At 50.9% G+C, this 224379-nt stretch carries 232 protein-coding genes, 2 tRNA genes, 12 pseudogenes and 1 other annotated feature (2 of these 247 running past the window's edge); of the genes and pseudogenes, 83 read left to right on the top strand and 163 right to left on the bottom strand.

The features are described 5' to 3' along the window. The 7 genes from pheT to thrS all read right to left on the bottom strand — a co-directional run. On the bottom strand, positions 1-1899 hold the 5' portion of the coding sequence (gene pheT / locus ACLJPE_RS04675) for a phenylalanine--tRNA ligase subunit beta (RefSeq protein ID WP_039513237.1). It extends 489 nt beyond the left edge of the window; 1899 of the gene's 2388 nt are visible here — the first part of the coding sequence; its start codon is at positions 1897-1899; its stop codon lies off the left edge, out of view. Positions 1900-1914: 15 nt separating this feature from the next. Further along, entirely contained in the window at positions 1915-2898 is a 984-nt protein-coding gene (gene pheS, locus ACLJPE_RS04680) for a phenylalanine--tRNA ligase subunit alpha (RefSeq protein ID WP_000018570.1), read from the bottom strand. A 62-nt stretch (positions 2899-2960) separates the two neighbouring features. Next, positions 2961-3084, bottom strand: a sequence feature (Phe leader region). Further along, positions 3035-3079: a pheST operon leader peptide PheM gene (pheM, locus tag ACLJPE_RS04685; RefSeq protein WP_001386830.1), complete on the bottom strand. Its 45-nt coding sequence runs from the start codon at positions 3077-3079 to the stop codon at positions 3035-3037. Its footprint overlaps the feature before it by 45 nt. Positions 3085-3199: 115 nt before the next feature. Continuing rightward, positions 3200-3556 carry a 50S ribosomal protein L20 gene (gene rplT, locus ACLJPE_RS04690; RefSeq protein WP_000124850.1) on the bottom strand — a complete coding sequence of 119 codons (357 nt, stop codon included), beginning with the start codon at positions 3554-3556 and terminating at the stop codon, positions 3200-3202. A gap of 50 nt (positions 3557-3606) precedes the next feature. After that, a complete protein-coding gene (gene rpmI, locus ACLJPE_RS04695; RefSeq protein WP_001124225.1) occupies positions 3607-3804 on the bottom strand; it encodes a 50S ribosomal protein L35 in 198 nt (65 codons plus the stop codon). Positions 3805-3899: 95 nt separating this feature from the next. After that, positions 3900-4442, bottom strand: coding sequence for a translation initiation factor IF-3 (gene infC / locus ACLJPE_RS04700; protein WP_001574431.1), 543 nt, complete (start codon positions 4440-4442; stop codon positions 3900-3902). A gap of 3 nt (positions 4443-4445) precedes the next feature. Continuing rightward, positions 4446-6374 carry a threonine--tRNA ligase gene (thrS, locus tag ACLJPE_RS04705; protein WP_023232950.1) on the bottom strand — a complete coding sequence of 643 codons (1929 nt, stop codon included), beginning with the start codon at positions 6372-6374 and terminating at the stop codon, positions 4446-4448. A gap of 901 nt (positions 6375-7275) precedes the next feature. On the opposite strand from thrS, the gene rfc reads away from it, so the two are divergent. After that, positions 7276-8499: an O-antigen polymerase Rfc gene (rfc, locus tag ACLJPE_RS04710; protein WP_052893972.1), complete on the top strand. Its 1224-nt coding sequence runs from the start codon at positions 7276-7278 to the stop codon at positions 8497-8499. A 306-nt stretch (positions 8500-8805) separates the two neighbouring features. On the opposite strand, the pseudogene ACLJPE_RS04715 reads toward rfc, so the two are convergent. The 3 genes and pseudogenes from ACLJPE_RS04715 to ACLJPE_RS04725 form a co-directional block, all read right to left on the bottom strand. Beyond that, positions 8806-9011, bottom strand: a pseudogene (locus ACLJPE_RS04715) (hypothetical protein). Between the two features lie 172 nt (positions 9012-9183). Continuing rightward, positions 9184-10038 carry a DNA/RNA non-specific endonuclease gene (locus tag ACLJPE_RS04720; protein ID WP_001044092.1) on the bottom strand — a complete coding sequence of 285 codons (855 nt, stop codon included), beginning with the start codon at positions 10036-10038 and terminating at the stop codon, positions 9184-9186. A 32-nt stretch (positions 10039-10070) separates the two neighbouring features. Continuing rightward, positions 10071-10349 (bottom strand): annotated as a pseudogene (locus ACLJPE_RS04725) (hypothetical protein). Positions 10350-10491: 142 nt separating this feature from the next. Here ACLJPE_RS04725 and ACLJPE_RS04730 point away from each other — a divergent pair. Continuing rightward, complete coding sequence (locus tag ACLJPE_RS04730; protein WP_001046433.1) at positions 10492-11451, top strand: lipid A deacylase LpxR family protein; 960 nt, start codon at positions 10492-10494, stop codon at positions 11449-11451. Positions 11452-11499: 48 nt separating this feature from the next. Here the strand turns inward: ACLJPE_RS04730 and ACLJPE_RS04735 are convergent, their stop codons facing one another. Continuing rightward, positions 11500-12258, bottom strand: a complete 759-nt coding sequence (locus tag ACLJPE_RS04735) for a YdiY family protein (protein WP_000770981.1) — start codon at positions 12256-12258, stop codon at positions 11500-11502. A gap of 288 nt (positions 12259-12546) precedes the next feature. Between ACLJPE_RS04735 and pfkB the strand changes: the two genes are divergently transcribed. From pfkB to ACLJPE_RS04750, 3 genes are all read left to right on the top strand, one after another. Continuing rightward, on the top strand, positions 12547-13479 hold the full coding sequence (gene pfkB / locus ACLJPE_RS04740; RefSeq protein ID WP_000251707.1) for a 6-phosphofructokinase II: 933 nt from the start codon (positions 12547-12549) through the stop codon (positions 13477-13479). 96 nt (positions 13480-13575) lie between these two features. Beyond that, a complete protein-coding gene (gene ghoS / locus ACLJPE_RS04745; protein ID WP_000146133.1) occupies positions 13576-13866 on the top strand; it encodes a type V toxin-antitoxin system endoribonuclease antitoxin GhoS in 291 nt (96 codons plus the stop codon). A gap of 106 nt (positions 13867-13972) precedes the next feature. Continuing rightward, on the top strand, positions 13973-14833 hold the full coding sequence (locus tag ACLJPE_RS04750) for a fructosamine kinase family protein (protein ID WP_000267686.1): 861 nt from the start codon (positions 13973-13975) through the stop codon (positions 14831-14833). A gap of 42 nt (positions 14834-14875) precedes the next feature. Here ACLJPE_RS04750 and ACLJPE_RS04755 read toward each other — a convergent pair whose 3' ends face one another. After that, positions 14876-15412: a YniB family protein gene (locus ACLJPE_RS04755; RefSeq protein ID WP_000222158.1), complete on the bottom strand. Its 537-nt coding sequence runs from the start codon at positions 15410-15412 to the stop codon at positions 14876-14878. A gap of 148 nt (positions 15413-15560) precedes the next feature. Between ACLJPE_RS04755 and hxpB the strand changes: the two genes are divergently transcribed. From hxpB to tcyP, 3 genes are all read left to right on the top strand, one after another. Then, positions 15561-16229 (top strand): hexitol phosphatase HxpB, encoded by a 669-nt coding sequence (gene hxpB, locus ACLJPE_RS04760; protein ID WP_000106847.1) that lies wholly within the window; start codon positions 15561-15563, stop codon positions 16227-16229. Positions 16230-16366: 137 nt separating this feature from the next. Then, positions 16367-16966 (top strand): metal-dependent hydrolase, encoded by a 600-nt coding sequence (locus ACLJPE_RS04765; protein WP_000505804.1) that lies wholly within the window; start codon positions 16367-16369, stop codon positions 16964-16966. Positions 16967-17102: 136 nt separating this feature from the next. Next, on the top strand, positions 17103-18494 hold the full coding sequence (tcyP, locus tag ACLJPE_RS04770; RefSeq protein ID WP_001010662.1) for a cystine/sulfocysteine:cation symporter: 1392 nt from the start codon (positions 17103-17105) through the stop codon (positions 18492-18494). A gap of 102 nt (positions 18495-18596) precedes the next feature. On the opposite strand, the gene cedA is transcribed toward tcyP, so the two are convergent. After that, on the bottom strand, positions 18597-18839 hold the full coding sequence (cedA, locus tag ACLJPE_RS04775) for a cell division activator CedA (protein ID WP_000977510.1): 243 nt from the start codon (positions 18837-18839) through the stop codon (positions 18597-18599). 364 nt (positions 18840-19203) lie between these two features. On the opposite strand from cedA, the gene katE reads away from it, so the two are divergent. Next, entirely contained in the window at positions 19204-21456 is a 2253-nt protein-coding gene (gene katE / locus ACLJPE_RS04780; RefSeq protein ID WP_023201471.1) for a catalase HPII, read from the top strand. Positions 21457-21499: 43 nt separating this feature from the next. Here the strand turns inward: katE and chbG are convergent, their stop codons facing one another. The 7 genes from chbG to osmE all read right to left on the bottom strand — a co-directional run bounded on the left by chbG (position 21500) and on the right by osmE (position 27405). Continuing rightward, a complete protein-coding gene (gene chbG, locus ACLJPE_RS04785; protein ID WP_000442730.1) occupies positions 21500-22258 on the bottom strand; it encodes a chitin disaccharide deacetylase in 759 nt (252 codons plus the stop codon). A 12-nt stretch (positions 22259-22270) separates the two neighbouring features. Next, positions 22271-23626 carry a 6-phospho-beta-glucosidase gene (locus ACLJPE_RS04790; protein WP_000078780.1) on the bottom strand — a complete coding sequence of 452 codons (1356 nt, stop codon included), beginning with the start codon at positions 23624-23626 and terminating at the stop codon, positions 22271-22273. Positions 23627-23750: 124 nt separating this feature from the next. Beyond that, entirely contained in the window at positions 23751-24593 is an 843-nt protein-coding gene (gene chbR / locus ACLJPE_RS04795) for a transcriptional regulator ChbR (protein WP_000983393.1), read from the bottom strand. Positions 24594-24603: 10 nt separating this feature from the next. Beyond that, positions 24604-24951 (bottom strand): PTS N,N'-diacetylchitobiose transporter subunit IIA, encoded by a 348-nt coding sequence (gene chbA, locus ACLJPE_RS04800; RefSeq protein WP_000459883.1) that lies wholly within the window; start codon positions 24949-24951, stop codon positions 24604-24606. A gap of 50 nt (positions 24952-25001) precedes the next feature. Next, positions 25002-26360, bottom strand: a complete 1359-nt coding sequence (gene chbC / locus ACLJPE_RS04805; RefSeq protein ID WP_000073063.1) for a PTS N,N'-diacetylchitobiose transporter subunit IIC — start codon at positions 26358-26360, stop codon at positions 25002-25004. Between the two features lie 82 nt (positions 26361-26442). Further along, positions 26443-26763: a PTS N,N'-diacetylchitobiose transporter subunit IIB gene (gene chbB, locus ACLJPE_RS04810; protein ID WP_000412161.1), complete on the bottom strand. Its 321-nt coding sequence runs from the start codon at positions 26761-26763 to the stop codon at positions 26443-26445. A 300-nt stretch (positions 26764-27063) separates the two neighbouring features. Next, positions 27064-27405 carry an osmotically-inducible lipoprotein OsmE gene (gene osmE, locus ACLJPE_RS04815; protein WP_001039301.1) on the bottom strand — a complete coding sequence of 114 codons (342 nt, stop codon included), beginning with the start codon at positions 27403-27405 and terminating at the stop codon, positions 27064-27066. Positions 27406-27623: 218 nt separating this feature from the next. Between osmE and nadE the strand changes: the two genes are divergently transcribed. Both nadE and cho read left to right on the top strand, forming a co-directional pair. Continuing rightward, on the top strand, positions 27624-28451 hold the full coding sequence (gene nadE / locus ACLJPE_RS04820) for an ammonia-dependent NAD(+) synthetase (RefSeq protein ID WP_000174980.1): 828 nt from the start codon (positions 27624-27626) through the stop codon (positions 28449-28451). Between the two features lie 120 nt (positions 28452-28571). Beyond that, a complete protein-coding gene (cho, locus tag ACLJPE_RS04825; protein WP_039513232.1) occupies positions 28572-29453 on the top strand; it encodes an excinuclease Cho in 882 nt (293 codons plus the stop codon). Positions 29454-29527: 74 nt separating this feature from the next. On the opposite strand, the gene spy is transcribed toward cho, so the two are convergent. From spy to ACLJPE_RS04855, 6 genes are all read right to left on the bottom strand, one after another. After that, positions 29528-30013 carry an ATP-independent periplasmic protein-refolding chaperone Spy gene (spy, locus tag ACLJPE_RS04830; protein WP_001229001.1) on the bottom strand — a complete coding sequence of 162 codons (486 nt, stop codon included), beginning with the start codon at positions 30011-30013 and terminating at the stop codon, positions 29528-29530. Positions 30014-30348: 335 nt separating this feature from the next. Then, the gene (gene astE / locus ACLJPE_RS04835) at positions 30349-31317 is read right to left on the bottom strand and encodes a succinylglutamate desuccinylase (protein WP_039513229.1); all 969 of its coding nucleotides are present in this window, start codon (positions 31315-31317) and stop codon (positions 30349-30351) included. Next, the gene (gene astB, locus ACLJPE_RS04840) at positions 31310-32653 is read right to left on the bottom strand and encodes an N-succinylarginine dihydrolase (protein ID WP_000123943.1); all 1344 of its coding nucleotides are present in this window, start codon (positions 32651-32653) and stop codon (positions 31310-31312) included. The genes astE and astB overlap by 8 nt, the downstream gene beginning before the upstream one ends. After that, complete coding sequence (gene astD, locus ACLJPE_RS04845; protein WP_023208116.1) at positions 32650-34128, bottom strand: succinylglutamate-semialdehyde dehydrogenase; 1479 nt, start codon at positions 34126-34128, stop codon at positions 32650-32652. Before astD ends, astB begins: the two co-directional genes overlap by 4 nt. Next, the gene (gene astA, locus ACLJPE_RS04850) at positions 34125-35159 is read right to left on the bottom strand and encodes an arginine N-succinyltransferase (protein WP_001263885.1); all 1035 of its coding nucleotides are present in this window, start codon (positions 35157-35159) and stop codon (positions 34125-34127) included. The genes astD and astA overlap by 4 nt, the downstream gene beginning before the upstream one ends. Further along, positions 35150-36376: an aspartate aminotransferase family protein gene (locus ACLJPE_RS04855; protein WP_031565788.1), complete on the bottom strand. Its 1227-nt coding sequence runs from the start codon at positions 36374-36376 to the stop codon at positions 35150-35152. Before ACLJPE_RS04855 ends, astA begins: the two co-directional genes overlap by 10 nt. Before the next feature lie 445 nt (positions 36377-36821). On the opposite strand from ACLJPE_RS04855, the gene xthA reads away from it, so the two are divergent. Both xthA and ACLJPE_RS04865 read left to right on the top strand, forming a co-directional pair. Beyond that, positions 36822-37628: an exodeoxyribonuclease III gene (gene xthA, locus ACLJPE_RS04860; RefSeq protein WP_000673954.1), complete on the top strand. Its 807-nt coding sequence runs from the start codon at positions 36822-36824 to the stop codon at positions 37626-37628. 72 nt (positions 37629-37700) lie between these two features. Further along, a complete protein-coding gene (locus ACLJPE_RS04865) occupies positions 37701-38117 on the top strand; it encodes a pyrimidine (deoxy)nucleoside triphosphate diphosphatase (protein ID WP_000592141.1) in 417 nt (138 codons plus the stop codon). Here ACLJPE_RS04865 and ACLJPE_RS04870 read toward each other — a convergent pair. Then, positions 38077-38352: a YnjH family protein gene (locus ACLJPE_RS04870; RefSeq protein WP_000336847.1), complete on the bottom strand. Its 276-nt coding sequence runs from the start codon at positions 38350-38352 to the stop codon at positions 38077-38079. The two genes, ACLJPE_RS04865 and ACLJPE_RS04870, sit on opposite strands and share 41 nt — an antisense overlap. Before the next feature lie 238 nt (positions 38353-38590). Between ACLJPE_RS04870 and gdhA the strand changes: the two genes are divergently transcribed. Beyond that, positions 38591-39934, top strand: a complete 1344-nt coding sequence (gene gdhA / locus ACLJPE_RS04875) for an NADP-specific glutamate dehydrogenase (RefSeq protein ID WP_000372865.1) — start codon at positions 38591-38593, stop codon at positions 39932-39934. 29 nt (positions 39935-39963) lie between these two features. Here the strand turns inward: gdhA and topB are convergent, their stop codons facing one another. The 3 genes from topB to ACLJPE_RS04890 all read right to left on the bottom strand — a co-directional run bounded on the left by topB (position 39964) and on the right by ACLJPE_RS04890 (position 43630). Next, the gene (gene topB / locus ACLJPE_RS04880) at positions 39964-41913 is read right to left on the bottom strand and encodes a DNA topoisomerase III (RefSeq protein WP_001235863.1); all 1950 of its coding nucleotides are present in this window, start codon (positions 41911-41913) and stop codon (positions 39964-39966) included. 4 nt (positions 41914-41917) lie between these two features. Next, positions 41918-42961: a selenide, water dikinase SelD gene (selD, locus tag ACLJPE_RS04885; RefSeq protein ID WP_001294900.1), complete on the bottom strand. Its 1044-nt coding sequence runs from the start codon at positions 42959-42961 to the stop codon at positions 41918-41920. Between the two features lie 117 nt (positions 42962-43078). Further along, positions 43079-43630, bottom strand: a complete 552-nt coding sequence (locus ACLJPE_RS04890) for an NAD(P)H nitroreductase (RefSeq protein ID WP_000339313.1) — start codon at positions 43628-43630, stop codon at positions 43079-43081. A 173-nt stretch (positions 43631-43803) separates the two neighbouring features. Between ACLJPE_RS04890 and sppA the strand changes: the two genes are divergently transcribed. From sppA to pncA, 3 genes are all read left to right on the top strand, one after another. Beyond that, a complete protein-coding gene (sppA, locus tag ACLJPE_RS04895; RefSeq protein ID WP_031601898.1) occupies positions 43804-45660 on the top strand; it encodes a signal peptide peptidase SppA in 1857 nt (618 codons plus the stop codon). Positions 45661-45755: 95 nt separating this feature from the next. Further along, a complete protein-coding gene (gene ansA, locus ACLJPE_RS04900) occupies positions 45756-46772 on the top strand; it encodes an asparaginase (protein WP_001170136.1) in 1017 nt (338 codons plus the stop codon). A 26-nt stretch (positions 46773-46798) separates the two neighbouring features. After that, a complete protein-coding gene (gene pncA, locus ACLJPE_RS04905) occupies positions 46799-47455 on the top strand; it encodes a bifunctional nicotinamidase/pyrazinamidase (RefSeq protein WP_000184705.1) in 657 nt (218 codons plus the stop codon). A gap of 102 nt (positions 47456-47557) precedes the next feature. Here pncA and ACLJPE_RS04910 read toward each other — a convergent pair whose 3' ends face one another. The 8 genes from ACLJPE_RS04910 to ACLJPE_RS04945 all read right to left on the bottom strand — a co-directional run bounded on the left by ACLJPE_RS04910 (position 47558) and on the right by ACLJPE_RS04945 (position 56280). After that, positions 47558-48916: an MFS transporter gene (locus ACLJPE_RS04910; protein WP_000389925.1), complete on the bottom strand. Its 1359-nt coding sequence runs from the start codon at positions 48914-48916 to the stop codon at positions 47558-47560. A 136-nt stretch (positions 48917-49052) separates the two neighbouring features. After that, positions 49053-49811, bottom strand: a complete 759-nt coding sequence (locus ACLJPE_RS04915; RefSeq protein WP_000719104.1) for a DeoR/GlpR family DNA-binding transcription regulator — start codon at positions 49809-49811, stop codon at positions 49053-49055. Positions 49812-49940: 129 nt separating this feature from the next. Then, a complete protein-coding gene (locus tag ACLJPE_RS04920) occupies positions 49941-50924 on the bottom strand; it encodes an aldo/keto reductase (RefSeq protein WP_023213981.1) in 984 nt (327 codons plus the stop codon). Between the two features lie 9 nt (positions 50925-50933). Next, positions 50934-51881, bottom strand: coding sequence for a sugar kinase (locus ACLJPE_RS04925; RefSeq protein WP_000343331.1), 948 nt, complete (start codon positions 51879-51881; stop codon positions 50934-50936). A 4-nt stretch (positions 51882-51885) separates the two neighbouring features. Next, positions 51886-52722 (bottom strand): ketose-bisphosphate aldolase, encoded by an 837-nt coding sequence (locus ACLJPE_RS04930; RefSeq protein ID WP_000878870.1) that lies wholly within the window; start codon positions 52720-52722, stop codon positions 51886-51888. Positions 52723-52743: 21 nt separating this feature from the next. Further along, the gene (locus tag ACLJPE_RS04935) at positions 52744-53787 is read right to left on the bottom strand and encodes an NAD(P)-dependent alcohol dehydrogenase (RefSeq protein ID WP_031601899.1); all 1044 of its coding nucleotides are present in this window, start codon (positions 53785-53787) and stop codon (positions 52744-52746) included. A 10-nt stretch (positions 53788-53797) separates the two neighbouring features. Beyond that, the gene (locus ACLJPE_RS04940; RefSeq protein WP_023214494.1) at positions 53798-55177 is read right to left on the bottom strand and encodes an MFS transporter; all 1380 of its coding nucleotides are present in this window, start codon (positions 55175-55177) and stop codon (positions 53798-53800) included. A 26-nt stretch (positions 55178-55203) separates the two neighbouring features. Then, the gene (locus tag ACLJPE_RS04945) at positions 55204-56280 is read right to left on the bottom strand and encodes a zinc-binding dehydrogenase (RefSeq protein ID WP_000645184.1); all 1077 of its coding nucleotides are present in this window, start codon (positions 56278-56280) and stop codon (positions 55204-55206) included. 295 nt (positions 56281-56575) lie between these two features. Here ACLJPE_RS04945 and ACLJPE_RS04950 point away from each other — a divergent pair. Next, positions 56576-57070: pseudogene (locus tag ACLJPE_RS04950) on the top strand (glycosyl hydrolase family 18 protein); the annotation flags it as partial. Positions 57071-57172: 102 nt separating this feature from the next. Here ACLJPE_RS04950 and ACLJPE_RS04955 read toward each other — a convergent pair. Both ACLJPE_RS04955 and msrB read right to left on the bottom strand, forming a co-directional pair. Further along, positions 57173-57451, bottom strand: a complete 279-nt coding sequence (locus tag ACLJPE_RS04955; protein ID WP_001046864.1) for a YeaC family protein — start codon at positions 57449-57451, stop codon at positions 57173-57175. 41 nt (positions 57452-57492) lie between these two features. Beyond that, positions 57493-57906 carry a peptide-methionine (R)-S-oxide reductase MsrB gene (gene msrB / locus ACLJPE_RS04960; RefSeq protein WP_001519539.1) on the bottom strand — a complete coding sequence of 138 codons (414 nt, stop codon included), beginning with the start codon at positions 57904-57906 and terminating at the stop codon, positions 57493-57495. 341 nt (positions 57907-58247) lie between these two features. Here msrB and gapA point away from each other — a divergent pair, with 341 nt between their 5' ends. Both gapA and ACLJPE_RS04970 read left to right on the top strand, forming a co-directional pair. Then, the gene (gene gapA / locus ACLJPE_RS04965; RefSeq protein WP_000153505.1) at positions 58248-59243 is read left to right on the top strand and encodes a glyceraldehyde-3-phosphate dehydrogenase; all 996 of its coding nucleotides are present in this window, start codon (positions 58248-58250) and stop codon (positions 59241-59243) included. A gap of 328 nt (positions 59244-59571) precedes the next feature. After that, positions 59572-60456 (top strand): D-hexose-6-phosphate mutarotase, encoded by an 885-nt coding sequence (locus ACLJPE_RS04970; RefSeq protein WP_039513218.1) that lies wholly within the window; start codon positions 59572-59574, stop codon positions 60454-60456. Between the two features lie 98 nt (positions 60457-60554). Here ACLJPE_RS04970 and ACLJPE_RS04975 read toward each other — a convergent pair whose 3' ends face one another. The 3 genes from ACLJPE_RS04975 to ACLJPE_RS04985 form a co-directional block, all read right to left on the bottom strand. Further along, a complete protein-coding gene (locus tag ACLJPE_RS04975) occupies positions 60555-61412 on the bottom strand; it encodes an aldo/keto reductase (RefSeq protein ID WP_000843746.1) in 858 nt (285 codons plus the stop codon). Positions 61413-61508: 96 nt separating this feature from the next. Further along, the gene (locus ACLJPE_RS04980; protein WP_000029250.1) at positions 61509-62705 is read right to left on the bottom strand and encodes an anaerobic sulfatase maturase; all 1197 of its coding nucleotides are present in this window, start codon (positions 62703-62705) and stop codon (positions 61509-61511) included. Between the two features lie 289 nt (positions 62706-62994). Next, positions 62995-63741 carry a MipA/OmpV family protein gene (locus ACLJPE_RS04985; RefSeq protein ID WP_000163762.1) on the bottom strand — a complete coding sequence of 249 codons (747 nt, stop codon included), beginning with the start codon at positions 63739-63741 and terminating at the stop codon, positions 62995-62997. 427 nt (positions 63742-64168) lie between these two features. On the opposite strand from ACLJPE_RS04985, the gene yeaG reads away from it, so the two are divergent. After that, a complete protein-coding gene (yeaG, locus tag ACLJPE_RS04990) occupies positions 64169-66103 on the top strand; it encodes a protein kinase YeaG (RefSeq protein WP_001518010.1) in 1935 nt (644 codons plus the stop codon). 122 nt (positions 66104-66225) lie between these two features. Beyond that, entirely contained in the window at positions 66226-67512 is a 1287-nt protein-coding gene (locus ACLJPE_RS04995; protein WP_031601901.1) for a YeaH/YhbH family protein, read from the top strand. A gap of 149 nt (positions 67513-67661) precedes the next feature. Here ACLJPE_RS04995 and ACLJPE_RS05000 read toward each other — a convergent pair whose 3' ends face one another. Then, positions 67662-67868 (bottom strand): hypothetical protein, encoded by a 207-nt coding sequence (locus ACLJPE_RS05000; RefSeq protein WP_024132288.1) that lies wholly within the window; start codon positions 67866-67868, stop codon positions 67662-67664. Between the two features lie 293 nt (positions 67869-68161). On the opposite strand from ACLJPE_RS05000, the gene dgcJ reads away from it, so the two are divergent. Beyond that, positions 68162-69655 carry a diguanylate cyclase DgcJ gene (gene dgcJ / locus ACLJPE_RS05005; RefSeq protein ID WP_001048658.1) on the top strand — a complete coding sequence of 498 codons (1494 nt, stop codon included), beginning with the start codon at positions 68162-68164 and terminating at the stop codon, positions 69653-69655. 49 nt (positions 69656-69704) lie between these two features. Then, positions 69705-70223 carry a YbaK/prolyl-tRNA synthetase associated domain-containing protein gene (locus ACLJPE_RS05010; protein ID WP_161970696.1) on the top strand — a complete coding sequence of 173 codons (519 nt, stop codon included), beginning with the start codon at positions 69705-69707 and terminating at the stop codon, positions 70221-70223. Here ACLJPE_RS05010 and yoaI read toward each other — a convergent pair. Further along, positions 70220-70327 (bottom strand): small membrane protein YoaI, encoded by a 108-nt coding sequence (gene yoaI, locus ACLJPE_RS05015; protein WP_000272242.1) that lies wholly within the window; start codon positions 70325-70327, stop codon positions 70220-70222. The genes ACLJPE_RS05010 and yoaI overlap by 4 nt on opposite strands. A gap of 205 nt (positions 70328-70532) precedes the next feature. Here yoaI and ACLJPE_RS05020 point away from each other — a divergent pair, with 205 nt between their 5' ends. Next, the gene (locus ACLJPE_RS05020; RefSeq protein ID WP_000460698.1) at positions 70533-70979 is read left to right on the top strand and encodes a DUF441 domain-containing protein; all 447 of its coding nucleotides are present in this window, start codon (positions 70533-70535) and stop codon (positions 70977-70979) included. On the opposite strand, the gene ACLJPE_RS05025 is transcribed toward ACLJPE_RS05020, so the two are convergent. Beyond that, positions 70959-71753: an AraC family transcriptional regulator gene (locus ACLJPE_RS05025; RefSeq protein WP_000579793.1), complete on the bottom strand. Its 795-nt coding sequence runs from the start codon at positions 71751-71753 to the stop codon at positions 70959-70961. The two genes, ACLJPE_RS05020 and ACLJPE_RS05025, sit on opposite strands and share 21 nt — an antisense overlap. A gap of 100 nt (positions 71754-71853) precedes the next feature. On the opposite strand from ACLJPE_RS05025, the gene ACLJPE_RS05030 reads away from it, so the two are divergent. Together ACLJPE_RS05030 and ACLJPE_RS05035 are read left to right on the top strand one after the other, a co-directional pair. Then, on the top strand, positions 71854-73041 hold the full coding sequence (locus ACLJPE_RS05030; RefSeq protein WP_000205355.1) for a CynX/NimT family MFS transporter: 1188 nt from the start codon (positions 71854-71856) through the stop codon (positions 73039-73041). Between the two features lie 114 nt (positions 73042-73155). Further along, complete coding sequence (locus tag ACLJPE_RS05035) at positions 73156-73503, top strand: DUF488 domain-containing protein (protein ID WP_001222532.1); 348 nt, start codon at positions 73156-73158, stop codon at positions 73501-73503. Here ACLJPE_RS05035 and ACLJPE_RS05040 read toward each other — a convergent pair. Next, positions 73489-73800: a hypothetical protein gene (locus ACLJPE_RS05040; protein WP_000487129.1), complete on the bottom strand. Its 312-nt coding sequence runs from the start codon at positions 73798-73800 to the stop codon at positions 73489-73491. The two genes, ACLJPE_RS05035 and ACLJPE_RS05040, sit on opposite strands and share 15 nt — an antisense overlap. 68 nt (positions 73801-73868) lie before the next feature. Continuing rightward, positions 73869-74120: a DUF333 domain-containing protein gene (locus ACLJPE_RS05045; RefSeq protein ID WP_000673492.1), complete on the bottom strand. Its 252-nt coding sequence runs from the start codon at positions 74118-74120 to the stop codon at positions 73869-73871. Positions 74121-74315: 195 nt separating this feature from the next. On the opposite strand from ACLJPE_RS05045, the gene ACLJPE_RS05050 reads away from it, so the two are divergent. Continuing rightward, positions 74316-74414, top strand: coding sequence for a YoaK family small membrane protein (locus tag ACLJPE_RS05050; RefSeq protein ID WP_001589065.1), 99 nt, complete (start codon positions 74316-74318; stop codon positions 74412-74414). 138 nt (positions 74415-74552) lie between these two features. On the opposite strand, the gene ACLJPE_RS05055 is transcribed toward ACLJPE_RS05050, so the two are convergent. The 6 genes from ACLJPE_RS05055 to ACLJPE_RS05080 all read right to left on the bottom strand — a co-directional run bounded on the left by ACLJPE_RS05055 (position 74553) and on the right by ACLJPE_RS05080 (position 78086). Then, on the bottom strand, positions 74553-74801 hold the full coding sequence (locus tag ACLJPE_RS05055) for a GlsB/YeaQ/YmgE family stress response membrane protein (protein WP_000512149.1): 249 nt from the start codon (positions 74799-74801) through the stop codon (positions 74553-74555). Positions 74802-75114: 313 nt separating this feature from the next. After that, positions 75115-75756: a hypothetical protein gene (locus tag ACLJPE_RS05060; protein ID WP_024134481.1), complete on the bottom strand. Its 642-nt coding sequence runs from the start codon at positions 75754-75756 to the stop codon at positions 75115-75117. 229 nt (positions 75757-75985) lie between these two features. Further along, a complete protein-coding gene (locus ACLJPE_RS05065) occupies positions 75986-76168 on the bottom strand; it encodes a DUF1869 domain-containing protein (protein WP_000513733.1) in 183 nt (60 codons plus the stop codon). Between the two features lie 2 nt (positions 76169-76170). Beyond that, positions 76171-76533 (bottom strand): DUF1971 domain-containing protein YeaR, encoded by a 363-nt coding sequence (gene yeaR, locus ACLJPE_RS05070; protein WP_001248986.1) that lies wholly within the window; start codon positions 76531-76533, stop codon positions 76171-76173. Between the two features lie 172 nt (positions 76534-76705). After that, on the bottom strand, positions 76706-77344 hold the full coding sequence (leuE, locus tag ACLJPE_RS05075) for a leucine efflux protein LeuE (protein ID WP_000457190.1): 639 nt from the start codon (positions 77342-77344) through the stop codon (positions 76706-76708). Between the two features lie 196 nt (positions 77345-77540). Next, complete coding sequence (locus tag ACLJPE_RS05080; RefSeq protein WP_000617984.1) at positions 77541-78086, bottom strand: chorismate mutase; 546 nt, start codon at positions 78084-78086, stop codon at positions 77541-77543. A gap of 82 nt (positions 78087-78168) precedes the next feature. Here ACLJPE_RS05080 and ACLJPE_RS05085 point away from each other — a divergent pair. Then, a pseudogene (locus ACLJPE_RS05085) lies at positions 78169-78323 on the top strand (hypothetical protein). A gap of 78 nt (positions 78324-78401) precedes the next feature. Then, positions 78402-78650 carry a biofilm/acid-resistance regulator YmgB/AriR gene (locus ACLJPE_RS05090; protein WP_000208086.1) on the top strand — a complete coding sequence of 83 codons (249 nt, stop codon included), beginning with the start codon at positions 78402-78404 and terminating at the stop codon, positions 78648-78650. A gap of 254 nt (positions 78651-78904) precedes the next feature. Here the strand turns inward: ACLJPE_RS05090 and ACLJPE_RS05095 are convergent, their stop codons facing one another. The 6 genes from ACLJPE_RS05095 to ACLJPE_RS05120 all read right to left on the bottom strand — a co-directional run bounded on the left by ACLJPE_RS05095 (position 78905) and on the right by ACLJPE_RS05120 (position 82628). Then, a complete protein-coding gene (locus tag ACLJPE_RS05095) occupies positions 78905-79753 on the bottom strand; it encodes a MerR family transcriptional regulator (protein ID WP_000190269.1) in 849 nt (282 codons plus the stop codon). Positions 79754-79821: 68 nt separating this feature from the next. Next, entirely contained in the window at positions 79822-80415 is a 594-nt protein-coding gene (locus ACLJPE_RS05100; RefSeq protein ID WP_001562706.1) for a helix-turn-helix domain-containing protein, read from the bottom strand. Positions 80416-80559: 144 nt separating this feature from the next. After that, complete coding sequence (gene aadA / locus ACLJPE_RS05105) at positions 80560-81348, bottom strand: cryptic aminoglycoside nucleotidyltransferase ANT(3'')/ANT(9) (protein WP_039513213.1); 789 nt, start codon at positions 81346-81348, stop codon at positions 80560-80562. A gap of 108 nt (positions 81349-81456) precedes the next feature. After that, positions 81457-82104 carry a metal-binding protein ZinT gene (zinT, locus tag ACLJPE_RS05110; RefSeq protein WP_001537483.1) on the bottom strand — a complete coding sequence of 216 codons (648 nt, stop codon included), beginning with the start codon at positions 82102-82104 and terminating at the stop codon, positions 81457-81459. A gap of 112 nt (positions 82105-82216) precedes the next feature. Then, a tRNA-Arg gene (locus ACLJPE_RS05115) sits at positions 82217-82293 on the bottom strand. An 8-nt stretch (positions 82294-82301) separates the two neighbouring features. Then, positions 82302-82628, bottom strand: a complete 327-nt coding sequence (locus ACLJPE_RS05120; protein WP_001183699.1) for a four-helix bundle copper-binding protein — start codon at positions 82626-82628, stop codon at positions 82302-82304. 193 nt (positions 82629-82821) lie between these two features. Between ACLJPE_RS05120 and ACLJPE_RS05125 the strand changes: the two genes are divergently transcribed. Then, positions 82822-83955: a mechanosensitive ion channel family protein gene (locus ACLJPE_RS05125; RefSeq protein WP_024797568.1), complete on the top strand. Its 1134-nt coding sequence runs from the start codon at positions 82822-82824 to the stop codon at positions 83953-83955. An 81-nt stretch (positions 83956-84036) separates the two neighbouring features. Here ACLJPE_RS05125 and ACLJPE_RS05130 read toward each other — a convergent pair whose 3' ends face one another. From ACLJPE_RS05130 to ACLJPE_RS05150, 5 genes are read right to left on the bottom strand one after another with little or no spacing between them, the layout of a single operon-like run. Then, positions 84037-84627: an ATP-binding cassette domain-containing protein gene (locus ACLJPE_RS05130; protein WP_000947460.1), complete on the bottom strand. Its 591-nt coding sequence runs from the start codon at positions 84625-84627 to the stop codon at positions 84037-84039. Next, positions 84621-85418: an ATP-binding cassette domain-containing protein gene (locus tag ACLJPE_RS05135; RefSeq protein ID WP_023212259.1), complete on the bottom strand. Its 798-nt coding sequence runs from the start codon at positions 85416-85418 to the stop codon at positions 84621-84623. Before ACLJPE_RS05135 ends, ACLJPE_RS05130 begins: the two co-directional genes overlap by 7 nt. Next, positions 85412-86224, bottom strand: a complete 813-nt coding sequence (locus tag ACLJPE_RS05140; RefSeq protein ID WP_023232964.1) for an ABC transporter permease — start codon at positions 86222-86224, stop codon at positions 85412-85414. The genes ACLJPE_RS05135 and ACLJPE_RS05140 overlap by 7 nt, the downstream gene beginning before the upstream one ends. Beyond that, on the bottom strand, positions 86214-87188 hold the full coding sequence (locus ACLJPE_RS05145) for an ABC transporter permease (RefSeq protein WP_001633201.1): 975 nt from the start codon (positions 87186-87188) through the stop codon (positions 86214-86216). The genes ACLJPE_RS05140 and ACLJPE_RS05145 overlap by 11 nt, the downstream gene beginning before the upstream one ends. Next, complete coding sequence (locus ACLJPE_RS05150) at positions 87188-88822, bottom strand: ABC transporter substrate-binding protein (protein ID WP_072102656.1); 1635 nt, start codon at positions 88820-88822, stop codon at positions 87188-87190. The genes ACLJPE_RS05145 and ACLJPE_RS05150 overlap by 1 nt, the downstream gene beginning before the upstream one ends. A 681-nt stretch (positions 88823-89503) precedes the next feature. On the opposite strand from ACLJPE_RS05150, the gene ACLJPE_RS05155 reads away from it, so the two are divergent. Both ACLJPE_RS05155 and ACLJPE_RS05160 read left to right on the top strand, forming a co-directional pair. Beyond that, complete coding sequence (locus ACLJPE_RS05155; RefSeq protein WP_000182479.1) at positions 89504-89818, top strand: TRL-like family protein; 315 nt, start codon at positions 89504-89506, stop codon at positions 89816-89818. A gap of 148 nt (positions 89819-89966) precedes the next feature. Continuing rightward, positions 89967-90497, top strand: a complete 531-nt coding sequence (locus tag ACLJPE_RS05160; protein ID WP_000929974.1) for a cytochrome b — start codon at positions 89967-89969, stop codon at positions 90495-90497. An 82-nt stretch (positions 90498-90579) separates the two neighbouring features. On the opposite strand, the gene ACLJPE_RS05165 is transcribed toward ACLJPE_RS05160, so the two are convergent. The 4 genes and pseudogenes from ACLJPE_RS05165 to ACLJPE_RS05180 all read right to left on the bottom strand — a co-directional run bounded on the left by ACLJPE_RS05165 (position 90580) and on the right by ACLJPE_RS05180 (position 93191). After that, a complete protein-coding gene (locus ACLJPE_RS05165) occupies positions 90580-91623 on the bottom strand; it encodes a sialidase family protein (protein ID WP_001529161.1) in 1044 nt (347 codons plus the stop codon). Between the two features lie 338 nt (positions 91624-91961). After that, a complete protein-coding gene (locus ACLJPE_RS05170) occupies positions 91962-92429 on the bottom strand; it encodes an Hsp20 family protein (RefSeq protein ID WP_001218118.1) in 468 nt (155 codons plus the stop codon). Positions 92430-92581: 152 nt separating this feature from the next. Beyond that, positions 92582-92854, bottom strand: a pseudogene (locus tag ACLJPE_RS05175) (hypothetical protein). A 211-nt stretch (positions 92855-93065) separates the two neighbouring features. Next, positions 93066-93191: a hypothetical protein gene (locus tag ACLJPE_RS05180; RefSeq protein ID WP_000758944.1), complete on the bottom strand. Its 126-nt coding sequence runs from the start codon at positions 93189-93191 to the stop codon at positions 93066-93068. Between the two features lie 377 nt (positions 93192-93568). Between ACLJPE_RS05180 and ACLJPE_RS05185 the strand changes: the two genes are divergently transcribed. Continuing rightward, positions 93569-93913 carry a c-type lysozyme inhibitor gene (locus tag ACLJPE_RS05185; RefSeq protein ID WP_000977720.1) on the top strand — a complete coding sequence of 115 codons (345 nt, stop codon included), beginning with the start codon at positions 93569-93571 and terminating at the stop codon, positions 93911-93913. Between the two features lie 754 nt (positions 93914-94667). On the opposite strand, the gene ACLJPE_RS05190 is transcribed toward ACLJPE_RS05185, so the two are convergent. Both ACLJPE_RS05190 and pagC read right to left on the bottom strand, forming a co-directional pair. After that, positions 94668-94744 (bottom strand) — tRNA-Arg (locus ACLJPE_RS05190). A 405-nt stretch (positions 94745-95149) separates the two neighbouring features. After that, complete coding sequence (gene pagC / locus ACLJPE_RS05195) at positions 95150-95707, bottom strand: virulence membrane protein PagC (RefSeq protein WP_001529121.1); 558 nt, start codon at positions 95705-95707, stop codon at positions 95150-95152. An 806-nt stretch (positions 95708-96513) separates the two neighbouring features. On the opposite strand from pagC, the gene pagD reads away from it, so the two are divergent. From pagD to msgA, 4 genes are all read left to right on the top strand, one after another. Next, entirely contained in the window at positions 96514-96777 is a 264-nt protein-coding gene (gene pagD / locus ACLJPE_RS05200; protein WP_039513205.1) for a virulence protein PagD, read from the top strand. Positions 96778-96917: 140 nt separating this feature from the next. Then, positions 96918-97130, top strand: coding sequence for a cold shock-like protein CspH (gene cspH / locus ACLJPE_RS05205; RefSeq protein WP_039513203.1), 213 nt, complete (start codon positions 96918-96920; stop codon positions 97128-97130). A gap of 416 nt (positions 97131-97546) precedes the next feature. Next, the gene (locus ACLJPE_RS05210) at positions 97547-98068 is read left to right on the top strand and encodes an RICIN domain-containing protein (RefSeq protein WP_001529093.1); all 522 of its coding nucleotides are present in this window, start codon (positions 97547-97549) and stop codon (positions 98066-98068) included. 190 nt (positions 98069-98258) lie between these two features. Then, on the top strand, positions 98259-98498 hold the full coding sequence (gene msgA, locus ACLJPE_RS05215) for a virulence protein MsgA (protein WP_000497451.1): 240 nt from the start codon (positions 98259-98261) through the stop codon (positions 98496-98498). Positions 98499-98642: 144 nt separating this feature from the next. On the opposite strand, the pseudogene ACLJPE_RS05220 reads toward msgA, so the two are convergent. Next, positions 98643-98741: pseudogene (locus tag ACLJPE_RS05220) on the bottom strand (hypothetical protein); the annotation flags it as partial. Continuing rightward, positions 98716-98880: a hypothetical protein gene (locus tag ACLJPE_RS05225; protein WP_039513200.1), complete on the bottom strand. Its 165-nt coding sequence runs from the start codon at positions 98878-98880 to the stop codon at positions 98716-98718. The gene ACLJPE_RS05225 and the pseudogene ACLJPE_RS05220, both read right to left, overlap by 26 nt. A gap of 497 nt (positions 98881-99377) precedes the next feature. Here ACLJPE_RS05225 and cdtB point away from each other — a divergent pair, with 497 nt between their 5' ends. Together cdtB and ACLJPE_RS05235 are read left to right on the top strand one after the other, a co-directional pair. Then, on the top strand, positions 99378-100187 hold the full coding sequence (gene cdtB, locus ACLJPE_RS05230) for a cytolethal distending toxin S-CDT (protein ID WP_001529135.1): 810 nt from the start codon (positions 99378-99380) through the stop codon (positions 100185-100187). Positions 100188-100259: 72 nt separating this feature from the next. Further along, positions 100260-100637 carry a DUF1353 domain-containing protein gene (locus ACLJPE_RS05235; RefSeq protein WP_001277616.1) on the top strand — a complete coding sequence of 126 codons (378 nt, stop codon included), beginning with the start codon at positions 100260-100262 and terminating at the stop codon, positions 100635-100637. Between the two features lie 147 nt (positions 100638-100784). Here ACLJPE_RS05235 and ACLJPE_RS05240 read toward each other — a convergent pair whose 3' ends face one another. The 6 genes and pseudogenes from ACLJPE_RS05240 to ACLJPE_RS05265 all read right to left on the bottom strand — a co-directional run. Next, on the bottom strand, positions 100785-101327 hold the full coding sequence (locus ACLJPE_RS05240) for a glycoside hydrolase family 108 protein (RefSeq protein WP_000158843.1): 543 nt from the start codon (positions 101325-101327) through the stop codon (positions 100785-100787). A 183-nt stretch (positions 101328-101510) separates the two neighbouring features. Then, entirely contained in the window at positions 101511-102239 is a 729-nt protein-coding gene (gene pltA, locus ACLJPE_RS05245) for a typhoid-like toxin S-CDT ADP-ribosylating subunit PltA (RefSeq protein WP_000733298.1), read from the bottom strand. A gap of 16 nt (positions 102240-102255) precedes the next feature. After that, positions 102256-102669 carry a typhoid-like toxin S-CDT binding subunit PltB gene (gene pltB, locus ACLJPE_RS05250; protein WP_000275698.1) on the bottom strand — a complete coding sequence of 138 codons (414 nt, stop codon included), beginning with the start codon at positions 102667-102669 and terminating at the stop codon, positions 102256-102258. Between the two features lie 774 nt (positions 102670-103443). Next, positions 103444-103524 (bottom strand): annotated as a pseudogene (locus ACLJPE_RS05255) (tail fiber assembly protein); the annotation flags it as partial. Positions 103525-103713: 189 nt separating this feature from the next. After that, positions 103714-104838: a type III secretion system effector SopF gene (gene sopF, locus ACLJPE_RS05260; protein WP_024155303.1), complete on the bottom strand. Its 1125-nt coding sequence runs from the start codon at positions 104836-104838 to the stop codon at positions 103714-103716. A gap of 445 nt (positions 104839-105283) precedes the next feature. Continuing rightward, positions 105284-105451: pseudogene (locus ACLJPE_RS05265) on the bottom strand (isocitrate/isopropylmalate family dehydrogenase); the annotation flags it as partial. Positions 105452-105749: 298 nt separating this feature from the next. On the opposite strand from ACLJPE_RS05265, the gene ACLJPE_RS05270 reads away from it, so the two are divergent. Next, positions 105750-106421: an SOS response-associated peptidase gene (locus ACLJPE_RS05270; RefSeq protein WP_000334551.1), complete on the top strand. Its 672-nt coding sequence runs from the start codon at positions 105750-105752 to the stop codon at positions 106419-106421. Here the strand turns inward: ACLJPE_RS05270 and ACLJPE_RS05275 are convergent. The 4 genes and pseudogenes from ACLJPE_RS05275 to ACLJPE_RS05290 form a co-directional block, all read right to left on the bottom strand. After that, positions 106414-106641 (bottom strand): annotated as a pseudogene (locus tag ACLJPE_RS05275) (DUF4113 domain-containing protein); the annotation flags it as partial. The gene ACLJPE_RS05270 and the pseudogene ACLJPE_RS05275 sit on opposite strands and share 8 nt — an antisense overlap. A gap of 99 nt (positions 106642-106740) precedes the next feature. Beyond that, the gene (gene sspH1 / locus ACLJPE_RS05280; RefSeq protein WP_001520226.1) at positions 106741-108852 is read right to left on the bottom strand and encodes a type III secretion system effector E3 ubiquitin transferase SspH1; all 2112 of its coding nucleotides are present in this window, start codon (positions 108850-108852) and stop codon (positions 106741-106743) included. Positions 108853-109023: 171 nt separating this feature from the next. Continuing rightward, positions 109024-110053: pseudogene (locus ACLJPE_RS05285) on the bottom strand (IS481 family transposase). 332 nt (positions 110054-110385) lie between these two features. Beyond that, positions 110386-110511 carry a hypothetical protein gene (locus tag ACLJPE_RS05290; RefSeq protein WP_000457876.1) on the bottom strand — a complete coding sequence of 42 codons (126 nt, stop codon included), beginning with the start codon at positions 110509-110511 and terminating at the stop codon, positions 110386-110388. On the opposite strand from ACLJPE_RS05290, the pseudogene ACLJPE_RS05295 reads away from it, so the two are divergent. Next, positions 110502-110704: pseudogene (locus ACLJPE_RS05295) on the top strand (IS3 family transposase); the annotation flags it as partial. The gene ACLJPE_RS05290 and the pseudogene ACLJPE_RS05295 sit on opposite strands and share 10 nt — an antisense overlap. A gap of 377 nt (positions 110705-111081) precedes the next feature. After that, a complete protein-coding gene (locus ACLJPE_RS05300; protein WP_014344029.1) occupies positions 111082-111282 on the top strand; it encodes a PagK family vesicle-borne virulence factor in 201 nt (66 codons plus the stop codon). Positions 111283-111379: 97 nt separating this feature from the next. On the opposite strand, the gene ACLJPE_RS05305 is transcribed toward ACLJPE_RS05300, so the two are convergent. The 13 genes from ACLJPE_RS05305 to ACLJPE_RS05365 form a co-directional block, all read right to left on the bottom strand. Then, positions 111380-111964: a tail fiber assembly protein gene (locus tag ACLJPE_RS05305; protein WP_000143179.1), complete on the bottom strand. Its 585-nt coding sequence runs from the start codon at positions 111962-111964 to the stop codon at positions 111380-111382. Further along, a complete protein-coding gene (locus tag ACLJPE_RS05310; protein WP_039513193.1) occupies positions 111964-114405 on the bottom strand; it encodes a phage tail protein in 2442 nt (813 codons plus the stop codon). The genes ACLJPE_RS05305 and ACLJPE_RS05310 overlap by 1 nt, the downstream gene beginning before the upstream one ends. A 53-nt stretch (positions 114406-114458) precedes the next feature. After that, positions 114459-114701, bottom strand: a complete 243-nt coding sequence (locus ACLJPE_RS05315; RefSeq protein WP_000178853.1) for a hypothetical protein — start codon at positions 114699-114701, stop codon at positions 114459-114461. Between the two features lie 38 nt (positions 114702-114739). Beyond that, positions 114740-118102, bottom strand: a complete 3363-nt coding sequence (locus tag ACLJPE_RS05320; RefSeq protein ID WP_039513188.1) for a host specificity protein J — start codon at positions 118100-118102, stop codon at positions 114740-114742. A gap of 61 nt (positions 118103-118163) precedes the next feature. Further along, positions 118164-118811: a tail assembly protein gene (locus ACLJPE_RS05325; RefSeq protein ID WP_000246124.1), complete on the bottom strand. Its 648-nt coding sequence runs from the start codon at positions 118809-118811 to the stop codon at positions 118164-118166. Next, a complete protein-coding gene (locus tag ACLJPE_RS05330; RefSeq protein WP_000662740.1) occupies positions 118709-119446 on the bottom strand; it encodes a C40 family peptidase in 738 nt (245 codons plus the stop codon). The genes ACLJPE_RS05325 and ACLJPE_RS05330 overlap by 103 nt, the downstream gene beginning before the upstream one ends. Positions 119447-119452: 6 nt before the next feature. Then, positions 119453-120151, bottom strand: coding sequence for a phage minor tail protein L (locus ACLJPE_RS05335; RefSeq protein ID WP_001152687.1), 699 nt, complete (start codon positions 120149-120151; stop codon positions 119453-119455). A gap of 9 nt (positions 120152-120160) precedes the next feature. Then, a complete protein-coding gene (locus ACLJPE_RS05340; protein ID WP_000447370.1) occupies positions 120161-120490 on the bottom strand; it encodes a phage tail protein in 330 nt (109 codons plus the stop codon). 2 nt (positions 120491-120492) lie between these two features. Then, positions 120493-123588 carry a phage tail tape measure protein gene (locus tag ACLJPE_RS05345; RefSeq protein ID WP_039513185.1) on the bottom strand — a complete coding sequence of 1032 codons (3096 nt, stop codon included), beginning with the start codon at positions 123586-123588 and terminating at the stop codon, positions 120493-120495. Further along, on the bottom strand, positions 123560-123898 hold the full coding sequence (locus ACLJPE_RS05350; RefSeq protein ID WP_010989052.1) for a phage tail assembly protein T: 339 nt from the start codon (positions 123896-123898) through the stop codon (positions 123560-123562). The genes ACLJPE_RS05345 and ACLJPE_RS05350 overlap by 29 nt, the downstream gene beginning before the upstream one ends. Further along, positions 123895-124290, bottom strand: a complete 396-nt coding sequence (gpG, locus tag ACLJPE_RS05355) for a phage tail assembly chaperone G (RefSeq protein WP_052893974.1) — start codon at positions 124288-124290, stop codon at positions 123895-123897. The genes ACLJPE_RS05350 and gpG overlap by 4 nt, the downstream gene beginning before the upstream one ends. Before the next feature lie 50 nt (positions 124291-124340). Further along, complete coding sequence (locus tag ACLJPE_RS05360; RefSeq protein ID WP_000971954.1) at positions 124341-125087, bottom strand: phage tail tube protein; 747 nt, start codon at positions 125085-125087, stop codon at positions 124341-124343. A gap of 7 nt (positions 125088-125094) precedes the next feature. Continuing rightward, positions 125095-125496: a phage minor tail U family protein gene (locus ACLJPE_RS05365; protein ID WP_000033885.1), complete on the bottom strand. Its 402-nt coding sequence runs from the start codon at positions 125494-125496 to the stop codon at positions 125095-125097. 108 nt (positions 125497-125604) lie between these two features. Here ACLJPE_RS05365 and ACLJPE_RS05370 point away from each other — a divergent pair, with 108 nt between their 5' ends. After that, positions 125605-126735, top strand: coding sequence for an RNA-guided endonuclease InsQ/TnpB family protein (locus ACLJPE_RS05370; RefSeq protein WP_038407360.1), 1131 nt, complete (start codon positions 125605-125607; stop codon positions 126733-126735). A 48-nt stretch (positions 126736-126783) separates the two neighbouring features. Here ACLJPE_RS05370 and ACLJPE_RS05375 read toward each other — a convergent pair whose 3' ends face one another. Genes ACLJPE_RS05375 through ACLJPE_RS05420 form a run of 10 tightly spaced genes read right to left on the bottom strand, consistent with a single transcriptional unit; the run spans position 126784 to position 135348 of the window. Continuing rightward, positions 126784-127362: a phage tail protein gene (locus tag ACLJPE_RS05375; RefSeq protein ID WP_001534814.1), complete on the bottom strand. Its 579-nt coding sequence runs from the start codon at positions 127360-127362 to the stop codon at positions 126784-126786. Positions 127363-127389: 27 nt separating this feature from the next. Beyond that, complete coding sequence (locus ACLJPE_RS05380) at positions 127390-127773, bottom strand: head-tail joining protein (RefSeq protein WP_000083294.1); 384 nt, start codon at positions 127771-127773, stop codon at positions 127390-127392. A 10-nt stretch (positions 127774-127783) separates the two neighbouring features. Then, a complete protein-coding gene (locus ACLJPE_RS05385; RefSeq protein WP_038407362.1) occupies positions 127784-128149 on the bottom strand; it encodes a DNA-packaging protein FI in 366 nt (121 codons plus the stop codon). A gap of 57 nt (positions 128150-128206) precedes the next feature. Continuing rightward, on the bottom strand, positions 128207-129235 hold the full coding sequence (locus tag ACLJPE_RS05390) for a major capsid protein (RefSeq protein ID WP_000522566.1): 1029 nt from the start codon (positions 129233-129235) through the stop codon (positions 128207-128209). A gap of 54 nt (positions 129236-129289) precedes the next feature. Then, entirely contained in the window at positions 129290-129637 is a 348-nt protein-coding gene (locus ACLJPE_RS05395) for a head decoration protein (RefSeq protein ID WP_000011260.1), read from the bottom strand. Between the two features lie 12 nt (positions 129638-129649). Next, positions 129650-131146, bottom strand: coding sequence for a S49 family peptidase (locus tag ACLJPE_RS05400; RefSeq protein ID WP_001189493.1), 1497 nt, complete (start codon positions 131144-131146; stop codon positions 129650-129652). Then, positions 131136-132716 carry a phage portal protein gene (locus ACLJPE_RS05405; protein WP_000831821.1) on the bottom strand — a complete coding sequence of 527 codons (1581 nt, stop codon included), beginning with the start codon at positions 132714-132716 and terminating at the stop codon, positions 131136-131138. The genes ACLJPE_RS05400 and ACLJPE_RS05405 overlap by 11 nt, the downstream gene beginning before the upstream one ends. Continuing rightward, a complete protein-coding gene (locus ACLJPE_RS05410; protein ID WP_039513171.1) occupies positions 132713-132916 on the bottom strand; it encodes a phage head-tail joining protein in 204 nt (67 codons plus the stop codon). The genes ACLJPE_RS05405 and ACLJPE_RS05410 overlap by 4 nt, the downstream gene beginning before the upstream one ends. Continuing rightward, entirely contained in the window at positions 132900-134831 is a 1932-nt protein-coding gene (locus tag ACLJPE_RS05415) for a phage terminase large subunit family protein (RefSeq protein WP_039513168.1), read from the bottom strand. The genes ACLJPE_RS05410 and ACLJPE_RS05415 overlap by 17 nt, the downstream gene beginning before the upstream one ends. Continuing rightward, complete coding sequence (locus ACLJPE_RS05420) at positions 134803-135348, bottom strand: terminase small subunit (RefSeq protein WP_001102153.1); 546 nt, start codon at positions 135346-135348, stop codon at positions 134803-134805. The genes ACLJPE_RS05415 and ACLJPE_RS05420 overlap by 29 nt, the downstream gene beginning before the upstream one ends. A gap of 285 nt (positions 135349-135633) precedes the next feature. Between ACLJPE_RS05420 and pliG the strand changes: the two genes are divergently transcribed. Continuing rightward, positions 135634-136035, top strand: a complete 402-nt coding sequence (gene pliG / locus ACLJPE_RS05425) for a g-type lysoyme inhibitor PliG (protein ID WP_039513162.1) — start codon at positions 135634-135636, stop codon at positions 136033-136035. A 226-nt stretch (positions 136036-136261) separates the two neighbouring features. Here the strand turns inward: pliG and ACLJPE_RS05430 are convergent, their stop codons facing one another. From ACLJPE_RS05430 to ACLJPE_RS05440, 3 genes are all read right to left on the bottom strand, one after another. After that, positions 136262-136726, bottom strand: coding sequence for a lysis protein (locus ACLJPE_RS05430; RefSeq protein WP_039513160.1), 465 nt, complete (start codon positions 136724-136726; stop codon positions 136262-136264). 100 nt (positions 136727-136826) lie between these two features. Continuing rightward, complete coding sequence (locus ACLJPE_RS05435; protein WP_039513157.1) at positions 136827-137366, bottom strand: lysozyme; 540 nt, start codon at positions 137364-137366, stop codon at positions 136827-136829. Continuing rightward, positions 137344-137646 carry an HP1 family phage holin gene (locus ACLJPE_RS05440; RefSeq protein ID WP_001533331.1) on the bottom strand — a complete coding sequence of 101 codons (303 nt, stop codon included), beginning with the start codon at positions 137644-137646 and terminating at the stop codon, positions 137344-137346. Before ACLJPE_RS05440 ends, ACLJPE_RS05435 begins: the two co-directional genes overlap by 23 nt. 177 nt (positions 137647-137823) lie before the next feature. On the opposite strand from ACLJPE_RS05440, the gene ACLJPE_RS05445 reads away from it, so the two are divergent. Then, positions 137824-138351, top strand: a complete 528-nt coding sequence (locus ACLJPE_RS05445) for a DUF2441 domain-containing protein (RefSeq protein ID WP_223152484.1) — start codon at positions 137824-137826, stop codon at positions 138349-138351. 11 nt (positions 138352-138362) lie between these two features. On the opposite strand, the gene ACLJPE_RS05450 is transcribed toward ACLJPE_RS05445, so the two are convergent. The 14 genes from ACLJPE_RS05450 to ACLJPE_RS05515 all read right to left on the bottom strand — a co-directional run bounded on the left by ACLJPE_RS05450 (position 138363) and on the right by ACLJPE_RS05515 (position 146071). Next, complete coding sequence (locus ACLJPE_RS05450; RefSeq protein ID WP_000690097.1) at positions 138363-138581, bottom strand: hypothetical protein; 219 nt, start codon at positions 138579-138581, stop codon at positions 138363-138365. A gap of 153 nt (positions 138582-138734) precedes the next feature. Continuing rightward, positions 138735-138923 carry a hypothetical protein gene (locus ACLJPE_RS05455; RefSeq protein ID WP_000658040.1) on the bottom strand — a complete coding sequence of 63 codons (189 nt, stop codon included), beginning with the start codon at positions 138921-138923 and terminating at the stop codon, positions 138735-138737. A gap of 242 nt (positions 138924-139165) precedes the next feature. Then, a complete protein-coding gene (locus ACLJPE_RS05460; protein ID WP_039513154.1) occupies positions 139166-139723 on the bottom strand; it encodes an ORF6N domain-containing protein in 558 nt (185 codons plus the stop codon). Between the two features lie 270 nt (positions 139724-139993). Then, positions 139994-140548 (bottom strand): DUF1133 family protein, encoded by a 555-nt coding sequence (locus ACLJPE_RS05465; RefSeq protein WP_000639984.1) that lies wholly within the window; start codon positions 140546-140548, stop codon positions 139994-139996. Then, positions 140545-140841 carry a DUF1364 family protein gene (locus ACLJPE_RS05470; RefSeq protein ID WP_000926953.1) on the bottom strand — a complete coding sequence of 99 codons (297 nt, stop codon included), beginning with the start codon at positions 140839-140841 and terminating at the stop codon, positions 140545-140547. Before ACLJPE_RS05470 ends, ACLJPE_RS05465 begins: the two co-directional genes overlap by 4 nt. Continuing rightward, positions 140823-141017: a hypothetical protein gene (locus tag ACLJPE_RS05475; RefSeq protein WP_000784702.1), complete on the bottom strand. Its 195-nt coding sequence runs from the start codon at positions 141015-141017 to the stop codon at positions 140823-140825. The genes ACLJPE_RS05470 and ACLJPE_RS05475 overlap by 19 nt, the downstream gene beginning before the upstream one ends. Next, entirely contained in the window at positions 141014-141613 is a 600-nt protein-coding gene (locus ACLJPE_RS05480; protein ID WP_000940750.1) for a DUF1367 family protein, read from the bottom strand. Before ACLJPE_RS05480 ends, ACLJPE_RS05475 begins: the two co-directional genes overlap by 4 nt. A gap of 63 nt (positions 141614-141676) precedes the next feature. After that, entirely contained in the window at positions 141677-141925 is a 249-nt protein-coding gene (locus tag ACLJPE_RS05485) for a hypothetical protein (protein ID WP_000911593.1), read from the bottom strand. A 533-nt stretch (positions 141926-142458) separates the two neighbouring features. Further along, on the bottom strand, positions 142459-142965 hold the full coding sequence (locus tag ACLJPE_RS05490; protein WP_039513149.1) for a hypothetical protein: 507 nt from the start codon (positions 142963-142965) through the stop codon (positions 142459-142461). Between the two features lie 302 nt (positions 142966-143267). Further along, on the bottom strand, positions 143268-143645 hold the full coding sequence (locus ACLJPE_RS05495; RefSeq protein ID WP_039513147.1) for a DUF977 family protein: 378 nt from the start codon (positions 143643-143645) through the stop codon (positions 143268-143270). A gap of 17 nt (positions 143646-143662) precedes the next feature. Then, positions 143663-144415, bottom strand: coding sequence for an ATP-binding protein (locus ACLJPE_RS05500; protein ID WP_039513145.1), 753 nt, complete (start codon positions 144413-144415; stop codon positions 143663-143665). Between the two features lie 6 nt (positions 144416-144421). Next, the gene (locus ACLJPE_RS05505) at positions 144422-145291 is read right to left on the bottom strand and encodes a hypothetical protein (protein ID WP_052322952.1); all 870 of its coding nucleotides are present in this window, start codon (positions 145289-145291) and stop codon (positions 144422-144424) included. A 44-nt stretch (positions 145292-145335) separates the two neighbouring features. Further along, complete coding sequence (locus tag ACLJPE_RS05510; protein ID WP_039513142.1) at positions 145336-145830, bottom strand: hypothetical protein; 495 nt, start codon at positions 145828-145830, stop codon at positions 145336-145338. Next, positions 145817-146071: a helix-turn-helix domain-containing protein gene (locus tag ACLJPE_RS05515; protein WP_031615791.1), complete on the bottom strand. Its 255-nt coding sequence runs from the start codon at positions 146069-146071 to the stop codon at positions 145817-145819. The genes ACLJPE_RS05510 and ACLJPE_RS05515 overlap by 14 nt, the downstream gene beginning before the upstream one ends. Before the next feature lie 96 nt (positions 146072-146167). On the opposite strand from ACLJPE_RS05515, the gene ACLJPE_RS05520 reads away from it, so the two are divergent. The 11 genes and pseudogenes from ACLJPE_RS05520 (at position 146168) to ACLJPE_RS05570 (ending at position 154432) form a co-directional block, all read left to right on the top strand. Then, positions 146168-146593: a helix-turn-helix domain-containing protein gene (locus ACLJPE_RS05520; protein ID WP_023165607.1), complete on the top strand. Its 426-nt coding sequence runs from the start codon at positions 146168-146170 to the stop codon at positions 146591-146593. 310 nt (positions 146594-146903) lie between these two features. After that, positions 146904-147059: a DUF1391 family protein gene (locus ACLJPE_RS05525; RefSeq protein ID WP_071606037.1), complete on the top strand. Its 156-nt coding sequence runs from the start codon at positions 146904-146906 to the stop codon at positions 147057-147059. Between the two features lie 378 nt (positions 147060-147437). Beyond that, positions 147438-147722 carry a YdaE family protein gene (locus ACLJPE_RS05530; RefSeq protein WP_000613374.1) on the top strand — a complete coding sequence of 95 codons (285 nt, stop codon included), beginning with the start codon at positions 147438-147440 and terminating at the stop codon, positions 147720-147722. Between the two features lie 74 nt (positions 147723-147796). After that, entirely contained in the window at positions 147797-148132 is a 336-nt protein-coding gene (locus ACLJPE_RS05535) for a hypothetical protein (RefSeq protein ID WP_000799629.1), read from the top strand. 140 nt (positions 148133-148272) lie between these two features. Next, positions 148273-150963, top strand: a complete 2691-nt coding sequence (gene recE, locus ACLJPE_RS05540; RefSeq protein WP_039513139.1) for an exodeoxyribonuclease VIII — start codon at positions 148273-148275, stop codon at positions 150961-150963. Next, positions 150956-151785 (top strand): annotated as a pseudogene (gene recT, locus ACLJPE_RS05545) (recombination protein RecT). The gene recE and the pseudogene recT overlap by 8 nt, the downstream one beginning before the upstream one ends. 35 nt (positions 151786-151820) lie before the next feature. After that, complete coding sequence (locus ACLJPE_RS05550) at positions 151821-152141, top strand: hypothetical protein (RefSeq protein ID WP_001033922.1); 321 nt, start codon at positions 151821-151823, stop codon at positions 152139-152141. Further along, positions 152134-152466, top strand: a complete 333-nt coding sequence (locus ACLJPE_RS05555; protein WP_000066251.1) for a hypothetical protein — start codon at positions 152134-152136, stop codon at positions 152464-152466. The genes ACLJPE_RS05550 and ACLJPE_RS05555 overlap by 8 nt, the downstream gene beginning before the upstream one ends. Beyond that, positions 152463-153014, top strand: a complete 552-nt coding sequence (locus ACLJPE_RS05560; RefSeq protein ID WP_000069465.1) for a hypothetical protein — start codon at positions 152463-152465, stop codon at positions 153012-153014. The genes ACLJPE_RS05555 and ACLJPE_RS05560 overlap by 4 nt, the downstream gene beginning before the upstream one ends. A gap of 49 nt (positions 153015-153063) precedes the next feature. Further along, complete coding sequence (locus tag ACLJPE_RS05565) at positions 153064-153300, top strand: excisionase (protein WP_000089141.1); 237 nt, start codon at positions 153064-153066, stop codon at positions 153298-153300. Next, a complete protein-coding gene (locus tag ACLJPE_RS05570) occupies positions 153290-154432 on the top strand; it encodes a site-specific integrase (protein WP_023139988.1) in 1143 nt (380 codons plus the stop codon). Before ACLJPE_RS05565 ends, ACLJPE_RS05570 begins: the two co-directional genes overlap by 11 nt. Positions 154433-154545: 113 nt before the next feature. Here ACLJPE_RS05570 and icd read toward each other — a convergent pair whose 3' ends face one another. Next, complete coding sequence (gene icd / locus ACLJPE_RS05575; protein WP_000444507.1) at positions 154546-155796, bottom strand: NADP-dependent isocitrate dehydrogenase; 1251 nt, start codon at positions 155794-155796, stop codon at positions 154546-154548. A 171-nt stretch (positions 155797-155967) separates the two neighbouring features. On the opposite strand from icd, the gene rluE reads away from it, so the two are divergent. The 9 genes from rluE (at position 155968) to ACLJPE_RS05620 (ending at position 164157) form a co-directional block, all read left to right on the top strand. Then, a complete protein-coding gene (gene rluE / locus ACLJPE_RS05580; RefSeq protein ID WP_001249415.1) occupies positions 155968-156633 on the top strand; it encodes a 23S rRNA pseudouridine(2457) synthase RluE in 666 nt (221 codons plus the stop codon). Beyond that, on the top strand, positions 156630-156959 hold the full coding sequence (locus ACLJPE_RS05585) for a lysozyme inhibitor LprI family protein (protein ID WP_000825956.1): 330 nt from the start codon (positions 156630-156632) through the stop codon (positions 156957-156959). Before rluE ends, ACLJPE_RS05585 begins: the two co-directional genes overlap by 4 nt. An 11-nt stretch (positions 156960-156970) precedes the next feature. After that, positions 156971-157432: an NUDIX hydrolase gene (locus ACLJPE_RS05590; RefSeq protein ID WP_000476064.1), complete on the top strand. Its 462-nt coding sequence runs from the start codon at positions 156971-156973 to the stop codon at positions 157430-157432. 53 nt (positions 157433-157485) lie between these two features. Next, positions 157486-158592 carry a tRNA 2-thiouridine(34) synthase MnmA gene (gene mnmA / locus ACLJPE_RS05595; RefSeq protein WP_001293799.1) on the top strand — a complete coding sequence of 369 codons (1107 nt, stop codon included), beginning with the start codon at positions 157486-157488 and terminating at the stop codon, positions 158590-158592. Positions 158593-158678: 86 nt separating this feature from the next. Continuing rightward, positions 158679-159320: a high frequency lysogenization protein HflD gene (gene hflD, locus ACLJPE_RS05600; RefSeq protein ID WP_001519653.1), complete on the top strand. Its 642-nt coding sequence runs from the start codon at positions 158679-158681 to the stop codon at positions 159318-159320. A 3-nt stretch (positions 159321-159323) separates the two neighbouring features. Then, entirely contained in the window at positions 159324-160694 is a 1371-nt protein-coding gene (gene purB / locus ACLJPE_RS05605) for an adenylosuccinate lyase (protein WP_000423763.1), read from the top strand. Between the two features lie 126 nt (positions 160695-160820). Continuing rightward, positions 160821-161492, top strand: coding sequence for a two-component system response regulator PhoP (phoP, locus tag ACLJPE_RS05610; protein WP_001537766.1), 672 nt, complete (start codon positions 160821-160823; stop codon positions 161490-161492). Further along, positions 161492-162955 (top strand): two-component system sensor histidine kinase PhoQ, encoded by a 1464-nt coding sequence (gene phoQ / locus ACLJPE_RS05615; protein ID WP_001031687.1) that lies wholly within the window; start codon positions 161492-161494, stop codon positions 162953-162955. Before phoP ends, phoQ begins: the two co-directional genes overlap by 1 nt. Before the next feature lie 80 nt (positions 162956-163035). After that, positions 163036-164157, top strand: a complete 1122-nt coding sequence (locus tag ACLJPE_RS05620; RefSeq protein ID WP_023232971.1) for a cupin domain-containing protein — start codon at positions 163036-163038, stop codon at positions 164155-164157. Between the two features lie 39 nt (positions 164158-164196). Here ACLJPE_RS05620 and ACLJPE_RS05625 read toward each other — a convergent pair whose 3' ends face one another. Both ACLJPE_RS05625 and pepT read right to left on the bottom strand, forming a co-directional pair. Further along, positions 164197-165531, bottom strand: coding sequence for a hypothetical protein (locus ACLJPE_RS05625; RefSeq protein WP_023232972.1), 1335 nt, complete (start codon positions 165529-165531; stop codon positions 164197-164199). A 3-nt stretch (positions 165532-165534) separates the two neighbouring features. Then, entirely contained in the window at positions 165535-166764 is a 1230-nt protein-coding gene (gene pepT, locus ACLJPE_RS05630) for a peptidase T (RefSeq protein ID WP_000359412.1), read from the bottom strand. Positions 166765-167014: 250 nt separating this feature from the next. Here pepT and potA point away from each other — a divergent pair, with 250 nt between their 5' ends. From potA to potD, 5 genes are all read left to right on the top strand, one after another. Continuing rightward, a complete protein-coding gene (gene potA / locus ACLJPE_RS05635) occupies positions 167015-168151 on the top strand; it encodes a spermidine/putrescine ABC transporter ATP-binding protein PotA (RefSeq protein WP_000531582.1) in 1137 nt (378 codons plus the stop codon). Beyond that, entirely contained in the window at positions 168135-168998 is an 864-nt protein-coding gene (potB, locus tag ACLJPE_RS05640; RefSeq protein ID WP_000799391.1) for a spermidine/putrescine ABC transporter permease PotB, read from the top strand. Before potA ends, potB begins: the two co-directional genes overlap by 17 nt. A 328-nt stretch (positions 168999-169326) precedes the next feature. After that, complete coding sequence (sifA, locus tag ACLJPE_RS05645) at positions 169327-170337, top strand: SPI-2 type III secretion system effector SifA (RefSeq protein ID WP_001633152.1); 1011 nt, start codon at positions 169327-169329, stop codon at positions 170335-170337. A 315-nt stretch (positions 170338-170652) separates the two neighbouring features. Continuing rightward, positions 170653-171432: a spermidine/putrescine ABC transporter permease PotC gene (gene potC, locus ACLJPE_RS05650; RefSeq protein ID WP_000580299.1), complete on the top strand. Its 780-nt coding sequence runs from the start codon at positions 170653-170655 to the stop codon at positions 171430-171432. A gap of 24 nt (positions 171433-171456) precedes the next feature. Further along, positions 171457-172503, top strand: a complete 1047-nt coding sequence (potD, locus tag ACLJPE_RS05655; protein ID WP_000759329.1) for a spermidine/putrescine ABC transporter substrate-binding protein PotD — start codon at positions 171457-171459, stop codon at positions 172501-172503. Positions 172504-172584: 81 nt separating this feature from the next. Here potD and cobB read toward each other — a convergent pair whose 3' ends face one another. Genes cobB through lolC form a run of 5 tightly spaced genes read right to left on the bottom strand, consistent with a single transcriptional unit; the run spans position 172585 to position 177502 of the window. Next, positions 172585-173406, bottom strand: a complete 822-nt coding sequence (gene cobB / locus ACLJPE_RS05660; protein WP_001191856.1) for a Sir2 family NAD+-dependent deacetylase — start codon at positions 173404-173406, stop codon at positions 172585-172587. 18 nt (positions 173407-173424) lie between these two features. Continuing rightward, positions 173425-174336, bottom strand: a complete 912-nt coding sequence (nagK, locus tag ACLJPE_RS05665) for an N-acetylglucosamine kinase (protein ID WP_000291330.1) — start codon at positions 174334-174336, stop codon at positions 173425-173427. Positions 174337-174364: 28 nt separating this feature from the next. Continuing rightward, positions 174365-175609 carry a lipoprotein-releasing ABC transporter permease subunit LolE gene (gene lolE, locus ACLJPE_RS05670; protein WP_000168091.1) on the bottom strand — a complete coding sequence of 415 codons (1245 nt, stop codon included), beginning with the start codon at positions 175607-175609 and terminating at the stop codon, positions 174365-174367. Continuing rightward, entirely contained in the window at positions 175609-176310 is a 702-nt protein-coding gene (lolD, locus tag ACLJPE_RS05675) for a lipoprotein-releasing ABC transporter ATP-binding protein LolD (protein WP_001033714.1), read from the bottom strand. The genes lolE and lolD overlap by 1 nt, the downstream gene beginning before the upstream one ends. Further along, entirely contained in the window at positions 176303-177502 is a 1200-nt protein-coding gene (gene lolC, locus ACLJPE_RS05680; protein ID WP_001518787.1) for a lipoprotein-releasing ABC transporter permease subunit LolC, read from the bottom strand. The genes lolD and lolC overlap by 8 nt, the downstream gene beginning before the upstream one ends. Positions 177503-177839: 337 nt before the next feature. On the opposite strand from lolC, the gene mfd reads away from it, so the two are divergent. Both mfd and ACLJPE_RS05690 read left to right on the top strand, forming a co-directional pair. Next, complete coding sequence (gene mfd, locus ACLJPE_RS05685; protein WP_001114323.1) at positions 177840-181286, top strand: transcription-repair coupling factor; 3447 nt, start codon at positions 177840-177842, stop codon at positions 181284-181286. A gap of 147 nt (positions 181287-181433) precedes the next feature. After that, a complete protein-coding gene (locus ACLJPE_RS05690; RefSeq protein ID WP_000482962.1) occupies positions 181434-182399 on the top strand; it encodes a L,D-transpeptidase family protein in 966 nt (321 codons plus the stop codon). A gap of 96 nt (positions 182400-182495) precedes the next feature. Here ACLJPE_RS05690 and bhsA read toward each other — a convergent pair whose 3' ends face one another. Next, positions 182496-182753 (bottom strand): multiple stress resistance protein BhsA, encoded by a 258-nt coding sequence (gene bhsA / locus ACLJPE_RS05695; RefSeq protein WP_000789664.1) that lies wholly within the window; start codon positions 182751-182753, stop codon positions 182496-182498. 241 nt (positions 182754-182994) lie between these two features. Between bhsA and comR the strand changes: the two genes are divergently transcribed. Further along, positions 182995-183630: a TetR family copper-responsive transcriptional repressor ComR gene (gene comR / locus ACLJPE_RS05700; protein WP_000205986.1), complete on the top strand. Its 636-nt coding sequence runs from the start codon at positions 182995-182997 to the stop codon at positions 183628-183630. Positions 183631-183703: 73 nt separating this feature from the next. Here comR and ACLJPE_RS05705 read toward each other — a convergent pair whose 3' ends face one another. The 8 genes from ACLJPE_RS05705 to hinT all read right to left on the bottom strand — a co-directional run bounded on the left by ACLJPE_RS05705 (position 183704) and on the right by hinT (position 189776). After that, a complete protein-coding gene (locus ACLJPE_RS05705; protein WP_001043449.1) occupies positions 183704-184243 on the bottom strand; it encodes a glycine zipper 2TM domain-containing protein in 540 nt (179 codons plus the stop codon). Between the two features lie 178 nt (positions 184244-184421). Next, the gene (gene ndh, locus ACLJPE_RS05710; RefSeq protein ID WP_000211053.1) at positions 184422-185726 is read right to left on the bottom strand and encodes an NADH-quinone dehydrogenase; all 1305 of its coding nucleotides are present in this window, start codon (positions 185724-185726) and stop codon (positions 184422-184424) included. 253 nt (positions 185727-185979) lie between these two features. Next, complete coding sequence (gene ycfP, locus ACLJPE_RS05715; RefSeq protein ID WP_000587945.1) at positions 185980-186522, bottom strand: alpha/beta hydrolase YcfP; 543 nt, start codon at positions 186520-186522, stop codon at positions 185980-185982. A 24-nt stretch (positions 186523-186546) separates the two neighbouring features. Continuing rightward, a complete protein-coding gene (gene nagZ, locus ACLJPE_RS05720) occupies positions 186547-187572 on the bottom strand; it encodes a beta-N-acetylhexosaminidase (RefSeq protein ID WP_000529340.1) in 1026 nt (341 codons plus the stop codon). A gap of 10 nt (positions 187573-187582) precedes the next feature. Beyond that, entirely contained in the window at positions 187583-188407 is an 825-nt protein-coding gene (gene thiK, locus ACLJPE_RS05725; protein ID WP_001257340.1) for a thiamine kinase, read from the bottom strand. Beyond that, the gene (gene lpoB, locus ACLJPE_RS05730; RefSeq protein WP_000164359.1) at positions 188388-189026 is read right to left on the bottom strand and encodes a penicillin-binding protein activator LpoB; all 639 of its coding nucleotides are present in this window, start codon (positions 189024-189026) and stop codon (positions 188388-188390) included. The genes thiK and lpoB overlap by 20 nt, the downstream gene beginning before the upstream one ends. A 13-nt stretch (positions 189027-189039) precedes the next feature. After that, positions 189040-189414 (bottom strand): YcfL family protein, encoded by a 375-nt coding sequence (locus ACLJPE_RS05735; protein ID WP_000589563.1) that lies wholly within the window; start codon positions 189412-189414, stop codon positions 189040-189042. Positions 189415-189416: 2 nt separating this feature from the next. Continuing rightward, entirely contained in the window at positions 189417-189776 is a 360-nt protein-coding gene (hinT, locus tag ACLJPE_RS05740; protein ID WP_001532068.1) for a purine nucleoside phosphoramidase, read from the bottom strand. Positions 189777-190117: 341 nt separating this feature from the next. Here hinT and fhuE point away from each other — a divergent pair, with 341 nt between their 5' ends. Then, complete coding sequence (fhuE, locus tag ACLJPE_RS05745; protein ID WP_023232973.1) at positions 190118-192292, top strand: ferric-rhodotorulic acid/ferric-coprogen receptor FhuE; 2175 nt, start codon at positions 190118-190120, stop codon at positions 192290-192292. Between the two features lie 84 nt (positions 192293-192376). Here the strand turns inward: fhuE and ptsG are convergent, their stop codons facing one another. The 6 genes from ptsG to pabC all read right to left on the bottom strand — a co-directional run bounded on the left by ptsG (position 192377) and on the right by pabC (position 198379). Beyond that, on the bottom strand, positions 192377-193810 hold the full coding sequence (ptsG, locus tag ACLJPE_RS05750) for a PTS glucose transporter subunit IIBC (RefSeq protein ID WP_000475705.1): 1434 nt from the start codon (positions 193808-193810) through the stop codon (positions 192377-192379). Between the two features lie 294 nt (positions 193811-194104). Beyond that, positions 194105-194902: a metal-dependent hydrolase gene (locus ACLJPE_RS05755; protein WP_000480268.1), complete on the bottom strand. Its 798-nt coding sequence runs from the start codon at positions 194900-194902 to the stop codon at positions 194105-194107. Between the two features lie 10 nt (positions 194903-194912). Beyond that, positions 194913-195917, bottom strand: coding sequence for a DNA polymerase III subunit delta' (gene holB, locus ACLJPE_RS05760; protein WP_000872450.1), 1005 nt, complete (start codon positions 195915-195917; stop codon positions 194913-194915). Then, positions 195914-196555 carry a dTMP kinase gene (gene tmk / locus ACLJPE_RS05765; RefSeq protein WP_000535395.1) on the bottom strand — a complete coding sequence of 214 codons (642 nt, stop codon included), beginning with the start codon at positions 196553-196555 and terminating at the stop codon, positions 195914-195916. Before tmk ends, holB begins: the two co-directional genes overlap by 4 nt. Beyond that, complete coding sequence (gene yceG, locus ACLJPE_RS05770) at positions 196545-197567, bottom strand: cell division protein YceG (protein ID WP_000736471.1); 1023 nt, start codon at positions 197565-197567, stop codon at positions 196545-196547. The genes tmk and yceG overlap by 11 nt, the downstream gene beginning before the upstream one ends. 2 nt (positions 197568-197569) lie before the next feature. Continuing rightward, a complete protein-coding gene (pabC, locus tag ACLJPE_RS05775; protein WP_023226011.1) occupies positions 197570-198379 on the bottom strand; it encodes an aminodeoxychorismate lyase in 810 nt (269 codons plus the stop codon). Between the two features lie 414 nt (positions 198380-198793). On the opposite strand from pabC, the gene ACLJPE_RS05780 reads away from it, so the two are divergent. The 6 genes from ACLJPE_RS05780 (at position 198794) to ACLJPE_RS05805 (ending at position 204777) form a co-directional block, all read left to right on the top strand. Further along, a complete protein-coding gene (locus ACLJPE_RS05780; protein ID WP_000676517.1) occupies positions 198794-199336 on the top strand; it encodes a fimbrial protein in 543 nt (180 codons plus the stop codon). A 75-nt stretch (positions 199337-199411) separates the two neighbouring features. Next, positions 199412-200089 carry a molecular chaperone gene (locus ACLJPE_RS05785; RefSeq protein WP_001046274.1) on the top strand — a complete coding sequence of 226 codons (678 nt, stop codon included), beginning with the start codon at positions 199412-199414 and terminating at the stop codon, positions 200087-200089. 23 nt (positions 200090-200112) lie between these two features. Further along, a complete protein-coding gene (locus ACLJPE_RS05790; protein ID WP_039513131.1) occupies positions 200113-202668 on the top strand; it encodes a fimbria/pilus outer membrane usher protein in 2556 nt (851 codons plus the stop codon). Positions 202669-202705: 37 nt separating this feature from the next. Further along, positions 202706-203704 (top strand): fimbrial protein, encoded by a 999-nt coding sequence (locus tag ACLJPE_RS05795; RefSeq protein WP_000754357.1) that lies wholly within the window; start codon positions 202706-202708, stop codon positions 203702-203704. A 12-nt stretch (positions 203705-203716) separates the two neighbouring features. Beyond that, positions 203717-204238 (top strand): fimbrial protein, encoded by a 522-nt coding sequence (locus tag ACLJPE_RS05800; protein ID WP_012513009.1) that lies wholly within the window; start codon positions 203717-203719, stop codon positions 204236-204238. A gap of 14 nt (positions 204239-204252) precedes the next feature. Then, positions 204253-204777: a fimbrial protein gene (locus ACLJPE_RS05805; protein WP_000068580.1), complete on the top strand. Its 525-nt coding sequence runs from the start codon at positions 204253-204255 to the stop codon at positions 204775-204777. A gap of 70 nt (positions 204778-204847) precedes the next feature. Here the strand turns inward: ACLJPE_RS05805 and fabF are convergent, their stop codons facing one another. The 8 genes from fabF to yceD all read right to left on the bottom strand — a co-directional run bounded on the left by fabF (position 204848) and on the right by yceD (position 211251). Continuing rightward, on the bottom strand, positions 204848-206089 hold the full coding sequence (fabF, locus tag ACLJPE_RS05810) for a beta-ketoacyl-ACP synthase II (RefSeq protein WP_000044666.1): 1242 nt from the start codon (positions 206087-206089) through the stop codon (positions 204848-204850). A gap of 85 nt (positions 206090-206174) precedes the next feature. Beyond that, a complete protein-coding gene (gene acpP / locus ACLJPE_RS05815; RefSeq protein WP_000103754.1) occupies positions 206175-206411 on the bottom strand; it encodes an acyl carrier protein in 237 nt (78 codons plus the stop codon). 155 nt (positions 206412-206566) lie between these two features. After that, the gene (gene fabG, locus ACLJPE_RS05820; RefSeq protein ID WP_000007236.1) at positions 206567-207301 is read right to left on the bottom strand and encodes a 3-oxoacyl-ACP reductase FabG; all 735 of its coding nucleotides are present in this window, start codon (positions 207299-207301) and stop codon (positions 206567-206569) included. A 12-nt stretch (positions 207302-207313) separates the two neighbouring features. Further along, positions 207314-208243 carry an ACP S-malonyltransferase gene (fabD, locus tag ACLJPE_RS05825; RefSeq protein WP_000191343.1) on the bottom strand — a complete coding sequence of 310 codons (930 nt, stop codon included), beginning with the start codon at positions 208241-208243 and terminating at the stop codon, positions 207314-207316. Between the two features lie 15 nt (positions 208244-208258). Beyond that, on the bottom strand, positions 208259-209212 hold the full coding sequence (gene fabH, locus ACLJPE_RS05830; protein WP_000288148.1) for a beta-ketoacyl-ACP synthase III: 954 nt from the start codon (positions 209210-209212) through the stop codon (positions 208259-208261). 79 nt (positions 209213-209291) lie between these two features. Then, the gene (gene plsX, locus ACLJPE_RS05835; RefSeq protein WP_001518286.1) at positions 209292-210371 is read right to left on the bottom strand and encodes a phosphate acyltransferase PlsX; all 1080 of its coding nucleotides are present in this window, start codon (positions 210369-210371) and stop codon (positions 209292-209294) included. A 133-nt stretch (positions 210372-210504) separates the two neighbouring features. After that, positions 210505-210678, bottom strand: a complete 174-nt coding sequence (gene rpmF, locus ACLJPE_RS05840; protein ID WP_000290727.1) for a 50S ribosomal protein L32 — start codon at positions 210676-210678, stop codon at positions 210505-210507. A gap of 51 nt (positions 210679-210729) precedes the next feature. Then, positions 210730-211251: a 23S rRNA accumulation protein YceD gene (gene yceD / locus ACLJPE_RS05845; protein WP_001174492.1), complete on the bottom strand. Its 522-nt coding sequence runs from the start codon at positions 211249-211251 to the stop codon at positions 210730-210732. Positions 211252-211448: 197 nt separating this feature from the next. On the opposite strand from yceD, the gene ACLJPE_RS05850 reads away from it, so the two are divergent. Then, positions 211449-212033, top strand: a complete 585-nt coding sequence (locus ACLJPE_RS05850; protein ID WP_001137609.1) for a Maf family protein — start codon at positions 211449-211451, stop codon at positions 212031-212033. Positions 212034-212115: 82 nt separating this feature from the next. Here the strand turns inward: ACLJPE_RS05850 and rluC are convergent, their stop codons facing one another. Next, positions 212116-213069 (bottom strand): 23S rRNA pseudouridine(955/2504/2580) synthase RluC, encoded by a 954-nt coding sequence (gene rluC / locus ACLJPE_RS05855; RefSeq protein WP_000846310.1) that lies wholly within the window; start codon positions 213067-213069, stop codon positions 212116-212118. Between the two features lie 573 nt (positions 213070-213642). On the opposite strand from rluC, the gene rne reads away from it, so the two are divergent. Then, a complete protein-coding gene (rne, locus tag ACLJPE_RS05860; protein WP_000827447.1) occupies positions 213643-216846 on the top strand; it encodes a ribonuclease E in 3204 nt (1067 codons plus the stop codon). Positions 216847-217102: 256 nt separating this feature from the next. On the opposite strand, the gene flgL is transcribed toward rne, so the two are convergent. From flgL to flgE, 8 genes are all read right to left on the bottom strand, one after another. Beyond that, the gene (gene flgL / locus ACLJPE_RS05865; RefSeq protein WP_001223032.1) at positions 217103-218056 is read right to left on the bottom strand and encodes a flagellar hook-associated protein FlgL; all 954 of its coding nucleotides are present in this window, start codon (positions 218054-218056) and stop codon (positions 217103-217105) included. 14 nt (positions 218057-218070) lie between these two features. After that, positions 218071-219732 carry a flagellar hook-associated protein FlgK gene (flgK, locus tag ACLJPE_RS05870; protein WP_000096425.1) on the bottom strand — a complete coding sequence of 554 codons (1662 nt, stop codon included), beginning with the start codon at positions 219730-219732 and terminating at the stop codon, positions 218071-218073. A 64-nt stretch (positions 219733-219796) separates the two neighbouring features. After that, complete coding sequence (gene flgJ, locus ACLJPE_RS05875; protein ID WP_023213201.1) at positions 219797-220747, bottom strand: flagellar assembly peptidoglycan hydrolase FlgJ; 951 nt, start codon at positions 220745-220747, stop codon at positions 219797-219799. After that, on the bottom strand, positions 220747-221844 hold the full coding sequence (locus ACLJPE_RS05880; protein ID WP_001518955.1) for a flagellar basal body P-ring protein FlgI: 1098 nt from the start codon (positions 221842-221844) through the stop codon (positions 220747-220749). The genes flgJ and ACLJPE_RS05880 overlap by 1 nt, the downstream gene beginning before the upstream one ends. An 11-nt stretch (positions 221845-221855) precedes the next feature. Beyond that, positions 221856-222554: a flagellar basal body L-ring protein FlgH gene (gene flgH / locus ACLJPE_RS05885; protein ID WP_001174897.1), complete on the bottom strand. Its 699-nt coding sequence runs from the start codon at positions 222552-222554 to the stop codon at positions 221856-221858. Positions 222555-222607: 53 nt separating this feature from the next. Beyond that, entirely contained in the window at positions 222608-223390 is a 783-nt protein-coding gene (gene flgG, locus ACLJPE_RS05890; protein WP_000625851.1) for a flagellar basal-body rod protein FlgG, read from the bottom strand. Positions 223391-223403: 13 nt separating this feature from the next. Further along, complete coding sequence (locus ACLJPE_RS05895) at positions 223404-224159, bottom strand: flagellar basal body rod protein FlgF (RefSeq protein ID WP_000349278.1); 756 nt, start codon at positions 224157-224159, stop codon at positions 223404-223406. 20 nt (positions 224160-224179) lie between these two features. Further along, positions 224180-224379 carry the final stretch of a flagellar hook protein FlgE gene (gene flgE / locus ACLJPE_RS05900; protein WP_000010562.1) on the bottom strand. The gene runs 1012 nt beyond the window's last position, so the window shows 200 of its 1212 coding nt (coding positions 1013-1212); the start codon falls outside the window, past its right edge; it ends in the stop codon at positions 224180-224182.

Below are 224379 nucleotides of genomic sequence, written 5' to 3' on the forward strand. Positions count from 1 at the left end.
ATCACCCAGTTTGCCGGTTAAATCCAATACTGCTTCCAGATCGCCTTTCAAATCATAGAAATCAACGGTCTCTTTTGCCAGGTTCCAGTGCTCATCATAGCGGTTACCGCAAATCACGCCAGCCAGCATCAGATCCTGTCGAATACCCAGATTGGCTTGTGTATCCGGAACGAAACGTAAACCGGTTTCAAAAATACGCACGCGATTCTGCTGACGGTTTTGGTTATAGACCACCGTCGCCAACAATCCGCTCCACAGAGACAGACGCATCGCCGACATCTCAACGGAGATAGGGTTTGGCAGCAGCAGCGCTTCTGCGCCTGGATGGATAAGCTGTTGTACTTTAGGATCGACAAAGCTATAGGTAATCACTTCCTGATAGCCTTTGTCGTTCAGCATGGTTTTAACCCGCTTCAACGACAGATCGGCTTCACGGTGCGTCCCCATGATTAAACCGGCCTGGATTGGCTCGTCCGGAATATTGTTATAACCGTAAACGCGGGCCACCTCTTCCACCAGATCTTCTTCAATTTCCATATCGAAACGCCAGGTCGGCGCCACGGCTTTCCACTCGTCCTGCCCTTCGGTCACTTCACAGCCCAGACGACGCAGAATATCACTGACCTGCTCATCCGCAATATGATGCCCGATCAGGCGATCCAGTTTACTGCGACGCAGCGTAATGGTGGCGCGTTTCGGCAACGTTGCTTCGTTGCTCACATCAATTATCGGACCCGCATCACCGCCACAGATATCAAGAAGCAGACGAGTAGCGCGCTCTATCGCTTTATATTGCAGCGCCGGGTCTACCCCGCGCTCGTAGCGGTGAGACGCATCGGTATGCAGACCGTGGCGGCGAGCGCGACCGGTGATAGACAGCGGATTAAAATACGCACACTCCAGCAGCACATTTTGCGTTTCGCCGTTCACGCCGGAATGTTCGCCGCCAAAAATACCGGCTATCCCCAGCGCCTTATGGTGATCGGCGATCACCAGCGTGTCCGCATTTAACGTCGCTTCGCTACCGTCCAGCAGGACGACGGTTTCACCCTCTTTTGCCATCCGCACGACAATACCGCCATCAATGCGATCTTTATCGAAAGCATGCATTGGCTGACCCAGTTCGAGCAGCACATAGTTCGTGACGTCAACCACCGCATCGATGGAGCGAATACCGCAGCGACGCAGTTTCTCTTTCATCCACAGCGGCGTCGGCGCGTTAACATTGATGCCTTTTACCACCCGGCCAAGATAGCGTGGACACGCATCAGCGGCCTCTACCGTAATCGGCAGCGTATCGCTGATGGTTGCCGCAACCGGCGCCATTTCAGGCTCCTGGAGCGGCGCTTTGTTCAGTACCGCCACATCACGCGCAACGCCGATGATACCTAAGCAATCCGCACGGTTCGGCGTGACGCTAATTTCGATGGTATTGTCGTCGAGCTTCAGGTATTCACGGATATCGGTACCCAGCGGCGCATCCGCCGGCAGTTCGATAATGCCGCTGTGATCGTCGGAAATCCCCAGTTCGGAGAAGGAGCACAGCATCCCTTCAGACGGTTCGCCGCGCAGTTTCGCCGCTTTAATTTTGAAATCGCCCGGCAGGATGGCGCCAATGGTGGCCACCGCTACTTTCAGCCCCTGACGACAGTTTGGCGCGCCGCAGACGATATCCAACAGGCGTTCTCCGCCGACGTTGACTTTCGTTACACGCAATTTGTCAGCGTTCGGATGCTGGGCGCACTCAACCACTTCCCCAACCACAACGCCATTGAAGCTTCCCGCGACCGGCTCAACGCCGTCTACTTCCAGGCCAGCCATCGTAATCTGGTTAGCCAACGTATCGCTATCAATTGCCGGGTTAACCCACTCGCGTAACCACAGTTCGCTGAATTTCATTGTTTTATCCTGCCTTTATTTAAACTGTTTGAGGAAACGCAGATCGTTTTCGAAGAATGAACGCAGGTCGGTGACGCCGTAACGCAACATGGTCAGACGTTCCATCCCCATACCAAAAGCGAAGCCAGAATAGATTTCCGGATCGATACCGACATTACGCAGCACATTCGGATGCACCATCCCGCAGCCCAGCACTTCCAGCCATTTGCCGTTTTTACCCATCACATCCACTTCCGCAGAAGGTTCGGTGAACGGAAAATAAGAAGGACGGAAGCGAATCTGCAGATCCTCCTCAAAGAAATTACGCAGGAAGTCGTGCAGCGTACCTTTGAGGTTGGTGAAGCTGATGTTGGTATCAACAATCAGACCTTCCATCTGATGGAACATCGGAGTATGCGTCTGGTCGTAGTCATTACGGTATACACGGCCCGGCGCAATAATACGGATCGGCGGTTGCTGCGCTTTCATCGTCCGGATCTGGACGCCAGACGTCTGGGTCCGCAGCAGACGGGTCGCGTCAAACCAGAAGGTATCATGATCGGCGCGGGCCGGATGATGACCCGGAATGTTTAACGCATCGAAGTTATGGTAGTCATCTTCGATTTCCGGGCCAGTCGCCACGGTAAAACCAAGCTCACCGAAGAAACTTTCAATACGGTCAATGGTACGCGTGACCGGATGCAGACCACCGTTCTCAATACGGCGCCCCGGCAGGGAGATATCAATGGTTTCAGCGGCCAGACGGGCGTTAAGCGCTGCGCTTTCCAGCTCGGCTTTACGCGCGTTAAGCGCCTGTTGTACCTGCTCTTTCGCGGCGTTAATGACTGCCCCGGCTGCCGGACGCTCTTCCGGCGGCAGATCGCGTAGGGTCGTCATCTGAAGGGTTAAATGCCCTTTCTTGCCCAAATATTCGACGCGTACATTGTCTAACGCGGCAACATCTGACGCCTGGTTAATGGCGGCCGCTGCATTGGCAACCAGCTCTGCGAGATGTGACATGGTTTTCCTCATTGTGTCGGTGAAGACACCGGTTCATTGGACGTAATCTCTCGATTTCAGATACAAAAAAAGCCTCCATCAGGAGGCTTTTTTGCGCTGTTTTTCGTTTCGTTTTTCACGCGCTAGCCTCCTGGGATCAGGTGCTAAAGTAAAAAAAGAAACGGAAAATAGCAGCGTTCATGCTTGCGTTACCTTATGTGGTAAAACCGAATATCCTTTATTGAAAAGGGTTACAGGTCAATTGTCAACTCACTGAACAGTAAATAAAAGAGAGGGAGCCAGGCTCCCTCTTTTCACTGGCTTATGCCAGAGCTGCTTTCGCTTTTTCAACCAGTGCGGTGAACGCGACTTTGTCGAATACGGCGATATCAGCCAGGATCTTACGGTCGATTTCAACAGAGGCTTTTTTCAGGCCGTTGATGAATTTGCTGTAAGAAATACCGTTCTGACGTGCTGCTGCGTTGATACGCGCAATCCACAGTTGACGGAACTGACGCTTACGTTGACGACGGTCACGGTAAGCATACTGACCAGCTTTGATAACTGCCTGGAAGGCAACGCGGTATACGCGAGAACGCGCACCGTAGTAGCCTTTGGCTTGTTTCAAAATTTTCTTGTGACGTGCGCGTGCAATTACACCACGTTTTACGCGAGCCATATGTGCTCTCCTGTATCTATTCTAATTAAAAAGTTAAAAACGTTAACGGCTTATGCGTACGGCAGGCACGCGATAACCAGGCCCAGATCGCCTTTAGAAACCATGGCTTTCGGACGCAGGTGACGTTTACGTTTAGTCGCTTTTTTGGTCAGAATGTGACGCAGGTTAGCGTGCTTGTGCTTAAAACCACCTTTACCGGTTTTTTTGAAGCGCTTAGCAGCACCGCGTACGGTCTTAATTTTTGGCATTTTAATAACTTCCACTTCGCATTGTTAATAAACGAAACATAGGCGAACAAAACCTGTGAAGCCCGAAGGCTTCACAGAATTGTTACTTGAAGGCCTTACTGTTTCTTCTTAGGAGCAAGCACCATGATCATCTGACGGCCTTCGATCTTCGTTGGGAAGGATTCGACCACTGCCAGTTCTTGCAAATCGTCTTTCACGCGATTAAGCACTTCCATACCGATTTGCTGGTGGGCCATTTCACGACCGCGGAAACGCAGCGTGATTTTGGCCTTATCGCCCTCTTCGAGAAAGCGAATCAGGCTGCGGAGTTTTACCTGATAGTCGCCTTCATCTGTCCCAGGACGGAATTTAATTTCCTTCACCTGGATAACTTTTTGCTTTTTCTTCTGTTCCTTAGAAGACTTACTCTTTTCATAGAGGAATTTGCCGTAATCCATTATACGACAAACCGGCGGCTCGGCGTTAGGGCTGATTTCGACTAAGTCTACTCCGGCTTCTTCAGCTTTTTCCAGAGCTTCTCTCAGACTCACAATACCAAGCTGCTCGCCTTCCAGACCTGTTAAGCGAACTTCTTGCGCGCGAATTTCGCTATTAATACGATTCGGACGCGCCGTTTGAACTCGTTTTCCGCCTTTAATACTTTATTCCTCCAGTTGTTGAAGACTGCGGCTGCGAATCTCTTGTTGCAGCTTCTCAATCACGTCATTTACGTCCAGACTGCCCAGGTCTTTACCGCGGCGGGTGCGAACGGCAACTTTGCCTGCTTCCACCTCTTTATCACCACAGACCAACATATAAGGGACACGACGTAAAGTGTGCTCGCGGATTTTAAAGCCAATCTTCTCATTTCTCAAGTCTGCTTTTACACGAATGCCCGCATTTTGTAGTTTCTGCGTCAATTCGTTAACGTATTCAGACTGCGAATCGGTAATATTCATCACGACTACCTGAACAGGCGCGAGCCATGTCGGGAAGAAACCAGCGAACTCTTCGGTCAGGATACCGATGAAGCGTTCCATCGACCCAAGAATCGCACGGTGAATCATTACCGGCACCTTACGCTCGTTGTCTTCACCTACATAGGAGGCGCTCAGACGAGACGGTAAGGAGAAGTCAAGCTGTACTGTACCGCACTGCCATGCACGATCGAGGCAGTCATATAAGGTAAATTCAATTTTCGGACCGTAGAATGCGCCTTCACCCAGTTGATACTCAAACGGGATATTATTTTCTTCCAGCGCAACCGCCAGATCCGCCTCAGCACGATCCCACATCTCATCGCTGCCGATACGCTTGTCAGGACGAGTGGAAAGCTTGACGACGATCTTCTCGAAGCCAAAGGTGCTGTACATATCGTAGACCATACGAATACAAGCGTTAACTTCATCGCGGATCTGCTCTTCGGTGCAGAAGATATGCGCATCATCCTGCGTAAAGCCGCGTACGCGCATCAGACCATGCAGCGCGCCTGATGGCTCGTTACGGTGGCAGCTACCGAATTCCGCCATACGCAGCGGCAAATCACGATAGGATTTCAGACCCTGGTTAAAGATCTGAACGTGGCCCGGGCAGTTCATCGGCTTGATGCAATATTCGCGGTTTTCTGAGGACGTGGTGAACATCGCATCTTTATAGTTGTCCCAGTGCCCGGTTTTTTCCCACAGCACACGGTCCATCATGAACGGGCCTTTAACTTCTTGATACTGGTACTCTTTGAGTTTAGAACGAACAAAGACCTCCAGCTCGCGGAAGATAGTCCAGCCGTCGTTATGCCAGAACACCATGCCCGGCGCTTCTTCCTGCATATGATACAGGTCGAGCTGCTTACCAATTTTACGGTGGTCGCGTTTTGCGGCCTCTTCCAGGCGCTGCAGATAAGAGTTCAGGGCTTTTTTATCTGCCCATGCCGTACCGTAAATACGCTGCAACATCTTATTATTGCTGTCACCACGCCAGTATGCGCCGGCAGTTTTCATCAGTTTAAAGTGATGGCAGAAACGCATATTCGGCACGTGCGGACCACGACACATGTCGACATATTCTTCATGATGGTACAAACCAGGCTTGTCATCATGAGCAATGTTTTCATCAAGAATGGAAACTTTGTAGCTTTCACCACGCTTCACGAAGGTTTCACGCGCTTCGTGCCAGCTGACTTTCTTCTTGATAACGTCGTAATTTTTCTCGGCGAGCTCATGCATCCGCTTTTCGAGCGCTTCGACATCTTCCTGAGTTAACGTGCGGTCAAGATCAACGTCATAGTAAAAACCGTTGTCGACAACCGGGCCGATCGCCATTTTCGTGTGCGGCCAAAGTTGCTTGATTGCGTGACCTAACAGATGCGCGCAAGAGTGACGAATGATCTCCAGACCCTCTTCATCTTTTGCGGTGATGATGGAAAGCGTCGCATCATTTTCAATCAGATCGGAAGCATCAACCAGCTCGCCATTCACACGGCCCGCAATGGTGGCTTTCGCCAGGCCAGGACCAATGTCCAGAGCAACATCCATCGGGCTTACAGGGTGGTCATAATGGCGTTGGCTGCCATCAGGAAGAGTAATAACAGGCATGTAATATCCTTATTTGCAGTGGTGACCCATACGCAAGATCACATACAAAGAGAAAATGAATTTATTGACAGTGAGTTGTGTATCCATCTAGCCAACCATTGCTAAATTGGCGCACAACCTTCGACACAGACGAAAATCGCTATTTTCGTCCGGCATGACGATGGTAACACTAAAAAAAGGGAGATTGCATCTTTCTGTTCTACAGAACCTGAATCCCAACACACTACCCAGCACGCGTATCGTTAATGATGTACATGGTCACTCTGAGTCTCGACTTACTGCCACCGTATGAGTCATTCACATCAGATAGCTTTTTACGACGACCGCTATCTATTATTCTCCAGATGGGGACCTGGCAGCATGCGATAACGCACAATACGAAACCCACTTTCCAAAGCACATACCAGCAAAGAGCCATTACATGCTGCTATGAAGCTTCTATAACTAGCAACGTCTCCCTTATGATGCCGTACTTGTAATTCGTCTGTGTTGCTTGAAGTATGTCGCGGCACGATGTGAGATGAGTTACTCGTCAAGTGATAGCCCTTTCTCTGTATAGTCTTTTACAGAACTAGGGAACCTCATGATGAACCTTTGAATACCACTGTATATAAACGCAGTAACAATCATGCGTAATTATCAAAAGCATTTACATTGCTTGATGTTTGTGCTGCAAACGCTTGATAGCTTCATGCTATCGGAGGCGCAGTAGATAGGAGTGTTAATGAGTGTTAATATGTCAATAACACGGTTTTGATATCGGGAAGATAGTGATGAGTAATGATTATAGACTACCAGATTCAGAATATCTTGCCAGAAGATTTTCCGTACCACACCTTGTTTGCCTGATGGCAATATTATTAATATTTTTAATACTAAGCATTTTTTCTAAAGGCTCTATATGCTTATAATTTCATACATTGTATTATGCTTATTATTTATAGTTTATCTCTATACTCTTTCCGTAAGAATTGAGGGAAAAATAATAAACGTAATGGTCCCATACCTGATAATAACAGTGCCTACACTGTACGTGTTTGAAGGTATATTTGTATACCTCTCAGAGGTGCGGAAGTATACAGTGGAATATTTGTTTTTCTATACTTGCTATATAACATACATAGCATCATTTGTTATTTCTTATCTTTACACACAAAGAAAACCCATATACAACAAATCAAACACAAAAAATAAACCAAGGTATGTGTTTACTTCATTGTTATTCACCCTCCTTGCTTTTATCATTTACCTTCCAGTGTTGATGGAGTTCAGAGAGTACATACTTAGCCCAAGAAGAATATACGAATTAACCAGAACAGGGTATGGTATATACTTCTATCCTTCATTAATGTTTTCTCTTGTCGCTTCTATTTGCGTGTTCTTTACATACAAAAAATCAAAGTTATTTTGTATTTCCATAGTTTTATTTAACTGTATACTTATTTTCTTGCATGGTAACAAAGGACCAATATTTAGTATATTTATAGCATTCATCCTTTATCTTTCATATATTGAAAATAAAAAAATTAAATTTATGTTCCTGGTGAAATCGTTTGCTGTTATAGCAGTCATTGTAACGGCATTCTTTGCATATACGTTTACTGATGGGAATCCGATAGAAAATATGGCGAATTACTCGGATTATACCCGTAATGCTGTTCTTGTTGCTTCCTCAAACTTTGACTTTATGTATGGAAAATTACTAATGGAGAGCGAGGTTTACTCGAGGATTCCGAGGGCTATTTGGCCTGATAAGCCTGAAGATTTTGGCGCATTGTATCTGGCAAAAGTATTTTTCCCTGATGCATTCTACAGAAATCAGGGCGCTCCTGCTTTCGGGTATGGTGAACTATACGCAGATTTCGGGCTTTTTACACCAGTTTGGTTAGTTATATCTGGAGTATTTAAAGGCGTCCTGGCTAAGTATTTCTCCAATAAAACTCAGGAAACAAAGTCAGCACATTATTTCATAATGTTCCTATTTTGCATTGGAATAAGTGTGATTCCTGTTAGCATGGGATGGTTGTTCCCTGAGCATTTGATGATTGCCTTTATGGTATACATTGCATCTTCCTTTGTTTTTTCAGCGCATATAAGATTCGTTTTACTAAGAAGCGATAAATAAGTTATACGGCGGCAATGCCGCCGTTTTATTTAGTTTTGAAGCGTAAATCTTGTTGGGTTTGCTGAACAGCATTACCAACGTAAATTACTTTTGATGCATTCATGATAGTGCTTGAGTTTCCTAATAATGATTTATGAATAGCCCCTCAATTATGTATTTCTCGCCGCCGGTTATTATTAGTCCTGCCGCTACTCCACCCTAATCCACATCTACTCATATGCGGATCATCCCGAGATTATCACCGTAATATAATCTACCATTGATACCAATAAACGCTGTGTTATGAATGACAGTTCCCTGCTTAAGTTAGATTAGGTACACACATCTTACGGCACGAAAGGGATCAATGTGAAACAGTATGAAACATATATATGCGTTATTACCAGTAATGACGCGGAACTGGTGAAACAGGTTTAAACGAACGTGAATGGATGTGAATGAAGGATAGTACTTATACGCAAGATCACATACAAAGAGAAAATGAATTTATTGACAGTGAGTTGTGTATCCATCTAGCCAACCATTGCTAAATTGGCGCACAACCTTCGACACAGGCGAAAATCGCTATTTTCGTCCGGCATGACGATGGTAACACTAAAAAAAGGGAGATTGCATCACTCTGTAGCAAATCAAGACCCTTGACAGGATTTCTCCGTTATCTTTCTACGCGCCGTATAGCGCTTCTCATCGACAACCTAACTTCTGCGCCAGACTCCCCTTTGTTGTTTTCACCTCGCTGGCTACCGCTTCAGGCAAGGCAGACCACAGCGTCAGCACTGGCTTCGTTTTATGTTCGATAGCGTCCACGGTAACCTGATAGTCGCAAAAATTCGCCGAACGGGGCGTATTCTGATCCATAATAAACGCAGCGTAATTTCCTTCACTTTTTGACGGCGCCGTTCCGGTGAATAAAACCTTCCAGTACCCGCTGGGAATTTCTACAGTAGCATCTTCTGGCAATGTGGCGATATGCCGCTCAAAAAGGGGGCCGGTCACTACGTGCACTACAGATACATCAGCCTGTTTGGCAAGTTCGCGCACCCGGTTTTCCAGTGCAGCCCATGCTCCCTGGTTCAGGGCGGATTTCTGCGGCGTAATATTCGATAAATAATTTAACGACGGCCAGTCCGAAACGCCGCCCAATCCTGCCAACGGCGCCTGGTGCCCCCTGTCGACTTTTAATAGCGTATGGGCATTTTTATAGGCGGAAGGGGCCAACGTATCCGAGGGCGGTAAATCGGGGTCCTGCGCCCAGTTCCGCGGGCGACCGCTTGCCTGGCTGGTCTTTGTCACGCTATAGGCAACCCAGTTGGCAAATTTCGTGGCGCTATTATTATTGAGCGTATAGACATGGCGATAGATTGTTTGTTGACTTCCTCCTTGAGGACAGCCAACGCTACAGTTATCAGGTTGCTGAACGAGTACGTTACGATGGGGTAACTCAGGTGCCGATGTTGTATCTTGGGGAGGATACGATGTAGTACATGCGCTTAATAATACTACGGGCAGTAATTTTAGCAGATTAATGGTCTTATTCACTTTTGCTTCCTTAATAATAACTGCCCTAATAATTAAGATAGTAATAATTTGGTTATATTACCCTACCAGCCGTTAGATACTCTCATCATTAAAGACAACACTATCACGGTAAAAATTAATAACAGATAAACATCGAAGTCATCATAGAAAATGAGCTCAAAAGAATACAACGTGATATTCATGTTGATACCAAAAAACATCGTATTATATGCATAATCGTGAAGCCAATAATTTCTCGCACTCAGATAGCGAATGAAAAATGGATATTCAATAATATCTGACGCATGTTTTTCAACACCATTTTTCAACATTAAGGCAACGTATCCTCTCAATGACTCGCTGCTGGCAGGAGTTTAGTTATATTTAAAGGTTTAATAAGCACTGCGCATCATGCTGCTGTGCTTATTACTTTGTAAAAATAAGAGTATTCACTTTCATATTCAGGGGTAAAAAGTGAACAAATACAGCTATTGCGCAACGATGATTGCCGCCATACTCAGTACGACCACAATGGCCAATGCCAGTAGCCTTGCTATTTCAGTGGCGAATGATGATGCAGGTATATTCCAACCATCCTTAAATGCCCTTTATGGGCACAAGGCTGCAGACCGGGGTGATTATACTGCCGGGCTCTTTTTAGGCTACAGCCACGATCTCACTGACGCCAGTCAACTCTCTTTTCATATCGCGCAAGATATTTATTCTCCATCAGGCGCTAACAAGAGAAAGCCTGAAGCCGTCAAAGGCGACCGCGCGTTCAGCGCCTTTCTTCATACCGGACTGGAGTGGAATTCATTAGCCACCAATTGGTTACGTTATCGTTTAGGTACCGATATCGGCGTTATTGGTCCTGACGCAGGTGGTCAGGAGGTTCAGAATCGGGCGCATCGAATAATAGGCGCAGAAAAATACCCTGCCTGGCAGGATCAAATTGAAAACCGTTATGGTTATACGGCAAAAGGAATGGTGTCCCTTACGCCAGCTATTGATATTCTGGGCGTCAATGTGGGCTTCTATCCAGAAGTCTCTGCTGTCGGCGGCAATCTCTTCCAGTATTTAGGGTACGGCGCAACCGTTGCGCTGGGAAATGATAAGACCTTCAACTCTGATAATGGGTTTGGGTTACTGTCCCGCCGAGGGTTAATACACAGTCAAAAAGAGGGATTGATCTATAAGGTATTTGCTGGCGTTGAGCGCAGGGAAGTTGATAAAAACTACACGTTACAGGGGAAAACGCTGCAAACAAAAATGGAAACGGTGGATATTAATAAAACCGTGGATGAATATCGCGTCGGTGCCACCATCGGCTATTCTCCCGTCGCATTTTCTCTTTCTTTAAACAAAGTCACGTCGGAATTTCGCACCGGAGACGACTATTCTTATATCAACGGCGACATCACCTTCTTCTTCTGAGGCGTCACCACGGAATAACCGGGTTACGTAATGTAACCCGGTACAATATTACATCTTATAGCCCAGCGTTACCGTAGTGCGGCGATCGGTATGTTCAGGCGCTGATTCAGGCGGCTGCGAGTTCCACGTTAAATTATACCCCACCTTTAGACCAAAATGTTCGTTAATGGCGACATTGAGGGCTGTTTCCGAATTTAGTGTGGTGTCTTCTGCGCCAAATACTGACACCCCCTGTGTAAACTTAGCATTGTCAGTTAACTGCCAGGCATAGCTGCCGGAAGCATAACCCAACGGCTGCGTTTCAGTGGTATCGTCCGTATGTTCGTCATAGCGAACCCCTGGACCGAATTCAAAACGGAAGCTGTGCACTGGACCATTAAGGAACTGCCGCCCGTAACCGGCGGTCAGTACGTCGCGCTGACGATAACCGTTGAAACGGTCTGTCAGCCAACTGGCCTGGCCAAAGGTATAATCATAATCCGTCATATTAAAACGGTTACGCGCGCCTACCGCATATTTTTCTGAAGATCGTTCATCATTAGAGGAGGTATTGCTGGCATTGCCCCATAATGACCAGGCGGTACGTTGTCCATACCAGGTCATCGCCGTGTCAGCCGTTAAGGAAGAACTTTTAGTATTGCCTGACTGAGCAAGGTAGCCCGCATTCAGATTACCTTCAAAAGGTTTTTTCGCGGTGGAGGGATCATCCATGACAGTAAAAACGGAATCATCGGCGGCGGCATACAGAGACGCGAACACGCCACCCGCCAGCATAACTACAGCGGGTACTGCCTTCAAAAGCTTCATTTATATAGAGTCCGTACAACTAAAAAAGAGACCACGACGGTCCCGGAAACTTTCATAGGGATCAATGACAAACGCCCCTGGAAAGGTAGCGAATTATAAGAAGCCCCGAATAACATAGCAATCAATTACTATTTCATTTTTTGAATAAGAACCCTCCCGAAGCATTCATTTATTTATATAACTTTACATCGTACTTCTTTAAATAAAGATCCGGAAAATCATGTTGTTAATTCCTTCACTTTCCGGGGATTAAGTGCCAGACTGAAATCAGCCTAACAGGAGGTAACGATGGTACGTATCTATACGTTGACGCTTGCGCCCTCTCTCGATAGCGCAACAATCACGCCGCAAATTTATCCCGAAGGTAAACTGCGGTGCTCCGCGCCGGTATTCGAACCCGGTGGCGGGGGTATTAATGTCGCTCGCGCCATTGCGCATCTTGGCGGCACCGCGACCGCAATTTTCCCGGCTGGCGGCGCTACCGGCGAACATCTGGTCGCACTACTGGCTGACGAAAATGTCCCCGTGTCTACCGTCGATGCGAAGGACTGGACGCGTCAGAACCTGCACGTCCACGTCGAGTCCAGCGGCGAACAATATCGTTTTGTTATGCCCGGCGCCACGCTGGACGATGACGAATTTCGCCAGCTTGAAGAACAGGTACTGGAAATTGAATCCGGGGCAATTCTGGTTATCAGCGGCAGCCTTCCGCCCGGCGTTAAGGTCGAGAAACTCACGCAACTGATTTCCGCCGCGCAGAAGCAAGGCATTCGCTGCATTATTGATAGCTCTGGCGACGCGCTCACCGCCGCGCTGGCGCTTGGCGATATCGAACTGGTGAAACCTAACCTGAAAGAATTGAGCGCGTTGGTTAATCGCGATCTGACGCAACCTGATGATGTGCGTAAAGCGGCCCAGGAATTAGTGCAAAGTGGCAAGGCTCGCCGGGTAGTGGTCTCTCTGGGGCCGCAAGGGGCACTGGGCATAGACAGTGAGAATTGCATCCAAGTTGTTCCTCCCCCGGTGAAAAGTCAAAGTACTGTTGGCGCAGGCGACAGTATGGTAGGCGCGATGACGTTAAAACTGGCGCAAGACGCGTCGCTGGAAGAGATGGTGCGCTTCGGTGTGGCGGCAGGCAGCGCTGCTACGCTCAATCAAGGTACGCGTCTGTGTTCTCGTGACGATACCCAAAAAATATACGCCTATCTTTCCGCGCAATAATCGTTTCCCCCTCGCCGAGGGGGATACCGGAAAATCGGTTAACGGGCGGCGCATCCGCCGCTGTTAAAAACACAGTTGCTCCCAACGAGGTGAACGATGGCCAGTGGCGATATTACCCGTTATGTTATTACCGTAACCTTCCATGAAGATTCCCTGACCGAGATTAACGAACTCAATAATCATCTGACGCGCAGCGGTTTTTTGCTGACATTAACGGACGATGAAGGGAATGTGCATGAGCTCGGCACCAATACGTTTGGCTTTGTTAGCGCTCAGAGCGCTGATGAAATCAAAGCGCTTGTCGCCGGACTTGCGAAAAGCGCGTTAGATAAGGATGTCGACATTACCGTGGCGACCTGGGAGGCGTGGAGTAAAAACGCACAATAAGTGCCATTCCCGCCGCGGCGCGTCCGCGATGTGCGTTAGTTCGTATTTTTCAACCGCATTTTTGCGCTAACCTTATGATCTGGCAGACAACGTGGGGAGAGACATTATGTGGCAAGCTATCAGTCGTCTTTTAAGCGAGCAAGTCGGTGAAGGCGAAATCGAACTGCGTAATGAACTGCCAGGCGGAGAAGTTCATGCCGCATGGCATTTACGTTATGCAGGCCATGATTTTTTCGTAAAGTGCGATGAACGAGAAATGCTTCGCGGTTTTACCGCTGAAGCCGATCAGCTGGAGCTGCTCTCCCGCAGTAAAACCGTTGTTGTGCCTAAGGTATGGGCGGTAGGTTCGGATCGGGATTACAGCTTTTTAGTCATGGACTACCTCTCGCCCCGCCCGCTGGATGCCCATAATGCGTTTATTCTTGGGCAACAGCTGGCGCGCCTGCACCAATGGAGCGACCAACCTCAATTCGGCCTCGATTTTGATAACGCGCTCTCTACCACGCCGCAGCCGAATACCTGGCAACGCCGTTGGTCGACTTTTTTCGCCGAACAGCGCATTGGCTGGCAGCTTGAACTCGCTGCGGAAAAAGGCATTACCTTTGGTAATATTGACGCCATTGTTGAACATGTTCAGCAACGTCTGGCGTCGCATCAACCGCAGCCTTCTCTTTTGCATGGCGATCTATGGTCGGCGAACTGCGCGCTTGGCCCTGACGGCCCCTATATCTTCGATCCAGCCTGCTATTGGGGCGACAGAGAATGCGATCTGGCGATGCTGCCGCTGCATACCGATCAGCCACCGCAGATTTATGACGGCTATCAGTCCGTTTCGCCGCTACCGCTGGATTTTCTCGACAGGCAGCCGATTTACCAGCTCTACACCCTGCTTAATCGGGCAAGGCTGTTTGGCGGTCAGCACCTGGCTACTGCGCAAAAAGCGATGGATCGGCTGCTTGCGGTATAGGTACAGCCCATGCCGGATACGGGCTATCCGGCATTTTTCAGTTTACATGAAGCCTAACAAGGAAAAGAAAAAGTAGCCGAGCACGATAATAATGACCGGCAAAATATAGAGCGGGAAAAACTGTAAAAAGATGGTATGGTGCGGCACCACGATACGTGACTCTATCTGCTCACGCGTTAGCCCTTCCGCGCCTTTTGCTTTTTCCAGGATCAACTGATCTTCCACGCCTTCACGCAAAAAACGTGACTGGCGGCTCATTCTGGCGCCGGAATCCTGCATCGCCAGCCCGACAAAAATCAGAATAAAAATGAGCCAGAAACCGATATTCAGGCTTCCCTGAAAATTCGGCGTCGGCGAGTTGTACCAAAAAACATTCAGAAACGGCGTATTCACGCGCATCATGTCTATCATTACGTGGGTAAAATCCAGCATTACCGCATTTATCCCCTCCTGCTTTTCACTGTGCGCATACATAAATTTAAGGACTGAGATGAGCGTGGAAAGCAGTGCCGGAATAAAAATAACCCACCCAACAACTCTTTTTAGGATTGCAATGCGTCCAGCTTGTTGATACGTCATGAGTTCCCCTTGATAAAGACGCGTCGTTTTGGCCTAAGTCTACCTGTTGATTCCCGTTTTCGCCTGATCTTTAAGGGCGATATACTAAGAACATGGTCATAATGAACGCTTAATTCGTTATTTTTTAATCTCAACAGGAGAGGTTGTGATGTCAACCCCACGTCAAATTCTTGCTGCAATTTTCGATATGGATGGACTACTGATCGATTCCGAACCGCTCTGGGATCGCGCTGAACTGGACGTAATGGCAAGTTTAGGCGTAGATATTACTCGACGCCATGAGCTGCCAGACACGCTTGGGCTACGCATTGATATGGTTGTCGATCTCTGGTTTGCGCAGCAACCGTGGAACGGCCCCGATCGCCAGGAAGTGACAAACCGTGTTATTGCCCGCGCGATTACGCTTATCGAAGAGACGCGCCCTCTTTTACCGGGTGTGCGTGAGGCCGTGGCGCTGTGTAAAGCGCAGGGGCTATTAGTGGGGCTTGCCTCGGCATCGCCGCTGCATATGCTGGAAAAAGTGCTCACCATGTTTGAGCTGCGCGACAGTTTTGACGCGCTGGCCTCTGCGGAAAAATTGCCCTACAGCAAACCGCACCCGCAGGTCTATCTGGATTGTGCGGCCAAATTAGGCGTTGATCCATTAACCTGCGTGGCGCTGGAGGATTCGGTGAATGGTCTAATCGCGGCAAAGGCGGCGCGAATGCGCGCCATTGTGGTGCCAGCAGAAGAAAACCAGCATGATCCGCGCTTTGCGCTGGCGAATGTCAAACTTAACTCGCTGACAGAGCTGACGGCGGCGCATCTACTCGGTTAAGATGTTTCCGAAACAAAGTCAACGGGCAATTAGCCGCTGAACCAGACGGCAAGCGGCTTTGACAGAGACAAAGAGTTACAACGTCACCACTTCCGCCTACTGTATAAAAACCCTATACTGTATGAATTGACAGTTTAATGGGTTTTATCATGACGGCGGAAGGACATCTTCTTTTTTCTATAGCCAGCGCGGTTTTCGCCAAGAATGCCGAGTTAACGCCCGTCCTTGCGCACGGCGACTGGTGGCATATTATTCCTTCGGCTATTTTGACCTGTCTGCTGCCGGATATCGACCACCCCAAATCTTTTCTTGGTCAGCGCCTGAAATGGGTATCGAAACCGATCGCCCGCGCGTTCGGTCACCGGGGGTTTACCCATAGTCTGCTGGCGGTCTTTGCCCTACTGGCGACCTTTTATCTCAAGGTACCGGATACGTGGATTATCCCGGCAGATGCGCTGCAAGGCATGGTACTTGGCTATTTAAGCCATATCGTCGCGGATATGCTCACCCCCGCAGGCGTTCCCTTACTGTGGCCGTGCCGCTGGCGTTTCCGCCTGCCTATTCTGGCGCCGCGCAAAGGCAATCAACTGGAGCGATTTTTATGTATGGCGTTGTTTGCCTGGGCGGTGTGGATGCCGCAGTCCATGCCGGAAAACAACGTCATACGCTGGTCTTCGCAGATGATCACTATCCTGCAAATGCAGTTCAATCGTTTTATAAATCACCAGATTGATTAGTAAATCAACGCCAAAGTCATTTTTGGTATAAACCATTCCATTTGAATATAAGAGCCAGCTCACAGTTCTGCTAATCTTGCGCGAACAGAATCGCTAAAACACAGCGCTTCATAATAAAAAAATCAGGAGAACGGGGATGAATTTTCCATTAATTGCGAACATTGCGGTGTTCGTCATTCTGCTGTTTGTACTGGCGCAGGCCCGTCATAAACAGTGGAGTCTGGCTAAAAAAGTGCTTGTCGGCCTTGTGATGGGCGTGGTCTTTGGTCTGGCCCTGCACACCATTTATGGCGCTGACAGTCAGGTGTTAAAAGACTCCATTCAGTGGTTCAATATTGTCGGCAACGGCTATGTGCAATTGCTACAAATGATTGTGATGCCGCTGGTATTCGCCTCTATTTTAAGCGCCGTGGCACGACTGCATAACGCCTCTCAATTGGGGAAAATCAGTTTTCTGACTATCGGCACGCTGCTGTTTACTACCCTTATCGCAGCGCTGGTGGGCGTGCTGGTCACCAATCTGTTCGGACTGACGGCGGAAGGTCTGGTTCAGGGCGGCGCGGAAACCGCGCGTCTGAATGCCATTGAGACGAGCTATGTCGGCAAAGTGGCCGATCTCAGCGTGCCGCAACTGGTGCTGTCTTTTGTACCGAAAAATCCGTTTGCGGATCTGACTGGCGCAAATCCTACGTCTATTATCAGCGTGGTGATTTTCGCCGCCTTCCTGGGCGTGGCCGCGCTTAAGCTGCTGAAAGATGATGCGCCAAAAGGCGAGCGTGTGCTTGTTGCTATCGATACCCTGCAAAGCTGGGTAATGAAGCTGGTGCGTCTGGTGATGCAACTTACGCCTTACGGCGTACTGGCGCTGATGACGAAAGTGGTTGCCGGCTCTAATCTGCAGGACATCATTAAGCTTGGAAGCTTCGTGGTAGCGTCATATCTTGGTCTGGCGATAATGTTTGTGGTTCACGGCATACTATTGGGCGTGAACGGGATTAGCCCGCTGAAATATTTCCGCAAGGTGTGGCCGGTGCTGACATTTGCCTTTACCAGCCGCTCCAGCGCCGCCTCCATTCCACTTAATGTCGAAGCGCAAACCCGCCGCCTGGGCGTGCCGGAGTCCATCGCCAGCTTTGCTGCCTCTTTTGGCGCGACCATCGGCCAAAACGGTTGTGCCGGTCTTTATCCTGCGATGTTGGCGGTAATGGTTGCGCCGACGGTCGGCATCAACCCCTTAGACCCCGTATGGATAGCCACGCTGGTGGGTATCGTTACCGTAAGTTCGGCGGGTGTTGCCGGCGTTGGCGGCGGCGCGACCTTCGCCGCGCTGATTGTGCTGCCTGCCATGGGCTTACCGGTCACGCTGGTCGCGCTGTTAATCTCCGTCGAACCGTTGATTGATATGGGCCGTACCGCACTGAACGTGAGCGGCTCAATGACCGCGGGTACGCTGACCAGCCAGTGGCTGAAGCAGACCGATAAAACCATTCTCGATAGCGAAGAAGACGCTGAACTGGCGCATCGATAATACATTATCGGGCGTTCACATCGTCTGAGACACGACGATCGGCAACTCAAAATGTCTGTCACTAAACACGCCGGTCTCCAGTACCGGCGTTTTGTTTTTTTCTTAGTCAGCGATTTCGTTTTCCTGGCGAACCTGATTCGCCCAACGCTGCGCCGATTCTGGCACGCTAAAGGCGGGCGACCGTTGAAATGACTCCCCCGTCAGAACAAAGGCAACATATTTACCGCGCAGTATCCAGACGTCGCGAAACGTATCCATTTTTATCGCATGTTCCGGCGGCGCGGGTTCAACACGCGGAATATAGCTAATAATCTGGCGATTTTGCTGGCGAAGAGGTTTCATCATTAATGCTTCACTAAAAGAGGCTAAGAGCCTATCCCATTAGGGCTATTTTACTTGCCATTTTGGTCCTGGGCAGTGCTCAAAATCCTCACGTACTACGTGTACGCTCCGGTTTTTGCGCGCTGTCCGTGTCCAAACTGGCTGCGCCAATAACGCCTACTGGGATAGGCTCTAAGGCTAAAAATCAGAAAAACACTATTTTAGCCGATCTTCGCCTCCGACGTCCTGTTCCGCGCGTGCGATTTCCCCGTTGTACCCTGTCTGCCGTTCCGCTCTCCCCCGGCATAATTGCTGAAATGTTCTATAGTTAGAGTGATTTTGACTACTACCACGCCCATTTCAGTGATGAAAGCAGGAGACGAGTTCAATGTCGCATAATGAAAAATCCCCCCATCAGTCCCCCGTGCATGATACCCGTGAATCACAGCCCGGCCTGGACTCCCTGGCGCCGTCAGACGGTTCACATCGCCCCACGCCAGAACCGACGCCGCCGGGCGCACAACCAACGGCCCCCGGCAGCTTAAAAGCGCCCGAGACCGCGAATGATAAGCTCACCGCCCTCGACGCCTTTCGTAAAGGCAGCGAAAATTATGCGCTGACCACCAATCAGGGCGTGCGCATCGCCGACGATCAAAATTCTCTTCGCGCCGGCAGCCGCGGCCCTACGCTGTTGGAAGATTTTATTCTGCGCGAGAAAATTACCCACTTTGACCATGAGCGTATCCCGGAGAGGATCGTTCACGCCCGCGGATCTGCAGCACACGGCTATTTCCAGCCATATAAAGACCTGAGCGACATCACGAAAGCCGCGTTTCTGTGCGATCCACAGAAAATTACCCCGGTCTTTGTTCGCTTTTCGACAGTACAGGGCGGCGCGGGGTCTGCTGATACCGTACGTGATATCCGCGGTTTTGCGACCAAATTTTATACCGAAGAGGGAATTTTCGATCTCGTCGGCAATAACACGCCGATCTTTTTTATCCAGGATGCGCATAAGTTTCCGGATTTTGTGCACGCCGTTAAGCCCGAACCACATTGGGCTATTCCGCAAGGACAGAGCGCGCACGACACCTTCTGGGACTATGTTTCCTTACAGCCTGAGACGCTGCACAACGTCATGTGGGCAATGTCGGATCGCGGTATTCCACGCAGTTATCGGACGATGGAAGGGTTCGGCATTCACACCTTCCGTCTAATCAATGCACAAGGGAAAGCGACCTTTGTCCGTTTCCACTGGAAACCGTTGGCAGGTAAAGCCTCGCTGGTATGGGATGAGTCACAAAAACTGACCGGTCGCGATCCGGATTTTCACCGCCGGGATCTGTGGGAGGCCATCGAAGCGGGCGATTTCCCGGAATACGAGCTGGGCCTACAACTCATTGCAGAAGAGGATGAATTTAAATTCGATTTTGATCTGCTCGATCCGACCAAACTGATTCCGGAAGAGTTGGTGCCAGTACAACGCGTCGGCAAAATGGTGTTAAACCGTAATCCGGATAACTTTTTCGCTGAAAACGAACAGGCGGCATTTCATCCTGGACATATTGTTCCCGGCATTGATTTTACCAACGATCCGCTGTTACAGGGGCGTCTGTTCTCTTATACCGACACGCAAATCAGCCGTCTGGGCGGGCCAAACTTCCACGAAATTCCGATTAACCGCCCTACCTGCCCCTACCATAACTTCCAGCGTGACGGTATGCACCGGATGGATATCGACACCAATCCGGCGAACTATGAACCGAACTCCATTAATGACAACTGGCCGCGCGAAACGCCGCCAGCGCCAAAACGCGGCGGCTTCGAATCATACCAGGAACGCGTGGATGGCAATAAAATCCGCGAACGCAGCCCCTCTTTCGGTGAATATTACGCGCATCCTCGCCTGTTCTGGCTCAGTCAGACGCCGATAGAGCAGCAGCATATTATTGACGCGTTCAGCTTTGAACTGGGTAAAGTCGCCCGCGCGTATATTCGGGAGCGGGTGGTCGATCAGTTAGCGCATATTGATGTCACGCTGGCTCAGGGCGTCGCGCATAATCTCGGTTTTGCACTCACCCATGAGCAAACGCAAATTGCCCCGCCTCCTGATGTCAACGGTCTGAAAAAAGATCCGGCGCTCAGCCTGTATGCGGTGCCAGACGGCGATGTTAAAGGTCGCGTGGTCGCTATTCTGCTGAACGACAAGGTTAACGCCGCCGATCTGCTGACCATTTTGCAGGCTTTAAAAGCTAAAGGCGTCCACGCAAAACTGCTCTATTCACGGATGGGTGAAGTAACGGCTGATGACGGTTCAACATTAACTATTGCGGCAACCTTTGCCGGCGCGCCGTCGCTAACAGTCGATGCGGTAATAGTACCGTGCGGCAATATTGCCGATATCGAGAGTTGTGGCGATGCCCGTTACTACCTTCTGGAAGCCTACAAACATCTGAAGCCCATCGCACTGGCAGGCGACGCCCGACGGTTTAAGGCGCTTTTAAACATTGATAGCCAGGGGGAAGAAGGACTTGTTGAGGCAGATAACGTTGACCACCACTTTATGGACACTCTATTGACGCTGATGGTGGCACACCGTGTCTGGTCGCGTGCGGGGAAAATTAACGCGATTCCTGCATAAACGACAAAAAATGCGGCGCATTCTTGCGCCGCAAACTCAGGAGCTAAATATCAAGAAAACTGCCAGGACGATATCCACGTTCCGCAATCGCTGCCTTGAGTGACGCAGACGTCAACACCTCCAGTTCAGTTAAGCGGGGGTAACAATAGGCGCTCTGGCGAATAATGTTGTCCACAAACGCCGGATGACACATCACCTCCAGAGAGGCCTCTCCTCGATGCGCCGAGGCATCCAGAATGCGTAAAAAGCACGCTTCGGTGATCTCCTCGCCGTAAAATTCACTACTAAATCCTTGAGTACTGCGCAAATCCGACGGCAGATCGTCTGCGTTCAACACCGTCTGGCGGTCAATACGTAACGCAATCCCGCGCTGCGCCGCAAAGCGGGCGACGATGGGGAAAATTTGCGGGAACATATGCACATGATGGTGACTGTCGAGATGCGTTGGCTCGCGGCCAAATACGTCGATGAAACGCTGATACTGACACGCCAGTTCATGCGCAATTTCATCCAGCGGAAGCGTATCCTCCTCCGCCATTTGCCAGATCCATTTCCCCAACAGGCCGTCTCGCGTCAGGCCCGGCATCTCTGACACCGGTTTGCCTAACGTCAAAACAAAATGCATTCCCACCCCAAGCGCAGGCAGCTCGCGGCTAAGCTGCGCCGCATGGTCAATAGCCTCGCCATTGACCAGCGCCGTCGTGGAGGTCACAACGCCGTTGCGATATGCTTCAACAATGCCGTAATTTTGCCCTTTACTCAGGCCAAAATCATCGGCATTCACAATCAACACGCGTTCCATAGCCTACCTCTGTCAGTGGTGCTTACCTTTAAGCGCTTCGATGCAAGCGGCAAAATTAGGCAGCCATTTTTCATGCGCCAGAATGAGTTCACGCGCCAGGACTTCTGCGTCGCGGTCGGAATGCACCAGCGGACTCAGGTTAAGCGCCAGCAGCACATCATTAAAGTTTCCGCTCAGCGCCGCATTGCTGGCCGCGACCTCAAATCCTTTAATAGTGTGGATAAGCCCCAGCACTTTTTCGTCAAAACGGGTGATACGCGGGTGCGGCGTCGCGCCATTGCGTCCCAGAATGCAGGTCATTTCCACCGCCCAGTCCGCCGGGATATTCTCGACATGCCCATGATGTGGAATATTAACGTAATGCTCAGTCTGCTTGTCATTATAAATAGCGTTAATGACTTCACAAGCGGCATCGGAATAATAAGCGCCGCCGCGTTGCTCAAGCTCTTTCGGCTTCACGTTTAGCTCAGGATTTTTGTACAAGTCGAAGAGTTGTTTCTCCACTTTTTGTACGACCTGAGCGCGCGCGCCGCCTTTGTAATATTCGCCCATTTCAATCGCCAACATCTCTTTTTGCTTGAAGTAATACAACAAATAAGAGCACGGCAGCATGTTCAGCGAGCGAATCAATCCTTCACTAAACGGCAGATCAAAGATATTTTTTACGGTTGACGCTTTCAACTGACCGGACGCCACGCCATCCAGTAATTCTGCGAACCGTGAGGTGCCATTCACCAGCACATCTTTAATAAAGACCATATGGTTTAGACCAAACAGGTCAATGGAAAGATCGTCAGTCTCATTCAGCGCCAGCACGTCATGAATAAACATTTTCATGCCGACAGGAATATTACATACGCCAATGAACTTTTTAAAGTTGGTATGACGATAAACCGCTTCCGTCACCATCCCTGCCGGATTAGTAAAGTTAATGACCCACGCATTCGGACATAATTCTTCAACATCTTTAATAATGTCAAAAATAACCGGAATGGTACGCAACCCTTTAAATAAACCGCCAGCGCCGTTGGTTTCTTGCCCCAGATAGCCGTGACTAAGCGGGATACGCTCGTCCAGTTCACGGGCTTTGAGTTGACCAACGCGTAGCTGGGTAGTAACAAAATTAGCGTCTTTCAGCGCTTCCCGGCGATCCAGCGTTTTATACAATTTTAGCGGAACGCCTGCTTTATCAATCATTCGCTGGCAGAGATCATAAATAATGCCCAGCTTCTCTTTCCCGTCTTCAACGTCAACCAGCCATAATTCAGTGACAGGTAATTCATGGTAGCGTTTAATAAAGCCTTCAAGTAATTCAGGGGTGTAGCTGCTCCCGCCACCAATAGTGACGACTTTTAATTTCTGGCTCATAATATCTCCCTTCAGTGTATGTCACTGATATGTATTACGCTATGCCCGCTCGTAAGAAATAGCGTGACGTTCCCCGCGCTATTGGGGCAAGCGTGAAATGTAATTAATCGAGCAATGTAAACCGTTACTCATTAATTTCCGTCAATCGCTTCCGATAACTATTCGGCGTGAATGAGGTCATCTTCTTAAACGTTTTAATAAACAGACTTGGACTGCTATACCCGGCTTCATAAGCAATATCCGTAACTGAATAGTTGGTCATTTCCAACTGTTTCTTGGCAAAATTAATGCGAATCTCATTAATGATTTGCATCGGCGTTTTGCTGTAATAACGTCGGGTGGCGCGCGTCAGATACTCCTGGGATTTTGCCGACAGGCGCACCATATTTTCCAGCGCATGTTCGCCAAACTGCGTTTTATCATGCATTATCTCCACGGTTGCTTTCAGCCATTGTGGAATATCATCATAAACCTGCTCTTCGCGGTAATGACGTAAGCGGTTTATAATATAAAATGTCACCACTTCGATAAATTCGTCGAGCCCATTGCCGCGAAAATTCAACGACGCAATCACCGTTTCAATATAGGTAAGGAAGGTGCTATTCGCCCTGTATACCTGCGATGCCACAAAACAAAACGGCAGTAACGGAAGATAATGCTGTTCAAAAAAACGTTTACTAATTCCTACGTTCAGAATACGCGTTGCGCCAAACTCATAGAAACTTTGGTGATTCGACCCCACCGGGATAAAAACAAAATCTCCACGTTCCAGCAGCACACGCTTCCCGTTAATCTCCTGGTAATAACGTCCGGTTAATACCAGGGTAAATTCATAATAGTCGTGCTGATGCAGCCCGGTGACGCTTTCCGTCTTGTTATAGATAAACACATGGAAATTTTTGCCATTGAAGAGCTGCTGCTCATAAACCGTTTTGATTTCCGTTGCGTTAACCTGTAGCTGCATCATCCGCCCCCTGTTATTTCAGTTTCTCATGGAGCTCAATCAACTCGGCGATCAGTTCACGAGCCAGCATTGATGTCATCAAATGATCCTGAGCGTGAACCAGGACCAGACTGACTTTCATTTTGCCTTCGCCCTGATCGCCTTCGATGAGTTTTGTCTGCACAAGATGCGCTTCATTGAGCGCTATGCGCGACTGGTCCATCATCGCTTTCGCCGCCTCAAAATCGCCTTCTTTCGCTTTTCTGAGCGCGCCATATGCCAGGCTGCGCGCCTGACCAGAATTGATGATAAGCCCCATAACGACTTCTTCGAGTTCCTCAGCCGCTGTCTGGTTATCTACAACATTTTCAAGATCAAACATAGTCTTTCCTCTGATTCAGCCCGGCATGGCATCCCATGCCGGCGCGGAGTTTAGAATTTCAGTGCGTTAGCGATATCTTCTTCGCTTTCTTCCTGCTCGATGGCGTTCTGCGCTTTGTTAGCCACCACCACGAAGGGGAGATAAATCAGGGTAGCGACCGCCAGGTTAAATAGCGCAACCAGCAACGCGGCGACACTGCCGTTGGTGTTAAAGAACGCCCCCAACCCGGTTGGCATGGTCCACGGCGCAATATTGGTAATCGGCGGAATAATACCCAAATAGTAAGCCACCAGCGTAATCGCCGCCAGAATCGGCTGAACCAGAATGAAGGGGATAAACATCACCGGGTTCATAATAATCGGCAGGCCAAACAGGATGGGTTCGTTAATCTGGAAGATACCTGACGGCAGCGCCAGTTTTGCCACCTGGCGATAGTCCGCGCGACGGGATGCCAGGAAGATAGCGATGATCAGACCCAGCGTTGCGCCGCTACCACCGAGGAAGATATAAGAATCCAGCATCGGTTTCGCCCAGATATGGAACGTTTTACCGGCTTCCAGCGCCGCATCGACGGAGCCATACTGCTGGTAAATAGAGATGTTTTCCAGCGCCCAGGGCGTCATGATGCCGCTGTCCAGCGCGGTCAGCGCCAGCGAACCATGAATACCAAAGAACCACAGCAGCGGTACAAAAATGACATATGCCCACCCTACCACGCTACCCAGCGATGCCAGCGGCGTAGAGATAGTGTCCATAATAATCTGATGGAAGTTAGAACCGTAATTAGACAGCGCCCAGGCAATAATCCCCATAATAGAGAGAATAATAAAGCCGGGAATTAATGCTGAGAATGAACGAGACACCGAAGCCGGTACGCTGTCCGGTAGTTTAATCACCCAGTTGCGCCGGACAATAAATGTAAACATCTCCGCGACCACCAGGCCAATAATAATACCGGAGATAATATTCGCGCCGCCCAGCCAGTTAGCGCCTACGGCATAGGCCTCGCCGACACTATACGGCGTTACGGTCATAAATGCCGCCACGGAGAGCAGTCCGGCGGCCAGCGCATCAACCTTGCGCTCTTCCGCCAGCGCCATACCGATAAAAAATGGCGCCATGAGCGACATAATGCCCAATGTGCCGTTATAGACGTTCCCGCCGATGCCTTTCAATCCATTAAGTGTTTCAATGGTTGAGGCATCAAGCCGAATGCCCATGGAATAAAAAAACGACCCCTCCCCAAAGCTCAGGAAAACGTTATTAATTAATACAAACATCGCCCCCGCAAGGGTTAATGGCATTAAACGAATAAAGCCGTTCTTGATTGCATTAACGTGTGGCTGCTTTCCTATTTTTACAGCAAAAGGAAGGAGTACCTTTTCAAGTGAAGCAATGACGTTACTCATAGAAAAATACCCTTAAATACCGCAATAAAATATTGCGGTTAGTGTATGAAATAACTCTTTGACGGGAAAAATTAAAAAATAATTAATTCGCGGCGGCTTTTTTAATTGCCGCTACCGCAGCTTTAAGCACGCCTAAACCATCTACCTTGCCGTACAACATTGAATCAATGACTTCTACCGGTTTACCGGGTAATAAACGCTGAATTTCGGGGAGCATATAAGCAATTTGCGGGCCTAATAACACGACGTCCGCTGCCGGGCCTTTTTCACCGGCCAGGGTTTCAGGGAATGCTTCAATAATCACCGGCACTTCATATTTTTCAGCCTGAGCGCGCATTTTTGATACCAGTAACGATGTTGACATGCCCGCAGAACAAAACAGATAAATGTGTTTCTTTTCCATAAAAACCTTCCTCATGTGCGATTATCTGTCAACCAGATACGCCGCAAGCCTCAACCTGCATCCATACTCTGGGCGACTTGCGTAACCGGATTTACTTTTTTAGGTGGCTGAAATGAGTATACGGGATCGGACCGCCGGATGGTATTTCCTTGACCCACTAAATTGTCTCTCATTGACCTGGCGTTATGACCCCCCTCACATTTCGGGCAAATAATTCGCGATAATAAATAAGGTTATGGCAGGCACAAAAAAACCGGCTCGCAGGCCGGTTTCCTTGAATGTTCAGGCAATGTACAGTTGTTACTGCTTCGGCGCCTGTGGGTCAGTGTCGTACTCCGCACAGGTCTGGTAGCCGGAGTTAATCACGTGCCCGGTATCATCCAGCGCAACAAAGTAGGTTTCCGCTTTACCATCACGTTGACCCAGGATGTAGGTCTGACAGGTACCGCGCGCATGAATCATGCTCACTTCAGATGACGGTTTGCCCGCAATCTGCGCAACCTGTGCCCTGCTCATTCCTTTTTTAACATCTTTAACGACAGGCTCAACAAATTGGTCTTTTGTACGATCATACGCCGTACAGCCTGCCAGCATAGTCATTACCGCCGCTGCGCTTAAAATTCCTGCTACGTTCTTGTTCATTTTCCGTCCTCTTGTTTATCAGCGTGTTATGTAAGCCTGGAATACATCAGAATATTTTTCAAGCCGCGACCCGCCACAAAAAGCCTTTCGGAAAATTCTCTAACGCAGCGATATGTTGTTTTAAACACCGCTTAGCCCGCCAAACCTTGTCGTTTCAGCGGCGAAGGGTTAGCTTTAACAGAGTAAAGATTCATTTTTTTAATGTCGAAGGGGGTTAAATGACTCTGCAGCAAGAGATAATCCAGGCGCTTGGCGCGAAACCACATATCAACCCTGAAGAAGAAATTCGCCGCAGCGTGGATTTTCTTAAAGCGTACCTGAAAACCTATCCCTTTTTGAAATCGCTGGTGTTAGGCATTAGCGGCGGGCAGGATTCGACGCTGGCCGGGAAACTCAGCCAGATGGCTATCGCCGAATTGCGGGAAGAGACTGGTGATAATGCGCTGCAGTTTATCGCCGTTCGTCTGCCTTATGGCGTGCAGGCCGATGAACAGGATTGCCAGGACGCCATTGCTTTTATTCAGCCGGACAGAGTACTCACCGTCAATATTAAAGGCGCCGTCCTCGCCAGCGAGCAGGCGCTGCGCGAAGCGGGAATTGAGCTGAGCGATTTTGTTCGCGGCAATGAAAAAGCGCGTGAGCGAATGAAAGCGCAATATAGCATCGCCGGTATGACTCACGGCGTCGTGGTGGGCACCGACCATGCGGCGGAAGCGATAACCGGGTTCTTCACCAAATATGGCGATGGCGGTACCGATATTAATCCACTTCATCGCCTTAACAAACGCCAGGGCAAACAGCTTCTCGCAGCGCTGGGCTGTCCTGAGCATCTGTATAAAAAAGTCCCCACCGCCGATTTGGAAGACGACCGCCCTTCACTGCCTGATGAAGCCGCGCTGGGCGTAACGTATGACAATATTGACGATTACCTGGAAGGCAAAACGCTGGACCCCGCCATCGCTAAAACTATCGAAGGCTGGTATGTAAAAACTGAACATAAGCGCCGTTTGCCGATTACGGTATTCGACGACTTTTGGAAAAAGTAAGCGTACTTCTACTGTTGTGCCGGATATCGCTCGTCTATCCGGCCGCCTCTCTTCCCAGCCTCTTTTTTAATCACCCATCCGCTGTTATACTGGATGAATAACCAGTTAACGGAGATCACTGTGGTACGGCGTCAATCAGCCCCCCGCCTTGAGTTTGAAGCGGCGGCCATTTACGAATATCCAGAACATTTACGTCCTTTCCTCAGCGAAGCGCCAGCCTTACCGGGTGTCTATATATTTCATAGCGAAAGCGATACGCTACCGCTTTATATCGGTAAAAGCGTGAATATTCGCAGCCGGGTGCTTTCACATCTGCGAACGCCTGACGAGGCCGCTATGCTGCGACAGGCGCGGCGGATAAGCTGGATCTGCACCGCTGGGGAAATGGGCGCGTTGCTGCTGGAGGCGCGGCTAATCAAAGAGCAACAGCCGCTGTTTAACAAGCGGTTACGGCGTAATCGCCAGCTTTGCTCTCTACAGTTGAGCGAACAAAAGATTGAGGTCGTTTCCGCCCGCAGCGTCGATTTTTCCCATGAGACGAACCTGTTTGGGCTCTTCGCCAACCGTCGGGCAGCGCTGCAAAGCTTACAGAACCTCGCCGATGAACAAAAATTGTGTTATGGCCTGCTGGGGCTTGAACCGGTAAGCCGTGGGCGCGCCTGTTTTCGTTTCGCTCTGAAGCGCTGTGCTGGCGCGTGCTGTGGGCAAGAAACCCCGCAGGCGCATTTTCTTCGTCTGCAGGCCTCGCTGGAACGGTTACGTGTGGTTTGCTGGCCCTGGAAAGGCGCTATCGCGTTAAAAGAGAGCCGCCCACAAATGACCCAGTTCCACATTATCAACAACTGGTTATGGCTGGGGGCGGTCCCCTCGCTGGATGAGGCCGCCACCCTGGTGCGCACCCCTGCGGGCTTTGATCAGGATGGCTATAAAATTCTCTGTAAGCCGCTAATGTCAGGTCAATATGAGATCATTGAACTGCACACCGACTGTCGCCAGTCATAAAGAAAACCGCCGATCCTGTCCACCTCAACGATTGTGTTGTCGACAAGACCGGCGGTCTTAAATTATGTGGAAAGTTATTCTGCCGCAGCAGGCATTTTACCTTCTTGCGCCGGGCGTTCTGTCAGACGCTTCTCAAAATTAGCGTTATATTGCTTTTTCTGCTCCGGCGTCAGAACGTTATAAATTTTATTCTGGGTTTCCATATGCGCCAGCATATTGGCCTTGCGCTGTGCTTCCATTTTCGTAATTTGCGCTTCGGCTTTGGCTTTATCGAAGGTATCGCTGGCGATAATATCATGCATGGCGCGACGCTCTTCCAGCGGCGGACGTTTCATTTGCTCGCGCTGCGCTTTCATAATGTCGCGAATTTGTTGCTTCTGTGCGTCTGTCAGGTTCAGGTTTTTAAACATCATATCGTGATGTGGGCCAAATTTACCTTTATGCTGCATCATTGGCTTCGCATCCGCTGGCGCGGCGGTGGTAGTCTCAGCGGCATGAGCCAGATTCGCAGCACCCATCGCCAGGGTAGAGGCAACAAATAGAGCAGTCAGTTTACGCATATTTCCATCCTTCCTTTCAGTTATTTTTACGGCATATTTAAAACAGCGCCGTGTTGTCGTGATTAACTTTAACCGTCTTAGCGTCAATTAGTCATAACAACGGTAAAACAATGAAAGTATAAAAAACACTTTTTCGCCAATTGTGAAGAAAAAAAGAATAAATTGCGCAGAGTTGAAAGATAAATATACAGTAGCATGATATAGCAGAAATTATGCAGAACTATAACGCAGCAACGCTTATTAATAAAGCAATTCTCCAGGAATAATCCGTAATAGCATGAAACTGTGTCCCAAATCATCCCTGTAATCCTAACGTGAGCTTACAGGGACATTTATCAAGGCAGTCTTTCCAGCATTAATCCAGCCCGCAATCCGCAGGCGACAGAGGGATTAGGAAAGAGAACATATTCAACGTCATGCGTCACCGTCACACGCTTATCCCCCTCCTCGGCCAGCAACGTTCCCTTCGCAAAGGCAGTAAAATTCAGCGTTTGCGCATCCATATAAAGCGTGAACTTATCGCTGTGACGCGTGATTTGCGACACCACCCGATAGCGTAGCGGCGGAGAAGACGAGGTTGACGTTTCGACACCGCTCAACAGCGCCGACAACGCCTGCGAGGTTACGCTGAACTGCGTCAGATCGTTTTGCCCAAACGGCAACGCCTTTCCCAACTCCAGCGTACAGGAAAGCGCGCCGAAATGTTCAGAGCTAAAGTGCGTAAACGTACCGCCGGGCGCCTGATGAAATACCAACGCCTCCAGTCCTGCCGCGCCCAGCCACGCCAGAAAATCTGTCTCCCACGGGCGGTCGCGCTGCGGCAATACGCCAAAACGCAAATGATGCGAGCCACGAATGGCGGTATGCAGATCCAGATGCCAGCGTACCCGCGCCTGGCCAGATGAAAAGAAGGTCTCCAGACTTAGCTCCAGCTCACGCGCCCGCCGCGTTTCATCGCTTTCGGCAAAGGACTGCCAACGCCCGCCAAACATACGGTTCATATCGCTGTGACAATAGCGTATTCCCGCCGCCAGCGCCTGCGGATTGCCGAGTACCACCAGCACTCGCCACGTTAACGTCAAGCTGCCTGAATACAGCGCCGACAGCAGCTTATCCAGCATCTCTACCGGCGCGGTTTCATTGCCGTGTATCCCCGCAGAAAGAATTAACGCGCGGTCGACCGGCGCATCGGGCGTGAGTTCAAGCAGACCATGGCCTAACCAGCGCCAGCGAAAACCCGCGCCCTTCCCCTGCGTCACCCGTGGTGTCGTGCCGCTTAGCGTCAACGCCAGAAAGTTATCCATCAGCCGCCCCCGTTTGCTGGAAAGGATAAACCGACCCCAAATCCAGCAGACGCGTTAACACATCCAGCGCCTCCCGGCCTTCTCGCAATAATAACGGATCGGCCAGATCGGCGGCGGTCAGGCGATCGCGATAATAACGATCCGCCCACGCGTTAAGGGCCGTAAACAGAGCGTCATTCATCATTACCGCTGGATTCACCGCCCGTCGTTCTTCTTCTGTTAACACCACGCGTAATCGCAGACAGGCCGGACCGCCGCCGTTGGCCATACTTTCTCGCAAATCAAATACCTGCATCGCGCTGATGGGGTTATCCTCCGCCACCAGCTTATTCAGATAGCGCCAGACGCCGACATGGTCCTGACATTCCCGCGGCAACACTAACAGCATTGAGCCGTCGTCACGGCTTAACAACTGACTATTAAACAGGTAGGTCGCCACAGCATCTGATACAGAAACCTCACCGGCGGGCACCTCTATCGCCATAAAACCGTCAACGCACGTACGCAACTGATTAATGAGCACTTTCTGCCGGGCAAACGCCGCTTCGTGACAAAACAATACCTGTCGATTCGAGACGGCAATGACATCATTATGGAATACGCCTTGATCGATGACCTCCGGGTTTTGCTGAGCGAAGATAACCTGTTGCGGATTCACCTGATTAAGACGCGCCACGGCCTCGCTGGCTTCGCGGCTCTGGCGCGCCGGATAACGAGCGGGTCGTATTTCATTCTCCTCTTCGCGCCCATAGACAAAAAGCTGCACGCCTGCCGAACCATACTCGCCGCCAAGACGGTTATGATTCGCCGCGCCTTCATCTCCCAATAATGCGACCTGCGGTAACGCGCTATGCACTGAAAACTGACTTTCATCGCGAAATATGGCGCGTAGCAGCGCTTCGGTAACAGGCGCCTCCAGAGCGCGATGAAATTTATTGTTTAAATTCGCCACCGTCAGGTGAACTTTCCCGTCCAGCGCGTCTGCCGATGGGCAAACCGTCGCCGCATTCGCAACCCACATTGGCGACGCGGAACTCACGCTGGAAAGCCAGCGTGGCGCCTGACGCGCAACCTTATCCAGAATCTGCTCATCGCTACCCGTGAAGCCGAGCTGACGCAACGCCGGAATAAAAGGCCGCTCATGCGGCGGGATCACCGCCTGGGGAAAGCCGGCATCCGCCAAAGCCTTCATCTTTAGCAGCCCCTGCTTTACCGCCAGACGAGGATTCGACACCTGAAAACGGTGGCGGGTCGATGCCTCATTGCCGAAGGATAGCCCGGCATAATGGTGCGTAAGCCCCACCAGCCCGTCAAAATTAACTTCATGCGCCGTCATACCGCCTCCCTGCGAGAAAAGTCGAGGCCGGGGCTTAATGTCGCAGGCAACGTCAGTTCGGGAGATTCCAGACTGGCCATCGGCCAGGCGCAATAATCGGCGGCATACCAGGCGCTGGGCCGATGGTTGCCAGACGCGCCGACACCACCAAACGGCGCAGTACTCGCTGCCCCGGTGAGCGGTTTATTCCAGTTAACGATCCCTGCCCGCGCCTCCAGCAAGAGCTGTTCGAACTGCGCGCGATCCGTCGACACCAGCCCACACGACAGACCAAAACGGGTATTATTCGCCAGACGAATCGCCTCATCGAAATGCGCATAACGCCAGACGTTCAGCAGCGGACCAAACACCTCTTCATCCGGCACATCCGTGACGCCCGTCAGCTCAATGATGCCAGGCGTCAGCAGAGAGGTTCCCTCTTTGACCTTCCGCGGCACCAGTAGCGTGCGCCCGCCTAATGCCTCTCGTTGACGCCAGGCTTCCATCACATGCTGTGCCGCCTGCGCTGAAATCAGTCCGCCGATAAACGGCTGCGGATCGTCGTCCCATCTGCCGGGCTGCAGACGTCCGGCGACGTCAACCAGCCGCGCCAGAAATGCATCTCCCTGCGCACCCTGTTTTACCAGAAGGCGTCGCGCGCAGGTACAGCGCTGTCCGGCGGTAATAAACGCCGATTGCAGCGTCAGATGTACCGCCGCATCCATATTTGCCGCATCCTCAATAATGAGCGGGTTGTTTCCGCCCATTTCCAGGGCCAGGATTTTTTCCGGCTGGCCGGATAGCTGGCGATGAAGCTGATATCCGGTACTGGCGCTGCCGGTAAACAGCAGCCCGTCGAGATCGTCGAGCGAACTCAGCGCTTGTCCGGTCTCCCGGCCGCCCTGCACCAGATTAAGAACGCCTGCCGGTAGCCCCGCCCGTTCCCAGAGTTTTATTACCGTTTCCCCGGTCCATGGCGTTAGCTCGCTAGGTTTGAAGATCAGCGTATTGCCTGCCAGCAACGCGGGCACAATATGGCCATTCGGTAAATGGCCGGGAAAGTTATAAGGGCCGAATACCGCCAGCACACCGTGAGGACGATGGCGCAACGTCGCGGCGCCATCGACAAGTTCGCTTTTTTGTGCACCTGTTCTGGCGTGGTAAGCCTTAATCGAGATGGCAATCTTATTGATCATCGCCGTCACTTCCGTCGCCGCCTCCCAGCGCGGTTTACCGGTTTCACGTGCGATGACCTCCGTGAGCTCGGCTTTATGCGCCTCCAGCAGGGCGGCAAATTTCTCTACGATAGCCTGTCGTGCGGCAAAAGGCTCTCTGGCCCAACGAGGAAACGCCGCGCGCGCCGCCTGACAGGCCTCGGCGACCTGTGCCGCATTAGCGTCATTCCCCTGCCAAAGTATCTCCGCGCTCACCGGGTTCGTTTTGCGGCGGCGTTCGCCCTGACCGGTTATCCAGTCGCCGTTTATCCATAGCGTCATACGGTTTTCTCCTCAGCGCAAAGGCGTACCAGCCGAACGTGGTCGCCCGCGCGACATTTCAGCGCATCCAACTGCGCGGCGGTCAGTACAAGTCGTGAAGTCTGCGGATCGGCGCGCACCAGCGCGGCCCGAAAGTGGTGATAGTTTTCATTGGCGACCAGACATGCCGGATAGTCGCCAGGCGCGGGTTGCCCTTCCGCGACTTCCACCAGTCGGCTTTTACGAATAGCCCGCACGCGATCAATATCACACTCCAGCGTCGGCCCGCCGTCGAAGATGTCGATATAGTGGCGATAGCGAAAGCCTTCCTTTTCCAGCACCGCGCGGGCTGGCGCCGTTTGCGGGTGGACTTCGCCAATTACGGCCTGTGCCTCTTCAGATAAGAAGTGGGTATAAATAGGATGTTTGGGCATCAGCTCGGCGATAAACGCTTTTTGCCCGGTACCGCATAAAAAATCCGCCCGGCTGAAATCCATAGAAAAAAAGCGTTTGCCGAGACTTTGCCAGAAGGGAGAATAACCGTGCTCGTCAATGACGCCGCGCATTTCCGCCACCACTTTCTCATTGAATTTATCGCGAAACGCGGCCATAAACATAAAGCGCGATTTTGACAACAGGTAGCCGTTACCCTCTTTACGCCATTCGGGATCGAGAAACAGCGTGCAAAGCTCACTGCTGCCGGTATGATCATTACTCAGGAATAATGTTGGCAACGCGTTATATACATTCAGCTCTTTGGAGGCATGAACCAGCGTACCGACACGATAGTTATACCAGGGGTCGTTAAGACCGACCGCGACCTCAATGGCGCAGATCCCGCCGACCTCACCCGTTTCACTGTCCTCGAGAACGAATACATACCCTTGTTCGCCTTTTGGCAGCTCGTCGGACCAGGTTTTTAGCGCGCGTTCAATGCGGGCCGCCAGCGTCGCTTCATTTGCCGGTAGCGAGGTTAAGCCGCCGCCCGTTTTGCCTGCAAGCTGCATCAGCGCGGCGATATCCGCATGTTCGACAGGACGAATCACCCGCATGATGCGCCTCCCGTCTGAAGGCGTTCGCACGCCAGGGCAAAACGATCAAGCCCGGTGGCTATCTCCTCGTCGCTCACATTTAACGCTGGCGCAAAACGCACCACGTCGCCGCCGGCGATGAGCACCATCACGCCTGCTTTTGCCGCTTCCTGAGCGATGAGTTTGGCTTTTCCGGCAAACTCCGTCTGTAGCACACAGCCAAGCAGTAGCCCCAGCCCGCGAATTTCACTGAACATGCCAAAACGTACATTAAGGGTATTTAGACGTTCAATAAACGCATCGTGGCGCTGTCTGACGCCGTTTTGCATCTCCGGCGTATTGATGATATCCAGTACTTTTCCGGCAACTGCCGTCGCCAGCGGATTACCGCCGTAGGTGGTGCCATGCGTGCCTGGCGTCATAACGCTGGCATAGTCTTGCGTGGTCAGCATCGCGCCGATCGGGAAGCCGCCACCCAACGCTTTAGCGGTCGTCAGGATATCGGGCGTAACGCCATAATGCATATATGCATACAGTTCGCCGGTACGTCCGACGCCCGTCTGCACCTCATCAAAAATCAGTAACGCCTGATGCCGGTCGCACAATTCACGCAGCCCCTGCAAAAAAGCTTTCGTGGCGGGGATCACGCCGCCCTCGCCCTGCACAGGCTCTACGATCACGGCGCAGGTATTGTCATCAATTAGCGCGCTGGCGGAGTTCAGATCGTTATAGGCTGCATGACGAATATCCGGCGGCAGCGGCGCAAAGTCCTGTGAATAGGAGGGTTGACCGCCAGCGCTGACGGTAAAGAGCGTGCGACCATGGAACGCGTTTTTAAAGGCCACAATGCCGCTTTTATGATTGCCGACACGATCGTGGGCATATTTGCGCGCCAGTTTTAATGCTGCTTCATTTGCTTCAGCGCCTGAATTACAAAAGAAAACGCGTTCGGCGAAGGTCGCGTCGATCAGTTTTTTCGCCAGTCGCAGCGCCGGCTCATTGGTGTAACCGTTCCCGGTATGCCAGAAGCGATTCGCCTGTTCATTTAACGCCTCGCGCAACGCCGGATGCGCATGTCCCAATGCGTTGACCGCGATCCCGCCAGCAAAATCAATGTACTCTTTCCCCTGCTGATCCCACAGGCGTGAGCCTTCTCCGCGTACAGGAATAAAAGGCGCGGGAACATATACCGGCACCATCCATTCATCAAAGTTTTCGCGCGTAACTGACAGAGACATAGCGACCTCTTTTGGTAAAAATAAAGTTATATATATGTTAATTAATATGAGTGTTTGCGCTGTAAATGTAGATTGCAGCATTCGTGCCAGCCAGCGTTAACATTGCATAAACAGAAGTGATAAACGGTAAATCAATGGGTTACAGCGTAGCGATATTCACTTTTACTGCATGAAAAGTGAATATTTCCGCATAATCGGTGGCTAAAAAGAGGAAAAAGCGAAATATTATTCAGTTGCCAAATATAATTCTGGAATTGTGATCTTATACGAAATTTACTGGAAATTACCGCCCCGTTCTGGCGCATCTGCACGCAAACCGTGCCATTTTCGCACTATAGAAAACACCATACGCTTCCATTGGCCGAATCTGACGATGAGTGGCAGTCACCCGGTAAAATTTCTGTTACCATCCCAACACGATTCACCTTGCAAAGTGGCAGTGACTATGAAATTTGTCTCTTTTAATATCAACGGCCTGCGCGCCCGTCCCCATCAGCTTGAAGCGATTGTCGAAAAACACCAGCCCGATGTGATCGGCCTACAGGAGACAAAAGTCCACGACGAAATGTTCCCGCTCGAAGAGGTCGCGAAGCTGGGCTATAACGTTTTCTATCATGGACAAAAAGGCCATTACGGCGTCGCGCTGCTAACAAAAGCCACGCCCATTTCCGTCAGACGCGGTTTCCCGGATGATGGCGAAGAGGCGCAACGCCGCATTATCATGGCGGAAATCCCCTCGCCGCTGGGTAATATCACCGTCATTAACGGCTATTTCCCGCAGGGGGAAAGCCGGGATCACCCGTTGAAGTTCCCCGCGAAAGCGCAGTTTTATCAGAACTTGCAAAACTATCTTGAAACGGAACTCAAGTGCGATAATCCGGTATTAATTATGGGCGACATGAATATCAGCCCGACCGATCTGGATATTGGCATCGGCGAAGAGAACCGCAAACGCTGGCTGCGTACCGGTAAATGCTCCTTCCTGCCGGAGGAGCGTGAATGGATGTCGCGGTTACTGAAGTGGGGATTAGTGGACACGTTCCGTCAGGCGAATCCGCAAACGATGGATAAATTTTCGTGGTTTGATTACCGCTCAAAAGGTTTCGTGGATAATCGCGGGCTGCGTATCGACCTCTTGCTGGCAAGCGCTCCGCTGGCGGAACGTTGCGCAGAAACCGGTATAGACTACGACATTCGCAGTATGGAAAAACCCTCCGACCATGCGCCGGTCTGGGCGACGTTTCGTGTTTGATTCCGCTTTCTGATTAACCGTAAGGCCGGGATAGCGCGACGCTTCCCGGCAGGAATAACGACCTTAACAACAATGATAAAAAAACTCGATGTTGTTGCTGCCATCATTGAACGCGACGGCAAAATTCTGCTGGCCCAGCGCCCAGATCATGCGGATCAAGCCGGTTTATGGGAATTTGCCGGCGGTAAAGTCGAACCCGGCGAAACCCAGCCGCAGGCGCTTATCCGCGAGCTACGCGAAGAGTTAGGGATTGACGCCACGCCCGGCGTCTATATCGCCAGCCATCAACGCGACGTGTCTGGCCGACGGATTCATTTGCACGCCTGGCATGTGCCTGCGTTTAACGGTCTGATACGTGCGCTGGAACATCAGGCATTAGCCTGGTGTACGCCGGAAGAGGCGCTGGAGTACCCCCTCGCCCCGGCGGATATTCCGCTATTGCAGGCGTTTATGGCTTTACGCGACGCCAGACTAACGGATTCGTGCTGATGGTTTTTTCGTCACGCTGGCACTGGAGCAAGACGCCTTCCACTTTTATTACCGCGCCTTCGGAGTAATTCTGATCCTGGTAAACGCAGCACTGAATGCAGGGCTGGGATGACTGACCGCGCGTGCTGAAAACTTCCGGCGGGACATTCACCTGAATATCAGGACGACTGTTCTGGTTTGCCAGCCCGACCATTGGCATTATCGCCATCACGGCGACCACGAGGCTTCGGCACATAGGAGTTCCTTATTTTTCTAAGTATATTCTCAGTATAACGGTAAGCCGCCGTGAAAACTTTAATCCTCTTTTGTCATCGCTTTTAGTTATGACCCTCGCCCCGTTATAAATTTACTTAGCAGCGTCATTTTTTTCTTGCTTACCGTCACATTGCTGATGGTATAGTCGAAAACTGCAAATACATATTCTGATAAAACGCAAATACAACCACATTAATATATAAGAGGTTTTTATATCTATGGATCAGACATGTTCTCTGGAATCGTTCCTCAACCATGTACAAAAGCGCGACCCGCATCAAACCGAGTTCGCGCAAGCCGTCCGTGAAGTCATGACCACCCTGTGGCCGTTTCTTGAACAAAACCCCCGTTACCGCCACATGTCTTTACTGGAACGTTTGGTTGAACCAGAGCGCGTAATTCAGTTTCGCGTAGTGTGGCTGGACGACAAAAACCAGGTGCAGGTAAATCGCGCCTGGCGCGTGCAGTTCAACTCTGCTATCGGCCCCTATAAAGGCGGTATGCGCTTTCATCCTTCGGTAAACCTTTCCATCCTTAAGTTCCTCGGCTTTGAGCAAACCTTTAAAAATGCCCTCACCACGTTGCCGATGGGCGGCGGTAAAGGCGGCAGCGATTTCGATCCGAAAGGGAAAAGCGAAGGCGAAGTGATGCGTTTCTGCCAGGCGCTGATGACTGAACTGTATCGCCATTTAGGGCCGGATACCGATGTGCCTGCCGGGGATATCGGCGTGGGCGGGCGCGAAGTGGGCTTTATGGCGGGGATGATGCGCAAGCTTTCCAATAACAGCGCCTGCGTCTTCACCGGCAAAGGGCTTTCCTTCGGCGGCAGTCTGATTCGCCCGGAGGCGACGGGTTATGGCCTGGTCTACTTCACCGAAGCGATGCTTAAACGTCATGGTCTTGGTTTCGAAGGGATGCGCGTCGCCGTGTCCGGCTCCGGCAACGTAGCGCAATACGCCATTGAGAAAGCGATGGCCTTTGGCGCGCGCGTGGTTACCGCGTCGGATTCGAGCGGGACAGTGGTCGATGAAAGTGGCTTCACGCCAGAGAAGCTGGCGCGTCTGTGTGAAATTAAAGCCAGCCGTGACGGTCGCGTCGCTGACTACGCCCGTGAGTTTGGCTTAACCTATCTGGAAGGCCAGCAGCCCTGGAGCGTACCGGTGGATATCGCCCTGCCATGCGCGACGCAGAACGAACTGGACGTTGACGCCGCGCGCGTACTGATTGCCAATGGCGTAAAAGCCGTGGCGGAAGGGGCAAATATGCCAACCACGATTGAAGCGACCGATCTCTTCCTTGAAGCGGGCGTACTGTTTGCGCCGGGTAAAGCCGCCAACGCGGGCGGCGTGGCGACATCAGGGCTGGAAATGGCGCAGAACGCCGCGCGGTTGAGCTGGAAAGCCGAGAAAGTGGATGCCCGTCTGCATCACATTATGCTGGATATCCACCACGCCTGTGTCGAGTACGGCGGCGATAATAAGCATACCAACTACGTTCAGGGCGCCAACATCGCCGGTTTCGTGAAAGTCGCCGACGCCATGCTGGCGCAGGGCGTCATTTAATCCCGTCGTCAGGCCAGATGGCTTTACGCTTATTCGGTCTGACGGCCTGTCTCCTCAGCAGGCGGGCTTTTTTTGCCCGCTCGCTTGCGCGGCGCGCTCTTTTTCTTTTCTCCGCCACCTGGCGCGACTATCCCTCTGAAGCGCTTCACCGGCGTGCGCTTAGCCTGATCGATCAGTTGATATAACGTGCCGACCAGCGGTTGCATAAAATCCTGGTAACGGCACTGCTTTTCGCTGATTTGCGTCAAAACAGATTCCCAGTGCGCGGTCATATCTGGACGGGCCGCCATTTCCGGCAGCGAATGTATTAACGCTTTGCCAGCATCGGTAGAATGAATGTAGCGCCCTTTTTTGGTCAGAAAGCTACGTTTGAACAGCAGCTCGATAATCCCGGCGCGCGTGGCTTCCGTCCCCAGCCCATCGGTCGCGCGCAGGATCTTTTTCAGATCTTTATCCTGCACGAAGCGAGCAATTCCGGTCATCGCGGAAAGCAATGTCGCATCGGTGAAATGACGCGGCGGCTGGGTTTGGCGCTCGACCACTTCCCCCTTTTCACACAGCAACTCATCACCTTTGGCGACAACCGGCAGCGGCGTACCGTCGTTTTCCTCGTCGCGCTCTTTACTGCCCAGTAACGTCCGCCAACCGGCCTCCGCCAGAAAACGCGCTTTGGCGACAAATTTTCCTTTGGCGATTTCCAGTTCAATAACGCATTTACGAAACACCGCGTCCGGGCAGAACTGCATCAGATACTGACGCGCAATCAGGGTGTACACTTTCGCTTCGTTTTCCGTCAGATGGACAGAAGAACTGCGCGCCGTCGGGATAATCGCGTGGTGCGCATCCACTTTTTTGTCATCCCAGCAGCGATTGCGCGTATCAGGATTAACCACAGGCTGCGGCAGTAAATCCGGGGCGTGGACGCTAATCGCGTTCATGACCGCCTGCCGTCCGGCAAAGTGTTCTTCCGGCAGATAACGGCAGTCGGAACGCGGATAGGTAATCAGTTTGTGGGTTTCATATAGCTTCTGACAAATATCAAGCACGTTTTGCGCGCTCAGGCCAAAGCGTTTAGCGGCTTCAATCTGTAGCGTCGAGAGCGAAAACGGCAGCGGCGCGGATTCTGATTCCCGTTTATCATTATAACTGGTTACCAGCGCGGGCTGACCGTTGATTCGGTTCACTACATGCTCCGCCAGCGGACGATGAAGCAAGCGCCCCTCTTCATCCTGATAAGGTTCGCACGCCTCGCTCGGCTGCCAGATAGCGGTAAAACGCTCGTCGGCAGGCGTAACGATGTGCGCCTTCACTTCAAAGAAGTCTTTGGCGACGAAGTTCTCAATCTCTTCGTCTCGCCGCACCACCAGCCCCAGTACCGGCGTCTGTACGCGTCCCACGGATAACACACCCTGATAGCCGGCATTACGGCCCAGGATCGTGTAAGCGCGGGTCATATTAATGCCATACAGCCAGTCCGCTCGCGCTCGCGCCAGCGCGGAGACGCACAGCGGCACGAAGTCGCTGTTCGCCCGCAGCCTGTCGATAGCACGCTCGACCGCCTGCGGGTTAAGGTCGTTTATCAGACAACGCCGCACCTGTTGGCGCTTTTCGGCAGGAAGCTGGAGATAATCCAGCACTTCATCAACCAGAAGCTGCCCTTCGCGATCCGGGTCGCCGGCGTGAATAATTTCACCGGCTTGATGCAAAAAGCGCTTAATCACATTGAGCTGTTTGGTGACGGAAGGACGAGGCTGAAGCTGCCATTTTTCCGGCACGATAGGCAGGTCAGCCAGATTCCAGCGCGCATAACGGCTGTCATACGCATCCGGCTGCGCCTGTTCCAGCAAATGACCAATACACCAGGTGACGACCTGCCCGTTTCCGCACTCAATAAAACCATCGCCTTTACGGTGCGGTTTTGGCAGCACATCCGCAATGGCGCGCCCCAGACTCGGTTTTTCGGCAATAAACAACCGCATCAGGTTAACGAATCTCAACCATAGCGCGACCGCCGCGGGCCTCGACCAGTTCGCCAATCGCGGTCAGATCGATACCAAATTCCGCCGCGGTGGCTTTAACATCGTCTTCGGCGTCCGGCGTTACCGCCAACAACAGACCGCCTGACGTTTGCGGATCGCACAGCAGGCTACGAACTTCACGCGACATGTCGCCCATCAGATGACCATAGCTGGCGAAGTTGCGCTCTGTGCCGCCCGGTACGGCGCCCAGGGCAATATACTCTTCCACACCCGGCAGTTTAGGGATGTCCTGATAGCAAAGCAGCGCCTGCACACCTGCGCCCTGGCACATCTCGCTCAGGTGCCCCAGCAGGCCAAAACCGGTAACGTCAGTCATAGCTTTTACGCCGTCGATATTGGCAAACGCCGCGCCAGCAACGTTCATCCGACACATGACTTCCGTCGCCAGCCCCTGATGTTCAGGTTTAAGCAGCGATTTTTTCTCGGCGGTGGTCAACACGCCAATCCCCAACGGTTTGGTCAGAAAGAGCTTGCATCCCGCCTGCGCGGTACTGTTTTTCTTCACCCGTTCGGTCGGCACTACGCCTGTGACCGCGAGACCAAAGATCGGCTCCGGGGCGTCAATCGAGTGTCCGCCCGCCAGCGCGATACCGGCCTGACGGCAGGCAAAGCGCCCCCCCTCGGTCACTTCACGCGCAATATCGGGCGACAGGGTATTAATCGGCCAGCCAAGGATCGCGATCGCCATAATCGGTTTGCCGCCCATCGCAAAAATATCGCTGATGGCGTTTGTTGCCGCAATGCGGCCAAAATCGAACGGGTTGTCGACTATCGGCATAAAGAAGTCGGTGGTGCTGATAATACTGGTGCCATTACCCAGATCGTAAACCGCCGCATCATCGCGGGTTTCATTACCCACCAGCAGGTTCGGGTCGACGAACTTCGCCTGCTCGCTATGCAGGATAGTCTCCAGCACTTTAGGGGAAATTTTACAACCGCAACCAGCGCCGTGGCTGTATTGCGTTAAACGAATGGCTTGCTCGCTCATGAACATCTCCTGTCATTGCATTCGCGCTATGGTAGCGCTCATTCCCTGATGTGGTAAGTATCACTGTCTGAATTACCGCGCCTTTGCTCAGAATCCAGACAGTTTTATCCCTCAGCGTCAGAAATAACGCACAAACGGCGTGGGGTCGGGGGTACTGATCGTCGTTGACGCTTTGAGCTGCGGCGTGCCGAGATAGAGAAAACCAACAATTTTATCCTGAGGGCGGCACTCAAAGGCTTCCCGCACGATAGCGCTCTCCGTTAATGCACCGCTACGCCAGATACCATTAAACCCTTGCGCAATCGCCGCCATTTGCATCGCCATTACCGCACATCCGGCAGACATCTCCTGTTCCCACACCGGAACCTTATGGTTTTCTTCGCATTTCGCCACCACGGTAATGATCAGCGGCGCGCGAAACGGCGCATTACGCGCTTTTTCGATCGCTTTCTCATCGCCCCCGGCAGCGACAGCGCCTTGTTCAAGCACGGCGCTGAAGCGGTCGCGCCCCTCTCCTTCAATCACAAAAAAACGCCACGGCTGTAGAGATTTATGATCGGGAACACGCATTCCCGCCCGCAGAATGTTCTGTAATTGCTCTCCGACAGGCGCCGGTTCTGCGAGACGAGAGGCGCTACGACGGTTGACCAGCAGTTCTAGTGCATCCATTTGATTAACTCCAGCAATGATATTTATTCACAAAATTAACACGGGAGCGGATTTTGTTACAGCGCAGGCAGTGATTCCTGCTGACAACTGCCTGATGGGTCATTACGATAGCCACATCTTAATGCTTTATCCTCACCAAGGTATAAGCGTTGTTACTCAGATAGGGAGAATACATGCGAACCCTGTGGCGATTTATTGCCGGATTTTTTAAATGGACGTGGCGAGTGTTGAACTTCGTCCGTGAAATGGTACTCAACCTGTTTTTTATTTTTCTGGTCCTGGTAGGCGTTGGGATCTGGATGCAGATCGGTAACGGCAGCAACAGTGAGCAAACCGCGCGCGGCGCTCTGCTGCTGGATATTTCCGGCGTCATTGTGGATAAACCGTCCACCAATCACCGTCTGGGCGCGCTGGGTCGCCAGTTATTTGGCGCCAGCTCCGACCGTCTGCAGGAAAACTCCCTGTTTGACATCGTCAACGCTATTCGTCAGGCGAAAGATGACCGTAACATCACTGGTATCGTTCTGGATCTGAAAAACTTCACCGGCGCCGATCAGCCGTCAATGCGCTATATCGGTAAAGCGCTGCGCGAATTCCGCGACAGCGGCAAACCGATTTTTGCCGTGGGTGAAAACTACAGCCAGGGTCAGTATTACCTCGCCAGTTTCGCCAATAAAATTTGGCTTTCCCCACAGGGTCAGGTAGATCTTCACGGCTTCGCTACGAATGGCCTGTACTACAAAACGCTGCTGGATAAGCTGAAAGTCTCTACCCACGTTTTCCGGGTCGGCACCTATAAATCCGCCGTCGAGCCGTTTATCCGCGACGATATGTCGCCCGCCGCCCGCGAGGCCGACAGCCGTTGGATAGGCGAACTGTGGCAGAACTACCTGCATACCGTTTCCGCCAATCGCCAGATTTCGCCGCAACAACTCTTCCCCGGCGCCCAGGCTATTATCGACGGGTTAACCAGCGTGGGCGGTGACACCGCCAAATATGCGCTCGACCATAAACTGGTGGACGCCCTCGCCTCCAGCGCAGATGTTGAAAAAGCGCTGACGAAGCAGTTTGGCTGGAGCAAAACTGAAAATAACTATCGCGCGATCAGCTATTACGATTATTCGCTGAAAACGCCTGCGGATACCGGCGGTACTATTGCGGTTATTTTCGCCAATGGCGCGATTATGGATGGCGAAGAAACGCCAGGGAATGTCGGCGGCGACACTACGGCATCGCAGATCCGCGACGCACGTCTTGATCCTAAAGTGAAAGCGATTGTGCTGCGCGTCAATAGCCCAGGCGGGAGCGTCAACGCCTCCGAAGTTATCCGCGCCGAACTGGCGGCGGCAAGAGCGGCCGGCAAACCGGTGGTGGTCTCAATGGGCGGTATGGCGGCCTCCGGCGGTTACTGGATCTCTACGCCAGCAAACTATATCGTGGCCAGCCCCAGCACGCTGACGGGTTCAATTGGCATCTTCGGCGTCATCAATACGGTAGAAAACAGCCTGTCGTCGATTGGCGTACACAGCGACGGCGTTTCCACCTCGCCGCTGGCGGATATTTCGATGACCAAATCGCTGTCACCGGAAGTGCAGCAGATGATGCAACTCAGTATTGAGTACGGCTACAAACGCTTTATCACGCTGGTGGCAGACGCGCGTAAACGTACGCCGGAGCAGATTGATAAAATCGCACAAGGCCATGTCTGGACCGGAGAAGACGCGAAAGCCAATGGTCTGGTGGACAGTCTCGGCGACTTCGACGACGCCGTCGCCAAAGCGGCGGATCTGGCGAAACTGAAACAGTGGCATCTTGATTACTATCAGGACGAACCGACGGTCCTTGATATGGTCATGGACAGTATGACCGGATCAGTACGCGCCATGCTGCCGGAAGCCATTCAGGCGATGCTCCCGGCGCCGCTCGTTTCCGCCGCCAACACGGTGAAGGCCGAGGGGGATAAACTGGCGGCATTTAACGATCCGCAAAACCGTTATGCGTTCTGTTTGACTTGCGCGAACGTTCGCTAATGCTTCATCAATAGCCATACCGGATGGCGGCGTCTGCTCATAGCCGCCATCCGATAATCATTAATACGTCCTTCGCGACACGACTGAACATTATCATGCAAAAGAAATCAATTTACGTTGCCTATACCGGCGGTACTATCGGTATGCAGCGCTCAGATAAAGGGTATATCCCGGTGTCCGGGCACCTTCAGCGCCAGCTGGCGCTGATGCCGGAATTCCACCGCCCGGAGATGCCGGATTTTACCATCCATGAATATGCCCCGCTGATGGATTCATCAGATATGACGCCGGAAGACTGGCAGCATATCGCTGCAGATATCAAAGCGCACTACGATGAGTATGACGGTTTTGTTATTCTGCACGGCACCGACACGATGGCGTTTACCGCATCGGCGCTCTCTTTCATGCTGGAAAATCTGGGTAAACCAGTTATTGTGACAGGGTCACAAATTCCGCTGGCTGAGCTGCGCTCCGACGGGCAAATTAATTTGCTGAATGCGCTTTATGTCGCCGCCAACTATCCTGTTAATGAAGTAACGCTGTTTTTTAATAATCGTCTGTTCCGCGGCAATCGCACGACCAAAGCCCATGCGGATGGTTTTGACGCTTTTGCCTCTCCTAATCTGCCGCCCTTGCTGGAAGCAGGAATTCACATTCGCCGTTTAAATACGCCTCCCGCGCCCTACGGTTCTGGTGAATTAATCGTACACCCTATTACGCCGCAACCGATAGGCGTAGTGACGATTTATCCGGGGATTTCCGCCGAGGTAGTACGTAACTTTCTGCGTCAGCCGGTAAAAGCGCTGATTCTGCGCTCTTATGGCGTAGGCAACGCGCCGCAAAATAAAGCGTTTTTACAGGAGCTGAAAGAGGCCAGTTCGCGCGGCATCGTGGTGGTTAACCTGACGCAATGCATGTCAGGGCGAGTCAATATGGGCGGGTACGCTACTGGTAATGCGCTGGCGCACGCTGGCGTGATTGGCGGTGCCGATATGACCGTCGAAGCCACCTTAACCAAACTGCATTATTTGTTAAGCCAGGGTCTGGACACTCAGGCGATTCGTAGCGCGATGGCGCAAAACTTGCGTGGTGAATTGACGCCGGATGATTAAAAAATCCCGACGACAAGGAGAAGATAATGACAAACCGGGCCTTATTACTGGTCGACTTGCAAAATGACTTTTGCGCCGGCGGCGCGCTGGCTGTAGCGGAAGGCGACAGCACCATCGACATCGCCAACGCTCTTATTGACTGGTGCCAGCCCCGGCAGATTCCGGTGCTGGCCAGCCAGGACTGGCATCCCGCGCAGCATGGCAGCTTCGCCAGCCAGCATCAGGCGGAACCCTATAGTCAGGGAAAGCTGGATGGGCTGCCGCAAACGCTCTGGCCGGATCACTGCGTTCAACATACCGACGGCGCGGCGTTACATCCCCTGCTTAACCAACATGCGATTGACGCCTGCATCTTTAAGGGTGAAAACCCGCTGATTGATAGCTACAGCGCGTTTTTTGACAACGAACATCGGCAGAAAACTACCCTTGATACCTGGCTTCGCGAGCATGACGTTACCGAGCTTATCGTGATGGGGTTGGCGACCGATTACTGCGTAAAATTTACGGTGCTGGATGCGCTAGAGTTGGGCTATGCCGTTAACGTTATCACCGATGGCTGTCGCGGCGTGAATATTCACCCGCAGGATAGCGCACACGCGTTTATGGAGATGGCGGCGGCAGGCGCGACGCTGTATACGCTGGCAGACTGGGAAGAGACGCAGGGCCAGGCTGTCGCCAGGTAGCGGAGCAGGTATCGTATCCGGTCAATACATCACGCAACGGTGAGACCATTGCATAGATCTGTGGGCCGGATACGTCACGCCAGCGTCGCTACCAGGCAAAGCTCAACGCAGGCTGGAGAGCGCTTCTAACGAAACTCTTCTCGTTTCAATGCCAAAACAAAATAATATCAGCGCGCACGCCGCCAGCAGCATACCCAGCACAACAAAAACGGTGACAGATCCATAGCGGGTCAGCAAAACCGCCACACCGTAGGGGGTAAAGACAGCGACGATCCGCCCTACCGCATTCACAAAACCCGATCCACGTAGTCTAAGGTGCGTAGGCCATAATTCGGGAACGTAAACCGCCGAGGCAAAGCAGACGTACATATACAGAAAGGAAATCATTACCAGTCCATAAACCAGAATGGCCCATTCCTCAGTCTGTATTGAGTAAAAATACCCTACTACCGCAATAACGATAAGCAACAGCGAACCAAATAACCGTCTGGGGAAATGGTCAATAATGAGCGCGGCGATAAATATGCCCACTGGCGCGCCAATCATAATGATGGCGGTCATGAAAATAGATTTTGTAACATCAATTCCTGAATTAACAAAAATTGTCGGGATCCATACCGTAATGGTATAAAGCGAAATGTTCATTGCAATCAATACAGTGATCGCCACTAACGTGCGCCGCAGCATTTGCCCTTTGAATAAGAGCCAGAATGTACCGTTTTCAAAGCGCGATTCCATGGATTTATTGCTTTCCTGATGCGGCGGCAAAATAATACTTTTTTCTTTTTCTATTTGCGATTCAATCATGAGAAGCTGCTGTTCAGCCTCGCGTTGCCGCCCTTTACCTGCTAACCACCTGGGTGATTCGATAAAGTACTTTCCTGAAAGAGACCACGCCAGCAACATCCCGATCCCGCCAAGAAGAAACATCATCCGCCAGCTTAAAAACGCAATGACCACTACGCCAATCCCCGCAGACAGCAGCGGTGACCAGTTCCCTACAAAAGAGAGACGCGCGGACCATTTTCCTCGTACAACGGGAGGGATAAACTCGGTAAAAGAAGCATATCCAACCATAATCAATGCCCCCATGCCTGTCCCCATCAGACAACGAAAGAAAATCAGCCAGTACATATTGGGAACAAATGCGGCAGCCGTTGCGGAGATGCCCACAAGCAACAAATTAATGCGAAACGCTTTTCGACGCCCCAGGTAATCCCCAATAAAACCGCCGGTAAGCGAACCAATAAAATAGCCAAGCATCAGTGCCGATGTGAACGCGGCATTAAGATAATTATTCGACCAGCCATTGTTTATCAATTTGGCCAGAACCACATTTCCTGAGTAACTCAAAAACCCCGTTAATAGCAGGCCAAAACTAATTATTCCAAAAATACGAAAATGAAACCGGGATAAAGGTAAGCGGTCTAGTCTGGCGCCGATATGATCATTGTCTTCCATCTGGATGGCCTCTAACGCAGCAAAATAATAAATTATTGTCTCGCGGCAAAGGGGTATTTGCCGCACTTGCTATCATCTGCCGTTTTTTTTTGGCATAGTCCAGGCGAAAACAATCCAGTCAAGGATAATCTATCGATTAATAGACAAGCTGGATATTATTTTTATCGCAAAATGCGATCCATTCATCACCTGGCGTTTTATTCGTTATCAGGTAATGGATATGACTAAAATCGACCAACCGCACGAACGCTTTGCGATCAAATTTTGAGTGGTCCACCAATAACGCCACCTCTGTGGCCTGGCGAATCATCGTTTTTTTGATTTCAGCTTCCGCCTCGTTAGAATCAAGCGCCCCGCTCGCCATATCCAGCCCTTTACAACTCATTACCATAATATCAACATGATAACGGCTGATTATTTCTTTAGTGATACGCCCCTGCAGCGATAGCGTATTTTTATTTAACTCACCGCCCGTAGAAACAAGATTAATGTCCGATTGCGCCAGTTCATGGAAAGCTTCCGCTGAATTAGTTAACAAAGTAAGATCGTTTCGGTCTTTCAGGAGTTTTAGCAATTCCATTACCGTACTGCTGGAGTCGGCGGCCATCGTTGTTTTGTTTTTAATAAACGGAAGCGTATTACGGGCTATAATTTGCTTCTCTTCATAGAACGATTTTGCACGCTTATAAAAATGGATATTGTCAGCCAGCACCGCCGAATTTAATACCGCACCGCCATAAGTTCGAGTCAAAAAGCCTTCATCTTCGAGTTTTTCCAGATCGCGTCGAATTGTCTCTTCGGTTACCTGAAAAATTGAACTCAAGTTAGAGACTGTTACTTTTTTATCATTAGCGACCATTTGTTTGATCGCCTGAATCCTGTCTTTCGCCGCCACGATTACACCTCTGTTTTCGACGTCATGATAAACGTTGAGTATCTCACAGACTATGTTTACTTTCAAAATAAGCCGTTTGAATAACAGATTTTATCTGCATTTCGCCAAAAAAGAGGTGTAATGTATTGCTTATGGATTGTCCAGTGCTTCCGCCATTTGTCTCATCAATAACGCATCGTCATCTGTTAAGGTGATGGACAGCGCAGCGATATTCTCTCGTACCTGCTCCGGCGACGTGGCGCCGCTCAGTATTGAAATCAGTTCGCTTTGTCGCAATATCCACGCCAGAGCCAACGTCGGGACAGAGCAATGGTATTTGTCACACAATGGCTGCCACTGCTCCAGCATATCAATGACCCGCAACATATTCTCACGCTGGAACCAGAGTTTATTCGCTCGCGCCCCGCCGGGAACATAGTCACGGGTAATGGTGCCGGTTAACAATCCCTGCTCCAGTGGCGAATAAACCTGTACCACGATGCCGTGCTCGCGGCATAACGGCAGCAGCTCCGTTTCCAGTGCCCGGTCAAGAATGCTGTATTTCGCCTGTATGATGTCCAGCTCGCCATGTTTAAGGTATTCGCGGATATGGCTGACATCTACATTCGCCGCCCCGATAGAACGGATTTTCCCCTCTGCTTTCAGCTCATTGAGCACGCCAACGGTTTCCGCAATCGGCGTAAAAAACGGCGGTACCGACTGCCAGTGGGTCATATAGATATCGATATAATCAATCCCTAGTCGCTGGAGACTGGCATCGACTTCTTTACGAATAGAGTCCGGAGAAAGATTTTTATAGAGCTGGCGATCGCCGACTTTATTGAACAGACTCCCTTCCCGCTCCCAGACGATCCCGCATTTGGTCTCCACCACCATCTCGTTACGCGGTAATTTTTTCAACGCCTGGCCGACAATCACTTCGCTATTACCAAAGTTATAGCCCGGCGCCGTATCAATCAGGTTAATACCGCAACGGTGCGCCTCAACGATAGTATCGATGCAGACCTGCATATCGAGGTTGCCATTCCATGCTGGGCCGCCGCCGATAGCCCAGGTGCCGAGTCCCATATGGGAAAGCGCTATATCTGTATTACCTAAAGGTATCATTTTCATCTGCCGCTATTACCCTTCGTATTCATTCAGGAGTTGTTCCACTAGCATTCTGTTTTTCACGCCCGTTGTGGCGCCCACGCTGAGTACCGATATCGCGGCCGTCGCATTGGCGAACCGTGCGCATTCACGCAGCGTTTTTCCCTCCAGCAGCGCGGCGATAAATCCCGATGCAAAATTATCGCCGGCGCCAATAGTGTCGATGGCGGTAATGCCTGCCACCGCAGGCACCTCCATTTTTATATCGGCGCGTTTGATAAAGCAGCCTTTCTTGCCAGTTTTAATCACCACCGTTTTTACGCCACATTGCAAAAAACAATCGGCAATATCATCCAGCGTCTCTTTCCCGGTCAGTTTTTTGGCTTCATCAATATTAGGAAACAGATAATCGACAAAACTTAGCGCTTCGCGAATATCGTCCAGAGTTTCATTCAGCCGCGGTTTGATCATGTCAGCGCAGATAACCAGTTGATGCGCTTTCGCCTGCGTAAAAATAGCCGTTAATGCTTTGCCATCCAGCAGCGGGCTGTTAAAGATACTTGCTAGTGATAACAGCCTGACCTGAGAAAAACGGTCAAAATCGACATCGTTAATATTTAGCTTCCACAGACTGCCGTTACGGTTAGTGACAAAGGTGCGCTCACCATCATCAGTCACCAGCCCAACATTAATTGAGGTATCAATATCAGCATCCTGCTTCAGGCTCTGAATATCGATATTCTCCTTCCGACAGTGGTCGAGAATAAAATATCCTGCCGCATCGTCGCCAACGCGACTCATTAGCGCAGTGCGATGCCCGAGACGCGAAATAATCGTGGCTTCATTAATCGCATCTCCCCCTGTGGTCATGGCAATTCGTTCTAATGGATACGAATCGACATCAAAGATATTTTTACTAACCGGTTGCAAAGGAATGTCGACAATGGCCGCCCCTATGCAAAGAACTTCGATTTCGTCCATATCATCATTCCGCTTTACCATCTGAACCAAACAGTTTGATTTTTTCCAGTGCGCGGGCTTTTACCGCTTTGCGTACTTCGCGTTCCAGATGCAGGAACGGCTGATCCTGATTCTCTTTTACCGCTACCATCGCAGCCTGACACAATTCGGTGTGGATATTGATTTTCGAGATGCCCAGCGAAATGGCTTTTTTGATATCCGCATCGCTAATACCGGAAGCGCCGTGTAACACTAGCGGTACGGAAACTGCCTGGCGCACGCGCTCCACGACCTCAAAATTCAGTTTTGGTTCAGAGGTGTACACGCCATGCTGGTTGCCGATGGCGACCGCCAGCGAGTCACAACCGGTGCGCGCTACAAATTCCGCCGCCTGATCCGGGTCGGTATAGTGATACCCCGCCAACGCCTCTTCATACACCGTTTCGTTCCCTACGTGCCCTAACTCCGCCTCTACCGGAATACCCAGCGGATGAAAGAAATCAACGGCTTCTTTGGTCAGGCGAATATTTTCTTCAAAATCAAAGGATGAAGCGTCACGCATCAGCGAGTTCATGCCGTGCGTCCAGGCATTATGGATAATGTCCATGCTGCGTCCATGATCCCAGTGGGTAATTACCGGCACAGAGGCTTTTTTAGCCATGGAAACCATCATATGAGAGAAGTCTTCAAATGAAGTATTGCCCACAAATCCGGTACCAAAGGAGATAATAACCGGCGAATTTGCCTCTTCCGCCGCATCAATCACTCCCATCAACATTTCCGCATTCCACACGTTAAAGTGCGCAATCGCGTAATGTTTATTTTGTGCATCATTTTCCCAATATTTTATATCTGCCAACATCGCTGTTTCTCCCGTTTTTTATTAATCGCAAACTTTAATAACGCCTTTAATAATGTCGCGTTTGTTATTCACCGACTCTTCAAATGCACGTTGCACGTCTTTGTAATCGTAAATATGCGTCACCATTGATTTCACATCGAAACGCCCGGAGGAGATGGCATCAATAGTCACCGGATAGCGGTTGGCATAGCGGAATACCGTCTGGATGGAGACTTCACGGTTAATTTTGAGGAAATTAATCGCTGAATCTCCCGCGACAGTGCCGACAATCATGATCTTCCCGCCGCGCATGACCAGATACGGCGCTTGCTGAGTTGTGACGGCGGAACCGGCGGTTTCAAACACAATATCGGCGCCCATATCGTCGGTGAACTGCTGGCAGCGCGAGACAGTATCTTCTTTCGCCCCATTGATAACGGTTGTCGCTCCCAGTCGTTCAGCCATTGCCAGCCGTTTTTCCAGTACATCTACTACCGCGATATTGGTCGCCCCCAGACACTTACACGCTTGCAGGGTCATTAAACCAATGCAGCCCGCGCCGAGAATGACGATTTTCTTACCCGGTTTAACATCCGCCAGCATTGCCGCGTGCATTCCAACCGCAGCGGGTTCCACCAGCGCACCTTCCATAGTGTCCATATTGTCCGGAAGCTTGTACGTAAAACTTTCCGGATGGCACAGATAGTGAGTTAAGGCCCCGCGATAATTCGGCTGCGTCGCCATAAAATCAACATCCGGACAAATATTGTATTTTCCTTCCAGACAATAGCGGCAGTGGCCGCACGGCACGCCCGGCTCGATATTAACCCGATCGCCTGGCTTAAATTTGCTTACCCGCTTGCCGACCGCAATGACCTTTCCGGCACACTCATGACCGAGACCAATTTCCTGATTTGGATCCTTCGGCGGAATGAATGGCCCGGATTCAAAACCGTGAACATCTGAACCGCAAATACCGACATATTCCACTTTGATCAATACTTCGTTTTCTTTTGGTACTGGAATATCAGCCGCCATAATTGTCATGGTGCCAGGCGTTTTTAATATCGCTTTTGAATTTTTCATTTTTATTCCTTTATTTACTCGTGACCTTATCAATGCCCAGACTTTCGACCGAAACACCCCTGGTCTCGATTCCGATAGTCGCTATTGCAACAGCGACGATAATCGAGACAGCGCCCAGCAGGACGAAAACGCCCGTCACGCCATAACCGTTGAGTAATACCGCCACTGCATAGGGGGCAGCGATACCGCTGATTCTGCCGACAGCGTTCGCCAGGCCGGAACCGCGAAGTTTCGCTTCTGTTGGCCAGATCTCCGGCACATAGACCGCCGAGGCATAACAGACATACATATAGACAAAGGTAATCAGGAAAAAGCCAATTAAGGTGATAAGCAACATGCTGGTTTGCAGTGAATAAATATATCCCAGCACGGCAATCAGAATTAATAAACCGACACCCATGGTTTTGCGCGGAATTTTATCCATTACCAGCATAGCGATAAATATGCCAAACGGTGCGCCGAACATACTCATGGTATTTAAAACGATCGAATCTTTGAGGTTGATGCCCTGCGTCATAAAGATGGTGGGCAGCCAGTTAATTAACGTGTATTGCACAACGTTCATGGCAATCAGCACGCAGGAACCCAAAATAACGCGTTTCAGTAATACGCCAGTGAGCAACGCTGAATACGGTACGGAACGCGGCGGCTTGCCGCTGCTTTCAATAATAACCGGCGGCAGCGGTTTTCCTGTCTGACGTTCGACGCCTGCTTCAATGGCCTGCATGACCTTTTCGGCTTCCTGATAACGCCCGCGCGATTCCAGCCAGCGGGGAGATTCAGGGAAGTATCGCCAGGCAAGCACAGTAGCAATCAGCGACAGCACAGCCGGGATCAGTAACTGCACGCGCCAGTTCCATTCCGCGCTAATTAGCGGCGTCAGCCCCATTGCAATCAGGGAACACAATGGATATGACCAGTTGCCAATAAACGAAACACGACTCGACCAGGTTCCCCGATTTCTGCCCGGCATATATTCGGTAAAACCAGCAAACAGGGTGACCAGTAGTGCCCCTAATCCCACGCCCATCACAAAACGACAGGCGATCAGAAAGCTCATATTCGGTGAGAATGCGCCAACCACCATCGCGGCGATATGGATTGCCTCATAAAGAATAAAGGCGTTCCTGCGCCCGGTTTTATCGCCGATAATGCCGCCCACCAGCGCGCCGAGAAACATCCCCGCTGTGGTAATGGCGGAGAAGGTGGCTGTCGTGGAATTATCGGTCCAGCCTAACTCCTTGAGCTGGGCAAGAATTAATCCGCCGACGGCATTACTCCAGCAAACAAGCAGACCAAAGGCGACGACGGCAAACATTGATGAATGCCAGCGGCAATCCGGCAGGCGATCCAGCCGGGCGCCGCAGTGCGGTTTTGTTATCTGTTCCATGCGATAACGTTCCTTTAGCAGAAGGGTTATTCATCAAAGTCGTAGGTCATGATCACTTTAATGGCTGTCTTATCGACCATTGCGTCAAACCCTTCGCGCCACTGAGAAAGACCGATACGATGGGTGATCATCGGTTTTACTTTGATAGCGCCGCTGGCAAGCAGGCGAATCGCATTGCGCCAGGATGTGGAGTCATAGGCCATATGCCCAATGATGCTTTTGTTCCAGGAAGTAATGTCGTTGATGGAGAAATCGAGCGGCTTAAATCCCATACCGACGCGAACCACTTCACCATTTGGCCGTAGCATGTCGATGGCCTGTTTAAGCGCAATGTTGGCACCGGAGCATTCGATCACCAGACCGAGGTTGTCTTTGCCGCAAATCTCCCGGCAGCGTGCGACGACATCTTCCGTGGAGCCGTTAACAAACGCCGTCGCGCCGAGTTCTTTGGCCACAGGGAAACGGACAGGAACATCCTCATCCAGACCAACCACCACGATATTTACCGCCCCCATAATGCGGGCCATTTGGACCGAAAACAGACCTAACGGACCGGTGCCGATGACTACCACGTCCTGGCCGGGTAAAAATTTGGATTGCTGGGCGATAGATTTATAGGCGTTGCAGATAGGGTCCAGAACTGCGGCTTCCTCGTAATCCACGCCTTCCGGGATCTCCCACAGGGCATGGCGATGGATTTTCAGGATTTCTCCCGGAACCAGGCAGTATTTGGAGAATCCACCGCCCCAGGTGTTGTTATCCAGACCCAGATTCACTTTTTCTGTACAACACAGAAAATCACCTTGTTCACAGGCAGGGCAAACGCCGCAAACGTGTCCGCTGTTGTCAGAAACCACGCGCTGGCCGACTTTCCAGTCTTTCACTTTTTCGCCCACCCGCGCGATACGTCCGGCGAATTCATGACCGCGAACGGAGTTAAATTCGTCGGACCCGCTGTCAACGTTATAGTGCTTCATATCCGCGCCGCAGATCGCCGCCGCTTTGATTTCGATAATCACGTCTTCCGGACCGCATACCGGCTCCGGGACATCAATCATTTTGTAGCCGCCAAAGGCCTTGCCAAATCTCGCCAGTGCTTTCATTGCATCTTCCTTTGTGTTTGGTGTGCATCAATGCTCATCATACTTATCCATAAAATCTTTAAGGTCAACGATAAATCTTTAAAACACAGATAATGATCTGTATTTGCCAACCAAGATCACAAACTCAACGAAACAAACGGCGATAAAACCAAAAAGATGGAAGCCGTATCGCGAAAGACGGCGTGAACGCCTGCGCAGGTTTCCATGGATGAAGACGCTAATCTGCTGCGGTTATTTTTTCGCCACCCAATTCTGTGGCGTGTTTCTGTGTTAAATGTCAAAAAGGATCGTTAAAGAAGCCCGCGCGGTGTTTATTAAACCGGCGCAGAAGATTGTCGACAAATATGGTCTCGATGGGATCGCTCTTGACTGGGAATATTCGGTTAACGTCGCATTTAAAAGCGCTTCGTCAGCTAATGAGCCCCAAAAGCGGGTCACCCTCGCCGTCGGCACGAATGCGGAAAATCCGAAAAGCTGGCTGGACGTGAAAGCTATAGCCCCGTAGCTCGACTTTATCAATCTGATGACTTACGACATGGCCTTATGGCACGCAGTATTTCAACGCCAATCCGTATGACTCAAACGCCTGGCCTGCTGCTGACAGTAAAGTCTGCCGGGGGAAGGCACTGTTTGCCCTCTCTTATGAAAATCCGCGCCGGTGGGGATCAACGCGGACCAGATTAAAAAGCGCGGGCTGGCCGGCACAATGTTCTGGGAATAGGCCACCGATGACAATAATCAGTTAGCGACACAGCTGGCGGACTCGCTGGACATTAAGCGTTATTCGTAAAAATATGGCGGGCCTGTGTCTGGCAGCAATGAGCAGGCCCGGTAAGCACAACGCATTGGCAATGAAACCACCGGATGGCGACTACCTCTTATCCGGCTGTCGTTACTGCATTTTCAATGTCGCAATCGGCTTTGACGTAATACCGAAATCCGCTTTGAGCTGCTGCTTGCTTTTCATCACCATCTGACCGTGAGTATCGATCGTCATATGTTGCGCTTCGGTATTGTGCCGCGCCTGCCATAGCATCACCAGTTGCAGGCTGTTTTCTTTCTGTTCCGGCGTCAACGCCACGCCATCCGGCCATTTACCCAGCTCAACGGCGGTGGATAAACGTTGATACACTTCCGGCGTCATGCTGTTAATGATCTCATCAAGATTCATGATGTGTCCGCTCCTGTGGAATAATTTGCTGAATCGTTTTTTCAGCCTTTCAGTTGATCGCCGTTTTTCTCGTCAGAAAAGGCCAGCGAGGCCGAATTAACGCAATAGCGCTCACCGGTTGGCTGCGGACCATCCGGGAAAACGTGTCCGAGATGCGCATCGCAGTTACCGCAACGAATTTCGACACGCTGCATGCCATGAGAAAAATCGTCTATGTAACGAATCGCCTCTTCGCTGACAGGCTGGTAAAAGCTAGGCCAGCCGCAGCCTGAATCGTATTTGGTGTGGGAGTGAAAAAGCGGCGTATCACAGACCAGGCAGTGATAAACCCCATCGCGTTTATTATGTAGCAGGCGTCCGGTAAATGGCGGTTCTGTGCCACGATCCTGCGTCACATAGAATTGCATTTCGGACAATTTTTTCTTGAGTTCTTCTGCTGAAGGTTGGTTAGCCATTTGCTCACATCTCACTTTAAACGTGCTCACATTGCCTGACCGATTCTAACAAAACATTAACACCTCAGTACCAACTTTTGTTCTAAACTTGATCATTGCGAAATGGCGGCTCATGAATCGTGACTGATGTCACATTATTATCTCGGTTGCCCTTTAAAATTCGGGGCGGCGCCCCCATGTGGTTTCAAGCCGAAAGGAAGAGTGAGGCGAATCAGCCGCGCAAAGGTTGTGCAGAGGATTGATTTGTCGCAATGATTGACACGATTCCGCTTGACGCTGCGTAAGGTTTTTGTAATTTTACAGGCAACCTTTTATTCACTAACAAATAGCTGGTGGAATATATGACTATCAAAGTAGGTATCAACGGTTTTGGCCGTATCGGTCGCATTGTTTTCCGTGCTGCTCAGAAACGTTCTGACATCGAGATCGTTGCAATCAACGACCTGTTAGACGCAGAGTACATGGCATACATGCTGAAATATGACTCCACTCACGGCCGTTTCGACGGTACTGTTGAAGTGAAAGACGGTCATCTGATCGTTAACGGTAAAAAAATCCGTGTTACCGCTGAACGCGATCCGGCTAACCTGAAATGGGACGAAGTTGGTGTTGACGTAGTGGCTGAAGCTACCGGTATCTTCCTGACTGACGAAACCGCGCGTAAACACATCACCGCTGGCGCGAAAAAAGTGGTTCTGACGGGTCCGTCTAAAGACAACACCCCAATGTTTGTTAAAGGCGCTAACTTTGACAAATACGAAGGCCAGGACATCGTTTCCAACGCTTCCTGCACCACCAACTGCCTGGCGCCGCTGGCAAAAGTTATCAACGACAACTTCGGTATCATCGAAGGTCTGATGACTACTGTTCACGCGACTACCGCAACCCAGAAAACCGTTGACGGCCCGTCTCACAAAGACTGGCGCGGCGGCCGCGGCGCATCTCAGAACATCATCCCGTCCTCTACTGGCGCTGCTAAAGCGGTAGGTAAAGTACTGCCTGAACTGAATGGCAAACTGACTGGTATGGCGTTCCGCGTTCCGACTCCGAACGTATCCGTTGTTGACCTGACCGTTCGTCTGGAAAAAGCGGCTACCTACGAGCAGATCAAAGCTGCTGTTAAAGCTGCTGCCGAAGGCGAAATGAAAGGCGTTCTGGGTTACACCGAAGACGACGTTGTATCTACCGATTTCAACGGCGAAGTATGCACTTCCGTGTTCGATGCTAAAGCAGGCATCGCGCTGAACGACAACTTCGTGAAACTGGTCTCCTGGTACGATAACGAAACCGGTTACTCCAACAAAGTACTGGACCTGATTGCTCACATCTCCAAATAAGTTGAGATGACACAATCATTGGTAAGAGCGACTCAGGTCGCTCTTTTTTTTGCTTAAAGATATACCCGTCATACTTCAAGTTGCAGGTGTGTTGGCTATGCTTTCTCACCCGAATCACTGACGGAAGTCGAACTTATCGGGATGAATCAGGGATGTCCCTGGCCGTAGGTTACCTACGGTTGTTCAAATTCGTTCCCGATGAATTTGTCGTTCACTTGCCGCGTTACTCGGCCTGCGGCCCCGCCTCTACGGGCCAGCGCAAGCACTGGTCAAGGCACAAGCGCCTTGTCATGCAACTCGAATTATTTAGGGTTAAGAGGATTGCGTAATGATTAATAAAATTTTTGCCCTCCCGGTTATCGAACAGCTTACCCCTGTCCTTTCCCGTCGTCAGCTTGATGACCTGGATCTGATCGTCGTTGACCATCCGCAGGTTAAAGCCTCTTTTGCATTACAGGGCGCGCACCTTCTCTCCTGGAAACCCGTTGGCGAGGAAGAGGTATTGTGGCTCAGTAATAATACGCCTTTCAAAACCGGCGTGGCGCTACGCGGCGGCGTACCGATCTGCTGGCCCTGGTTTGGACCTGCGGCTCAACAGGGTCTGCCGTCACACGGCTTTGCGCGTAATCTACCGTGGGCGCTAAAAGCGCATAATGAAGATGATAATGGCGTAATGCTGACATTTGAGCTGCAAAGCAGTGAGGCCACCCGGAAATACTGGCCGCACGATTTCACGCTGCTGGCACGTTTTAAAGTGGGCAAAACCTGTGAAATTGAACTGGAAGCGCATGGCGAGTTTGCAACCACATCCGCGCTCCACAGCTATTTTAACGTTGGCGACATCGCCAACGTTAAGGTCAGCGGACTCGGCGATCGGTTTATTGATAAAGTTAACGACGCTAAAGAAGGTGTCCTGGCCGACGGTATACAAACCTTTCCGGACCGTACCGATCGCATTTACCTCAATCCTGAAGCATGTAGCGTGATCCACGATGCGACATTAAACCGCACGATTGATGTGGTCCACCACCATCATCTTAACGTCGTAGGCTGGAACCCTGGCCCGGCGTTGTCCGTCAGCATGGGCGACATGCCGGATGACGGCTATAAAACGTTTGTCTGCGTTGAAACGGCTTATGCTACTGCGCCGCAACAAGCCACAGAAGAAAAACCCTCTCGTCTGGCGCAGACTATATGCGTCGCAAAACGCTAAAAGTGAATGGATAACGGCGTTGCTATAGGCTCTGGAAGGCGTCAGCCGCCATCAGGCATGACCTGCCGGATGGCGGCGCTTACGCATTTTATCCGGCGTCACACCATATCCAACGCGGTTTTCCCTTTTGGCGCAGGCCAGGCGTTGTCCAGTAAGGCAAGTTCGTTTGCTGACAAGGCGATCTCAAGCGCCGCCGCATTTTGCTTCACGTGTTCTGTACTTCCGGCTTTCGGGATCGCCATCACGCCCGGATGCGCAATCACCCACGTCAGTAAGATTTGCGCCGCCGTAACGTTATGCGCTTGCGCAATTTCATTCACCACCGGATGATTCAGTAAACCGCTACGTAACCGGCCAGCCTGCGCCAGCGGGCTATAGGCCATCACTGGCATTCGCTGTTGTTGACACCACGGCAATAAATCATACTCAATACCGCGTGACGCCAGATGATAGAGCACCTGATTTGTCGCGCATTGCTGTCCCCCGGGGATGCGCCACAGCGCCTGCATATCGTCATAATCAAGATTAGAGACTCCCCAACGGCGAATTTTCCCCTGCGCGATTAGCCGCTCCATACCTTCAACGGTCTCTTCGAATGAAAAGTTTCCGGCCCAGTGCAATAGATAGAGATCGAGATAATCTGTTTTCAGACGACGCAGGCTTTCCTCACAGGCGGCAACTATCTTCTGGCCGCCAGCGTTCCACGGGTACACTTTTGACACCAGAAATGCCTCATCGCGTCGCCCTGCCAGCGCCTCTCCCACGACCTTTTCCGCCCCGCCGTCGGCATACATTTCCGCCGTATCAATAAGGCGTAACCCCAAATCCAGCCCCGCGCGCAGCGCCGAAACCTCGCGCTGACGTTGATCCGCGCGCTCGCCCATATACCATGTTCCCTGTCCGATGGCAGGAAGCGTCACCTGCCCGCAAAACGTTACGTTTTTCACTGATTTCATTTCCTTTTCAATGTCACTCGACGGTAAAACAATACAGGACTCTTAGACCCTACGGTAATGTCCGGCATCATACCGCGCAAGGGGGCGATTTTCTTGTCACTGACGAACGTCATCCGCAATCATGTCGACGATGCGGGTAATATGCGCGGCGGGTCGCTGATTCAGTAATAATTGACGCATCACATTCATATAGGGCGTCACATGTTGAAAGAACTCCAGATATCCTTTACAGAGATAATTTTGCCGTTCGCCGCCGTCCATACAAATTCGATGTTTCGGACAACCGCCGTGACAGGCAAAGCGCCACGTACAGTTCTGGCAGCGTGAGGAAAGGTTTGCTTTAGCCGCGCCAAACTGCTGCTGAAAAGAAGAAGCCGCCATTTCTTCTAAAGAGTGTTGCTGCAGATTGCCCAGTTTATAGGCGGGAAAAACAAAATGGTCACAGCTAAACACGTCGCCATTCTGCTCCACCAGCAAACTTTGCCCGCAGGTCGACTGCATCGTACAAAGCGTGGCGGGCTCCCCCATCCAGACGCCAAGTAAGTTGTCAAAAAGCTGTACGAATATGCGTCCGACATCGTGACGTATCCATTGATCAAAAACATCGCACATAAAGGCCCCCCACCCTTCAGGTGTGACGGAAAAGGGCATCAGCGAAGGCGAATCCTCATTGTCAGATAACGTCAAAGAACGCTGCGTTTTTTGCGCGAGCGGCTCAACAATGGGAATAAATTGCAGGTGTTTACTTTCCAATTCCTGCGTCAAAAAATGATAAATAGCGTTGCCATGACGGCATGACACATCATTCACGACAGTGAGCGTGTTGAACTCGACATCATTTGCCTGCAGAAGGCGGATAGCATTAACGACACGGGAAAAAGACGCCCGCCCTGACGGCGTTTTCCGGTAATTATCATGAACGACTTGCGGCCCATCAATCGATATACCAATCAGGAACTGGTGCTGCGCAAAGAAAGCCGCCCATTCTTCATTGATTAATACGCCATTGGTTTGCAGACTGTTGTAAATAGTTTTGCCGTTGGCATAGCGTTGCTGCAAGCGCACCACTTTTTGGTAAAAAGAAAGACCGCATAGCGTCGGCTCTCCCCCCTGCCAACAAAACGAGACCTCTGAGGATGGCGTATCATCAATTACCCGGCGGATATACGTCTCCAGCACATCGTCAGACATGACGCGCTGGCCCCGGGGTTTATCAAGATAGAAACAGTACTTGCACGATAAGTTACACAGACTGCCGCTGGGCTTGGCTACGGTATTGAATACTATGCTCATTCGTCTTACTCGCTGTGAAGAATGGGTATAGCATAAGCGGGACGTGACAGGGCGATATCAGCCAGCATTGCAACAATTATTACGCTAATTGTTAGCGCAGTTGTAATCACCTGGATTTTTCATATAAAAGGCTATTTTTTTAAATTGATGTAACAAAGTATAAATCACGTAAGGCTGCGCCATCCCCGGTCAACAGCGCATTTATGCAAGCCGCCATGTTCGCGTTTCAGACAGCACAAAGCCTGCATAACGCAGGCTTTGTCATGGTTTTTCTGGCAAATTCAATCAATCAGAATCTATAGGTCACGCCAGTAGAAAGGATACCGGTCCAGGATTTATCCACCATCGGGCTATCGGTAATTTCATCCGACAGACGGGTGTAGCGCGCAGTACCATATACGCTCCAGTTACCGGCGAAATTATAGTTAGCGCTCAGTTCAAGATACGGGTTCCAGCTATCGTTCGGGTTATAGCCGCGCAGGCCGCTACGCGAAGATTCTTTACGTGATACGCCGTAATAGTAATCGTTCTGGTTCTCGCTATTCCATTCAACCCCGATACCTGGCGTTAAGGTCAGCCCGCCATTGGTATACCGATAAAGCCAGGCCAGATCCCAGACAATACCGTTACTGTTATCCAACGTATCCCCTGCCAGTGAGGTACGCAGGAATCCATACTGGGTGTGATGCGCGTAAGAAACGCCCGCCATCATAGTACTTTTACGCCTGTCCAGACGACGCAACTGATGGTCATCGCTGTCGCCCGGTTTGAAGTACATCGGGGACCAGTATGCCATGATTGACAACTTATCGGCATTGTCATTCCACAAGTAGTAGCCGCCGCCCAGACCACGGAACCAGAAGTTTTCGCTTTCATAAGCGATGACCGGTATCGGATAAACATCGCTATCGTAATCTTTATAAGGGTGTTCAACCACACCAACGCCTGCGCCCAACGTCAGGTTGCTTTCAGCGTGCGCGACGCTGGCGGATGTTGCAATAAACACGCCAAGAGCCAGAAGTTTAAGTTTGGTCACAATCCATAATTCCTTATTCAAATGTTCTGCGGCAAAAGTGTAACCGCCAATACCTGTAAGCCCAACTATTTTACACAATGTAACCGTTTAATATCACCACCACCGATTATTTTCAGATGATCGGCTGATGATCGTTATGTGACCGGGAACGCTTTTTCTGATATCCACCAGCCTTTTCTACCTGATGAGTTATTGATATGTCATCGAAATCCACTGGCGCGTACAGGCAAGTTTTGCAAATGCCATCTACGCTTAATGTTAAGAAGGTGTATCACCGGACACGTTGATCTTCTGACCAATAAAATGGCATGAGAGTTGCTTTTTTTTTCCTTAGCAGAGACGGCGTTCAGTCTACCTCTTCCGGGAGCCTCTACTATTCATATGAACGGCTCTTAACATGTGCGAAAAAACGAAAGGATGGCATATCATGAATATATTCGATCACTATCGCCAGCGTTACGAAGCTGCCAAGGACGAAGAGTTCACACTGCAGGATTTTCTTACCATTTGTCGGCAAGATCGCAGTGCTTATGCCAACGCGGCAGAGCGGCTATTAATGGCTATCGGCGAGCCTAATATGGTTGACACTGCCCAGGAACCCCGACTTTCCCGACTCTTCTCCAACCGGGTTATTGCTCGCTATCCTGCGTTTGAAGAGTTTTACGGCATGGAAGACGCGATTGAACAGATTGTCTCTTATCTGAAACATGCGGCGCAAGGGCTGGAAGAGAAGAAACAAATTCTCTATTTGCTGGGACCTGTGGGGGGTGGCAAATCATCGCTCGCTGAACGGCTGAAATCGCTAATGCAGCGCGTGCCAATTTATGTTTTAAGCGCCAACGGCGAGCGTAGTCCGGTCAACGATCATCCGTTATGCCTGTTTAATCCGCAGGAAGACGCGCAGATTCTGGAAAAAGAGTACGGTATTCCGCGCCGCTATCTCGGTACGATTATGTCCCCGTGGGCGGCCAAACGCCTGCATGAGTTTGGCGGCGATATTACTAAATTCCGCGTGGTGAAAGTCTGGCCCTCCATTCTGGAGCAGATTGCCATCGCCAAAACGGAACCCGGCGATGAAAACAACCAGGATATTTCGGCGCTGGTCGGCAAGGTGGATATTCGTAAACTCGAACATCACGCCCAGAACGATCCGGATGCGTATGGTTACTCTGGCGCGCTGTGCCGCGCTAACCAGGGGATCATGGAGTTCGTCGAGATGTTTAAAGCGCCTATTAAGGTGCTGCACCCCTTGCTGACCGCAACCCAGGAAGGTAACTACAATGGTACGGAAGGTATTTCCGCCCTGCCCTTTAATGGCATCATACTTGCCCACTCAAACGAATCTGAATGGGTGACTTTCCGTAACAATAAAAATAACGAAGCGTTCCTTGACCGTGTCTATATTGTGAAGGTGCCTTATTGCCTGCGAATCTCCGAAGAGATCAAAATCTACGAGAAACTACTTAATCATAGCGAGCTGGCTCATGCGCCCTGCGCGCCGGGCACGTTGGAAACGCTTTCGCGCTTCTCGATTCTTTCCCGCCTGAAAGAGCCGGAAAATTCCAGTATTTACTCGAAAATGCGCGTTTATGACGGTGAAAGCCTGAAAGATACCGACCCCAAAGCCAAATCGTACCAGGAGTATCGCGACTATGCGGGCGTGGATGAAGGGATGAACGGTCTCTCCACCCGATTCGCCTTTAAGATCCTCTCCCGCGTATTCAACTTCGACCATGCGGAAGTGGCGGCAAACCCGGTACATCTGTTCTACGTTCTGGAACAACAAATCGAGCGCGAGCAGTTCCCACAGGAGCAGGCTGAACGTTATCTGGAGTTCCTGAAAGGCTACCTGATCCCGAAATACGCCGAATTTATCGGCAAGGAGATCCAGACGGCCTATCTCGAATCTTATTCTGAGTACGGGCAGAACATTTTTGATCGTTACGTGACTTATGCGGATTTCTGGATTCAGGATCAGGAGTATCGCGACCCGGATACCGGTCAACTGTTCGATCGCGAGTCGCTGAACGCCGAACTGGAAAAAATTGAAAAGCCAGCGGGTATCAGTAACCCGAAAGATTTCCGTAATGAGATAGTAAACTTTGTCCTGCGCGCCAGAGCCAACAATAGCGGCCGTAATCCAAACTGGACCAGTTACGAGAAGCTGCGCACGGTGATTGAGAAAAAAATGTTCTCTAATACTGAAGAGCTGTTGCCGGTCATTTCTTTTAACGCCAAAACGTCGACTGACGAGCAGAAAAAGCATGACGACTTTGTCGATCGGATGATGGAGAAAGGGTATACCCGTAAGCAGGTTCGTTTGCTGTGCGAGTGGTACCTGCGCGTGCGTAAATCGTCGTGATATTAATGCCCGGTGGCGCTTGCGCTTACCGGGCCTACAAAGTAATGTTCTGTAGACTGGCTAAGCGTTAGCGCTATCCGGCACTGACAGAACAGGCGCTCAGTTGGCAGTACGGGGGGCATATGACCTGGTTCATAGACCGACGTCTTAACGGCAAAAATAAAAGCACGGTGAATCGCCAGCGCTTTTTGCGTCGTTATAAAGCACAAATTAAGCAGTCGATTTCCGAAGCGATTAATAAACGCTCTGTGACCGATGTCGACAGCGGAGAGTCCGTCTCTATTCCAACCGATGATATTAGCGAACCGATGTTTCATCAGGGGCGCGGCGGTCTGCGCCATCGCGTCCATCCGGGTAACGATCACTTTATCCAGAATGATCGCATTGAGCGTCCGCAAGGCGGTGGCGGCGGCGGTTCCGGCAGCGGTCAAGGTCAGGCCAGCCAGGACGGCGAAGGCCAGGATGAGTTTGTTTTTCAGATTTCAAAAGATGAGTATCTGGATCTGCTCTTTGAAGATTTAGCGCTGCCTAATCTGAAAAAAAACCAGCATCGCCAGCTTAACGAGTATAAAACTCACCGCGCCGGTTTCACCTCAAACGGCGTGCCGGCCAATATCAGCGTGGTACGTTCGCTACAAAGCTCTCTGGCGCGACGTACAGCAATGACGGCAGGAAAACGCCGCGAACTGCACGCGCTGGAAACGGAACTGGAGACCATCAGCAAAAGCGAACCAGCGCAACTGCTTGAAGAGGAGCGGTTACGTCGGGAGATTGCCGAACTGCGGGCTAAAATCGAGCGGGTGCCGTTTATCGACACCTTTGATTTACGCTATAAAAATTATGAAAAACGGCCTGAGCCCTCCAGCCAGGCGGTAATGTTCTGTCTGATGGACGTCTCTGGTTCGATGGACCAGGCAACCAAAGATATGGCCAAGCGTTTTTACATTCTGCTCTATCTGTTTTTAAGCCGAACGTATAAGAACGTCGAAGTGGTTTATATCCGCCACCATACCCAGGCGAAGGAAGTGGACGAACATGAGTTCTTTTATTCGCAAGAGACCGGCGGGACGATTGTCTCCAGCGCGCTTAAACTCATGGATGAAGTGGTTAAAGAGCGCTACGACCCCGGTCAGTGGAACATCTATGCGGCGCAAGCGTCAGACGGTGATAACTGGGCCGACGATTCACCGCTGTGTCATGAGATTCTGGCGAAAAAGCTGCTGCCGGTAGTGCGCTATTACAGCTATATTGAGATTACCCGCCGCGCCCACCAGACCTTATGGCGCGAGTATGAACATCTGCAGGCGACGTTCGATAACTTCGCCATGCAGCATATTCGCGATCAGGAGGATATTTATCCGGTATTCCGCGAATTGTTTCAGAAACAGAGCGCCAATCAAAGTGCATAACCATAAATCAGCCCGTAATGAGTCACGGGCTGATTTATCACTAACAAGGCAATTATACATACTACCACTACAATAGCCGTAAACCTGTATATCTCCTGACTGGATTTACCTTACATGCGCCGACTTATCACTGGAATAGTATGGATTTATTAATGCCAGCAATACTCACCAGGAGGTGGTGGTAATTGCAGAGAATCAGGGGGTTGTAGTTTGCAAAAAAAGTAGTGACCAGGAAAATAGAAATCAAAATCCCACGGGCCACCACCACTGCCCGACGATGCCATAGCCGACGACGTGAACCCCGCAGCCAGCAATGCAAAAAGCAAAATTGCTGCTATTTCTTTAAATCGTTTCATAGTGCCTCCGAACGGAAGTACATTATTATCCTTACCACGTCACACTCCTTTCACGTAATAATAAAGGCTATTTTATTTTCGTTAGTGTTAAATCGATGCCGTTAATTAACAATTTACTTTTTGCGACAATAGTCACGACTGAAAATATCAACACCATATATTATTGAATTTATTAAATCGAGAATGATTTTTATTCCATAACATCAACACGTTTTATTTTTAAACAGTCTATTAGAGGAATTCTCATCGCTATGGTAAACTAACGCATCCGACTTTCAGGGCTGTAGTTCATCATGAATTTGCATCATAAAGCGCTCAGGCACTTTATCTCGGCAAGCGTCATCGTTTTGACATCGTCCTTCCTGATTTACGAACTTATTGCCAGCGACAGGGCAATGAATGCCTATATGCGTTATATCATGGAGAGAGCCGATTCGTCGTTTTTGTACGATAAGTACCAGAATCAGAGCATCGCCGCACATTTGATGCGAACTTTTGAAGCGCCGGGAGACCCCGTCACCGCAGAAAAACGCCGCGCGTTTTGCGACGCCTTTGAGGCTATTAACGGTACGCACGGCGTCAACCTGACCCGGCATAATTACCCGGCGCTACATGGTACCCTGCAAACCGCCGCTACACAGTGTACCGATAATCTTGATGACGCCCTTTTACTGCCTGCATTTGATCAGGCGGTAAGCATCAACCGTTCGCAGGACGACCACAGTCACGGGCTGGGCACACTGGAGCTTAAATTCCGTTATTACGTTGATTTAAATAAACATTATGTCTATTTCTATGATTTAATCAACTCACGGCGCTTCGCCATGCATCGTTGGACTTTTTTACAAAAAGGTACAATGGGTATTAACAGAAAAGATATAGATAAACTTTTTACCGGCCGTACGGTTATTTCAAGTATTTACATGGATGATATTACCCAGGAAAACGTCATGAGCTTTTTAACGCCAGTCTATCTGGCGGGAACGTTAAAAGGTATCGTGATGGTGGATGTTAACCAGGATAATTTAAAAAATATTTTTTATACCCAGGATCGTCCGCTGGTTTGGCGCTATCTTAACGTAACACTAAAGGATATGGACTCCGGAAAAGAAATTATTATTAATCAAAGCAAAAATAATCTGTTTCAATATGTGAATTATAGCCATGATATCCCTGGTGGGCTGCGCGTTTCTTTGTCCCTTGATTTAACCTATTTCCTTGTCTCGTCCTGGAAAGCGCTGGCCTTTTACTTACTGGCAACGGCGCTCCTGCTTAATATGGTACGGATGCACTTTCGGCTTTATCGCAACGTCACACGCGAAAATATTAGCGATGCCATGACCGGGCTTTACAACCGTAAAATATTAACACCAGTGCTGGAACAGCGACTGCAACGCCTGGTCAATACCGGGACGCCGGTGACATTTGTCGCTATTGATTGCGATAGGTTAAAACTGATCAACGATACCCAGGGGCACCAGGAAGGCGACCGAATTATTACCCTGTTGGCGAAAGCGATTAAAACATCGATTCGTAAAAGCGATTACGCCATCCGCCTCGGCGGCGATGAGTTCTGTATTATTCTTGTTGATTACGCGGCGGATTTGGCTATCCATCTGCCGGAGCGTATTATTCGTAACCTGCAAATTATCGCACCGGATAAGACAGTCCATTTTTCCGCCGGGATTTATAATATGCAGCCCAATGATACGATTAATGATGCCTACCAGGCTTCCGATGCGCAGCTCTATCTGAACAAACAACAAAAACAACATCGTTCATCATAGTGCTTCGCAGTAAATGTTCATATTGCACCAGGAGTAAGAAATGGCCGAAATGACTGAAGTCGCGAAGGGTGTCGCTACACACCAACGTTTAGTGGCTTTATTAACGCAGGAGAACGCGCGCTATCGTGTGGTTAGCCATGAAGCGGTAGGGAAATGCGAAGCGGTATCTGAAATACGCGGTACTGCGCTGGGCCAGGGCGCAAAAGCGCTGGTCTGTAAAGTCAAAGGCAACGGCGTCAACCAGCACGTTCTTGCTATTCTGGCGGCCGATCAGCAAGCCGACCTCTCTCAGCTTGCTTCACATCTGGGCGGCTTACGCGCTTCCCTTGCCAGCCCGGCGGAAGTCGATATGCTGACCGGCTGCGTTTTTGGCGCGATCCCGCCTTTCAGTTTTCACCCCAATCTGAAACTGGTCGCCGATCCGCTCCTGTTTGAGCGTTTCGATGAAATTGCTTTTAATGCCGGCCTGCTGGAAAAATCAGTCATTATGAATACACAGGACTATCTGCGCATCGCCCGACCAGAACTGGCAGTCTTCCGCCGCTTACAGTCATCGCCAACGGCTTAGAGCCTATCCCCTTCAAGGAGCAATACAGACACAACGATAATGATAATAATGGCGAAAAACGACGCCGTTATCATCAGCGCTTCAAGAAACGGTGGATCGTACATAATTGTATCCTCAGGAAGACAACAATGACGGTTCACCTGTTAGCAATACGCGGCGTTGATGGCAATTTAATGACAACGCCGTTTTTCATGTAAAGATTGTCTTTCAGGCAGTTGCCTGAAATCCGCATCAATCGTTAAAAAGGCCTGTGCGCTTTCCCGTTTGGGCGTAAAGTAGTCAGGCTTACTTTTTGGCAAGGAAACCATAATGTTTGATGTCACTCTGCTGATCCTGCTCGGACTGGCAGCTCTGGGATTTATCAGCCACAACACCACTGTCGCCGTCTCAATTCTGGTGCTGATTATTGTCCGCGTAACCCCGTTGAATACCTTTTTTCCCTGGATTGAAAAACAGGGACTTACCGTCGGGATTATTATTCTGACCATCGGCGTGATGGCCCCCATCGCCAGCGGAACCCTACCGCCCTCCACATTGATCCACTCTTTTGTGAACTGGAAATCGCTGGTCGCGATTGCCGTCGGCGTTTTCGTCTCCTGGCTGGGCGGTCGCGGCATTACGCTGATGGGAAACCAACCGCAGCTCGTCGCCGGGCTGCTGGTCGGTACGGTACTTGGCGTCGCGCTGTTTCGCGGCGTGCCGGTCGGCCCACTGATTGCGGCGGGGCTGGTCTCTTTAATTGTGGGGAAGCAGTAACTCGCCCGTCAGATACTGGCCTGGGGTCTGCCCCAGGCCTTTTTTAAACATGGTAATGAATGCCGTGGTGGAATCATAACCCAGCATTTGCGCCGTCTGCTGTACATTACGTCCCGCGATCAGCGCTTGTAGCGCCAGAATTAATTGCAACTGATGACGCCAGCGACGAAAGCTTAGTCCCGTCTCTTTGACGACCAGCCGGGCAAGGTTACGCTCGCTCATCGCGAATACGCTGGCCCACTGCCCTAACGTATTCCATCGCGCGGGCTCCTGCGCCATTGTCTCAACCATTTGGCGAATTTTCGGATGTCCCGATACCGGTAATTGCAATTGTTCCTGCGGCTGCTGCGGCAGTTCATCAAACAACACCTGAATAAGGCGCTGCGTTGGCATTTGCGCTCTTTCGGGATCGGTTCTGCGCGCCAGCGACAAAATCAACTCCCGGCATAACGGCGAAATTTTCAGCGTACAGCAACGCTCCGGCATGACGACCGCCGCAGGTTCAATAAATAAAAAGCACAGCTCCGCCCCTGCGGTCACATGATTACTGTGCGGCAGCGAGCCGGGGAGCCAGACGGCATACTGGGGCGGAACCATCCACATCGCATTTTCCACCTCACAGGTGATCGCGCCGTGCAGAGCGAGGATCAACTGTCCCTTGCGATGCTGATGGCGAGGGCTAAATAGTTCATCATCCCTGGCGCGAATACAAAAGGCCACAGCGGCATCGTGGTGAAGGTCGGGATCGTAACCGTCCAGTCTCAGGCCAATCATTATATTGTCCGATTTTAGCGATAAATTGTCATTTTAGCTTGATTCATCCAAACAGTAAAAACTGTTAAGGTATCGCCTCGCCTGACGAGATGAGAAAACGATGACGACAGCCCTTTCACCACGCGGCAAACAGGGCGCTTTACTGATTGCCGGTATTTTGATGATAGCCACTACGCTGCGCGTAACATTTACCGGCGCTGCGCCGTTGCTGGAGACAATCCGTTCGGATTACGGTCTTTCCACCGCCCAGACGGGCCTGCTAACAACCTTGCCGCTTCTGGCGTTTGCACTGGTTTCGCCGCTGGCGGCCGGTATTGCCCGCCGGTTTGGGATGGAACGCAGTCTGTTTGCCGCAATGCTGCTGATTTGCGCGGGTATTGCCCTCCGCTCCCTGCCCTCCGCTACATTATTGTTTGCCGGAACTGCCATTATTGGGTGCGGGATAGCGCTGGGTAATGTGCTGCTACCAGGATTGATTAAGCGCGATTTTTCACAACATGTCGCCAGGCTGACGGGCGCGTATTCATTGACGATGGGCGCCGCCGCCGCGTTGGGGTCCGCGCTGGTGGTTCCGCTGGCGTTGCACGGTTTTGGCTGGCGCGGCGCGCTGTTAATGCTGATGCTGTTTCCGCTGTTGGCGTTTCTTATCTGGTTGCCGCAGTGGCGCACTACCCGCTCAGCTAACCTGAGTAGCTCCCGGGCATTACATGAACGCGGTATCTGGCGTTCGCCTTTAGCCTGGCAAGTTACGTTGTTTCTGGGACTTAACTCACTGATTTATTATGTGATTATCGGCTGGTTACCAACAATACTCATCAGCCACGGTTACAGCGAAGCACAGGCAGGATCGCTACATGGCCTGCTGCAACTGGCGACCGCGGCGCCTGGGTTAGCCATTCCGCTTATTTTGCATCGCTTTAACGATCAACGCTGGATTGCCGCGCTGGTCTCACTATTGTGCGCGTTGGGCGCGGCGGGACTTTGGTTTGTGCCGGGCCAGGCGGTCATCTGGACGCTACTGTTCGGCTTCGGTTCAGGCGCGACGATGATCCTCGGCCTGACGTTTATCGGCCTGCGTGCCAGTTCGGCGCATCAGGCGGCGGCGCTTTCCGGCATGGCGCAGTCGGTCGGGTATTTACTGGCGGCATGTGGGCCGCCCGTCATGGGAAAACTTCATGATGCCAGCGGTAGCTGGTATCTGCCGCTATCAGGCGTGACGGTTCTGGCTATCATCATGGCGATTTTCGGCCTCTACGCCGGACGCGATCGAGAGATAGCGTATAAATAAACCTGATACCCACTTGAATGCCTGATGGCGCTTCGTTTATCAGGCCTGATCCATTAAAATTATTACCGCTATCCGACAAAAGTACCGTAAGCGACACCATCACAGGAGGGAAAAATGCGAATCCAGTGTAAGCGCGTCTATTTCCCGGCGGAAAAAGACGATGGTTATCGGGTATTGGTTGACAGGCTATGGCCGCGAGGCATTAAAAAATCGGCGCTGGTCTATGATGAATGGAATAAGGCCATTACGCCCTCAACCGAATTGCGCAAAGCCTTTCATAGCGAACTGATTGATTTTAACCACTTCGCACAGCAATACCGGGCAGAACTTGCGCAACAGCATCAAGAAGGCAAACGGCTGGCAGATATTGCCCGACACCAACCGCTAACGTTGCTATACGCCGCTAAAGATACTCGCCAGAACCATGCCATTGTGCTGGCGGAGTGGCTACGAGAGCTGTGATTGTCGTGCCGCCGCCTGGCCTGGTTGTCTGTCCGGGGACAACGGCATCAAATGTTCTGCCCGCACCCAGGCAAAACCGTGCTGACCATCGGCGGAGGCTACGTCGCCCGTGACCAGCCACAGCGCCCGAGGCGCTTCTTTCGGCAGTAAGGTAACGTGTCCATTTACCGGGTTAATGAATTCATCTCCGGGTTGACACAGGCAAAATAGCTCAACCGACTTGCCTATATTCCGCCGTCCGGCGGGTGTTTTAGCGCCAATAACTATTGCCAACGCGCCCGGCTTTAACTGAAACATATTTTCTTGCGCCGCATGAAACTCATTATCAGATTGTTCTTAATCATATCCCGTCGGACCGCAGGTTGTCACTTTTTCGTATCAGGGTGCTCTCTGCGCCATAGTGTCCACTCATCAATGATTTCGCCATTGGGCAATTTGCAATCGGAACGCACGCCTTGTGGGGTCTGCACCGGCATCAGCGTACCGCCTTGTTGCTCACAGTAGACGGCTGCCGGATTAGGCATCCCAATGCGCGGCGGCCTGGGGGCGTTGGGTTGCGACGATGAACAAGCGCTCAGCAGCAATACGCCTGGCAACGCAATCCACGTAAATTTCATAACGACTCCTTAAAGCGATATTTTGTCCAGGATAACCTGGCGGGTACGCTATTTCCATACTTTCTGTCAGCGCTTTAGCGGGTGTTTATCCCGGGTTAAGTCAGTAATAGCCACGCCCTGTCACAAAGTAACCGACCTTTTGTCGCTGAGAAAACCCTGCTATTCTGGCGCCCCCTGAACAGTGAAGGTAATAGCATGAGAGTGGGTATCCTCTTCCCTGTCGTCATTTTCATTACGGCAATATTATTTTTGGCATGGTTTTTTATTGGCGGTTACGCCGCGCCGGGAGCATAACCATGAGGAAAACAACGATGGTGTTGATGGGCATCGCGCTAATTGCGGCGGCGGGTACCGAACTGGGCTGGTGGTAAATTCATTTTGAATAATAAAGGCTACCTGTCGTAGCCTTTATTATCTCTGAAAGTTCTGCGTTTAGCTTTTGATTTTTCTGTAGATTAACAGCACGACAATCGCGCCGATCACCGCGACTGCAAAGCTGCCGAAGTTGAAACCATCCACTTTGCCAAAGCCAAAGAACGTACTGATCCATCCTCCGACTACCGCACCAACGATCCCCAGAATGATCGTCATAAAGAATCCGCCGCCATCTTTACCTGGCATGATCCACTTAGCCAAAATACCCGCAATAAGTCCAAAAATAATCCATGAAAGAATGCCCATTTTTTCCTCACTTATGTCTTAACGTTAGCGGTTTATTTGCCGTTAAAAAGAATAGCACATCGTCAGGAAAGTGAAGTTTGTGATATCCATCACCTTTTAGCGTCGTGGATAAAAGCGCATAAATATCAGGGTTGCAATCATTAATGATAACGATTATCTTTATCAACACCGAGTGGTTGAGTTTATAACCCACCTGTTCGGTACGACATTGCTCACATTGCTTCCAGTATTATTTGCCCGCCTCACCGAGTGCGGGCTTTTTTTGCTAACCGCTATCTATCCCATGTCGAATTCATGGTCTTTTTCAGCCGCGCTATTTTGCGTGATACGGGGTCATCTCCAGCGCCGTACATTCATCCTGCTTGTCCTGCTGCATAAACCCCATGGTCACCATAAACAAACCGATCATAAATGGCACTTCATAAAGCTCTTCAATCAAATCTGTGTAACGCGCGTTATGCAGGAATATCGGCGACAACCACCGATGATGCTCGACAGTGTCGGAAATCAGATATGAACATGCCGTCACGGCAAACAGCCACAATGGCAGAGAAACGTCCCGCAGACGACGAACAATCTCCTTACGTAGCTCGGCAGAAAACAGGACTGGCAAGACTAACGCAGCAATTAATAGCACTGAAATCATTCTGAACAGTATACGCGGCTCGTCAGGGAAATAGTCACGCCCCCAACTGGTGCTTCTACCCAGCAGTACCAGCCACCAGACAACAGCCCATAGCCAAAACTGCTTTGCCCCTTCGGGACGGGAAAGTGGCCGTATATACCAGGCGGTAAATAGCGCCCCAAACAGTAACCATAACGCTTGTCCGTTTTCAATCCATCGGACCACCACGCCGTTAAGCAAAGGCAATTGCCAGTCCGCCGTAAACGGGATGACCACAGCGGCAAGCGCAAGAGTAAGTGCTGACGAAGTTAATCGGGTATCGAGTTTCATGATCATAAGACTCTTCTGGTTTTTAATACCCAATCATAAGTTTTATGAATACGCTCTCATTAGCAAACAATGCGCTATTCTTAATGTTTTCTTAATGTTTCTTTTCAACCCATGTCTGATGTAAATAAACAGCGCTTTTCAATACGCAAAAACCGCATCACGCTGGCGACGCGCGATGCGGCTTCTGATTTAAAAAATCACTTTATATCAAATAGATACCACAACATCCTTACCAACCGCAAACGTCGTGTTCGTTTTCGGTATCGTAGGAACGCACGGTATTGACCAAATCCTTCACAACTTCTGCCGCAACTTCAGGTACCAGCAACGTCATCGGTGCTTCCGTTTCATAGTCCACAGAGACGCCATTGCTATTATTCGTGACCGTGACGGTATAAGTGGCTTTTCCCATTATTATTCTCTCCCGGCATGAATGACTTTTCGTGAGGTCGCCCCTTCCATCAGTACTTCCGGCGCGACAAAAAAGTCGATGTTAAAATAGGTATCATCCGTCATGACCTCAATATTGTGCCACTTTTCCGGAGGAAACACGCCAAACTCGCCGGCATTGATCACCATGATTTCTTCCGGCTCAGAGCAATGTTCATCAGCGTATCCGAGATATTTGACCGCCCCCTGCATCACCGAGAGGCGAGGATAAACGCCGGGTCGCGTTCCCTTATCAAGGTGGCGTTCGAAAATTCCGGCAGGCGCCGTCTCTTTGTTCCAGAATGGCGTGGAACGTGTATGGATATGATCTTGTGGAATTTGCCGCATTTGCTTCCCTCTTCCCGCAGGTTACTCAGCGATAGTCTCATCGCTGTCGTAAAAAGGTTACGCTCCAAAAACAGCATTTTAAATACCATTTATTGGTTACTATTTTGCTGTTTTCCACGCAATAAAACCGAAAGGAGTGCAATGACCCGCCGTTGTCGACGGGTCCAGGGGGTTAAGACTGGAGCGTTGCCAGCCGGGCGGCAAACCCGACGAAAAGAAGGCCAATCAACGAATTGCCCACTTTTGCCAGTTTCTTTTTGGTACCAATATAGTGGGTTACAAAAGCGCCAGAAAGAATTAAAAAGCTCAGATAGCAAAAACTGACGATTTCAAGGGTGGTAGCCAAAATAAAAAATGACACCCCAGTATGCGGCGCAGTAACGTCAATAAATTGCACAAAAAAGGAAACATAAAAAAGTATGGCTTTAGGATTCGTCAGGCTAAGAATTAAAGCACGCTTAAAAATAGCGCCAAAAGGAACTACCGTTTCCGTCGCCGCACGCCCCTTTGAGGTCAGCGTGGCGTAAAGGATTTTTGCGCCAAGGTAGAGCAGATAAAACGCGCCGAGATAGCGAACAATATTAAACAGAACCGGCGTTGTTTTGATCAGCGTCGCCACGCCCGCATACGCCAGAAACATTAATATCGCATCGCCGATAAACACGCCGCATGCGGCAAGATATCCTCCTTTAACCCCGCGTCCCACGCTGTTTTTAAGCACAAAAAGCGTATTCGGCCCCGGTACCAGAACGATAAAAATCGCCCCAACCAGGTACGTCCAATAATTCAGAACACCATACTCCGCGAACACATTAACCTCTTCCTGAAAACATTTACGCTTAGCTGCGAAACAGTATGCTAACGAATGCACCGGAAGATGGGAAGCGAAACCACGTCCCTCCAGCCGCTATTCCGCCACGCTTATATCCACATCACCCAAAAACGTTCTTGTATCGCGCCCCCCGCAGGCAATCACCCGGTATTGGCCCACGTTTCCTCATGGGGAATTAACGCGCGCGTCGCACCAAAGACAGAGATGCCAACACATCACTGATATCGCTCTCATTCAGATTCGGCGCATTAAAGTGCGTTCTCAGCCACACCATATCCTCATGGCTGAAAGCGCCGACCATCAGGCGCTGGCTGATAATGATCAACATTTGATTATCAAGTTGTCGAATACGTTGCCGGGTGACCGACAAGGTTTGTATAGGAAAGGAGGGTTCTGGGCCGGTTCGCCACTGCGCTAAATAGCGGTACTGTATCGCTTTACTGGCATCCATTAGCGAACGAATAAAAGGGGTTATCGAATGCGGGTCCAGACCGTTATTTTTCGCTTCTTCTTCAGCCTCGGCAAAAACATTTTGTTCACGCGTGAAATCCTCTATCGGCAGATGGTGCTTCATTTTATAAGCAGCCACATCTTTCATTAATAACATGCGTTCATTGAGCGCGGTTAAGAGTGCGCCAAGCGATACCGACGTTACCGAATCGGCAAAAGTGGTGCTGCACATCAATAAAGAACAAAGAAAAATGGCGATATGACGAATCATTAATCAACCTCCTTTTACGGAGGCCTGACAGTAATTTACCTTTATTAAGATAACATTAAGTAATTATTACAAATGGGTATTAATGCTTATTCGTTTAAACTGGAGTGATAAAAAGAACAGGCCGTTGATTCTGCGGAATCTTCACCTTCATTTAAAGTGTATAAAATATACAACAAATCACACAAATGTGATGCGCGTCACGTTTTTATGTTTTTTTATTACAGTTTTATGATATAGGTCTAACTTTAATAGGTCACTAATTTCTCTCCCCCGCTCAGGGAGATCGGCTTCAATTTACATCGAATATGGTGAAATATGACTACCATTACACTAGTCAACGAACAAAATAGTACTGGCAATCCTTTTTCTGCACATATGTTATGTGAACAGCGAGCTATTCAGGAAATTACTTACGAACTATTGCAATCGCAGCAGCATGTCTCAAATAAGGATATCATCGCCAAACTTATTGAAAAACTGGAAACAGAAAAAGACGTAGTGCAGCTTGATATTTACCGTAATGCCTTAGAAGCCGTTTTGTTTCAGACACCTGACGACATCTAATATATACCCAAAATAATTCGAGTTGCTTAAAGGCGGCAAGGGAGTGAGTCCCCAGGAGCATAGATAACTATGTGACTGGGGTGAACGACAAATCTGCCGGGAGCAGATTTGAACGTCGCGTGCGACGGCCCGTCAGGGCGAGGCCCATGGATGGGCCGAGTAATCCGTAGCCAACACATAAGCAACTTGAAGTATGAAGGGTATAAACAAGGGAGGGGGTTACTCCTCCCCTGTTCGTTAATAATGCAGATGCCTCAACGTGCGGTACCTGATTTTTCGTAGCCGTTTGCATGGATTTGCGGTGCAACATGCTGCATGCTTTCTGGCATCTCATGCTGCCGGTATACGGCTGGCAGTAATGTTAAGCCTGAGCCATTTTTCACATGAAGACTAAATTTACCCGATTCTTTTAACGCCTGAATAAGATTTTCCTGGGCGGGAGTTAATGTCTCATCATGCCACAGAACAATATGCTCGAAAGACGTTGATAAAAGATCGGGCATCGGCGCCTGCCAGGGGATGACTTCAACTCGCATACCTTCACTACAATATTTAATCGTTTCCAGCCATAGCTCAATGGGGTCGTTCAGCGAAAACGCAGCAATAAGCATTGTGCCTGCTGGTGCCTTTCGTACGCTACTTAGCTGGAACGTGGCGTATTCAATAATCGCAGTATCCAGTAATGCCTTTTCAAATCGGCGTGCATCATCATCGCCTGCGGACAACCACAGCCGTAAAGGACGCAGTATTGACTCAATTACGATACACGGCGGAATTTCCCGACCATAACGCCAGAGTAATTTTCGCAATTTGGCGGGTTCGAATTTTCTACACTGCGCTAAAATCTCTTCCTGGTAGAATAACCATCCCGAGCGGCAATGCGTTTCTTCACCATAGAGGGCAGGTTTAATCTCTTTTAATGAGAAGCCTTTGCTTAACGCGTCGATAATATGCTGTATTCTGATAGCATCTTCTATGCAATAAAAACGATTGCCAACTTCATCTTTGGTAGGTTGAAGCAGGCCATAGCGTTCCCAGGACCTGATATTTGCTGTTGTGACACCACACTGCGCCGCCATTGCGCTAATACTAAAAGTAGCCATGCCTGTCTGGCCTCATGATGATGTAAGAAAGCATAGTGAACCTAAACGCCATCAGAAGCAAATCATTATTAAGCAATGACCTTACTATTTACACGTGAAATTACATTATCGACATTATTTATTGTCAGCCAGTGCGTAAAGGCTTTAGAGACGGACAGTATTTGATAATCCAGAACTGTTCTACAACCTAATTTAGTCAGAACATGGTAGCGTACTGAGTAAATAGTTTTTAAATGTACATTCAGCTCACAGCTTATTTGTCGGATATCCATTCCTTTAACAAGCATCGCCAAAACATTTCTTTCATTCGCCGTTAATCTGACTTTCTCTGACCTGGGGAAAAATTGACCAGCAGCGGCCAAAATCAGTAACTCACGCCACTCAGCAATAGAGGCATCGACCTTTATTCGATATATAGCATGATGTTCATCAATAAAGTTATATTCATTATGGGTAACAATTCCAATGAGTACCGTTTTAAATGTGGAAGTAATATACTGCTGTACGGTGTAGTAATCGTCGATATCAAAAATAATATAATTTACGTTACCAGCTATTATTGCGACGTCCTTAAATAAGGACTCCAGACCATAATTAAGAAACAGGTTTTCGCTCAATAGTCTTGTATCTGTCTTTAAAACAGATGATGCGGAACCAGTCATATCCACCTCAACAAAACGAGAGCCATGTGGGAATATCCATTCGATGGCCCGCATAAGATCATCTGCTTACTTCAGCGATGAGAACCTATTAAGTAGTAGTTGAGGAACGCCGTTTGCGCAACCTGACAGACGTCCTGGGGCATCTTATGTGAACTGCGTGGGGATGTGCGTTTTCGCAAAATCCACAAAGCGTACGACCGCAGGCAGCAAAATATGCCAGTCCTGCTGCTCCAGACCTAAATATTCACGCTGCGCCGCACGCAACGTAGCAGCGTAATCTTCTGGCAACTGAGGTAACAGCCAGTCAGCCGCCGCATCCTTAGAGGTAAATCTCCCGGTAGAAAGGGTGTACCAGATACGCGCCAGGGTTAAAACGATATGATACTCATCTCCCTGCACATCTGCCGTGGATTGCCAAAGGTCGAGGGGATAACGCAAGGCCTTCAGCAACTGCGCCGCAGGGGCTGGCGTGAACAGCCGTTCCGCGCGTTCGCCCTTTAGCGGTATACTGGTTTCCAGAATTTGGGTTATCAGTAACACAATGTCCCAGTCCTGCTGCGCTGGTTCATAAATCCCCTGACAAATGTCCTCTCTTAGCCACTCGCCAAATTGCATTTCCCTGGAAGGTGGAAAACACCAGGGAACCAGCTGCGAATAAAGCACGACAGTGACCTCCAGAGCGCGTTTTTCTGCCGACGCCCCCGGCGGCGATGAAAGCGCCAGCAATTCCTGCATCAGCATTGCGCGTTGGGCCTCCGTCAGCGGCTGACATATTGTCACCAGCAGATCAATGTCGCTGTTTGGCTTCAGACCGCCCGCGACAGCGGAACCATATAAATGAATAGCACGCAACGTATCGCCTGTGACACGAGTAATCAGGCGACATGCCGCTTCCGTTTGGCATTGAATCGAGGGCGGTATGGACAGCGTCATCATCGCTCCGGGGGCGCAGGTATTTTTTATATTGATTGCCAGAAATATGGCATAACGGCAGAAAAAAAGCTCGCTATTCATAGCGAGCTTTTAACATTGCAATCAGACTTAATGATGTAGCATTTCGTCAACGACCTCATTCGCCTTTAACTGATAAGGATAATAGGTAGGCCAGTTTTCCATCTCTTGCAACAATGCCTGCTGCGAGGTATTTCCCATAAAGATATGAAAATGCGCCGATTTGCGCGGGGCAATGATATGATCGCTAAACTGAACATATTTAGGCGCTTTGCTATTCGCATCTTTACATTCGAACAGATAGCGCACCCCTTTTTTACCCGATGCGTAAGTCAGAATTTTATAGCCGGCATAATTGTATTTACAGGATGCAACGTTATTGTCGCGATGGAATTCTATAACGCCATTTTCAATGCCGATAGTCTCAACATTCGTCGCGTATCCTTTGCGATAATACGCTTTAATATCCTCAAACGTTTTCTCCGGGTCTTTCTTCGCCTTTTGTCTGAAGACAGGGTCCAGCTCGCCGCTGACCAGATAAGGATAGACGGATTGCCACATACCATCCCAGTCGGTGAGCGCGCGATCGCGTACATTAGCGTCATCAAACACGCCCGCTGCCGCTTTTTGCTCAACCTCCGTCATCGGCGCGCCATGAGCATGATGACCATGCGCGAAGGCAGGACTATTTACCAACAGCATTCCCAGAAGCATTGTCAGTTTTTTTAAATGAATCACCAAAACGTTACCCTCATCTTTTTTAGAAAAGATGATTGTTATATTATAACATTGCATTTATTTCAACAAAAACTCAGCGGCCACCGCGCAGGTGGCCTTTTTTGATATCAACTGGTCCGCCATCGAGGAATTGAACCCCGAACCTTAGAGGTAGAAGCTCTATGCTCTATCCGGTTGAGCTAATGGCGGAAGAAAAATTACGCGGCCATTTTAAGGCAGGCGTCTGCGCATTGGCTGCATGCCCGCGCGCAATTCTGGCAATGGTCGTGATCGTGCCTTGCACACTCTTCGGCGCAGGCTTTGCAGATATCCGCGCACAGGCGGCATAATTTTTGTGAGTACTCGCTTTCCAACGCCATAAATTGCGCCGCCAGGCGACAAATGGCCGCACATTGCATATCTAACTGGATGCAGTGCTTCATCATTTCGACGTTATCTTCACGCAGACAAGAAGAGGCGCAGATATCACACGCCGCCGCGCATTCATAACACTGCTCAATACACTCACGATGTTCTTGTTGCATAAATGACTCCTTATTTTATTAAGAGGAGTAGATAAGTCTGCACAGAAACGCCGGGATAGCCAAACGGCTACCCCTCTTTTTCATACTTTTTGAACAAAAGTGCTGAATAAAACAGCAATAGTAAAGCCGGAAATCGGCCTCGGTGATGTGACGTCTATACTGTAATGTTCATCTGCTTTTCATCGGAGGTAAAATGGAGTATTTAGCACGACTAAATATCGTTGCGATGCTGATGTCAACGACGTTCTGGATCAATCTGGCGGTCGTTTTTTTCGTCACCCTCATTACTTACTGGCTCATCAACTGGCTACTTAATGTGGTCTATAAAGCGCTACAACGCCCGGATAAAAAGGATGATGCTCATGGGCGGCTGCGGCCTATTGTTTTCGAGATGCTGAAAAAGACCAGTAAAATGCTAATCTTTTTTGCCGCATTTCTCTTTAGTCTGCGCTTTGTCGCCCTGCCCGACCGGTTATTCTCTACCCTCTCTCACGCCTGGTTTTTAGTGGTTGCGATTCAAATGGCGATTTGGCTTGATCAGGGCGTACAGTCATGGATGCGTCATTTACTGTATGCCCCAGGCTCCAATAAAAACCCGGTGACGTTAGTCATTCTTGGTATGATTTTGCGCGTGCTCGTCTGGTCTATGATGCTGCTCTCCATCCTGGCGAACGTCGGCGTGGATATTACTGCACTGGTAGCAAGCCTCGGCGTGGGCGGTATTGCTATTGCCCTGGCGGTACAAACCGTTCTGAGCGATGTCTTCGCTTCGCTGTCGATTGGTTTCGATAAGCCCTTCGAGATCGGCGATTTCGTCGTCTTTAATGATGTAGCCGGTACGATTGAACATATCGGTTTGAAAACCACTCGCATCCGTAGCCTCAGCGGCGAACAGATCGTTTGTGCGAACGCGCAGTTGTTGCAGCAAACCATACACAACTATAAGCGGATGCAAACGCGTCGTATCGTGTTTACTTTTGGCGTCGCCACTGCGACACCGCCGGAAAAGTTACGCCTCATCGGCGATATGGTGAAAAAAATTATTACCGATGTCGGCGAAACACAATTCGACCGCGCCCATCTACTGGCCTTTAGTCAGGATCGGCTGACCTATGAGGTGGTGCATATCGTCAATACCGCGGATTACAATAAATACATGGATATTCAGCAAGAGATAAATATCCGTATTATTGAAAAACTCATTGAGAATAATATCGAACTGGCGCTGCCTAGTCTGGTCGTCAGAGCCCCTGTACAGGTTGAAGAGACCAGGGACTACAGTAATACCGCTGATGCAAAAAACGCAGATAAACGCGTCATGCAGTAAAATCTCTACCGACAATACCGGGAACCCATGGGTTCCCGGTGCGTTAACGGCGACACGGCAATGCGGAGAAACGACTTGCGGCTATTCCACCTGTAAATGGCGGGTACAGACTTGATCAAGTAGCGCAGACTGATGACTAATCACCAACATCCCTAATGAACGGCTGCGACACACCTCAAGCACGTATACCCATATCGCTTTTTGAATAGACGGATCGAGTTGCGCCGTCATTTCGTCGGCAATCAGAAAACGCGTTCGCGGGTCAAGCGCGCGCAGTATCGCAATACGCGCCAACTCCCCGCCTGAGAGCTGCATTGGCCGACGCGTCAGCCACTCGGGCTGCACATGCAAACGCCTCATCGTTTCCGGGTCAGGCTGCCAGGCATCACGTACAGCGTCTCCGGCGCTTCGCCAGGGATTAAACGTCAGTTCAGGATGCTGGGGGACCAACTGTACCGGACAATACTGATGCAGGGGTAACGGGCTACCGTCCAGCAGAACGTCGCCCGCCGTCGGTTTTTGCCATCCGGCCAGGACGCGCCCCAACGTTGTTTTCCCCGTTCCGCTTGGCGCATGAATTCCTACCCGTTCACCGGCAGAAATCGTAAACGTCAGGTTCTGCCATAAGACTTTCCCACCCTGACGAATAACGAGGTCGCGGCAGCTTAGCATTCTATTCCCTCTCCGGTCGGCATAAATAACGGGTTTAGTTCAGGCAATGCTTGCCATTGTCGTTTTAACGGCTCACTCATCTCTTCCGGCTGTAATCGTTCACAGCGAATATTGTCCGTGATATAACCCTGATGCAGCGCCACAATGCGATCGGCATACCGCGCCGCCAGCAGCAGGTCATGAGTCACCCACAGCACGCCGCATCCCCGCTCGCAGAGACCTCGCAAGTGCTCAAGCAACTGGTTTGCCAGTGCGGTATCAAGCCAGGCGGTGATCTCATCCGCGAGGATATAACGTGCCTGGCTGAGCGAGGCGTGGCACGCCAGAATTCGTTTAGCCATCCCGCCGGAGAGCTGGCGAGGAAAGCGTTCCAGGACTGTCGGTTCGAGATCGCTTTGCTGCAATAGCTGTACCATCTGCGTCTCATCCCAGGCGCGTCCGGTCAGATGACATGCTCTGTTCAAATGTTTTCTGATATTCAGCATGGGATTAAGCGCCTGTACCCCCTGCGGCACGTAGCTAAACGTATTGCCCCTAAGCTGCCTGATGGTATGTCTGTCCAGCCGGTTGCCATCAAGCGTAATTTCCCCCCGAAAGCGTAAATTTTCCGGCAGCAGATCGAGCAGGCATTGCAGCAGCAGACTTTTGCCCTCCCCGCTGCCGCCAACCAATGCCACCATTTCGCCGGGCGCGATATCAAAAGAGACATTCTGTAATAACGGCGACCAGCGTCTCGCGCCATACCAGCGATAACGCGCGCTTTCCAGCGTAACCTTTTGTAAACTCAGCATACGTCACTCCTTAGCCACAGCCGCTGAGTGGCGCGCGCAAACTGATCGAAGAGCATCACCAGCGTGAATAACATTAGGCCGGGAAACAGCACCAGCCACCAGTTACCATGGCTAATAAACCGTAACGCATCCGCCAGCAACAGCCCCAGCGAAGGCTCATGCGGCGCCAGCCCAAACCCCAGAAAACTTAACGCCGCGCTGTGCAATACCGCATGAGGAAACATCAATAACGTTCCCGTCAACCATTGCGGCAATAGCGCCGGAAAATAGTGATATCGCCAGCAATAGAGGTGTCCATGCCCCAGACGATAGGTCAATGTCAGGTAGTCACTCTGCGCTACCCGCTCCGCGTCGGCGCGCAGAATCAGCGCCAGACGGGGCCAGTGCGTTAACGCCACGGCCGCAATGACGCCGCTTTTACCGCCGCCGAGCGTAAAACAGATAAGGATCAGCAAAAGTAAATGCGGCATGGCGAGCATGGCATCGGTTATCAGCCGCATCAGGAGGTCCAGCCGGGGATGAATGCGCGCCGCTGCCGCCATCACTAGCGCGATAACGCCGCTGCACAGCGCGGCGCCAACGCCAATTTGTAAACTGGTGAAGGCCCCCTGAAAGCAACGAAGCCATACATCGCGCCCCAGATTATCGGTGCCAAACCAGTGCTGGATATCAGGCGACAGATGCCGGGCAAGCAGATTAACCTCTGGCGGCTGGCTCAACGTGGCATAACCGTATCCGGCAATAAACAGCAGGCAGGTAACGGAGAGGATCAGACGAAGCAATGTCGGGGCAGGATTATAGAGCATCGGGACGCTCCAGCGATCGATTAAGCACCACCACAAGCCAGGCTGAAATCGTATTTCCGGCAAACACTAATAGCGTACAGAATAAAACGATCCCCATGAGTAGCGGGACATCGCCACGCAGGCCGGCATCGATAGTGGCCTGTCCCAGTCCCGGATACGCAAAGACTTTTTCTGCCAGTAACGCCCCCCCCATCAGTTCGCCCAGAGAAGCAAACTGTAAACAGAGTGCTGGGGTAATCGCATGACGTAACACCTGGTGACGTAACAGCGACCATCCTTTATCCCCCTGAGCGCGCGCAAAACGAATAAATTCGCTCTTCATTACGCTGGCTATTTTTTCTCGCGTATGCAGCGCAATTTGCCCCATGCCCAACAGACTTAACGCACATACCGGCAACACAAGATGGCGTAAACGTTCCGATAAAAGAGCTGTTCCTGCATTATTTCCGGGGTCCCAGGCGCAACAAACAGGTAATAACGGCCAGCGGACGGCAAACAGCGCCAGCAACAGCATTGCTATCCAGAAGGTGGGCAACGATGACAATAAGTAGCTGATACGGCAAATTATCTTATCCGGCCAACGGTGGAGAAAACGTCCGGCCAGAAAACCCAATGTCACGCCCAGCACACCAGACAATAGCCAGGCGCCAGCCAGCAGCGCGAATGACGTCGCAAAACGTTCCCGGATCACGCTGGCGACAGGCATGTTGAACAGCATGGAATACCCCATGTCTCCCTGGAGCAGACGCCAAAACCAGTGACCGAAACGCTCCCACAGCGGCTGGTCAAGCCCCCAGCGCGCCGCAATCCGCGCATATTGTTCTGGCGGAACATGGAGCAGATCGTTGCCAATATAAGCACGGATAGGATCAACGGGCGAAAAGCTAAGCAAAATGAAGGTGCCGGCAGCCACCAGCACCAACAGAATAATCAGCCGCAAAAAATGACTGAAGAACAATTTCATCACCGACAGGTCCAGGTCCAGTCATCAAGATTGTTTAACACCGACCAGCTACCGTGGATTTCTGGCGCGCCTTTCCCCAGATCAATACAGGGGTTGGCCAGATAGGTATGCTGAATATTAAGCAGCCATGCCCATGCCGCATCGCCCTGAACGCCAGCGCCCTGCTTTCCATCCCACTCAACCTGCTGCCAGAAAGGAATCGCCTTTTGCCAGTCAGGCGCATCTATAGCCTGTTTCAGATGTGCTTCTACCGCAGGGTTGCTGTAATAGCCCGGGTTATAATATTCCACACCAGCGGCTTTCCCGCTGTAGTGATGGAAGAGTTCCATCGGGTCCAGACTTCCCCAGCCAAACAGCGTAGGGTTAGCGTGCATATGGCGCTCTACGGTTTCCCAGCTTCCCGACTGCAACGAGACGGCAATGCCTAAAGGCTGCAACATGGCGCGCACCGCCTCGGCCAGATCCCGCCGGGTGCTGTCGCCACTGGCATACCATAAGGTCAGACGCGCTTCTTTACCTGCTTTTTCACGCACGCCCGCACTGTTTATCTTCCAGCCAGCCTCTTCCAGGATGGCGCGCGCTTTTGCAATATCGCCATCGCTGAATACCACTGAAGGATTTTGCCACGGCAATCCCTGCACCGCGCTATAGGCGGGTATCGCATGGCCTTCCATCACCTGTTCCGCCAGTTGCTTACGATTAATGGCATAGTTAATTGCGCGTCTGATAGCGACATCAGCGGTCACATCGTTGCCGACAGGATAACCGTTAGCATCCTTTTTACCGGCAGGTACCATCGGGAAGACAATGCCCCGGTTTTCAACGCTATCGCGTACCCAGAGTTTAAGATTATCCTGCTGCGGCGCCACCGCCATAGAAGGGGCAATGCGCACCAGACCTAACTGTCCGCTGCGCGCGGCGGCATAAGCATTATCTTCATCCAGGAAGACAAAAACCAGCCGGTTAAAGTCATTCTTTTTACCCGCATACCAGGGATTAGCTTCAACGATCAGTTGCTGACCAGGCTGGAAACTGACCAGTCGGTACGGACCGGCGCCTATCGGTTCGCGGGCAAACGTTTTTTCATCATAACGGCTGGCCGGAACAATCCCTAACGACCCGAGTACATTCACAAAGGTACTCTGCGGATGGCTCAGCGTCATCTCAATTCGGCGCGCATCCAGCGCTCGCGCATGACTAAAGTTGCCCATGTCAATTTTACCGCCGCTCTTCGCCGCTTTGTTATATGTAAAAACGACATCTTCGGCAGTTAATGGCGAGCCATCGGAGAATTTCAGATCGGGTTTTAAGGTCAGTATCCAGGTTTTACCATCGGGGCTGGTGTCCACTTTTTCCGTCAGTAAATTACCCCAACTCATATCGGCGTTTTGCTTGAGCAACGGCGCATGAAGCAATAAGTAACTGCCGTGGCTCCAGCCCAGCATAGGATCAAAGCCTTCCGTTGGCTCAGGGCCAATGGCCAGCTTTAAGGTATGGCCATCTGCCGTGTCCGACGCGGCGAAAAGCGGCGAGGTGAATGCCAGAGCCATCGCGCACGTTATGAGCGCCAGTTTGCCTTTAATCATCAGTTTACCCCAGATTATACGTTGTTTTTGTTCCTCCCGGCGCAGCATAAACGTCGGGAGGCCTCCTGAGGACGGCATTATGGCGAGCATTTGTAATGAAAAAATTGATGCAGAACAGAAAGTATGACGATCTTTTAAAAACATCATACGCACAAACGCCGGGAGCGCCAACGTGGGCTAAAGGCCGCTTTTGATGGGGATAAAACGCAAGAGAAATGATGCCAGGAATAGCGGGTTAATTAACGCCATCTTATTCTCTTATTGCCTTTCTATTCTGTATTACGTCTTCCCATCCGACGCTGTTCATTTTCTCAACGTTATTAGTCAGTGCTGAAACGTAAGAAGGTATCGTAATTAGCGCCTCCTGGCTTTAAACCTAAACCAATATTAAACGAACCGGGCGTTAATGAAACTTACCGGCAGAACGCCAGTCATATGGCAACCCGATGAAATGACATGCTATGGAGTCCAACCGAAAAATGTTAACGCCGCCAGGGCTCGTGATGATTTTTTTAGCCGTACTGTTCTCATTGCTGACAGGATGCGCAAGTTATAAAAACACGGCGTGGGGAATATATCCGGCTTCAACGGATATTTGTCCATCAGGTACGACATCAACAGGAGGGTGCAAAGAGTAATATCGCATATTTAATATACACCACTTTTTAAATGACTGTCCGGACATTTTCGGACGGTAAATTTTCTATTAATTTATAATGGACTAATCCCATGACAAATAAAAAACACATTTTTTCAATTATCTTTATTGGTTCTCTTTTAACGGGGTGTGCTACAGGACCATCACCGACAGGGATTGGCTTATATACGGATGTTAAAGGGCCAATTACTGCCACGAGTCTCCCGGCAACCAAAACCGGTAAAGCGTGTGCGCAAACGGTATTGGGTATTGTAAATACCGGCGACGCATCTATTGATTCAGCGAAAAAAGCGGGCGATATTTCTTTAGTGTCGAGTGTTGATTATGAAACTACGGGCTCATATCCGTTTTATGGTAAAACCTGTGTTGTCGTAAGAGGACAATAACAACAGTAAGCCGGCGATGCCGCCGGCTTTTTATCCCATTTTACGTGCCGCTATCTCTGTCTGTTCCTTGCGACTCAGCCCCCGCTTTAAGGTTCTGTTAAGATTTTACGCATACTCTACAAGCAGTTGTTAATAAAGGATAATAATAATGGCACATTTCTCAAGACTGCAAATAACGCTTCACTGGTTAACACTGCTCCTGACAGGCATCGCATATGCGGCTATTGAGTTACGAGGGTGGGCGCCAAAAGGCTCCAGCGTTTATCTGTTTATGAAAGACATGCACTATGATATGGGCGTTCTGGTCTGGGCGCTGATGTTTTTACGGTTATATCTTAAACACAAATACCCGGATCCGGTCATTACGCCTCCCCCTCCTCACTGGCAGCACGTAGCCGCTAAATTAATGCATATCGCGCTTTATCTCACTTTTCTCGCCTTACCGCTGCTGGGCGTCGCGATGATGGCGTCAGGCGGGAAAAGCTGGAGCTTTTTTGGTTTTACTGTACCGGTATTTTTGACGCCAGATAGCACCCTAAAATCGGATATAAAGCGTATTCATGAAATGCTGGCCAATATCGGCTATTTCCTGATTGCCATGCATGCAGCAGCGGCGTTGTTTCACCATTACATACAAAAAGACGATACATTTTCAAGGATGTTACCCGGTAAATCATGACTATTTCGGCCATCCCGGCGTGAGAGAGCACGCCGGGCAAGGCATTATTATTCCAGCGCTATCGGTTTCGACTGATAGCGCCTTATACCGTTTGTAATCGACAATATACGATATTTTTCCGGTTCCACGTGTAGGTGATATGTACGACGCCGCCCTCGCTAATAATAGCGGGATAAGAATACTCACCGTGGTCACTTTCCAGGTCCAGTAGCGGTAGCCATGATTCGCCATTATCCTGGGAAGCAATCAGTGAAAGCGGATAGCGCTTTCCCCAGTTGCCGTTGACCGGATTTAACGCAAGAATCAGCGTACCGTCCTGCATACTAACCAGATCGATACCACTATTATTATTCGGTAAAGATGTCGCGCGGGCAACAGACCAGGTAGCGCCATAGTCGATTGAATCACTGCGAAAAATTGCCCCGCGTGTGCTTCGTAACAACATATGGATATGCCCCGGAGAAGACTCCCACAGCGTAGGCTGAATAACGCCATCCCAGCGCAGGAGGTTTTCCAGACAACATTCCCACAACATCCCCTTTTTTACACCATCCCACAACGCTACGTTTGTCCCGGGAATAGCGTTATCAGCCTCCAGTGGAACAAAAGAGATATTCCAGTGTTTTCCTTCGTCAGAGGATCGATCCACAAATGCCCTCCACCGTTCAGGACTTTCAATCGACCCTGGCGCAATCCAGGCGCCATTTGATGCCAGCAGGAGTTTATTTTTCACGGGACCGCGCGGCAAAATATCATCGTTAACCAACGGAGCTGGCGTACTCCAGGTAAATCCTCTATCGCTGGAGGTGATAAACCAGGTTTTCCACACGTGTACGTCGCTGCCTACTTTATAAAATAACCACAATTTATCCGACGGGTAAAATAACACCGGATTCCAGTGCGCTTCCCCCTCGCGTGCCGCCACTCGCTGCGGTGTTGTCCAGATATTATGTTCATAGCGAGATAGCCAGATGGCTGTATCTTCGCTTCCTTCGCGCAACCCCGCGAACCATGCGGCCACGAGCGTACCGCACGGTAAGCGAACAAGCGTAGAGGCATGGCACTGGAAGGGCTCGGTTCCGCTTTCCGGTAAAATGACCTGCCGATTGACGAGCGCTAATTTCATACCTGCCTCTATTAAATAAGGTAAAAAGCATCAGCTTTTTTATGTATGAAAGTAGTGTTAGCAGAAATAGCATCAACGCGGTGAAAACGATGAACCGCTATACGAATTTATGTTCAGATATCGCGCCCATAACAGGCAGAATGTCGAGAGTGGACAAAAATTGGACTGACCTCGCGGATAATTCCAACTTACCGCCGTCCAATGGCGACGAGGTCAGTGGCACGGGATAATATAGAGGTCAGGGCTATAATATTTAGCGATCTGTGCCTACAAGCATGACGGGATACTTTTCGCTACAGGCAATGAAGGCCCGTCTAAACGGGCCTCTATTAACGCGATTATGATTTGTGTTCAATCGCCTTTGGTTTGCTTTCTATGGCAATTTTTTTCGGTTTCTCGCTTTCAGGGATCTCCTGGTAAATCTCGACCAACAAGAGGCCCTGTTCCAGTTTCGCATTATTCACCTTAGCATGTTCAGGCAAAGAAAAACTCAACTGGAAATCCGCCTTACGAATACCACGATAAATCCAGTGCGTCTGATCCTCTACCGTCTCTTCAGTGTGTTTACCCGTAATATTCAGGTTGCCGCCAACCGTTTCAATTTCAAGCTCTTCCTCTTTCCAGCCAGGAACGCTCACGGTAAGCAGATAGTTATTCGCATCGCGCTTTTGCAGATCGTAAGCTGGCGTCGCAGCGACTGGCGTATCTCCTGTTAATTGACTGAAAAGTCTATCAATACGGTTGAAACGGTCAGAGAAAAGAGAATCAGCAAACACGGGAAGTGCTGACAAGGTTCTGAGTGCCATCATTAACCTCCTGAATCACTATTCAAAAGTTCAACATCAAGGCAAGCATTGCTTGTCCACTGACTACATAGGGACGGAAAAAACATTTTCAAGCCTATAAAAGCCTTTTTTTAGTCACGAATTTAAGTGGTTAACGAAAAGTCTCATCCCGTTCATTGCCATTTCCGCTGTCCCTTCATCTTTACAATTTTTCTTCATCAGCATAATTGATAATGATTATCAATTGCATTAGTGTATACAGGTTGGTTATGGCAGTGACCAACGCCCTTCTCCATTATCAAACCCAGCGCCGCCTTCGGGCGGCCTTTTGGGAGGAAATATGGTCGCCAAAAATAAAATTCACGGTCGTCGTATTCATCAGTCTCTGCAACAGTTACATCATCGTTGTCTTTTTCAGCAACTGGCGGTAAGCCCACCAGGAACAAAATATGTTTCAGTCACCGCTGAAACAAAAAACTGGCTTATTCATCTTGTGACTTCAGAGGGTCGTTAGCACGCGATAGTGGCTGTCCATGTTGTCGCTAAAATTTTAATGAAATGACATTTGAAATGACATTTATACATCTACAATTTGCGCCCGGCTACTCCGGGCGCCATACCTGAAGATATGACACCCGTTGCCAGCTGACAGGAATTTTAGTCATCGTCTCCGGCGTAGAAAAATTCGATATCTTTATTAAACCATTTATCAATGTTGTGCCACATCAGACAACCGGTCAGAAAACTTGCGATCAATATCCCTCCTATAAGCCACTTTTTCACATATACTCCTGAATAACCCCTGTTGATGTCATTATCTGATCGATAATAAAAAGACCATCATTTGAAGAAATAGTTTCACTGACAGATACCGTATGAAACGAGACAGTGAACAGTACCGTTTTCTTCGGTTTTTATGCCATAGTATTGAGCAGTGGTGACAATCATTTTCTATCGCGCCATAATGATTTGCAGCCTATAGTTTATGATTTTAAGATTTGTCTACTCATCACCTATGTCAGTGATGGATAAATTATAATACGCTTTTCTGGCGCACTTTTCGTCAGTAAACAGGAATACTACAGCATTCATCGTATTGATGCCGCTTTATCTCCCGTTCTGCAGGGAATTAACGACAATTTTATGCACAAAGGATACTAATGATGAAACGTAAATTGATCCCATTTGCCCTCTTTCTCGCTGCGCTTAGCGCCAGTACCACCTCTATAGCAGCTTCGCAGGAGATTTCTAAATCTATATACACCTGTAATGATAACCAGGTTATGGAGGTGATTTACGTCAACACTGAGGCTGGAAACGCCTATGCGATTATCAGCCAGGTAAACGAGATGATCCCGATGCGGTTAATGAAAATGGCCTCCGGAGCAAATTACGAAGCCATAGACAAAAATTATACTTATAAACTTTATACCAAAGGCAAAACGGCTGAACTGGTGGAAGGTGATGATAAACCTGTTCTCAGTAACTGTTCCTTAGCTAACTAACCTTCAGAAATGCCTGAAGGCTCATCAGGCATTTCCACTTCAACCTTCCTGTAACGTAACGTTAAAAAATATGTGAATCACTACAATAAAATAATGGCTAATTAGTAACCACTTTTAAACATGGCTAATCCTATTTTTAAAGAAAAGTTCGAACTGTCTTAATTGTCGTTGTTTAGTGTTTAAATGTTTTGCTTTATTAAGTGGCCCAGGTAGAATTCACAGCGGCTGGTAACCATTCATATTCGCACTATTGAACGATTACCAGCCAACCGCGCCAGGGTCTTGCATACGCTCTGGCGCGGTTAAATCCCCAGGCCATAAACGAAATCACAGGTTTCTGCTATTGCTCATATCTTTCACGTTAACCTGCATTATGCTTGCCCACCTGATGTAGAAAAACACCGCTCTGAACCATAGGGTGTGAATTTCATTTTATAAAAAATTGCGGTGCCGGGTGCCTCCCGGTGAACCATACCACAGTCAATATGGCTCGCGAGGAACATTAACTATTTGACTGGACGCCCCGCCGCAAAGGGGGATTCACCGCATAAGAAAAATCTACAACTCACAAGTAATAAAAGACAATAACATTTTTGTGCATTTTTTATAAATGACTATCTTGTCACGTAATAAATGAAATTATTCTGTAACAGTATTGCAGGACAATACTTATTCAAAACTGAAGTGGTCAGTGGGAGTCGAACCCACATCATCAGCCTGACACTGAGGTAATAACATTATACGATAACCACATTGGACCGCCACCGAGGCCTCGAACCTCGCACCATCAACTTAGGAGGTTGATGCTCTATCCAGCTGAGCTAGTGGCGGCTGGGGACTTCTGCCAGGCGCAAAAAAGGTGCTCTCCTGGATAAGATACATACCTTGCTACTTTTCAGTAGTCGTTCAACGGCAGGTACAATATGCGAAGGCGGTCACAAAATCTTGATGACATTGTGATTAATTCCAGGAAAATTTTTCAGAGTGAATCTTGTGAGATCTGGCGTTATTTACACCAGATTGTCCTTCCTGCTTATCACCTACCTGAGCAACCTTGATTGCTTACCACAATCCTTTATCTGTGCTTATGCTGGTGAGATGTTATGTACAGCGTCACTATGACGAAGAGAGTATGACGAAGAGAGAAAAGTCAGGCAGGTACGTGTCACTGGTAAAGAAGCCCTGTTTTATTGACTGGCGGTGCGGAAGGCGAACCTTCCGCATAGCTTATGCTTTTCAGAAACGGTATCCAACCCCGACGTTGAAGCCGTTTATTTTTGTAGAGGAGATGTTGCTTCCTTCATACCCAACATCGACGACGATATTCTCCAGCGGATTCATCTGTACACCTGCGCCCCAGGCAAATCCCGTTTTCCTTGAGGAAATTTTGTTAGAAAAAGAATCGCCATCCTGAGTGGAATGTTCTTTAAACGTCGCCTTTACCGTGCCGACACCTGCCAGCGCGTATAACGAAAAATTGTCAGACAATCGATAGGCTGGCCCAACCATAAAAGAGCCGTACTTCACCTCAAACTTGTCATGGTAATGAATACCTTCAGGCTCAACAGACCCGGAAGCCTGTCTGTCTCCATATAAGTAACTTAGCGAGGAAATAAAACTTACCGGAGAGTCATCCTCATAACGATATTTCACATTTACCCCTCGGATATTTTTGAAATCCTGAACTTTACTTTGTGCATACCCCACGGAAAAGGCGTTAGTATCGGCCTGTGCAACATTTACAACCAAAACGCCTGTAGTAATAACTAAAGTGGATAAAATAATATTTTTCATAACAACTCCTTAATACTACTTATTATTTACGGTGTGTTTAAACACCTGCGGTACCGATCCGGCATTCAGTTATCGCCACTATGCCGAATCGACAAAACCACGAATAATTCACCACTATCGCTCCTGATACGTTTACTTCCTGAAAGAGATTTTTACTACCGAAGTTCTCTATCGCTCCTTAAGGTAACCGGTTCTACAATGTCATCTCACTTTTATAGATTTGAATGCTAATTTTTCTCACGCATATATATTTAACAGAAACTATAAAGTGTTTAGCCACTATGGAACAATAAATTCACCACATAACATTTTGATATTTAAAGAAAAATCCAACAACCATGCTAAGAGAACTGACGCCGCGTGACTAGAAACATATCAGTAAGCAAACTCGCCATATAACCAGAACATATCTCATTGTGCTTCACAGCCCTCACTTGACGCTCCAGCCGAAATACCGTTATATGCCATCGCTGGTGCCGTAACCATATTCACTATGATGCTCAGCACGCTTTATTCCCGCTCCGATTTAACCTTTTTAATATATCTATCAGTTACAACATTTCTTGTTATAAGAATAGAATCAATACCACAATTACAATATAAATATCACCTGTATTGAGAGAGAATTTACATTCCAGAAAAATAATAACGGACGCAAATATTGAAAACCCGATAAAAAAGTCTATTTCTCTATAAAACCCATTATTATTAAGAATGGTTAACTCTTCGTTGAATAAAAAATGCCAATGACGTTCCATAATTCTGGAGATGAACTTCACAAGTCATTGCGTATAACAGGAGGCGTTATGAAACATCATGCTTTTATACTTTGGTCATTACTTACTTTTTCATTCCATGTTTTGGCCAGTTCAGACCATTGTTCTGGTTTACAACAGGCATCATGGGAAATTTTTATCTACGATTTTGGTAGTAAAACCCCGCAACCGCCTGCAAGTACCGATAAAAAGCAAGCCAGGCAGATTAGTTCACCGTCCTGCCCGACGACAAAACCCATGATGTCCGCACCAGTCAACGACGCCAGGAAAGGGAATACTTTCTCCAGAACATAATGTTATTTATCTACAATATCTACAATGCTGCCGAACGACTACTTTTAGCCATCCGGAAATCTTGATTGCCATCAAATATAGCTGGCATTATTTTTCCTGACGTGTATAGTGCGCCTCGTTATCCCGTTTAAGGAATTTGTTTGTCTCGTAAAATGACAGGAATTGTCAAAACCTTTGATTGTAAGAGCGGTAAAGGTCTCATCACCCCCTCCGATGGACGCAAAGATGTTCAGGTCCACATTTCAGCATTTAGCCAACACGAAACAGAAGCGCTTATCCCCGGTATACGCGTTGAGTTTTGTCGTATTAATGACCTCCGCGGACCTACCGCCGCCAACGTTTATCTTTCATAATTCGTCACTCGGCATTTTTTCAGAAAAATTTAGCGAGTCCGTATACCTCCGCAGTCTGCTATGAGGCTTTGCCTGAAAGGCTGCAGAATGTTTTCAGTGGCGAAAATCTAAAGGATTTATTTTGCTAATGACTCCTGTGACCTCTTTTATCATATATCAGGTGTCAGCCCCCTTCTCACTTTGTTTAACGTGAAGAAATGTACAGCCGTTTTTCACTGTGATAGCATCTAATATTGCAAAAGTATTTAACGCTATATACCCATCGTCACAGGAGTGGCAGGCTGCGCGCGTTTAACCGAAGTATTTATGTGATTCTATCGGAATTATCTCTATTGCCGCTCAATGCTACGTCATATTCAGTGGGTATAAATCGCCAATATAGTTGTAACGCTATTTATTTTTAGGGTAATAATTGAATGACTTTGCTTTCAGGAAAAACCACACTGGTTCTCTGCCTCTCCTCTATTTTATGTGGATGTACGACGAACGGCTTACCCGCACCTTATAGTATTAATGTGTCGTTCCCAGTCATTACACAAAACCAGATTAATTCCGGTGGTTATTACATAAATGACGCGGAACAAATTCGGACAACTGATGGTCTGTGCCTTGATACAGGCTCAGATCAACAGAATCGTTTGACGCTGCGGGAGTGTAAGCATGTGCAATCTCAGCTTTTCTCATTTCACCGAGACAGAATCACGCAGGGTGAGAAATGTCTGGATGCTGCAGGACAGGGTACGAAAGAAGGCACGCCAATCATTCTTTATTCATGCACGGGTAATGATAACCAGCGCTGGCTCACTGATGATAACAAAATTAAGGGGAAACAGAGCCGAAAATGCCTGGGCACAAATAGCATTATTGTCAGAAAAGGCGACCCTGTTGTGTTGGCCGATTGCGATTTTAGTCGCGCCCTGGAATTTACCATCAGGTAGCAGGACACCGCTGTGAAGAGAGAGCCGCTAACCTCATGACACGACAACAGGTTAGCGACCTTTACTTCCACGTGCGATCAATTTACTTTACGTCCGCAACGTCAGGATGACAAAACGGCGGCTAAACCTTGACACCGGTTATATACCCAGCTTAAATACTGGTCATCCAACCAGTAAAAAGGAAATGGCGATGTTCGTCGAACTCGTTTATGACAAGCGAAATGTTGAAGGTTTGCCAGGCGCACGCGAAATCATCCTCAATGAACTCACAAAACGCGTACATCAACTTTTTCCCGATGCGCAAGTGAAAGTTAAGCCAATGCAGGCGAACGCATTAAACAGTGACTGTACAAAAACCGAGAAAGAACGGCTGCACCGTATGCTGGAAGAGATGTTTGAAGAGGCTGATATGTGGCTGGTCGCCGAATAACGTCCCCTCCTGCGAAAGCGACATATCCGATCGAAAACAGCGCCCTGAGGCGCTGTCTGTGACGATATAACGCAAACGCCACCACTCAGAACATGTAGCGGAAGTTGGCGTTTATCGCGTGGTCAATATGCTATTTGCCAAATGCCGACTGCTCCAGCGCCAGTCCTTGCCACTGAACGTTTTGCCCAGTGCCACGCCTGTAAGCCCTATCAACGAATTATACGTTTTGCTGCGCATCGACACTATTGGTCACGGTTTTACAGTAAAAACGGTACCTGTTCTCAGGTTTTTCCGGCGTCAGTGCACCGTTATAATGGTGAGGTCTGACGCTGTTGTAGTCGTTCAAGATGTAACCATTAATTTGTCCGGTGTTCTTGTTCATTAAGTCACCTGTTTTGTGTTGAGGTGAGAAGATCACCTTTAATCAGGTGACTAAATTTACTGTGTCACTACAAGAGTGAGAATAGATGAAATGTTACCTTCCACACAGGGATATAATAATCCTGGTAATGAAAAAATTATGTTTACTTATAAAGTACCAATGATATCGAATCTTTCTTTCCGCAAATAAATCAACCCAATACAGTTACAATGAGTTAAGCGAATGGAGTTTTAAATTCAGTTAGCTATTTATCTATAGTTGTCTCTTTAGTCTTAACAATAATTAATTGATTGTACTGAATAAACTATCATTTTACCTCTGTAATAGACATCTATTTTAGTTTTATTGACGTTAGACTATGTATCTTACTACCTGCACAAGACATAGAACCAGAAACAAGTCAGGCATAGCCAGAATAAAATCAACGTCATGAAACAATGGGTTATGAACACATATATCATTCAGATAAAAAAGTAATAATCGGGAGAGTAGATATCATGAAAAAACCTGTTTTTTTCCTTCTGACCATGATCATCTGCAGCTATATTTCTTTTGCCTGCGCTAATATCAGTGACTACAAAGTTATGACCTGGAATCTTCAGGGCTCTTCAGCATCTACAGAAAGTAAATGGAATGTCAATGTCAGACAGCTTTTAAGTGGTACTGCCGGTGTGGATATTCTTATGGTACAGGAGGCCGGTGCTGTTCCCACCTCAGCGGTTCCTACCGGACGACATATTCAGCCTTTTGGAGTGGGTATTCCCATTGATGAATACACCTGGAATCTCGGAACCACCAGCCGTCAGGATATAAGATATATCTACCACTCGGCTATTGATGTTGGAGCACGCCGTGTTAATCTGGCAATAGTTTCCAGACAAAGAGCGGATAATGTTTATGTCTTGCGTCCGACAACTGTCGCATCTCGCCCCGTCATTGGCATCGGACTGGGTAATGATGTTTTTCTGACAGCGCACGCACTGGCTAGTGGAGGTCCGGATGCTGCAGCTATTGTCAGGGTTACCATTAATTTTTTTAGACAACCTCAGATGCGGCATTTATCCTGGTTTCTTGCCGGGGATTTTAATCGCAGCCCAGACAGACTTGAAAATGACCTGATGACTGAGCATCTGGAACGAGTTGTAGCCGTACTCGCACCTACAGAACCCACGCAAATTGGCGGTGGTATTTTAGATTATGGGGTCATTGTCGATCGAGCACCTTATTCACAAAGGGTTGAAGCATTACGTAATCCACAACTCGCTTCTGATCATTATCCCGTAGCCTTTTTGGCACGAAGCTGTTAATGAGTAAATAGCGTTGACGACATGTACTTTGAGCGTAAGGTGCAGAATATATATTTATTATAAGGTAAAATTATGAGTTGTTTTACCAGTCCAGCAATTATGGAAATGTTAGGTCATTATAAATGGCGTGTTTATGAGCCATTCAGGTTTTATCTCAGTGAAGATAAAAATGATGTCATTGAAGTACCGGTAGGATTCGTTACCGACCTTGCCACTGTTCCGCGTATTTTCTGGTCATTATTACCACCGGATGGTGAATATGCCAAAGCGGCAATCATTCATGACTACCTGTATCATTATCCATTACGTAACAGAAAAGAGTCCGATCTCATATTCCTGGATGGAATGAAAGTTCTGGGCGTGCCAAAATGGAAAAGGATAATAATGTATTTAGCCGTAAGAATATTTGGCTGGAAATACTATCATTCTCATACCATACAACATAATTAATTTCTTGTTTTTAACACACAAAGAACTATAGAAAAACCTGACGCCTTAATATAGTAATAATGAGACTTAGTGGCTTTCACCAGTTCTCTGTGTGAATATATCATTATATGCTATCATCACAAACCGCCATAGTGGTAAGTAAGGGAATTACAACCTTACCCGTTCCTTTATCCATCCATAAACAAATGACTCATTCGCCTGGCGCTTTTCAGCTAACTCCAGATAGCGTTGTCCCTGACTACAATTCAATGCCCGGATAAGTATCATTTCGCCCTCATCTCTCCGGTGAGAGAGAAAAAATGTTAGTGCCGAAAGCGTCCGTGGCCCAATCTGACCATCTGCTATCAAATCCGGATAAATTTTTTGCTGATCATTAAAAACATTAAGCCAACGCTGGAAGTACTTAATCGGGATTGAGGGTCCCATGTTCACACCAGTATCACAAAGCTCAGCTGCGATAGAGTGAGAGATAATGGCAACCTGATCAAGTCGTGGACCATACCAATAATCTGCCTCAAGGATTTTTAATGCTTGATTACGGGTAAGATTCCGCATATCCCCCATATAGCCATTAGCCCGGGCCGTCGTCAGGGTTATACCCCAATGCGTTGGTCCCCCCCTGTCGTCAGGGTGATCAACGTAACCACCTTCTCTACTAAGGATAGCTGCAAAGATTTCATCTTTAGTCATAATGACTCCTTCTAATATTAATAAAATACGTACCTGAATGCTATGATTGATAATGCAATGAATCTGATAAAAAACTTATTGAAGTATATAAACTTAAGTGGATAGCCAACTTAATAAACAATATTAACCAGACCACTAATAAACGGTCTGTTTAATTTAATAGGCAACATAGGTAAGTTTCATTTATTTAGAAAGTATAAGTTCTATTACAGGTCTTGCATCATAAAAAGACATGTTGTATACGTCAGCTCTTTGCCCTCGATGTGATTGACATACGCTACCTATTGAAAAGCATGAACTTATTAATGGGCCGAATGCATCAATTCGTTGTTGGGTATACGTCTGCGGTTCCGGAAGAAAAGGTATCACGCCAGGATTAGACGTAGTGCTTAAACCTAAATAACTGGAATTCATTGTGCTTACACCATCCTTTACCAGACCTGTTGCGCTATCATAAACAAGCGCCACGGCCTTTTGAATATTCTCGGGTAAAATAGATAATGTGGAAACATACTCTCTTTGCAATCGCATCATCGTTTTTTCATAAGCATTAAAGTGACCACCTTGCGTTTCCAGATAGGTGATGGATGGGAGCAAGCTGTAGAAATTATTATCTGCACGAATCTGATATCTGTATAAATTACCTTTGAATGTTGAGCGAGAATAGTACGCTCTGGCTATAGCATATGTTTGATTAACACTTGAGGTTGTTGCAATATAGCGACTGTCACTACTTCCACCACTACATGACCTTCCACTGATAAATTGCTGAAAGTTACGGTTATACCCAAGTAGTGAAAACCCATCGCGAAAAATAACGTCCGGCGGGGTTGAGTCCACACGATACACAAAATCTACTGCATAGTTATTAAAGCTAACTATAGATAAGGTTAAGAATATTAACTTTTTCATTATTTCTTCTCCCCTCTTACTTGGGTCCAAAGCATTGTGTCGCACTGCACGATGATAGTCCCACAAGAGCATTTGCTGAAAAGGTATTTACAAAAAGCGGATAGGTCCAGATATTTTTTTGAACATGAATCCTTACGGATTGCCCTGTACTATAAAAATATCTTGCCTGGTCAAGAAGTTCTTTAAAGGAGGGTGCCCATATGCTCTGCTTTGATACCGCACATGCAACAACTGGTGTACCACTACCGTTAGCTTTAACCGTTTTTATGCAAAAATAAGGACTAGTATCTATCTGACCAACATGTAATTCACTGATAACTTCGTCTGAGTAATAGGCGTTCGTTTTATCTCCTGTCCACTCAGCGCTGGCATTAAAAGAATAAATGAGAATTAATAATGTATAAACAGGCACAAACTTATTTATATACATACTACTCTCCTGTACATTTAAAATAATTAACAAAGCACAAATTTATTATATCTCATCACATCAAAATTCAGTCTATCATGATTTACTTCAACACAATGTTACCAACCACAACAAACACTCAAATTACTTGTGAATAGCAATTAATACATATATAAAAAATTTCATCACTGATAATAAGCCACACCTATTTTATCAGTTACAGAATTTCTGCCACGGTAATAACACAGGTACTTCCGGCTCATATTGATCGCCGTCGTCTGTCTACTGGTTTTTATTTTCAGCAAAGCAGGACATAACTCATTAATAACTTGATGATTATTTAACAAGCCCACCCTCTGTAAGAACGTTCTGGATAACTATCAGATCACTATTATAGGATCAAAGAGTGGGGAATAAATCATTATCATCCAACTGAATCATGGACGACATCTTATTAACTGGCAATCTTTTTCCAGTGTAGTGATCCTACCCGCGTAATCAGTCTGTACCCTCCAGGTAAAGTGTCAGGCAATTTAGCCAGCCTATTGTTGATAACCGCCATAAAAGTAATATGTTCAGGAAGATGATCTAATAAAATTGTGAGCTGTAGGCCGCTGAGATCTAGTATAAAGCAATGATATTTCAAACATTCACGCATCCAAGTTTGTTGCGCGAAAATTTACCTAAAGAAAAAATAATAAGCCTTAATATTTTTACAGTATTTCAACTATACCAGAATAAATGTGCGTAGATGACGTAAAAACCTGATGAGCAGGAATATCGATAGCCAGTAAATCACTCCTGTGGTAATGCAGGCCACCTGATGACTGTGAAGGTCGCTTCATCTGAAGCGCCGCTGAAGTCCAGCGATTTAAGTGAAAAGTAGCCAGCAGGAGCTTCTGCTGGTCCATATTCCTCTATTTTGCCAGGCCATACTGAAGTGCCACACAGGTATCTGCCAGAGCGGTCCTAAGCTAATAAATATAAAAGCAGTTACTGCCTACCTCAAGAAATATGCGCTCATGATCATTTAAAGCTCTTTTCAAGAAACTGATAATAAGCTTGTCAATATAATATTATGCAGTCTCTATTAAGCGCCTGGTTTATTTGTTTTGCATAATCATATAGTTGACTTTTCGAGTAAGAATTTTCTTGCAAAGACAAATAAACGTGTTTTATATCTCTAAATAAGCATACATCACCATGGATATGAGCCTCTATATAATTCCCTTCATAGCCTGTACCATAATTAGAGTGAGCTAAAAACTTTTCGCCCTTAGCCATTTTAACCAAACTCTTAAAGCAATTATAACCAAAAAAATCATTTTGACAGGATGCGATCAGGTTCTCCATATGCCAAAATGTAGATAATTTACTCGTATCCAGACCAAATCTGTGGCCGTAGGTATCAAAAGGTGAAAATGTACAATTTGTTTTTACATTATCATTTAATTCAAAAAATGATTTCCCATAGGCGCTGGCACCTCCATTTTCACCGTTCAGAAAGTCCAGTGCAGCATAAATTGGTCTGCTTGTAGGGCTAAAGGTTCTACTATTGGGAGTATATGCTACGGAAAAACCGCCTGTCTGACCATATGGGGCATAAGGTGAATCTGCAAGCTTCTCCAGTTCAAATGCTTTAGTTTCAACTGAATCACGTCCGACATTATAAGCAGGTAAATCGCCTGGTCTGCAACCTAATGCATAAGAGTTCAGATATTCTTTATTTTTTAAGAGAGAGACAAAGTCAATTTTTGCTGCATTAAAATTTATTGTCAGCCGGGCATTTTGTAAAACATCCACCATCTTATTTAGCAAGAGAGCGCAATCTATTTCGGCACCACACTCACGGCTTATCCGCCTGAGCGCTTTTTCTCTTATTATGTCAGCGTCGCGCTGACACCTGGAATGAATATGCGCAAGTACTTGTTTTCCAAAAAGGCGACCATACACCTTTTTACGCTCTTCATTGCTGATACCGCAAAATACTTCGTCAAAAGAAAGCCTGTACGCTGCGCTTACAGAACCTCTCGCCGCTCTGCTTTCTGGAAATGGCGGAACATCTTCAACAACATTTTTAACTTGCTGAATGTCTGAAGACAGAGGAGTATGTCCGACATTTTTTTCCTTATCTGTTTCCAGATATTGCGGAACCTTTACACTTCCACTATAGCAGATAGGTTTGAGCATATGTCTCCTGAATTTTTACGACTAATAGTATTCACTTTCGCTGACGTATTCTTTATCAGGCTGATATTTCAACACTTCTTAGCCGCCTTGTAGAAGTGCAAATAAAGCATACTAATAATTTCATAAAATACTTAATCTACCCACTATTGCAGTCTATAAATTATCACCTTTTATTGAAATATTATCCTGATAATAACAACAAATCTGATAAGGCACTTTCAAAAAATAGCCAAACCACACATCATAAAGAAAACCACTACAATCAAAATCGGTAACTATCAATTTTCAGGGAGTCTCAGGTTACCATGACGATCGGGGTAAAGGATGGATTACTATTGCGGTCTGAATTGAGGGAGTTTTGATAAATTATTTTGATAACCGTTCGAATACTAATAATAAAAACGGGAACGTTAAGTCCCCGTTTTTATTTTAACAATTATCGTTATTACATATTTGCGATAATCGCGTCGCCAAACTCACTACATTTCAGCAGCTTAGCGCCGTCCATCAGACGTTCGAAGTCATAGGTCACGGTCTTCGCGGCAATCGCGCCTTCCATACCTTTAACAATCAGATCCGCCGCTTCAAACCACTGCATATGACGCAGCATTACATTGCCAAAAACATACCAACCATTTGATAAAGTTGAAATTATCATTCTTCCTACTATCAAAAAAATCCAGTAACTGTCTTTTACAACTCATTGATTATCAAAACGTTGATTTTAGTTTTGGGGAAGAGTTTTCTTCAAGATTCCAATTTTTTCACGCCAGTACATTCAACATGATGCTACTAGTGGCAACCCCCAATAGTGAAGCTTCTACATTGGTTGAGGTCGCTCGAAGAAACACCGGAACAGCCACTCGCATATCCTCTTCTATACTTTCAGTCTGACCGACTGGAGGTTTCATATGTGTGGACGCTTTGCACAAGCACAGACCCGCGAAGAATACCTGGCATATCTGGCCGATGAAGCCGAGCGCGATATCGCTTATGACCCTGAACCTATAGGCCGGTACAACGTGGCGCCCGGTACCAAAGTTCTGCTGCTCAGTGAACGCGACGAGCAACTGCATCTGGATCCGGTATTCTGGGGATTTGCGCCCGGATGGTGGGATAAACCACCGCTGATTAATGCACGGGTTGAGACTGCGGCCACCAGCAGAATGTTTAAACCGCTATGGCAACATGGCCGAGCTATCGTGTTTGCTGATGGTTGGTTTGAGTGGAAGAAGGAAGGCGACAAGAAACAGCCGTATTTCATTCACAGAAAGGACGGGAAGCCGATATTCATGGCTGCCATTGGCAGTACACCGTTTGAGCGCGGCGATGACGCAGAGGGATTCCTGATTGTTACCTCCGCAGCTGATAAAGGTCTGGTAGACATTCACGACCGTCGTCCTCTCGTTCTGTCACCTGGCACCGCGCGAAAATGGATGCGCCAGGGCATAAGCGGGAAGGAGGTAGAGGAGATAATTACTGATGGTGCCGTGCCGACAGATAAATTTACCTGGCACGCCGTGAAGCGCGCCGTTGGCAATGTGAAAAATCAAGGGGAAGAGCTGATCAAACCCGTCACCTGACTATTGGCAGATCGGAAAATCTGGTCGTATACCGAGGTGAAAGCATTTCTCGCTTCATAGCCCACTGTTGCGACATCCCCTGCCCGGCGAAGTACAGCGTCCCCTTCCCGTCTTTTGCATTAAGATGGTCCAGTACTTCCATCAACTTCGCACTATCGGCGCGCGGCGCGTTATCGTCGAAAAGGTTGAGTTGCACTACGCCCTGACTGAAGAAGTCTCCCCTGTTTCACCTGTGCATCATCAGTGCTGTCTGATGTTGTTTGTCCGGGAATATCTTTGTTCACCGCACCACATTCGCCTGGTGCGGTGAATATCGTGCTCAATTAAGACGCCACCGGGCTGTCAGATAGCTACCCAGCACCTCATCCACAAGAGCGCGCAGGCCATCCAGAAATTCTTTTTTCGCACTATCCATCGCACTTACTCCGATAGTACGTTCTGCATCGGTATCGTCGACCAGCCCGGACGATTTCAGCACTTCGTCATACAGCTTCCGGTACGTGCCTTCATAATCCGATATTTGCTTTTCACGAAGCGCGTTAAAGCGTTCCGGCACTTTGCGTTCCAGCACGCTGTGTAACGGCCCCCACTGCAGTATCCATTTACTGAACCCGCTGTTTTCAGCGGTTTTCACCTGAAGCTCCGCAGCCTGAAGGTCTGAAACCGTCACGCCGGAAACGTCAAAGAAACGCATTTCTGACGTCACGCTGGTCAGCTCAAGTGATTCCTTCAGCTTATTCTGGAACGCCAGATAGACTTCAACATCATCGGCCAAGGCCAGCGTTCCGGCCTTTTCCCGGGCAATCTGTTCCAGTTTTTCCAGACGGAACATCTCACGCCCCGTGGAAACCAGCCCCTGGAGATTGTTGTCGTATTCCCCTTTTTCTGCATTATGTACCAGTTGTACGTTATTCATCTGGTGCAGGGCATGTGTGACCCGGTCCTCGCAGGTTGATGTTGCCTCTGTTGCCATGGCAAAGGTTTTTGCTCTCAGCGCAGCATCTTCAGCCAGTTGTGTCAGCCAGGATGATATCTGTGCCTTAAAGCCCGCGTCTTTTTTGAAGTTTTCCGTCTCACGCAGTCTGTCCAGGACGAGGCTGAAGGCGGCGGCGTTATCTTCCAGTCCGAACGCCTGCCATCTGTCTGCCTGGGCCGCTTCCCCCTCCCGTGCAGACGTCAGCCAGTCAGCGGCCGCCAGGTGCAGTGCCCGTGCTTCCCGGGGGGCGGAGGCCCCCGCCATATCGAATAGTATCCTGGGGCCTGAATAGCCTGGTGCGCTGGTGATGTCCCGCAGCGCCTGCAGAGTGCGTTCAGACAGTGGATTCCCGTCCAGATATACGCGTGCCGCTGAAGACAGACCCGTGAGGCTTTGCGGCAGGCGGGTCAGCTGGTTATGAGAGACATCCAGCTCCTGTAGTCCTGGCGACATCTCCGGCAGGCTGGTCAGCCGATTATTATAGGCCCACAGCTTCTGTAGTCCTGACGGCAGCGCCGGCAGGCTGGTCAGGTTGTTACCAGAGACCCTCAGCTCCCGTAGTGCTGGCGGCATCTCCGGCAGGCTGGTCAGCTGGTTATTAGAGACCGCCAGATCCCCTAGTCCTGGCGGCAACGTCGGCAGGCTGGCCAGCCAATTATTATAGGCCCACAGCTTCTGTAGTCCCTGCGGCAGCGATGGCAGGCTGGTCAGTTGTAGGTTACCAGAGACCTCCAGCTCCCGTAGTCCTTCCGGCAACTCCGGCAGGCTAGTCAGATTATTATCAGGAATAACCAGTGTTGTAATATGCGGTGGTAAACGGTCTGGTAAGGTGGTAAGACCTGACGCTCCCACGTTAAGCACTGGATTGCCGTTATTCAGGCAATCACGCATTTCCTGTACCACTGCTGCGCGGCCGGGTGACTCTCCTGCTGGTGCATCCCTTTCCCATTTTGACCAGACAGCATAATACTCTGCTGCCGTCTGTGAAGCCGTTGTGGCAGGGCGGAGGGATGTCCCGGATGCCCCCTCCGCGAATTCTGTGCATTCCTCTCTCTGTTCTGTGTCCATGATGAAGTCATGTGCTTCACTGTACCCCTGACAATTCACGGTATAGTTCCCGGCATCATCAAGAGTGATTGACAATATCTCCTTGCTGTCTGCATCCAGAATACAGAACTGATTTATACCATCCCTGTTACACTGAATATTCTCCTCCCACGCGGGGAAGGTAAGCGCTTTTAAACGCTCAAACTGGCTGCTGATATGATCAGGCAACATTCCCCGGGCCGGATGGCAAAGTTCAGCGAGACACTGTTGCGCTTCTTCGTAATTTTCCTGCGGGAAAAAAACCTGAATTTTTTCCCATACAATTTCTTCCGGAGATGCCTCTGGTGCCGCTGCACCAGCAATAGCCTGCATACTTACAGAAGGTTGTGTATTGCGGATATTAAACATATTCCACTGCCTAATTTACAGCACAATGAAAAGAGATTAACGCAGACACACGCATCAAGCCTTCAATTAACGATATATATTTAGCAATAAACGACAAATAACATACAATTAGTTGTATTAGCTCAGACCTGATCTGACAGTTACCGGTTATTTATACAGGTATCTGTCAGATTACATCTGGCTTAAATTCTTCTCAGACCAGATGCGTTTTCCATCAAGTAACGTTTCCATCGGCGTCCGGCCACAGCACATTTTTCCCTGATGGGTTCGCTCATTATTATAGTGAACCAGCCATTCATCAAGATCCGATTGTAATGTATCAAAATCGCCATATAACTTTTTGCGGAACGTCACCTGATAAAATTCGTTCAGTATCGTTTTATGGAACCGCTCGCAGATGCCATTGGTCTGCGGGGACATCGCCTTCGTTTTCGTGTGTTCGATGTCATTTATCTCCAGATAAAGCTGATAATCATGATGTTCCACTTTGCCGCAATATTCTGTACCCCTGTCTGTCAGTATCCTTAGCATCGGCAGGCCCTGAGACTCATAAAACGGCAGTACACGATCATTCAGCAAATCAGCCGCTGTAATCGGCGTTTTGGTGATATAGAGCTTGCAGTGAGCCACCTTCGAGTATGTATCAACGAACGTCTGCTGATAGATTCGCCCAACGCCTTTCAGGCTGCCCACGTAGAACGTGTCCTGTGACCCCAGATATCCCGGATGAACGGTTTCAATCTCACCACAGGCTTCATCATCACTGGCTTTACGCTCCAGCGCGGCGATCTGGCAGTCAGTCAGTTCAATGCCATCGCGGGCCACTTTTTCTTCCAGCGCTTTCAGGCGTTTTTTGAAGTTCTCAAGGTTGTGGCGCAGCCAGACGGAATGGACACCACTACCGGAGATAAAAACGTCCTGTTTGCGCAGTTCGGTGCTGACCATGGGCCGGGAACGCAACGGCATAATCAACAACAGCTTGCTCAGTTGCCTCATCGGTACGGTTCTTAAGGTTAGGTACGCGGCGACTACGATTTATCAGCGCATCAACGCCGCCTTCATCGGCTAGTTCACGATAACGGTAAAACGTATCGCGCGAGACGCCCATGATTTTACAGGCTTTCGACACGTTGCTGAGCTCTTCAGCCAGATTGAGCAAACCGGCTTTGTGTTTGATGACGGGATTGGTAGTATGAAGCATGAGAGTTACCTCGTGTTTTGTATAAGGATTCGACACCCATATCAAAACCGGTAACTCTCAACCTTTCAAGGCCATGTGTCAGATCAAGTCGCGACTAATACATTTAATAAGAGAAAACATATTATTACCCTCATAGTAAACAGTATTAAATAAGCCGGGATATATCTGATGTTCAATCAGTCCCTCATATAGGGTTAGCACCTTAGCGAGTCGTTTTCACAAAAAATATAGACTGTTGAAACTTTATTTATCACTTTGATATTTGCAATACATGACATATGAATAGTTTCAGCCGCCATTATAGGGAAAGCTCCATTTCCATACTCGTTTACTCACTTCTCCCTGCGGAAAAAGAAATGCAGTATAGCCAGCGTGGTGCTTTTGCTGAAACCAGGCGCGAGCAACACGGCAATGATGATCGGCGTCAGAATGAGTTCGGAATCGGCATTGGCAAACAAGGCGCGCAGTCGTTAATACCCACCAACAGTTCCGGCAGGACTGCGATAATGTCGTAAGAGAGGCCTTCAGCCAGGCAAAACAGCGCTACGGTGCGCCCCCGGCTTGCTGAGGAAGTGAACTTGGGGCCTGAGGTACAATGTAAAAACGATAGCGTCCAGCCTGCGCCGTCAGGGTCTGCGGCGATCTCAGTCCGGAGCAATTTGAAAACCAGAACCTCGCTTAAGGCTGTGTCCACAATACGCGGACAGGATCAAAACTGTCAGTGTGGCTGGCTTACAAGAATGAAGTGAAGTTGATTGATATAACAAACACTCCTGATAATGTTAACTGGCCTGTTCCTCCGGGGGAGCGAGCCAGCCAGGATTTGAAGAGCACATGAACTCACTTTCATATGAATTAATTTACATGGGAAATAAAATATAATAGTGCTTATCATTTTTATTTAAGTTAAATATTTTATAAATGGTTTTTATTTACTTACCTGATGGTAATGAATAACGTTTAATATCTATAGTAAAGGATGCTGTAACCGTAAGGATAGTGTGCCACAATTTAATAGGTAACATATTATGAAACACGTTAAGAGCGTATTTTTAGCAATGGCTTTAATATTACCATCCTCACTATATTCTGCTCTTACAATAGCGGCAGACTCCCAAGATCAGCAAAAAGCAGAAACAATTAAGCCCATACCACCTAAGATGTGTAGTCTTTGGCCTGCGGACGTGCCCTTCCCCGAAGATTGGTTTAAAATGTGTAGAGGTTATTGAGTATAAATTTATATATACTAACCAGTAACCATATCAGTTATGACAGACAGGCCTTCTTCATATTTGCTATAAATAAGGCCTGAGCTTTCCTGACAAATTATAAACTACTGGCTGGTTTCTCCGGCCAGACAGGCTTTAAAGTATCAACACGGTTTACCTGTACCCGGTACTTTCTCCATGCCAGAAGAGAAGCTTTTTCTTTATCGGTTGCTTCGTCCAGATCCACTGCATCCTGTAACGGCGCGATTTTTTCAGATGCTATTTGCAGGAGCCTGTTTTTGGTTTCTTCCGCCTGACGAAGCTGCGCTGCTTTTTCAGCCGCTTCGTCTTTTACCCAGACCTTAGCCTTACCATCCCATTTCTGGTATTCACCAACTGGTGAAACTGATGTGACATTTTCGGGCAACGGACCAGGCTCGGAGATATAAACCTGATTGCCGGTTGTTGTGTCGTAAACCGTCTCGCCGCGGTGATCCTCCTGCAGACTCCACGTTTGGGTTTCAGCGTCAAAAACAGCTATATGACTGGAGGGAATATCAGGAGGGGCGAGATCAGTACAGTTTGCCGGTAATCCCGTGTGCGGCGGGATATATGCATCACCTGCGCCAATAAATTCGTTTGTATCTGAACGAAGATTAAAAATTTTAATTGTCTGCGCCTGTTCGCTCATTTTAAAAGTCATTATGCCAGCCTCACTATGTAGTTAAATGCAATATTTTTAACCGTGGTTTCCGCATTACCGTCTGCGTCCACAATAACGACGTGTCCGTGTGGACCGATATACATGGTGTGCTCATGTCCTCCGATATAAACTGTATGTGCATGGTCGCCAGCGGCCTGTGTCCATGCACCACCTCCAGGCTGAAATGAGGTGTGATTGGAATCTCCCCAGTATGAATTGATATAACCGCCGAACTGGTGAGTATGATTGCCCGTGGTATTGGTCGATTTCGTGCCGTAATCAAAGGATGAGGTAGATTTTGCCCCTAAGTCAGTATCCTGCGCCCGCGCGGTGTGCGAGTGCGATTTATTGCCGTCCATTTCTTGCGACAATACGGCACGTCCACTGATGGGCTTACCCTTTATTGTCCAGCCTCTCATGTCAGGGATAACGCCGGACGGATACGCTATAGCCAGTAACGGGTAAGCAGATTTATCGAAGGACTGCCCATACATAAAAGCATAACCACCATCCGGGAGCACATCAGACGGCCATGCAATCGCCGCCCCTACTGGATGCGAATCCGGAGGTGGGTTTAGTGTGGTGTAGAGCATTGCCCATTCGGACCACTCAGCATCGGCGGTATCTCGATGACTGCGAATATATGCGGGCGCTGGCGCACCGTTTGTCCCGCTCCAGCCAATGAGGATTTCCCCATCACCGGCTCCGGTCAGACGTAAAATATTTCCGTATTGCGTCGGATAGCCATTGTTGTAAACCTCGCCCATTATCAGGCCACTATCGCTGCCTCTTGTCGTACCAGTCAGTGCCGGAAGCGCGCCGCGTGATGCCAGTCTGTTCGCTGCAACAGCCGTACCTGATGCAGGGAGCGCTCCGATATTTTGTACAAACAGCGGCTTTTCCGGAATATCGCCACCGTTCTGTGATTTTAGTAATGCATCGGCGGCGTGATTTATGGTTTCCCGTAAACCAACGTATTCGATAAGACCGTCAACGCTTTTTCCTGACAGCGCCGTCAGTGTATCGTCCAGCGGCTGCTTGCCCGCTAGTTTATTCAGTACAGTGGTGGCAAAGTTCGGATCGTTACCCAGCGCGTCAGCCAGTTCTTTCAGCGTGTCCAGCGTTTCCGGCGCAGAACCAACCAACTGTGCTACTTTCGCAGCCACAAACGCTGCCGTGGCAATTTCAATACCTGCAGCTGTGGTTTCCGGAGTTGGTGCTGTTGGCGTACCAGTCAGTGCCGGACTGTCCAGCGGGGCTTTAGCCTGCACCTCACCTATAACGGTTTTTACCGCCTTTGGTGTGGCTGCCAGCGCTTCGCTGTCACTGTCCGTGGCACTGCTTAACTTAACGATACCTTTTTTCGTCAGGCTGGCATCTTCCAGGGAAATCACGTCCGCGATGTCTTCTGCCCGTTTTGCGGCATCTTCTGCTCTGGTGGCTGCTGCTCCGGCAGCAGTACTGCTTTGCGCCGCCAGTGATGCGCTGGTATCAGATGCGGCGGCGTGATTGGATGCCTCCGATGCTGATGACGAGGCGGCTGTTGCGCTGGCCGCTGCTGTACTTGCTGACGTTGCTGCGTTTGTCTCAGATATTTTTGCTGCGGCTGCCGATGCGGCTGCCGCCTTTTCCGACGCTGCCGCCGCAGTGGCTGACGCACCTGCATCACCGGCACTGGAAGCCGCCTGCGTTTCTGACGTCTTCGCGGCGGTTTCGGATGCTCCGGCGCGCGCTGCTGATGTCTGCGCCGCCGTCGCGCTGGCGGCTGCGGCAGCAGCTGAATCGCCGGCGGCAGTACGGGAGACATCTGCATTCGCTTCAGATGTTTTCGCTGCGGCTGCCGATGCGGCTGCCGCCGTTCTGGCTGTGTCAGCCGACGCCGCGCTGGCTGATGCCTCCCCGGCTTTTGTGGTCGCCGTACCTGCGCTGCTCTCCGCAGATGCTGCGGATGAGGCTGCCTGTGTGGCTGATGCTTCTGCCGCTCCGGCTGCATTCACTGCTGCCGTGGCGCTTTCCGCTGCCTGACCTGCTGATGTCTGCGCCTGTTCAGATGCCTGCCCTGCGGCGGTGGCATTCCGCGATGCCTCCGATGCCTGGCGGGCAACTTCTTCCACCATCGCCTCAAAACGTCGCAGCGCCTCCGGGCGGACGTCGTCTTCCGTCATGGCCCCCAGAAAATCATTCAGGGTGCCCGGTTTTGAATCATCGTAGACCGTAATAACTCCGGCATGTGACGGGGGATACCCTTCCACCAGGAGCGTGACTGTGTACTGCCCCTGCTCCACATCCATGCTGTAGCGCCCGGCGTCATCCGGATTTTCCGATGCCACCGTATTCACGACCACCGTCGTACTGGTCCGGCAGGCCTTCAGCTGAATGGTGCAGTTCTGTACCGGCGTTCCCGTACCATCTTTCAGTACGCCGGAAATAAGTACTGGCATATTGCCTCCATAAAAAAGCCCGCCCGCAGGCAGGCTTCAGATTCATTCACATCTCAGCACTGATTATCCGGGTCACGTAAATATGCCGGCAGCGAACACTGGACGCTCCGCGTGATTATTTGTCCCTTTGCCTCGCGGTGCTGTTTCTGCCCGCGGTCAGTACCGGTATAAATCCGGGTCTGGTTTTCAATATTGCTGTTACCGCTTCCTCTTCCGTTATCGGCAACGGCAGCGGTGGAAAATAAAACGGACAGGGAAACCCCTGCCGCCAGCGAAATTACGCGCGACATAGTCATATCTGTTCCTTGTTAAACGAAAGAGACCGGAAATCCGGTCAGTTTGTGAAGTTGTTCCCCGACCGGGAAACCATCACCAGCGGCCAGACGGAAGCAGACGTGGTGTACTGCCCACGAACCCTCAGAGAAACGCTGATATCCACGACAGGTGAAGTGGTGTAGACCGAAAAGACAACGGTCTGATACATGGCCGGAAGCCCTGCGGTATACGGGATAACCTCCGCCGTTTTCACCTGGCCGTTAATATTTATCGTGACGGTGATGGCACCGGAGCCACCGTTACGCTCACAGTTAGCCATCACCGTGATGGTTTTCCCTATCTGATAGGTGGCGCTGTCGGTATACCGTGTTGAGGTGCTGCGTTCGTCGTTCGTCGCCCTGATGTTCACGCCCTGCATGACTTTTGAGCCGCAAATATCACCGACAAACTCTCTTGCTTCTATCACGCCAGAAAACTTACCGGAGGTGGCATTGATTTCTCCCGTAAACGAGCCAGATACAGCGTTGATATGCCCGCTGATATCCGCATTTTTCGCAGTCAGCTTTCCATCCGGCGTCAGGGAAAATGCCGGAGGATTCCCGCCACTGGTAATGGTCGGCGCGCTCAGATATTTCAGGAACGCCTCATTCATGATTATCTGGTCGCCCTGCATGACGAATCCGGGCGTCTCGTTTCCGTTTGCCGGGTTAATATAAGCAATGCGATCCGCCGCCACCAGGAACTGGCTTATCTTCCCGTCAGGCGTGTCTTCCATGCTCAGTCCAAGTCCGGCCACATAATATTTGCCGTCTTTGGTCTGCTCTATTTTGACGCCCCACATGGCGTTCCATTTATCGTTAGCATCCTGCCACTCCTTCGAAAACTGCTGCAGTTTGCTGGCGTTATCCTCCGTCAGTTCCACCTTCTCCAGCAGTTCCTTACCCAGGTGACTTTCAGTTATCTGCCCTTTGAAAAAATCCAGATAGCCTGCGGCATCGTTGCTGGCCTGCCCGGTCGCCTCCACGAATGCGGATTTACCGACCTGATTTACCGCCCGGATATAAAAATAGTAATCCCTGCCGGGCCTGATATTCACACTGGCCGCTATCCAGTACAGCGCCGTTCCCAGATATCGTGCGGCGTTTTCCACCTGATGGATATCCGTAATCTGCGCGTCTGAAAACCAGAACTCATACTGCACCGTCGGGTCGTATACCGCCTGACGCGGTGTGGCTGTAATCTGGAAATAGCCAGGGGTGAGTTCGATAAATGATGGTGCCGCCGGCGCGGAGATGCTGAACTGTGTGCTGGCCGGGTCTCCCTGTTGTCCCTGGCTGTTCACCGCCCTGACGGACAGGGTGTAGCGCCCCGGCGTCAGCCCCCGGAACCGGTACTGCGTATCCGGCGTTCCTGCGCTGCTTACCAGCCGGTCACTGCCATCTTCCGCCGCCACGTTCAGGCGCAAAGAAAACGAGGCGCCCTTAACGACTCGCGGTGTGTCCCAGCGCGCCAGTACCTGATACTGTCCCTCCTCCGCCAGAATTTCTGTGGTCAGATGCTGTATCGCCGGGGGAACGGTGCCGTGAATCGTTCCGGGTTGCGGATCGAATGATGCCCCGTTGTCCACGATGGACTCTTTTTCCGGCACATGCTGTACGGCGGTGATGGCATACGTTCCGTCGTCGTTTTCCCGGACAGCCACACACCGGAAGAGACGCTGGCGCAGCGACGGCAGTTTCAGCCCCCAGACGCTGTATTCCGCCACGCCGTCCGGTATCCGGCTGACCTGAACCTGCACACCGTCGGTAACAGACTGCACGTCCACGCTGACCGGCAAGCCTTCGCCATCCACCAGGCTTATCAGCGTGGTGCCGGACGACGGCAGGGTAATCTCCCTGTCAAGGGTCAGAATGCGGCGGGCGCGGTCAACGGACAGAATCCGCCCGCCCAGGCTGATGCCGGCATAATCCTCGTCGCAAACCTCAATCACATCACCGGGAACGTGGCGCAGCCCCTCCGCACCCACACTAAAATCGACCGTCTGGGTTTCCAGCAGCTCCGTTTTTATCAGCCACAGCCCGGCGCGGTGCGCCTGCCCGCGACTGGTACAGCCAAACGCATCCATTTTTACCAGATTGCGTCCGTAGTGACTGATGGCAACCGTGTCTTCCACCAGTTCCGTGGATGTCTGCCAGCCATTATCAGGGTCGATCCAGTTCACCTCTACCGCATTATGGCGGTCCTTCCGCGCACTGAAGCTGTAACGGAACGGTGTACCCTCATCCGGCATTACCACATTGCTGCGGGTATAGGTCCAGACTGTATCCGAGGGCCTGTCCTGCACGAAGGTCATCATCTGCCCGTTCCACACCGGCATACAACGCATGGCGGAGCAGAAGTCGGTCAGCACATCCCACGCCTTACGCTGCTGTGCCAGATACGCATTAAAGGTCATACGCGGCTCTGTCCCGCCGAATCCGTCAGGGACCATCTGGTCGCAGTACTGGCCTATTGCATACAGCGCCCACCGGTCCACGTCCGCCGCGCCGATTCGCTGTCCCATGCCATAGCGGGGATGTGTCAGCACATCCCAGAGACACCACGCCGGATTATTGCTGTATGCAGGCTTGAACGTGCCGTCCCAGATGCCGCTGTAGGTTCGCGCTACCGGATCGTAATTCGACGGCACATGAATAATCCGCCCGAAAAAATGGTAATTTCGCGTCACCTGCTGGCTGCCGAACTGCTCAGACTCCACCTGCAGGCCAATTACGGCGGTGTTGGGATAGCGCTGCCGGACATCAATAATCTCGGTATACGACGACCAGACCGTGTTGTTCTGTAACTGGTCAGTGGTACTGTCTGCCGTCACACGTACCATCCGGATACCAAATGGCCGGGGAGGGAGATTATCCACTATCACCGAGGCCAGATACTGTGTGGTTGTTTTCCCGGTAATCGTAATCTCTTTTTCCACCACCCACTGACCATAGCGCTCAAGATGGATTTGCAGCCTGACCGATGTCGGATTGCGGTCGCCCTTGCTGTTGGCCTCCACCTGTGACTGCACGCCGAACGTAAAACGCAGGCGGTCAATATTTGCAGCCGTGATGGTTCTGGTCACCGGATTGTCGTATTTGACCTGTACACCAAGCACCGTCTCGGCGCCGGACGATTCAAATCCCTCCAGCGGGGTCTGTTCCTGCTCACCGACGCGGTATACCACCTTCACGCCGTGGATATTCGTGTTACCGTCGCGGTCCACCACCGGCGTCTGGTTTACCAGAACACTTTGCAGACCGTTCACCGGGCCTTCTATCGGTCCCTCGCTGATGGCATCGATGACGCTCAGCAGCTGCGTGGATTTAAGGTTATCCGGTGCCTCGCGGGGCGTATGCCCTTTTCCGCCGCCCTTTCCCATTTATTACCCCGTAAAACGACAAAACCGCCCGGAGGCGGTTCTGTCTGAATCTGTTCTGTTGTCAGCGGCCAATCACCACAACCTGACCACCATCTCCTTCATCAGCGGTACTGACTTCCTGGGAAATCACGCGTGACCCCACCTGCATCTCGCCGTACAGCACCGGCAACGTGTTACCGTTGGCAACCATATTATCCAGCGACGAGAAATACGTGTTCTGCCTGCCGTTATCGGTCTGCCTCATTTCGGACATTTTAGGTTTTGGTGCCAGCATCTGCGCCACACCGCCCAGAACCATCGACGCCCCGGTCATATACATACCGGATACCGCCGCCGCTCCCAGCCAGCCTGCCGGGTTCCACCAGGCAACGGCAATCAGCGCCGCACCAAGCACCGCCTGAAACACCCCGCCAGATTTGGCCCCGGCCAGACGCGGCACAATATGAATCACCGCGCCAGGCGGCAGCGGGTCATGCAGGCTGGTTGTCAGGGTATCAGCCGTAACATCGTCTCCGGCTATGCGTACCTGATACCAGCCGTCGTTCAGTTTCTGCCGGAGACCGGGCAACTGTACCGCCAGTGCCCGGACAGCTTCAGCACCACTGGCTACCTGCAGGCTGACGCGGCGGCAAAATCGTTGCAGATCCCCGTAAAGGCAAATTCGCGCCATGCCCGGTGTCGCCAGATGGAGTGCGTGCGTCGTTGCCATTTGTCGGTATACCTCTCACGTTTACTCAGTTGTTCAGGAATATGGTGCAGCAGCTCTCCGTCGCCGCAGTAAATCGCTGCGTGGTTCGGAACGGAGGAGCCAAAGCAGCAAATCAGCACGTCGCCGGGCTGCGCACTGGCTGCGCTGACACGGTAAAATCCCGTCGTCTCCAGATTATCCAGATAGAGATTGTCACCATGCCGCCACCAGTCGTCGTCCCGGTGAAAATCCGGCATATCAATCCCCGCCAGATGATAGGCATCACGGAACAGCGTGTAACAGTCAAAAACCCCATGTTTAAACTGTCGTCCGGTCAGGTGTGGCACACAGCGGAATTTATGTACCTGGCCGGCGCATACCAGCCACCACGGCAGGTCGCTTTGAACCTGCAGCCTGCGGTCCACATCGCTCAGATACGGCTGGCCGCCAGGATGGCTGTGAACCAGCGCCACAATATCCCCCTGCGTTTCAGCCCTCAGCCAGTCCTCCGGCGCCATACGGAAATAATCCTCCGGCGCGGCAGAAATATTCACACAGGGGAGATACCGTTCTCCCGCCTGTGTTCTCACCACGAAGCCACACGACTCCGCAGGCGCACACCGTCGGGCGTGCGCCAGAATATCCTGTTCTTTCATGAAGATTTACTGTGAAAGTTTATTAATGGAGAGGAAACCGCCAAAGTTTCCGGTATTGTTACGCAGGGCGCATCCCCGGGCGCAGCGGCTGCAGGCATCTTTTGCCGGATCGGCGGTAGGGTTATCAAATTCATCCGCGACAGCTGGTCCCGTATAGCCGCATTCGTCAGAGCGGTATATCCATGTACAGGTATTGGCCAGCATAATTCGCCCGGGGAAGACACATCCGTCTGTTTCAGTCGGTGTTGCCAGGACAAATGTCGCACTTACCGCCGTCAGATCACTGCACTGCTCGATCACCCAGCGGCTTACAGACTCCTGCTCCGGGTCGGCCTCCTGGTTGCCGCTTTGAAAATTAACGGCATCGAGAAACCGGGCATACACTATCCTGCGGATGACCGTCGCTCCAACCAGACTATGCGAATCCTCCACCATTCCGGTCACCATACCGTAAAGATTGGATACCTTCAGTGACGGGCGCGCAGCTGCGCCTTTGCCGTTCATTTCAAATCCGCTACCCTCTACAGGATAAACATCATATTTCTGTCCCTGCCAGGTAACCGCCTCCCCCTTTTCATTCGCCTCGTTACAAAAAAAATAACGATCACCGCCAGACTGTGTCAGATCGATTTCCCACAAAGTGATCCTGGCGGACTGCGCCAGTTTAGCGGCTTCGTTCAGCGTATCCTGCGAAATGTCCTGCATCACTCCTCCTCAGATAACAACCTGTTCAAAAGTCGTGGTCACAGTCACCCAAAGAGAGCCAACGCTAATCGACCATTTGCGGCAAATCACCCGAATTTGTGTCCAGGTATAAGGCGGTGTCCAGAGAAAGGATTTCACTCCACCGTGGCGGGATAAAAATGCCTCAAGATTCTGATGTTCTCCCTTACGAATCCGGACCGTTACGTTATACTTCGCCAGATGGTTGTTCAGCCCGGCTGGACGCCGTTGTTCATACCCGTCACCCAGTTTTATGGAGGTGACTTTTGGTTCTGATTCCACTGTCATATCAGGGCGGATCTTCCAGTTAAATGTTTCCATTGTTATCGCCCTCCTCCAGCAATACCCCCGTCACGCGACTGCTGTTGCCAGAAATCAATGGCGGCTTTTTTTCCAATGTTATATACGGCCTGTAATGCCTGCGGACCAATCTGTCCGTTGCCGGCGTCGTTGTGGATTTCAATGTTGTACTCAGGCGCAAACATCGCCATCCCTCCTGAAGCGGCTGCCACGACACCCAGCTTACCGTCAGCACCACGACGAAGTGGTAATATTGCCTCCGGTCCTGCCTCGCCCATCACCCCGGCACCTTTGGCAAAAGCAAAAAATGTCGGGCGATTAACAATGCTGCCGCTGTACTGGCTGAGTCCTGCCGAACGGTACACGCCGCCGTCCGCATTCGGAATAACCGACAGCGCCGCAGAACTGTATGCCCCTGATGGTGTACTGCCGCCTGCCGATATGCCAAAGCCGAACATTGCCAGCACTGAACCCAACAGTTTAGAAGCCGCAATACGTGCCTCCATTTTTGCAAGGTCAGCCAGGATGGAGACCGTCAGGCTCCGGAAACTGCCCTTTCCGGTCACGGCAAAATTCGCGATACTGTCCGCCATGCCGTTAAATGCGTTTGTGAAAACGTTCTCCGTCATGCCTGCCACATTGCCGCCCTGCGCCAGAAAGTTATCCAGCGCCCGCGACGCCCCCAGCGTCCAGTCTCCCTGCGCAGCGTCAACTTTCGCATTGTAATCCGCCCACTCAGCCAGCCGGCGATCGAGACTGCCCTTCAGCGCCTGCTCCGCCTGACGATATTCGTCAGAACCGTATGTCCCTTTTGCCTTGCTGTCGCGTTTAAGCTGCTCCAGTTGTTCCTGGTAGTGCTGCTGAATTTTCAGACGCTCTTCGTATCGGCCACGTTGCTGATCGCCCATACCCATTGTGGCCAGCGCCATTGCGTGCTGTTGCCTGACGCGGGATTCTTCGTCAGCGAGCTGGCTGGTCAATGTGAGCGTCTTTTTCTTCAGTTCATTAAGGGCATTCTGGTGTTGCAAATCCTGTTGTGAGATATCCAGCTTCTGTAGCGCAAGCGCGATTTCATCCTTATGTGCCAGTACGCTTTGTTCATCCGCCGTCAGTTTTTTACCGGACAAATCAGCGATGCGCTGCTGAAATGACAAAAGCTGCTTATGCGCTTCCGTCATTTTTTCGGTCGTGGAAAGCTTCGCGGCGGCAAGCTGCCCTTCAGTCTGCGCCTGTTGCTGGCTGTACTGCAAAAGCAGTCGCCTGGCCTCGTCGTTGTGGTAAGTCTTTGGCTTTTTCGCCTGTTGTGACAACGCCTTTTTATGACGTTCATTTTCGCGCTCCAGTGCGGCATTGCGTACAGCAGCATCGGCATACTGCATGGCGGTGATGCGCGCCACCTCCCGTTGGTGCCGCAGGGATTCAGTTTCATTATCCCGGTTCAGCGCGGCATTCTGCTCGTTCCGACGTTTCTGCGTTTCCTGATAATTACGCTCTGCCTGCGCCTTCGCATCCAGCAGGTCCTTCTGGCGTTTCTGTTCCTTAAGTTCGTTCAGCTGCTGCTGATCGTATTCAGTCTGGGAGGAAGACACCGTCCAGGGCGTTTTTCTGCCGCGCGCGATTTTTTCCTGCAGTGTCGCGATCTTTTCATCGAGCGTATCTTCCCGCCCGATATCCAGCATCCGATCCCATGCCCACTTCGCCGCATCACCGACAGCATTCCATGCTCTTTCAATCCAGCCCAGATTGTCGTGTACGTCTCCCATCCGCTTATTCATTTCTTCCGAATACGCGGACATGGCAATTTTCGCGGCATCAGCCACTCTTCCCTGCTCGCCCAGTACCCTGATTTGTTCAAGCTGGGTGGAGGTCAGAAAATGCAGTGTCCTGTCCAGTTCTTTCGCCGCATTCACCGGATCATCCCGCAGGCGTTTAAACTGGCGGATGGTTTCATCCACTGATTGTCCAACGTTTTCCTGCATTCTGGTCGCGGTACGGGATACCATTGCCACTGCCTGCCCGGTAAACGCTCCGCTACCGACCACCTGTGCCAGCACGCCTGCAGCGTCGTGCTGCGTGACGCCATTTCCGGCGAGCGACTTCGCCATCGCATTAAGCTGGCCTGTGGTTTTTCCGGCATAACTCCCGGTCAGAATAAGCTGTTTATTGAACGTCTCGCTTTCCTTAGCGCCTTCATAGTAGGCCTTGCCCAGCCCGTAAACAGCAGCAGCCACGCCGCCAGCCAGCCCGCCGAGCATCATGCCCTTCGGAGACATCAGTTGCTCGATCCACCCGGCGCGGTTAGCGAGCGTAATACCACTTCCCCGCAGTGCCCCGAAATTCCCACGGGCCAGCTCACCAGCCAGCACGCCCAGTTCACGACGGGCAGCAGCGCTTTTCAGTCCTAGCGTATGGGTGGCAGTTCCGGTACGCTCCAGTTTACGGATATAAATATCTGCGGCGCTGCTGACACCCAGTTCAGCCGCCTTCACCCGCAGCAGCTCGGTACGGGAGAGGCCCTGTACCGTCGTCTGCTCTTTCAGGCGGCGTATAAACTGTGCTTTTTTCTGCGTGGCCAGCGCTTCGGCATCGGTAAGCTCACGGGTCTTCCTGGCGGTTTCAGACACCAGCGCCAGATAATCGCCCTGTGAGATATCTCCGCGTCCTTTCGCCTGTCGTACCTGCGCCTGGATACGCTGCAGCTCCTGCAGACCACCGCTTAACTGTTTTACACTGTCAATCTGGCGGTAAAAAGCAGCACTTGTCCTGTCCTGTGCTGCCGCCACAGCCGCTGACTGCGCCTGTTCCTCACGCAGTTTCCTTCCCAGTGCCTCCACCCGCTGTCGCGTCTGATCCACATCCGCCGCCAGACGCGTACTGGCCGCTGCGCTTTTCTCCACAGCGGAACTGTACGCGGTACTGCTGGCAGTCACTTGCTCCAGACTGGCGGACGTCCGGCGCGTCGCCTCCGTCTGCTTATCCAGAAAACGCTGCATCCGGGCCACTGAACGTTCTGAGTCACCAGCCGCATCGTTCAGCAATTTTTTAATGCGCGGAACTTCGTTTCGGAACTCTGCGCTGTCGATACTTAAATCAATGACCAGGTTCGCTATCTGGTCCATAGCGGACACCTCCGGTAATACCTTCGCCCAGGATCATCAGTTCATCATCCGTTTTTTCGTGCAACGACTCAGGATCAGTGATCAGGCTGAACATTTCTGCATCGTGATGCGTGCCTGTAACCAGTCCGGAAATCAGCGATTTCAGCGTTGCAAACTCCGCATCCAGCAACATGTCACTGAAGCTGTTCTTCCCGAAATGCTCCGCCCACTCACCCAGCTCTGTCGCACTCATTTCCGCCAGCATCTGCCGCCAGTCTGGTCGCCGGAACTCACGCGCGAGCCGCATCACAAACGCCAGCTCCCGGTTCAGGACTTTTCCGGCGTGGTCGTGTCCTTTTCACTCCCGCTGTCGTCTTCCTGCGATGCCGGAAGACGCATACCACTCAGGGACAGAACCATATCAGCGCCACGTCCCAGCGCCTCATAAGACCATTCCAGTCTGACGGACTCATACAGGGCGCGGGCCTCCTCCTCTTTTTTGCTTTCACACAGGGAGCAGGATACCAGCCATGCATTAATATCCACCCCCATCTGCATAAATTCTGTCTGACGCTCTGCTTCCGTCAGGGTTTCAGGCTGTGCGTCATAGTCTGCCGTCCGCTGCTGAATAAACTTCAGATAATCCACACGTTGCAGGGCAGAAAGCTCACTGAGCACGATGGAATGCCCACCGTAGTTAAAGGTGTCTGTATTGAGAAACATGATGATTTTCCATAGAAGCCCCGGAACCGGGGCGGACTGATAAGAGAGGGTTATGACGCCGTCACTGTCACTGCTGCCACCGCGACAAGACTGCCGTCACTGCTGATGCCAACAATATTCACGCTGCCCGCCTTCACGCCTTTAACCGTGGCCACATTATCCTTCAGCGTGACGGTGGCGATCAGCGGATCGGCGGTCGCAACCTGCAGCGTTTTATCTGACGCGTTATCAGGTTTTACCGTAAATGTCAGCGTGGTGGTGGCTCCGGCAGCCACCGTGGCACTGGCCGGCGCAACGGTCACGCCGGATACGCTGACTACGTCAGGTGTATCCTCCTCCGCAAGAGAAGGACGCCCGACGCCGGTGATTTTTACGCTGCGTGTCATCACCTCTTTGGACGTCACGGTTTTACCCAGTGAACTCAGCCAGCCGCGGAACACATCAACCGTCCCGTTAGGATACCTGATACGGAAGGCGCGAACTTCGCCGGTGTCAAACAGCTCAACCAGTTTTTTCTGTCCGGTCTCACCGGGTTTCCAGGCCAGCGTGGCCGTGGTGTCACCGACGCTTTTCTGCCCCTGCGTAGTGCTTTTCCAGTCGGCATTTTCATCATCAAGATAGTCATCGTCTTCCGCATCTGCACTCATTTCTCCGGGCTGCAGATCCTTAATACCTGCCAGTCGCAGCCAGTCATCATCAGCCAGTGGATTTTTAAACGCATCGCCGCTGCCGGTATACAGCCAGAATGTGGTTCCGGCGCCTTTCGTTTTTACCAGTGGGTTTGGTGTTCCCATCATATCCTCCTCAGTTGGTATAGGTGATCCGGTAAGTAATTTCTGCCATCCCCCACGTTGCCATTTCGCTGTCACGCTGGTAGTCATAACCCAGCGGGGTCATGGTATCGATAAGGCGCTCCAGACCACTAACCTCTTCCAGCGCAGGAAAGATTTTTTCTTCCATCCAGATATCAAGCTCTGTATCAGGAGCCTGAGCCCTCAGAAAAACTGCCGTATGGAGAGTAGCCTGCCAGTCATCCTCATCGGTCATAAGGCCTGTATACTGTGCGTCTGTCAGCCAGACAGCTATTGCGGGTAAATCTTCCTGTTCTACGAAAGCAGGAAGTCCATCAAAAAGAGTGACAGGTGCGCCAGTCACGGATTCCAGCTTTTCCAGAACGGCCCGGCGGATTAATGTGTGTTTGCTCATCAGAATGCCTCCTTTCCTCCCCGGCCTGAAGGCCGGGGAGGAAAGGAGGCGGTTTTCCGGCTAACTGTCTTTTGCATAATCACATTTTCCTCTTTAATATGTGAAGCCATGAAACGCGCATATAAATACCGGTTTTACCCCACGACTGAGCAGGCTGAGCTTTTAGCTCAGACGTTCGGTTGTGTGCGTTTCGTCTACAACTCCATCCTCCGCTGGCGTACCGATGCGTACTACGAGCGAAAGGAAAAGATCGGTTACCTACAGGCCAACGCTCGCCTTACGGCGCTGAAAAAGGAGCCAGAATTTGCCTGGCTTAACGACGTTTCCTGCGTTCCCCTCCAGCAGTCTTTGCGCCACCAACAAACCGCCTTTGCTAACTTCTTCGCCGGACGGGCTGCATATCCGGCTTTCAAAAGCAAACGGCACAAGCAGGCGGCTGAGTTCACTGCGAGCGCGTTTAAATACCGCGACGGCAAGCTGTACATGGCAAAGAACAAAATCCCCTTAGACGTGCGCTGGAGTCGTCCGCTGCCGTCCGTGCCGTCTACCGTCACCATTTCCAAAGATGCCGCAGGGCGGTACTTTGTTTCGTGCCTTTGCGAATTTGAACCCGCATCACTGCCGATCACCTCTTCAATGGTCGGCATTGATGTTGGTTTAAAAGATTTGTTCGTCACCGATACCGGATTCAGGTCCGGCAATCCCCGCCATACCGCTAAATACGCGGCTCGCCTGGCACTACTCCAGCGCCGGTTAAGCAAAAAGGCCAAAGGCTCAAAGAACCGCGCCAAAGCCCGTTTAAAGGTGGCCCGACTCCACGCGAAAATTGCTGATTGCCGACTGGATGCCCTGCACAAGGCATCCCGCAAACTGATTAACGATAACCAAGTTGTATGTGTCGAATCCCTGAAAGTGAGGAACATGATCCGCAACCCGTCGCTATCCAAAGCAATAGCAGACGCGAGCTGGGGCGAACTTGTGCGCCAGCTCCGGTACAAAGGCGAATGGGCGGGGCGGTCAGTGGTAGCCATTGACCAGTTTTTCCCGTCCTCAAAACGCTGTAGCTGTTGCGGTTTCACCATGAAAAAAATGCCTCTTGATGTTCGTAAATGGCAGTGCCCTGAGTGCGGAACTGACCACGACCGGGACGTTAACGCGGCACGTAATATCAAAGCTGCCGGGCTGGCAGTGTTAGCCCACGGAGAGCCTGTAAATCCTGAATCGCTCAAAGCGGCTTAGATTCGGCTCGTTGAAGTGGGAATCCCCGTCCTTCAGGGCGGGGAGCAGTCAACGTGAAAGATAAAGCCTCAGTTGTTGTTTCAGGGCATACCCCAGTTGCTTCGGCATTTCCTCGTCAATCAAGCTTTGTGTGGCGCTTTCGAATGCCTGAGTCAATGGTCCGGAAAGAGGAATTTTCACTACATCGATTGGATAACGGTTTTTCCCGTTAACGCGTCGCATAACATGCCAGCGTCCGTTAGCCAGTTGCTGAATAAAGGCATCCCGGAACAGATATGGCCCGATTTTAAGCACACTTCCGCGATACAGCAGTTTGCCCCTCCGTTTGCTCATCCTGACCTGTGCAGCGCCCAACTTTATGGCGGGAAGGTTTCCCCGGTTAATCCGTATCCGGGCAGAGCGTTTACCGTCTGTACCGGCTTTAAATAACCTCACCCTCTGGCGAACCAGCTTCAGCGGAAGTCCTCTTACCTGGTTATCTCCGGCGACAGTCTCCCGCGCCACCTTACGGGTTGCCACTGAAACAGCTTTCTGCGCCACGCGATTCACAGCCCAGATACTGGCCCGGGGAACCATCTGTCGGTCAAGGCTGTTCAGATTCCGGATCGCATTTTCAAGCCCTTTCATCAGAATGCCTCCGGGAAACCCCGGCCTTTAGGCCGGGGAGCAGTCAAACATTCCTCCCGTCCTGCGCCGGTTATCCGTCGGCGGCGTCCCCCTGCCCAGCAGAATAATACTGCTGTCTCCACCAGCCGGAGTGATGCGATCCACCCAGAAGGTGTCACCGAGAATGGTTAGTGTGTCCGGGCGCTTCAGATGGACTGTCAGGGATGTTTTGACAAAAAATGTAGGCTTGTCCCCCTCAATCCGGACACCTCCGGCGGCATACGACACACTTTCAGGATCGTCAAATACGCCCGTAAGCGTGGCCCCTGCCAGAACGCCGGAGGTTATTGTTGCTACCGTTCCCATCACCCGGAGGATGGCATCATCAGCCTGAGAAATCGCGGTATCAAACAGGTTTTCGGACTGCGACATATCGCCACCCTTACAGTTCAATAATAAGTCCTGCAGCAATCAGCTCGTCCACATCGTGTTGCGAAATACGCGCCGGGTTTCCCGCCATAACCATATCCAGTTCCCGGTTACTGTCCGGATCGATGGCGCAGATGTGTAGTGTACGATGCGCCCTGATAAGTACCCGTTCGGATCTTTGCCCGATCCCGGGCGGCACTATGGATTCATCACTGTCATTTTCCACAGCAGGCAAATGCTCCGCCTCCGCCTCCGCTTCCTCTTCCCATTCCATGACACGCTGGCTGAGTTCAGCGGCGCTCCCGGACACATCCGGAGCACGACCAAGCCGCGTCGCAAGCTCCCGCAGACGCTGTATATTCTCTTCTTTTGTTGCCATAAAAGATCCTCCCGCAATTTGTAACAATAAAGGCCTGAATCAGGCCTTTTGGGATGCTTAACCGACAGTGACAATGACAAACTCATCCGGGTCCGGCAGGACCATCAGCGGCGCAGACTGCGTCATGGTATATTCATTCGCCGGGTCCCCCACCGTCAGCCAGTGTTTGGGATAACGGGTGGCGGCAACAATACCCTCCGCGAGCGCCTGTGAATCCTGAATGGCACCATAGCAGCGGATACCTTCTGCCGCCGTATTTCCCAGAACCAGAGTCCCTTCAGGCAGGTAACGCTTTTCGGTCCCGTTATCAGCAACATAGGATGTTTTAGCCACCACAATGGCCAAATCTCCGTAATACCCCTTGAACGACACCACAGCCCCAAGGTCCTTCACCGCCGTTTCCAGCTGAGAATTTGAACCGCGGCGTGTATCCAGTTTTTCACGGAACAGCTTAAAACCGTTCAGCAGACGCCAGACTTTCCCGTCCATCACGGCAATATTGATCAGACCGGATGCCTGGTCGCAGTACATATCCAGATCATAAGTCGGGTCAAAGGTTTCCCTGTCCTGCTCTGACCATTTTTTACCTGTGGCCTGAATAATGTTATTCCCGGCGGAGCGACCAAAATCCACCTCCACGGTGTCAAACTGCTCGCCCTGCATGGTGTATTTCCCGTTCAGCACCGCACTGACGGCCTGCATCTCCTCCACTTGGACGATGGCCTTCTCTTCCTGCTTCAGGTTATCGGTCAGAATGCGCAGACGACGGTAGGCCGGATCGTTAAGCCTGGCCGGGTCTTCACCCGGCAGACGCTCAACAACCTGCGCATAGTTAACTTCATGCTTCGGTTTGACATACCCCGGACGCAGTACGCGCGTTTCCCCGCCGCGGTTACGCAGAACCTTCCCTCCAACCACCGGAGATACATAAGCGGCAATCGGTGTTTTTCCGGTAATTTTGTCCAGCATGACTTCCTGGGTAGGAAATGTCACAGTACGGCGAAAAAACAGGCTCAGGAAGAGTGGGTTAAATTTAACTTTCTGCTCGGTATAACCCAGCAACTGGCGGGTGGTAAACAATCCCATAAATGGTGTCCTCCGGACGTTAAATACGATAAAGGCCGCTTCGCGGCCTTCTTATTACGGTAAAGCGGCGTGACTGACGGCGCTTCCGGCGAATGCATTTGCCTGCTTAATGGCATCCACACTCTTCGGCCATGCCAGTGATTCTGTGGCAAAGGTGCCGCTCTTCCAGTACGTCAGCAGGTTTTCCGACCCGTCCAGCTCAAGGGCCAGAACCCCGACCGCCGTTCCGGCCTTCTGCCCGTCCCAGGCCACCAGTTTCCCGGTGGTATCATCCAGCATCAGGGGCGTCAGCATCGGTGTGGCCGCCGTTATCCCGCTGACTCCCGTTGCGGTATGTGCCGGATCGTTACCGGCGAAAATGCGGTTATCCGCACGTTTCTCAATAGTGGTGGTAAATGACATGCTGTCTCCTTATCAGGTGGCTGAAGTACCGGGAATACTCATCAACAACGTCGTTTCGGTATCATTACTGTGGTCTTTACCGCCGGATATGGGGCCCGGGGAATGAGACTGCATGAAAGCATCAAATGCGTTGTTCATGCTCAGCCCCGCATTACCGGATTTGTCCGGCGCGGCAGCCAGCAGGTCACGGGCCTGATCTGTGGTCATACCAGGCATGACAGCCAGTTTTTCCGCCAACTCTTCACGGCCTTTCGCCTCATCAAGCGCCATCACGGCATCATGAAGTGACGTTGCCGCAGCGATCGGCGATGCTGCCAGAATGGTTCTGGCCTGTTCCACCGTCATCTCCGGCATGGCCGCCAGTGTCTGTGCGAGTGTTTCCCGACCACCAGCTTCTTCCAGGGCAAGGATACGGTCAGCGGTGCTGGTCGTATCCGCCGGCGCGGCGGCAGCCAGAATAGACTTCGCCTGAGCAACGCTCATTCCCGGCTGCCCGGCCAGCATCTGTGCCAGTGCCTCATGCCCCCTGGCCTCCGGGCAACCCAGAATTCCCATTACGCGCTGGTTTTCCTGCGTGACAGCGTCAGCTGCACTTAATTCAGGCATAGTGCCTCCTGTCTTGTTACTGTTGATAGCTTCTGCCATCACGCCGATGGCGTCAGCAGCATTCACCATTCCATCTGCCAGTCCGGTAGTGATAATGGCCTGCCCGTCATACACTGCCGCCTCCGTCGCCATTACCGCATCGACAGACAACCCCGTGTACCGGGCCACTTTTTCTGCAAACATCTTTCTGGCCTCGTCCATTCGCTGCTGGTAGTCGGCATGGACGCTTTCCGGTAATTTCTGGCTGGGCGTCAGATCAGCCTTGTGTGCGCCAGAATAGATAAGGGTGATATCGATCCCTTCCTGTTTCAGTTTTTCGGCGTAGCTGGTATGCGCCATCACCACACCAATTGATCCCATTCTGGACGTCTGGGTCACAAGACGGTGCGAACAGGCTGCCGCCAGCAACATGGCCGCCGAACAGGCTGTTTCATTTGCCAGTGCCCAGACAGGTTTCTGTTCGCGCATCCGGCAAATCATGTCAGCACAGTCAAACGCCCCGGCAGCCTGACCGCCTGGACTGTCAATATCCAGCAGAATGCCTTTTACCTCCGGATCTGAAACCGCCTGTTGTAGCCGGGCAGTGATACCGTCATAGCCGGTCATCCCTGAAAAGGGACGCATTCCGCCGAGTTTATGAACCAGTGTTCCGGTCACGGGTAATACCGCAATACCGTTCACTACCTGATAAAAACGTGCCTGCGGCTTTCCGGTCGCCATAAAATCGCCTGTGACCAGTGCCATATCCGACTGATCCAGACTTTCGTTATTACCGGGAATGTGCAGGCTGTTAATGCCTGACTCCCTGCCCAGCGCGCAAAAGAAAACCCGCGCATAGGCGGGTTCAAGCAGCAACGGAGCACTGGTTGCCTGGCTGATGATGTGCGGGAGATTACGTTGCACGCTTTTCCTCCTCCGTCTGACGGCTCGCCGCGATCTGTTGTTGATAGGTATCGGTGATCCATACCGGACGCGAAAGTCCGGCTGCCCGCCGTTCTTCGGATTCCCTGACCTGCTGGCGGAATATCTCCTGGTAATCCTCGCCCATAATGGCGAGTTCTTTTTCATAGGTACTCAGCCCGGCCTCAATACGCATCACGGATTCCTGAACCTCCTTGAGTCCGTCAATCGCCATACGTCCGGCACCAATCCACTCCGAGCGGCTCCAGCTGGATCGGGCCTCCCAGAAGGAAAACCTGGCCCGGGGTGCCCGGATAACTCCCCGTATCAGCGCCTCCTCCAGCCAGCAGGAAAACATTTGTGTCGCCAGCCGTCCGGCAATGAACCGGCGCCGCCCCAGGAAATAGCGCCAGGACTCATTGGCAGATGCGCGGGCGCTGGAATAGCTGACCTGAGAATAATCACGCGAAAGCTGCTCATAAGAGACCCCCAGCCCGGCGGCAATATACCGGAGCAGCGCCTGCTCCAGCGCTGAAAAGCCATTATCGGAATCCTGCGCAGTCTGCAGATTCAGCTCATCACCCGGGTACAGGTGGGGAATTTTTACACCGCCCAGTTTGATACTGTTGGTACTGTAATAGCGGGCATAATTTGCCAGCATGTTAACAAGAGGCGTATCTTTGTTATCTGCCGCCGTGATGTATTCAAAGGCTTTCTCGGAATCGAGTTCGCTTTCTATCGTGGCGGCGTACATGGCTTTGACAATCGCGGACTGAAGCTGCGTTGCCTGCAGGGTATCAAGCATCTTCAGCCGCTCCATCACACTGTAAAACTGATTGGCACCGCGCGTCTGTCCGTCCTCAACCGGCTCGAAAATATGTAACATCGCGGGTCGTCCAGACGGCAGAAAACGAGGAATACGGGTCCAGCGTTCCCCACCAGCCACCGGCCAGTCATCATCACAGACATGATAGGCGAGGGCTTTTCCATTCCGGTCCGTTTCCACTCCTGCGCGAAGCTGGCGGTTTCCGCGGGCATACCCCGGCGTGTCCACCCGTTTCGGACTGACAGCCTTGAATCGGGTACGGAAAACCTGCGTGGTTTCAGCGTCCCAGACAGGCTGGAGAAAAATTTCACCATTAAAGGCGTGAACGCCCACGCCTTCACGGATGAACTCTGTAAAGGTACGCTTCCCCTCGGCATCCATTTCGCCAAAAATACCATCGCAATATTCTGTCCATGCAGCTTCAACCTCATCCACAAAACTCTTCGCTGCGCTCTCACGCATACCAAGATAGCGCCAGTTTGGACGATAGCTGATAAGAAACAGGTGTCCGACAATATGATCCTTGTGCAGCGCCACCGCATTTGCTGCAATACCATTATTACGGACCAGATCATCAGCCCGCGCATTGCCGAGGCGCAACGAAGGCAGCAGCGCGGCATCCACGCTTTCCGCCGGGGGCATCCAGTCAGCCATCTGTCCGCCGAAACCGATCCCCCCGCCGGTGTATCCCAGACTTTCCCGCAGCGGCGTGCCGTGAACATCCACCAGAACCGGGGTGCGCTTCACAGTCTCACCCCCACAGGTGCCCGGCGGCGACCATTGCACAGTGACGCCTCAAGTTCCGCGACATATTTTTTCAGATCCCCCACCGATGTCGCGGTAAATTCAACCCGTCGCCCATCTTTCTGAACCGTCGCCACCCGTTTTCCCGTCATCAGGTCATGCAGCGCGACGCGGGCTTCCTGTAGCTCAATGATTGTTGCCATTAACTCCTCCTGCCAGCATTGCGGCCAGTTGTTCAAGTGTCGGGGTATCCTGCTCTTCGCTTTTCCTTGATGTCGCCAGCGCCTCCAGATCCAGTTGCCAGCGCTGCACAGACACCCGTAACGCTGCACTGGCATAGACAAGACAATCCAGCGCTTCGTTACGACGTCCTTTGGCATCCCATAACAGCCGGAATTTTCCGTTAACCAGTTTCTCCACCAGCTCTTCGGCTACCAGTTGCTTCGCTTCCACCTCCGTAAAAACATCCGGATTATCCGGAAAGCGGATCGCATAAGGCGTGGCTTCGTCGGCAAGCGCAGTAACCGCCCCCATTCTGGCGTAAAGCATTTCTTTGGCAGTATCAGTACCGATTTCGCACAGGAATACCCCGCTCTGGTTGCGTTTTTTAGGCATGGTAATAACGGGTTTTCCGTAAACGGAGGCCCCTTTGACAGGCAGCACGCGGAAAATGCCGTGTTTTTTTGAGCGTTTATAGACGATTTCTGCATCGATACCGCCGATATCCCAGCAGATACGGGAAATGGAAATATCCGTCCCGTCAGCATGACGATATTTTTTATTAATGACGGCATCCACACGCTGCAGGGTATCTTCATCATCATGCCGTCCCATGATAATTTGCTTATCAATAAGGAAAGCCTCTTCGCCCGGCGCCCAGCCCCAGACATACATTTCATAACGGTTACGCTGGGAGTCGATACCAGCGGTCAGATACACCACCCGCTCCGGAACCGGCGCCGCATAATGAATCACTTTTTCCAGCAAAAGCTCATGGCTGAGTTTTTCGGCCACCGCCTCTTCATAAGGCTCGCCCAACGTGGTGTTTATAAAGGTTTTCACACCATTTGGATCTTTCAGCGCATCCAGCCAGTCATAAATAATCTGTATCCAGGTGGTAAAGGGACTGTAAGCCGTCCAGATATGAAAGGTAATGGATCGTGGCGGCGGAACCTCCTCACCGGACGCGCTGAAATAAGCCAGTCCATCGCGTGTCCACATGCCTGTGTTATCGCAAATCCAGCGGCCTGCTTTCTGATCAAGTTCCGATTGACGGATCACGCATCCATTATGTTCACAAAGGTAATACACCGTCTCCGGCTTGCTTTTCTCCCATTTCAGACCGAACGACGTACTGCCATCACCGAATTTAAGGTACTGTTCTTCGCCACAGTGCGGACACGGTACATGAAAACGCATAAAATGCGCCGATTCATTTGCCGCCTTTTCAATCTGGCATGACCCTTTGACTTTTGGTGTGGAGCCCCGAATGGATTTAGGCCAGACAGAACCTTCAATACGTTTATCCCCCAGCAGCGTCGGCGAACCTTCTTTCTCGACATCCGGCTCAAAAGATGACAATTCGTCATAGCAGACCACATCCACCGATTTTTCACGGTAGTTTTTGGCTGCTGCACCGCCGAGGCACCAGAACCCGACACCGGAAGAAAAGCGTTTCAGGGTGAGCGTGTTATCACGATGTTTACGCCCGAACCAGGGGGCCAGCTCCAGCAATACAGGAACATCCCTGATAGTCGGCTCCACGTGGGATTTCATAAAATCCTCAGCGGATGAGTCGGTCGGCTGGAACAGCAGGCTGTTGCGCGACTTGTGCTCTATGAAATAGCCTTCCACCCCCAGCAACATTTTGGTATAGCCCACGCGGGCAGACTTAATGAGGTTTACAACGCGGATCAGTTCATACCCCATCGCGTTCATTATCGCTACCTGAAACGGCAGCGTTTCCCATTTGCCGGGGGTGTAGGAGGACTCTTTTGGCAGATAGTAATACTTATCAGCCCACTGCACGGTGGTAAGCGGTACGGGAATATGAAGCGCTATCAGCCCGTTAGTTATGGCTCTGTTGGCATTATTCGCCCTGCGCTCTCCGGAAATCATCGGTCCACTTCTCCACATCCGCTATCGTGGCGGCCCTGCCTGACGCCCTGGCGATTTCCGTTCTGACCACATCGATGTGCGACTGGCACAGATCAGGATATTTGCGCTGTAATACCAGCGGTACCCTTGACAGTATCCCTGCTATTTCCTGAGCCACCCGTTGCAGGATGTAGGTGAACAGTTCGGTCTCAAGAACCAGCCCTTCGCGCTCAGCATTTTTAAGTTCCTGCGCATCCGCCTGGGCTTTTGTCAGGCGGTAGCGCTCATAGTCGATGGTGCCGGGATTAAGATCTGATTCCGCAGCGGCACGTAAATCATCAACCTCTTTACGCAGCTTTTCATTTTCAATAGACGCATCACGCTCCGCGTACCATGAAATCGCTGCCGCGGTGTCGAACACTGCTTCGTTACCTTTTCCTCCTCCGGAAACAAGTGGCAGCCCCTGGCTTTGCCAGGCTGTGACAGTTCTGACGTCACAACCAAAAATTTCAGCCAGTTTTTTTTTGTTCACGTTCATGGAAAAGTCTCCCGGAAACAGGAAAGGATCTGCGATCTTCGTTTTTAACTAAAAACGTTATCCAGCAGATCCTTTCTTTTTTCTAAAAAAACCTTTAAAAACAGGAAATAAACGATAAGAAGAACGGATCTGGCTTTTCCCTGAAAATTTTCATAAGGAGTGAAATCCTGCGACGCTGCCGCCCCGTAACAGGCAGAATTCCCGGAAAGGACCCTGGAAAAAACCGAACACTTATTGTTATAATATAACAATTAATCATTTTAACGCTGACTGAGGGTCTTAAATATGAAATTCAAGAGTATCGCTAAAACTGTTTTTCTTTTTGCACTGCTAACCTCAGCTGGCTTTGCTACTGGTAAAAACGTGAATGTCGAATTCGATAAAGGACAAAATAGCGCCCGCTATTCCGGCGTAATAAAGGGATACGATTACGATACATATAACTTCCAGGCCAGAAAGGGGCAGAAAGTACATGTAAGTATTTCGAATGAAGGCGCAGATACCTACCTGTTCGGGCCAGGAATTAGCGATTCCGTTGACCTGTCCAGATATTCATCTGAACTGGATGACAATGGCGAGTACACGCTACCGGCGTCCGGAAAATACGAACTGAGAGTACTTCAGACACGTAATGAAGCCCGTAAAAACAAAGCGAAAAAATACAGCGTCAATATTCAGATAAAATAAATGCCAGCCTGGTCAGGGGATTCGCTCCAACACCAAGCTTTTCAGCCACTGGGTTATTTCATGAGGTGTACCAGTTTTTAGCGTCTGGTTACGCTGCGTTGATACATGAGGTCTTTTTCTTCAGTACCATAGTATGCGACATATGTCCGTATATCCCCTTATAAGACATTTTGTGCTCTTTATGACACCCTGCAGGCCGGAACCGTAACCGTCCTGCGGGAATTTTTTATTTGCACTGCGTCCGGATGTACTCCTGCAAATACTTCAGTTTTTCCTGATCGCTGATGATTCCGGCGCGGATATCGAGAACGTTTTGTCCAGCAACTGGAGAGAGTTCGACGGTGGCAGCATTGCCCACGCGGCGGGTACTGGCGGTTTTGGTTGTGGTTGGCACTGTACAGCTTCCTTCGACACGCACCCGGCTACCAGCAGCAAGGCGGCGCTGCAAATCAGTATTCCTGTTTTGTGCATCAGCTAGTTCCTTTGTGTATTTTGCATCGAGGGCGGCAACGTCACGCTGGCGCTTCGTCATGTCGGTAATTGTCTCGTTCGCCAGCTTCAGATTGTGAGTGGCGGTATCGCGCTGGTCTTTATAGCGCACCGCGTTACCGTGGTAGTGGTCAGTCGTCCACGCCAGCGCTATGGCAACTATCAGCAGAAGGATGATGGCAGTAAAGGTTATACGGTTCATACCAGAATAACGCCGATAAAGAGAAACCATCCCCAGCCGTCAATACCATGAGCGGCAAGATAAGCCGCCGCGACAAAACATACCGTTGTGGGTAAGTATTTCACTGGTCTATCCCCCAACACGTCAGCGCTGATTCCTGGTCGCGGCGTATCACCTGGCCGTAACACTGATTTTCCCTGTTGTGGCAATCTTTGCCGCCGTCATATACCCAACGGCGGATTTCTGCACACGCTCCCTTACGATCTCCTGCGTTCAGCTTTCTGTAGAACGTGGAGGGCAGACATTTACCCGGCCCAATGTTGTACGGGCAGAAACTGGCGATCCCCACTTTCTGCGGCCCGGTCAGTGGAACATGGATATTTTTATTGACCCACGCCAGCGCTTTATCCCGCTCGATGGCGTTGTAATGGTCGCACTGGCTTTGTGTCAGTCGCTGACCTTTCACAACGGGTTTACCATCGATACGGGTCACGCCACGGCATACTGACCAGACGCCGCCGTTATCACGAACGGCCACCAGCATATTTCCTTCCCGCTCCTGTAAAAACTGGTCGAGTAGCTGCGGTGCGCTGGCACCGGCGGCAATCAGTGCCAGCATAGCGGCGGAAAGACCGTATTTAACTTTTGTCCTTAACGCCATCATTGCCCTCCGGCATTTCAGATACCGCCAGCATTTTTAACATGCTGTCATGGTCGTTTTTTTCCAGAATCCGGGCGATTAGCCTGTTACGTTCTTCCATCGCGGCAGCCTGCCTTGCCTGAGCCTGCTCTGATTTTTTTTTGTAATGCTTATTAACCAGAAACGTACCAATACCCAGAACAATACCTATCAGCGCGCCATAGTCGTTTAACGTCCACTGGGCGCATATGCCGCTGATTAATGCCCAGATGTAGGCCAGCCATGTTGTATGTTTATCCATTGTCATAACTTCCCCTGTCCGGGAAATGGACTACCCGGATGTCGGGTAAGTGGAAATAAAAAAGGCCACGCAATAGCGCAGCCTGTGAATAAGTGCCAGATGACGTCTGGCGGTGTATACCCTGCATTTGATATTGTTAAATCGCCAAAAGTAACCACACCAAATATGGAGAATTAAATGAGCATAGTGCTTTATTCCGCCGACAGAAGAGGCCGGTACAACGCAAATGCATTAATGGATTTTTCTTCCATGCAGCCACCTGTAACTGACACCTACGCCATTGATAGCTTTATTGGCGCGAAATTTAACTTCAAAATCTCCGAGCATGGGCTGCGATATCTTTTCCCAAGGAGGGAACTTAATGGTGATGACCTTATGGAACTTATTGTTGAACTGGTACGCCAGATGCAATCATCACGATACCAGTCAATATTCGCTTGTAAATCAATAGAAGACGCAGATTCTTTTAGAAAGAAATACCGAGAACAGGAAGGTCCGCAACCAATTTATGAAATTCTTATCAATGAGGATACCAATGTTCATCATGGCGATATGCGGTTACTTGACCTGAACGCATCATCAGATAATGCCGCAATGGTTTTCACGAGAGCAATATGGTACTGGTCTGGAATATCTTCCATGAATCCATTCTGGGAGTATATCGTCCCTCTTCCAATTCAAGTTGGCAGCATGGTAGAAGAATAGCACGCCTCTAATCAGGCGGGAGAGCAGGATATGTTCACGCCTGATATGTAGGACTCCAGATGAATATGAGGATCAAGAGATACCTCCTCGTTGCTAATTTTTTCAATGACGACCTTTAACTTTTCAATGACTTCCTCTTTATTTACCCCGGAAGTTGAAAAGACAAATCTTGTTCTGGGAGCCAATGCAGACGAAGTATTTACATTATGTGCGTGCTTACCAATTTTCATCATCATCTCCTTAAACCGCAGCAGGGCTCTTTTATGTGAAAGAATGCGGGAGCCGATCCCCGCTATGCGGCAGTGGTATACAGACAATCAGGGATATGATTTACGCAGCTAATATTTCAAGCCGTCTTCCAAGCGCCGCCAGCGCGTTTATATCTAAGCTGGTGGTTGTAACGGCCCCGACAGTACTTCTGCTTCACCGTTATGGCAGATATCATCGCCCCTTGTCAGATGCCAGACACCGACAATAAGCCGTCCTGATTCCAGATCATCAACTGTGTCGTTCGTATAGTATGCCACCTGAACAACACCGTTATGCTGAATCCAGTAATACCCTTCTTTCATTCACACCTCCGCAAGACTAAGCAAATAGTATAGGGCGAAGCAGAAAATACCACGGTGCAAGAAACCACAATTCAAAGCCTGTTGAACAAAAAAGGCCCGCGAATGCGAACCCCTAAAACGCAAAAACCCGCTCAATGGCGGGTTCTTTTTGTGTTCATGTCTGTTATTCGCCTCGCGATACAGCTTTGCGAAGCATACCGGGATTGAAGCAGTTTGTGGCTAAAAATGCAATAACTTTTTTGCTAAAGCTGCATCAGTTTTTCCACCAGTTGATCTTTGCGAATAACAAACCAACCGTTGGCTCTCGCCAGTTCCAGCCATGACTCAAGGGAAATGACAATGTCATCATCCCGCAACGGGATTGTGGAAACAGTGACGCCGCTTTGCTGATAACAGAGAACTCGCGTGTCGTAACTTTTCTGGCGTGAAACTCGCACTGAAGGATTCTTTTGGCTGAAGTAGCAATCCTCCAGCTTCTCGAATACCTCCCATGCCTGATCGGTTTCGAGCATTTTTGCGTGGCGAGCTGCTCCGCGTTCTGTCCATAGGATGAGGGAGCGGGCTTTGGGGGAAACTGGATTTTGTGAGTAGTTTAAAGCTACCCGCAATTCTTTAAGGTCATTACCAACAACTTTGAAAAAGTGTTTCCCTTCAACAAAGCGTACTTTGTTCTCATGATGATTCTGGCGAATACGCACAGGTTCAGTGCCGTAAAGCTGCGCCAAAAGTTCGGTGGTAATAACAGGAATCTGGTTATGGGTGATCGGGGAGAGAGTTTCAACAGCGATTTGAGTTGTCATAATGACGTCCTCTAGTGGTTTCTAAACTATCACCACCGTCAGGTTCCAATCATCGGGTGGTGAGACGCACAGGGTTGGAACTACCGGGAAACCGACCGGCGAGCTTTTCAGCTCCCCCATGCGCCCCACCATAATTCAGATGTGCGCGTGCATACGACAATAAAAAACACGCTCGCGGCGTGTGTCTGTCGCGGTCTCTATCCGGGGTTCCAATCCCGACGCCAGATTTTGCTGGCGTGGCGGGAATATAGCCCCGGATAACAAACAGAGTCAACGGGCAATTTTGTGGGCATCGGTTGCAAACGCTTCACGCATCGGCAGATAAAGCATAAATTCCGCCATTTTTAGCCATACACCTATGCGATTGCGGCACGTTGCATAACACCAGTCTGGATATTGTTCGTTTAGTAACTCAGCCATCCTTCTCTGACTCACTCCACACCCTTCGTAACGCTGGTGAATCAACTTTTTCAGCGCCGGATACTCAGCTAATACAGTACCAATGACGCGGTCAATCAACATTGCTTCGGAATCAGTACAATGCGCCAGCCAGCTTTTTTGTTTCCCGTTCATCATTTCCCGAAGAAAGGCCTCCAGCTCTGGCTTGCTTGTTCCTGATTTTTTCAGACGGCGTAAAGCCTCATTGATGGCTGTTTTTGTCAGTTTTCTGGAGGCCAGCAACTGGTTAAACATATTGCCGGGTTTACCGCTGCCGATGTATGACCATCGTCCCCACATACGGAGTTTTCCCTGAATCCACACGCTTTCCAGTGTATTCAGTCGAAAATATTCGCCCGGTTTTCCGGTACTGGCTGGATAAATCATTTCGGTACCACCTTTCCCATTCGTACAAGTTTAATCACTGTCAGTACGATCGCCCTGTTCATCAGACACCGGCGCTCTTCCCTGCTCAGGTGACTGCCGTTATCGATTTCATGATGGCATTCCTGACAAATAGCCGCCGTGGCGCAGTCATCCGTTTTCATTCCCATGCCCTTTAATTCATTGCGATGTGCAACCTGCGTTCCCCACCGCCCGCACAACACGCACTGTTCAATCTGCCCGACGGCTGCCAGCCATTTTTTACTGCGGTAAGTTTTTATTTCAGATAAGAGCATTTACGCCTCCGTTCTGGCACATGATCGAACTCCGGTAACAGGGCGCTTACCGTCCAGTGAATGCAGTCATGATTCAGACTACGCTCCGTCTTTACCCCCCTGCGTCGGTACTGCTTCACCAGCTCATCCGCCTCTTCGGTGGTACACGCCGGATGCTGAAACCATGTCATTTTCATGCGAACTCCAGCAGATGCGCGGCCACGTTTTCAACTTCTTCCGGAGAGGAAAATTTACGAAACAGAATCCAGTTCCACAGGACGTTCAGCACAGCCTTATAGACCTGTTGAAACTCGGTTTCGTCCATACTGGCGAACGCTATGGATTTCGCCCGGCGCCCGCGGCTGCCATCCGGATAAAAATGCTCGGTATAAAACCCGGCCTGAACGGTTACCCATTCCCGGAAGGCATCAAAAGATTTAAGAAGGGCGACGTCCCCGGTTCGCAGGGTAGCTACGTTATGGAGGTACTGTTCCGCCGCCTCGTTAAGGGCCGGGGTATATTCCTGGCCTGCGGAGCCGCAAAGAAAATTAACGAATCCGGAGATAAGTTTCTGTTCCCGCGATGTGACCGTGCCGCCAGTTGGCGTCCAGTAGTCGAAACCAAGCTGAAGGAGTTTAAAAAAGCGTTTATGAAAGGCGTAGTTGCGGACACGCTTAAAATCGGCGTGTATCCACTCACCGATTTTTACTGAGCGCAGGAAATCCCCACTCTCCGGCGTCGCCGGGAGCAGAATCCCTGATGAGGTTTGCTTGACCAGTTGTAAATGCGCCATCGTTCTCTCCGGTGGCGCAGTAGATTGGGAGTTCAGCCCGCAGGCGAGTATAACAAAGGATGATTATTCATGATAACCGGCCCTGATAGTCAGCTCATTAATAAGAGTATCGCTCCCCATGATGTCATTTTGCAACAACGGCAGAAACCTGACATAGCGGCCATCCCGATACATCAATGACCGGTTGCAGTCAGGAAAAAAATCCATTTCAGCAATTACTGTCATGTCATCACGGCGAATAACAGCATATTTACAAGTGAATGTTTTATTTAAATTTTTCACGGTGTCTCCATAGATAACGAACTTGAGCATTTTTAAAGCACCTTCATTCTCACCATGAATATATAGGAGACTACTAATTATCACCGTTAATAACTATGACTATTTTTTGACCATGTGCAATGACATTTTCTCTGTGTTCTATTTATAATCTTATAACTGGTTATTTTTTGACATACTCATTTCCCGGACTTTAAAAAACCGCCGGAGCGGGTTAATATGCAATACTTTGTATAGAATCTTTCGGGGCTGTCTTGTAGTACCCCAGTGGCTAATACCACAACTAAACACAAAATCCGCCAAATAATCTAATTCGAACCATGCTCGGATACTATCACGTATCCCTTCTATGAATACAGAAAATAAATCAGCCTGATAATAATTAGACGTGATGGTTTTAAAAATAGATATGAGATAATATAATGTCTTAGTACATTAAAATGGATTTTTGTGAACAGATTACTGCAACTAACTTTCAATATGTGAAAGATAATTTTGTTTTATGTGAGATGAGTTAACTATATCACTATAGTCCTCTCACCTCTTCCCTGAGGATGTTAATTCGTTCAGTATTTCCTTTTTGGTGCATCACTGCCTAATTCAATAAGCATGACATGCTTAGTCGCTTCTGAGATGGCCGCCAACTCTGCTTCAGTCGGATATTTACTCAAGTCTGTTTCAAGCGCTTCTTCGCCAACTGTTACTGTAAATCCATCACCATTACAACGTAACGACAAACGTGCATATAACGTCCTCTTGGGATAAGACATCGTTGATTTATCCACTGTTAAACAAACATAAAATGAAAGAGCACCTTTTTTATCAGGCCTGAGTGCCTTAAGCTCAACATGTCGCCCTCCTTTTTCGGTTGCTATAAAAACATAACTTAATAAAATGTTGTTTTCTGCCGGGTTTCCACTAAAGGTTACAGGATACTGAGAATACTCAAGGTCTAGCGAGCTTTCGAAATGACGAACAATCATTCCAGCAACCTTCTGAAAACTCTTCTTTTCTTCATCTTCAACTTTTAATACTTCGCTGTATCGTTTTCTGAAATCTTGAAACTTAATCATTTCCATACCTTTTAAAAAATTGATCGATGCTCAATATTTAACTCTTCTGGTTTAGAGTTTTCAAGATTTTTGGCTCGATTTAAGAGCATACGTCATATTTACAGAAACATAAGTTCCTTTAAAAAGAAAGTACACTGAAAAACAAACTGTGCTGTCTTATTACCAGCCCGTCAGCATCTAGATACTTAAACTACTTTAATTTATACATTACTGAGCAGTACAGTAATCAAACTCACTGTAATCGCGCTTTTTACAACAAACCGACTTTTCTGCCCGTTCGCTCATTGTTAATCCTTCCAGTTTCATGTTCTCGCTCTGTAAACAGATAAAACCCTTTGCATCGTCACGCTGTTCCGGCACTCCGTACAGATAACGTTTCTGGTCCGGTCGTAGGAACTCACGACACCTTCCGGCGTTTTCAGAAAGCGGGTAATCCTGGCATCTTCACGTTTCTGCTTCCAAAGCAGGAAAGCCTGTTCCGAAGGGAAAATACCGTTTCTCCCGGCCTGATACAGATCCCCACAACTTTCCGCTTTTTCCAGGTAGTGGCGGGCTGTAAAAATGGTTAACCCCGTTATCTTCCGCAGTTCTCCAAACGTCATCCGACCGTGGGTTCGTACCAGTTCCGTCAGGCGCTTCTGTATTTCAGCTTTCTGCGCCAGTGTGTAATTTCTGCTCATGAAAACCCTCCGGAAAATTATTTCACCGTCCTGAGATAGCTGACGTTCGGGCGCCAGCTCCCCCAGTCAAAATTCACCCACCGCCCACCATTCATGGTCATTCTGTCCATAACCCGCTGGCCTGCCAGATTCGTCAGCGCCTCGTGGTTAAGATTTGTCAGCATTCCCACACTTCGCATCGAGGCCGTCCGACGGTCCACAATCTGGTGCAGCGTCACCTGCTCGTTTCTGGTCTCACGTTGCACGCCAACCTCATCGAGGATCAGCAGATCAACCCCGCACAATTCACGCAGAAATTTCTCGCCAGATTTCCCGTCATCGTAGCTGGCATGAAGCGCACTCATCACATCGGCGACGGTGATAACAATCACACTGCGTCCGGCATTCATCAGACGATTGCCAATGGCGGCGGCCAGATGATTTTTTCCGGTACCGGGATTCCCGCTGAACACGAAGTTCGTGCAGCCAGTATCCAGTTCACCAGCAATAGATTTAGCCTGACTGAGTGCATGGCGCTGGCCGTCGTTCTGTATCCGGTAATTTGCGAACGAGCATCCGCGATGCAGCCGCTGAATCCCGGCCCGACCGAAGATTTTTTCTGCCCTCGCCTGACGATTCTGACGATCAATTTCTTCGCAACTTCTGCGCCCTTCGGCGAGTTGCCATTCCCGCCACTCCTCCGGCGTCCGGAACGGTGCTGCGCGTTCGGCAGACTGTGGCGCCAGTTTCCTGATTCTGGCCAGAATCCCGCTATCTGCGATATTTTTCATGGTCTGTCACCCCCTGAAACCCGGTGGAATGGTTTTATCCGGCGGCGAAACCGGGATACCAGGCATACCGCTACCTCCCCTCACAGGAATATCCCAGTGATTTTCAAAATGCCTGTCCGGCCCGAAAAATGTCGCTGCCTGTTGCACGAATTCAGAACCAGCCTTGTGCGTACTACCGAGATACGCCACGTAGCGCCGGACACCGTCGAGCATGTCGCCGGGGAGGACGCCCTCCCGTCGTCGGGCATTCCAGGCTTTGAATGCAGATTTTTTCGGATTGGCACCTGCCCGCTTCGGATATTCCTGCCAGACCAGTTCAAACTCAGCCGGATAACTCCCGCCTGGTTCATCGTTTTTTTTCGGCGATGAACCAGGAGAGATTGGATCTGGTTCTGGTTCTGGCTCTGGTTCTGGCTCTGGAGTCCCAACGACCGTTTGAAACCCTTCAAGAACCCTTTCGAAACCGTTTAATTTACCCGGTTCAAACCTTGATATAGCCTGCCTCATACCATCAGCTAACTGTGACTTAATGGCTATTTTATCCGGTACATCACGGAATAATTTCAACGCTGCAATGGCTACATTCGGGTTTTCAAAACCATTCCATTCCAGATAACCGGGAATTAACACCCATCGGGTAGCTTTATCCCGTATGGCAAAACCATTACGGGATAATTCTTCAAACCCTTCTGATACCCTATTTTTATCCCATTGCAAATCCTCACAAACGTACCCGTCGGGGAGACGGAAACAGCCGGTCATATTGGCGTGGGGACTGGTTAACAGATATAACGAGAGCATCCGGCCATCATCGGAAAGCGAGCGTATGCTTTCGCTGGTCCAGAAGGATGAATTCACCTTTCCGTAATCACGCATAAAACCTCACCACGCCCTTACAGGGCGATCCGAATATATAAAAATTACTCACTGGTCATGTCTCTGGTACTGCTGGCGATAACCGCTACGTAACGCCTGTAACGCATATATGGCCTCGTCACACTCCCGCTCAAAATCCGCCAGCTGCGCGCCAAGAAGTACCGCGCTTGCCACTGCGGTTTTTTTAAAAGCTGTGAAAGCAGGTACTCAATGCTCTGCCCTGCCGTTATTCGTTTATGCAGCTCCGGCGCACTTTTGCGGATCGCCTCCAGAATGGCGGGGATCAGCGCAGAGAATTTCTCGCAATGCTCCGCCGTTTCCCGTTTCCGCCAGCGCTGAAAAATGTTTATCCGGTTACGGCGCCATGCGTCGTAATCCACCGTTCCGTCGTCACGCTCGATACGGTGAACCGCTATTTCCGGTCGCGCCGGCTGCTCCAGGAATGCGCGGGTGATCAGTTGCGTGGCGGTTTCCTGGGTTATCTGTAGATATGCCAGCCATGACGATAACGCCTGACTGGCTGTTTCAGGGGTGATCATGGTTGTTCACCTTCGCTAATATGGTTCTGTTATCGTTCACATGAGGCGGGAACACATCATCAAGAACGCAGCGAGATCCCAGATGGTTAAGTGTGGCAACAATTTTTCGGCACTCCTCCAGTCCGGGTGTGCGAAAATTTGCTTCGTAGTTCGCCAGACGGCTCTGTATCCATCCCAGGTGAGTCGCAAGCTGCCTTTGAGATAGCCCCAGTTGCTTTCTGTATGTTGAAATTTTGTTCATCTAAAACCTCCGTCAATAATTCTAAACACATTTTGTGTTGCATGGTCAAGCTATTTTGTGTTTTGCGTAAATCACGCATCGTGATAAAAGGGAGCCATGAGAAAAGAAAATGAAAAAATTGCCGCCAGCCGGCTTAATGATGAGATCGCAATGCGCCTCAAGGAGCGCAGACAAAAACTCGGCCTGTCTCAAGGTAAACTGGCTGAGATTTGTGGATGGACTCAGTCACGCATAGGAAACTATGAAGCAGGAAGTAGAAATGTTGGGGTGTATGATGCAGTTGTACTTGGTGAAGCACTAGGTATTTCCCCACCCGAACTTCTGTTTGGTGAAAAGGACTCCTCGCAGGCATGGCTAAGTGATCATCATAAAAAATTGCTTGAGTTATTCAATCAGTTACCAAGCTCAGAGCAACAACGAATGATTGATCTCTTTGAGGTTCGTTTAAAAGAGATTGATGACTATGTCGAAACGTACCTAAGAAATCGCCTTAAAAACTCAACTCAACCACCAGAAAACTAACTTAAGACTTGAGCTGAATAGTTTAAAACCTGCCACTGGCGGGTTTTTTATTACCTCAAGCCCAGCAGAACGCCTTCCCTCAATCAAAAAACACATCTTGTGTTGACAATTACACACCACTTCGTGTTTAATGGATTCATCAGGACAACGCCAGACCAGATAACAGCCGGACAATACCAAGAGTTATCCCGCTGCTGAGTCGGGCTAAGTAGCCAGCCTGAGGCATACGAACATGACGGCAGTTGTTGTTAAGTAACAAGCGCAGTAGATAAAACGTTCCGCCGCCGGGCGTTAAGCGGATGAGGGAAAAATGAAAGCAATCGACTTAGGCAACAATGAATCTGTGGTTTATGGCGTATTTCCCAATAATGACGGTACGTTTACCGCCATGACGTACACCAGAAGCAAAACCTTCAAAACAGAGGCTGGCGCACGACGCTGGTTAACAAGAAACCATTGTGAGTAAGAGCCAGACAGGAAGCCGGATTCAGAAAAGCATCCGGCGCAACACGAAAGCGCGTTCGTTACTTAACTAAGGTTGTCGTTAAATCCACCGTCCTGGTTGAGCGCGCTTCCGGTTGCGAGTGGAACCCGTGACATTGCTGTGTGTAGTCTTTGGCGGTACCAGTTCATTCCTTTCTGGTTTCCGCCCTTTTTAAAGCGAATTTTGTGGTGTGGTGAATGCGGCTAAGCGCACGCGGCACAGTTAAAAAGACATAACGGTCCTTCATGTTGTGGGTGGAAATAGTAGTCGGCGGTAATGGTTAACTGGTTATCGTCACCTGGAGGCACCAGGCACCGCACCAACAAAATTCGCTTATAAACAGGCAAAGAGGATAAAACGATGATACCTGTCATTACACCTCGTTCCGACTGGATGCGCAGTCCGGCTAAACAGCAGACTGCAATAAACAGAAAACCGGGCTTGATTCGTAAAATTTATACTCTACTCACCCAGAAAGGAGACCCGACATTAATTAACTGCGCATATTGTCAGAAAGCAATACCGGAAGAGACCGCATACGAATATGAACTGATATATATGCACGGAACGCTTATTTCACGTAAAAAACAAAAATATTGCAGTAAACGCTGTGCCAGCCATGACCAGATGGCTCATGAACTTTAATTAATCATTTACTGAAACAATAAAACTATGCCAGCAATGGCAGGGATTCACTCAACCTGAAAAAGGAAATAAAAATGAAAAATACAACGCCTGATGCAGCAGTATTACAGGAACTAAAAGAACTCACCAGCCGTATATTTAAGATATGCGAGCAAAACAATATGCCGGTAGTTATTGGCTATTCATACGAATTAAGCAGAAACGAAGATGGCTATTCAATCAATAAATCAATAACTGCATATGCAGATGAAAAAACAGGGGCATGGGACTCCACTATAGCCGCAGCAGCCATGTTGCTCAAAGTGAAAGACGTCCCCAGGGAGGTTATTGGTGCATTGAAGAGCTTGTCTGTTGCCAGTGATTTTGCGCGGGCGATGTCTGAGGCCTCAAAGGAAAAAAGCCTGCATTAAATGCAGGCGCTTCCCCGGCTTTACATCCCGGCGATGCTGAGGCGGGCGACCAGACCCACCACCAGAGAAATGACCAGTGAGCACCCGGAGAGGATTTTCACTGGCAAAACGATTTTAATCTTAACTGAGGTTAAAAAACAATGAGCATTAAGCAGGAAGAATATTCATTTTATTACAAGGTTAAAAATGAAAGTGCCAGGAAACGCCTCGGCTTTAAAGCCGGTTTTTTCTGGTGTACAGCTAAAAAGCAGTCACTCGCCCTCTCCCGTGGCGAACTGGCTATGGATGCAGCCGGATTTGATGAAGCTGATTTTGCCAGACCTGTACGCGTACATTTCCCGGTAGAAAATGACATTCCGCCCGAGGGTGTCTTTGACACTAAATTTTGTGAAAACCGCGAACCCGGTGGCGAAGACGGTAAAACCCTGACACTTATCCCCGCCGCAGCTTCTGCTGTTAAATCAGATGAAACAGAACGCGCCGACGGTGCTGGTACTCCTGCCGGAGAAAACGGGATACAGGAATCTCATAACCCGCCAGCAAACCCTCAACTGACCGTGGTTGCGACACTGCCGTTCCGCCATCGCGTTCTGGCACAGTATATTGGCGATGGAGAATATCTTTATCACGTCGATACAGACCAGAAAAAAGAAATCGCGTGTCTGGAGATGGATACTCAGAATACCACTGCCCAGAACCTGATACTCGCAGCAGAAAATGTAGAGCCGTTCAAAAAAGCTATCGAGCACGATATTCACAAAGCAGTGAATGCGTATAAACAGGTATTTCCTGTCGATGGAAAAGTACCTGAGTTATGCACCACTATTAAGTTTTTTAAGGAATGGTTCAGTGCTGAACACATTAACCGCGGCCTGCTGGTTAAGGAATGGGCTGAACGCCTGAAGAATAAACCTGTACCCGTTAAAAAAACCGGGCAACATAAAGTAATTGTCGACGACGTAAATAAGCCAGAACGTCCACGCCGTAGCGAAAAACCGACACACAGAACGATTAACTATGAGCTCGCCTGTGGTTTCTGTGAGGAGCTGGTTCTGAATAACCTGCGTCCTGCAATGGATTTTGCAAAACGTATCATCGCCGAAGACCGGGAAGACTGGAAGCGAATGTCGATGACAGTGGGCACTATTCCCGACATCAAAGGCTACGACCGACAGACCATTATTGACCTGGTACGCAAAGCGCCAAAGGCCGTACATAACGGTAATCCTGATCTTCGCCGGACGTGGTGCGAAAGCTTTCTTGCCGTTCATGGTGTTCGCGATCCGGACTGGTACGAATATGTGCCTGATAACACCCCAACAACCCATGAAGAAAATGCAGCAAGACTTCGTCAGGCGGGCAAATGTCTGCGGGATATTGAGTCAGGGAGATTTCAGTGTGATGAAGAAAAACCGCAACCGACAGACGAACTGGCAGATGAACCAGCAACGCCTGAAACAGTGGAACAGGACACAACTGAACATCATCCGGACCCGCAGCCGCTGGAGAATGAGCCACCTGTAAGCCAGACAGAAGCAGGCTACCAGAAAATACGCGCAGAACTGCACGAAGCACGTAAAAACATTCCACCCAAAAACCCGGTTGATGTTGGTAAACAACTGGCAGCCGCGCGCGGTGAATATGTCGAAGGCATCAGTGACCCGAACGATCCGAAGTGGGTTCATAACAATTACAGCGCCTCAAATCAGGGTGAAAAAGAAGAAGTGGTGCCGGAGGAAAAACAACCAGCAGCAGAGCCGGAGGCTGTCACCAGAAACGCAGACGGGACTTTCGACGTTTCAGCGCTATTCCCGCCCCCCTCAAACCAGACCGAAAAAACGGAAGCCAGAACAGAAAGAGATGGAAAAACGCCGAAAGAGAGCAACCAGCAGGAAACGGCTGGCGATGCAGTGCAGGAAATTACAGCAGACGGTGGATCAGGTACTGGCGGTGATGAAGCTGGCGAAGCGGCAGATTCCATAGAAAACGGAAATATCACTGTACCTGATGATATACAGCCAGGCATTTACTATGACATCCCTAACGAGGCGTATCACGCTGGCCCGGGGGTCAGTAAATCACAGCTTGATGATATCGCAGATACACCAGCAATTTATCTTTGGCGCAAAAATGCCCCCGTGGACACGGAGAAAACAAAATCTCTCGATACAGGAACGGCTTTTCACTGCCGGGTACTGGAACCAGAGGAATTCAGCAAACGCTTCATCATCGCACCGGAGTTTAACCGCCGTACCAGTGCAGGAAAAGAAGAAGAGAAAACCTTTCTGGAGGAATGCGCCCGGACAGGAAGAACCGTGCTTACGGCAGAAGAAGGCCGGAAAATCGAACTTATGTACCAGAGTGTGATGGCGTTACCGCTGGGGCAGTGGCTGGTTGAAAGCGCCGGATATGCTGAATCATCAGTCTACTGGGAAGATCCGGAAACAGGAATTTTATGTCGGTGCCGTCCGGACAAAATCATCCCTGAATTTCACTGGATCATGGATGTGAAAACCACTGCTGATATCCAGCGGTTCAGGACAGCTTATTACGATTATCGCTACCACGTACAGGACGCTTTCTACAGCGACGGTTATCGGGCGCAGTTCGGTGAGAGACCCACCTTCGTCTTCCTTGTTGCCAGTACAACCGCCGAATGTGGGCGTTACCCGGTTGAGATTTTCATGATGGGTGAAGACGCAAAACTGGCAGGTCAGCGGGAATATCGTCGCAATCTGCAAACCCTGGCCGAATGCCTTAATAACGATGAATGGCCTGCCATTAAAACTTTATCACTGCCCCGCTGGGCGAAGGAGAATGCAAATGCCTAAACAGCCACCTATTGCAAAAGCCGACCTGCAAAAAACACAGGGAGCACGCACCCCGACGGCAGTGAAAAATAACAACGATGTGATCAGCTTTATCAACCAGCCTTCCATGAAAGAACAGCTGGCGGCGGCCCTGCCCCGCCACATGACAGCGGAACGCATGATCCGGATAGCCACAACGGAAATCCGAAAAGTTCCGGCGCTGGGTGACTGTGACACCATGAGTTTTGTCAGCGCCATCGTTCAGTGTTCCCAGCTTGGGCTGGAGCCCGGCGGCGCGCTCGGTCATGCCTATCTGCTGCCGTTCGGAAACAAAAACGAAAAGTCAGGAAAAAAAAACGTTCAGTTAATTATTGGCTACCGGGGAATGATCGACCTTGCCCGCCGTTCCGGACAGATTGCAAGTCTTTCCGCGCGCATCGTCCGCGAAGGTGACGATTTCAGCTTCGAGTTTGGTCTGGAAGAGAAGCTGGTACACCGTCCGGGTGAGAACGAAGATGCACCAGTTACTCATGTCTATGCCGTTGCCCGCCTTAAAGATGGTGGCACACAGTTTGAGGTAATGACCCGTAAACAGATAGAGCTGGTACGGGCACAGAGCAAAGCCGGTAACAACGGCCCGTGGGTTACTCACTGGGAGGAAATGGCAAAAAAACCGCCATACGCCGCCTGTTCAAATACCTGCCTGTATCCATTGAGATCCAGCGCGCGGTATCAATGGACGAAAAGGAGACGCTGACTATCGATCCGGCTGATGCGTCTGTCATCACAGGTGAGTACAGCGTCGTCGAAAACGCTGGCGTGGAAGAGAACGTGACCGCATAACGGAGGCTGGCGGTCGCTGACCGCCTGAAATGATAATGAACAAAATCACTGCATTACCCGTAGAGCGCGATAATTACGGTTACTGGACTCACCCGCTGTACGAACAGTTTTGCGATGGTCGTGAGGTTATCTCTCCAGACGAGTTAAATGCCTGGCTGGAAGCTAACGGTTTGGAATGGAAAGTCTCATACCTGGATGACGAGGAAATAGATCCTGACGTTGACGGGTGCGACATTTCAACGTGGCAACCAGATCCGCCAGCAGGTAACGGCTGGTTTGTCGGTTCCATTCACGACACCGAAGACGGCGCGGTCTGTATCTGGTTACGCAACGTGCAGGACGGTCATTATGAGTAACAAAATTGTCTTTGTGAACGGCAAATCAAAGTGTGGTTGTGTAATGGCATTCAGTGACGGCGGCGGCGAATACTCAGACGTTCACACAATAATCCCGTGTGCCGAACATTCCATGCCTGAATCGGCACTTACTCAGCGTGATGATATGCGACAGGTGCGCGAACAACTGGAAGAAGCAGAAAAGCAAGTGGAAGAATTAACGATGTGGATTAAGCGTCTGGCCCACTCGCTTAGAAACGCCAGGCCGAACAGCAAGTTACATGGCGCCGCAATGAACTATTTGAGCCGTAAAGGGTTAATCAGTGTGGAGGATGTATTGCGATGAGCAATAACAAACTAACAGACAGGAAAATAGCTGAAATTCTGGCGCGCGCTGAAATCTGCGACGATTCAGTTTTGACTGACTACACCGATATTGCAGCGGCGATGCGAGAGCTACAGGAACGCCGCAGGCTGGACGGGATACAGCACGCTGTCTGTGAGGTGTGTGGAGTACCGTGTAATAATCCCAATCACCCACAAATGGCTGTGGCACATGAGTACAGCGCCCAGCCAGTGCCGGTAGTGCCGGATGATGGCCGCGCTGAATTTGAGGCGTGGATGCTTAAGAAGTGGGGGCGCGAGCGGCAAGAATATGATTTCGCAATGGGTAAGTTTCTTCATGGCGAAAACTACGCTGACAGCTACACGCGGCATATGTGGAAGGCATGGACAGAAAGCCGCGTCGCCCTGCTTCAGAGTAAATATCGCGACCTGTCACAACCAGTAGATCATCAGATTTCCGAATACGAGAAAATAATGGGGCAGGCTGGCAACTCTCCGGTAATTCCGGGTGTTTATCTGGTTGATATTAATACCGACCACCAGCACTGATATTTGATGTTATAGCCCGGGTGCAGCCGGGCTTTGTGGAGAAAAATAAATGTCACGAATGATCCCCTTACTCGACTGGGCCAATGAAGAGTTCGGAGCGCAAGCACCAAGTGAGCGTATCCTTAAGAAATACGCTAAAGGCAAAATGATGATACCTCCAGCTGTAAAAGTAGGTCGTTACTGGATGGTAGACCGTAATGCTCGATTTGTTGGTACGCTTGCCGAACCGAAAATTCCGGCAAACGCCAGTCCAAGATTACAACGGATTATTGCAGATGGCTGCTAGACCACGTTCTCACAAAATTTCAATTCCGAATCTATACTGCAAGCTAGATAAGCGGACGGGCAAGATTTATTGGCAATATAAACATCCTGTTTCCGGACGCTTTCACAGCTTGGGTACTGATGAAGTGGAAGCTAAAAAGGTTGCATCCGAAGCGAACACGATCATTGCAGAACAAAGAACCAGGCAGGTTCTTAGTGTTAACGACCGTCTTGCCAGAATGAAAGGCAGAAGAACGGACATTACTGTCACTGAGTGGATTGATAAGTATATTGAAATTCAGGACGAACGGTTAAAACACCGTGAACTCAGACCTAATTCTTATCGACAGAAAGCAAAACCAGTCAGGTTATTTCGCGAACATTGCGGTATGCAATATTTGAAAGATATTTCCGCATTGGATATCTCTGAGATAACGGATGCAGTTAAGGCTGAAGGCCATAATCGTATGGCGCAAGTTGTTCGCATGGTTTTGATTGATGTATTCAAAGAAGCGCAACATAACGGTCATGTCCCTCCAGGCTATAACCCTGCCCTGGCGACCAAGCAGCCGAGAAACAAAGTCACTCGTCAGCGTCTTTCTTTGGAAGAGTGGAAAACTATTTATGAAGCTGCCGAAAAGCAAGAACCATACCTCCAGTGTGGAATGTTGCTCGCGATAATAACAGGTCAGCGTTTGGGCGATATCTGTAACATGAAGTTTAAAGACATATGGGACGATATGCTCCATGTCGAACAGGAAAAAACAGGATCGCGTTTAGCCATACCATTGGACTTGAAATGTGAAGCGCTGGGTTTAACTCTTCGGGACGTTGTATCTAAATGCCGGGATGCAGTCATCAGTAAATATCTTGTGCATTTCAGACATACCACCTCACAAGCAAACCGCGGTGATCAGGTTTCAACCAGTTCTTTAACTTCAACATTCAAAAAAGCACGTGACAGAAGTGGACTGAAATGGGATAAGGGATCCCCACCCACTTTTCACGAACAGAGATCATTATCAGAACGCTTGTACAGAGAACAAGGTGTCGACACGCAAAAATTACTCGGCCATAAATCAAGAAAAATGACAGACAAATATAATGATGACAGAGGAAAAGATTGGGTGATCGTCAACACAAAAACAGGGTGAAATCATAAGGGTTTTGGGGAAACGTTTTGGGGAAAGTTTTGGGGAAGAACTTTAAGAAGGTAATAAAAACGGGAACCCTTCGGCTCCCGTTCTTGTTTAACCCAAAAACTGGATTACATGTTTTCGATGATCGCGTCACCAAACTCCGAACATTTCAGCAGCTTAGCGCCGTCCATCAGACGTTCGAAGTCATAGGTCACGGTCTTCGCGGCAATCGCGCCTTCCATACCTTTAACAATCAGGTCTGCGGCTTCGAACCACTGCATGTGGCGCAGCATCATCTCCGCAGACAGAATAATGGAGCCTGGGTTGACTTTATCCTGGCCCGCATATTTCGGCGCAGTCCCGTGAGTGGCTTCAAACAACGCGCATTCGTCGCCGATATTCGCACCCGGTGCAATACCGATACCGCCAACCTGAGCCGCCAGGGCATCGGAAATATAGTCACCGTTCAGGTTCATACAGGCGATAACGTCGTATTCCGCCGGACGCAACAGGATCTGTTGCAGGAACGCATCGGCGATAACGTCTTTAACCACGATCTCTTTACCCGTGTTCGGGTTCTTAATTTTCAGCCACGGACCGCCGTCAATAAGCTCACCGCCGAACTCGTCGCGCGCCAACTGGTAGCCCCAGTCTTTAAACGCGCCTTCGGTGAACTTCATGATATTGCCTTTATGTACCAGCGTGACGGAATCGCGATCGTTAGTAATAGCGTATTCAATCGCCGCGCGAACCAGACGTTTAGTGCCTTCTTCAGAACACGGTTTGATACCGATACCGCAGTGCTCCGGGAAGCGAATTTTCTTCACGCCCATCTCTTCGCGCAGGAACTTGATCACTTTCTCAGCGTCTGCAGAGTCAGCTTTCCATTCAATTCCGGCGTAGATATCTTCAGAGTTTTCACGGAAGATGACCATATCGGTCAGCTCCGGATGTTTCACCGGACTTGGCGTGCCCTGATAGTAACGAACGGGACGCAGACAAACGTACAGGTCAAGCTCCTGACGCAGGGCAACGTTCAGAGAGCGGATACCGCCGCCAACCGGCGTGGTCAACGGACCTTTAATCGCTACGCGGTAATCACGAATTAAATCAAGGGTTTCAGCGGGAAGCCAGACATCCTGGCCGTAAACCTGTGTGGATTTTTCTCCGGTGTAAATTTCCATCCAGGAAATTTTACGCTCGCCTTTATAGGCTTTCTCGACGGCGGCATCGACCACTTTAAGCATGGCTGGAGTGACATCAACACCGATACCATCGCCTTCAATAAACGGGATAATCGGATTCTCAGGAACGTTGAGTTTGCCGTTTTGCAGGGTGATCTTCTTACCTTCCACCGGAACAACTACTTTGCTTTCCATTCACCTCTCCTTCGAGCGCTTCTGGTTTGCTCGTCTGTCATCGCGCTGCATGTGCAATGGCGTCCTGCTGCACGACTGCGTTAGAGCAATTTTTTGTTAATGTTTTGTAATGAGCATGTCAATACTACCCTATTGTTTGCCGCCATGAAAGACACTCATTATTGCGCTATAATGCGGCAATTAATAAGTTCTGAAAACACCATGCAAAAAACTTCTTTTAGAAATCACTACGTTAAGCGATTCAGCTCACGACAAGCATCTAAATCACGGAAAGAAAACCAGCCAAAACGCGTGGTTTTGTTCAATAAACCTTACGATGTGTTGCCGCAGTTCACGGATGAAGCAGGTCGCCGCACGTTAAAAGATTTTATTCCTGTGCAAGGCGTTTATGCCGCAGGCCGCCTGGACCGCGACAGCGAAGGGCTTTTGGTGCTGACTAATGACGGCGCGCTGCAGGCGCGCCTCACGCAACCGGGCAAGCGCACCGGCAAGATTTACTATGTTCAGGTAGAAGGCATCCCGGATAATGAAGCGCTACAGGCGCTTCGTACTGGCGTCACGCTCAACGATGGCCCTACCCTGCCCGCCGGTATTGAGATTGTCGCGGAACCTGACTGGCTGTGGCCGCGCACCCCGCCGATTCGCGAGCGGAAGAATATTCCCACCAGTTGGCTAAAAGTCACCTTATATGAAGGCCGCAACCGCCAGGTAAGACGCATGACAGCGCATGTCGGTCATCCCACTCTACGATTAATTCGTTACAGCATGGGCGACTACACGCTCAACGGCCTCGATAATGGACAGTGGCGCGAGATCGCACAGGAGAAAGACAGATGAAACGGCTTCTCATTGCTTTTGCTTTATTAACACCGTTATCCGTCAATGCGGCCAGCTTCGACTGCCAGAAAGCGCAGGCTGCGGATGAAAAGGCTATCTGCGCGCACCTGACGCTGAATGATAAAGACGTGGAAATGCACACCAAATATCAGTTTCTGAAAGGGTTGTTCGCGATGGGCAGTCGCGGCGCCCTGCAGGACGCCCAGCAGAGCTGGCTTAAACAGCGTCAGCAGTGCAAGGCCGACGTCACCTGCCTGACAAAAGCTTATAACGAGCGTCTGAAACAGCTTGACGCGATCTATGACCACATTGATAAACCGCTGTAATAAGGATGCCTATGTTCAAGCCGCACGTGACCGTTGCCTGCATCGTACATGCCGAAGATAAATTTCTGGTGGTGGAAGAGACCATCAACGGTAAATCGTTATGGAATCAACCTGCCGGACACCTGGAGGCAGATGAAACGCTGGCGCAGGCCGCCGCGCGTGAACTGTGGGAAGAGACTGGCATCACGGCGCAACCACAGTATTTTATCCGTATGCATCAGTGGATTGCGCCGGATAAGACCCCGTTCCTGCGCTTTTTATTCGCTATCAAGCTTGATCATATTTGCGCGACTGCCCCCCATGACAATGACATCGATTGCTGCCGTTGGGTGAGCGCCGACGAGATTCTGAACGCGCCGAATTTACGTTCTCCGCTGGTGGCTGAAAGCATTCGCAGTTATCAAACGGGACAACGTTACCCCTTATCCATAGTGGGCGAATTTAACTGGCCGTTTACAGAGGGTGTCAAGTAAAGGGCTGCGTGGTAGAATACGCCGCCTTGAAGTTCAATGTCGCGAGTATTCCAATGTCAGAAAACCCAAAAAAAGTGATCGTCGGCATGTCCGGCGGTGTCGATTCCTCCGTTTCCGCCTGGCTGTTGCAACAACAGGGTTATCAGGTAGAAGGCCTGTTCATGAAGAACTGGGAAGAGGACGATGGTGAGGAATACTGTACCGCAGCAGCCGATCTGGCTGACGCGCAGGCCGTGTGCGACAAGCTTGGCATTGAACTGCATACCGTCAATTTTGCCGCAGAATATTGGGATAACGTCTTTGAACTGTTCCTTGAAGAGTACAAAGCGGGCCGTACGCCGAACCCGGATATTCTGTGCAATAAAGAGATCAAATTTAAAGCCTTCCTTGAATTTGCCGCAGAAGATTTAGGCGCCGACTATATCGCCACCGGTCACTACGTTCGCCGCGCGGATGTAAACGGCAAAAGCCGGTTGTTGCGCGGGCTCGACGGCAACAAAGATCAGAGCTACTTCCTCTACACGCTTGGCCATGAGCAGATTGCGCAAAGTCTGTTCCCGGTTGGCGAGCTGGAAAAACCGCAGGTGCGTAAAATCGCCGAAGATCTGGGGCTGGTAACCGCCAAGAAAAAAGATTCTACCGGTATCTGCTTTATCGGCGAGCGCAAGTTCCGCGACTTTTTAGGGCGCTATCTGCCTGCGCAGCCGGGGAAAATTATTACCGTTGACGGCGATGAAATCGGCGAGCATCAGGGTCTGATGTATCATACGCTCGGTCAGCGTAAAGGGCTGGGAATCGGCGGCACCAAAGACGGTAGCGAAGACCCCTGGTATGTGGTGGATAAAGACGTTGAAAACAATGTGTTAATTGTCGCTCAGGGGCATGAGCACCCACGCCTGATGTCGGTAGGCCTCATCGCCCAGCAGCTACATTGGGTCGATCGCGAACCGTTCACCGGCACCCTGCGCTGTACGGTAAAAACCCGCTACCGCCAGACCGATATTCCGTGCACGATTAACGCGCTGGATGACGATCGTATCGAGGTCATTTTTGACGAGCCGGTTGCCGCCGTTACGCCGGGCCAGTCCGCTGTCTTTTACAGCGGCGAAGTCTGCCTGGGCGGCGGCATTATCGAGCAGCGACTGCCGCTGACGGTCTGATTATTCAATACACAACATCATTCAAGTCGCCTCAAAGCGGCTTAAAAGATGAAGTGTATTTTATTTGATACAAGGAAGCAGTGATTGTGGCAAAGAATTATTATGACATCACCCTCGCGCTGTCTGGCATTTGCCAGTCGGCACGCCTGGTGCAACAACTGGCGCACCAGGGGCACTGTGATGCCGACGCGTTGCACGTTTCACTCAACAGTGTCATTGATATGAATCCCAGTTCTACTCTGGGCGTGTTCGGCGGCAGCGAAGCTAACCTGCGTCTTGGTCTGGAAACACTGCTCGGCGTGCTGAATGCCAGCAGCCGACAAGGACTTAACGCCGAACTGACGCGTTATACGCTTAGCCTGATGGTGCTGGAGCGCAAGCTGTCATCCGCCAAAGGCGCGTTGAATACGTTAGGCGATCGCATTAACGGCCTGCAGCGCCAGCTTGACCATTTTGATTTACAGTCAGACACGTTAATGAGCGCCATGGCGGGTATCTACGTGGATGTGATTAGCCCATTGGGCCCACGCATTCAGGTGACGGGCTCCCCGGCCGTTCTGCAAAGTCCGCAGGTTCAGGCCAAAGTCCGCGCTTCGCTACTGGCAGGCATCCGTGCAGCTGTGCTCTGGCATCAGGTAGGCGGTGGTCGCCTACAGCTTATGTTTTCTCGTCATCGCCTGACGACTCAGGCAAAACAAATTCTTGCTCATTTAACCCCGGAGTTATGATCTATGGAATTATCCTCACTGACCGCCGTTTCCCCTGTCGATGGACGCTACGGCGATAAAGTCAGCGCGCTGCGCGGAATTTTTAGCGAATACGGTTTGCTGAAATTTCGTGTACAAGTCGAAGTACGTTGGCTGCAGAAATTAGCCGCGCACGCAGCGATCAAGGAAGTTCCTGCTTTTGCTGCCGACGCAAACGGTTACCTGGATACGCTTGTTGCAAACTTCAATGAAGAAGATGCCGCGCGCATTAAAACCATTGAGCGCACCACGAATCACGATGTGAAAGCGGTTGAGTATTTTCTGAAAGAAAAAGTCGCCGCGATCCCGGCGCTACATGACGTTTCCGAGTTTATCCACTTTGCCTGCACTTCTGAGGACATTAACAACCTGTCGCACGCGTTAATGCTCAAAACCGCGCGCGATGAAGTGATCCTGCCTTACTGGCGTCAGGTGATTAACGCGGTTAAAGATCTCGCCACGCAGTATCGCGACATTCCTCTGCTCTCCCGCACCCACGGCCAGCCGGCAACGCCTTCCACTCTGGGTAAAGAGATGGCGAACGTGGCGTATCGTATGGAGCGTCAGTTCCGCCAGCTCAACCAGGTGGAGATCCTCGGTAAAATCAACGGCGCCGTAGGCAACTATAACGCGCATATCGCCGCCTATCCGGAAGTTGACTGGCATCAGTTCAGCGAAGAGTTCGTCACCTCACTGGGCATCCAGTGGAACCCTTACACCACCCAGATTGAACCGCATGATTATATTGCGGAACTGTTTGACTGTATCGCGCGCTTTAACACCATCCTGATCGATTTCGATCGCGATGTCTGGGGCTATATTGCGTTGAACCATTTCAAACAGAAAACCATCGCCGGGGAGATCGGTTCTTCTACCATGCCGCACAAAGTTAACCCCATTGACTTTGAAAACTCAGAAGGCAACCTCGGTCTGTCTAATGCAGTGTTGCACCATCTGGCAAACAAACTGCCGGTTTCCCGCTGGCAGCGCGATCTGACCGACTCAACCGTTCTGCGTAACCTGGGTGTCGGCATCGGCTATGCGCTTATCGCTTATCAGTCCACCCTGAAGGGCGTCAGCAAGCTGGAAGTAAACCGCGATCATCTGCTTGACGAACTGGATCACAACTGGGAAGTATTAGCCGAACCGATCCAGACCGTCATGCGCCGCTATGGTATTGAAAAACCATATGAAAAACTGAAAGAGTTGACCCGTGGCAAGCGTGTTGATGCCGAAGGAATGAAACAGTTTATTGATAGTCTGGCCCTGCCGGAAGCAGAAAAAACGCGCCTTAAAGCCATGACGCCGGCAAATTATATCGGTCGCGCTGTGACTCTGGTCGACGAACTTAAATAATGCGTGCCTCACCCTCTTTTCTTCAGAAAGAGGGTGACTATTTGTCTGGTTTATTAACTGTTTATCCCCAAAGCACCATAATCAACGCTAGACTGTTCTTATTGTTAACACAAGGGAGAAGAGATGATGCGCGTACTGGTTGTAGAGGATAATGCATTATTACGCCACCACCTGAAGGTTCAGCTCCAGGATTCAGGTCACCAGGTCGATGCCGCAGAAGATGCCAGGGAAGCTGATTATTACCTTAATGAACACCTTCCGGATATCGCTATTGTCGATTTAGGTCTGCCGGATGAAGACGGCCTTTCCTTAATACGCCGCTGGCGCAGCAGTGATGTTTCACTGCCGGTTCTGGTGTTAACCGCGCGCGAAGGCTGGCAGGATAAAGTCGAGGTTCTCAGCTCCGGGGCAGATGACTACGTGACGAAGCCATTCCACATCGAAGAGGTAATGGCGCGTATGCAGGCGTTAATGCGCCGTAATAGCGGTCTGGCCTCCCAGGTGATCAACATCCCGCCTTTCCAGGTGGATCTCTCACGCCGGGAATTATCCGTCAATGAAGAGGTCATCAAACTCACGGCGTTCGAATACACCATTATGGAAACGCTTATCCGTAACAACGGTAAAGTGGTCAGCAAAGATTCGCTGATGCTTCAGCTGTATCCGGATGCGGAACTGCGGGAAAGTCATACCATTGATGTTCTCATGGGGCGTCTGCGGAAAAAAATACAGGCCCAGTATCCGCACGATGTCATTACCACCGTACGCGGACAAGGATATCTTTTTGAATTGCGCTAATGAATAAATTTGCTCGCCATTTTCTGCCGCTGTCGCTGCGGGTTCGTTTTTTGCTGGCGACAGCCGGCGTCGTGCTGGTGCTTTCTCTGGCATATGGCATAGTGGCGCTGGTCGGCTATAGCGTAAGTTTTGATAAAACCACCTTTCGTCTACTGCGCGGCGAAAGCAACCTGTTTTATACCCTCGCCAAATGGGAAAATAATAAAATCAGCGTTGAGCTGCCTGAAAATCTGGACATGCAAAGTCCGACCATGACCCTGATTTACGATGAAACGGGCAAATTATTATGGACGCAGCGCAACATCCCCTGGTTGATTAAAAGCATTCAACCGGAATGGTTAAAAACGAACGGCTTCCATGAAATTGAAACCAACGTAGACGCCACCAGCACGCTGTTGAGCGAAGACCATTCCGCGCAGGAAAAACTCAAAGAAGTACGTGAAGATGACGATGATGCGGAGATGACCCACTCGGTAGCGGTAAATATTTATCCTGCCACGGCGCGGATGCCGCAGTTAACCATCGTGGTGGTCGATACCATTCCGATAGAGCTAAAACGCTCGTATATGGTGTGGAGCTGGTTCGTATACGTGCTGGCCGCCAATTTACTGTTAGTCATTCCTTTACTGTGGATCGCCGCCTGGTGGAGCTTACGCCCTATCGAGGCGCTGGCGCGGGAGGTGCGCGAGCTTGAAGATCATCATCGCGAAATGCTCAATCCGGAGACGACGCGTGAGCTGACCAGCCTTGTGCGCAACCTTAATCAACTGCTCAAAAGCGAGCGCGAACGTTATAACAAATACCGCACGACCCTGACCGACCTGACGCACAGTTTAAAAACGCCGCTCGCGGTTTTGCAGAGTACGTTACGCTCTTTACGCAACGAAAAGATGAGCGTCAGCAAAGCTGAACCGGTGATGCTGGAACAGATCAGCCGGATTTCCCAACAGATCGGCTATTATCTGCATCGCGCCAGTATGCGCGGTAGCGGCGTGTTGTTAAGCCGCGAACTGCATCCCGTCGCGCCGTTGTTAGATAACCTGATTTCTGCGCTCAATAAAGTTTATCAGCGTAAAGGGGTGAATATCAGTATGGATATTTCACCAGAGATCAGTTTTGTCGGCGAGCAAAACGACTTTGTCGAAGTAATGGGCAACGTACTGGACAACGCTTGTAAATATTGCCTGGAGTTTGTCGAGATTTCGGCTCGCCAGACCGACGATCATTTGCATATTTTCGTCGAAGATGACGGCCCAGGCATACCCCACAGCAAACGTTCCCTGGTGTTTGATCGCGGTCAGCGCGCCGATACCCTGCGACCAGGACAAGGCGTAGGGCTGGCTGTCGCACGCGAGATTACAGAACAATACGCCGGGCAGATCATTGCCAGCGACAGTCTGCTCGGCGGCGCCCGTATGGAGGTCGTTTTTGGCCGACAGCATCCCACTCAGAAAGAGGAATAAACATTTCTGTGCGTTCTTCCACGCATCTCGTTAAGCATCCGTTATAATCGGTGTCAGATACCAGCCTGCGGATACTTAACATGGAATACCAATTAACTCTTAACTGGCCCGACTTTCTTGAACGCCACTGGCAAAAACGCCCGGTGGTGTTAAAACGTGGGTTTAGCAACTTTATCGATCCGCTCTCGCCGGATGAGCTGGCGGGGCTGGCGATGGAAAGCGAAATCGACAGTCGTCTCGTTAGCCATCAGGATGGCAAATGGCAGGTCAGCCATGGCCCTTTCGAAAGCTACGATCATCTGGGTGAGAGCAACTGGTCGCTGCTGGTACAGGCGGTAAACCACTGGCATGAACCCACCGCCGCGCTGATGCGCCCGTTCCGCGCTCTGCCGGACTGGCGTATCGACGATTTGATGATCTCCTTTTCCGTCCCCGGCGGCGGCGTTGGCCCGCATCTGGATCAGTATGATGTGTTTATTATCCAGGGAACCGGTCGCCGTCGCTGGCGCGTGGGCGAAAAGCTGCAAATGCGTCAGCACTGCCCGCATCCCGACCTGTTACAAGTCGATCCGTTCGAGGCCATTATTGATGAAGAGCTGGAGCCGGGCGACATTCTGTATATTCCGCCAGGATTCCCGCATGAAGGCTATGCGCTGGAAAACGCCATGAACTATTCGGTTGGTTTTCGCGCGCCCAATAGCCGTGAGCTGATCAGCGGTTTTGCCGATTACGTCCTGCAACGGGAGTTGGGCAATACATACTACAGAGATCCGGATATGCCGTCCCGCAAGCATCCGGCGGATATCCTGCCGCAGGAGATGGATAAACTGCGTAATATGATGCTCGATTTGATCAATCAACCCGCGCATTTCCAACAGTGGCTTGGCGAGTTTCTCTCTCAGTCACGCCACGAACTGGATATTGCGCCGCCGGAGCCGCCGTATCAGCCTGATGAGATTTACGATGCCTTAAAGCAAGGCGAGGTATTAGTACGTCTCGGCGGGCTTCGCGTATTGCGTATCGGCGATGAGGTCTATGCGAATGGCGAAAAAATAGACTCCCCGCATCGCCCCGCTCTGGAGGCGCTCGCCAGTCATATTGCACTAACCGCTGAAAACTTCGGCGATGCGCTGGAAGACCCGTCCTTCCTCGCCATGCTGGCGGCGCTGGTGAATAGCGGATACTGGTTTTTCGAAGGATAAGAACATCGCAATGCCCGGCGACCGCCGGGCTGACGCAAACTATCCACAACGATCGCCGCCAGGTTTGGCGAAATCGTTATATTGCGGATCGCCCGGATAAAGCGAGTGGGCCATTCGATGGCGAAATGACATTTGCCGATAGCGCCGCGCCAGTACGTTATCGCCAAGACCTTCGGCAATATTAGCCAGTTGCTGTAATCGTTCATACTGCATCTTTGCTGGATAAGCTACGGCATCAAGCGTAAAGGCGCGTTCCGCAAAGTCTTTTGCTTGTTCAAGCTCTTGATTATTCTGATAAAGCAGCGAAATACCATACAACACCATTGATACGTCGGACTGCCGACGTTTATATTCTTCCAGCAATGGGAGATAGAGGGAGGTACTGTCCAGGTCGATGTTTTCGGGCAAATAAAAGCGTAATCGTGATATTACCGTCGCCATTGGCGTTAAACGGCTCTGGTAATACGCGATAAGTTTAAGGTAGAGATCTTTCGCTTCCTTATAATGATGGCCCTGTGCATAAAAGCCAGCAAGATTATTGCTGTCAACCGTCATTTCGCCGAATTCGGCGCCATAAAGCGTTTGCTCAATTTTTAGCGCCTGACTTAGCGCATTAATCGCCTCGCTAATATGCCCTGCATTATAAGCAATATCCGCTCTCTGCTGCAAAAAAGAGGCGACGCGCTCACGATTATCCCAGGTTTTATCTCGTAAAATAACGCTCAGCCACTGCCGCTCCGTTGCGTCTACCTTCGCCAAATAATAGGCTTTACGCGCACTATCACATTCGACATCCCGCTCTTCCAGCGCATCAGAATAAGCGTCGCGCATCCTGTTTAAGGTATAAACCAATGCCTCCGTCGATGCCTTTTTGTCTTTAAGACGCCACGTTAATGCCTGCTCTTGCCAGACTACCCGCTGACGGTAATCAACCTTGATCTCGTATCGCCACTGCTCTGTAGGTGAATACTCTATATGGCGATCGTCACCGTAAACATAAAAGGCCGCCAGGTGTTCAAACATATCGGCCCGATCGCCCGGATAAGCGCCCGCCGGAAATGTTTTCATGATTGCCCGCGCCCGCAACAGCATTTGCGGCGTTAACTCCGGTTTACCCAGCCATTGATAAATATCGCTTTGTAATAGCAGGCTACGAACAAGCTGTATTGAGCGTTTGCCATATTGCTGCGAGGCCAGCCTCACCGCATCATCAATAAACGTTATGCAGGTTTCATCGCCGGTCATAAAACATGCTGCAGATTGTTGCTGGCGCTGAGACCAGGAAGGCGGATATTCGGCGCTCCAGGCAGAAAAATTTATGGCGGAAAATATCCCGCCATAAATAATAAAACGCTTCACCACAATGCGTAACATTCGCTACTGGCCGCGCTTCGCCGTCAACTCCGCGATACGTACAATCACCTGTACCGCTTTTTCCATCCCCTCCAGCGTCACAAACTCATGTTTACCATGATAGTTATATCCGCCGGTAAAGAGATTAGGACACGGCAGGCCCATAAACGACAGTTGCGCCCCGTCTGTACCGCCGCGAATCGGTTTCATCTCCGGCGTAATATGACAGTCGCGCATGGCCTGCTGGGCGATATCGAGAATATGCGGATGTTCAACTACTTTTTCGCGCATATTGTAATAACTGTCTTCAATCACCAGTTCGATATAGCAGTCCGGATGCAGCCCCTTACCGACTTTTTTGGCAATCTCCATCATTTTGCGTTTACGCGCTTCAAACTGCTTACGGTCGAAATCGCGAATGATGTAGTGCATTTCGGCCCGGTCAACGGTGCCTTTCATGCTGGCCAGATGATAAAACCCTTCGTAACCTTCAGTGGTTTCAGGCGCTTCATCCGCCGGCACTTCCGCGTGAATCCTCGCCGCCAATGACAGCGCATTGACCATCACGCCTTTCGCCGTACCGGGATGCACGTTATTGCCGACGATTTTGATATTCACCGAGGCGGCATTGAAGTTTTCAAACTCCAGTTCGCCCACGCCGCCGCCGTCGACCGTATAGGCCCACTGCGCGCCAAACTCCTCAACATCGAAGTGCTTCGCGCCTTTCCCTACCTCTTCGTCAGGCGTAAACGCCACTTTAATGTCGCCGTGGGGAATAGGATTACCTTTCAGCACCGCCAGCGCGGTCATGATCTCCGCAACGCCGGCTTTATCGTCCGCGCCCAGCAATGTCTTACCATCGGTAGTAATCAGCGTCTGTCCCAGTAATTGATGCAGTACCGGGAACATCACGGGTGACAACACCTCATCGCCAATCCCTAATGCTATATCGCCGCCGCGATAATTCTCGACAATCTGCGGGTTAACGTTTTTACCGCTGAAATCCGGAGAGGTATCCACATGGGAGATAAAACCAATGGCGGGAATATCCCCCTCAACATTGGCCGGGAGCGTCGCCATCAACGTCCCTTTTTCACTTAATGTAATGTTAACCAGCCCCATCTCTTCGAGCTGCTGTTTGAGCAAACGTAGTAACTTCCACTGCCCCTCAGTGCTGGGAACCTGCCGAACACCCGACTTTGATTGGGTATCCAGCGATACGTAGTGTAAAAAACGCTCAAGTAGTTTATCCATGCAGTCACCCTCACTTTTCGTGACAACATTATTAATAAGCAAGAAAAGACAAATATTGCGTCAGGTCACTTTTATCCCTGCAAACAAGAATATTTCACTTTGACACGCTTTCTGACTATAAAGCTAAGTCAGTAATTCGCAACAAGGATTGGCGATCACAGTGGTTTGCCGTAGAATGACCGCCCTCATTAAGAGTGATTAAGGTGGTTAACCACAAACCCCGCAGCGGTCAGCCATCCGTTGCGTTTACATGGGACAGAGTAAGAAATTGAATAAACAACCGCGTTCGCTTTCACCGCTGGTGCTTTTGTCGGGAATTAGCAAAAGTTTCGATGGCAAAGAGGTCATTTCACAACTGGATTTGACCATTAACAATGGCGAATTCCTCACGCTGCTTGGCCCTTCCGGCTGCGGTAAAACAACCGTTCTTCGCCTGATTGCCGGCCTGGAAACCGTTGATGCCGGGCATATCATGTTGGATAACCAGGATATCACCCACGTTCCCGCCGAAAATCGTTATGTGAACACCGTATTTCAAAGCTACGCTTTATTTCCGCATATGACGGTGTTTGAAAATGTCGCGTTTGGCTTACGGATGCAAAAAACGCCAGCCGCCGAGATTGCGCCCCGCGTGACCGATGCGCTGCGTATGGTGCAGCTTGAAGAGTTTGCACAACGTAAACCGCACCAGCTTTCCGGCGGACAGCAGCAGCGTGTGGCTATCGCCCGCGCGGTGGTGAATAAACCTCGCCTGTTATTACTGGATGAATCGCTCTCCGCGCTGGACTATAAATTGCGCAAACAAATGCAGAACGAGCTTAAAGCATTACAGCGTAAACTCGGTATCACGTTTGTTTTTGTCACTCACGATCAGGAAGAAGCGCTCACCATGTCCGATCGTATCGTGGTAATGCGTAATGGCGTGATTGAGCAAGACGGCACGCCGCGTGAAATCTATGAAGAGCCAAAAAACCTGTTTGTCGCCGGTTTTATCGGCGAAATTAACCGCTTTGACGCAACCGTCATTGAACGGCTTGATGAACAGCGCGTCCGCGCCAGCGTAGAAGGTCGGGAGTGCAATATATACGTCAATTTCGCTGTCGAACCAGGCCAAAAACTGAACGTCCTGCTGCGACCGGAAGATCTACGCGTCGAAGAGATCAACGATGATAACCACATCGAAGGGCTTATCGGCTACGTGCGCGAGCGCAATTATAAAGGTATGACGCTGGAGTCGGTGGTTGAACTGGAAAATGGCAAAATGGTGATGGTCAGCGAATTCTTCAACGAAGACGATCCTGACTTCGACCATTCACTTGACCAAAAAATGGCCATTAGTTGGGTAGAAAGCTGGGAGGTCGTACTGGCTGATGAAGAACACAAGTAAATTCCAGAATGTAGTGATTGTCACTATCGTCGGTTGGCTTGTGTTGTTTGTTTTTCTGCCCAACCTGATGATCATTGGCACCAGCTTTCTGACCCGTGACGACGCCAGTTTCGTTAAGATGGTCTTTACGCTGGATAACTACGCACGCCTGCTCGATCCGCTCTATTTTGAAGTGCTCCTGCACTCTCTGAATATGGCGCTGATCGCCACCCTCTCCTGCCTGGTGCTAGGCTATCCTTTTGCCTGGTTTCTGGCGAAGTTACCGGAAAAGATACGTCCGTTATTGCTGTTTTTGCTGATCGTTCCTTTCTGGACCAACTCACTGATCCGCATCTATGGGTTGAAAATATTCCTGAGCACTAAAGGTTATCTCAATGAATTCCTGCTGTGGCTGGGCGTGATTGATACGCCGATTCGCATCATGTTCACCCCGAGCGCCGTTATTATCGGCCTGGTTTACATTTTGCTGCCGTTTATGGTCATGCCGCTCTACTCCAGCATTGAGAAGCTCGACAAACCACTACTGGAGGCCGCACGCGATCTCGGCGCCAGTAAAATGCAAACGTTCATCCGCATCATTATTCCATTAACCATGCCGGGCATTGTCGCCGGTTGCCTGCTCGTGATGCTACCGGCAATGGGCCTGTTCTACGTCTCCGATTTAATGGGTGGCGCGAAAAACCTGCTGATTGGTAACGTCATTAAGGTACAGTTCCTGAATATTCGCGACTGGCCGTTTGGCGCGGCTACCAGCATTACGCTGACCATTGTGATGGGACTCATGCTGTTGATTTACTGGCGGGCTTCCCGCTTATTGAATAAGAAGGTGAGTGATATAAGCGATTAATTGCGCAACGCTAACAAATCCACACGCATTCAGGCATGAAGTTTATTCAAGGGTAAACTTCATGCCTCCGGCATAAAAAACGCATGAAAGCAGTTGCCGCCAGTATTGCAAATCTACAACATCATCCGCGCCAGGCCTTCTTTTACTTTTACCTGTACCGACGCTATCACAGACAGTAATGCGTTTATACGCGAAGCTCTCAGGTTTTATACTGATTGCCAGTCTCTTTTAAAAATTATATTACATCCGATGCGCCCGCAGTGGAGATAGAAAGGGCCGATTTAATCAATTATGTAGTCATTTTTACTCCAGTATAAGTGAGATTAATATGCCAATTACTATAGGGAATGGTTTTTTAAAAAGTGAAATCCTTACCAACTCCCCAAGGAATACGAAAGAAGCATGGTGGAAAGTTTTATGGGAAAAAATTAAAGACTTCTTTTTTTCTACTGGCAAAGCAAAAGCGGACAGTTGTCTACATGAGATGTTGTTTGCCGATCGCACCCCCACACGAGAGCGGCTTACAGAGATTTTTTTTGAGTTAAAAGAGTTAGCCTGCGCATCACAAAGAGATAGATTTCAGGTTTATAATCCTAATGAAAATGATGATACTATTATTCTTCGCATCATGGATCAAAACGAAGAGAACGAATTGTTACGTATCACTCAAAATACCGATGCTTTTACCTGTGAAGTCATGGGGAATGCTTATTTTTTAATGAAAGATCGCCCGGATATTTTAAAACCGTATCCACAAATGACGGCCATGATTAATAGAAGATATAGCGAAATCGTAGGTTATCCCCTCCCTTCGACATTATGTCTCAATCCTGCTGGCGCACCGACATTATCGGTTCCATTAGACAACATAGAGGGGTATTTATATTCTGAATGGAGAAAAGGAAATTTAGATGAGTGGAAAACGCAAGAAAAGGCAACCTACCTGGCAGCGAAAATTCAGTCTGGGATTGAAAAGACAACGCGCATTTTACAGCATGCGAATATATCCGAAAGTACTCAGCAAAGCGCATTTTTAGAAACAATGGCGATGTGTGGCTTAAAACAGCTTGAAATACCACCACCGCATACCCACATACCTATTGAAAAAATGGTAGAAGAGGTTTTACTGGCGGATAAGACGTTTCAGGCGTTCCTCGTAACGGATCCCAGCGCCAGCCTAAGCATGTTAGGTGAGATAATCGAAACCCTCTCTGATCAGGTTTTTCACGCCATTTTTAGAATAGACCCCCAGGCTATACAAAAAATGGCGGAAGAACAGTTAACCACGCTACACGTTCGCTCAGAACAACAAAGCGGCTGTTTATGTTGTTTTTTATAAAATCAGACGACGCTTTCTCAGACGTCACGTTCAGGGTTTACTCACGTACTCCATGTTTGCCTACAGAGTAACCTCTTGCCTGGCGCAATAATGCCGCATATGACCGGATCGGATGAGAATAGTCATTTAAATGGCCTTTTTTTCCCGCTCGTCTGGCAATTTGTTGTAAAATTCGCGGCTTCAAGCGGCAGCTTGCTTCTTCCTGGCTGCTGATAACCGCGAGACGTTTTGGAGAGATTTTGGAGAAGAGAAAAAATTGATCATTTTCAATACTCTAAAAGCACCCCATCCTCTGAATAAGAAGGTGGAACTTGAATGATCGGTCGGCTGCTCCGTGGCGGTTTCATGACTGCCATCTATGCGTATCTGTATATTCCCATCATTATTCTGATTGTGAACTCCTTCAACAGTTCGCGGTTCGGCATTAACTGGCAGGGCTTTACCACTAAATGGTACGAACTATTGGTCAATAACGACAGTCTGTTGCAGGCCGCTCAACATTCACTGACGATGGCGATTTTTTCAGCGACCTTCGCCACGTTGATTGGCTCGTTAACCGCGGTGGCGCTTTATCGCTACCGCTTTCGCGGGAAGCCATTCGTCAGCGGGATGCTGTTTGTAGTAATGATGTCGCCGGATATCGTGATGGCGATCTCCCTGCTGGTGCTGTTTATGTTACTCGGCATTCAACTGGGCTTTTGGTCGTTGCTGTTCTCGCACATCACCTTTAGCCTGCCGTTTGTGGTCGTCACGGTCTATTCGCGCCTGAAAGGCTTTGATGTCAGAATGCTGGAAGCCGCAAAAGACCTGGGGGCCAGTGAGGTAACGATTTTACGCAAAATCATTCTGCCGCTGGCGATGCCGGCGGTGGCGGCGGGCTGGTTGCTGAGCTTTACGTTGTCGATGGACGATGTAGTGGTCTCGTCGTTTGTCACCGGGCCGGGCTATGAAATTTTACCCTTAAAGATTTATTCCATGGTAAAAGTCGGCGTTTCACCAGAAGTGAACGCGCTGGCGACCGTTTTATTGGTGCTGTCTCTGGTAATGGTCATTGCCAGCCAGCTTATTGCTCGTGATAAAACCAAGGGCCGATAAGGCCCGTAATTCAGGGGACGTTAAATGAAAAAATGGTCACGCCACCTGCTCGCGGCGGGCGCCCTGGCGCTGGGTATGAGTGCCGCTCATGCCTCCGACAACGACACGCTCTATTTCTATAACTGGACTGAGTATGTACCGCCGGGCCTGCTGGAACAGTTCACTAAAGAGACCGGCATTAAGGTGATTTATTCGACCTACGAGTCGAACGAAACCATGTATGCCAAACTCAAAACCTATAAAGATGGCGCGTATGACCTGGTTGTTCCTTCTACATACTATGTCGACAAAATGCGCAAAGAAGGCATGATCCAGAAGATCGATAAGTCGAAATTAACCAATTTCCACAACCTCGATCCGGAAATGCTCAACAAACCGTTTGACCCCAACAACGATTATTCCGTTCCATATATCTGGGGCGCAACGGCAATTGGCGTGAACAGCGATGCTATCGATCCAAAAACCATTACCAGCTGGGCTGACTTGTGGAAACCGGAATATAAAAACAGCCTGCTTTTAACCGACGATGCGCGAGAAGTCTTCCAGATGGCGCTGCGCAAGCTAGGTTATTCCGGTAACACTACCGATCCGAAAGAGATCGAAGCGGCATATGAAGAGTTGAAAAAACTGATGCCGAACGTAGCGGCCTTCAACTCCGATAATCCGGCGAATCCGTATATGGAAGGGGAAGTCAACCTGGGGATGGTGTGGAACGGTTCGGCCTTCGTTGCTCGTCAGGCTGGCACGCCGCTGGAGGTCGTCTGGCCGAAGGAAGGCGGTATTTTCTGGATGGACAGCCTGGCTATTCCGGCGAACGCGAAAAATAAAGAGGGCGCGCTGAAGCTAATCAACTTCCTGCTGCGTCCTGACGTCGCGAAAGAGGTGGCAGAAACCATCGGCTACCCTACCCCCAACCTGGCGGCGCGTAAGCTGTTAAGCCCGGAGGTCGCCAATGATAAGTCGCTCTATCCGGATGCGCAAACCATCAGCAAAGGCGAGTGGCAAAACGATGTCGGCGACGCCAGCGCCATTTATGAAGAGTATTATCAGAAGCTAAAAGCAGGACGCTAATTCAGCCAAAGCGCCTGTCGGGCCTACAGATGAACGTAACGTGAAATGTAGGCCGGATAAGGCGTTACCGGGCAAACAGCACTACAGCCCTTTCAGGAATTTATCAACAAATTCCGGCACAACCTGGCTTGCCGGGCCGTAGTGCTTCTCTTCAAACTCGCTGCCGACCTGGCTTGGCTCAAGATTCAGTTCCACCGTATGTGCGCCGTGCAGTTTTGCTTCATGCACAAAACCCGCAGCCGGATAGACATGACCGGATGTGCCAATGGCGATAAAAATATCCGCCATCGACAGCGCCATATAAATTTCATCCATGCCAAGCGGCATCTCGCCAAACCACACCACGTGCGGACGTAGCGGCGCCGGGAACTGACAGCAGTGACATTTATCTTCCGGCATCACATCACCGTTCCATTCCAGAATCTGGCCACTTTGCGAACAACGCACCTTCAACAGCTCGCCATGCATATGAATGATGTTGCGATTGCCCGCGCGTTCATGCAAATTGTCGATGTTTTGCGTCACCAGCAAAAAGCGATCGCCAAGCGCTTCTTCAAGCTTCGCTAACGCCAGATGCGCCGCATTGGGTTGTATTTCCGGCTGTTGAAGCTGCTGACGGCGGGCATTATAAAATGTCTGCACCAGCCCCGGATTACGGGCGAATCCTTCCGGCGTGGCCACATCTTCAACCCGATGCTCTTCCCAAAGGCCATCCGCCGCGCGAAACGTACGAATACCAGACTCTGCAGAAATTCCTGCACCTGTAAGGACTAATACTCTTGGGTTTTCCATCATTTCCGGCACCACTCTGTCTCTGAAAAAGATCCGCTGGCGCAGACGTTCACGCAACAGACGTTTATTTTTACGAAAGCGGCTTAATCGATGAAACCGACGCGACTGCATAACAACCTCTTTTTTTGATTAGTCGGTAAGATGTAAAAAAGCAGCACCGCGCATCCCACCTGCATCCCCATGCCGCGCACGCTCAATGCGCGGCGCGCGGGCAACAGGGAGGAGATGGCGCGGCAGTCTTTCCGCCAGTTGCGTTGTTATTGCCGTAAAGTTCGATAGTCCGCCGCCGATCACTAATAAATCGGGATCGACAATCGTCAGTATATTCCCCAGACAAACCGCCAGTAAATCCAGATAGCGCTCAACATGCGCGTGCGCCTGCTCATCGCCCTGCTCCCACAACGCGATAATCTCCGGCGCCTGCAGCGATTGATCATAATAATGCTGATATAGCCACGCAAACCCGCGCCCGGACAGATAATTCTCAATGCAGCCCATCTGACCGCATCCACAACGGCGGAGAGGAAAATCAAACCCCATCAACGTTAGCGCGTCAACCGGCAAACGCATATGACCAAACTCGCCGGTGATATAGCTCTGACCGGTAATCGGCTTCCCGTTTAGCACCAGGCCGCCGCCGACGCCGGTGCCGAGGATAAGCCCCATAACCAAAGGATATTGCGTGAATTCATCATCCCAGGCTTCGGACAAGGCAAAACAGTTAGCGTCATTGTCCAGACGCACATCGCGATCCAGTCGGGCGCTGAGATCGGCGCGCAACGGCTTACCGCTGGCTGCCGGGACATTCGCGGCGTACAGCGTGCCGTCTTCGGTTTCCGGCATACCAGGTATGCCAATCCCTACCGACCCTTTTACGCCAAATCGCTGGTCGGCTTCCGCGACCAGCTCGCACACGGCGTCTAAAAAGGCGCTATAGCTGGTATGGGGCGTGGGAACCCGTTTTTCCCACTGCAGCCGCCGCGTTGAGTCAAATACGCCTAACGCAATCTTTGTTCCGCCAATGTCAAACCCGTAATACATCACCGCTCCTTGTTTTTATATTCCGCGATTACTGGCCGCTCAATACTCGCGCAGGGTCAATGTTGCTCGCCCGCCGCGCCGGATACCAGCTCGCCAGTAAGCTTAACAACAACGCCGTGACCAGTACGTAAACAACGTCCAGCCAATGTAATTCGGATGGCAGGAAGTCGATAAAATAGATATCGCCGGACAAAAACTGATGCCCGATCGCCTTTTCAATCCCATTAATAATGGCGGTAAGCTGAAGCGAAACAACAACGCCGATCGCCACGCCAATCAAACTGCCCAGCAAGCCCGCCAGTAGTCCGTACCAGACGAAAATGGCACGAATCAAACCATCTTTCGCCCCCAGCGTTCTTAATACCGCAATGTCGCCGCTTTTGTCTTTTACCGCCATCACTAAGGTGGAAACGATATTAAAACAGGCCACGCCGATCACCAGAATCATCGCCAGATACATAATGGCGCGAATCATCTGGATATCGCGATACATATAGCCGTAGGTGCCGATCCAGCTCTTAATGTAGACATAGCTGTTAGTCACCTCACCCGCGTCACGCACCAGTTTGTTCGCATTAAACACGTCATGGACTTTAAGCGCGATACCGGAAACGCTGGACCCCATATCCAGATACTGCTGCGCATCCTCAAGCGGGATCATGGCGAAGCTGTGATCGAGCTGGCCGCTCAGTTGCAGAATCCCGATGACATGCAAACGCACGCGTTTGGGCTGGAGCAGCTTATGGTCGGCATTCGCATTGGGGATCATGATGGACACCCAGTCGCCCTGTTTCACGTTCAGCGCATCGGCGACACCTTTGCCGATAATGATCTGCTGTTCGCCCGCTTTGAAATGATCCCAGGCGTGATTTTGCACAAATGACGGTAACGCGCTAAGCTGCTGCTCTTGCTTAGGGTCGACGCCTTTAACCTGAATGGCGCGCAAATTCGCCCCGCTCTCTACCAGGCCGGTAAAATTGATATACGGCGCGGCGGCGGCAATGCCCGGCACCTTCTGCACTTTTGCCAGCGCTTCACGCCAGTTAGTCCACGGCTGATTGACCGCTTCAATCTCCCCGTGTGGAACCACCGCCAGAATACGGTTGTTCAACTCGCGTTCGAAACCGTTCATCGCGCTTAAACCGACAATCAATACCGCCACGCCCAGCGCGATACCGATGGTAGAAATGACGGAAATGAGCGAAACCATACCGCCGCGCCGCCGCCCACGGCTGAAGCGCAACCCAATTAATAATGATAAAGGCGACGCCATTACTCAGCCCCCATCAGGCTCAGTTCCGCCGTCAGGCGACCATCGCGCATCTCAAGCTGGCGGCTCATACGTTTCGCCAGTTGCAAATCGTGAGTCACCACCAGAAACGCGGTTCCCTGCAGACGATTTAACTCGCCCAGAAGCTCAAAAATACTGTCGGCATTACGCGCATCCAGATTACCGGTCGGCTCATCCGCCAGTACCAGACGCGGGTTATTCACCAACGCGCGCGCTATCGCGACACGCTGGCGCTCACCGCCGGAAAGTTCCGAAGGTCGATGGGTTGCGCGATGCTCCAGCCCTACGGCGTGCAGCATTTCTCGCGCCCGAGCGTCAATCTCCGCCGGTTTCTTTTTGCCAATTAATAATGGCATCGCCACGTTTTCCAGCGCCGTAAAATCCGGCAGGAGATGATGAAACTGATAGATAAACCCCAGTTTCTGGTTACGTAATTCCGCTTTTGCCGCAGAAGAGAGTTTGCTCATCGGCTGGCCGCTAAAAATCACATCGCCAGAGGTAGGCGTATCCAGCCCGCCTAACAGATGCAGCAACGTACTTTTACCCGAACCGGAACTGCCGACGATCGCCATCATTTCGCCTTCGCCGATACTGAAGCTGACATCGTGCAACACGTCGGTTTGTACGGTGCCTTCCTGATAGCGTTTGCACAGGTTGTCGCATTGCAACAGGATCTTATTCATAACGTAAAGCCTCAGCGGGTTGAGTGGCGGCAGCGCGCCAGGAAGGATAAAGCGTAGAAAGCAGCGCGATGGCCATTGCCACCAGAGCGATAACGATCACCTGTAACGGCTCTATCGCCACGGGCAACGCAGCGCCATCCAGAAACGCGCCGATGATCGGCATCAGGTTATTCAGTTGGCTGGCAAGCAATGCGCCCAGCGCGGCGCCCAACAGCGCGCCGATAATCCCGGCGCTGGCACCCTGCACCATAAAGACCATCATAATTTGTCGCGGCGTCAGCCCTTGAGTTTGTAAAATCGCCACTTCGCCCTGCTTCTCCATGACCATCAGACCCAACGAAGTAATAATGTTAAAAGCCGCGACCGCCACGATGAGGCTCAGCAACAATCCCATCATGTTCTTTTCCATGCGCACAGCCTGGAACAACTCGCCTTTACGTTCGCGCCAGTCCTGCCACTTCGTGCCTTGCGGCAGCGTCTGTTGGCTGAGGGTATCGACTTGCAGCGGTTCATCCAGCCACAGACGCCAGCCGGTAATATTGCCTGCCGGATAGCGCATTAAACGCGATGCGTCCTGAATATTGACCAGCATTTCATAGCCATCGACCTCGCTATTGGCGGCAAATGTGCCAATCACCGTAAACAGACGCTGGCTGGGCAGACGTCCCATTGGCGTAAACTGGCTGGCAGATGGCACCATTAGCCGAATCTGATCGCCACGGTTGACCCCTAACTGTCCGGCGAGCTGCTCGCCGAGGATGACATTATACTTACCCGGCTGTAATTCGCTTTGCTTCACATTGACCAGATACGGCGTTAACGGATCTTTTTGCGCCGGATCGATACCCAACATCACGCCAACCGCAACGCTACGCGCGCTTTGCAGTACGACATCGCCCGTCGTCAGCGGCGCAATACGGTTAACGCCTTGCAGATTCACCGCTTTTTCCGGCATCTGATTCGGGTTAAGAGAACCATGTTCAGCAGAGAGGATGGCCTGAGGCATCAAACCAAGAATGTTATTTTGCAGTTCGCGCTCAAAACCGTTCATCACCGACAATACCGTGACCAGCGCCATCACCCCCAGGGTAATGCCGATAGTGGAAAGCCAGGAAACGAAGCGACCGAAGCGATCTGCTGCACGCCCGCGCATGTAACGCAGGCCAATGAATAGAGCGACAGGTTGATACATGTAATCCGTCTGGTTGCTGTTAGCAAAGTCCCGAGTATATAAGCGAAAGCGGAATGCGTAAATGTCTGAACCGTAAGAGTTCGTCAGCGTTATTCTGAAAAAGGCCGACAAATCAAGTCACTTACATGTTCATACTTTACCTGTTCGGCGCGTTATCCGGCGGATTCAATTTGCTAATAAACAACGATCGCGGATAATAAAGAACATTGCTTATCAGTCATATGCCCCTGAATACCTGAGTCCTTCATGCTGTCCCGGCGCGCAGCCAACCATGAAGCAGCCTGAAGGGTGACGCGTAGAGTGCGGCGTAAAACAAAAAGAGATACTGACAACCGTTATGCCTGAAAAACAACGTTACACGCTGCCGACAAAAGCGGGCGATCAGCGCCAGTTGGGCGAACTTACCGGCGCCGCCTGCGCTACGCTGGTGGCGGAGATAGCCGAACGCCATGCCGGTCCGGTGGTACTCATAGCGCCTGACATGCAAAATGCTCTGCGATTGCATGATGAAATCCGCCAGTTTACCGATCAGATGGTCATGAACCTGGCGGACTGGGAAACGCTACCGTATGACAGCTTCTCCCCGCATCAGGAAATTATCTCTTCGCGCCTGTCCACACTCTACCAGTTGCCGTCGATGCAGCGCGGCGTCTTGATTGTACCGGTAAACACCCTGATGCAGCGCGTTTGTCCGCATAGCTATCTGCATGGTCATGCGCTGGTGATGAAAAAAGGCCAGCGGCTGTCCCGCGACGCTCTGCGCGCGCAGCTTGACAGCGCCGGTTATCGGCATGTCGATCAGGTGATGGAGCATGGCGAATACGCGACGCGCGGCGCGCTGTTGGATCTCTTTCCGATGGGCAGCGAACAGCCTTATCGCCTCGACTTTTTTGATGATGAAATCGACAGCCTGCGTCTGTTTGACGCGGATACCCAGCGTACGCTGGAGGAGGTCGAGGCCATCAATTTGTTGCCCGCGCACGAATTTCCTACCGACAAAGCCGCTATTGAGCTTTTCCGTAGCCAGTGGCGCGATACCTTTGAGGTAAAACGCGACGCCGAGCACATCTATCAGCAGGTCAGCAAAGGCACCCTGCCCGCCGGGATCGAATACTGGCAGCCGCTCTTTTTCAGCGAACCGTTACCGCCATTATTTAGCTACTTCCCCGCCAATACTCTGGTGGTGAATACCGGCTCGCTGGAAACCAGCGCCGAACGCTTTCAGGCCGATACGCTGGCGCGCTTTGAAAATCGCGGCGTCGATCCTATGCGCCCACTTTTGCCGCCGGAAGCCCTCTGGCTACGGGTAGATGAGCTCTTTTCCGAGCTTAAACGCTGGCCTCGCCTCCAGCTTAAAACCGACCATCTGCCGGAAAAAGCCGCCAATACCAATCTCGGTTTCCAGAAATTACCGGATTTGGCTATCCAGGCACAGCAGAAAGCGCCGCTGGACGCGCTGCGTAAGTTCCTCGAATCTTTCAGCGGCCCGGTGATTTTTTCGGTGGAAAGCGAAGGACGCCGCGAAGCGCTGGGAGAGCTCCTGGCTCGCATAAAAATCGCGCCGAAGCGGATATTACGCCTGGACGAGGCGCAGGATGCGGGGCGCTATCTGATGATTGGCGCCGCAGAACATGGTTTTATTGACACCCAACGCAATCTGGCTCTGATTTGTGAAAGCGATCTCCTGGGTGAGCGGGTTGCACGTCGCCGCCTGGATTCCCGTCGTACGATCAACCCGGATACGTTGATTCGTAATCTGGCGGAGCTCCACGTCGGTCAACCGGTAGTGCATCTGGAGCACGGCGTCGGGCGTTATGCCGGCATGACCACGCTGGAGGCTGGCGGCATCAAGGGTGAGTATCTGATGCTCACTTACGCCAATGACGCCAAACTGTATGTGCCGGTCTCCTCGTTGCATCTGATTAGCCGCTATGCTGGCGGCGCGGAAGAAAGTGCGCCGCTGCATAAACTGGGCGGCGACGCCTGGTCGCGCGCCCGGCAGAAAGCGGCGGAAAAAGTGCGCGATGTCGCAGCGGAACTGTTGGATATTTATGCGCAACGGGCGGCAAAAGAGGGTTTTGCCTTTAAGCATGATCGTGAGCAATATCAGTTATTCTGCGACAGCTTCCCGTTTGAAACGACGCCCGATCAAGCACAGGCGATTAACGCCGTATTGAGCGATATGTGCCAACCGCTGGCGATGGACAGGCTGGTGTGCGGCGACGTCGGCTTCGGCAAAACCGAAGTGGCGATGCGCGCCGCGTTCCTGGCGGTGGAAAACCATAAACAGGTGGCGGTACTGGTGCCGACTACGCTGCTGGCGCAGCAACACTATGACAACTTCCGCGACCGTTTCGCCAACTGGCCGGTACGCATTGAGATGCTGTCCCGCTTTCGCAGCGCCAAAGAGCAGACGCAAATCCTGGCGGAAGCCGCCGAGGGTAAGATCGATATTCTGATCGGTACGCATAAACTGCTACAAAGCGATGTGAAGCTGCGCGACCTCGGCCTGCTGATTGTCGATGAAGAGCACCGTTTCGGCGTGCGCCACAAAGAGCGAATCAAGGCGATGCGCGCCGATGTCGATATTCTGACGCTCACGGCGACGCCGATCCCGCGGACGCTGAATATGGCGATGAGCGGTATGCGCGATCTCTCCATTATCGCCACCCCCCCTGCCCGTCGTCTGGCGGTAAAAACCTTTGTCCGCGAGTATGATAGCCTGGTAGTAAGGGAAGCGATTCTGCGTGAAATCCTGCGCGGCGGTCAGGTTTACTATTTGTACAATGATGTCGAAAATATTCAGAAAGCCGCAGAGCGGCTGGCGGAACTGGTGCCGGAAGCGCGAATCGCTATAGGCCACGGGCAGATGCGCGAACGTGAGCTGGAACGGGTCATGAACGATTTCCACCATCAACGTTTTAACGTGCTGGTGTGTACTACCATTATCGAAACGGGGATCGACATTCCCACCGCTAACACGATCATCATTGAACGCGCGGATCATTTCGGCCTCGCGCAGTTGCACCAGTTGCGTGGCCGCGTAGGGCGCTCGCACCACCAGGCCTACGCCTGGCTATTGACGCCACATCCTAAGGCCATGACCACCGATGCGCAAAAACGGCTGGAGGCGATTGCGTCGCTGGAGGATTTAGGCGCCGGGTTTGCGCTGGCGACCCACGATCTGGAGATCCGCGGCGCAGGCGAACTGCTTGGCGAAGAGCAAAGCGGCTCAATGGAAACCATCGGCTTCTCACTCTACATGGAACTGCTGGAAAACGCCGTCGATGCGCTGAAAGCAGGCCGCGAACCCTCGCTGGAAGATCTCACCAGTCAGCAAACGGAAGTCGAGCTGCGAATGCCGTCGTTACTGCCGGATGATTTTATTCCGGATGTTAATACCCGGCTGTCATTCTATAAACGCATTGCCAGCGCGAAGAACGAAAACGAGCTGGAAGAGATCAAAGTGGAATTGATCGATCGCTTCGGCCTGCTGCCCGATCCAGCGCGTAATCTGCTGGATATCGCCCGCCTTCGCCAACAGGCGCAAAAGCTCGGCATCCGAAAACTGGAGGGTAACGAGAAAGGCGGAACGATTGAGTTCGCCGAGAAAAACCACGTTGACCCTGCCTGGCTTATCGGGTTGCTGCAAAAACAACCGCAGCATTTCCGTCTGGATGGCCCGACGCGCCTCAAGTTTATTCAGGATTTAAGCGAACGTAAAACGCGTATAGACTGGGTACGCCAGTTCATGCAGCAACTGGAAGAAAACGCTATTGCATAAGCGTCAGGCCGGGCGTCATTACCCTGCGTCCGGCCTAATCTTTACAAATTCTTTGCACTTCCCTGCAGTTCCAGACACAGCCAGCCGCCATAATTCTTATTTCCTCTTTTATAAAAATAACCACATAATAATCATGGGTTTATTATAATGTTCAACAATACGCGACTCTCTCGCTGGTGGGCGTTGTTTGCGCTTACCGCGACCATCATGCTTGCCCTTCCCGCGCAGGCAAATACGTGGCCTCTTCCGCCCCCCGGCAGTCGACTGGTGGGAGAAAATAAATTCCATGTCGTTGAAGACGACGGCGGCTCGCTGGAGGCGATCGCCAAAAAATATAACGTGGGCTTTTTAGCCCTGTTACAGGCCAACCCCGGCATTGATCCTTACGTGCCACGCGCAGGCAGCGTGCTGACGATTCCGCTGCAAACGCTGCTACCGGACGCGCCACGTGAAGGTATCGTCATTAACCTCGCGGAATTACGGCTTTACTATTATCAACCGGGGAAAAATACGGTCACGGTCTACCCTATCGGGATTGGCCAACTGGGCGGCGATACCCTGACGCCAACGATGGTGACGACCATTTCGGATAAACGCGCCAATCCAACCTGGACGCCGACCGCCAATATTCGCGCCCGTTATAAAGCGCAAGGCATCGATCTCCCCGCCGTGGTGCCTGCCGGTCCCGATAACCCAATGGGGCATCACGCGATTCGTTTAGCGGCCTACGGCGGCGTCTATCTGTTACATGGCACGAATGCCGATTTTGGCATTGGTATGCGCGTCAGTTCCGGCTGTATCCGTCTGCGCGACGGTGATATAGAGACATTGTTCCGTCAGGTCACGCCGGGAACCAAAGTGAATATTATCAATACGCCGATTAAAGCCTCGGTGGAGCCAGGCGGCGTGCGACTGGTGGAAGTTCATCAGCCGCTGTCTAAAAATATAGGCGACGATCCGCAGGTGCTGCCGATTGTGCTGAATGGCCCGATGCAGACCTTTAAGGACGCGCCGCAGACCGACGCCGCGGTGATGGAACATGTTATGGAAGTGCGCTCCGGAATGCCGGTGGATGTAACCCGTCAATCAGAGGCGAAACCGCAGTCGCTGTAAGCGTGAATAGCTGACCGACAAAAAAGCCTCGCGATGCATCGCGAGGCTTTCTCTTTTTATTGTGGCAATCGCAGCGGCATTAATGAGGGTTAATGCTTACTTATAGATTACCGCCGTACCGTGAAGGGTATTCGGGCCGGTAACAGAGGTAATACGGAAAGACTTCGCCCCCATCTCCTGCGCTTTTTGCGCCAGCTGATCTTCCAGCGAGCCCAGATTCGTGCCGCCATTCGCGGAAATGGTGCCAAACTTCTGTTGACCTTCTGGCGTTGCCTGAACTTCAACGGCGGCGAAGCTGGCGAATGAGAGCGAACTCAGTACCACAGCAGCGATGAGGGTTTTTATGTTTTTCATAGTGATGACCTTTAGCAGATGAATGGGTGTCGTAAGCATTAACTTAACGATCGATAAGTTAATCATAGATGTGATCTACATCACACGTCAACTTCTTTTTATAATGATCGTTATATAATTTATAAAGATGTTATTTTTCATGTGAATAGAATTGATTTATTTTTCTAATGAATACTCTGGAGCCAGAAGTGGTTTGTTTTTATAATAGAGAGACCGCTCTTTAAACAGGTACAACGGCATCATGACAACGGATACCACGAGTTGCGCGAAGAAAAGCCGTGGCCGACCAAAAGTGTTCGACAGGGAAGCTGCGCTTGATAAGGCCATGACTCTCTTCTGGCAGCACGGCTATGAAGCAACTTCGCTTGCCGATCTCGTAGAGGCTACCGGGGCGAAAGCGCCTACTCTCTATGCGGAATTCACTAACAAAGAAGGATTATTTCGCGCTGTCCTGGATCGCTACATCACTCGCTTTGCCTCAAAGCACGAAGCCCAGCTCTTTTGTGAAGAGAAAAGCGTGGAATCGGCGCTGGAAGATTACTTCACAGAAATTGCCGCCTGCTTTACCAGTACGGACACGCCGGCTGGCTGCTTTATGATTAATACGTCCGCCACCCTCGCCGCCTCCTCACGCGATATCGCTCGCACGGTAAAATCACGCCACGCCATGCAGGAACAGACGCTCATCCAGTTTTTGCGCCAACGTCAGGAGCGCGGTGAAATTCCGGCGCACTGTAACCCGCAGGCGCTCGCGGAATATATCAACTGTATTTTACAGGGAATGTCGATCAGCGCCCGCGAGGGAGCCACCTTCGAACAACTGATGCAAATTACGCGTACGACCCTGCGCATCTGGCCTGAACTGCTCAAGTCCTGAACAACGCAGCTTCGGATAAAAAAAGCCCCTCAGCCTGAGCGAATGAGGGGCTAACTTGCAGAGTACAGCTTTTTTATGCTTTGTTATTCAGAACCAGTTGACCATTGCCGTCGAGGGGAATTTGCGTTCCGGGGTCTTTATCCATGCGGATTTTGCCCTGCTGATCGCCAATTTTATAGGTCACGTCGTAGCCAAGCATCTTTTCAGATTTGTCATACACCGTCTTACAGCGTTGCTGCGTGGTAGTATAAGTATCACTTTCCTGCATTGATCCCTGGATTTGATTGCCAGCATAACCGCCGCCCAGCGCCCCGACGACCGTCGCCACATCTTTACCACGACCGCCGCCAAATTGATGTCCAATCACGCCGCCTGCTACTGCGCCAAGCACCGAGCCGGCAATACGGTTTTCGTCCTGAACCGGTCTGCGATGCGTGACCGTGACATTACGGCACTCCTGACGCGGCGTTTTTACCGTCTCTTTAATCGGTTTAGCCGATATCACCTGCGCATATTGCGGACCACGATCAAATACGTTGAGACTGGCCACTGCCGCCACACCCAGCGCAGCCGCTACGCCAATCCCTATACCCGCCAACATTGATTTATTCACGGGAGTTCCTCCTTCGTTGCTATTGGTAACAATTTTGCAACCAGTATGCGAACAAAGCCAATCGGAATGAGGATGAAAAATGCGGGATGAGGCGGTAAAGCTGAAGGATTCGGACAACTCCGAAGCGAGTGATGGAGAAGCGCTCACCGGCGCGAGCAGCCGGTGAGGCGCAGAGAAATTAATGCAGTTTCAGGCGCGGACGAATGACGCGGTTAATACTGCCCACCAGCATCATCAGGCCAGTTTTAAAGTATCCATGCAGCGCTATCTGGTGCATACGGTATAGCGAGATATACACGAAGCGGGCGATACGTCCTTCAATCATCATTGAACCGCGGGTCAGGTTCCCCATCAGACTACCCACGGTAGAGAAGTTGGACAGAGAGACCAGCGAACCATGATCTTTATACTGGTAAGCTTTCAGCGGTTTGCCATTCATCTGCGCCAGAATGTTATTCATCGCGCAGGTAGCCATCTGATGCGCCGCCTGAGCGCGAGGCGGCACAAAACCTCCCTCCGGACGTGCGCAGGAAGCGCAGTCGCCAATCGCATAAATATCAGGATCGCGCGTGGTTTGCAGCGTCGGCTCCACCACCAGTTGGTTAATGCGGTTCGTTTCCAGACCACCAATCTCTTTCATAAAATCTGGCGCTTTGATACCCGCCGCCCACACCATCAGATCGGCCTGAATATATTCACCTTCTTTCGTATGCAGACCGCCTTCGTCGGCGCTGGTGACCATAGTTTGCGTCAGCACGCGAACGCCCAGTTTGGTCAGTTCATTATGCGCGGCGCTGGAGATACGCGGCGGCAACGCAGGCAGAATACGCTCGCCAGCCTCAACCAATGTCACGTTCAGCGCGTCGTTGGTCAGCCCCTTATAACCATAGCTATGCAGCTGTTTTACCGCATTATGCAGTTCAGCCGACAGCTCAACCCCCGTCGCACCGCCGCCAACGATGGCGATATTGACCTTACCGTTCGCGCCCAGATTAGCCGAATACTTGAGGAACAGGTTCAGCATCTCCTGGTGAAAACGGCGCGCCTGATGCGGGTTATCGAGGAAGATACAGTGCTCTTTCACGCCCGGCGTGTTGAAATCATTAGAGGTGCTGCCCAGCGCCATCACCAGCGTGTCATACGCGATTTTGCGCTCCGGCACCAGCAGTTCGCCCTTTTCATCACGCAACTCGGCAATGGTGATGGTTTTCGCTTCGCGATCGATATCCATCACCGACCCCAGTTGGAACTGGAAACCATGATTACGCGCATGAGCCAGATAGCTCAGCGCATCCACGCCTTCGTCCAGAGAGCCAGTCGCCACTTCGTGCAGCAATGGTTTCCACAGATGGCTGTGATTTCTGTCTACCAGCGTGATTTTCGCTTTTTTCTTGCGCCCCAGTTTATGGCCTAACTGCGTCGCCATTTCCAGCCCGCCAGCGCCGCCGCCGACAATCACGATCTTTTTTAATGGTGTAGTCAACGTGACCCCCTTAAATTTATTAACCAATTGTTAATTAAACGTTATTAGTATAGCCTTTAATTAACAACAAGTTACGTTAATGAGAATAAGCTTCTGATATGAGAATAGCATGAACGGTGCATTGGTCATACCAAAATTGATGTGCATCAAGTTTTCATGCTGAAAAGATAGACAGCTTGCGAGAATTGAGCATAAAAAAACCAGCCGCAAGGCTGGTTATCCGGTCACTGATAACGCCATATTGCCGGGGGCGTTACCCCAGCGTTTTAAACGCTTTGATACGTTGCAAATGCGGCGAAATATTTTTGAATTTGTGAGTCTGTTCCTCATCCCACACAATTTCATAATACGGGTGAAGAGCTTGCGCTGAGCGTTGGCTGTCCAGCGCTTCGTCATGACGCGAGAGGATCACCAGACAACGATCGCGATTTTTTTCGCGAAAGTTGGTCACGCACTTTGTGGCGATGTCCGCATATTCTTCCGGGCGATCGATTTTCCCCTCCATGTTTTCATAGGGGAACAGGTTCGGGTTAAAAACCACCTGACGGATATCGCACAAAAAGCCAATCCGCTCCGCCCAGTAACCGCCCAGCCCCACGCCACAGATTAAAGGGCGCTCGTCCACATTCAACTGCAACATTTTGTCCACTTCTTTCAGCAGATGCTGCATATCGTGCTTAGGATGCCGCGTACTGTAGCTTACCAGCCGAACATCCGGGTCGATAAACTGTAATTGCAACACTTTTTCATGGTTGCCCGGACTATTTGAATCAAAACCGTGTAAATAAATAATCATCTGGCACCCTCACGAAAACTCGAGTTAATGACCTGCTTTTTCTTCCTGCCAGCGTTCATGTAACTGGTTGAGCTGGGCGCTGGCTGTTTTCCAGCGTGCTGAGTCCATGAGCTCCCGGCGTGAAAATGAACCTTTATGATACAAACGTGTAACACGTTCTGCTTTGATCGGCGACAGATTATCCAACACGCTGACTGCGCCTTTACGATTATTGCAGACCAGAATCATATCGCAACCCGCATCCAGCGACGCCTGAGCGCGCTCAGCATAGCTGCCCATAATCGCCGCGCCCTCCATCGACAGATCGTCGGAGAAAATGACGCCGTCAAAGCCTAACTCCTGACGCAGCACCGTTTTCAGCCAGTACGGCGAACCGCTTGCCGGGCGTGGATCGATAGCGCGGTAGATCACGTGGGCAGGCATAATCGCATCCAGTTTATTCTCGCTAATCAGCGTGCGGAACACCGACATATCTTTGCCACGGATATCCGTTTCAGGACGTGGATCGCACGGCGTCTCTTTGTGGGAGTCCGCCGTGACCGCGCCGTGGCCGGGGAAATGCTTACCGGTCGTTTTCATCCCGGCGTCATGCATGCCGTCAATAAAGCGCGTTGCCATTGCCAACGCTTTTGCGGGATCGGCATGATAGGAGCGCTCGCCAATTGCCGCGCTGATATGCCCGACGTCCAGCACTGGCGCAAAACTGATATCAATATCCATCGCGATCATTTCGCTGGCCATCAGCCACCCTGCCTCCTGCGCCAGTCGTCCCCCCTCTTCCAGCCCATGCAGCGCAAAAAAAGATTGCGCCGCGGGCAGGCGGGTAAACCCTTCACGGAAACGCTGTACGCGCCCGCCTTCCTGATCGACGGCCACCACCAGATGGTTACGCGATGCCGCCCGAATCTGGCGCACTAATTCGCGCAGCTGTTCCGGGTCATGGTAATTACGCGTGAACAGAATAAGCCCGCCAACCAGCGGATGCGCCAGTATCTCGCGCTCCTCCGCATCCAGCTCACATCCTTCGACATTCAACATTACTGGGCCCACACTGCTCTCCTTATCCTTTCATACGTAGCTGGCGCCAGGTTTCATCGGCCAGCCTGATAAATTGTTGCTCGCCGGTTTGTCGCCAGCGGTATTCGAACCACCCTGCTTTTAGCATAATGACCCAGGGGTGCCATAATCGTATCTGTCGCCATAGCTGCCGGGCGTCGATTCGCGCGCGCGCGGCATAAGCGTCTGCCAGTTGTCGGTGCTGGCGTTCATCCTCAACCCATACTGCCGCCAGCTCCAACGCAATATCGCCGTCGCCGGCATACTCCCAGTCAATCAGTCTCAACCCGGCGGACGTTAATACTATATTGTCGCCATGGACATCCATATGCAAAGGCGCGAGCCGCAGCGGGCGAGGTTCACCGTTTTTTTGCAACTGTTTGAGCCGCCGCAACCAAAACGGCGTACGCCTTGCCGGATCGCAACACGACCAGTACTGCGCCAATAGTGGCGATAGCGCGATACGCCAGCCAAAACGCGGCTGTTGATGCAAATGATACAGTAAGGCCGCCAGTTCGTCGGCATCTGGCAGAGCGGAATTTACCACACCATGCAGATATTCTACCGCCATCCAGCCTGGCGTATAAAAAAGCGCTCGCGGCGCAAGACTGGCCGGCAATTGGGATAAGGCGCGGTAATGACGTAAAAAATGGGCTGGTGGAGCGTCGGGGTCGTGATGACGACGCAGCACGACACGGTGAGTATCGTGGTCAATAATACAGCTCCCGCCGCTTAGCCCCTGCGATGCGGCGACGGCGGGACGATACTGGGGAAAATAGCGCGACAGGATCTCGTCGCGCGTTAAGGGATTATTGTTGTTGGACCGCACCTTTACCTGACCAGATTATCTCGCCCGTTTGCACCAGCATTAACTGCATCTGTAATGCAGGCGCGTTAACGTTACCGGATGCGCTGGAGTAAAGTACATATTGCGCCCCGACGTTGCGCGCAATGCCAATAGCTTTACTGCGCGTTCCCAGACTATCCTGCGGAGACAACCCTAGCTGTTGTTTTGCCATCGAGAGTTGCTGTACGGAGACCAGCGTAAATTTACCGTTGTTCGCCAGCGCATTACGTAACGTTTCCGTTGCCTCGTTCGCATTTAACGACCCATTCGTCCGGTTATTCACGCTGTCGACAAGCAATACGCTTCCGGCCGTCACGCCATCAGCCTGCAACATTTTGCTGACCAGCGGTTGCATCGCGCCGTTCCAGTCATAGTGGCGCACCTTAGGCGCTGGCTGGCCCGTTTGATCTTCATGTTCGATCGGCCCCGGTTGCTGTGGAATGGTTGGCACAGACGGCACAACAGGAGGCTGTGGTGGCTGCGCGGGTTGTTCTGGCGCTGGTTTTACCTCTTCAACTGGCGCAGGTTGACGTTGCGCCATACACCCGGAGAGAAATATCGCCAGCGCAGCAATGGCAGCGTAGCGATGCATTTTTGTCATCAAAATTCACTCCTCACAAATAAAGATAAAGCCTGACCTTATGCGCCCCCAGATAATTGGCGCTGCCAAATAGCGTTACCGACGAACGCGCGGGTATGGTTACGCTACGCGGCGCCTCCAGCGGATGCATCTCCAGCCCCCGCGCGTCATACCAGTAAAACCGATAATGAACGGTTATGGGCTCTTGCCTTTCGTTATAGACGCGGGAAGAAGCTGATGGCTGGATATCAGACGCCGTCAGTTCAGGCGGCTCTGCGGTGACCCCCGCCGCCAGAACCGTGGACTCCATCACCAGCGACTGCGCGTCGCTTACCGGAATTTCAGGGTGTGACCGGCAGCCGGTAAGCAGCAGCAAGCCCAGAGAAACCGCGATGCATCCTTTGATCATATTTACAAGCCTTTATGCGCCAGCATCGGGCCTAGCGGGCGGCCGCCCAGTAGGTGCATATGGATATGATAAACTTCCTGGCCCCCATGACGGTTGGTATTCATGATTAAACGATACCCATCCTCGGCAATGCCTTCCTGTTCGGCGATTTTCGCCGCCACGGTGATCATCCGACCTAACGCCTGTTCATGTTCCGCCGTCACGTCATTGACGGTTGGGATCAGGATATTGGGAATAATCAAGATATGCGTCGGCGCCTGCGGTGAAATATCACGAAAGGCGGTGACCAGCTCATCCTGATAAACGATATCCGAAGGGATTTCACGACGAATAATTTTGCTGAATATAGTTTCTTCTGCCACGACGTTTTCCTTTTTCATAATAGCCCTTGCAGCGCACATGCTACGCCGAGCCATACTGCGAGTATAGAGTATGAGCGAGTTACCGACGCTCTTTCAACTTTAACCCACGATTTATTAAGCGAAAAATGACTACATGCTGGGCTTACCGCCATATCCCCCTGCCATGACGCCTTTGTACGCTTAAAAAATATTTTTAGTTTGCCTGTTTATACCGTTTTACACATTTAATACAAATGCGTATATTTCTCATTTGCATTTTTATGCGCATTAACTAGCAAAGAATGAAAAGGTTCAACGTCATACGTCCTGAACTTACCCCAATAACAAGCAAGGATTTTCAGATGTCTTTCATTCAATACCGCCGGGACAAACACCTTCAGTCCACCGCCGCACCGTCGCTGTTAGCTATGGGTATGGCGATGGCATTTATGCCTGCCGCCTTCGCGGCTGAGGATACCGTTATTGTCGAGGGCGCGACGACCGCTGACGCCGTAAACCGCGAAGAACAGGATTACAGCGTGAAAACGACCGCTGCGGGCACCAAAATGACGATGACTCAGCGCGATATCCCGCAGTCGGTCAGTATTGTCAGCCAACAGCGTATGGAAGACCAGCAGTTGCAAACCCTGGGCGAGGTGATGACCAATACGCTGGGGATCAGCGGAAGCCAGGCTGACTCCGATCGCATCAGCTATTACTCGCGCGGGTTTGAAATTGACAACTATATGGTTGACGGTATTCCAACGTATTTTGAGTCCCGCTGGAATCTGGGCGATGCGCTAACGGATACCGCGCTGTATGAGCGCGTGGAGGTGGTTCGCGGCGCGAATGGGCTGATGACCGGAACCGGTAATCCTTCTGCCTCAATAAATATGATTCGTAAACACGCCACCAATCGGGAGTTCAAAGGTAACGTCTCCACAGAATACGGTAGCTGGAATAAGCAGCGTTACGTCATGGATCTGCAAAGTCCGCTCACCGCAGACGGCAATGTCCGTGGGCGCATCGTGGCGGGTTATCAGAATAATGATTCCTGGCTGGACCGCTATAACAGTGAGAAAGCGTTCTTTTCCGGAATTGTCGATGCCGATCTGGGTGCAACCACTGGCCTTTCAGCCGGTTATGAATATCAAAAAATTGATGTCAATAGCCCGACCTGGGGCGGTCTGCCGCGCTGGAACACCGATGGCAGCAAAAATAGCTATGACCGCGCGCGTAGTACCGCCCCGGACTGGGCTTATAACAACAAAGAGATAAATAAATTCTTCGTCACGCTTAAGCAGCATTTTGCCGAAAGCTGGCAGGCGACCCTGAATGCGACCCATACTGAGGTCAAATTCGACAGTAAAATGATGTATATCGATGCGTTAGTCGATAAAGAGACAGGTACGCTGGTGAGTCCTTATGGCGCAAGCTACCCCGTGGTCGGCGGTACGGGCTGGAACAGCGGCAAGCGCAAAGTAGATGCCATAGATCTCTTTGCCGATGGCGCTTATGAGCTGTTTGGCCGTCAGCACAATATGATGTTTGGCGGCAGTTATAGTAAGCAGAATAACCGCTATTTTAGCGCCTGGGCGAACGTCTTTCCGGACGACATTGGCAACTTCAGCGCCTTTAACGGTAATTTCCCCCAAACCCACTGGGCGCCACAAAATCTGGCGCAGGACGATACCACGCATATGAAATCGCTGTATGCCGCTACGCGCATTTCGCTGGCCGACCCGCTGCATCTGATTCTTGGCGCTCGTTATACCAACTGGCGTGTTGATACACTGACCTACAGCATGGAGAAAAACCATACCACGCCGTATGCCGGGCTGATTTATGATATCAACGACAACTGGTCCGCTTATGCCAGTTATACCTCTATCTTTCAGCCGCAGAATAAACGTGACAAAGCAGGTCAATATCTGGCTCCGATTACCGGTAATAACTATGAAGCGGGCCTGAAGTCCGACTGGATGAACAGCCGCCTCACCACCACGTTGTCCGTGTTCCGCATTGAGCAGAATAACGTCGCTCAGGCAACCACTATTCCCATCCCTGGCAGTAATGGGGAGTTTGCCTGGAAGTCTACTGACGGAACGGTGAGCAAAGGCGTCGAATTTGAAGTGAACGGCGCAATTACCGATAACTGGCAGATGACTTTCGGGGCTACCCGATATGTTGCCGAGGACAATGAAGGTAACGCCGTGAACCCTAATCTCCCGCGCACCAGCGTGAAGTTATTCACCCGCTATCGTCTGCCGGCGATACCGGAGCTGACGGTCGGCGGCGGTGTGAACTGGCAGAATCGGGTTTACAAAGATACCACGACGCCGTACGGCACTTTCCGCGCCGAACAGGGCAGCTATGCGCTGGTCGATCTGTTTACCCGCTATCAGGTGACGAAAAATTTCTCCGTACAGGGAAACATCAACAACCTGTTCGATAAAACCTACGACACCAATATTGATGGTTCCATTGTTTACGGCGCGCCGCGTAACGTCAGCCTCACCTCCAATTATCAGTTCTGACAGACTGTCGGAGAGCGGCATATAAAGCGCCATTAAAAAAGGCAGCCGAATGGCTGCCTTAATTCTCCCCAACATCATTACTGCTTAGCTGTTACGGATGTACTCATCCATTTCCGTTTTCAGGTTATCGGATTTCGTACCGAAAATAGCCTGAACGCCGGAACCCGCGACGACAACGCCTGCCGCGCCCAGTTTCTTCAGGCCAGCCTGATCCACTTTCGCTACATCGGCTACGCTCACGCGCAGACGCGTGATACAGGCATCCAGGTTAGTGATGTTCTCTTTACCGCCAAACGCCGCAACCAAAGCCGGCGCCATTTCGCTGGTCGCGCCCGCTTTTGCGTCATCAGTAGTGTCTTCACGACCCGGCGTTTTCAGATCCAGCGCTTTGATCAGCACGCGGAACACGGTGTAGTACACAATCGCATAACCGGCGCCAACAATCGGGAACAGCCACAATTTGCTGCTGTTACCGGACAGCACGATAAAGTCGATCAGACCGTGGGAGAACGACGTACCGTCACGCATCCCCAGCAGAATACAGATCGGGAATGCCAGACCTGCCAGAATCGCGTGAATAATGTACAGGATCGGCGCCACGAACATGAAGGAGAACTCGATAGGCTCGGTAATACCCGTCAAAAACGAGGTCAGCGCGGCGGAAATCATGATACCGCCCACTTTTGCGCGGTTTTCCGGTTTAGCAGAGTGCCAGATAGCAATGGCCGCAGCCGGCAGACCGTACATTTTGAACAGGAAGCCGCCAGACAACATACCCGCCGTCGGGTCGCCCGCCATATAGCGCGGAATGTCGCCGTGGAATACCTGACCCGCTGCGTTGGTGTATTCGCCGATCTGCATCTGGAAAGGAACGTTCCAGATATGATGCAGACCAAACGGCACCAGGCAACGCTCGATGAAACCGTAAATGCCAAACGCGACAACCGGGTTCTGATAAGCCGCCCACTGCGAGAACGCCTGGATAGCCGTACCGATTGGCGGCCATACGAAAGACAGCACCACACCGGTAAAAATAGCGGCCAGACCCGAAATGATCGGCACGAAGCGTTTGCCCGCAAAGAAGCCCAGATACTCAGGCAGTTTGATACGGTAGAAGCGGTTAAACATATACGCTGCGATCGCACCGGAGATAATCCCCCCGAGAACACCCGTATCAGCAAGGTGTTTAGCGGCGATCTCTTCAGCAGGTAAATGCAGAACCAGCGGCGCAACCACAGCCATGGTTTTCACCATGATGCCATACGCTACTACCGCCGCCAGAGCCGAAACGCCGTCGTTGTTGGTAAAGCCCAACGCCACGCCGATAGCGAAAATCAGCGGCATATTGGCAAAAACAGATCCGCCCGCTTCTGCCATAACGTGCGATACAACGGCTGGCAGCCAGCTGAAGTTAGCGGAACCGACACCCAGCAGGATACCTGCGATAGGGAGTACGGATACCGGCAGCATCAGCGATTTACCGACCTTTTGCAGGTTAGCAAATGCATTCTTAAACATAATTGAGAGTGCTCCTGAGTATTTGTGCTTTTCTACGTTCTCACGCATTGGCGAGGGGGGAGAACCCCGCCGTGGACAGGACATCTAAGTGCCCTTTTATTTATTACACAGAGTAAAATAAATACGTCTGATTTTGTTTGACGGCTATCACGTTTCAGCGCCAGATAGCCTAAAAAGTATCACATTCTGCCAAAATGAGTTTCCGAATGTTTCCATAAGCTCGCTCACCGCCCCTTTTGTGGCGGTGAACTTTACGCGCTTTGCTTATTAATTACGAGCTTTAAAAAAACTCGTTTAACGGATTGATGACAGGCGAGACGCGTCAATATGGAACAGGCGAGCAAAGTTATCGGTGGTGATCTGCGCCAGTTCTTCAACGGCAACCCCTTTCAATACCGCCATATATTCTGCGACGTCGCGTACCATCGCAGGCTGGTTCTCTTTACCGCGATGCGGCACCGGCGCCAGATAAGGAGAATCGGTCTCGACTAATAACCGATCCAGCGGTACATAGCGCGCCGCATCACGCAACTGTTCAGCGTTACGGAACGTTACGATGCCGGAAAAAGAGATATAAAACCCCAGATCCAGCAATTTGCCGGCCGTTTCTCTGTCTTCTGTAAAACAGTGTAGTACGCCGCCGCAATCCGTCACTTTTTCTTCGCGCAGGATAGCCAGCGTATCGGCACGCGCGTCGCGAGTATGGACAATCACCGGTTTATGCAATTCGCGGCCAATCTGGATATGATGAATAAAAGACGCCTGCTGGCGGATTTTGGTCTCAGGCGTGTAAAAATAATCAAGCCCGGTCTCGCCCATCGCCACCACATCGTCTTCTGCAGCAAGGAGGCGCAGTTCTTCTACGTCATACGCTTCATCCTGATTTAACGGATGCACGCCGCAGGAAAAGACCACATTATCGCGCTTGCCCACCAGCTCGCGCATATGGCGATACCCCGGCAGCGTCGTCGCCACCGCTAAACAGAACTTCACATCGCGCGCGGCGGCTTTCGCCAGCACATCGTCCACGTCCTTATGCAAAGATTGATAATCCAGACCATCAAGATGGCAGTGTGAGTCGACTAAAAACATAATGTCTCTCTCAAAGATGAGGAACAGGCAACAAGGTGCCTGGTTGCAGGTAATGCTCGATGCGGAGAATGAGATCGGTTAATACCAGTTCGCGGTTTAATCCGGTCACATGAAGTAATTGATCACGACAATGGCAAACATCGTTCAGGATTGCCTGAATACGCGCCGGGGATAGCGGCCCCGCCAGCGCGGCAACAACCGCGTCCGCATCAACGTTTGTCAGGTACGACGCGCCGTGCTGACGTTTAAGAGCATCAACCAGCAGCGTCGCCAGCCAGTGCAGGCGCGCCGGGGCTTGCTCATGATTGAGCGCCGTTAATAACGCATACCAGTCGCCCGTATGTAAACTGTCCATTAACGCCTGACACAGCGCCTCACGCTGCGCCCAACGTTCAGACTGCAACAGCGCCAGCGCGGCGCCGGGCGACCCCGCATTCAGGCGTAGCGCCGTGAGCAATGCTTCTTGTGACGCCGTCACTTCTCGCGACAGCCATGACATCGCATACGATTCGGACGGCGGCGCCAGATGATGCAGCCGGCAGCGGCTGCGTAATGTCGCCAACAGACGAGCAGGCTCCGGGCTGGCAAGGAAAAACCAGGTTTGCTCCGGCGGCTCTTCCAGCGTTTTGAGCAACGCATTGGCGGCGGCGTCGGTTAATAGCGCCGCATCCGCAATCCACACCACCTTCGCACCGCCCAGACGGGAGTGCTCGTACAATTTCTCGCTGACCTCGCGTACCGCATCTACGCCGAGACTGCTTTTGCCTTTATCCGGCGTCAGCGTGTAATAGTCCGGATGCGTGCCAGCCTGCATAAGCTGACAACCACGGCAATGCCCACAGCTTTTGTGGCCCTCAGGCTGCTGGCATAACAGATAACGGCTCAGCGCATAGCACAGCGCCTCGTCGCCCATGCCAGGTAAGGCCTGAATCAGTAGCGCATGGTGCCCACGTCCCGCCTGGTAACTTTCTACCAGTTTTTCATAGGCGGGCCGTAACCATGGATACCATTTCATGCCGCTTGCTCCTGCACCCACTTCGTCACAGTGGCGCGAATGTCGCGCATGACGGCATCCAGCGGCTGGGTCGCGTCAATGGTGCGGATACGCGAGTCTTGCGCCGCCAGTTCCAGATAGCGCGCGCGAGTCCGGTTAAAGAAATCAAAAGATTCCTGCTCAATGCGATCCAAATCGCCGCGCGCTCTGGCGCGTTTTAGCCCGACTTCCGGCGTGACATCCAGATACAGCGTCAGGTCAGGGCGAAAATCGCCCAGCACGGCATCGCGTAGTGTCGCCAGCATGGTTTGATCAATGCCGCGCCCTCCCCCCTGATACGCCTGGGTCGAGAGATCGTGTCGATCGCCGATCACCCATACGCCTTGCGCCAGCGCGGGTTTGATTACCGTTTCGACGAGCTGTACGCGAGCGGCATAAAACATCAGTACTTCCGCTTTATCGGTAATCACTTCGTCGCCTACCGCTCGAATATCCAGCACCAGACTTCTTAGTTTTTCGGCAAGCTGCGTACCGCCCGGCTCACGGGTAAAAATCATGTTACGAATACCCAGTTGCTCAAGGGTCTCCACCACCACGTCGCGCGCAGTGGTTTTTCCGGCGCCTTCCAGGCCCTCGATGACGATATAATTACTGCCCATTTTTTTCCTTAAGCACTTTCAGGTACTCCTGCACTGACCGATTATGGCTGGCAAGATTGGTGTTAAATGTGTGACCGCCTTTACCGTCGGCCACAAAATAGAGATACGGCGTTTTCGCCGGATGCGCCGCCGCCTGCAATGACGCTTCGCTGGGCGATGCAATCGGTCCTGGCGGCAGCCCGGTTATGGTATACGTGTTATAAGCCGTCGGCTTTTCCAGATCCGCACGCGACAAGTTACCATTATAACTCGTCCCCATCCCGTAAATCACGGTGGGATCGGTCTGAAGGCGCATACCGATTCTCAGGCGATTAATAAAGACTGAGGCCACCTGATCGCGTTCGCTGGCGACAGCCGTCTCTTTTTCAATAATCGAGGCCATTGTCACCAGTTGGTTCTGATCTTTATAAGGCAGCCCCTCGGCCCGGCCTTTCCAGACAGTATCGACAGTTTTCACCATCTTTTGGTGCGCTCGCTTGAGAATAGCGACATCGCTGGTGTTGGCGGTATACATCCAGGTATCGGGCCAGAACCACCCTTCTACCCATTCAGGATGCGCAAGCTTTAATGCCTGAGCGACAGTGGCGTAGTCATCATCCGGCAATGTATGGCGAATATACGGCGCCTCTCGTAGCTGTTTCAGGTAATCGCTAAGGCGCATCCCTTCCACAAACCGCAACGGGAATTGCGCTTCTTTGCCGCTCTCCAGCAACTCAAGCATCTCCCGTACGGTCATCCCCGGCGTAAAACGGTAAGTTCCCGCTTTAAAGTGCGATAACTCAGGCTCCACGCGCAGCAGCCACTGAAATACCCGGGGGCGATTAATGATTTTTTCATCATAAAGCTGGTCGCCAAGCGCCAGCCGCCCCGTTCCCGCCTTGAGCGTAAAGATAGTCTCGTCTTTAATAAGTAACGTGCTGTTCGCCAGATGGCGAACTTTCCACATCCCCACGCTCGCGGCAATACCCAGCACAACCAACAGCAGAAGGAAAACGCCTGACAATTTTTTCATAACTAATTCGGATGCTCACAAAATGGGGCTAAAAATTGAAACAGTGTTCGCGAAGAATACGACGTCCCGTGATAGGCGCGTATGGGAATAATCGGCATTAGCGCGTTGCAGATGATAACCTCATCCGCCTGCCTGACCGCCTCCTCTCTCGCCTGAACTTCAAGGACCTGGAAAGGAGATTGCGCCAGTTGGCGTAAACAAAATTGTCGCATAATGCCGTTCACCCCGGCCTGATCCAGACGCGGCGTAAAAACAATGTCGCCTGTACGCCAGAACAAATTAGCCGCACAGCATTCCGTAACCCATCCCTCGCTGTCAAGAACCAGCGCCTCATCGGCGTTCGTCTGCTCAAGATGAGAGCGAATCAACACCTGTTCGAGGCGGTTCAGATGTTTTAATCCGGCAAGATAAGGATTGCGCCCAAGCGGTATGGGACTAAGGGTAAGAGTGATGCCCTCGTCTTTCCAGCGGGCGTAGTGGGCAGGGTAAGGCGACACGCTAAGAATCCGTGTGGGTAATTGACAACTGGCGGCGCTGTAACCGCGTCCGCCTGCGCCGCGGGTAATCATCACTTTCAGCACGCCTTCCCGATGCGGTTGTGCCAGGCAGCGCATCTCTTTTACTAATACATCCCAATCGTTAAAGGGGATCGCCAAACGAGAGCACGTTTCTTCCAGGCGAGCCAGATGACGGGAAAACAAGGCAATCTCCCCCGCCGCGATCCGCGCAGTGGTAAAGCAACCGTCTCCGAACTGCACCCCCCGGTCATTCACCGCGAGTCGTTCAGTGGATTGGCCGTTAATCAGATACATTCATCCTCCAGATAACCGCCCATCAGAGTGTCAGGGGAATGGCCTGCGCGCAAGGACTTTGCCAGCAAGATAACACGTTATTTATCAGGTTTTCCTTATTTTAATAAGAAAAGGCATATTTATGTCAACCATAACAAATAAATTATAGCAATAATATTAATCACAGCACCTTAAATGACGAAATTAATTTATTTAGCGAATATATTTAGCAAAACAAAAAGCATTAATTAGATATTATTTATAGTCATAACTTTCACATATGGTCAAAATGTAATTGGGTATCGTCTGACGTTACCCTATCATATTTAATACTGCAATTAGAAAGTCATAATTAATATATTTATTACTCAAAGCCTATTTATCGTGCGCTGAGTAATATCTACGTATCGAGTCGACCATGAAAGGACATTTTTAATGAAAGGAAAATTTGCCGCTGCCGTATTATTCACCGCAATGGGGCTTGCTTCGACTGCAATGGCTCAGGATGGCCAGGTTAATTTTACCGGCAAAATCATCGAAGCAGGTTGCAAAATTAACGGCAGTGTTACCAGCTCTCAGGATGTCAAGCTGGGCGAGGTCTCTAAAACAGCGTTTACCGCCGCTGGCTCAACGGCAGCAACCACCAAGTTTTCATTGGTATTAACCGCCTGCCCTGCAGATCTGCTGGGGAAACCGGTTTCCGTAAAATATGACGGTATGCCGGACACCCTGAATAACGACTATCTGCAAATTACCGGTTACGGTACTACCGGCGTCGCTAAAGGTGTCGCTATCCAGTTGTTGAATAGCGATACCAGCGAACTGCCGCTGGGTACTGAGTCTAAATCCGTTACCATTGCCTCCGATGCGGCAGAAGAAACGAACCTCGACTTTTTCGCCCGTTATATCGCGACAGAAGATAGCGTATCAGGCGGCGATGCCAACGGCGTCGTTAACTTTACCCTGACCTACAACTAATCGCGCGGAATTTATTCTCTCGTTTCAGTAAACCAATAAAGCCGGATGGACCCGGCTTTGCTTTGGAGATACTCCATGAATAAATATAATTTACTCACTGCCGCCACGCTTATATTCACTACGGCAACCGTACAGGCCGGTGTTATTATCGGCGGAACCCGTATTATTTATAACGGCGATAAAAAAGAAACGTCGATTAGCGTTAAAAATCCGGACCAATCTTCTTATCTCATTCAGTCATGGAGTGACGCCGGGGAAAAAAGCAGCGATAAATCGCCGTTTATGGTCACGCCGCCGCTTTTTCGTTTAGGCGCAGGGCAGGAAAATAATCTGCGAATTCTCCGTACTGGCGGCAATCTGCCGGAAGATCGTGAATCCCTCTACTGGATGAATATTAAGTCGATCCCATCGACGACGGAAAAGCAGGATAACGTTAACACTCTGCAAATTGCGGTGAAAACCCGCATTAAATTAATTTACCGTCCGCAGGCGTTGACGGAGCAACCGGAAAACGTCACCGCGAAGCTGACCTGGCAGCACAGCGGTAACCGTCTTACCGTGACCAATCCCACAGCCTACTACATGAACTTCAGCACGGTGAAGATAGGAACCAGCACCGTGAAAGACGCTACCTATGTCGCGCCGATGAGTTCCGCCAGCTTTACCGCGCCCGCCGAAGCCAGCGGCGACGTAACCTGGACACTTATTAACGATTTCGGCTCTATCGGGTCTGAACACCACACACGCCTGTAAGACCACACCGAAAGGATATCGGGATGAATGCAGACGCATACAAAAAAATAATGACGCTCAGTCGAATCGCCTGCTTTATCGCCCTGCAGTGCGCACTGCCAGACGGTAACACTGCGTTTGCCCGCGAATATTTTAACCCAGCGCTGCTGGGGATCGACGGGCCGGGAAAAGAGCTTACCGATCTTTCCGCTTTTGAAGAAGGCATCGGCCAAATGCCTGGCACCTATCGCGTTGACGTCATTGTGAATAAATCGTCCGCTGGCGTGCATGACGTTAATTTTGTTATGCAAAAAGATACGGCAGGCAACACCACTCTGCAGCCCTGCTTCAGCGTTGACTCGCTGCGCGAGTTCGGTATTCGTACCGACGCGTTTCCAAATCTTGCTGGTCACGGCGACTGCGCTAACCTGGCGGCGATCCCGCAGGCCAGCGCCGAGTTCGCCTTTGAACGCCAGCAGCTACGGCTGTCTATTCCGCAGGCCGCCGTAGACAGCCATGCCCGCGGCTACGTCGCCCCGGAACGGCTCGATGAGGGCATTAACGCCCTGCTGCTCAACTATAGCTTTTCCGGCGCCAACACCGAAGCGCGCCGCGGCGATATGACCGACTCCGACAGCTATTATCTGAGCCTGCGTCCGGGCCTGAATATTGGCCCCTGGCGCATTCGCAACTACAGCACCTGGAATCGCAACGTCAACGGCGATAGCGCCAATGAAAGCTGGGATTCGCTCTACACCTACGCCCAACGCAATATTATCGCGCTGAAAAGTCAGCTAACATTCGGCGACAGCACCGCGCCCTCCGAGCTGTTTGATAGTGTGCCGTTCCGCGGCGCACAGCTGGCCTCCGACGATGATATGTTGCCCGATAGCCTGCGTGGCTACGCGCCGGTGGTGCGCGGCATAGCCCGTACTAACGCGCAGGTAATTATCAAACAGAATGGTTACACCATTTATCAAAGCTATGTTTCGCCGGGCGCATTTGAGATTACCGATATGTACCCAACCGGCAGCAGCGGCGATCTTGACGTCACAATTAAAGAGGCCGACGGTAGCGAACAGCATCAGACGGTGGCCTTCGCCTCTCTGCCTATTCTGCAGCGCGAAGGGCGGCTGAAGTACAGCGTGACCAGCGGCCAGTATCGCCCCTATGAGAGCGATATTGACAAAAAAATGTTTACCCAGGCCACCCTGATTTATGGCCTGCCAGCCGGGTTTACGGTATATGGCGGGGGCCAGTTCTCACAGCACTACAAGTCCCTGCTCACCGGGCTTGGAAAAAACCTCGGCGAGTTGGGTGCCGTCTCGGTGGATGGCACTCAGGCATGGTCAACGCAAAAAGATCAGGATAAAGAGAGCGGCCAGTCCTGGCGCATCCGTTACAGTAAAAATATTCTCGAAACCGGCACCAATATATCCATTTCCGGTTATAGGTATTCAACATCAGGTTATTACACTCTCCCGGAAGTACTGGATACCTGGCGTGACGACGAGTCGCAAAATAATAACGACCGCCGCCGCAACCGTGCTGAACTTCAGCTTAACCAGAGTATCGGGGCGAGTCTGGGGTCACTGTCGCTCAATGCTATTAGCGAAGATTACTGGAACAGTGACCGGAAGATGCGCTCTCTCGGTGTGGGTTACAGTAATAGCTGGGGCGGCGTGACGTACAACATCAATTACAGCTATAACCGCAATACCACCGACAGTGACGATAGCGACAAAATCTACGATGAAGATCAGGTCTTCTCACTGAGCATAAACATCCCGCTCGACCGCTGGTTAAGTCACAGTTACGCCACTTACAACCTGAATACCAGCAAACGGGGCAATACCAACCATACCGTCGGGCTAAACGGGTCAGCATTAGAAGACAATAACCTGAACTGGAGTCTCCAGCAGAGCGAAACGAATCACGGCGAAGGGAATGGCGGTTACGCCAGCCTCGATTATCAGGGGACCTACGCACGAATGAATGGTGCCTACAGCTATGACAACGACCAGAAACGCGTTAACTACGGCATGGAAGGCGGCATTGTCGCCCACGCGCATGGTGTCACGCTCAGCCAGTCGTTGGGCGAAACCTCAGCACTGGTAGAAGCCCCCGGGGCGAATGGCGTTACGATAAGCAACCAGACGGGTGTAAAAACCGACTTCCGCGGTTACACCGTGGTGCCTTACGTGACGCCGTACCGTGAAACCGCCGTCTCACTGGATACCGAAACGCTGCCTGATGGTGCTGACGTCGACCTGACCAGCCAGATGATTACCCCCACGCGCGGCGCAATTGTACGCGCACATTTTGATACCCGTATCGGTAAAAGGGTACTCATGAATTTGTCACGTACCCCTACGGAGATAGTGCCATTTGGAGCGCTGGCAACGATAGAGGGTCAACCTGCGGATAAGAGCTTCATCGTGGGTGACCACGGGCAAGTCTATCTTACCGGTGCGCCCGAACGCGGAACCTTAAAGGTAACGTGGGGCCGTACAGCGAATGACACCTGTCACGTAACATTCAATTTAACAGAATTGAATGCGACTGATGGTGTGATGGAAACGCAAGAATCTTGTCGTTAATAACGATGACCATAATCGTCATAAGGAAAACGTATTCGTGAAAAAAACAGTCGGCCTTGCGTTGTTAATATCTGTGTGCCCGTTGATAACGTCCGTTGATGCTCTTGCAGGTATCATAAATACAAGCAGTGCGAATACATCAACTTTACCTTATAAATTCAGCTCCTTTACTATGCCGAGTTCGGCCGGGGGGACAACCTGGTTTGACGACTGGGGGGAACACTGGAAATTGCCAATAATAGCTAGCAGCCAAAAAGGTTATATTGATTTTACTGTGAATGGCGAACCGACAGGGGGAACGACTACTAATGACGCAACGGTGTATAAAACCAATAACCCGGGTGTAGGCATTGCCTATCAAATGACTTACACCCCAGCGGGCGTAGTAACCCCGGATAAAGATTATACGGCTCCATTTCGTTTAGACGTCGATAGTAATGTCAACGCATCCGGCGACCTAATTATTCGCTACATGCTGGTGCGTTTAACGGATGAACTACCGGCGGGCCCCATTACTGAGGTGCCAAGCGTTACTGTTTCTTATCATAACCCAGCGGATAGCGGATATGGAGATGTGACTTTCGTGGCCCGTTCTGGTGTGGCTAGTCAGCCAAAGTATACGGCTTGTGGAATTAACGCACCAACAGAAATTAAACTCAACCCACTTTATGGGAATAGCCTAAAAACGGGCGCACAAAATAGTATTCAGGCGCCGACGATAACGCTCACAAACTGCCCGGGGGCCATCAATGGTATCTCTTATAATTTTTCCGCAGTCTATGGAGCCCACGACGAAGCCAATGGGGTTCTTAATACTGTGACGGGTGATACCTACGCGAAAAATGTTTATGTGCAGATACAGAATACCGATGGTACGCCTCATACAATTAATTCAGCGATCGCGCTCCAGAATTATAACGGCTCCGGGGATTATGTGTTGCCTGACTTTAAAGTGTCTTATTTTATAGATGATGCTGAAAGCGTAACTGCGGGTAATGTCAAAACAGCCATTGAGCTTAAAGTTACTTACAACTAATAGGGATTATATATGATTGTTACAAACAGGAAAAAGACAGTGGCATTCATCATTGCGCTTGGTTGGTTATTTTCCTCATCCAGTCAGGCTGTCAATATTGATATCAGCGGTACCGTTATCGCCTCACCTTGTGTGGTTAACGGCGGCGATGAGTCTCTCGCTATTAATCTGGGGACCGGGATTCAGGCCAATACTCTAGAAACAAGTGGCAGCACTACCCCATGGGTTGAAAAGACATTGACGCTCACCGATTGCCCAGCCTCCACCACCTCATTTAGCGTAGCCTTTGCTGGCACCGCCGACACGGATACAGACTTCTACAAAAATACCGGCACTGCCACCAACCTGAAGCTTGAGTTAACGGATGACAAAAGCGAGCACGCCTATAAAAATGGCGCTGCTCTGAAGGACATCGCAATCCCATCCGACACGCATGCCTATGACCTGAAACTGCGCTCCCGTGCAGTGGCAACAGGCCTCGTGATGCCAGGCACCATCGAGGGCCAAGTACAGGCAACCTTCACCTACCAGTAATCCAGGACGGGACAATGGCGCAACAGATAAATAAACTGCTCCCCGCGTTGGCCTGTCTATGGGCGGTAAGCAGTATTTATTCCGTGCAGGCAACCGATATTAACCTGAGCGGTATAGTAATTGCTTCTGCCTGCATCGTGGATACGGGCACAAAGGAACAGACGGTCACGTTCCAGCAGGCACGCGCCGTTGATTACCTTAAGGTGGGCGATACCAGTGAGTGGCAGGATTTTGAACTGACCCTCTCCTCCTGCCCGCCATCAACTACTCAGGTGACTGCCCTGTTCAGCGGTGATGCCGACACTGACGATGCCACCAAATTCGCTAACAGCCAGGGCAGCGCTACCGGTATGGCACTGGAAATTATGACCCGCGATCATCAGACGGAAATCTCACCGGCGGATACGCTGGCCGTGAAAGTGAACGGCAATGACCACCGGGCCGTTTTCCCGCTCTCTGCGCGCATGTACACACCGACGGGTCGCGTAACGCCAGGGGAATTCAAGACTGTCGTTCAACTGAACTTTACGTACCAGTAGCCTTCAGATCAAGAATACATAAAAAAGCGGAGCGCCAGGCGCTCCGCTTTTTTATTCATAACAGTACTGACTAGATACGTTTGAAAATCAACGAACCGTTAGTACCGCCAAAGCCAAAGGAGTTACACAGAGCGTACTCCAGATCGCTGACCTGGCGCGCTTCATGCGGCACGAAGTCCAGATCGCAACCTTCATCCGGGTTATCCAGATTAATGGTTGGCGGAATGGCCTGATCGCGCAGCGCCAGAATAGAGAAAATAGACTCTACTGCGCCTGCGGCGCCCAACAGATGGCCGGTCATCGATTTGGTCGAGCTCACCATCACTCGGCTTGCGGCATCGCCAAAGACTGACTTAACCGCCTGCGTCTCAGCTTTGTCGCCGGCAGGCGTCGACGTGCCGTGTGCGTTGACGTAGCCAATCTGAGCAGGCTCAATCGCGGCATCACGCAACGCGTTAACCATCGCCAGCGCAGCGCCTGCGCCATTTTCCGGCGGCGACGTCATATGGTAAGCATCGCTGCTCATACCAAAGCCGACGATTTCAGCATAGATTTTCGCACCACGCGCTTTTGCATGTTCGTACTCTTCAAGCACCAACATACCGGCACCGTCGCCCAGTACAAAACCATCGCGTTCTTTATCCCACGGACGGCTCGCCGCCTGTGGGTTATCGTTGCGGGTCGACAGCGCGCGCGCTGCGCCAAAACCACCTACGCCCAGCGGCGTACTGGCTTTTTCTGCGCCACCTGCCACCATCGCGTCCGCATCGCCATAGGCGATGATACGCGCGGCATGGCCGATGTTATGCACGCCTGAAGTACAGGCAGTCGCAATAGAGATGCTTGGCCCACGCAGGCCATACATGATAGTCAGATGGCCTGCTACCATGTTAACAATCGTCGACGGGACAAAGAACGGGCTAATCTTACGCGGTCCGCCTTTTACCAGCGAACTGTGGTTTTCTTCGATCAGACCGAGACCACCGATACCGGAGCCGATAGCGGCGCCAATACGGCTTGCGTTCTCTTCCGTCACTTCAAGGCCAGAATCCTGCATGGCCTGTACGCCAGCGACAATTCCATATTGAATGAAGGCATCCATCTTGCGCTGTTCTTTGCGCGAGATAATGTCATCACAGTTAAAATCCTTTACTAAGCCAGCAAATTTCGTTGCATAGGCGCTAGTATCGAAATGGTCGATCAGGCTGATGCCACTCTGACCGGCAAGGAGAGCTTTCCAGGTAGACTCTACGGTATTGCCGACAGGAGACAACATGCCCAGTCCGGTCACAACTACACGACGCTTAGACACGGTTGTCCTCCAGGGAGGGAAAATGATTCTAGTGGGACAAAAAGATAAAACTCAGGCGGTCGAATGACCGCCTGGAGATGTTCACTTACGCCTGGTGGCCGTTGATGTAATCAATGGCAGCCTGAACGGTGGTGATTTTCTCAGCTTCTTCGTCCGGAATCTCAGTATCAAACTCTTCTTCCAGAGCCATTACCAGCTCAACGGTGTCAAGAGAATCTGCGCCCAGGTCTTCAACGAAAGAAGCATTGTTGGTTACTTCTTCCTGCTTAACGCCCAGCTGTTCGCCGATAATTTTCTTAACGCGTTCTTCGATAGTGCTCATACTCTTAAATTTCCTATCAAAACTCGCTTTCGCGATGGTTTTCGTAGTGTATAAAATGTTGAAAAATTTGCAACTAAATCCCGGCAGGTCTTACCACGATTTTACGTTATTTTGCGGCCTTTCGCCCTAATAACGCAAATATTTTTCAATCGTGATTAAACCATGTACATTCCGCCGTTGACGTGCAGAGTCTCACCAGTGATGTAACTCGCTTCGTCAGAGGCTAAAAATGCAACCGCACTGGCGATTTCCTGAGCGCCGCCGAGGCGACCCGCAGGCACCTGCGCCAGGATACCCGCACGCTGATCGTCAGACAGCGCACGCGTCATGTCCGTTTCAATAAAACCCGGAGCCACAACATTGACAGTAATACCACGGGACGCAACTTCACGCGCCAGTGATTTACTGAAACCGATCAGGCCCGCTTTCGCCGCAGCGTAGTTTGCCTGACCTGCATTTCCCATGGTACCAACCACAGAACCAATAGTGATAATGCGACCACAACGCTTTTTCATCATAGCGCGCATTACCGCTTTTGACAGGCGGAAAACGGATGATAAATTGGTTTCGATAATATCGTTCCACTCATCATCTTTCATTCGCATCAACAGATTATCACGAGTGATACCGGCATTATTAACCAGGATATCCACTTCACCAAATTCTGCGCGAATATTTTCCAGAACAGATTCAATAGATGCAGGATCGGTCACATTCAACATCAAACCTTTCCCGTTAGCACCTAAATAGTCGCTAATGTTCTTCGCACCATTTTCACTGGTCGCAGTCCCGATAACTTTCGCGCCGCGGGCAACGAGAGTCTCTGCAATTGCGCGGCCTATGCCACGGCTTGCACCAGTCACCAGCGCAATCTTTCCTTCAAAGCTCATGGTTTTCCTCTTTTATTGCGTAAGTGCCGCAGACAGCGCCGCCGGCTCGTTCAGCGCCGACGCTGTCAGGGTGTCGACAATACGTTTCGTCAGACCAGTGAGGACTTTACCTGGACCCACTTCATAAAGATGTTCAACGCCCTGCGCCGCGATAAATTCCACGCTCTTCGTCCACTGTACCGGATTGTACAACTGGCGAACCAGCGCATCGCGGATAGCGGCGGCATCGGTTTCACATTTCACGTCAACGTTGTTTACTACCGGCACCGTTGGCGCGCTAAAGGTAATTTTGGCTAATTCAACCGCCAGCTTATCTGCCGCTGGTTTCATCAGCGCGCAGTGCGACGGTACGCTCACCGGCAGCGGCAGCGCGCGTTTCGCGCCAGCGGCTTTACAGGCTGCGCCCGCGCGTTCTACTGCCTCTTTATGCCCGGCGATAACCACCTGTCCCGGCGAGTTAAAGTTAACCGGCGAAACAACCTGCCCTTCGGCAGATTCTTCACAGGCTTTAGCAATAGAGGCATCATCCAGACCGATGATCGCAGACATGCCGCCAGTACCTTCCGGAACCGCTTCCTGCATGAATTTACCGCGCATTTCCACCAGACGAACGGCATCAGCAAAGTTGATGACGCCAGCGCAAACCAGCGCGGAATATTCGCCCAGGCTGTGACCTGCCATTAACGCAGGCATTTTACCGCCCTGCTGCTGCCAAACGCGCCAAAGCGCGACGGAAGCGGTTAATAACGCCGGCTGCGTCTGCCAGGTTTTATTCAGTTCTTCCGCTGGACCTTGCTGGGTGAGCGCCCACAGATCATATCCCAGAGCCGCAGAAGCTTCAGCAAACGTTTCTTCTACGATAGGGTAATTTGCCGCCATCTCGGCCAACATCCCAACGCTCTGAGAACCCTGACCGGGGAACACAAATGCAAATTGCGTCATGTTTAAATCCTTATACTAGAAACGAATCAGCGCGGAGCCCCAGGTGAATCCACCCCCGAAGGCTTCAAGCAATACCAGCTGACCGGCTTTAATTCGCCCGTCACGCACGGCTTCATCCAGCGCGCACGGCACAGAAGCCGCGGAGGTATTGCCGTGCCTGTCCAGCGTGACGACGACATTGTCCATCGACATGCCGAGTTTTTTCGCTGTCGCGCTAATGATACGTAGGTTAGCCTGATGCGGCACCAGCCAATCGAGTTCTGAGCGATCCAGGTTATTAGCCGCCAGCGTCTCATCGACAATATGCGCCAGTTCAGTGACCGCCACTTTAAAGACTTCATTGCCCGCCATCGTCAGGTAAATCGGGTTATCCGGATTTACGCGATCGGCATTCGGCAGGGTCAGTAATTCACCGTAACGGCCATCGGCATGAAGATGAGTGGAGATAATACCCGGTTCTTCAGAAGCGCTCAGTACGGCCGCGCCTGCGCCATCGCCGAAAATAATGATCGTACCGCGATCGCCAGGATCGCAAGTGCGGGCTAATACATCGGAACCGACCACCAGCGCGTGTTTAACCGCGCCGGATTTAACGTACTGGTCGGCGATGCTTAACGCGTAGGTGAAACCTGCGCACGCTGCCGCGACATCAAACGCCGGGCAACCTTTAATACCGAGCATACTTTGAATCTGACATGCCGCGCTTGGAAATGCATGCGTTGCTGATGTGGTAGCCACCACAATCAAGCCAATTTGGTCTTTATCGATCCCCGCCATCTCAATCGCGCGATTCGCAGCGGTAAAGCCCATCGTCGCGACAGTTTCATTCGGCGCGGCGATATGGCGTTCACGAATACCTGTACGAGTGACAATCCACTCGTCAGAGGTCTCAACCATTTTTTCCAGATCGGCGTTAGTCCGCACTTGTTCGGGCAGATAGCTGCCAGTACCAATAATCTTCGTATACATGTACGCTCAGTCACTTTTCGGTTATATACCGTTACCTGTAAACGTCTGGCACGCTGGCGGCGCCGGGGAGACAGCGATATTATCTGTGCGCCCGCAGGTTTACGCCTTTGCCATCGTCCAGCGGTTCAAATCCGGCTGGGTATACAGATTCCAGGCGAGCGGCAATTCGCTGAGGAACTTGTCGCTGCACCGCCTGCACTGCCTGTTCAATCGCGACTGCAAATGCTCGCTGATTGGCCGCACCATGACTTTTTATCACCGTGCCGCGCAATCCTAACAGACAGGCGCCATTATACTGGTCGGGGTTGAGGTGACTGAATCGCCTCGTCAGGCTTTTTTGTAACCAACGTTTTAATAACAGCAGCCACCACGACCGTTTTTTCCCTTCGCCCTGTGATTTCAGCAGTGAAAGGAACATTCTGACAACCCCCTCCATCGTTTTAAGTGTGACATTGCCTGTAAAGCCGTCACACACCAGTACATCGGTTTTTCCCGTCAGTAACTCATTCGCCTCAAGGTAGCCGATGTAATTGATGGTTGGAACTGTTTTTAACATTAAAGAGGCTTCACGAATACTGTCGAGGCCTTTGGTTTCTTCTTCCCCGATATTGAGTAGCGCCACGCGGGGATTTTTGATCCCGACGACCTCTTCCGCCAAAACGGCGCCCATCACGGCAAACTGCACCAGCATGGTACTGTCGCAGTCGACGTTGGCCCCCAAATCAAGCACTACCGTTTTGCCCTTTTGCTGGTGCGGTAATACCGTCACCAACGCCGGACGCTCAATCCCCTCAAGAGGCTTGAGCAATAATTTCGCCAGCCCCATCAGCGCCCCGGTATTACCAGCGCTAACGCAAGCTTCGGCTCGGCCTTCTTTCACAAGCTCCAGGGCCACACGCATGGATGTCCCGCGACTGGCGCGGATCGCCTGCGAAGGCCGGGCATCACTGGCAATAACTGACTGTGCAGGGATAATCTGCAGACGCGAACGTTGTTCAAAGTCAGCTTTGGCAAGTAATGGCGTGATAATATCGGGATTCCCGACTAAAAGAAGAGTGAGCTGCGAATTAGCGTTCAGTGCCTGCAATGCTGCAGGCACCGTCACGGAAGGACCAAAATCGCCCCCCATGACATCTAACGCCAGGGTTAGACGTGTCAAGGTATCGTCGCTGCCTGGTTCGGTGTTCTCCGCTTACGCGGAGAAATCCTCACTAAGCTTTATCACGCTTGTACTCTTCGGCTTTTACACCACAGGCACGCCTGTGATGCAAAAGGCATCGAGTATCGCGCGATTACTTAGCGATGACCTTACGGCCGCGGTAGTAACCGTCGGCAGTGATGTGGTGACGCAGGTGTTTTTCACCAGAAGTTTTGTCTACAGACAGGCTGGTGACTGCGGTCAGAGCGTCATGGGAACGACGCATGCCACGTTTGGAACGGGTTGGTTTATTCTGTTGTACGGCCATGGACCTTACTCCTCAATTACGGTTTATCCCTGCGTCCGCGGGGAAGACCTATTACTTACGCTTTAAGCTGGCTAATACGGCAAATGGGTTTGGCTTTTGCGCTTCATCAGGCAGTTCGCCAAAGACCATGTCCGCCTCGGACACTTCACAGTGTTCAGAATCATGCACCGGAACTACCGGCAAGGCGAGGATGATTTCATCTTCAACCGTCGCCAGCAGATCGATTTCGCCGAATTCGTTTACCTCAATCGGCTCATACGCTTCCGGCAGTGCTTCAGCCTGCTCGTCGGAACGGACAGGGCTAAAACAATACGTTGTGTGAACCTGATGGGTAAACGGTTTCCCGCAACGCTGGCATTCGAGCGACACCGTAACGACCGCATCGCCGGTTAAAACGGCGAGACGCTGGTTATCGATAGCGAACGACATGGAGCATTCCACATCACTGTCCACACTGACTACAGACTCGGCAACGCGCTCAACCTGATCGGGGGTATAGATACCCTGGTAATCAAGGCGTTTTTGAGCGGTACGAACCGGATCAAGAGTCAGGGGTAATTTTACCTTTTGCATAGGGCGCGCATATTAACTTCGTAACGTCATATAGTCAAAGAAAAAGGCAGCCTGCGGTTGCCTTTTGCCAATAATTCGCACACATTGCGGGTTACAGACTTATTTTCGCTCAAGACGAGTCAGTATGACAGGCTTGAAGACCGAAGAGCATAGTTTAAGATGGCTCTCATCATTACGCTATATCTGAGGGAAAAAATATGCCCCGTCTCATCCTTGCGTCTACCTCTCCCTGGCGTCGCGCGCTGCTGGAAAAGCTGACGATTCCTTTCGAATGCGCCGCGCCGGATGTTGATGAAACCCCCATGCCGGGCGAAGCGCCGCGCCAATTGGTGTTGCGGCTGGCGCAGGCGAAGGCGCAATCGCTCGCCGCGCGTTTCCCGAATCATTTGATTATTGGCTCCGACCAAATTGGTGTTCTGGACGGCGAAATCACCGGCAAACCGCTGACGGAAGAAAAAGCGCGTCAGCAATTAGCCAAAGCCAGCGGAAATATTGTGACGTTTTATACCGGACTGGCGCTGTATAACTCCGCCTCCGGGCACTTACAAACCGAAGTGGAGCCTTTTGACGTTCATTTTCGCCATTTAAGCGAAGCGGAAATAGACGACTATGTCCGTAAAGAGCATCCGCTGCATTGCGCGGGAAGTTTTAAAAGCGAAGGTTTAGGCATTGCATTATTTGAACGCCTGGAAGGTCGTGACCCAAATACCTTGATCGGTTTGCCGCTGATCGCGTTGTGTCAAATGCTGCGGCGGGAAGAGATGAACCCGCTGAATGCCTGATTAATCTGCCTGATGGCGACGCGATGCGTCTTATCAGGCCTACGGTGCATCACACGATTGTAGGCCTGATAAGCAACGCGCATCAGGCTTTACTACGTAATACCTCAAGGCAGCGCTTCAATTGCTTATCCATCGGCGCTTCAATACGCATCACTTCACCCGTTCCCGGATGGGTAAATTTCAACGCTGCTGCGTGCAGGAAAAGTCGGTTCAACCCCGTATCCGCCAGTTGCTTATCAAACTCACGGTCGCCGTAGCGATCGTCGAACGCAATAGGGTGACCGGCATATTGGGTATGTACGCGAATCTGATGCGTACGGCCCGTGACCGGGCTACAGCGCACCAGCGTGGCGAAGGCATAGCGCTCTTCCACCTTGAAGCGCGTTTCTGACGGTTTGCCTTCCTGGCTCACGCGAACAATGCGTTCGCCGCTTTGCAGAATGTTCTTTAATAATGGCGCCTGTACGGTTTTAACGTGCGATTGCCACTGGCCGCGCACCAGCGCCAGATAATCTTTCTGCATTCCCTTTTCGCGCAGTTGCTCATGCAGCGAACGCAGCGCGGAGCGTTTTTTCGCCACCAATAGCACGCCGGAGGTATCGCGGTCAAGACGATGCACCAGTTCCAGGAATCGCGCTTCCGGACGCAACGCCCGCAGCCCTTCGATGACGCCAAAACTTAACCCGCTCCCGCCGTGTACGGCGGTGCCGGAAGGCTTATTCAGCACCAGAATATGGTCGTCTTCATACAAAATGACGTCCGCCAAGGCCGCCACTTTTTGCAAATGCGGCGACACGGCCTCTTCTTCGCGTTCAGCAACGCGAACCGGCGGAATGCGGACTTCATCGCCCGCTTCCAGTTTGTATTCCGGTTTAATGCGTTTTTTGTTCACCCGCACCTCGCCTTTACGCAAGATGCGATAAATCATACTTTTTGGTACCCCTTTCAGTTGGGTGCGCAAAAAGTTATCAATGCGTTGCCCCGCTTCGTCAGCGGCGATGGCAACAATTTTTACGGATGGCGTTTCTGTTTTCATGGGGGGCGATTCTAAATAGCCTGTGAGATTCGCGCCACACATTTTTCTATGCTTATAGAGACGTCTACGCCAGTGGATGAACATTTTTCACTGCGGTTTTGCTGGTTATTAAAGCGATTGGCTCGCGCTGGTGAAAAAACTGTGAGTAAGCGGGTGATAAATGGTAAAAGTCATCTTGCTATAACAAGGTTAGCAGTGGAATAATGATGCGGTTTCCGCACCGAAACTTGTTAAAACAAAAAGTTTAGCGGAATAACCCATTTTGTCTGACCGATCATCAACGCAGCAATGGCGTAAGACGTATTGATTTTTCAGACAGTTAGCGGGCTGCGGGTTGCAGTCCTTACCGGTAGATAGGATCTTCTCTGGAGAGTAATGCCCAGGCTGCTTCCCTGATAATTGCGCTGTGTTTCCGTATGAAATACAGGCAACCGACACTCTGCGCCTCTTTGAGCTGACGATAACCGTGAGGTTGGCGACGCGAAATAGTCACGAGGCCATCGGTTCATGCCCGGTAAGGCGTCACCATGCCCGCAGCTTAGTCGTCAACGTAAGAATAATGAGTAAGTTACGATGAAAAGAATGTTAATCAACGCGACTCAGCAGGAAGAGTTGCGCGTCGCCCTTGTAGATGGGCAGCGTCTGTACGATCTGGATATAGAAAGCCCCGGACACGAGCAGAAAAAAGCGAACATCTACAAAGGCAAAATTACCCGTATTGAACCGAGCCTGGAAGCGGCTTTTGTTGATTACGGCGCAGAACGCCACGGTTTCCTCCCGTTAAAAGAAATTGCCCGCGAATATTTCCCCGCTAACTACAGCGCTCATGGTCGCCCGAACATTAAAGACGTGTTACGCGAAGGCCAGGAAGTCATTGTTCAAATCGATAAAGAAGAGCGCGGCAACAAAGGCGCGGCGTTAACCACCTTTATCAGTCTGGCGGGCAGCTACCTGGTGCTGATGCCGAATAACCCGCGCGCGGGTGGTATTTCCCGTCGCATTGAAGGCGACGATCGTACCGAGTTAAAAGAAGCGCTGGCCAGCCTGGAACTTCCTGAAGGAATGGGGCTTATCGTGCGTACCGCAGGCGTGGGTAAATCCGCCGAAGCGTTGCAGTGGGATTTAAGCTTCCGCCTGAAACACTGGGAAGCCATTCAGAAAGCCGCTGAAAGCCGTCCCGCGCCGTTCCTGATCCATCAGGAAAGCAACGTCATCGTACGCGCGTTTCGCGACTATTTGCGTCAGGATATCGGTGAAATCCTGATCGACAATCCCAAAGTGATGGAAATGGCGCGTCAGCATATCGCCGCGTTGGGCCGCCCGGATTTTAGCAGCAAAATTAAGCTGTACACCGGTGAAATCCCGTTGTTCAGCCATTACCAGATCGAATCGCAGATCGAGTCAGCGTTCCAGCGTGAAGTGCGCCTGCCCTCCGGCGGCTCCATCGTCATTGACAGTACCGAAGCGTTAACCGCCATCGATATCAACTCCGCCCGCGCGACTCGCGGCGGCGATATCGAAGAAACGGCGTTTAATACCAACCTGGAAGCGGCCGATGAGATTGCCCGCCAGTTGCGTCTGCGCGACCTGGGCGGCCTGATCGTTATCGACTTTATCGATATGACGCCGGTACGTCACCAGCGCGCGGTAGAAAACCGTCTGCGTGAAGCGGTGCGTCAGGACCGGGCGCGTATTCAGATTAGCCATATTTCCCGCTTCGGCCTGCTCGAAATGTCGCGTCAGCGCCTGAGCCCGTCGCTGGGCGAATCCAGTCATCACGTGTGTCCGCGCTGTAGCGGTACCGGCACCGTGCGCGATAACGAATCTCTGTCGCTGTCCATTCTGCGCCTGATTGAAGAAGAAGCGCTGAAAGAGAATACGCAGGAAGTCCATGCCATTGTTCCGGTGCCGATCGCCTCTTATCTGCTTAACGAAAAACGGACGGCAGTTAACGCTATTGAGACGCGTCAGGATGGCGTCCGCTGTGTCATCGTCCCGAACGATCAGATGGAAACGCCGCACTATTCCGTGCTGCGCGTACGCAAAGGGGAAGAAACGCCGACCCTGAGCTACATGCTGCCGAAGCTGCACGAAGAAGCGATGGCGCTGCCTTCTGAAGAAGAGTACGCCGAGCGTAAACGCCCGGAACAGCCTGCGCTGGCGACATTCGCTATGCCAGATGTGCCTCCGGCGCCGACGCCTGTCGAACCGGCGGTTAGCGTCGCCACGGCGAAAAAGGATAATGTTGCCGCCGCGCAGCCTGCCCAGCCGGGTCTGTTTAGCCGCTTCCTAAACGCGCTGAAACAACTGTTCAGCGGTGAAGAAACGAAAGCCGTCGAAACAGCCGCGCCGAAAGCGGAAGAAAAAGCGGAGCGTCAGCAGGATCGTCGCAAGCCACGGCAGAACAACCGTCGCGATCGTAACGAACGCCGCGACACCCGTGATAACCGTGCCGGACGTGACGGCGGCGAGAGCCGCGACGATAATCGTCGTAACCGTCGCCAGGCGCAGCAGCAAAATGCGGAAGCGCGCGATACCCGCCAGCAGGAAACGGCGGAAAAAGTGAAAACCGGCGATGAGCAGCAACAGACGCCGCGTCGCGAACGCAGCCGCCGCCGCAATGATGACAAACGCCAGGCGCAGCAGGAAGTAAAAGCGCTTAACCGCGAAGAACTGCCTGTCCAGGAGACCGAGCAGGAAGAACGCGTTCAGCAGGTTCAGCCGCGCCGCAAGCAGCGTCAGCTTAATCAGAAAGTCCGCTTTACCAACAGCGCAGTGGTTGAAACGGTTGATACGCCAGTCGTCGTCGACGAACCACGCCCGGTTGAAAACGTTGAACAGCCCGTTCCAGCGCCGCGTACCGAATTGGCGAAAGTTGATTTACCTGTCATTGCCGATATCGCGCCGGAGCAGGATGATAGCGTAGAACCTCGCGATAATACTGGTATGCCGCGTCGCTCCCGCCGTTCTCCGCGCCACCTGCGCGTTAGCGGTCAGCGTCGTCGTCGCTATCGTGACGAGCGCTACCCGACACAATCGCCGATGCCGTTAACCGTCGCCTGCGCGTCGCCGGAAATGGCGTCCGGTAAAGTCTGGATCCGCTACCCGATTGTCCGTCCTCAGGAAACGCAGGTTGTTGAAGAGCAGCGTGAAGCAGATCTGGCGCTGCCACAACCGGTTGTCGCTGAACCGCAGGTTATCGCTGCGACCGTAGCGTTAGAACCACAAGCGTCGGTACAGGCGGTAGAAAACGTTGCCGTTGAGCCGCAGACTGTCGCCGAACCACAGGTGCCGGAAGTCGTCGAGGTCGAGACAACGCATCCGGAAGTGATTGCCGCGCCGGTTGATGAACAGCCGCAACTGATTGCCGAAAGCGATACGCCGGTGGCGCAAGAGGTTATTGCTGACGCCGAACCGGTAGCAGAAACCGCCGACGCGTCCATTACGGTGGCTGAAAACGTAGCTGATGTTGTCGTTGTCGAGCCAGAAGAAGAGACAAAAGCGGAAGCGGCTGTTGTGGAGCACACGGCAGAAGAAACCGTTATCGCACCGGCCCAGGTGGTGGAAAAGCCGCAGGACGTTGTCTGTGTTGACGATCACAACCACGCCAGCGCGCCGATGACGCGTGCGCCAGCGCCGGAATATGTGCCGGAAACCCCGCACCATAGCGACTGGCAGCGTCCTTCCTTCCACTTTGAAGGTAAAGGCGCAGCAGGCGGACACAGCGCCACACGTGTCGCCAGCGCCCCGGCGACACGCCCACAGCCGGTAGAATGATGTAAATGCTGATACAAAGCCGACCGCCAGGTCGGCTTTTTTATGCCCCTTACAGGGCGATGCTTCACCCCATGGCGTCTTTTAGTCACTCCAGGCGTTTATGAGATCGGGCGGGATAATACGTACGGATGGCGTCGCTACGGGCGCGACAATATGACCACTAACTCAATGACGACTAAAAAAATGCCCGCGCCGGGGTGGATGGCGCGGGCAGACAAAACATATCCAGTTTCGTGATATGTTTCAAAAAGAGGCGTTACCGGTTCAACTGGAAAAGCGACATTCCCTGCATGTCGGTAAACGTTTTATAGGACGCCTGTAATGCCGCCTGTTGCATGACGTAGGAGGAAATGACCGAGTTCCAGTCCACATCTACCAGGTTGCTCATCTGCAGCTTCTGTCCCAGCGCACGGTCGCTTCCCAGTGAATCCAGCGTACTGAGTTCGCTCAGTTGCGTTCCCAGTTCCGCACGAACGGTCAGGACGTTATTGAGCGAATTTTTTAAGCCGCGATTGGTTTTATCAATGGCGGCAGCGGCCTTTTCTTTTTCCACGTCATTGCCTTCCACCGGGGTCTTGAGTGCGGCAATTGCCGTATCGAGCATGACAAACAGATTCTTTTCGGAGTCCGAGCCATCCGGTTCCGGCACCGCATTGCTGGTGATGCTATTAAAAATTTGCGCTCCCGTATGACCAATTACCATCGTGCGTGCGGAATCCACCTGCTGGGTAACACTTTTCTCGCCGCCATGATAACCACCTGTCGCCTGGTCGAATGGCGCCGCTTCCGTTTTATACCCGGCAAAGATATAGCGACCATTGCCGTCAGTGCTGTTTGCCAGGTTCATCAGCTGATCGCGGATCCCCTGTAAATCCGTCGCCAGCGACGCGCGGTCATCGTCGCTTAACGTGCCGTTTCCGGCATAGACGATTTTTTCCTGCGCGGTTTGAATCGCCGTCGTCACCTGACTGAGTACGCTTTCTTCCAGCGACACTTTTTGGGTGGCAAACGTACGCGCCAGGGCGTACTGGCTATTCTGCGCCTGCGCCTGAGAGAGTACTACCGCCTGCGACGCGGCGATCGGATCGTCAGATGGGTTGGTAACGCGCTTACCGGTAGACATCTGCTCGCCCAGCTTCATCCATTCGGCCTGAGAATTAGTGATGCCGCTCATATTTTGTTCGTACATCATCTGGGTACTGATACGCATGTCATCCTTCTCCTTTAGCGAATATTCAGTAACGCATCAAACAGCGCATTCGCGGTCTGCAATACTTGCGCATTCGCCAGATAATACTGCTGATAACGCTGCAAATTGCCGTACTCTTCGTCGAGGTTAACGCCGGAAACCGACTGTTGCTGTTTATAAAGCTGTTTAACCACATTCGCCTGCGTGGTGCTGCTGGTTTTCAGCGTTGACGTTTTGTTACCCACATCGCTGACCAACGTGGCGTAAGCATCGTTAAAGGTTTTGTTGCCGCCCACTACATTGCTGTTTTGTAAGTCCAGCAATGCCTGACCATTGCGGTTATCGCTGTCGCCGGTATCCACATCAGGATCGAGTTTTGACTCAGACGCCATCGCAATCTCGGCTTCATTTGTCACTTTAACGTTCATGTCGACGATAGCATTGCTGACCGGCTTGAGAAGAAAACTGTCGTTTTTCTGTGCGCCGGTCCCTACCGTCACTTTCAGACCGTCAATCTCCAGTTTTCCGTCAGCATCTTTTGTCGCCGTGAAGGTAGTGTTATCCGCAGTGCGAGTAACCTGCCAGTCTGTACCGTCAAAAACAATCTTATAATCCGTCGCCTGAACCTTCGTGCTGTCGACCACCTTAGCGGTTAGCGATACCGTTTTATCGGCATTATTACTGTTGCTATATACCACCGGCGAGCCAATGCTAAAGAAGTCTTTCCCTTTATTGCCGTCGGCGTCATAACCTTTGGTATGCTGCGCGTTAAACGCATCGGCAAACGCTAACGCCAACTGGCCCAGCGTATTACGAGTCTGATCCAGATCCTGAGAACGGAATGTCAGTAATCCGCCGAGCGAACCGGTGTTCAGCAACTTTTCCGGAATTTCGATGTTACCGGCGGCCTCATCGACATAAGCGACAGTCGTTCGCGTCGGGTCGGCGCTGGAGGGAACCGCCGCCAACTGACGCGCCGTCGACCCCTGCACCAGCGTATAGCCATTGGCCATCGTCAGGTTATAGGTGCCGCCGTCCTGTACACTCACCTCGACGCCAACGATCTTGTTAAGCTCGCTGACCAACTGATCACGCTGATCGAGCAGGTCGTTCGGCGATGCGCCCGCGCCTACGCCCGTCATACGGGAGATTTGATCGTTCAGGTTAGCTATCTGCTTCGCGTAATTGTTGATTTGCGCCACGCTGGAGCCAATCGCGATATTGACCTGTTTATCCTGATCGCGCAGATACTGATCGGTGGTTTTGAACTGGTTTACCAGCCCTTCCGCTTTACCAATCAGCGCCTGACGCGCCGCAGGATCTTCCGCGTTACTGACTAACGTTTGCAGGCTGGTAAAAAAACTCTGCAACGAACCAGACAGTGAGCTGGATTTATCGGCCAGCAGGTTGTCGATTTTCGACATTTGTTCATAGCGCGTGGTCAAGCCGCTGCTCTGGTTTTGCGCGCCGCGTAGCTGATTAGTGATAAACGCATCATATTCGCGCTGTACGCCTGAAACGTAAACGCCATTACCTATCCAGCCGCCAGCCCCTAACGTACTGTTTGCCTGCGCCAGAATAGTTGTCTGCCGGGTATAACCCGCAACGTTATAATTGTTGATGTTATTACTGACCGTATTTAACGCGGCCTGCGCGGCGTTAAGTCCGCTCATGGCGTGATTAATCAAGCTGGACATGATGGTTCCTTTTAATCCTTCAATACTCGTTGTTATCGGCAGCGACTACGTGGACTTGAGCAATTTAAAAGAGATTGTCGAGATTCGCGCTGTAGGTTTTGCTGACCTTTTCACTCATCGCTTTCAACTGCTGAATCATGCTGGTCAATTTACGCGCGTAATTCGGGTCAGTGGCGTATCCGGCGTTTTGCAGGGCCACTGCGCCCTGCTCTGCCGTGGCGGCAGTGGTCACGGCAGCGTAGCGTGGGTTACGCGTTAACAGCGCGACATAATCCGATAACGCCTCCAGATACGAGCTATAGACGCGGAATTTCGCTTTCACTTTTTTCGCTTCGCCATTTTCGTATTCAGTGGTGGTGATTTCCGTCACCGGCCCTTTCCAACTGGCGGTCGCTTTCACGCCAAATACGTTATAGCTGGGTTCGCCATTCTCCCGCAGGATTTGCCGTTGCCCCCAGCCCGACTCCAGCGCCGCCTGCGCCAGAATCAGATGATGCGGCACCCCGCTTTGTTCGCTGGCCAGCCTCGCCGGGAGCGAAAGCTGGGCCAGAAAGTCTTTACTGTCGCCGGAGAGCGGCGCATCGCTGCTGTCCGGCGTTTTCGGTATGGCTTTGCGCACCAGTTGGGTCAGCGCCTGATTTTGATAGCTGTTTACCGTCTCCAGGGAGAATTTAAGCGGTACTTGCGGCGCATCATCTGCAGGCATCGTCTGCCCGCCCGTCATCTGTTTAACCATCATATCCGCCAGCCCCAACCCCTTACCGGCGGTCATCTGCTGGGCGATCTGCTGGTCATACATGCTGGTATACAGACGGGTCTGATCGCTGCTGAATAAACCATCTTTGGGTAAAGCCTCGCGCATACTTTTCAGCATCATCTGAACAAACATCCCTTCCACCTGACGGGCCACAGGACGGATATTCGCCGCCGGGTCCTGGCCCGCTTTCGCTTTCAGTTCGTTCAGAGATTGCGCATCCCAGGCCGCGCTGGCCAGCAATTTACCGTCTCCGATCATCAGATGATTTCCAGTTTGGCGCGTAGACAGCCCGCGCTCTGCATGGACTGCAAAATCGACATCAGGTCCATCGGCGTCGCGCCAAGCGCATTCAGCGCGCGCACTACGCTGTTCAGATTGGCGCTGGAACGCACGCTCTGTAGCGATCCGCCGCTCTGACGCAAATCTATCTGAGTCTGTGGCGTCACCACGGTCTGCCCGCCGCCAAATGGCGTATTCGGCTGGTTGACGTTGAGCTGGCGATTGACTGTCACTGACAAATTGCCCTGCGCCACAGCGCAGCTATCCAGCGTGACTTCCCGATTCATGACCACCGAACCGGTACGCGAGTTGATCACGACTTTTGCATCCTGCGGCGTCACGTTGACTTCCATATTTTGAATGTCCGCCAGAAAACGCACCTGCGAGCTGTTGCCGCTGGGCACGCGTACCTGTACCGTTCGCGCATCAAGCGCAGTGGCGCTGCCGTAACCGCGGGCGCGGTTGATGGCATCGGTAATTTGCTGCGCCATCGTAAAATCTTCGTCGTTCAATTGCAGATTAATGGTGTTGCCAGCGCCGAACTGAGTCGGCAACTCGCGTTCGATAATCGCGCCGTTAGTGATGCGCCCGCCATTAAGCTGGTTAACCTGCACGCTACTGCCGCCTGCGGAAGCGCCCGCGCCGCCGACCAGAATATTGCCCTGCGCCAGAGCATACACCTGGCTGTCCACCCCTTTTAACGGCGTCATTAATAACGTCCCGCCACGCAGACTTTTAGCGTTCCCCATTGAGGAAACGACGACATCGATCGTTTGTCCCTGTCGCGCAAAAGGCGGATACGACGCCGTCACCATCACCGCCGCCACGTTTTTCAACTGCATGTTGGTGCCGGTGGGGACCGTAATCCCCAGTTGTGACAGCATGTTATTCAGCGTCTGGGTGGTAAATGGCGTCTGGGTCGTCTGGTCGCCCGTACCGTCCAGCCCGACCACCAGCCCGTAACCGATCAGCGAGTTTTCCCGTACTCCCTGGACACTGGTCAGATCCCGAATACGCTCGGCGTGCGCCAGAGTGGCAACCAGTGCCAGAACGATTCCTGCAAGAGCTTTAAACACATACACCTCGCTTACATCGGCGACAAATTAAGGAAGAAACGTTGCAGCCAGCCCATATTTTGCGCTTCGTTAATATAGCCGTTCCCGACATATTCAATCCGCGCATCCGCCACCTGTGTCGAGGGAACAGAGTTGCTGCCGCTGATGGTGCGTGGATTTACCACGCCGGAGAAGCGGATGAATTCCGTTCCCTGATTAATCGCGATCTGTTTTTCCCCCACGACGTGTAAATTGCCATTGGCCAGAACCTGATCGACGGTCACGGTTAGCGTGCCGCTAAAGGTATTGCTGGCATTCGCGCCGCCTTTACCGTTAAAAGAGTTGCCGCCGGAGGCCTCCATATCCGCGCGGGAATTACCGAATAATCCCTGCAGATAACGCGGTACCGTATCAAAACCAAAGCTGGTTTTGCCGTCGCGACTGGCATTTGCCGACGAGCTTTTACTGGCGCTGACGTTTTCCTGTAACACAATCGTGAGCGTATCGCCGATATTACGCGGTCGACGATCTTCAAAAAGCGGCTGATAGCCATAATTAATCGGCTGCGCAGACTGAAATATGGAGCCATTCGCCACCGGTACCGGGCCAGGTATCGGCTGCGCCGTGGTCGCCCCCTGCACGAGCGGTTTAGCGGGTATCCAGGCGCATCCTGTCAGCGTCGCGACCATCAGGGCCATAACTGGGTAAGCGTGAAGCGCGTATTTTTGCATTACCTTCATCTTCAAAATCAGGGAGCCGGTGGCGTATCCCCACCGGCGGCCCCTTAGAGTTGCGTCAGTTTCTGCAGCATCTGATCGGTCGTCGATACTGCTTTACTGTTAATTTCATAGGCGCGTTGAACCTGAATCATGTTCACCAGCTCTTCCGCCACGTTAACGTTCGACGTTTCGACATACCCTTGATACAACAACCCCGCGCCGTTGAGCCCCGGCGTGCTTTCGTTCGGCGCGCCGGACGATTGCGTTTCGATATAGAGGTTCTCGCCGATGCTTTCCAGACCGGTGTCGTTCATAAAGGTGGTCAGGTTAAGCTGCCCGACCTGAACCGGCGCGGCCTGCCCCTGCTGGGTCACGCTGACCACGCCGTCGCGGCCAATGGTGATACTTAACGCGTTGGCCGGAATGGTGATTGCCGGCTGCACCTGAAAACCGCCCGCCGTCACCAGTTGACCATTCTGATCCACCTGGAAAGAGCCGTCGCGGGTATAGGCAGACGTACCGTCCGGCAGCATGACCTGGAAAAAGCCCTGCCCTTTAATCGCCACATCTTTACTGTTGTTGGTCTGCGACAGGTTCCCCTGACTGTGCAGACGCTCCGTGGCGACCGGACGCACGCCGGTACCGATTTGCAGCCCGGAAGGCAGCGTCGTCTGCTCGGACGACTGCGCGCCCGGCTGGCGAATGGTCTGATACAACAGATCTTCAAATACCGCGCGCTGACGCTTAAAACCATTGGTGCTGACGTTTGCCAGGTTATTGGCAATCACATCCATATTGGTTTGCTGCGCGTCCAGACCGGTTTTGGCGATCCATAATGAACTGATCATAAAATGTCCTGTATTAACTCATCGACAGCAGTTGGTTAGCTCGCCCTTCGTTCTCATCTACGCTGGTGATAACCTTCATCTGCATTTCAAAACGACGTGCGTTGGCGATCATGTCGGTCATGGCTTCAACCGGCTTGACGTTACTGCCCTCCAGCACGCCCGACATAATGCGAATTGACGGATCGGCGGCCAGTACCGCCCCGCGTTCAGCCTGTGCCTCGGCGGTAAGGCGGAATAAACCGTCATCGCTCCGCTGCACCTCATTGCCTTCCGCTTTGACCAGCTTCAGTCGCCCAACGGGCGCCACCGTGTTTGGCGGGTCGCCGGGATTGAGCGCGGAGATCGTGCCGTCTGCCGCAATGGTGATTTCCGACCCTTCAGGAACGGTGATCGGGCCGCCTTCGCCGATAACCGGATGTCCCTGAATGGTTAACTGCCCGGTCGGGCCCACCTGGATATTCCCGTTACGGGTATATCCTTCAGCGCCATCCGCCGCTTGCACCACCAGCCAGCCGTCCTGCTGTAACGCGACATCCAGTGGGCGGGAGGTGTAGTCCAACTGACCCGGGGTCATATCCGCCCCCGGCGTCGACGCCGTAACCAGCGTGCGCGTCGCTAAAGAGAGGCCATCAACGGGCACCGCGCGTAGCGCGTTAAGCTGCGCGCGAAAGCCCGGCGTTGAGGCATTAGCCAGGTTGCTGGCCGTTACCGCCTGCTGGTTAAGCGTCTGGCTGGCCGCCCCCATGGCGGTATAAATTGCGTGATCCATTAAGCTATCCCGTCAGGCGCTTAGCGCAGGTTAACCAGCGTATTGAGGATCTGGTCCTGGGTTTTGATGGTCTGCGCATTCGACTGGTAGTTACGCTGCGCGACGATCATATTCACCAGCTCTTTACTCAAATCCACGTTAGAGGCTTCCAGCGCGCCGTTCGTCAGCTTACCGAAGTTGCCGGAACCGGCAGTCCCCAGCAGCGCAACCCCGGAGGCCT

The organism is Salmonella sp. SAL04196 (assembly GCF_046550835.1).
In the GTDB taxonomy this organism is placed as follows: Bacteria; Pseudomonadota; Gammaproteobacteria; order Enterobacterales; family Enterobacteriaceae; genus Salmonella; species Salmonella enterica.

What these genes read in the sequence shown, in the direction of transcription:
- pheS (WP_000018570.1), bottom strand. Translation starts at nt 2,898, where the DNA reads ATGTCACATCTCGCAGAGCTGGTTGCCAATGCAGCGGCCGCCATTAAC.
- rplT (WP_000124850.1), bottom strand. Translation starts at nt 3,556, where the DNA reads ATGGCTCGCGTAAAACGTGGTGTAATTGCACGCGCACGTCACAAGAAA.
- rpmI (WP_001124225.1), bottom strand. Translation starts at nt 3,804, where the DNA reads ATGCCAAAAATTAAGACCGTACGCGGTGCTGCTAAGCGCTTCAAAAAA.
- thrS (WP_023232950.1), bottom strand. Translation starts at nt 6,374, where the DNA reads ATGCCTGTTATTACTCTTCCTGATGGCAGCCAACGCCATTATGACCAC.
- rfc (WP_052893972.1), top strand. Translation starts at nt 7,276, where the DNA reads ATGCTTATAATTTCATACATTGTATTATGCTTATTATTTATAGTTTAT.
- ACLJPE_RS04735 (WP_000770981.1), bottom strand. Translation starts at nt 12,258, where the DNA reads ATGAAGCTTTTGAAGGCAGTACCCGCTGTAGTTATGCTGGCGGGTGGC.
- pfkB (WP_000251707.1), top strand. Translation starts at nt 12,547, where the DNA reads ATGGTACGTATCTATACGTTGACGCTTGCGCCCTCTCTCGATAGCGCA.
- ghoS (WP_000146133.1), top strand. Translation starts at nt 13,576, where the DNA reads ATGGCCAGTGGCGATATTACCCGTTATGTTATTACCGTAACCTTCCAT.
- ACLJPE_RS04750 (WP_000267686.1), top strand. Translation starts at nt 13,973, where the DNA reads ATGTGGCAAGCTATCAGTCGTCTTTTAAGCGAGCAAGTCGGTGAAGGC.
- ACLJPE_RS04755 (WP_000222158.1), bottom strand. Translation starts at nt 15,412, where the DNA reads ATGACGTATCAACAAGCTGGACGCATTGCAATCCTAAAAAGAGTTGTT.
- hxpB (WP_000106847.1), top strand. Translation starts at nt 15,561, where the DNA reads ATGTCAACCCCACGTCAAATTCTTGCTGCAATTTTCGATATGGATGGA.
- ACLJPE_RS04765 (WP_000505804.1), top strand. Translation starts at nt 16,367, where the DNA reads ATGGGTTTTATCATGACGGCGGAAGGACATCTTCTTTTTTCTATAGCC.
- tcyP (WP_001010662.1), top strand. Translation starts at nt 17,103, where the DNA reads ATGAATTTTCCATTAATTGCGAACATTGCGGTGTTCGTCATTCTGCTG.
- cedA (WP_000977510.1), bottom strand. Translation starts at nt 18,839, where the DNA reads ATGATGAAACCTCTTCGCCAGCAAAATCGCCAGATTATTAGCTATATT.
- katE (WP_023201471.1), top strand. Translation starts at nt 19,204, where the DNA reads ATGTCGCATAATGAAAAATCCCCCCATCAGTCCCCCGTGCATGATACC.
- chbG (WP_000442730.1), bottom strand. Translation starts at nt 22,258, where the DNA reads ATGGAACGCGTGTTGATTGTGAATGCCGATGATTTTGGCCTGAGTAAA.
- ACLJPE_RS04790 (WP_000078780.1), bottom strand. Translation starts at nt 23,626, where the DNA reads ATGAGCCAGAAATTAAAAGTCGTCACTATTGGTGGCGGGAGCAGCTAC.
- chbR (WP_000983393.1), bottom strand. Translation starts at nt 24,593, where the DNA reads ATGATGCAGCTACAGGTTAACGCAACGGAAATCAAAACGGTTTATGAG.
- chbA (WP_000459883.1), bottom strand. Translation starts at nt 24,951, where the DNA reads ATGTTTGATCTTGAAAATGTTGTAGATAACCAGACAGCGGCTGAGGAA.
- chbC (WP_000073063.1), bottom strand. Translation starts at nt 26,360, where the DNA reads ATGAGTAACGTCATTGCTTCACTTGAAAAGGTACTCCTTCCTTTTGCT.
- chbB (WP_000412161.1), bottom strand. Translation starts at nt 26,763, where the DNA reads ATGGAAAAGAAACACATTTATCTGTTTTGTTCTGCGGGCATGTCAACA.
- osmE (WP_001039301.1), bottom strand. Translation starts at nt 27,405, where the DNA reads ATGAACAAGAACGTAGCAGGAATTTTAAGCGCAGCGGCGGTAATGACT.
- nadE (WP_000174980.1), top strand. Translation starts at nt 27,624, where the DNA reads ATGACTCTGCAGCAAGAGATAATCCAGGCGCTTGGCGCGAAACCACAT.
- spy (WP_001229001.1), bottom strand. Translation starts at nt 30,013, where the DNA reads ATGCGTAAACTGACTGCTCTATTTGTTGCCTCTACCCTGGCGATGGGT.
- astE (WP_039513229.1), bottom strand. Translation starts at nt 31,317, where the DNA reads ATGGATAACTTTCTGGCGTTGACGCTAAGCGGCACGACACCACGGGTG.
- astB (WP_000123943.1), bottom strand. Translation starts at nt 32,653, where the DNA reads ATGACGGCGCATGAAGTTAATTTTGACGGGCTGGTGGGGCTTACGCAC.
- astD (WP_023208116.1), bottom strand. Translation starts at nt 34,128, where the DNA reads ATGACGCTATGGATAAACGGCGACTGGATAACCGGTCAGGGCGAACGC.
- astA (WP_001263885.1), bottom strand. Translation starts at nt 35,159, where the DNA reads ATGCGGGTGATTCGTCCTGTCGAACATGCGGATATCGCCGCGCTGATG.
- ACLJPE_RS04855 (WP_031565788.1), bottom strand. Translation starts at nt 36,376, where the DNA reads ATGTCTCTGTCAGTTACGCGCGAAAACTTTGATGAATGGATGGTGCCG.
- xthA (WP_000673954.1), top strand. Translation starts at nt 36,822, where the DNA reads ATGAAATTTGTCTCTTTTAATATCAACGGCCTGCGCGCCCGTCCCCAT.
- ACLJPE_RS04865 (WP_000592141.1), top strand. Translation starts at nt 37,701, where the DNA reads ATGATAAAAAAACTCGATGTTGTTGCTGCCATCATTGAACGCGACGGC.
- ACLJPE_RS04870 (WP_000336847.1), bottom strand. Translation starts at nt 38,352, where the DNA reads ATGTGCCGAAGCCTCGTGGTCGCCGTGATGGCGATAATGCCAATGGTC.
- gdhA (WP_000372865.1), top strand. Translation starts at nt 38,591, where the DNA reads ATGGATCAGACATGTTCTCTGGAATCGTTCCTCAACCATGTACAAAAG.
- topB (WP_001235863.1), bottom strand. Translation starts at nt 41,913, where the DNA reads ATGCGGTTGTTTATTGCCGAAAAACCGAGTCTGGGGCGCGCCATTGCG.
- selD (WP_001294900.1), bottom strand. Translation starts at nt 42,961, where the DNA reads ATGAGCGAGCAAGCCATTCGTTTAACGCAATACAGCCACGGCGCTGGT.
- ACLJPE_RS04890 (WP_000339313.1), bottom strand. Translation starts at nt 43,630, where the DNA reads ATGGATGCACTAGAACTGCTGGTCAACCGTCGTAGCGCCTCTCGTCTC.
- sppA (WP_031601898.1), top strand. Translation starts at nt 43,804, where the DNA reads ATGCGAACCCTGTGGCGATTTATTGCCGGATTTTTTAAATGGACGTGG.
- ansA (WP_001170136.1), top strand. Translation starts at nt 45,756, where the DNA reads ATGCAAAAGAAATCAATTTACGTTGCCTATACCGGCGGTACTATCGGT.
- pncA (WP_000184705.1), top strand. Translation starts at nt 46,799, where the DNA reads ATGACAAACCGGGCCTTATTACTGGTCGACTTGCAAAATGACTTTTGC.
- ACLJPE_RS04910 (WP_000389925.1), bottom strand. Translation starts at nt 48,916, where the DNA reads ATGGAAGACAATGATCATATCGGCGCCAGACTAGACCGCTTACCTTTA.
- ACLJPE_RS04920 (WP_023213981.1), bottom strand. Translation starts at nt 50,924, where the DNA reads ATGAAAATGATACCTTTAGGTAATACAGATATAGCGCTTTCCCATATG.
- ACLJPE_RS04925 (WP_000343331.1), bottom strand. Translation starts at nt 51,881, where the DNA reads ATGGACGAAATCGAAGTTCTTTGCATAGGGGCGGCCATTGTCGACATT.
- ACLJPE_RS04930 (WP_000878870.1), bottom strand. Translation starts at nt 52,722, where the DNA reads ATGTTGGCAGATATAAAATATTGGGAAAATGATGCACAAAATAAACAT.
- ACLJPE_RS04935 (WP_031601899.1), bottom strand. Translation starts at nt 53,787, where the DNA reads ATGAAAAATTCAAAAGCGATATTAAAAACGCCTGGCACCATGACAATT.
- ACLJPE_RS04940 (WP_023214494.1), bottom strand. Translation starts at nt 55,177, where the DNA reads ATGGAACAGATAACAAAACCGCACTGCGGCGCCCGGCTGGATCGCCTG.
- ACLJPE_RS04945 (WP_000645184.1), bottom strand. Translation starts at nt 56,280, where the DNA reads ATGAAAGCACTGGCGAGATTTGGCAAGGCCTTTGGCGGCTACAAAATG.
- ACLJPE_RS04955 (WP_001046864.1), bottom strand. Translation starts at nt 57,451, where the DNA reads ATGAATCTTGATGAGATCATTAACAGCATGACGCCGGAAGTGTATCAA.
- msrB (WP_001519539.1), bottom strand. Translation starts at nt 57,906, where the DNA reads ATGGCTAACCAACCTTCAGCAGAAGAACTCAAGAAAAAATTGTCCGAA.
- gapA (WP_000153505.1), top strand. Translation starts at nt 58,248, where the DNA reads ATGACTATCAAAGTAGGTATCAACGGTTTTGGCCGTATCGGTCGCATT.
- ACLJPE_RS04970 (WP_039513218.1), top strand. Translation starts at nt 59,572, where the DNA reads ATGATTAATAAAATTTTTGCCCTCCCGGTTATCGAACAGCTTACCCCT.
- ACLJPE_RS04975 (WP_000843746.1), bottom strand. Translation starts at nt 61,412, where the DNA reads ATGAAATCAGTGAAAAACGTAACGTTTTGCGGGCAGGTGACGCTTCCT.
- ACLJPE_RS04980 (WP_000029250.1), bottom strand. Translation starts at nt 62,705, where the DNA reads ATGAGCATAGTATTCAATACCGTAGCCAAGCCCAGCGGCAGTCTGTGT.
- yeaG (WP_001518010.1), top strand. Translation starts at nt 64,169, where the DNA reads ATGAATATATTCGATCACTATCGCCAGCGTTACGAAGCTGCCAAGGAC.
- ACLJPE_RS04995 (WP_031601901.1), top strand. Translation starts at nt 66,226, where the DNA reads ATGACCTGGTTCATAGACCGACGTCTTAACGGCAAAAATAAAAGCACG.
- ACLJPE_RS05000 (WP_024132288.1), bottom strand. Translation starts at nt 67,868, where the DNA reads ATGAAACGATTTAAAGAAATAGCAGCAATTTTGCTTTTTGCATTGCTG.
- dgcJ (WP_001048658.1), top strand. Translation starts at nt 68,162, where the DNA reads ATGAATTTGCATCATAAAGCGCTCAGGCACTTTATCTCGGCAAGCGTC.
- ACLJPE_RS05010 (WP_161970696.1), top strand. Translation starts at nt 69,705, where the DNA reads ATGACTGAAGTCGCGAAGGGTGTCGCTACACACCAACGTTTAGTGGCT.
- yoaI (WP_000272242.1), bottom strand. Translation starts at nt 70,327, where the DNA reads ATGTACGATCCACCGTTTCTTGAAGCGCTGATGATAACGGCGTCGTTT.
- ACLJPE_RS05020 (WP_000460698.1), top strand. Translation starts at nt 70,533, where the DNA reads ATGTTTGATGTCACTCTGCTGATCCTGCTCGGACTGGCAGCTCTGGGA.
- ACLJPE_RS05025 (WP_000579793.1), bottom strand. Translation starts at nt 71,753, where the DNA reads ATGATTGGCCTGAGACTGGACGGTTACGATCCCGACCTTCACCACGAT.
- ACLJPE_RS05030 (WP_000205355.1), top strand. Translation starts at nt 71,854, where the DNA reads ATGACGACAGCCCTTTCACCACGCGGCAAACAGGGCGCTTTACTGATT.
- ACLJPE_RS05035 (WP_001222532.1), top strand. Translation starts at nt 73,156, where the DNA reads ATGCGAATCCAGTGTAAGCGCGTCTATTTCCCGGCGGAAAAAGACGAT.
- ACLJPE_RS05040 (WP_000487129.1), bottom strand. Translation starts at nt 73,800, where the DNA reads ATGTTTCAGTTAAAGCCGGGCGCGTTGGCAATAGTTATTGGCGCTAAA.
- ACLJPE_RS05045 (WP_000673492.1), bottom strand. Translation starts at nt 74,120, where the DNA reads ATGAAATTTACGTGGATTGCGTTGCCAGGCGTATTGCTGCTGAGCGCT.
- ACLJPE_RS05050 (WP_001589065.1), top strand. Translation starts at nt 74,316, where the DNA reads ATGAGAGTGGGTATCCTCTTCCCTGTCGTCATTTTCATTACGGCAATA.
- ACLJPE_RS05055 (WP_000512149.1), bottom strand. Translation starts at nt 74,801, where the DNA reads ATGGGCATTCTTTCATGGATTATTTTTGGACTTATTGCGGGTATTTTG.
- ACLJPE_RS05060 (WP_024134481.1), bottom strand. Translation starts at nt 75,756, where the DNA reads ATGAAACTCGATACCCGATTAACTTCGTCAGCACTTACTCTTGCGCTT.
- ACLJPE_RS05065 (WP_000513733.1), bottom strand. Translation starts at nt 76,168, where the DNA reads ATGGGAAAAGCCACTTATACCGTCACGGTCACGAATAATAGCAATGGC.
- yeaR (WP_001248986.1), bottom strand. Translation starts at nt 76,533, where the DNA reads ATGCGGCAAATTCCACAAGATCATATCCATACACGTTCCACGCCATTC.
- ACLJPE_RS05080 (WP_000617984.1), bottom strand. Translation starts at nt 78,086, where the DNA reads ATGATTCGTCATATCGCCATTTTTCTTTGTTCTTTATTGATGTGCAGC.
- ACLJPE_RS05090 (WP_000208086.1), top strand. Translation starts at nt 78,402, where the DNA reads ATGACTACCATTACACTAGTCAACGAACAAAATAGTACTGGCAATCCT.
- ACLJPE_RS05095 (WP_000190269.1), bottom strand. Translation starts at nt 79,753, where the DNA reads ATGGCTACTTTTAGTATTAGCGCAATGGCGGCGCAGTGTGGTGTCACA.
- ACLJPE_RS05100 (WP_001562706.1), bottom strand. Translation starts at nt 80,415, where the DNA reads ATGACTGGTTCCGCATCATCTGTTTTAAAGACAGATACAAGACTATTG.
- aadA (WP_039513213.1), bottom strand. Translation starts at nt 81,348, where the DNA reads ATGACGCTGTCCATACCGCCCTCGATTCAATGCCAAACGGAAGCGGCA.
- ACLJPE_RS05120 (WP_001183699.1), bottom strand. Translation starts at nt 82,628, where the DNA reads ATGCAACAAGAACATCGTGAGTGTATTGAGCAGTGTTATGAATGCGCG.
- ACLJPE_RS05125 (WP_024797568.1), top strand. Translation starts at nt 82,822, where the DNA reads ATGGAGTATTTAGCACGACTAAATATCGTTGCGATGCTGATGTCAACG.
- ACLJPE_RS05130 (WP_000947460.1), bottom strand. Translation starts at nt 84,627, where the DNA reads ATGCTAAGCTGCCGCGACCTCGTTATTCGTCAGGGTGGGAAAGTCTTA.
- ACLJPE_RS05135 (WP_023212259.1), bottom strand. Translation starts at nt 85,418, where the DNA reads ATGCTGAGTTTACAAAAGGTTACGCTGGAAAGCGCGCGTTATCGCTGG.
- ACLJPE_RS05140 (WP_023232964.1), bottom strand. Translation starts at nt 86,224, where the DNA reads ATGCTCTATAATCCTGCCCCGACATTGCTTCGTCTGATCCTCTCCGTT.
- ACLJPE_RS05145 (WP_001633201.1), bottom strand. Translation starts at nt 87,188, where the DNA reads ATGAAATTGTTCTTCAGTCATTTTTTGCGGCTGATTATTCTGTTGGTG.
- ACLJPE_RS05150 (WP_072102656.1), bottom strand. Translation starts at nt 88,822, where the DNA reads ATGCTGCGCCGGGAGGAACAAAAACAACGTATAATCTGGGGTAAACTG.
- ACLJPE_RS05155 (WP_000182479.1), top strand. Translation starts at nt 89,504, where the DNA reads ATGACAAATAAAAAACACATTTTTTCAATTATCTTTATTGGTTCTCTT.
- ACLJPE_RS05160 (WP_000929974.1), top strand. Translation starts at nt 89,967, where the DNA reads ATGGCACATTTCTCAAGACTGCAAATAACGCTTCACTGGTTAACACTG.
- ACLJPE_RS05165 (WP_001529161.1), bottom strand. Translation starts at nt 91,623, where the DNA reads ATGAAATTAGCGCTCGTCAATCGGCAGGTCATTTTACCGGAAAGCGGA.
- ACLJPE_RS05170 (WP_001218118.1), bottom strand. Translation starts at nt 92,429, where the DNA reads ATGGCACTCAGAACCTTGTCAGCACTTCCCGTGTTTGCTGATTCTCTT.
- ACLJPE_RS05185 (WP_000977720.1), top strand. Translation starts at nt 93,569, where the DNA reads ATGATGAAACGTAAATTGATCCCATTTGCCCTCTTTCTCGCTGCGCTT.
- pagC (WP_001529121.1), bottom strand. Translation starts at nt 95,707, where the DNA reads ATGAAAAATATTATTTTATCCACTTTAGTTATTACTACAGGCGTTTTG.
- pagD (WP_039513205.1), top strand. Translation starts at nt 96,514, where the DNA reads ATGAAACATCATGCTTTTATACTTTGGTCATTACTTACTTTTTCATTC.
- ACLJPE_RS05210 (WP_001529093.1), top strand. Translation starts at nt 97,547, where the DNA reads ATGACTTTGCTTTCAGGAAAAACCACACTGGTTCTCTGCCTCTCCTCT.
- msgA (WP_000497451.1), top strand. Translation starts at nt 98,259, where the DNA reads ATGTTCGTCGAACTCGTTTATGACAAGCGAAATGTTGAAGGTTTGCCA.
- ACLJPE_RS05225 (WP_039513200.1), bottom strand. Translation starts at nt 98,880, where the DNA reads ATGAACAAGAACACCGGACAAATTAATGGTTACATCTTGAACGACTAC.
- cdtB (WP_001529135.1), top strand. Translation starts at nt 99,378, where the DNA reads ATGAAAAAACCTGTTTTTTTCCTTCTGACCATGATCATCTGCAGCTAT.
- ACLJPE_RS05235 (WP_001277616.1), top strand. Translation starts at nt 100,260, where the DNA reads ATGAGTTGTTTTACCAGTCCAGCAATTATGGAAATGTTAGGTCATTAT.
- ACLJPE_RS05240 (WP_000158843.1), bottom strand. Translation starts at nt 101,327, where the DNA reads ATGACTAAAGATGAAATCTTTGCAGCTATCCTTAGTAGAGAAGGTGGT.
- pltA (WP_000733298.1), bottom strand. Translation starts at nt 102,239, where the DNA reads ATGAAAAAGTTAATATTCTTAACCTTATCTATAGTTAGCTTTAATAAC.
- pltB (WP_000275698.1), bottom strand. Translation starts at nt 102,669, where the DNA reads ATGTATATAAATAAGTTTGTGCCTGTTTATACATTATTAATTCTCATT.
- sopF (WP_024155303.1), bottom strand. Translation starts at nt 104,838, where the DNA reads ATGCTCAAACCTATCTGCTATAGTGGAAGTGTAAAGGTTCCGCAATAT.
- ACLJPE_RS05270 (WP_000334551.1), top strand. Translation starts at nt 105,750, where the DNA reads ATGTGTGGACGCTTTGCACAAGCACAGACCCGCGAAGAATACCTGGCA.
- sspH1 (WP_001520226.1), bottom strand. Translation starts at nt 108,852, where the DNA reads ATGTTTAATATCCGCAATACACAACCTTCTGTAAGTATGCAGGCTATT.
- ACLJPE_RS05300 (WP_014344029.1), top strand. Translation starts at nt 111,082, where the DNA reads ATGAAACACGTTAAGAGCGTATTTTTAGCAATGGCTTTAATATTACCA.
- ACLJPE_RS05305 (WP_000143179.1), bottom strand. Translation starts at nt 111,964, where the DNA reads ATGACTTTTAAAATGAGCGAACAGGCGCAGACAATTAAAATTTTTAAT.
- ACLJPE_RS05310 (WP_039513193.1), bottom strand. Translation starts at nt 114,405, where the DNA reads ATGCCAGTACTTATTTCCGGCGTACTGAAAGATGGTACGGGAACGCCG.
- ACLJPE_RS05315 (WP_000178853.1), bottom strand. Translation starts at nt 114,701, where the DNA reads ATGACTATGTCGCGCGTAATTTCGCTGGCGGCAGGGGTTTCCCTGTCC.
- ACLJPE_RS05320 (WP_039513188.1), bottom strand. Translation starts at nt 118,102, where the DNA reads ATGGGAAAGGGCGGCGGAAAAGGGCATACGCCCCGCGAGGCACCGGAT.
- ACLJPE_RS05325 (WP_000246124.1), bottom strand. Translation starts at nt 118,811, where the DNA reads ATGGCAACGACGCACGCACTCCATCTGGCGACACCGGGCATGGCGCGA.
- ACLJPE_RS05330 (WP_000662740.1), bottom strand. Translation starts at nt 119,446, where the DNA reads ATGAAAGAACAGGATATTCTGGCGCACGCCCGACGGTGTGCGCCTGCG.
- ACLJPE_RS05335 (WP_001152687.1), bottom strand. Translation starts at nt 120,151, where the DNA reads ATGCAGGACATTTCGCAGGATACGCTGAACGAAGCCGCTAAACTGGCG.
- ACLJPE_RS05340 (WP_000447370.1), bottom strand. Translation starts at nt 120,490, where the DNA reads ATGGAAACATTTAACTGGAAGATCCGCCCTGATATGACAGTGGAATCA.
- ACLJPE_RS05345 (WP_039513185.1), bottom strand. Translation starts at nt 123,588, where the DNA reads ATGGACCAGATAGCGAACCTGGTCATTGATTTAAGTATCGACAGCGCA.
- gpG (WP_052893974.1), bottom strand. Translation starts at nt 124,290, where the DNA reads ATGTTTCTCAATACAGACACCTTTAACTACGGTGGGCATTCCATCGTG.
- ACLJPE_RS05360 (WP_000971954.1), bottom strand. Translation starts at nt 125,087, where the DNA reads ATGATGGGAACACCAAACCCACTGGTAAAAACGAAAGGCGCCGGAACC.
- ACLJPE_RS05365 (WP_000033885.1), bottom strand. Translation starts at nt 125,496, where the DNA reads ATGAGCAAACACACATTAATCCGCCGGGCCGTTCTGGAAAAGCTGGAA.
- ACLJPE_RS05370 (WP_038407360.1), top strand. Translation starts at nt 125,605, where the DNA reads ATGAAACGCGCATATAAATACCGGTTTTACCCCACGACTGAGCAGGCT.
- ACLJPE_RS05375 (WP_001534814.1), bottom strand. Translation starts at nt 127,362, where the DNA reads ATGAAAGGGCTTGAAAATGCGATCCGGAATCTGAACAGCCTTGACCGA.
- ACLJPE_RS05380 (WP_000083294.1), bottom strand. Translation starts at nt 127,773, where the DNA reads ATGTCGCAGTCCGAAAACCTGTTTGATACCGCGATTTCTCAGGCTGAT.
- ACLJPE_RS05385 (WP_038407362.1), bottom strand. Translation starts at nt 128,149, where the DNA reads ATGGCAACAAAAGAAGAGAATATACAGCGTCTGCGGGAGCTTGCGACG.
- ACLJPE_RS05390 (WP_000522566.1), bottom strand. Translation starts at nt 129,235, where the DNA reads ATGGGATTGTTTACCACCCGCCAGTTGCTGGGTTATACCGAGCAGAAA.
- ACLJPE_RS05395 (WP_000011260.1), bottom strand. Translation starts at nt 129,637, where the DNA reads ATGTCATTTACCACCACTATTGAGAAACGTGCGGATAACCGCATTTTC.
- ACLJPE_RS05410 (WP_039513171.1), bottom strand. Translation starts at nt 132,916, where the DNA reads ATGGCAACAATCATTGAGCTACAGGAAGCCCGCGTCGCGCTGCATGAC.
- ACLJPE_RS05415 (WP_039513168.1), bottom strand. Translation starts at nt 134,831, where the DNA reads ATGATTTCCGGAGAGCGCAGGGCGAATAATGCCAACAGAGCCATAACT.
- ACLJPE_RS05420 (WP_001102153.1), bottom strand. Translation starts at nt 135,348, where the DNA reads ATGAACGTGAACAAAAAAAAACTGGCTGAAATTTTTGGTTGTGACGTC.
- pliG (WP_039513162.1), top strand. Translation starts at nt 135,634, where the DNA reads ATGAAATTCAAGAGTATCGCTAAAACTGTTTTTCTTTTTGCACTGCTA.
- ACLJPE_RS05430 (WP_039513160.1), bottom strand. Translation starts at nt 136,726, where the DNA reads ATGAACCGTATAACCTTTACTGCCATCATCCTTCTGCTGATAGTTGCC.
- ACLJPE_RS05435 (WP_039513157.1), bottom strand. Translation starts at nt 137,366, where the DNA reads ATGGCGTTAAGGACAAAAGTTAAATACGGTCTTTCCGCCGCTATGCTG.
- ACLJPE_RS05440 (WP_001533331.1), bottom strand. Translation starts at nt 137,646, where the DNA reads ATGGATAAACATACAACATGGCTGGCCTACATCTGGGCATTAATCAGC.
- ACLJPE_RS05445 (WP_223152484.1), top strand. Translation starts at nt 137,824, where the DNA reads ATGAGCATAGTGCTTTATTCCGCCGACAGAAGAGGCCGGTACAACGCA.
- ACLJPE_RS05450 (WP_000690097.1), bottom strand. Translation starts at nt 138,581, where the DNA reads ATGAAAATTGGTAAGCACGCACATAATGTAAATACTTCGTCTGCATTG.
- ACLJPE_RS05455 (WP_000658040.1), bottom strand. Translation starts at nt 138,923, where the DNA reads ATGAAAGAAGGGTATTACTGGATTCAGCATAACGGTGTTGTTCAGGTG.
- ACLJPE_RS05460 (WP_039513154.1), bottom strand. Translation starts at nt 139,723, where the DNA reads ATGACAACTCAAATCGCTGTTGAAACTCTCTCCCCGATCACCCATAAC.
- ACLJPE_RS05465 (WP_000639984.1), bottom strand. Translation starts at nt 140,548, where the DNA reads ATGATTTATCCAGCCAGTACCGGAAAACCGGGCGAATATTTTCGACTG.
- ACLJPE_RS05470 (WP_000926953.1), bottom strand. Translation starts at nt 140,841, where the DNA reads ATGCTCTTATCTGAAATAAAAACTTACCGCAGTAAAAAATGGCTGGCA.
- ACLJPE_RS05475 (WP_000784702.1), bottom strand. Translation starts at nt 141,017, where the DNA reads ATGAAAATGACATGGTTTCAGCATCCGGCGTGTACCACCGAAGAGGCG.
- ACLJPE_RS05480 (WP_000940750.1), bottom strand. Translation starts at nt 141,613, where the DNA reads ATGGCGCATTTACAACTGGTCAAGCAAACCTCATCAGGGATTCTGCTC.
- ACLJPE_RS05485 (WP_000911593.1), bottom strand. Translation starts at nt 141,925, where the DNA reads ATGCTCAAGTTCGTTATCTATGGAGACACCGTGAAAAATTTAAATAAA.
- ACLJPE_RS05490 (WP_039513149.1), bottom strand. Translation starts at nt 142,965, where the DNA reads ATGATTAAGTTTCAAGATTTCAGAAAACGATACAGCGAAGTATTAAAA.
- ACLJPE_RS05495 (WP_039513147.1), bottom strand. Translation starts at nt 143,645, where the DNA reads ATGAGCAGAAATTACACACTGGCGCAGAAAGCTGAAATACAGAAGCGC.
- ACLJPE_RS05500 (WP_039513145.1), bottom strand. Translation starts at nt 144,415, where the DNA reads ATGAAAAATATCGCAGATAGCGGGATTCTGGCCAGAATCAGGAAACTG.
- ACLJPE_RS05505 (WP_052322952.1), bottom strand. Translation starts at nt 145,291, where the DNA reads ATGCGTGATTACGGAAAGGTGAATTCATCCTTCTGGACCAGCGAAAGC.
- ACLJPE_RS05510 (WP_039513142.1), bottom strand. Translation starts at nt 145,830, where the DNA reads ATGATCACCCCTGAAACAGCCAGTCAGGCGTTATCGTCATGGCTGGCA.
- ACLJPE_RS05515 (WP_031615791.1), bottom strand. Translation starts at nt 146,071, where the DNA reads ATGAACAAAATTTCAACATACAGAAAGCAACTGGGGCTATCTCAAAGG.
- ACLJPE_RS05520 (WP_023165607.1), top strand. Translation starts at nt 146,168, where the DNA reads ATGAGAAAAGAAAATGAAAAAATTGCCGCCAGCCGGCTTAATGATGAG.
- ACLJPE_RS05525 (WP_071606037.1), top strand. Translation starts at nt 146,904, where the DNA reads ATGAAAGCAATCGACTTAGGCAACAATGAATCTGTGGTTTATGGCGTA.
- ACLJPE_RS05530 (WP_000613374.1), top strand. Translation starts at nt 147,438, where the DNA reads ATGATACCTGTCATTACACCTCGTTCCGACTGGATGCGCAGTCCGGCT.
- ACLJPE_RS05535 (WP_000799629.1), top strand. Translation starts at nt 147,797, where the DNA reads ATGAAAAATACAACGCCTGATGCAGCAGTATTACAGGAACTAAAAGAA.
- recE (WP_039513139.1), top strand. Translation starts at nt 148,273, where the DNA reads ATGAGCATTAAGCAGGAAGAATATTCATTTTATTACAAGGTTAAAAAT.
- ACLJPE_RS05550 (WP_001033922.1), top strand. Translation starts at nt 151,821, where the DNA reads ATGAACAAAATCACTGCATTACCCGTAGAGCGCGATAATTACGGTTAC.
- ACLJPE_RS05555 (WP_000066251.1), top strand. Translation starts at nt 152,134, where the DNA reads ATGAGTAACAAAATTGTCTTTGTGAACGGCAAATCAAAGTGTGGTTGT.
- ACLJPE_RS05560 (WP_000069465.1), top strand. Translation starts at nt 152,463, where the DNA reads ATGAGCAATAACAAACTAACAGACAGGAAAATAGCTGAAATTCTGGCG.
- ACLJPE_RS05565 (WP_000089141.1), top strand. Translation starts at nt 153,064, where the DNA reads ATGTCACGAATGATCCCCTTACTCGACTGGGCCAATGAAGAGTTCGGA.
- ACLJPE_RS05570 (WP_023139988.1), top strand. Translation starts at nt 153,290, where the DNA reads ATGGCTGCTAGACCACGTTCTCACAAAATTTCAATTCCGAATCTATAC.
- icd (WP_000444507.1), bottom strand. Translation starts at nt 155,796, where the DNA reads ATGGAAAGCAAAGTAGTTGTTCCGGTGGAAGGTAAGAAGATCACCCTG.
- rluE (WP_001249415.1), top strand. Translation starts at nt 155,968, where the DNA reads ATGCGGCAATTAATAAGTTCTGAAAACACCATGCAAAAAACTTCTTTT.
- ACLJPE_RS05585 (WP_000825956.1), top strand. Translation starts at nt 156,630, where the DNA reads ATGAAACGGCTTCTCATTGCTTTTGCTTTATTAACACCGTTATCCGTC.
- ACLJPE_RS05590 (WP_000476064.1), top strand. Translation starts at nt 156,971, where the DNA reads ATGTTCAAGCCGCACGTGACCGTTGCCTGCATCGTACATGCCGAAGAT.
- mnmA (WP_001293799.1), top strand. Translation starts at nt 157,486, where the DNA reads ATGTCAGAAAACCCAAAAAAAGTGATCGTCGGCATGTCCGGCGGTGTC.
- purB (WP_000423763.1), top strand. Translation starts at nt 159,324, where the DNA reads ATGGAATTATCCTCACTGACCGCCGTTTCCCCTGTCGATGGACGCTAC.
- phoP (WP_001537766.1), top strand. Translation starts at nt 160,821, where the DNA reads ATGCGCGTACTGGTTGTAGAGGATAATGCATTATTACGCCACCACCTG.
- phoQ (WP_001031687.1), top strand. Translation starts at nt 161,492, where the DNA reads ATGAATAAATTTGCTCGCCATTTTCTGCCGCTGTCGCTGCGGGTTCGT.
- ACLJPE_RS05620 (WP_023232971.1), top strand. Translation starts at nt 163,036, where the DNA reads ATGGAATACCAATTAACTCTTAACTGGCCCGACTTTCTTGAACGCCAC.
- ACLJPE_RS05625 (WP_023232972.1), bottom strand. Translation starts at nt 165,531, where the DNA reads ATGTTACGCATTGTGGTGAAGCGTTTTATTATTTATGGCGGGATATTT.
- pepT (WP_000359412.1), bottom strand. Translation starts at nt 166,764, where the DNA reads ATGGATAAACTACTTGAGCGTTTTTTACACTACGTATCGCTGGATACC.
- potA (WP_000531582.1), top strand. Translation starts at nt 167,015, where the DNA reads ATGGGACAGAGTAAGAAATTGAATAAACAACCGCGTTCGCTTTCACCG.
- potB (WP_000799391.1), top strand. Translation starts at nt 168,135, where the DNA reads ATGAAGAACACAAGTAAATTCCAGAATGTAGTGATTGTCACTATCGTC.
- sifA (WP_001633152.1), top strand. Translation starts at nt 169,327, where the DNA reads ATGCCAATTACTATAGGGAATGGTTTTTTAAAAAGTGAAATCCTTACC.
- potC (WP_000580299.1), top strand. Translation starts at nt 170,653, where the DNA reads ATGATCGGTCGGCTGCTCCGTGGCGGTTTCATGACTGCCATCTATGCG.
- potD (WP_000759329.1), top strand. Translation starts at nt 171,457, where the DNA reads ATGAAAAAATGGTCACGCCACCTGCTCGCGGCGGGCGCCCTGGCGCTG.
- cobB (WP_001191856.1), bottom strand. Translation starts at nt 173,406, where the DNA reads ATGCAGTCGCGTCGGTTTCATCGATTAAGCCGCTTTCGTAAAAATAAA.
- nagK (WP_000291330.1), bottom strand. Translation starts at nt 174,336, where the DNA reads ATGTATTACGGGTTTGACATTGGCGGAACAAAGATTGCGTTAGGCGTA.
- lolE (WP_000168091.1), bottom strand. Translation starts at nt 175,609, where the DNA reads ATGGCGTCGCCTTTATCATTATTAATTGGGTTGCGCTTCAGCCGTGGG.
- lolD (WP_001033714.1), bottom strand. Translation starts at nt 176,310, where the DNA reads ATGAATAAGATCCTGTTGCAATGCGACAACCTGTGCAAACGCTATCAG.
- lolC (WP_001518787.1), bottom strand. Translation starts at nt 177,502, where the DNA reads ATGTATCAACCTGTCGCTCTATTCATTGGCCTGCGTTACATGCGCGGG.
- mfd (WP_001114323.1), top strand. Translation starts at nt 177,840, where the DNA reads ATGCCTGAAAAACAACGTTACACGCTGCCGACAAAAGCGGGCGATCAG.
- ACLJPE_RS05690 (WP_000482962.1), top strand. Translation starts at nt 181,434, where the DNA reads ATGTTCAACAATACGCGACTCTCTCGCTGGTGGGCGTTGTTTGCGCTT.
- bhsA (WP_000789664.1), bottom strand. Translation starts at nt 182,753, where the DNA reads ATGAAAAACATAAAAACCCTCATCGCTGCTGTGGTACTGAGTTCGCTC.
- comR (WP_000205986.1), top strand. Translation starts at nt 182,995, where the DNA reads ATGACAACGGATACCACGAGTTGCGCGAAGAAAAGCCGTGGCCGACCA.
- ycfP (WP_000587945.1), bottom strand. Translation starts at nt 186,522, where the DNA reads ATGATTATTTATTTACACGGTTTTGATTCAAATAGTCCGGGCAACCAT.
- lpoB (WP_000164359.1), bottom strand. Translation starts at nt 189,026, where the DNA reads ATGACAAAAATGCATCGCTACGCTGCCATTGCTGCGCTGGCGATATTT.
- ACLJPE_RS05735 (WP_000589563.1), bottom strand. Translation starts at nt 189,414, where the DNA reads ATGATCAAAGGATGCATCGCGGTTTCTCTGGGCTTGCTGCTGCTTACC.
- fhuE (WP_023232973.1), top strand. Translation starts at nt 190,118, where the DNA reads ATGTCTTTCATTCAATACCGCCGGGACAAACACCTTCAGTCCACCGCC.
- ptsG (WP_000475705.1), bottom strand. Translation starts at nt 193,810, where the DNA reads ATGTTTAAGAATGCATTTGCTAACCTGCAAAAGGTCGGTAAATCGCTG.
- ACLJPE_RS05755 (WP_000480268.1), bottom strand. Translation starts at nt 194,902, where the DNA reads ATGTTTTTAGTCGACTCACACTGCCATCTTGATGGTCTGGATTATCAA.
- holB (WP_000872450.1), bottom strand. Translation starts at nt 195,917, where the DNA reads ATGAAATGGTATCCATGGTTACGGCCCGCCTATGAAAAACTGGTAGAA.
- tmk (WP_000535395.1), bottom strand. Translation starts at nt 196,555, where the DNA reads ATGGGCAGTAATTATATCGTCATCGAGGGCCTGGAAGGCGCCGGAAAA.
- yceG (WP_000736471.1), bottom strand. Translation starts at nt 197,567, where the DNA reads ATGAAAAAATTGTCAGGCGTTTTCCTTCTGCTGTTGGTTGTGCTGGGT.
- pabC (WP_023226011.1), bottom strand. Translation starts at nt 198,379, where the DNA reads ATGTATCTGATTAACGGCCAATCCACTGAACGACTCGCGGTGAATGAC.
- ACLJPE_RS05780 (WP_000676517.1), top strand. Translation starts at nt 198,794, where the DNA reads ATGAAAGGAAAATTTGCCGCTGCCGTATTATTCACCGCAATGGGGCTT.
- ACLJPE_RS05785 (WP_001046274.1), top strand. Translation starts at nt 199,412, where the DNA reads ATGAATAAATATAATTTACTCACTGCCGCCACGCTTATATTCACTACG.
- ACLJPE_RS05790 (WP_039513131.1), top strand. Translation starts at nt 200,113, where the DNA reads ATGAATGCAGACGCATACAAAAAAATAATGACGCTCAGTCGAATCGCC.
- ACLJPE_RS05800 (WP_012513009.1), top strand. Translation starts at nt 203,717, where the DNA reads ATGATTGTTACAAACAGGAAAAAGACAGTGGCATTCATCATTGCGCTT.
- ACLJPE_RS05805 (WP_000068580.1), top strand. Translation starts at nt 204,253, where the DNA reads ATGGCGCAACAGATAAATAAACTGCTCCCCGCGTTGGCCTGTCTATGG.
- acpP (WP_000103754.1), bottom strand. Translation starts at nt 206,411, where the DNA reads ATGAGCACTATCGAAGAACGCGTTAAGAAAATTATCGGCGAACAGCTG.
- fabG (WP_000007236.1), bottom strand. Translation starts at nt 207,301, where the DNA reads ATGAGCTTTGAAGGAAAGATTGCGCTGGTGACTGGTGCAAGCCGTGGC.
- fabD (WP_000191343.1), bottom strand. Translation starts at nt 208,243, where the DNA reads ATGACGCAATTTGCATTTGTGTTCCCCGGTCAGGGTTCTCAGAGCGTT.
- fabH (WP_000288148.1), bottom strand. Translation starts at nt 209,212, where the DNA reads ATGTATACGAAGATTATTGGTACTGGCAGCTATCTGCCCGAACAAGTG.
- rpmF (WP_000290727.1), bottom strand. Translation starts at nt 210,678, where the DNA reads ATGGCCGTACAACAGAATAAACCAACCCGTTCCAAACGTGGCATGCGT.
- yceD (WP_001174492.1), bottom strand. Translation starts at nt 211,251, where the DNA reads ATGCAAAAGGTAAAATTACCCCTGACTCTTGATCCGGTTCGTACCGCT.
- ACLJPE_RS05850 (WP_001137609.1), top strand. Translation starts at nt 211,449, where the DNA reads ATGCCCCGTCTCATCCTTGCGTCTACCTCTCCCTGGCGTCGCGCGCTG.
- rluC (WP_000846310.1), bottom strand. Translation starts at nt 213,069, where the DNA reads ATGAAAACAGAAACGCCATCCGTAAAAATTGTTGCCATCGCCGCTGAC.
- rne (WP_000827447.1), top strand. Translation starts at nt 213,643, where the DNA reads ATGAAAAGAATGTTAATCAACGCGACTCAGCAGGAAGAGTTGCGCGTC.
- flgL (WP_001223032.1), bottom strand. Translation starts at nt 218,056, where the DNA reads ATGCGTATCAGTACCCAGATGATGTACGAACAAAATATGAGCGGCATC.
- flgK (WP_000096425.1), bottom strand. Translation starts at nt 219,732, where the DNA reads ATGTCCAGCTTGATTAATCACGCCATGAGCGGACTTAACGCCGCGCAG.
- flgJ (WP_023213201.1), bottom strand. Translation starts at nt 220,747, where the DNA reads ATGATCGGAGACGGTAAATTGCTGGCCAGCGCGGCCTGGGATGCGCAA.
- flgH (WP_001174897.1), bottom strand. Translation starts at nt 222,554, where the DNA reads ATGCAAAAATACGCGCTTCACGCTTACCCAGTTATGGCCCTGATGGTC.
- flgG (WP_000625851.1), bottom strand. Translation starts at nt 223,390, where the DNA reads ATGATCAGTTCATTATGGATCGCCAAAACCGGTCTGGACGCGCAGCAA.
- ACLJPE_RS05895 (WP_000349278.1), bottom strand. Translation starts at nt 224,159, where the DNA reads ATGGATCACGCAATTTATACCGCCATGGGGGCGGCCAGCCAGACGCTT.